This is a genomic window from Streptomyces sp. JLYT201 (assembly GCF_059448825.1).
The window spans coordinates 7231097-7461190 of the sequence record NZ_CM182551.1; the positions used below are offsets into that span (position 1 = coordinate 7231097).

Here is a 230094-nt window from a genome sequence, read left to right on the forward strand (position 1 = left end):
GCGTCGGTGGACGGCCTGCCGGTGCAGCTGCACGTCGCCGAGCCCGACCCGTTCGAGACGGACGACTGGCTGAGCGCCTGGTACCTGCGGATGGGCCGGATCGGCGCCGACGTGGAGGTCTACCGCTACGCCGGGGCGGGCCACCTGTTCACCGACCCGGACCTGGACGACTACGACGCCGACGCGGCCGAGACCACCTGGCGCACGGCCCTCGGCTTCCTCCAGACCCTCTAGGGGGCGTCGGCGGGGCACGGTGACGCGCGTGCGCCACCGTGCCCGGCGAGCGGTCAGCGCACCGGCTCGCGCACCCGCTCCACCTTCTGCGTCCCGCTGAGCGTTCGGTACGAGCGGGCCCAGGACGACGTGGCCTTGGGGTCCTTGCGGTCGGAGACCACGTAGTAGTCCATCTGCGAGCGCTCGGCGGTCACGTCGAGGACGCCGTAGCCGTGCGAGTCCATGTCCAGCCACTTCACATGGCGGTTGGCGGCCTTGACGGCGGCCACGCCGACGAGCGACAGCGTGTGCGGCGCCACCTTCAGATAGTCGTCGACGTTGTCGGAGGTCACGGACGTGACGACGAACTCCGTGGCGGCCGACGGCGACGACGGGTACGTGGCGGCCGTGACGGGCACGTCGTTCGCCCAGGCCATGTGGATGTCGCCGGTCAGGAACACCGTGTTCTCGACGCCCTTGTCCCGCAGGTGCCCGATCAGCTCCTTGCGGTCGTGCGTGTAGCCGTCCCACTGGTCGGTGTTGACGGCCAGGCCCTCCTTGGGCAGGCCGAGCAGCTCGGCAAGCGGCGCGAGCAGATACGCCGGGAGCGAGCCGAAGGCCACCGGCGAGATCATCACCGAGGTGCCCACCAGCTTCCACGCGGCGTCGGAGGAGGCCAGGCCCGCCTTCAGCCAGTCGAGCTGGGCGCGCCCCGTGATCGTGCGCTCCGGCGAGTCCACGGCGCCGCTGCCGGGCTTGGCCTGCTGGGAGCGGAACGAGCGCAGGTCGAGCAGGTGCAGATCGGCCAGCTTGCCGAAGCGCAGGCGGCGGTAGACGGTGCCCTCGGTGGAGGGGCGGACCGGCATCCACTCGAAGTACGCCTGCTTGGCGGCGGCCACGCGCGCGGCCCAGGGGCCCTCGGTCTCGGGCTGGTGGTTCTCCGCGCCGCCGGACCAGGCGTCGTTGGCGACCTCGTGGTCGTCCCAGATCGCGATGACCGGGTGCGTGGCGTGCATCGCCAGGGCGTCCGGGTCGGTCTTGTGGACGCCGTGGCGCTCGCGGTAGTCGGCGAGCGTGACGATTTCGTGCTGGGGGCGGTGCTCGCGCACCAGGCCGCGGGTGGAGGCGTAGCCGCCGGACGCGTACTCGTACAGGTAGTCGCCGAGGTGCAGGACCGCGTCGAGCTCGGTGCGGGCCGCGAGGTGGCGGTACGACGAGAAGTAGCCCGCCTCCCAGTTGGCGCAGGAGACCACGCCGAAGCGGACGCCGGGCGCGGCCGCGTCGTGCGCGGGCGCGGTGCGGGTCCGGCCGACGGGCGAGCGCACCGTGGAACCGCCCTCTACGGAGAAGCGGTAGTAATAGGTGGTGGCCTGGCGCAAGCCCCTTACATCCGCCTTGACGGTGTGGTCGCTCGCCGCCGTCGCGGTGGTGGTTCCCCGGCCGACGACCCGGGTGAAGCCCTTGTCCTCGGCCACCTCCCAACCCACCTGCACGTCGGGGCCCTTGCCGGAGCCGGGCACCGCGTCCGGGGTCGGCGTGACGCGCGTCCAGAGCAGGACGCCGTCGGGCAGCGGGTCGCCGGAGGCGACGCCGTGCGCGAAGGCCGGGCCGTCGGCGGCGCGGGCGGTCCCCGCTGCCGCGAGCGGCGCGGCGAGGACGGCGGTGGCGGCCGCGGCCTTGACGACGGTCCGGCGGCGCGGTGTGAGTGCGGCGGCCCGCGGTCTGCCGGAGTCCTCGGCGGCCGCGGGGGAGTTGTTGTCTATTCGACTGGTCACGAGGAGGAACCCTACGGACCAGTAACGCGGAAAGAGCGGGCGCCCTCGAAAAGTTCGCCCGCTCTTCCTCAAGCCGTCTACTGCGCTTGCGTGATGACTCCCGGTCAGGCCTTCAGGGCCTTGTCCACGGCCTTGGTGAAGTCCTCGGGCGTCATCGGGGCGTTGCGGCCGTCGGCGCCCTTGAGCTGCTTGCCGTTCATGACGAAGGCCGGGGTGCCCTCGACGCCGTCCTTGTTGTCGCTGAAGGCGTCCGACACGGCCAGGGCCCAGCGGTCGTAGGTGCCGTCCTTGACGTCCTTCTTGAAGGCCGCGCTCTTCTTGAGCTCGGGCACCTCGTTGGCGATCTTCAGGAGGTAGGAGTCGTCCTTGAACTTGTCCTGGTCCTCCGCGGGGTGGTTGTCGGCGGAGTACAGGGCCTTCTTGTAGGCGAGGAAGGCGTCCGGGGAGACGTTCAGGGCAGCGCCGAGCGCGCTCATCGCGTTGCGCGAGCCCTCGCCGGGGAAGTTGCGGTCGAGGAAGGTCGCGCCGACGAACTGGACCTTGTACTTGCCGTCCTTGAGGTCCTTCTCGACGGTCGGGCCGACGGCCTGCTCGAAGCTGGCGCAGATCGGGCAGCGCGGGTCCTCGTAGACCTTCAGGGTCTTCTTGGCGCTCGCCTTGCCGACGACGATCGTCGTGCCGTCCTTGCCCGAGGTGTTGGCGGGCTTGACCAGCTTCTGGTCCTTGGCCTCTTCCCAGTAGCCGGGCTTGTTGTTCTGGACGACGGCGTAGCCGATGCCGCCGGCGATGGCGATGACGCCGACGACGGATGCGCCGACGATGATCGACCGCTTGCGCTTCTCGCGCTGGCGCTCGGCCTCCTGCTGGGCGCGGATCCGCTCGCGGGCGGCCTGCTTGGCGGCCTGGCTGTTGCGCTTGCTCATGGTGGTACTCCGTGATGGTGAGAGAGGGGGACGTGCGTACTCAGGCGACAGCGGCCGAGCACGGCGGTCCACGCCGTCCCACGCAGTGCACGAAGAGCCGGGTGCGCGCCGCCCGGGCCCGGAGCACGGGCCGCGGCGCGCGCTGCCCCGGAGCGACCCGGGCGGTCACCACGGCCAGGGCGATCAGCAGCGGCCGGAAGGTGGCCGCGGCCACCGCGCGCAGCAGCTGGGCGAGGGCGCGCTCGCCCCGGTGCAGCCAGGCTGCGGCGGCGAGACCGACGCCGACGTGCGTGGCGAGCAGCAGCCAGGCCGCGCCCGGGTCGGCGTCGGCGAGCAGGGCGGCGGCGCCGTGCAGCCGCTCGCCGCCCGCCATCCGGGCCAGCGGGGTGCCGACGTCGGCGCCGCCGCACAGTACGTCGACGCCGAAGGAGCGCAGCGGGCCCGCGACCGGGCCCCCGGCCTGGCCGTAGCAGACGTGCTGGCCGGTGGTGAAGACCGTGTCCGCGGCGAGCTCCAGCGGGACGAGCAGCGCGGCGATCTTGCCGAAGCCGCGCTCGCGCCCGGCCAGGGCGTACGCGATGACGTAGACGACGGCCGTGATCGCCAGGCAGGTGGTCAGCGGCAGCGGGGCCCGGGACAGCAGGATGTGCGACGCGGCGGACAGCAGCACGACGAGTGCCGTGAACAGTGCCGCGCGCACCACTCTCATCTGGGTCCCGAATATGTCCATCGCGCAAGCGAGTGTGCCATGAGCCTTCGTAAGGCATCCCTAAAGGGTCCCTGTGAATCACTCAGGATCTTGCGGGTGCGTCGCAGGGGCCCCTGTGGGCGCGGCGGGGCCCTGCGGCCGGTCTCCTACAGGCCCGGTATCCGGCCGTTGCGGAAGAGGTCGACGAAGATCTGGTGGTCGGCGCGCGCACGGGCGCCGTAGCGGTGCGCGAAGTCCACGAGGAGGTCCGCGAAGCCCGCCTCGTCGGCCGCGATCGCGGCGTCGATCGCCCGCTCCGTGGAGAACGGCACCAGGTCCGAGTGGCCGCTCTCGTCGTCCGCCGCGGCGTGCATCGCGGCGGTGGCCCGGCCCAGGTCGGCGACCACCGCGGCGATCTCCTCCGGGTCGTCGATGTCCGACCAGTCCAGGTCGACCGCGTACGGCGACACCTCGGCGACGAGCTGGCCCGCGCCGTCCAGCTCGGTCCAGCCGAGCCAGGGGTCGGCGTGCGCTTGCAGGGCGCGCTGCGAGATGACCGTGCGGTGGCCCTCGTGCTGGAAGTACGCGCGGATCGAGGCGTCCGTCACATGGCGCGAGACGGCGGGGGTCTGGGCCTGCTTGAGGTAGATCACGACGTCGTTCTCCAACGCGTCGCTGTTGCCCTCCAGGAGGATGTTGTACGAGGGCAGCCCGGCCGAGCCGATGCCGATGCCGCGGCGGCCCACGACGTCCTTGACGCGGTAGGAGTCCGGGCGGGTCAGGGAGGACTCCGGGAGCGTCTCCAGATAGCCGTCGAAGGCCGCGAGGACCTTGTAGCGCGTGGCGGCGTCCAGCTCGATGGAGCCGCCGCCCGGCGCGAAGCGGCGCTCGAAGTCACGGATCTCCGTCATCGAGTCCAGGAGCGCGAAGCGGGTCAGGGAGCGGGCGGCGCGCAGCGCGCCGAGCAGCGGGCCCTGGGCGGTGTCGAGCGTGAAGGGGGGCACTTCCTCGCTCTTGGCGCCCGTCGCCAGGTCGTGGATCCGCGCGCGGTAGGCCGCCGCGTAGGTCCGCACCAGGCCGGTGATCTGCTCGTCGCTGAGCGCCTTCGTGTAGCCGATCAGGGCGAGCGAGGCGGCGAAGCGCTTGAGGTCCCAGGTGAAGGGGCCGACGTACGCCTCGTCGAAGTCGTTCACGTTGAAGATCAGGCGGCCCTGGGCGTCCATGTACGTGCCGAAGTTCTCCGCGTGCAGGTCGCCGTGGATCCACACCCGGCCCGTGCGGTCGTCCAGATACGGCCCCGTGTGTATCTCCCCGCCGTCGCGCCCGGCGTGCTCGCGCTCCAGGTCGTGGTAGAAGAGGCAGGCCGTGCCCCGGTAGAACGCGAAGGCGGAGGCCGCCATCTTGCGGAACTTCACCCGGAACGCCGCGGGGTCGGCGGCGAGCAGCTCGCCGAAAGCGGTGCCGAAGACGGCGAGGATCTCCTCGCCGCGCTGCTCGGCGGTGGGCTGCGGGACCGACATCGCGGGGTGCCTCCTGGTGCATGACATGGGACAGGTGTTCCGTGCCCCCTGCCCTCTTCCAACGCCCGACCGTACTCCTGAGTGCCGCTCGGCTGTCAGTGACCCGGACTAGACTTCCCCGCTGTCCCCCCAGACTGTCCGCAGCCTGTCGCCGAGTGTTTCCGTTGGAGGCCAAAGCCGTGTCGAAGCCGCCCTTCACGCACCTGCACGTGCACACCCAGTACTCGCTCCTGGACGGCGCGGCACGGCTGAAGGACATGTTCAAGGCGTGCAACGACATGGGCATGACCCACATCGCCATGTCGGACCACGGCAACCTCCACGGGGCGTACGACTTCTTCCACACCGCCCAGAAGGCCGGGGTCACCCCGATCATCGGCATCGAGGCGTACGTGGCCCCGGAGTCGCGGCGCAACAAGCGCAAGATCCAGTGGGGCCAGCCGCACCAGAAGCGGGACGACGTCTCCGGTTCGGGTGGTTACACGCACAAGACGATCTGGGCGGCGAACAAGACGGGCCTGCACAACCTCTTCCGGCTGTCCTCGGACGCGTACGCCGAGGGCTGGCTCCAGAAGTGGCCCCGCATGGACAAGGAGACGATCTCCCAGTGGTCGGAGGGGCTCATCGCCTCCACCGGCTGCCCGTCCGGCGAGCTCCAGACCCGCCTGCGCCTCGGCCAGTTCGACGAGGCCCTGAAGGCCGCCTCGGAGTACCAGGACATCTTCGGCAAGGACCGGTACTTCCTGGAGCTGATGGACCACGGCATCGAGATCGAGCGCCGGGTCCGCGACGGCCTCCTGGAGATCGGCAAGAAGCTCGGCATCCCCCCGCTGGTCACCAACGACTCGCACTACACCTACGCGCACGAGGCGACCGCCCACGACGCCCTGCTCTGCATCCAGACCGGCAAGAACCTCTCGGACCCGGACCGCTTCCGCTTCGACGGCACCGGCTACTACCTGAAGTCCACGGACGAGATGTACGCCGTCGACTCCTCGGACGCCTGGCAGGAGGGCTGCCGCAACACCCTCCTGGTGGCCGAGCAGATCGACACCACCGGCATGTTCGAGAAGCGCGACCTCATGCCGAAGTTCGACATCCCCGAGGGCTTCACCGAGGTCACCTGGTTCCAGGAGGAGGTCCGCCGCGGCATGGAGCGCCGCTACCCGGGCGGCGTCCCCGAGGACCGCCAGAAGCAGGCCGAGTACGAGATGGACACGATCATCTCGATGGGCTTCCCGGGATACTTCCTGGTCGTCGCCGACTTCATCATGTGGGCCAAGAAGCAGGGCATCGCGGTGGGCCCCGGCCGAGGCTCCGCGGCCGGCTCGATCGTCGCGTACGCCATGGGCATCACCGACCTCGACCCGATCACGCACGGCCTGATCTTCGAGCGGTTCCTCAACCCCGAGCGCATCTCCATGCCCGACGTCGACATCGACTTCGACGAGCGCAGGCGCGTCGAGGTGATCCGGTACGTGACGGAGAAGTACGGCTCCGACAAGGTCGCCATGATCGGCACCTACGGCAAGATCAAGGCCAAGAACGCCATCAAGGACTCCGCCCGCGTCCTCGGCTATCCGTACGCGATGGGCGACCGCCTCACCAAGGCCATGCCCGCCGACGTCCTCGGCAAGGGCATCGACCTCGACGGCATCACCAACCCCAGCCACCCGCGCTACAGCGAGGCGGGCGAGATCCGGGCGATGTACGAGAACGAGCCGGACGTGAAGAAGGTCATCGACACAGCCAAGGGCGTCGAGGGCCTGGTCCGGCAGATGGGCGTGCACGCCGCGGGCGTCATCATGTCCAGCGAGCCGATCGTCGACCACGCCCCGATCTGGGTGCGGCACACCGACGGCGTCACCATCACGCAGTGGGACTACCCGCAGTGCGAGTCGCTCGGCCTGCTGAAGATGGACTTCCTCGGCCTGCGCAACCTCACGATCATGGACGACGCCGTCAAGATGGTGAAGGCCAACAAGGGCATCGACCTGGAGATGCTCGACCTCCCGCTCGACGACCCCAAGACCTTCGAACTGCTCTGCCGCGGTGACACACTCGGCGTGTTCCAGTTCGACGGCGGTCCGATGCGCTCGCTGCTCCGCCAGATGCAGCCCGACAACTTCGAGGACATTTCCGCCGTCTCGGCCCTGTACCGGCCGGGCCCCATGGGAATGAACTCGCACACGAACTACGCGGAGCGCAAGAACGGCCGCCAGGAGATCACCCCGATCCACCCGGAGCTGGAGGAGCCGCTCAAGGAGACCCTGGGTCTCACCTACGGCCTGATCGTGTACCAGGAGCAGGTGCAGAAGGCCGCCCAGATCATCGCCGGGTACTCCCTCGGCGAGGCCGACATCCTCCGCCGCGTGATGGGCAAGAAGAAGCCGGAGGAGCTGGAGAAGAACTTCGGCATCTTCCAGGCGGGCGCCCGCAAGAACGGCTACTCCGACGCGGCGATCCAGGCCCTGTGGGACGTCCTGGTCCCGTTCGCCGGATACGCGTTCAACAAGGCGCACTCCTCCGCGTACGGCCTGGTCACGTACTGGACCGCGTATCTGAAGGCGAACTACCCGGCCGAGTACATGGCCGCGCTGCTCACCTCGGTGAAGGACGACAAGGACAAGTCGGCCGTCTATCTGAACGAGTGCCGCCGCATGCGGATCAAGGTCCTCCCGCCGAACGTGAACGAGTCGGTGCACAACTTCGCCGCCCAGGGCGACGACGTGATCCTCTTCGGCCTCGAAGCCGTCCGGAACGTGGGCACCAACGTGGTGGACGCGATCATCCGCTCCCGCAAGGCCAAGGGGAAGTACGCCTCCTTCCCCGACTACCTGGACAAGGTCGAGGCCGCCGCCTGCAACAAGCGCACCACGGAGTCGCTGATCAAGGCCGGTGCCTTCGACACCATGGGGCACACCCGCAAGGGCCTGACCGCGCAGTACGAGCCGATGATCGACAACGTGGTCGCGGTCAAGCGCAAGGAGGCCGAGGGCCAGTTCGACCTCTTCGGCGGCATGGGCGAGGACGACTCCAGCGAGCCCGGCTTCGGCCTGGACGTGGAGTTCTCCGAGGACGAGTGGGACAAGACCTATCTGCTCGCCCAGGAGCGCGAGATGCTCGGTCTGTACGTGTCCGACCACCCCCTCTTCGGCCTGGAGAACGTGCTCGCGGACAAGGCCGACGCGGGCATCGGGCAGCTCACCGGCGGGGACTTCTCCGACGGCGCCGTCGTCACCATCGGCGGCATCATCTCCGGCCTCCAGCGCAAGATGACCAAGCAGGGCAACGCCTGGGCCATCGCCACCGTCGAGGACCTCGCGGGCTCCATCGAGTGCATGTTCTTCCCGGCGACCTACCAGCTGGTCTCGACCCAGCTCGTCGAGGACGCCGTCGTCTTCGTCAAGGGCCGCCTGGACAAGCGCGAGGACGTGCCCCGGCTCGTCGCGATGGAGCTCCAGGTCCCCGACCTGTCGAACGCGGGCACCAACGCCCCGGTCCTCATCACCATCCCCACGGTGAAGGTGAGCCCGCCGATGGTCACCCGGCTCGGCGAGATCCTCAGCCACCACAAGGGCAACAGCGAGGTGCGGATCAAGCTCCAGGGGGCGCAGAAGACCACGGTGCTGCGGCTCGACCGGCACCGCGTGAAGCCGGACCCGGCCCTCTTCGGCGACCTGAAGGTGCTGCTCGGCCCGTCCTGCCTGACGGGCTGACGGACCGACCGGCTGCCGGGGTAACGGACCGACCGGCTGACCGGCTGCCGGGGTAACGGACCGACCGCCTGCCGGACCCGGAGCACCGCACGGCTGAGGGGCGCACCCGCATCGGGTGCGCCCCTCCGGTGTGCCTGAGCCCGCGTCAGTTGTGGCCGAAGCGGCGTTCGCGGTGCTTGCGGGCGACATCGCCCGGGTTCGCCTCGGCGGCGGACTTCGCCTGGGCCTCCATCGAGGACTGCTGCGCCTGCTGCTGACCGCGCTCGGCCTGGGCCGCGGCCTTCTGGTTCCGGTCGCGGTTCTTGTTCTTGGCCATATTGATCTTCCTCCTGCGAAGGATCGGGGGGCCAGGACGCGACCAGACTCACATATATGTGACAATCGTGCATTTCGGGCACTCACCGTGCGTAATAGGGGCTGCCGGAGGGTACGGAGCGGATACGCCACGCCGAAGATCGAGTTTCGAGCCGTTAACCTCCGCGAGGTCGGGCAGACTCGAAGCGAACCCGAAGTGACCCCCAGGACCGCTGGTCCGCGGCCATGTGCCGGTGAGACCGTTCGGGGCACCCGTGGGGAGCTTTCGGGCAAGGCCGGGCAAGCCGGGCAACCTGGAAAGAGGGTGGATCGTGTGGACCGCTGCGTCGTCCTGGTGGACGCCGGGTATCTGCTGGGAGCCGCCGCGAGCCTCCTCGCGGGAGAGCCGTCCCGGTCCAGGATCACCGTCGACCACACCGCGCTCATCCAGGGCCTGCGCGAGCGCGCCGAGTCCGACACCGAGCGGCCGCTCCTTCGCATCTACTGGTTCGACGGCGCGCCCGACCGCGTGCCGCAGCCCGAGCACCGCAGGCTGCGCGTCATGCCGCGCGTGACCGTCCGCCTGGGCGCCCTGACCCGCAGCGACGGGCGGTGGGCGCAGAAGGGCGTGGACGCCGCCATGCACGCCGAGCTGACGGAGCTGGCCCGCAACCGCGCCTGCTCCGACGTCGTGCTCGTCACCGGCGACGGCGATCTGCTGCCCGGCATGATGGCCGCCAAGGAGCACGGCGTCGCCGTCCACCTGTGGGCCGTCCAGGCCGCCGACGGCGACTACAACCAGTCCGAGGACCTCGTCGCCGAGGCCGACGAGCGGCGCGTCCTCGACCGCGCCTGGATCACCAAGGCCGTCCGCGCCAAGGAGCTCGGCGGTGTCTGCGCGCCGCCGCCCGTGCCCCGGCCCGAGATCGCCGCGATCCTCTCCGCGCCGCTGCCCGAGTCCGCCCTGGCCGCCGCCCCCGCGGAGTCCGCCGAGCAGCCCGCCGCCCAGCACGCGGCCGCCTCCCCGCGCGCCCAGGAGAACGGCGACCGGGCCGCCAAGGGCGTCCCCACCCCCAAGGACCTCGCCGCCCTGCGCGGACCGGGCCCGGTCCAGACGGGCAAGGAGCACACCAGCGCGACCCTGCGCTGGTCGTCGGACAAGGGCTGGGTCGACCGCCCCGGCACCCCCTCGGAGTCCGCCGAGGCCGCCGCGCTGCCCACGCTCGCCCAGCTCACCACGGCCGAGCAGCGCTGGGCCGACCGCGAGGAGGACATCACCACCGTCGGCGGGGATCCCTACGAGGTCGGGCAGGTCTTCGCGCGCCGCTGGATGGCGCGCCTGCCCGAGCAGCACAACCTGCAGAAGCTGTCCGCGATGTACCCGCGCATCCCGCACCGCGTCGACGGCGAGCTGCTGCGCTACGCCGCCCGCTTCGGGCTGCTCGCCCACAAGGACGACCAGATCGACGAGCACGACCGCTATGCGATCCGTGCCGGATTCTGGCGGGAAATCGACGTTCGTACCGCCGCCGAGCACGTGCCTGCCGGGGAGTGAGGGGTTTCGCGGCGCCCGGAGCGAGGGCCGGATAAGAACCCTCCAGGGGTTCGCGGCGCGCCCGGACACACGCGTGAGGCCCGCCCCGCGCGCCCCGCCGCGCTGCCGACCCCGTACCCTCGTCCTTCGTGAGTACGCGCGCGGCACAGGCAGTCCGAGGGGGGCTCCGGCAGGGGCACGGCAGCGATGCCGTCTGCGTGGTGCGCGATCTGGTCAAGGTCTATCCCGCAGCCCGGGGCAGGCGCGGCAGGCCCGCGACGCCCGAGGTGCGCGCCAGCGACGGCGTCGGCATCCAGGTGGGCCGCGGCGAGATCTTCGGCCTCCTCGGGCCCAACGGCGCCGGGAAGTCCACCCTCGTACGCCAGCTGACCGGCCTCATGCGCCCCGACAGCGGCAGCGTCGAGGTCCTCGGCCACGACATCGTGCGCCACCCGGAGCGGGCCGCCCGGCTGCTCGCCTACCTCGGCCAGGAGTCGACCGCCCTCGACGAGCTGACCGTCTCCCTCGCCGTCGAGACGACCGCGCGCCTGCGCGGCCTCGACGCGGCCCGCGCCCGGGCCCAGCGCGACGACGTCCTCGACGAGCTCGGGCTCACCGAGCTCGCCTCCCGGCCCCTGAAGAAGCTCTCCGGCGGCCAGCGCAGGCTCGCCTGCTTCGCCACCGCCCTCGTCGGGGAGCGGCAGCTGCTCGTGCTCGACGAGCCGACGACCGGCATGGACCCGGTCGCGCGGCGCGCGGTGTGGGGCGCGGTCGACCGGCGGCGCGCCGAGCGCGGCACGACCGTCCTGCTCGTCACGCACAACGTCATCGAGGCCGAGACCGTGCTCGACCGCGTCGCCGTGCTCGACCACGGCAAGGTCATCGCCTGCGACACGCCCACCGGCCTGAAGGAGAAGGTCGCGGGCGAGGTGCGGGTGGAGCTCGTGTGGCGGGAGCGGGCCCCCGTCGACGTCCCGGAGGTCGCCGCGCTGCGGTCGTCCGCCGTGGAGTCCGGGCGCCGCTGGACCCTGCGGCTCGCGCCGGAGGAGGCCAGGGCGGCCGTCGCCGCGGTCACGGGCGGCGGCGCCTTCGCCGCGCTCGACGACTTCACGCTGGCCACGCCCAGCCTGGAGGACGTGTATCTGGCCCTCGGCGGGCGCGGCGGGGACGGACTGGTGAAGGCGTGAGGGACCGAGCCGTGAAGCGTTGGGACGTCTGCAGGAAGGTTGTCCGTTGAGTGCCGTTCCCCTGGAGGCCGTGATCCGGGCCGAGGACGACCGCGCGGCGGCGGTGGACGTGGCGGCGCCGCTGGGCCCGCGGGCCCGGATGCTTCCCGCCCTGGGCGCGGTATACCGCGCCCAGCTGTCGCGGGCCCGGGTCGCGCGCATCCCGCTGCTCTTCGTCGCCACCTTCCAGTCGGTCGGCATCATGATCCTCATGCGCGGGGTCGTGGACGGCGGCAGCGAGGCCCGCGCGGTCGTGGCCGGCTCGTCCGTCCTCGTCGTGGCCTTCGTCGCGCTGAACCTGCTCGCCCAGTACTTCGGCCAGCTGCGCGCCGACGGCGGGCTCGACCACTACGCCACGCTGCCCGTGCCGCCCGCCGCCGTGGTGCTCGGCGCGGCCGCCGCGTACGCCTCCTTCACCGTGCCCGGCACCATCGTCACGGCGGTCGTCGGCTCCGGGCTCTTCGGCCTGCCGCTGACGCACCTGTGGGTGCTCGCCGCGGTGATCCCGCTCGCCGGTGCCGCGCTCGCCGGGCTCGGCGCCGCCCTCGGGCTGCTCGCGCCCCGGCCGGAACTGGCCACGCTGCTCGGCCAGATGGGCATGTCGGCGGCGCTCCTGCTCGGCGTCCTGCCGGCCGAGCGGATGCCGGGCCTCCTCCAGTACGCGCGCGACCTGCTGCCGTCCACGTACGGCGTCGAGGCGCTCGCCCGCACCTTCGGCGGCGACCCCGACTGGGGCGTCGTGCTGCTCGACCTCGGGGTGTGCGCGGCCGTCGGCGTGGTCTCGCTGACCGCCGCCACCTGGGCCTACCGGCGCGCGGCCGTGCGCTGAGCGCGGGCCGCGTCCGTCCGGTGGCGCGGTTCTCAGGCAGAGCTGGCACCATGTGTGCGTGACCGCACCGCTGACGCCCTCCCAACCGCCGCAGCCCGAGCCCGAACACAATCCCTGGCAGGCGCCGCAGGCCTCCGCGCACCAGCCGGGGCCCGAGGCCGACACCTGGCACGAGGAGGGCGGGCCCGGCATGAAGCGTGAGATCGGGCAGGCCGCGGTGATCGCGGCCGCGGTGGCGGTCAGCGGCGTGCTGCTCGGCCTGCTGTGGCTGTGGCTCGCGCCCCGGGTGCCGCTGATCGCGGACAAGCAGGCGGTCTACCTCAAGGACACCGAGGGCGAGCAGGCCATCGGGGTCGACGGAACGTTCACCCTGCTGGGGCTCGCGTTCGGCTTCGTCAGCGCGCTCGTCGTCTTCCTCCTGCGGCGGCGGGGCGGCATTCCGCTGGTCGTCGGGCTCGCCGCGGGGGCGCTGCTCGGGGCGGTGCTCGCCTGGAAGGTGGGCGTGTGGTTCGGGCCCGACACGGATGTGGTGGCGCACGCGCGGTCCGTGGGCCGGGGGGTCGTGTTCGACGCGCCGATGGAGCTGAACGCGAAGGGGGTGCTGCTCGCGTGGCCCGTCGCCGCGATGATCGTGCACCTGGTGCTCACGGCGCTCTTCGGGCCCCGGGATCCGGAGCCGTTCTCCTCCTACGGGGCCCAGCGGGAGCAGGCCTGACCCTGCCGGGGGCTCCCCAAGCCCGCCCCTTCCCGAAACTGGGGGCTCCGCCCCCAGACCCCCGCTCCTCGAACGCCGGAGAGGCTGGAACTTTCAGCCCGTCCGGCGTTTGAGGACGAGGCGCGGAGCGCCGATACGGGGGTCCCAGGGGCGGAGCCCCCTTGTTCGGGAAGGGGCGGGTCAGGGGCGCCACCGCGGGGCTCAGGCCGGGCGGCGGCCGTGGTTCGACTTGGATTTCCTGACCCGCCACTTCCGCTTTCTCGTTTTCTTCGACATGGGTGTGGTCCTAGTCGAGGATCGCGAGGGCGTCGAGGGGTCAATCACGCCCGATCGGGGCCAGCGTCGCCGAGGTGAGGGCGGCCAGGTCGGCGGGGGAGAGCTCCACCTCCAGGCCCCGGCGGCCCGCCGAGACGCAGATCGTGGCGTGGGCCGAGGCCGAGTCGTCCAGGACCGTGCGGAGCCTCTTGCGCTGGCCCAGGGGGGAGATGCCGCCGCGCACATAGCCGGTGGTGCGCTCCGCCGCGGCCGGGTCCGCCATGACCGCGCGCTTGCCGGAGACCGCCGCCGCCAGGGCCTTGAGGTCGAGCGAGCCCGCGACCGGCACGACCGCCACGGTCAGCTCGCCGTCGACCTCGGCGACCAGGGTCTTGAAGACGCGGTCGGGGGACACGCCCATCGCCTCGGCGGCCTCGTCGCCGTACGAGGGGTGGGACGGGTCGTGGTCGTACGCGTGGAGGGTGAAGGCGACGCCCGCACCCGTGAGGGCGACCGTCGCCGGGGTGCCGCCGGCCTGGGACTTCTTCTGCTTCTTCGCCACTTCGCCTGCCCGTGGGGATGCGTCGGGATACGTCCGGGGTACGTCAGTTGAGGCTCGTCGCGCCGCGCGTGAGGTCCGTCGCGGGCAGCGAGGGCAGATTGCGGATGATCGCGGTCTCGCTGCGCAGCAACGTCAGCTCCTCGCGCAGCCTGGAGGCCGTGTCGGCGGCCTCCAGGAGGCGCTGCTTGGTGGGGGTGTCCAGGACCGCGGCCGCCGCGACCAGGTACGACACCACCGACGGGTCGTCCGGCAGCTCCGTGCCCGTCGACAGGGACCGCTCCCGCGCGCCCGCGAGGCGCTTCTGGTAGGAGCGGAAGGCCCGCAGGACGCCCTCGGCCAGGGCTCCCGCCTCGTCGCCGGGCTCCTCCGGCAGCGGTTCGAGCTCCGCCGTCAGATACGCGCCGGAGGCGTCGACCGAGCGCAGCCGCATCCGGGTGGTGCCGGTGGCGAGCACCTCGAAGCCGCCGTCCTCGCGCTCGCGGATGGTCGCCGCGTCCGCGACGCAGCCCACCGCGTGGAAGGCCCGCAGCGGGTCGTCGCCGAAGCCCGCGGCGGGGCCCTGCTCGGGCCGGGTCGTCTGGTCGGGGAGGCCGGGCGCGCTCGGCGCGACCTCGCTGCCGTCGCGGATCGCGACGACGGCGAACTGCCGCTGGTCCTCGTCGGGAGACTTGAGCAGGTCGCGCATCATGGCGCGATAGCGCTCCTCGAAGACGTTCAGGGGCAGCACGAGCCCCGGGAACAGCACCGAGTTGAGTGGGAACAGGGGGAGCCGGACGGTCGTCACGAGCCGAAAGCCTAACGGCCGCCGTCGGCCGCGCCGTCCGCGCGGCCGCGTCCGGACCGCAGCGGGGTGCGCGCGGCCACCTCGATGCGGACGCCGTCGCGCAGCTCCAGGAACTGTCCGAGCGGGTCGTCGGCGATCCGGTCCCAGGGGAACGAGGTCGCGTACGGGCCGATCAGCCGGAACTGGTCGAGCGCTTCCTGCCAGCGCTCCAGGCGGATGAGGACGTACGCGAGGAGGTTGCGCACCTCGGCCGGCCACGGGTCGGCGGGGGCGTAGGAGGCCGAGAGCGCGATGGCCAGGTCGGCGGCCCCGTCCAGGCGTCCGCGCGGCAGCCGTCCGCCGCCGCCCGCGAGGTACGCGAACGCGGCGCGCACCGGGAGCGCCTGTATCAGCGACCCGGGCAGCGCGTCCGCGGCGGCGCGCTCCGCGAAGTCGAAGCACTCGGTGTGCGAGCCGTACCAGGCCGCGGACAGGTACATCAGCGCCGAGGCGTGACAGCCGTAGTGGTACGAGGAGCGGCGCACCGCCTGGCCCCACAGCTCCTCGAAGTCGGAGTGCGAGGCGTGGGTGCCGCGGGCGTGGTCGAGGGCCACGCGCCAGGGCACGGGGTCGCGCGGGTCGGCCGCGGCCGCCGCCGTGATCAGCGGGCTCACCTCGCGCAGGAGCTCGGCGCGCGCGGGCGACTCCCAGCCGCGCACCACCGCCAGCTCGGCCTTGAGCAGCAGGGCGTCCGGGTCGTGCGGGGCGACGGTCAGCCAGTCGTCGAACCACTCGGGCCGCGAGCGGGCGAAGGCGGCGAGGCGGGTGGCGTACCGGTCGCGGTTCTCCCACTCGGCGGCCTCGCGGGTGGTGGCGAGCAGCTTGGCGGCCGGGCCGTGGTCGCCGCGGCCCGCGGCGACGAGGGCCGGGCCGAGGCGGTCGTCCGGCACGTCGAGCAGCACCTCGTCGGCGGCGGGGAGTCCGTCGGCCAGGTGGGGGGTGTGCCGGACCATGCGGGCCGTGCGGATGAGGGCGCGCAGCAGCGGCATGTGCGGTCCCCCTCGTACGCCTGGACGTTCTGGTGCGGTCGTTGCTGTTGACGGGTGGGGCGAAGGCTTGGTTGTGCGGGGCCGCATAACGGTTCGGCCGCGAATCCAGGGCCCTCGCGGGGGCGCCCCAGGCCCGCCCCTTCCCGCTCCGGGGGCTGCCGCCCCGCTTGTCGGCGCTCCGCGCCTCGTCCTCAAACGCCGGACGGGCTGAGAACTGCCGCAAGCGGCACCATCCAGCAGGAAACCGTCAGTTCCTGCGGAGCAGGCGCGTCGCGCCTGCCGCCACCGTCGTCGCCAGGATCCAGCCCGTCAGGATCAGGGCCGCCGCGAACCACTGCCAGCCGCCGCGGAGCTGCCAGTAGGTGTCCTGGCCCAGGTCGATGACGGGCAGGAGCAGGTCGAGGGCGAACAGGGCCGGGTTCCAGTCGGGGTGCTCGCCCTCCTTGAGGGGCGGGTGGTCGGCGCGGGAGAAGGCGATGGCGCTCGCCGCCCACAGGACCGCCATCCACAGCGCGGCCCGGCCCGGCCGGTAGCCGTAGGCCACCGTCCAGTCCTGCGCGTATCCCCAGAGCTTGGCCGCCAGCGGCAGCGTCTCGCGGCGGCGGCGCTGCTTGGCGAGCAGGACCTCGCGGGCGTCGGCGTCCTCGCCGCCGTTGCGCAGGACGGCGGCGAGCTTCTCGTACGGCTCGGGGTTGTACTCGGCGGTGGCCGCGGCCACCCACTCCAGGCGCCGCGACAGCGGGAAGCCGCTCTGCGGGATGAGGTTCTCGTACGTGAAGCCGCCCATCTGGAGGGCGCCGGGGCCGGGCCAGCTCGTCGCCCGGTCCATCAGGTTGACGACGCGGGCGCCGGACAGGACGACCCTGCCGCGCTGCGGGGCCTCGCCGAGGAAGCGCAGCTCGGGCGTCTGCACCCGGCGCAGCGACACCTCCTGGTCGTCCTTGAGCGTGAAGCGGGCCTGGCCGAAGTCCACCGCGTCGCCGAAGCGCCCGTCGTCGAGGCGGATGCCGCCCTCGCAGCTGAAGCGCTGGACGCGGGTCCCGCGCGCGGGCGTCGTGCCGCTGGTCTGCGGCGGATTGCCGACCCCCGCGGGCGTCAGGTACAGGGTGCGCTCGACGGTGAGCTGCGGGGCGTTCAGGGCGTAGCGGCCGTAGGGGTTGGCCAGGCGGCTGCCGCGCAGGCTCAGGCTGACGCCGACCTTCGCGCCGCGCAGCCGCAGCTCGCCGTGCGACTCCAGCATCTCGGCCTGGAGGTCCTGGCCGACGGTCATGCCGTCGGCCATCAGCGAGCGGGTGCGCCGGTCGCGGTAGACGACGGCCTGGTTGAGCAGCAGGTCCGTGCCGATGTGGGCGTCGGTCAGGCGCATGCCGTTGTGGATGCGGCAGCGGGGCAGGTGCAGATCGCCCTCGGTGTGCAGCCGGGCGGCCTCCAGGCGGGGGATGGAGCAGTCGACCATGCGCAGCGTGGTGAAGCGGGCCTCGGGCAGGAGGACCTCCTTCTCGAAGCGGCAGCCCTTCAGCTCCGTGTACGGCACCACCGTGCCGCCCGCGAGGTCCAGGACGTCCGTGATCCGTACGCCCGTGAGCTTCAGGGACGACACCCGGCCCGCGAGCGCGGGCGGCCCGTCGAGGAGCAGCCAGGCCAGGATGCGGGCCCGCACGCTGCGCTCGGGGCCCCAGGGGTGGGCGCCGTGCGGATCGTCGACCGTGGCGTTGCCCGACCTCAGGTCGTACACCGTGCCGTTGCGGAACGCCTGCCACATCCCGATCTCCGCGGCGGTCAGCCCGTCCGGCGGGTCGCCGATGCCGGTGTCGTCGACCACTGGTGCGTCCTCCCTGAGAGTGCCTTGGGTGTTTCGTGGGTGCTGCCTCTGCCGTGGGGGGCTGTCGACCGGCTGCTCGTCCGTCGTGGCCGGTCGCGCGGTGCCCGCGCCGCTTCGGGGCACGTCCGTGTCTCGTACACCTGTTCATGCCCGTTCAGTGACCGGGTGAACGCTAGTGGTGAAGAGCGCCTTCCGGGAATCCGGCCGGATTCGGAACCCGAGGCTCCGCCGGGGGCGTCTCGCCGAGCGGTCTCGTATCACTCACTGATACGGCCGACCGGCCGCTCACGGCCGTCTGCGAGAATTGGCCATGTGATCTCTCGAATCGATCTGCGCGGCGAGGCCCTCCCCGAGGGCCCCGCGCTGCGCGCCCTGCTGCCCCGTGCCGACTTCGATGTCGCGGCCGCCCTGGAGAAGGTGCGGCCCATCTGCGAAGACGTGCATCATCGCGGCGACGCGGCGCTGATCGAGTACGCGGAGAAGTTCGACGGCGTGCGCCTGGAGCGGGTCCGGGTGCCCGCGGCCGCGCTCGCCAAGGCCCTCGCGGGCCTCGACCCGGACGTGCGCGCCGCCCTGGAGGAGTCCATCCGCCGGGCCCGCACCGTCCACCGCGCCCAGCACCGCGCCCCGCACACCACCCAGGTCGTGCCCGGCGGCTCGGTCACCGAGAAGTGGGTGCCGGTCGAGCGCGTGGGCCTCTACGCCCCGGGCGGCCGGTCCGTCTACCCCTCCTCCGTGATCATGAACGCGGTGCCCGCGCAGGAGGCGGGCGTCGCCTCCATGGCCCTCGCCTCGCCCCCGCAGGCCGACTTCGACGGCCTTCCGCACCCGACGATCCTCGCCGCCTGCGCCCTCCTCGGCATCGACGAGGTGTACGCGGTCGGCGGCGCCCAGGCCGTGGCGATGTTCGCGTACGGCACGGAGGAGTGCGCCCCGGCCAACATGGTCACCGGGCCCGGCAACATCTGGGTCGCCGCCGCCAAGCGGTACTTCACCGGCCGCATCGGCATCGACACCGAGGCGGGCCCGACGGAGATCGCGGTCCTCGCCGACGACACCGCGGACCCGGCGCACATCGCGTCCGACCTGATCAGCCAGGCCGAGCACGACCCGCTCGCGGCCGCCGTCCTGGTCACGGACTCCGTGGCGGTCGCCGACGCGGTCGTCAAGGAACTGGAGCCGCAGGTCGCCGCCACCAAGCACGTCGAGGACCGGATCGCGCCCGCCCTGAGCGGCCGCCAGTCCGCGATCGTGCTCGTGGACGGCCTGGAGGAGGGCCTGCGCGTCGTCGACGCGTACGGCGCCGAGCACCTGGAGATCCAGACCGCCGACGCGCCCGCCGTCGCGGACCGGGTGAAGAACGCGGGCGCGATCTTCGTCGGCCCGTGGGCGCCGGTCTCGCTCGGCGACTACTGCGCGGGCTCCAACCACGTCCTGCCCACCGGCGGCTGCGCCTGCCACTCCTCGGGCCTGTCGGTCCAGTCCTTCCTGCGCGGCATCCACATCGTGGACTACACCCGCGACGCCCTCGCCGAGGTCGCGCACCACGTGGTGACGCTCGCCGAGGCGGAGGACCTGCCCGCGCACGGCGCCGCCGTCAAGGCCAGGTTCGGCTGGAAGGTGCCCGGCCAGTGAGCTCCCTGCACATCGACGACCTCCCCGTACGGGACGAGCTGCGCGGCAAGTCCCCGTACGGCGCGCCCCAGCTGGACGTCCCCGTCCGCCTGAACACCAACGAGAACCCCTACCCGCTGCCCGAGCCCCTCGTCGAGCGCATCGCCGAGCGCGTCCGCGAGGCCGCGCGCTCCCTGAACCGCTACCCCGACCGGGACGCCGTCGAGCTGCGCACCCAGCTCGCCGCCTATCTGACCCGCACCGGCGGCCACGAGGTCACCCGCGCCCACGTCTGGGCGGCCAACGGCTCGAACGAGGTCATCCAGCAGCTCCTGCAGACCTTCGGCGGCCCGGGCCGCACCGCCATCGGCTTCGAGCCCTCGTACTCGATGCACGCCCTGATCGCGCGCGGCACCGGCACCGGCTGGATCTCCGGGCCGCGGAACGACGACTACACGATCGACGTGGAGGCCGCCGCCACGGCCATCGCCGAGAACGCCCCGGACGTCGTCTTCATCACTACGCCCAACAACCCCACGGGCAACGCCGTCCCGCGCGAGGCCGTCATCGCCCTGTACGACGCCGCCCAGGCCGCCAAGCCGTCCATGGTCGTGGTCGACGAGGCGTACGTGGAGTTCAGCCACGGCGAGTCGCTCCTTCCGCTGCTCGAAGGGCGGCCGCACCTGGTGGTCTCGCGCACCATGTCCAAGGCGTTCGGCGCCGCGGGCCTGCGCCTCGGCTATCTGGCCGCCGACCCGGCGGTCGTGGACGCCGTCCAGCTGGTGCGCCTGCCGTACCACCTGTCGGCCGTCACCCAGGCCACCGCGCTCGCCGCCCTGGAGCACACGGACACCCTCCTCGGATACGTCGAGCAGCTCAAGGCCGAGCGCGACCGCCTCGTCACCGGGCTGCGGGACCTCGGCTTCGAAGTGACGGAGTCGGACGCCAACTTCGTCCAGTTCGGGCGGTTCGCCGACGCCCACCGCGCCTGGCGGCGGATCCTCGACCACGGGGTCCTCGTCCGCGACAACGGCGTGCCCGGCATGCTGCGGGTGACCGCGGGAACCCCCGCCGAAAACGACGCGTTCCTCGATGCGGTACGCGCACTCAAGAAGGAGCAGGGAGCATGAGCCGCCTAGGCCGTGTCGAACGGACCACCAAGGAGACCTCGGTCGTCGTCGAGATCGACCTCGACGGCACCGGCAAGGTCGACGTGTCGACCGGGGTCGGCTTCTACGACCACATGCTCGACCAGCTCGGCCGCCACGGCCTGTTCGACCTCACGGTCAAGACCGAGGGCGACCTGCACATCGACAGCCACCACACCATCGAGGACACCGCCCTCGCGCTCGGCGCCGCCTTCAAGCAGGCGCTCGGCGACAAGGTGGGCATCTACCGCTTCGGCAACTGCACGGTGCCGCTCGACGAGTCCCTCGCCCAGGTCACGGTCGACCTCAGCGGCCGCCCGTACCTCGTCCACACGGAGCCCGAGAACCTGGCCCCGATGATCGGCGAGTACGACACGACGATGACCCGGCACATCTTCGAGTCCTTCGTCGCCCAGGCACAGATCGCCCTGCACATCCACGTGCCGTACGGGCGCAACGCCCACCACGTCGTCGAGTGCCAGTTCAAGGCCCTCGCGCGAGCGCTGCGGTACGCCAGCGAGCGCGACCCGCGCGCCGCCGGCATCCTCCCCTCCACCAAGGGAGCGCTGTAAACCGCATGAACGGCATCTCCACCATGCTGATCTTCGTCGGGCTCTTCCTGCTCGGCGGCGTCTACTCCTTCGCCAAGCAGAAGCAGTCCAAGAGCCTGATCACGCTGCTCTCCATCGGCGCGGGCATGTGCCTGCTCGCGGGCATCGTCCGCCTGGAGGTGTGGAATTGACCTCCGCCGGATCCGCCAAGAAGGTCGTCGTCCTCGACTACGGCTTCGGGAACGTACGGTCCGCCGAGCGCGCCCTCGCGCGCGTGGGCGCCGACGTCGAGATCACCCGTGACTACGACACGGCCATGAACGCCGACGGCCTCCTGGTGCCCGGCGTGGGCGCCTTCGCCGCCTGCATGCGGGGCCTGCGGTCCGTGCGCGGCGACTGGCTCGTCGGGCGCCGCCTGTCCGGCGGCCGCCCCGTCATGGGCATCTGCGTCGGCATGCAGATCCTCTTCGCGCAGGGCATCGAGCACGGCGTCGAGACCGAGGGCCTCGACGAGTGGCCCGGCACCGTCGAGCCCCTGAAGGCCGACGTCGTGCCTCACATGGGCTGGAACACGGTCGAGGCCCCCGAGGGCTCCGAGCTGTTCCGCGGCCTGGCCGCGGACGAGCGCTACTACTTCGTGCACTCCTACGCCGTCCAGGACTGGTCCCTGGAGACCGCGAACCCCGCCATGCGCGCCCCCAAGGTCACCTGGGCCACCCACGGCTCGCCCTTCGTGGCGGCCGTCGAGAACGGCGCCCTGTGGGCCACGCAGTTCCACCCCGAGAAGTCCGGCGACGCCGGAGCGCAGCTGCTGAAGAACTGGATCGGAACCCTCTGATGGCCCCTCTCACGGCCCCGAAGCTCGAACTCCTCCCGGCCGTCGACGTCCGCGACGGACAGGCCGTCCGCCTCGTGCACGGCGAGTCCGGCACGGAGACCTCGTACGGCTCCCCCCTGGAGGCCGCCCTCGCCTGGCAGCGCGCGGGCGCCGAGTGGCTGCACCTGGTCGACCTCGACGCGGCCTTCGGCACCGGCGACAACCGCGACCTGATCGCCGAGGTCACCGGAGCCATGGACATCAAGGTCGAGCTCTCCGGCGGCATCCGCGACGACGCCTCGCTGGCCGCCGCGCTCGCCACCGGCTGCACCCGCGTCAACCTCGGCACGGCCGCCCTGGAGACCCCCGAGTGGGTCGCCAAGGTCATCGCCGAGCACGGCGACAGGATCGCCGTCGGCCTCGACGTGCGCGGCACCACGCTGCGCGGCCGCGGCTGGACCCGCGACGGCGGCGACCTGTACGAGACCCTGGAGCGCCTCAACGCCGAGGGCTGCGCCCGCTACGTGGTCACCGACATCGCCAAGGACGGCACGCTCCAGGGCCCGAACCTGGAGCTCCTGCGCACCGTCTGCGCGGCCACCGACCGCCCGGTCGTCGCCTCCGGCGGCGTCTCGTCCCTGGACGACCTGCGCGCCATCGCCGAGCTCGTCCCGCAGGGCGTCGAGGGCTCCATCGTCGGCAAGGCGCTGTACGCGAAGGCGTTCACCCTCGAAGAGGCCCTGGAGGCCGTGTCCCGATGACCGGTGTACGGCGCGTGCAGAGCAACAGCCCTTGGGAAGAGGCCTTCGGTTCCGCACGCGCCGTCGCGGCGGGCGACCGGGTCGTGGTCGGCGGGACCACGGCCTTCCGGGGCGACGTCCTGCACGGCGAGGGCGACCCCTACGAACAGGCCAGGACGGCCTTCGCGAACGCCCTCGAAGCGCTCGGGGAGTTCGGCCTCGGCGCCGACTCCGTGATCCGCACCCGCATGTATCTGACCCATGCGCGGGACGTCGACGACGTGGGCCGGGCCCACCGGGAGTTCTTCGACTCCGTGCGCCCGGTCACCACCCTCGTGGTCGTGTCCGGCTTCGTCGACCCGCGCATCCTGGTCGAAGTAGAACTCGAAGCATTCCGAGAAGTCCCTCAAGGAGCACCATCGTGACGCTCGCCGTCCGAGTCATCCCCTGCCTGGACGTCGACAACGGCCGGGTCGTCAAGGGCGTCAACTTCCAGAACCTGCGCGACGCGGGCGACCCCGTCGAGATGGCGAAGGTCTACGACGCCGAGGGCGCCGACGAGCTGACCTTCCTGGACATCACCGCCTCGTCCGGCAACCGCGAGACCACCTACGACGTGGTCCGCCGCACCGCCGAGCAGGTCTTCATCCCGCTCACCGTCGGCGGCGGCGTGCGCACCGCCGAGGACGTCGACAAGCTGCTGCGCGCGGGCGCCGACAAGGTCGGCGTGAACACCGCCGCCATCGCCCGCCCCGACCTGATCCGCGAGATCGCCGAGCGGTTCGGCCGCCAGGTCCTCGTCCTGTCGGTGGACGCCCGCCGCACGGAGTCGGGCACCTTCGAGGTGACCACGCACGGCGGCCGGAAGTCCGCCGGGATCGACGCCGTCGAGTGGGCCCACCGGGCCGCCGAGCTCGGCGCGGGCGAGATCCTGCTCAACTCGATGGACGCCGACGGCACCAAGGACGGCTACGACCTCGACATGATCGAGGCCGTCCGCAAGCACGTCACCGTGCCCGTCATCGCCTCCGGCGGCGCGGGCCGCCTCGACCACTTCCCGCCCGCCGTGGCCGCGGGCGCCGACGCGGTCCTCGCCGCGTCCGTCTTCCACTTCGGCGACCTGCGGATCGGCGAGGTGAAGGAGACCCTGCGGACGGCGGGGCACCCGGTGCGCTGACCCGCCCCGCGGCCCCCGCCGCCCGGCGGCGCTAGAGGCCCAGCTGCTTGGTCTCGTGGAGCTTGGCCACGGCCTCCTTGTCGCCCTCCAGCTCCACGTCCGCCACCTCCTGGCGGCCGAAGACGAACATCAGGAGCTCGGCGGGCTCCCCGGTTGCCGTGACCACCGGAGTGCCGCGGTGGGCCACCGCCGTCTGGCCGTCGGGCCGGCGCAGGACCAGGCCCACGGGCGCCTTGCGGCCCATGACGCGGGCCGTGCGCTCCAGGCGTGCCCACAGGGCGTCGGAGAAGACGGGGTCGAGGTCGCGCGGGGTCCAGCCGGGCTCGGCGCGGCGCACGTCCTCGGTGTGGACGTAGAACTCCACGGCGTTCGCCGCCTCGTCGACCTGCTTCAGATTGAAGGGCGAGAACCGTGGCGGGCCCGTGCGGATCAGCTGGATCAGTTCCTCGTACGGCTTCGCGGCGAACTCGGCCTGCACCCGCTCCAGACGGGACGCGAGCTGCTTGATCAGGATTCCGCCCGCGGCGTCCGCGCGCCGCTCGCGCACCACCACGTGCGCGGCGAGATCACGGGTGCTCCAGCCCTCGCACAGGGTCGGTGCGTCCGGTCCCGCCGCCTCCAGGAGGTCCGCGAGAAGGAGTCGTTCACGCTTGGCATGGGTCGACATGGGAGCCAGCGTACGACCGCGCGTGCGGTCCGCACAGTGGACCTCCGCGGGGCGCGCCGCCCGGGCGCGGCACAATGGCGGGCATGAGCAGCACGCCCGCACCCAGCAGCCTCGCCCCCGAGATCGCCGCCCGCCTCAAGCGCGGCGCCGACGGCCTCTTCCCCGCCGTCGCCCAGCAGTACGACACCGGTGAGGTGCTGATGCTCGGCTGGATGGACGACGAGGCGCTGCACCGCACCCTGACCACCGGACGCTGCACCTACTGGTCGCGCAGCCGCCAGGAGTACTGGGTCAAGGGGGACACCTCCGGACACGTCCAGCACGTGAAGTCCGTCGCCCTCGACTGCGACGCCGACACCGTCCTCGTCAAGGTCGACCAGGTCGGCGCCGCCTGCCACACGGGCACGCGCACCTGCTTCGACGCCGACGTGCTCCCGCTCGGCCAGTAGGGTCGCCCCATGGATCTTGAGACCTTCCGCAAGCTCGCGGCCGACCGCCGAGTGATCCCCGTCAGCCGCCGGCTCCTCGCCGACGGCGACACCCCGGTCGGGCTCTACCGCAAGCTCGCCGCCGAGCGGCCCGGCACCTTCCTCCTGGAGTCCGCGGAGAACGGCCGCGCCGACTTCCTCTGGTCTCGCTACTCCTTCGTCGGCGTGCGCAGCTCCGCCGCCCTGACCGTGCGCGACGGCGAGGCCCACTGGCTGGGCACCCCGCCGGTCGGCGTGCCCACGTCCGGCGACCCGCTCGCCGCGCTGCGCGCCACCGTCGCCGCCCTGCACACCCCGCGCGACCTCACCGGGGCCGAGGGCCTGCCGCCCTTCACCGGCGGCATGGTCGGCTACCTCGGCTACGACATCGTGCGCCGCCTGGAGAAGATCGGCCCCGGCGAGGTCGACGACCTCGGCCTGCCCGAGCTGACCATGCTGCTGACCAGCGACCTCGCCGTGCTCGACCACTGGGACGGCTCGGTCCTGCTCATCGCCAACGCGATCAACCACAACGACCTCGACACCGGCGTCGACGAGGCCCACGCCGACGCCGTGGCCCGGCTCGACGCCATGGAGGCCGATCTGTCACGGCCGGTCGCGCAGCCCCCGGCCGCCCTTCCGCCCTCCGCGCTGCCGGAGTTCACCGCCCGCTGGGGCGGCCCTGAGTACCAGGCCGCCGTCGAGGACATCAAGGAGCGCATCCGCGCGGGCGAGGCCTTCCAGGTCGTGCCCTCGCAGCGGTTCGAGACGCCCTGCGCGGCCAGCGCCCTGGACGTCTACCGGGTGCTGCGGGCCACCAACCCCTCCCCGTACATGTACCTGCTCCGCTTCGACGGGTTCGACGTCGTCGGATCGAGCCCCGAGGCCCTGGTCAAGGTCGAGGACGGGCGCGCCATGGTGCACCCCATCGCCGGGACCCGCCCGCGCGGCGCCACGCCCAAGGAGGACCAGGAGCTCGCCGACGAGCTTCTCGCCGACCCCAAGGAGCGCGCCGAGCACCTGATGCTCGTCGACCTCGGCCGCAACGACCTCGGGCGGGTCTGCGAGCCGGGCTCCGTCGAGGTCGTGGACTTCATGTCCATCGAGAAGTACTCCCACGTCATGCACATCGTCTCGACGGTCACCGGCCGCGTCGCCGCCGACCGCTCCGCCTTCGACGTGCTCACCGCCTGCTTCCCCGCGGGCACCCTCTCCGGCGCCCCCAAGCCCCGCGCGATGCAGATCATCGACGAGCTCGAACCCGCCCGGCGCGGCCTGTACGGCGGCTGCGTCGGCTATCTCGACTTCGCGGGCGACTCCGACACCGCCATCGCCATCCGCACCGCGCTCCTGCGCGACGGCACCGCCTACGTCCAGGCCGGGGCGGGCGTCGTCGCCGACTCCGACCCCGTCGCCGAGGACACCGAGTGCCGCAACAAGGCCGCCGCCGTGCTCCGCGCCATCCATACCGCGAACCGCCTGCACGCCGCCGCGGGCCGTGAGGGATAGTGGACGGGTGACTTCTGCCCTGCCGACGCCCCGTACCGAGGACGCACCCCAGGCCGCCGCGGGCCGTACCGCGCGCGGCGGCGGCCGCCGCAGCCTCGCCGCCGCCCTGCTGCTCGGCGCCGCGGGCGCGGCCCTCGCGCTGCTCGCCTCCCGGCAGTCCTGGGCGCACGGCTCCACGGCCGTCGCGGGCGGCGACTTCCCGCTGACCGCAAAGGGCAGCGACGTCACGGGCGTGCCCGCCGCGCTCGCGATAGTCGGCCTGGCCGCGCTCGTCGCGGTCTTCGCCGTCCGCCGCGCCGGGCGCGTGCTCGTGTCGGCGCTGCTCGCCCTCAGCGGCGTCGGCATCGCCGTCGCGGCGCTGCTCGGCGCGAGCGACCGCGCGGCCCTCGACGACAAGGCCGCGACCGCCTCCGGCGACGCCGCGGCCGAGGTCGCCGGGCTCAGCCACACCGGCTGGCCGTACGCGGCCGTGGCCGCCGGCGTGCTCATCCTGGCCGCGGGGCTGCTCGCCCTGACCCGCGGCCGCGCCTGGCCCGCCATGTCCGGCCGCTACGAGCGCGACGGCGCCCCGCGCCCGCGGGCCCGCCGTGCCCCGGACCCCGACCGCCCCGAGGACCTGTGGAAGGCCATCGACCGGGGCGAGGACCCGACACAGGCCGGCTAGCGGCCGTGCCGACCGGCCGGGACACCCCGGCACAGGGCATGATCCCGCGTACGGGACAATGGACCCAGCGTTCAACACACGCACAGCCACAGCTAACGAGGAGCAAGTCATGGCGGGACATGGCCACGGACACACCCCGGCCGCCTGGACCGGTGTCATCATCGCCTTCATCGGTTTCTGCGTCGCGGGTGCCTTCATGGTGATGGCGAAGCCCGTCGGCTTCTGGGCCGGCATGGCGATCATCCTCGTCGGCGGCATCGTCGGCGGCGCGATGCGCCTCGCGGGCTTCGGGCAGAAGCCGCACCAGCACCAGGTGGCCGGCTCCGAGAGCTGACCGCGCGCGTACGCCGACGGGGCGGCCGGGACACTCGTCCGGCCGCCCCGTCGGCGTACCGCCCGGGTGCCCGGACGGCGCCCCGGCGGCCCGCGGGGGACAATGCCCCGGTGACCGCCGAACAGGAGACCGCCGTGCCCACGGGCGCGGGCCCCGCGCTGCGCCGCCTCGCCGTGCCGCTCGGCGTGCTCGGCTCCGTCGCCGCCGCCTTCGCGTACGTCGCCACCGTCGACCCCAACGAGCCGGGCCACTACCCGACCTGCCCGCTGCTGTACTTCACGGGCGTCTACTGTCCCGGCTGCGGCGGGCTGCGCAGCGCGTACGCCTTCGCCCACGGCGACCTCACCACGGCCCTCGGCGCCAACGCCGTCGCCGTCGTCGGCTACGGCCTGTTCGCCGTCCTGTGGGTGCTCTGGGCCGTCCGGGCGGTGCGCGGCAGACCCGTGCGGATCGAGCTCGGCCGGGCCCAGCTGTGGGCCGTCGGCACCGTCCTCGCGATCTTCACCCTCGTACGCAATCTGCCGTTCGGGTCCTGGCTGCACCCCTAGCGGCCCCCGGGAGGCCCCCGCTGAACCGGCGTAGAGTCCAGGTAGTGAGAGCCTCGTCAACCGGATGCGAGTACTACGCCGTGCTGCGGATACCATCGCAGTGACCATCGGAAAGCAGGGAAGGGGGCCGCTCGCGTGAGTGTGCTCGACGAGATCATCGACGGAGTCCGTGCCGACCTCGCACAGCGGCAGGCGCGCGTCAGCCTCGACGAGCTCAAGGAGCGCGCGGCGAAGGCCCCGGCGGCCAAGGACGGCGCGGCCGCACTGCGCGGTGACGGCGTCAAGGTCATCTGCGAGGTCAAGCGCTCCAGCCCGTCCAAGGGCGCGCTCGCCGCGATCGCCGACCCGGCGGGCCTCGCCGCCGACTACGAGGCGGGCGGCGCCGCCGTCATCTCCGTGCTCACCGAGGAGCGCCGCTTCGGCGGCTCGCTCGCCGACCTGGAGGCCGTGCGCGCCAAGGTCGACATCCCGGTGCTCCGCAAGGACTTCATCGTCACCTCGTACCAGCTGTGGGAGGCCCGCGCGTACGGCGCCGACCTCGCCCTGCTGATCGTCGCGGCCCTCGACCAGCCCGCCCTCGAGTCGCTGATCGAGCGCGCCGAGTCCATCGGCCTCACCCCGATCGTGGAGGTCCACGACGAGGACGAGGCCGAGCGCGCCCTCGACGCGGGCGCCCGCGTCATCGGGGTGAACGCGCGCGACCTGAAGACCCTCAAGGTCGACCGCGCCACGTTCGAGCGCGTCGCGCCCGAGCTGCCCGACTCCGTGGTGAAGATCGCCGAGTCCGGCGTGCGCGGGCCGCACGACCTCATCGCCTACGCGAACGCGGGCGCCGACGCGGTGCTCGTGGGCGAGTCCCTCGTCACCGGCCGCGACCCGAGGGCCGCCGTGTCCGACCTGGTCGCGGCGGGCGCCCACCCGGCCCTGCGGCACGGCCGGAGCTGACCCGGCCCATGTCCGCCGAACGCCTCGCCGCCACGCGCGACCCGTACGCCCGCCTCGCCCGCGGGTGCCGGCCGCGTGGCTGCCGGGCGCCCGCGCGGCGGGTGCACGGGCGGCGCGTGCGGTACGTCATCGGGGACGAGCCCGGGCAGGTGAACGGGATGCGATGGCGCCCGGGCGGCGCGCGCCCCTGACCCCCGCGTGCGGCTGGTCCGGCACCGCCGGACCGCTCTGCCGGGGTTGCTCGCCGTCGCGGCGGACTTTGGTTCCCCAAGCCCACCCCTTCCCGAGACCGGGGGCTCTGCCCCCGGACCCCCGGAGCGGGTGGGAGGTTCCGCCGCGACGCGGCTGCGCGCAGACGGTCACCCACGTTCGCCCACGCAGACAATGAGGTACCCAGCACATGCCCAGCGAGTTCTTCATCCCGGACCCGGACGGCCAAGTCCCCAGCGCCGAAGGCTACTTCGGCGCCTTCGGCGGCAAGTTCATCCCGGAGGCCCTGGTCGCGGCAGTCGACGAGGTGGCCGTCGAGTTCGACAAGGCGAAGGCCGACCCCGAGTTCGCCCGGGAGCTCGACGACCTGCTCGTGAACTACACGGGCCGCCCCAGCGCCTTCACCGAGGTGCCGAGGTTCGCCGAGCACGCCGGTGGCGCCCGCGTCTTCCTCAAGCGGGAGGACCTCAACCACACCGGCTCCCACAAGATCAACAACGTACTCGGGCAGGCCCTGCTCACCCGGCGGATGGGCAAGACCCGGGTGATCGCCGAGACCGGCGCGGGCCAGCACGGCGTCGCCACGGCGACGGCCTGCGCGCTCTTCGGCCTCGACTGCACCATCTACATGGGCGAGATCGACACCCGGCGCCAGGCGCTGAACGTCGCCCGCATGCGGATGCTCGGCGCCGAGGTCATCGCGGTGAAGTCCGGCAGCCGCACGCTGAAGGACGCCATCAACGAGGCCTTCCGCGACTGGGTCGCCAACGTGGACCACACCCACTACCTGTTCGGGACCGTGGCCGGACCGCACCCGTTCCCCGCCATGGTGCGGGACTTCCACCGCGTCATCGGGGTCGAGGCCCGGCGGCAGGTCCTGGAGCGGGCCGGACGCCTTCCCGACGCCGCGATCGCCTGCGTCGGCGGCGGCTCCAACGCCATCGGCCTCTTCCACGCCTTCATCCCGGACACCGGCGTCCGGCTCATCGGGTGCGAGCCCGCGGGCCACGGCGTCGAGACCGGCGAGCACGCGGCCACGCTGACCGCGGGCGAGCCGGGCATCCTGCACGGCTCGCGCTCCTACGTCCTCCAGGACGAGGAGGGCCAGATCACCGAGCCGTACTCCATCTCGGCGGGGCTCGACTACCCGGGCATCGGCCCGGAGCACGCCTTCCTCAAGGACAGCGGCCGCGGCGAGTACCGGGCCGTCACGGACGACGCCGCCATGCAGGCCCTGCGCCTGCTCTCCCGCACCGAGGGGATCATCCCGGCGATCGAGAGCGCCCACGCGCTCGCGGGCGCCCTGGAGGTCGGCCGGGAGCTGGGCAAGGACGGCCTGATCGTCGTCAACCTCTCCGGGCGCGGCGACAAGGACATGGACACGGCCGCGCGCTACTTCGGCCTGTACGAGACCGACGCCGAGGTCGCCGCGGACGCCGCGGGCACCGCCGAGATCGAGGAGGACGCCAAGTGAGCGGCAACGTCCAGCTGTTGAGCGACACCCTCGCCGCCGCCAGGGCCGAGGGCCGGGCCGCGCTCATCGCGTACCTGCCCGCGGGCTTCCCGACCGTGGACGGCGGCATCGAGGCGATCAAGGCCGTCTTCGGCGGCGGCGCGGACGTCGTGGAGGTGGGCCTGCCGCACAGCGACCCCGTCCTCGACGGACCGGTCATCCAGACCGCCGACGACATCGCCCTGCGCGGCGGCGTCAAGATCGCGGACGTGCTGCGCACGGTGCGCGAGGCCCACGCGGCGACGGGCAAGCCGGTCCTCGTCATGACGTACTGGAACCCCATCGACCGCTACGGCGTGGAGCGCTTCACCGCCGAGCTCGCCGAGGCGGGCGGCGCGGGCTGCATCCTGCCCGACCTGCCCGTCCAGGAGTCGGCGCTGTGGCGCGAGCACGCGGCCAAGCACGACCTGGCCACCGTCTTCGTCGTCGCGCCGAGCAGCAAGGACGAGCGGCTCGCGACGATCACGGCGGCGGGCTCCGGCTTCGTGTACGCCGCCTCCCTGATGGGCGTCACCGGCACCCGCGTCTCGGTCGGCGCGCAGGCCGCGGACCTGGTCCGGCGCACCCGCGCCACCACCGACCTGCCGGTCTGCGTCGGCCTCGGCGTCTCGAACGCCGAGCAGGCCGCCGAGGTGGCGGGCTTCGCCGACGGCGTCATCGTCGGCTCGGCCTTCGTCCAGCGGATGCTCGACGCGAAGGACGAGACGGCGGGCCTGACGGCGGTGCGCGACCTCGCGGGCGAGCTGGCCCGGGGCGTGCGCGAGAGCTTGTAGTACGGGCGGTAGCTCGTACGGGTGGACCTGGACCGGGGAGGCGCGCTCGCGCCTCCCCGGTTCGTTTGGTCCCGTATGAGCGAGAAGAACCGTGAGGGTAAGCGCACGGCCCGGGAGCGCCTGGCCGAGGAGCGCGAGCGGCAGAAGAGAAGCGACAAGCGGCGCCGCGCGCTGCTGGTGAGCGCCGCCGTCGTCGGCGTCCTGGCCCTGGCCGCGGTCGGCGGCCTGCTCGCGGCCAACGCGGGGGACGACGACAAGAAGAAGGACACCTCGGGCCCGCTCGTCGCCCCCACGGGCGCGGTGGGCAAGGACGAGCTGGCCATCCAGTCGGGCAAGGACGGCGCCAAGTCCACCCTCACCGTCTGGGAGGACTTCCGCTGCCCGGCCTGCAAGCAGTTTGAGGACGGCTACCGTTCGACGATCAATGACCTCGTGGGCAAGGGCAGCCTGAAGGTCCAGTACCACCTCGCGACCCTCATCGACGACAACATGGGCGGCTCCGGCTCCCTGCGCGCCGCCAACGCCGCGGCCTGCGCCCAGGACGCGGGCAAGTTCGCGCCGTACCACGACGTGCTGTTCGAGAACCAGCCCATGGAGACCGACGACGCCTTCGCGGACAACGACAAGCTGATCGAGCTCGCGGGCAAGGTCGGGGGGCTCGACACGGCCGCCTTCAAGAAGTGCGTCACCGACGGCACGCACAACAGCTGGGTGACCAAGTCCGACAAGGCCTTCGAGGACGCGGGCCTGCGCGGCACGCCCACGGTCCTGCTCGACGGGAAGAACATCTTCGGGGACCAGAAGAACCCGCTGACCCCCGCCAAGCTCAAGGCCGCCGTGGAGAAGGCGAACGGCTAGCGGGCGCCCGCCCGGCGGCGACCGGATCTTGACCCGCCGCCGGGCCCCTGTTGCGGACCCGTTGTCGGGCTGGTTGCCGCCGCCCCCGCCCGGCAGGGTAGCGTCGACCCTGCCATGGAATTTGCCTACATCCCCAGCCCCTCGCGCGGAGTGGTCGACCTCGGCCCCATCCCGCTGCGCGGCTACGCGTTCTGCATCATCATCGGCGTGTTCGTCGCCGTGTGGCTCGGCAACAAGCGGTGGGTCGCCCGTGGTGGGCAGCCCGGCACCGTGGCCGACATCTCTGTCTGGGCGGTGCCCTTCGGCCTGGTCGGCGGCCGCCTCTACCACGTGATCACGGACTACCAGCTGTACTTCGGCGACGACCGTGACTGGGTGGACGCCTTCAAGATCTGGGAGGGCGGCCTCGGCATCTGGGGCGCGATCGCGTTCGGCGCGGTCGGCGCCTGGATCGGATGCCGCAGGCGCGGCATCCCGCTGCCCGCCTGGGCCGACGCGCTCGCCCCCGGCATCGCCTTCGCCCAGGCGATCGGCCGCTGGGGCAACTGGTTCAACCAGGAGCTGTACGGCAGGGCGACCGACGTCCCCTGGGCGCTGAAGATCACCAGCTCGGACGACGGCCGCGTCCCCGGCACCTACCACCCGACGTTCCTGTACGAGTCGCTGTGGTGCGTCGGCGTCGGACTGCTCGTCCTCTGGGCGGACCGGCGCTTCAAGCTGGGCCACGGCCGGGCCTTCGCGCTGTACGTCGCCTCGTACTGTGTGGGCCGCTTCTGGATCGAGTACATGCGCGTCGACGACGCGCACGAATTCCTCGGCCTGCGCCTGAACAACTGGACGGCGCTGCTGGTCTTCGTGCTCGCCGTGGTGTACCTCGTGCTGTCGGCCCGGCTGCGGCCGGGGCGCGAGGAGATCGTGGAACCGCTGCCCGGCGGAGCCACCCCCGACAGCGAGAAGGCCGAACCGTCGGACGCCCTGTCCAAGGCCGGGGCCCAGAAGACCGGGGCCGAGAAGGCCGGACTGGACAAGGCCGGGTCCGACGGCGAGGCGGAGTCCGCCTCCAAGGGCTGAGGCCGGGGCGGCTACGGCGTGCGCCGGGACAGGGCGAGGGTCCGGTGGGCCTGCTCCACCACTGCGCGGTCCACGAAGCGGCCGTCGGGGAGCGCCTGCGCCCCCTGCTCCGCGGCCGCCGCCTTGAGGACCTCCTCCGCCCGCTCGACCTCCTCCGGTGTCGGCAGATAGGCGCGCTCGATCACCGGCAGCTGGCGCGGGTGGATCGCCGCGCGGCCGAGCAGCCCCAGGGCGCGGCCCCGGGCGCAGGACGCCGTGAGGCCGTCCAGGTCGCGGACGTCGGGGTAGACCGACTGGGCGGGCGGCGGCAGTCCGGCCGCCCGGGCCGCCACGACCACGCGGGAGCGGCACCAGTCCAGCCCCGCCTCGTCCCGTACGCCGAGGTCGGCGCGGAGGTCCGCCTCGCCGATGGACACACCGCGCAGCGCCGGATGGGCGGTCGCGACGGCGAAGGCCCGCTCCACGCCCAGGGCGGATTCCAGCAGGGCGTACAGGGCGGGGGCGCCGCCGTCCAGGGGAGCGGCCCGCTCGGCGGTGCGGATCACGTCGGCGGCCGAGGCGACCTTGGGCAGCCGCAGGCCCGCGAGGCCGGGCAGCGGGGCGAGCGCCGCCAGATCGGCGTCGGACGGGGGAGTGCCGAGGGCGTTCACGCGGACGTGGACCGGTACGGGGCCCGGCTCGGCGAGCAGCTCGGCGGTGGCCGCGCGGGCGTAGGCCTTGCGGTCCAAAGCCACCGCGTCCTCCAGGTCGACGATGACCACGTCCGCGCCCGCCACCAGGGCCTTGGCCACCACCTCGGGCCGGTCGCCGGGGACGTACAGCCAGGTCAGCGGAAGCGGCCTCACAGGGCGCCCGCCGTGCGCAGCGAAGCGATCTCCGCGGCCGTCAGGCCGAGCCCGGTGAGGATCTCGTCGGTGTCGGCGCCGTGCGGGCGGCCCGCCCAGCGGATCGCGCCGGGCGTCTCGGAGAGGCGGAACAGCACGTTCTGCATGCGCAGCGGGCCGAGCTCCGGGTCGGGGACCGTGGCGAGGGTGCCGAGGGCCGCGTACTGCGGGTCCGTCATCACGTCCCGTACGTCCTGGACCGGGGCCACCGCCGCCTCCGCCTTCTCGAAGGCCTCGACGACCTCGGCGCGGGTGTGCCGGGCGATCCAGGAGCCGACGGCCTCGTCGAGGACGTCCGCGTGGGCGGCGCGGCCGGCGCCCGTGGCGAACCACGGCTCGTCGGTCAGCTCGGGGCGGCCGACCAGGCGCAGGACGCGTTCCGCGATCGACTGGGCCGACGTGGACACCGCGACCCAGCCGCCGTCGGCCGTGCGGTAGGTGTTGCGGGGCGCGTTGTTCGTCGAGCGGTTGCCGGTGCGCGGCTGTACGTGGCCCAGCTGGTCGTACCAGAGCGGCTGCGGGCCGAGGACCGTGAGGATCGGCTCGATGATCGCCATGTCGACGACCTGACCCCGGCCCGTGCGCTCGCGGGCCGCAAGGGCCGTCATCACCGCGTACGCCGTGGCGAGCCCCGCGATGGAGTCCGCGAGGCCGAACGGCGGCAGCGTGGGCGGCCCGCCGGGCTCGCCGGTCACCGCGGCGAAGCCGCTCATCGCCTCGGCGAGGGTGCCGAAGCCGGGGCGGCGCGCGTACGGCCCGAACTGCCCGAAGCCCGTGACGCGGGCCAGGACCAGGCGCGGGTTGGCCGCGCTCAGCTCGTCCCAGCCCAGGTCCCACTTCTCCAGGGTGCCCGGGCGGAAGTTCTCCACGAGCACGTCCGCGTCGGCGGCCAGGCGCAGCAGGGTGGCCCGGCCGCCGGGCGTCGACAGGTCGAGCGTCATCGTGCGCTTGTTGCGGCCGAGCAGCTTCCACCACAGGCCGACGCCGTCCTTCGCCGGGCCGTGGCCCCGGGACGGGTCGGGGCGCGTGGGGTGCTCGACCTTGATGACGTCCGCGCCGAAGTCGCCGAGGAAGGTGGCGGCCAGGGGCCCCGCGAAGAGGGTGGCGAGGTCGACGACGCGCAGGCCGTCCAGCGGGGGCCGCGTCACCGTCCGGCCTCCGCCGCCGCGCCGGTCCCGGCGCCCGCCGCCGCGTCGATCTCCGTGCGGTACGGCATGGCGGCGGCCGCGCCCGGGCGCTGCACGGACAGCGCGGCGGCCGCCGAGGCCCAGCCGAGCGCGGCCGGCATCGGCCTGCCCTCGCCGAGCGCCACCGCGAGCGCGCCCACGAAGGTGTCGCCCGCGCCCGTGGTGTCCACGGCCGTGACCCGGGGCGCGGGCACCGTGACCGGCTCGGCGCCGCGCGCCGCGTACAGGCTGCCCTCGGCGCCGAGCGTGACGACGACCTCCGGGACCCGGTCGAGGAGCGCGTGGGCCGCCGCGTGCGGGTCCGCAGCGCCGGTGAGGACGGTGGCCTCGTGCTCGTTGGGGATCAACAGGTCGGTGGTGTCGAGGAGTTCGGGCGGCAGGGGCTGCGCGGGAGCCGGGGTGAGGACGGTGCGCACGCCGTGGTCGCGGGCGTAGCGGGCGGCGGCGACGACGCCGTCGAGCGGGATCTCCAGCTGGAGCAGGAGCAGGTCCGCGGAGGCGATGAGCGCCTCGTCGCCGTGGGTCAGGCCGGTCAGCGTGGCGTTGGCGCCGGGCACGACCACGATCGCGTTGCCGCCGTCGTCGTCGACGACGATGTGCGCGGTGCCGGTCGCGCCCTCCACGGTGCGCAGCAGGTCGGTGTCCACGCCCGAGTGCTCCAGGGCGGTGCGCAGCCGGCCGCCGAAGGCGTCGGTGCCGACCGCGCCGATCATCGAGGCGGTGGCGCCCGCGCGGGCCGCGGCGACGGCCTGGTTGGCGCCCTTGCCGCCGGGGAAGGTGCGGAACGCGCGGCCGGTGACGGTCTCGCCGCGCCGCGGGGCCTCGGGCACGTAGGCGACCAGGTCCATGTTGGTGCTGCCCAGGACGACGATGTGGGGGGCCATCAGGGGGACGTCTCCTCTACGAGGCGATGGTGCTGGTGATGGGGCTGGTGATGCTGGGTCAGTTGGGTGGTCAGGTCGGCCAGTTCGTCGAAGCCGACGCCGTCGAAGGCGCCGACGGACGTGGACAGGCGGTTCTTCAGCGGGGCGGTCCAGCGGGCCGGGAGCGCGTCCGGGTGCCCGGCGAGCAGGCCCGCGACCGAACCGGCCGTCGCGCCGTTGGAGTCCGTGTCCCAGCCGCCGGAGACCACGCGCGTGATGGAGCCGGTGAAGTCGCCGTCGGCGTGGGTGAGGGCGGCCGCGAGCAGGGCCGCGTTCGGCACGACGTGGACCCAGTGGTAGTGGCCGTACGCGGCGTGCAGGGCGTCGGCGACGTCGTCGAAGCGGCGTGTCGTACGGGCCAGTTCGATGCCGTGCCCGACGGCGCGGGCGAGGCGGGACTCCGGCGGGACCACCGTCAGGCCCGCCGCCAGGCAGTGGTGGACGTCGCCGCTCCCGGACGCGGCCCGGGCGATGGTGGCCGCCGCGAACATCGCGCCGTACACGCCGTTGCCGGTGTGGGTCAGACACGCGTCCCGCCGGGCCTGTTCGGCGGCCGCCGCGGGGTCGCCGGGGTGGGTCCAGCCGTGCACGTCGGCGCGGATCAGGGCGCCGATCCACTCGCGGAACGGATTGCGGTGCCGGGCCGTGCGGGGCGGTACGACGCCGTTGAGGAGGTTGCGGTACGCGACGCGCTCGGCGGTGAAGGTGCGGGCGGCGGGGAGCTCGTCTAGCCAGAGCGCGGCCACGTCCGCCGTGGTGAAGCCGGGGCCGTGGCGGCGCAGGAGCAGCAGGTTCAGGAGCGGGTAGTTGAGGTCGTCGTCCTCCGGCATGCCGTCGATGTTCTCGGCCAGGGAGGTGGGGGCGGAGCGGCGGTTCCAGGGGTGGCGGGCGAGGAGCTCGGGCGGGACGCCCCGGGCGGTGAACCAGGTGGTCAGGGGCCAGTTGCCCGCGGCTTCGGCGAGGGCGCGGATGGCGTGCCGGGGGAGCTTCTCCACGGGTTTGCCCAGGAGGCAGCCCGCGGCGCGGCCGAGCCAGGCGGCGTGGACGCGGGCGCGGTGCCCTCGTGGGGGCGCCCCCGGCCCGCCCCTTCCCGAAACCAGGGGCTGCCGCCCCTGGCACCCCGCTTCATCGCGCTGCGCGTTCGTCCGCACACGCCGGACGGGCTGGATGTCCGCTTGCGCGCCGTCCAATTCCGCCAAGAGGTCTTCCGCCAGGGCCCGCAGGCGGGGTGGGGCCGGATGGGGGGACGTGCCCGAGCGGGGTGGGGTCGGGTCGCCGCCCGCGGCCAGCCAGCGGGCCCGGGCCGCGGTGACGTCGCGGCCCTCCTCCTCGGCCTGGCGGAGTTCGTGGGCGATGAGGTCCTCGGCCTGGAGCCAGCTGAGGCGCATCAGGGGGCGCCGCCCGTCAGGGACGCGAACGCGTGCTCGTGGGCGCGGCGGCGGGCCCGGTCCTTGGCGAAGACCTCCTCGGTGACCGCCGTCAGGGCGCGGGCCGGGGCGCGCAGGTCCAGGCGGCTCGCCTCGGCCACCCGCTTCGACCAGTCGGGCGGGACGGCGGCCTCGCCGCGCAGGGCGCCCGCGAGCGCGCCGCTCATCGTGGCGATCGAGTCGCAGTCGCGGCCGTAGTTCACCGAGCCGAGCACGGTGGCGCGGTAGTCGCCGTCGCCGATCAGCAGCATGCCGAGCGCGACGGGGAGTTCCTCGATGGCGTGCAGCCGCGAAGGGCGGCGGGCGCCCAGGGACGGCGCGCGGTAGTCGGGGCCGACGGTGTCGAAGGGGGCGACCGCCGCGCGCAGCGGGCGCAGCGCCGTCTCGTACGCGCGGTGGCGGGCCGCCGCGTCCGCCACCGCCTCGATCGCCGCCCGGGTGCCGTCCTTCGCCAGGGCCAGACAGGCGTCGATCACCGTGGTGGGCGTGGCGCCGGGCGCGCAGGCCGCCGCCACGGCCGCCGCGAAGACGCCCGCCGCCTCCCGTCCGTACGACGACTGGTGCGCGCCCGCCACGTCCAGGGCCTCGGCGTACGCGGCCTCGGGGTGGGCGGCGTTGACCAGGCCGACCGGTGCCATGTACATCGCCGCGCCGCAGTTGACGATGTTGCCGGTGCCCGCCTCGCGGGGGTCCACGTGGCCGTAGTGCAGCCGGGCGACGAGCCACTTCTCGGCGAGGAAGAGGCGGTGCAGGGGCAGGGCCTCGGCTTCGAGCTCCGGGATCCAGCGCGGGTTCGTCATCAGGTCGGGGACCAGGTGGTCGGCGATCGCGTACGCGTCCAGGTGGTCGCGTACGGCGGCGTACACGCGGACGAGCGCGTGCGTCATCAAGGTGTCGTCGGTGACGTGTCCGTCGCCCTTGTGGTACGGGGCGACGGGGCGGGCCGTGCGCCAGGCGTCGCCGTGCCAGGGGCCGACGATGCCGTGGACCGGGCCGCCGTGCCGGTCCGCGATCTGCTCGGGGGAGTAGCCCTCCACGGGGCCGCCGAGCGCGTCGCCGACGGCCGCGCCCACGAGGGCCCCGGTGACACGGTCCTCAAGCAACGTCCTCTTCGGTGATGGCATCTCCGGATCGCCCTCCTGGGGTGGTCAGTGCGTACGGGTCAGATGTCCGGCCAGCTCCACGAGGTCAGTACCCGCGAGGCGGGGCAGGGCACAGCCCGACAGGGTGCGGCAGGACGCGCGCCAGCTGTCGGGGATCGCGGCGGCCGTGCCCAGGACGCCGGTCAGGGCCCCGGCGAGTGCGGGCGCCGAGTCCGCGACGCGCGACAGGCAGGCGGCGGCGGGCACCGCCTCGCGGACCCGGCCGCGGGCCGCGGTGGCCAGGGCCAGGGCGACCGGGACGGTCTCGGCGGCGGCGATGCCGTAGCTGTAGACGTGGTCGACGATCTCGTGCTCCAGGAGCGGGACCAGGGCGAACGTGGCGTCGGCGGCGGGCGCGCAGGTGCGGGCGAGCTGCACGGCGTGCCGGGCGTTGCGGCCGATCTCGGTGTGCTCGGGGAGCTGGGCGAGGGCGGCGTCCACCGCGGCGTCGGGTCCGGCGCCGCCGAGGGCGGCCGCGACCGCCGCGGCCATCGCGCGGGCACCGTGCACGCCGTCGCCGTCCTGGGTGTAGCGGGCGTCGAACTCGGCGAGCCCGGCGGCCCGTTCGGGGTCGCCGGGGTGCACGAGGGCGAGGACGCAGGCGCGTACGCAGGCCGCGTCGTCGAAGAAGTGCGGGTTGTCGTGGCCGGTGGCGGGCGGGGTGAGGCCCGCGGCGAGGTTGCCCAGGCCCGCGCGCACGGAGATGCGGGCGCGCAGGGGCAGGACTGCGGACTCCACCTCCGGTGCGCGGGCCGCCGCGGCGGCCACCTCGCTGGCGAGGGCGTTCCAGGACAGGGCGAGGGTGGCGCGGGTGCGGCGGTCCCTGGTGAGGGCGGGGTCGAGGGTGCCGTCCGCCGCGCGCAGGACGGATTCGGCGGTGAGCGCGGCCCATTCGGCGTCGTCCGAGGGGCCGAGGCGCAGGGGTTCCGGGGGCTGGTTGAGGGCGATGGGGACGGGGAGGGTGGTGGTGGCGTTGTGCTCGGCGAAGGTGTCCAGTTCGCGGGTGAGGCGGCGGGTCCAGTCGGGCATGCGGGTCGCCCTGTGCCGGGCCGATGGCCAACCGGCGGCGTCGCCCGCGGCGAGGCCCAGCAGGAGGCCCTCGACCTGGGCTCCGTCCAGGGCCCGCTTGCCGGGGCTGCGCCCCGGGCCCCGGGGCTTGGTTGCACGGTTGCTCGGCACCTCGGGCTGTGCCCACCCTTCCCCAAGCTCTCGGCTTCGCTCGAGCAGGGGAGACCCCACTCGCCCTGCGGGACGATTGCCCACAGCGGAGACGGACGCTAGGAGCTCCGCCACCTCCAGTACGTGGTGGCCCCGCATGGAAGGGAGGCAGGTGCCCCTTACCGGGCCGATCGCCCGGGACCATTCCGGGGGGATGGCGGCGGCGCCGCAGGTGGCGCCCGCCAGGGCGCCCGCGACCGCCGCGGTCGTGTCCGCGTCGCGGCCCATGTTGACCGCGGTGAGGACGGACCTCGCGAAGTCGCCCTCGGCGGCCGCGTACGCGCCGAAGGCGAGGCCCACCGCCTCGGGGGCCAGGTCCGTCCAGGGGTAGCCGCCGATGACGACCGCCGAGCGGACCGCGCGTTCGCCCCGGTGGGCCACGGCGACGGCGCGGCGCAGGGAGCGCGCGGTCCAGGAGTCGTACGGGATGACGGACAGGGCCGCGGCGACCACCGTCTCCACCGGGGCCCCGGCCATCGCCGCCGCGACGCCCGCCGCGACGGCCCGGCCGCCGTGGATGCCCTCGCCGTCGTGGCTGACGGTGCCGTCGACGGCGACCAGGCGGGCCGCCTCCGCGGGGCACCCCGCGGCGAAGACGCCGAAGGGCGCGGCCCGCATCGCGAGGCCGTCGCTCCAGGCGTGCCGGTGCTGGGCGGAGATGGGGGCGGCCAGGCCCCTGCGCAGGTTCTCCAGGGTGCCGCGTTCGCTGAACCCTGCGCCCCGGAAGGGGCCTTCGTCCAGGTCGGCGATCCACCGGTGCCAGGCGCGCTCGACGTGCGCGACGGTGAGGGCCGAGCCGTGCCGGGCGAGCAGCAGGCCGGAGAAGATCGCGTACTCGGTGTCGTCCGTGCCCGCGGGGCGCTCGGCGACGTACCCGGTGATGCGGCCCCAACGGCGGCGGATCTCGGACGGCTTCAGATTCTCGGCGGGCGCGCCGAGCGCGTCGCCGACCGCGAGACCGAGCATCGCCCCGCGGGCCCGCTCGCGCAGGCCGCCCGCGCCGTCGGGCGCCGGGACCGGGGGAACACAGGCGATGGACGCCATGCCCTGCCTCCCATCGCGCTGAGTACCGCTGAGTACTGCCGCGTACCGCTGAGTACTGCCGCGTGCCGCCGCGTGCCGCTGCGTGCCGCTGCGTGCCGCTGCGTGCCGCTGAGTCGTGCTGGGAGCATCCCTGCCACGCCGAGCCACTCATGTGAGCATGCAGGCGCTCAGCATCACTCCTTCGGCATGTCCGCGACGGCTCCGCGCGGGCCGCCCGTGCGGGCTCACAGGGGTGTGTTTTCGCAGGTAAGTACGGCCTTCCTTGCTGGCGGGAGCGATTTTTCGCGCGTACTTTCGAGATCGCCGACGGGGTTTCACCGACGGGATTCCAGAGCGACGTCGAAACGTTCGGCGCGACTATGAGGGGGCCGCACCATGGCGATCATCGAGACCGAAGCGACACTGCACGAGGCGCACCGCGACAACCACACCCACCGTGACGTCAACGGCGGCTGGCTGCGCCCGGCCGTCTTCGGGGCCATGGACGGCCTGGTGTCCAACCTCGCCCTGATGACGGGCGTCGCCGGCGGGGCCGTGTCGCAGCAGACCATCGTGATCACCGGGCTCTCCGGGCTCGCGGCCGGGGCGTTCTCCATGGCCGCGGGCGAGTACACGTCCGTCGCCTCGCAGCGCGAGCTGGTGCAGGCCGAACTGGACGTGGAGCGCCGCGAGTTGCGCAAGCACCCCAAGGACGAGGAGCAGGAGCTGGCCGCGCTCTACGAGTCCCGCGGCGTCGAGCCCGCGCTCGCCCGCGAGGTGGCGCGGCAGCTGTCGAAGGACCCCGAGCAGGCCCTGGAGATCCACGCCCGCGAGGAGCTCGGCATCGACCCGGGCGACCTGCCCTCGCCGGTCGTGGCGGCGGTCTCGTCCTTCGGCTCGTTCGCCCTCGGCGCGCTCCTGCCCGTGCTGCCGTACCTCCTTGGCGCCGGCGCGCTGTGGCCCGCGGTGCTGCTCGCGCTCGTCGGCCTGTTCGCGTGCGGCGCGGTCGTCGCCAGGGTGACCGCCCGTTCGTGGTGGTTCAGCGGGCTGCGGCAGCTCGTGCTCGGTGGTGCGGCGGCGGGTGTGACGTACGCCCTGGGCAGTCTGTTCGGGACGGCCGTAGGATGACCGACCGCAGGGGTATGCGGAATGCCGTACAAGTATCCGTTTCCGGACTGTTTCGATGCGCTGACCGGCGGGCATGAGCCGTAAGCGCTGCGGGCAATGAGGCCTGTGGTCGCTCCGGGCCAACGGTCACCGATCTGCCCGCTCAGGCCCCTCTTCGCCGCCCTCCATCCCCAGGGCGCTGTCCAGATACTGGAATGAAGTATCCGCTTTTCGAGAAGCGGCCCATCATGTAACCTGCACGAAATTTCGCCAGGGCCAACGTCGTCCCTCGCCGCCCGCGCCCCCAGAGCCTGGGAGGTGCCCCACCACGACGACGGGAGTGCCGATGCGTTCCGACGCCTGGTCGCCCATGGACGGTCGCCCCGCCCCGCAGGGCATGTACGACCCCCGGAACGAACACGACGCCTGTGGTGTCGGCTTCGTGGCCACCCTCACCGGTGAGGCGAGCCACGAGCTCGTCGAGCAGGCGCTGACCGTCCTGCGCAACCTGGAGCACCGCGGCGCCACCGGCTCCGAACCGGACTCCGGGGACGGCGCGGGCATCCTGCTCCAGGTCCCGGACGCGTTCCTGCGCGAGGCCGTGGGGTTCGAGCTGCCCGCCGCGGGCGCCTACGCCGTCGGCATCGCCTTCCTGCCCCCGCACGGCACGGACGAAGCCGTCTCACACATCGAGACACTGGCCGCCGACGAGGGCCTGACCGTCCTCGGCTGGCGCGAGGTGCCGGTCGCCCCGACGCTGCTCGGCGCCACCGCCCGCGCCACCATGCCGGTCTTCCGCCAGCTGTTCGTCACCGCCGGTGACAGCACCGGGCTCGCCCTGGACCGCAAGGCCTTCGTGCTGCGCAAGCGGGCCGAGCGCGAGGCCGCCACCTACTTCCCGTCGCTCTCCGCGCGCACGATCGTCTACAAGGGCATGCTGACCACCGGCCAGCTGGAGCCCTTCTTCCCGGACCTGTCCGACCGCCGCTTCGCCACCGCGGTCGCCCTCGTCCACTCGCGCTTCTCCACGAACACCTTCCCGAGCTGGCCGCTCGCGCACCCCTACCGCTTCGTCGCCCACAACGGCGAGATCAACACCGTGCGGGGCAACCGCAACTGGATGCGGGCCCGGGAGTCGCAGCTGGTCAGCGACCTGTTCGGCACCCAGGAGCAGCTGGAGCGGACCTTCCCGGTGTGTACGCCGGACGCCTCCGACTCCGCGTCCTTCGACGAGGTCCTCGAACTGCTCCACCTCGGCGGCCGCTCCCTGCCGCACAGCGTGCTCATGATGATCCCGGAGGCGTGGGAGAACCACACCTCCATGGACCCCGCCCTGCGTGCCTTCTACCAGTACCACTCCACGATGATGGAGCCCTGGGACGGCCCCGCCTGCGTCACCTTCACCGACGGCACCCAGGTCGGCGCGGTCCTCGACCGCAACGGCCTGCGCCCCGGACGCTACTGGGTCACCGACGACGGCCTCGTCGTCCTCGGCTCCGAGGTCGGCGTCCTCGACATCGACCCGGCCAAGGTCGTCCGCAAGGGCCGCCTCCAGCCCGGCCGGATGTTCCTCGTGGACACCGCCGAGCACCGCATCGTCGAGGACGACGAGATCAAGGCCCGGCTCGCCGCCGAGCAGCCGTACGCGGAGTGGCTGGAAGCAGGCACCATCGAGCTCGGCGACCTGCCCGAGCGCGAGCACATCGTGCACACGCACGCCTCCGTCACCCGCCGCCAGCAGACCTTCGGCTACACCGAGGAAGAGCTGCGCGTGCTGCTCGCCCCGATGGCCAAGGCCGGCGCCGAGCCGATCGGCTCGATGGGCACGGACACGCCGATCGCGGCCCTCTCCGAGCGCCCCCGGCTGATCTTCGACTACTTCACGCAGCTGTTCGCCCAGGTCACCAACCCGCCCCTGGACGCCATCCGCGAGGAGCTCGTCACCTCGCTGCACTCCTCGCTCGGCCCGCAGGGCAACCTCCTGGAGCCGACCGCCGCCTCCTGCCGCTCCGTCACGCTGCCCTTCCCGGTCATCGACAACGACGAGCTGGCCAAGCTCATCCACATCAACGCCGACGGCGACATGCCCGGCATGAAGGCCGCGACCCTCTCCGGCCTGTACCGGGTGCACGGCGGCGGCGACGCCCTCGCCGCCCGCATCGAGGAGATCTGCGCCGAGGCCGACGCCGCCATCGAGGCCGGGGCCCGCCTGATCGTGCTCTCCGACCGGCACTCCGACGCCGAGCACGCGCCGATCCCCTCCCTGCTGCTCACCGCGGCCGTCCACCACCACCTGATCCGCACCAAGCAGCGCACCCAGGTGGGCCTGCTCGTCGAGGCGGGCGACGTGCGCGAGGTCCACCACGTCGCGCTGCTCATCGGCTTCGGCGCCGCGGCCGTCAACCCGTACCTGGCGATGGAGTCCGTCGAGGACCTGGTCCGCGCGGGCACCTTCCTGCCCGGCATGGAGGCCGAGCAGGCCATCCGCAACCTCATCCACGCCCTCGGCAAGGGCGTCCTGAAGGTCATGTCCAAGATGGGCATCTCCACCGTCGCCTCCTACCGCGGCGCACAGGTCTTCGAGGCCGTCGGCCTGGAGGAGTCCTTCGTGGAGAAGTACTTCAACGGCACCACCTCCAAGATCGGCGGCGTCGGCATCGACGTCGTCGCCCAGGAGGTCGCCGCCCGCCACGCCAAGGCCTACCCGGCCTCCGGGATCGCGCCCGCGCACCGGGCCCTGGACATCGGCGGCGAGTACCAGTGGCGCCGCGAGGGCGAGCCGCACCTGTTCGACCCCGAGACGGTCTTCCGCCTCCAGCACTCCACCCGCAACCGCCGCTACGACGTCTTCAAGCAGTACACGGACCGCGTGAACGAGCAGTCCGAGCGCCTGATGACGCTGCGCGGCCTGTTCGCCCTCAAGAGCGACCGGCAGCCGGTGCCCGTCGAGGAGGTCGAGCCCGCCTCCGAGATCGTCAAGCGCTTCTCCACCGGCGCCATGTCGTACGGCTCCATCTCCCGCGAGGCGCACGAGACGCTCGCCATCGCCATGAACCAGCTCGGCGCCAAGTCCAACACCGGCGAGGGCGGCGAGGACCCGGAGCGCCTCTACGACCCGGCGCGCCGCTCCAGCATCAAGCAGGTCGCCTCCGGCCGCTTCGGCGTCACCTCCGAGTACCTGGTCAACGCCGACGACATCCAGATCAAGATGGCCCAGGGCGCCAAGCCCGGCGAGGGCGGCCAGCTGCCGGGACACAAGGTCTACCCGTGGGTGGCGAAGACCCGGCACTCCACGCCGGGCGTGGGCCTCATCTCCCCGCCGCCGCACCACGACATCTACTCCATCGAGGATCTCGCCCAGCTGATCCACGACCTCAAGAACGCCAACCCGGCGGCGCGCATCCACGTCAAGCTGGTCTCCGAGGTCGGCGTCGGCACCGTCGCCGCGGGCGTCTCCAAGGCGCACGCGGACGTCGTCCTCATCTCCGGCCACGACGGCGGCACCGGCGCGTCCCCGCTGACCTCCCTGAAGCACGCGGGCGGCCCCTGGGAGCTCGGCCTCGCCGAGACCCAGCAGACGCTGCTGCTCAACGGCCTGCGCGACCGCATCGTCGTGCAGACCGACGGCCAGCTGAAGACCGGCCGCGACGTCGTCATCGCCGCGCTGCTCGGCGCCGAGGAGTTCGGCTTCGCCACCGCGCCGCTCGTGGTGTCCGGCTGCGTCATGATGCGCGTCTGCCACCTGGACACCTGCCCGGTCGGCATCGCCACGCAGAACCCCGCGCTGCGCGACCGCTTCAGCGGCAAGGCCGAGTACGTCGTGAACTTCTTCGAGTTCATCGCCGAGGAGGTCCGCGAGCTCCTCGCCGAGCTCGGCTTCCGCTCCATCGAGGAGGCCGTCGGCCACGCCGAGCTCCTCGACACGACCCGGGCCGTGGACCACTGGAAGGCCCAGGGCCTCGACCTGGCGCCGCTGTTCCACGTCCCGGACCTGGCCGAGGGCGCGGTGCGCCACCAGGTCGTCGCGCAGGACCACGGCCTGGAGAAGGCGCTCGACAACGAGCTGATCAGGCTCTCCGCCGACGCGCTCGCCGCGCACACCCAGGAGGACGCCCAGCCCGTCCGCGCCCAGGTCGCCATCCGCAACATCAACCGCACCGTCGGCACCATGCTCGGCCACGAGGTGACGAAGAAGTTCGGCGGCGCGGGCCTGCCCGACGACACCATCGACATCACCTTCACCGGGTCGGCGGGCCAGTCCTTCGGCGCCTTCCTGCCGCGCGGCGTCACGCTGCGCCTGGAGGGCGACGCCAACGACTACGTGGGCAAGGGCCTCTCCGGCGGCCGCGTGATCGTCCGCCCGGACCGGGGCGCCGACCACCTCGCCGAGTACTCCACCATCGCGGGCAACACCATCGCCTACGGCGCGACCGGCGGCGAGCTGTTCCTGCGCGGCCGCACCGGCGAACGCTTCTGCGTGCGCAACTCCGGCGCCACGGTGGTCTCCGAGGGCGTGGGCGACCACGGCTGCGAGTACATGACCGGCGGCCACGCCGTGATCCTCGGCGAGACCGGCCGCAACTTCGCGGCCGGCATGTCGGGCGGCATCGCGTACGTGATCGACCTCGACCGCGCCCACGTCAACGCGGGGAACCTCGCGGCCGTCGAGCCCCTGGACGACACCGACAAGCAGTGGCTGCACGACGTCGTGCGCCGCCACCAGGAGGAGACCGGCTCCACGGTCGCCGAGAAGCTGCTGGCCCAGTGGGACGTGGCCGTGACCCGCTTCAGCAGGATCATCCCCAGCACGTACAAGGCAGTGCTCGCCGCCAAGGACGCCGCCGAGCGAGCCGGACTCTCCGAGTCCGAGATCACCGAGAAGATGATGGAGGCGGCGACCAATGGCTGATCCCAAGGGCTTTTTGAACCACGGCCGCGAGGTCGCCAAGACCCGCCCGGTCGGCGAGCGCGTGCAGGACTGGAACGAGGTCTACGTTCCCGGATCGCTCCTGCCGATCATCTCCAAGCAGGCCTCGCGCTGCATGGACTGCGGCATCCCCTTCTGCCACAACGGCTGTCCGCTGGGGAACCTGATCCCCGAGTGGAACGACTACGCTTACCGCGAGGACTGGTCCGCGGCCTCCGAGCGGCTGCACGCCACGAACAACTTCCCGGAGTTCACCGGGCGGCTCTGCCCGGCCCCCTGCGAGTCGGCGTGCGTCCTCGGCATCAACCAGCCCGCCGTCACCATCAAGAACGTCGAGGTCTCGATCATCGACAAGGCGTGGGAGACGGGCGACGTGGCGCCGCAGGCGCCGGAGCGGCTGAGCGGCAAGACGGTCGCCGTCATCGGCTCGGGCCCGGCCGGTCTCGCCGCCGCCCAGCAGCTCACCCGGGCGGGCCACACCGTCGCCGTCTACGAGCGCGCGGACCGCATCGGCGGCCTCCTGCGCTACGGCATCCCCGAGTTCAAGATGGAGAAGCGGCACATCAACCGGCGCATCGAGCAGATGCGCGCGGAGGGCACGAAGTTCCGCACCGGCGTGGAGGTCGGCCGCGACATCGACGCGGCGAAGCTGCGCAAGCGGTACGACGCCGTGGTCATCGCGGCGGGCGCCACGACGGCCCGCGACCTGCCGGTGCCCGGCCGCGAGCTCAAGGGCGTGTACCAGGCCATGGAGTACCTGCCCCTGGCCAACAAGGTCCAGGAGGGCGACTACGTCACCACGCCCGTCTCCGCCGAGGGCAAGCACGTCGTCGTCATCGGCGGCGGCGACACCGGCGCGGACTGCGTGGGCACCGCGCACCGCCAGGGCGCGGCGTCCGTGACCCAGCTGGAGATCATGCCCCGGCCCGGCGAGGAGCGGTCCCCGGGGCAGCCCTGGCCGACCTTCCCCATGCTGTACAAGGTGACCTCCGCCCACGAGGAGGGCGGCGAGCGCGTCTACTCCGTCTCCACGACCCACTTCGAGGGCGACGAGGACGGGAACGTGCAGTGGCTGCACCTGGTCGAGGTCGCCTTCGTGGACGGCAAGCTCACGCAGAAGCCGGGCACGGAGCGGCGCATTCCGGCGCAGCTCGTCACCCTCGCGATGGGCTTCACCGGTACGGACCGGGAGAACGGTCTGGTGGACCAGTTCGGCGTCGACCTGGACGAGCGTGGCAATATTGCCCGTGACGGTGACTTCCACACCAGCGTGCCGGGCGTCTTCGTCGCCGGTGACGCGGGCCGTGGCCAGTCCCTGATCGTCTGGGCGATCGCCGAGGGGCGCTCGGCCGCGCGGGGGGTGGACCGCTTCCTCACCGGTGCGAGTGACCTTCCGGCCCCGATCCGTCCCACGGACCGGTCCCTGACGGTCTGACCCGCGGACCGCCTCCCCGGCGGTCCGCCCCTTGAATGTCCCGTACAACGGCGTACGGAACTGAGCGCGGCGCCTGCCATGTCCCCGACCGGACCTATGGCAGGCGCCGCGCGCCCTTCCCGCCCTTCCCCGGGCCGGTTCTCCCTCCGGCGGGGCCCTGGGCGTCCTCGGCTTGGCCTGCCCTCCCAGCACCTGCCCGCGGCCCTCGCTCACCGAGCCCACGGTGGGTAACCCCGTCGCCCCGTCCGGCACGGCCTCGCCGCGGCGCCCCGGCCCGCACGGCACCGGCGTAGCGGATGGACGGGGGGGACACAAGGCCCCGGCGCGGCGGCGGGCGCCAGCCCGGCGGGGTGAAGGTGGCGCGTCACGGCGCGGCGGCCCCCGAGGCCCGCAGCCAGAGCCCCGCCGCCCGAGGCCAGAGGCCCGGTGGGGCCGTGGGGCGGGGCGGGTCCGGAGGGGCCCGGTGTCGCCCGGCGGGCGATAGATGTGGGGCAAACGGGTGGGACCGCGGAGCCGTTCCGCCGCACGGCCCCACCGTAGGACACCGTCGAAGCACAGCGATAGCGCACCGCGCAACGGTGATTACGGTTCGGCCGCTTCCCCGAAAGGGTCTAGACCGCCAACACCCAGCGTGAGCACAATCGCTCCCACTACAAGAACCTGAAGGGGGCCGGCATGAAGCGACGTGTCATCGCGGCGGGTTGTATCGCCCTGACGCTCGGTCTGACCGCAACCGCGTGCGGCGATGACGGCGACGGGGGCAAGGGCGACAAGGCCGACGGCAAGGGCAAGACCCTCACCGTCTGGATCATGGAGGGGACCAACCCCGACCCCCGGCCCTTCTTCAAGGAGGTCGGCGCGGCCTTCGAGAAGAAGACCGGCGCCAAGATCAAGGTCGAGTACCAGCAGTGGGGCACCGCCCAGAAGAAGTTCACGACGGCCATCGAGGGCGGCGAGGACCAGGTCCCGGACGTCGCCGAGGTCGGCACGACGTGGGTGCCGCAGTTCGCCGAGACCGGCGCGCTCGTCGACGTCACCGACGACCTGAAGAAGTCGGGCCTGTCGAACGACCTGGTGGAGGGCCTGAAGGACGCGGGCACCCTGGACGGCAAGCAGTACGGCATGCCGTGGTACGCGGGTGTGCGGTCCATCGTGTACCGCAAGGACGTCTTCGAGAAGCACAAGCTGAAGCCGCCGACGACCTGGAAGGAGCTCCAGGAGACGGCGAAGACGCTCAAGGAGAAGGAGCCGGACAAGATCGCCTTCCCGGTGGCGGGCGGCGCGGAGATGTTCGCGACGGCCTTCGTCTGGGGCGCGGGCGGTGAACTCGCCACCCAGCAGGGCGACAAGTGGAAGTCCGCGATCAACTCGCCCGAGGCCGTGAAGGGCCTCACGTACTACACGGACCTGGCGAGGAAGGACAAGGTCTCCCCGGCCAAGGTCAACACCTGGACGGAGAAGGAGGTCGGCGACGCCTGGAACAAGGGCGAGATCTCCATGTCGGTCGGCGGCAACTGGACCCCCAAGGCCATCATCGAGGCGAACCCGAAGCTCAAGGGCAAGCTCGGCGCCGTGCCGATCCCCGGCCAGAACGGCGGCATGAGCAAGTCCTTCCTCGGTGGTTCGTACCTGTCCGCGTTCAACACGGACAAGAAGGAACTCGCCTGGGAGCTGGTCAAGTTGATGACCACCGGTGAGTTCGCCGCCAAGTGGGCCAAGCAGACCAACTACTTCCCCGGCCAGAACTCCGAGCTGAAGAAGATCGAGGCCCAGAAGGACCCGCTGGTCGAGCCGTTCGCGAAGCAGATGATCGAGGCCGGCGCCACCGTTCCGAAGACGAAGGCGTACGGAGAGATCCAGGCCTCGCAGGTCATCACCGGCATGGTCCAGTCGATCCTCACGGGCAAGTCGTCCGTCCAGGAGGCCGCGGACAAGGCGGCGAAGGACATGGACGACATCTTCGCCAAGGACAAGTAAGCGAAAGACGAGTCACGCCGTGAAAGACACGCTCGTCAGCGACGGGCCGGAGGTCACGCCTTCGGTCCGCCCGCACACCGACGACGGTGGCGCCGAAGCCGCGCGCCGCCGCAAGAAACTGGTTACTCTCACCCGGCCCTGGCTGCTGCTCACGCCCTCGCTGATCGTGCTCGTGGGGCTGCTCCTGTGGCCCCTGATCCAGGTCGGCAAGCTGTCGCTGCAGGACTACAAGGTCAAGTTCGGCGGTGGCGAGGGCACGTACATCGGGTTCGACCACTACAAGGACCTGCTGACCGGCGACCTGCTGTGGAAGACGGTCCTGCCGAACACGGTGTTCTTCGCGTTCGCCTGCGTCGGTCTGACCGTCGCGCTCGGGACGCTCGTGGCCCTGCTGCTCAACCGGCTCGGCCCGACGTGGAAGCTGATCTGCTCGGTGTCCATCCTGGCCGCGTGGGCGATGCCCGCGGTCACCGGAACGTATGTGTGGATCTGGCTGTTCCAGCCGCAGGACGGCATGGTCAGCCAGGTCGCGGACTCGCTCGGCCTGATCGACGCGGAGACCACCAACTGGTTCACCGAGCGGCTGCCGTTCTACGGGATCGCGACGATCAACGTCGTGCACCACGGCTTCCCGTTCGTCGCCATCACCGTGCTCGCGGGGCTGCTCACCATCCCGAAGGAGCTGTACGAGGCGGGCGAGATCGACGGCGCCAACGCCTGGCAGCGGTTCTGGAAGATCACCGTGCCGAGCATCAGGCCGGTCTTCCTGGTGGTGACCATCCTGTCCACCATCTGGGACTTCAAGGTCTTCACCCAGGTCTTCCTGATGCCGGGAGGCAGCGGCTCCAATCCGGACGTCTACAACCTCGGCGTCTACTCGTACATCGAGGCATTCGCCAAGAACGACTACGGCACGGGCGCCGCGGCCGCGGTCCTGCTGACGGTGCTGCTGCTCGTGATCACCGTCATCTACATCCGTACGCTGTTCCGGCAGGGGGAGGAGGAACTGTGAGTGTCCGCCGTACCACGCTCGCCTCACGCATCGGCCTGCCGGTCGCGGTGATCGCGCTCCTCGTCTTCACGCTGTTCCCCGTCTACTGGATGGTCTCCACGGCGCTGGACCCGAAGGCGATCACGCGCGGCTCGGACCTGCTGCCGAGCGGTCTGACGTTCGAGCACTTCGACTTCGTCTTCGACCGGGGCAACTTCGGCCAGTACCTGCTGAACTCGGCGATCGTCGGCGTCGCCACGATCACCGCGGCGGCCGCGCTCTCGCTGTTCGCGGCGATCGCGGTGGCCCGCTTCAAGTTCAAGTTCCGCACCTCCGTGCTGATCATGGTCCTGATCGTGCAGATGGTGCCGCTGGAGGCCCTCGTCATCCCGCTGTTCCTCCAGATGCGGGACTTCGAGATGCTCAACTCGCTGCTCGGCCTCTCGGTCGTGTACATCGCGCTGTCGCTGCCGTTCGCGATCTGGACCCTGCGCGGCTTCGTCGCGGCGGTGCCCAAGGAGGTCGAGGAGGCGGCGTACATCGACGGCGCGTCCTGGTTCCGCATGTTCTGGTCCGTGCTGCTTCCGCTGGTGGGTCCCGGCCTGGTGGCCACCTCGATCTTCGCCTTCATCACGGCGTGGAACGAGTTCGTGTTCGCGTACACCTTCATGAAGGGCAGCGACAAGTACACGGCGGCCGTGGGCATCTTCCAGTTCTTCGGTGAGAACACCACCTCCTGGGGGCCCGTCATGGCCAGCTCCACGCTGGTCACGCTGCCGGTGATGATCTTCTTCGTGATCGTGCACCGCCGCCTCGGGTCCGGCCTCGCGGCCGGGGCGGTCAAGGGCTGACCGGTTCTGTACGCCCGTCCCGGGCCCGGATTCCTCGTGGAGTCCGGGCCCATGGCGTGCCGTCGTTCGTCTGCGGGTTTGCTGTGGCTGATCGCGCAGTTCCCCGCGCCCCTTCAGGGTGCTCCCGTTCGGTACGTCTCCCCGTAGACCTGCCACGTCAGGGGTGGCCGTAGGTCCAAGTTCCCCTCGCGCAGGAAGCGGCGCTGGGCTGTGTCTATGCGGGTGGTGTCGTGGTGGGATTTCTCGGTCTTCATCAGGGTGCGGCGTACGTCGAGGAAGGTGTCGAGGTACGTCCTCTCCGGGCCGCCGTCCGTGGGGGTGTCCGCCTTCTTGCGCGCGGCCTCCCGCAGGCCGTGGAACGACTCCGGCCCCGTGCCGGGACCGTGCATCACCATCGCGTCGTAGTACACGAACTGCCCGAGCGTGCCGAGCCCGTCGAGCTTGGCGAGGCGGACCGCCGGGTCGAAGTACAGGCGGTCGCGCACCTCGTCCTGGGCCCGCCGGAAGGCGGCCTGCCGCGCCTCCCGCGCCCACGCCCGGGTGAAGGGCCGCCCCAGGCCCGCGTGCGAGTCGCTGCCGTCGACCGCGCGCAGGGCGGGCAGGAAACGGGCCAGGCCGTTGTCCGGGCGGGCCTTCGTGTAGCCCTCGACGAGCTCCAGGAGGTCGTGGGTGCCGGTGCAGAAGCCGATGATGCCCGCGGTGTAGCCGCGGCCGTCGCCTATGTCCTCGATGTAGCCGTACTGGCCGCGCCAGTCGAGCGTGGAGTTCTCCGCGCTCGCGACGAGCTTCATCGCGAGCTCCTTCTTCGCGGGCGCCGCGAGCCCCGGCGGCAGCTTCGCGAGCCGCTCGTCGTCCGTGCGCCGGTCGGCCGGGGAACCGTCCTCGTCGTACGGCCGCGCCGCGGCGGGCCGGTCCTTCCCCGCGTCCTCGGAGCACGCGACCGCGGTGAGGGCGAGGGGGACGACCGCGAGAAGAAGCAGACCAGCGCGTTTCATTCGGCCAAGCGTACGGGCGCGGACGCCGGCTGCCGACGGCCCGTCCCCGCTATTGACTATTATTCAATTCCGCTCCACGCTCGGGACGCGAACCCGCAGCAGCCGCGCGTCGTGGGAGGTCCCCGTGAGCACCCGAGCAGTGGAGCAGCTGAAGACGGAGCTGGGGGCCGAACCCCCGGAAGGCATCGGGCGGCTGGCGCCCGAACACATCGAGCGGCTCGCCACCGCACTGCGCCGCGAGCGCGAACGCCGGGCCTCCGGGCTCGGCGAGGCGGCCGAGGAGGCCCTGAAGCTGGTGCCCGCCCTGGCCCGCGGTCCGGTCCGCCGGATCCTCTTCCGCTAGGGAGCGCGGACACCATGGACAAGCTGCGCGCCAGGGCCGAGACCCTGAAGACCGCCCGCCTCCTCGACACCGACCCCGCCGACCTCGCCTTCCTGGGGGAGCTGCCCGCCGACGACGTGCGCCGCTTCCGCGCCGACTGCGTGGCCGCGCTCTTCGACCGGTCGCCGGAGATGCTCGACCGCATCGCCTCCGCGACCAAGCTGGTGCCCGCCGGGGTCGCCGCCGCCATCTCGCAGAAGGCGCTCGGGCCCCGGCTCGCCGCAGCCGTCGCCGGGCGCCTGGAACCGGCCCGCGCCGCCGACATCATCGACAAGCTCCCCGTCGCCTTCACGGCCGAGTCCTGCGGGCACCTCGACCCGCGGCGCATCAGCGGCATCGTCGACCGGCTCGACGAGGGCCTCGTCGTCCGCATCGCCCTCGAACTCGCCGGGCGCGAGGACCACCTCACCATGGGGCGGTTCGTCGGCCATCTGCGGGACTCCGCGCTGAGCCGCATCCTGCCGCAGGTCGGCGACGCGGCCGTGCTGCGCACCGGCTTCCTCGTCGACGACCCCGAACGCCTGGGCCGGATCGTCGCGTTGATGGGGGAGGAGCGGCTCGCGGCCGTCATCGCCACCGCCGCGCGGGACGGCCTGTGGCCCGAGGCGCTCGCCGTCGCCGGGGCGGTCACCGGCGAGCAGCGCGGGCGGATCGCCTCACTCGCGGCGGCCCAGCCCGCCGAGCACCTCGACGCGCTCGTCACGACCGTGGCCGCGCAGGGGCTGTGGGAGTCGCTGCTCCCGCTGGTCGCGCTGCTGTCCGACGAGGAGCGCCGCACCGTCGCGGTCCTGCCCGCGCTCCGGGAGCCGGGCGTCCTCGAAGGCGTCGTGCCCGCCGTGGTGGCCACCGGCCTGTGGGCGGAGTTCCTGCCCCTCGTGGAGGTCCTGCCCGAGCCCTCGCGGCGGGTCGTCGCGGAGCGGGCCGGGGCCCTCGGCGACGAGGACCTCGACGGGCTCGCCCGGGAGGTCGACAAGCGCGACCTGTGGGACCTCGTGCTGCCCCTCGTCGAGCTGATGTCCGACGAGGCGAAGACCAGGATCTTCGCCCTGCCGTCCTTCCGCGACGCCACGGCCTAGCCCCCCGGCCCCCGCCACCCGTCCCGGTGCGGGGCGGGTGGGCGGGTGGGGCAGGATGGGGGCGTGACGAGCGAGACGAGCGGGGCGGACCTCACGCGTGAGGGCACCTCGCGCGCGGCCGGGGCCACGGGCCTGCGGCTGCGCTACCACGAAGCAGGCCCCCAGGACCCCGCCGCCCCCGTCCTGGTGATGCTGCACGGCGGCGGCCCCGGCGCCTCCGCCTGGTCGGCCTTCGGGCACCTGCTGCCCGGCTTCGCCCGCCACTTCCGTACGCTCCTGGTCGACCAGCCCGGCTTCGGAGCGTCCGACAAGCCCGAGCCGGACCGGGACTTCTTCTCCTTCAGCGCCGCCGCCGTCGCCGCGCTCCTCGACGAACTGGGCATCGCCCGCGCCCACTTCGCGGGCGCCTCGCTGGGCGGCGGCGCCTGTGTGCGCCTGGCCCTCGACCACTCGGACAAGGTCGACAGGCTGCTGCTCATGGCGCCCGGCGGCCTCTCCCTGAACGTCTTCTCCGCCGACCCGCCCGAAGGCGTACGACGGCTCATCGAGTTCGGCGCGGCGCCCGCGCCGACGCGCGAGGACATGCGGGCGTTCCTGACGACCCTCGTGCACGACCCGTCGTCCGTCACCGACGCCCTCGTCGACGAGCGGTACGCCGCCGCCCTGGACCCGGAGGCCCGGCGCGGCGCCCGGCACGTCGGCGCCGCGTTCGCCCGGTGGCCCGAGGGCGCGCTGCTGTGGCGCGAGGCGCACCGCGTCACCCGGCCGACGCTCCTGACCTGGGGGCGCGAGGACCGCGTGAATCCGCTCGACGGCGCGTTCGTCGCCCTGAAGGCCATGCCCGACGCGCGGCTGCACGTCTTCCCGCGCTGCGGCCATCTGGCCTTCGCCGAGCGGGCCGAGGAGTTCCTGCGCCTGGCCGTCGACTTCCTGAAGGGCCCGGCATGACCGCGGCGATCAGCCTGCGCAAGGTCGAGGAGGCAGCCCCCGCCCTCGTCAGCCTCTACAAGACGGCGGGCTCCTCCGTGCGCGCGCACGGCCTGGAGGGCGAGCGGGCCGCGGTCTATCTGGTGGTCGACCACTCCGGCTCCATGCGGCCGTACTACAAGGACGGCAGCGTCCAGGCGCTCGCCGACCGCGTCCTCGGCCTGTCCGCGCACCTGGACGACGACGGCGTCGTGCCCACCGTGTTCTTCTCCACGGACGTGGACGCCGTCGCCGAGGTCGAACTGGCCCGTCACCACGGCCGGATCGAGGAGATCGCCCGCGGCCTCGGCCACATGGGCAAGACCAACTACCACCTGGCCATGGACGCCGTCATCGAGCACTACCTGGACGTGGTGGAGCACGCGCGGAGCACGGGCGGCGGCCCGCCCGCGCCCGCGCTCGTCGTCTTCCAGACCGACGGCGGGCCCCTCGACAAGGCCGCCGCCGAGCGGTACTTGTGCAAGGCCGCGAAGCTGCCGATGTTCTGGACGTTCATCGGGTTCGGCGACCCCGGCAGCAGGCAGTTCGACTATCTGCGGCGCCTGGACGACCTGGCCGTGCCCCACCGGCGGGCCGTCGACAACGCCGGGTTCTTCCACGCGGGCGAGAAGCCGCGCGCGGTGCCCGACGACGTCCTGTACGACGGCCTGGTGGGGGAGTTCCCGCGGTGGCTGAAGGCGGCGCGGGAGCTCGGGATCGTCGCCCCCCGCGCGTTCTGACCGCCTGCCGCGGGCCCGCGGCGGCTCAGCCGACCAGGCGTTCGCGCAGGCCGAGCAGGGTGCGCGGGTCCAGGCCGAGGCCCTTGGTCAGATAGCCGCCGAAGCCGCCGTAGCGCCGGGTCGCCTCGGTGAGCGCCGCGTCCAGGTAGTCCGTGCGGACCTCCTGGAGCGGGATGAGCAGCTCCGGCCTGAGCATGATGCCCGCCTGCTTGAGCGACGCGCGCACCCCGGCGTCGTACGCGGCCCGGAAGGCGTTGGACGCCAAGTAGTCGTCCGTGGCGGTCCGTTCGGGCACGCCGACCGCGCGCAGCAGGACGTACGTCAGCCAGCCGGTGCGGTCCTTGCCCGCCGTGCAGTGGTAGAGCAGCGGCGCGGAGCCCCCGGCCGCGAGGTCGCGCAGCGTCGCCGCGAAGTGCGCGCGGCCCGTGGCGTCCGTGACGAACGCGCGGTACACGTCCCGCATGAAGGCCTCGGCCCTGCCGCCGCCGAGCAGCTCCTCCTGCTTGACCGGATCGCGGGCGCCGAGCACGGTCATGAGCTGCCGGAAGAGGCCGTTGTCGGGCACCGGCCGCGCGGTGGCGGCGAGCCCGCCGGGCAGCCGGTCCGGGCCGTCGTGCCGGACCTCCTCCGCGACGCGGAAGTCCACCACCGCCCGCAGCCCGAGCCCGGTGAGCACGGCCACGTCCGCGTCGGTGAGCCGGGAGAGGGCGTCGGCGCGGTAGACGAGGCCGCGGCGGACCCGCCCGCCGTCGTAGGTGCGGTGGCCGCCCACGTCACGGACGTTGACGGCGCCCTCCAGCGGGATCTGGCGGGCGGCCGGGAGCTGCCCGGGCGCCGATGGCCGGGCCGCGTACGAGGAGCCGGCCGCGGGCGCCGCGGGCGCGGCGCCGAGGCCGAGTGCCACGACGACGGCCGTGGCCGCCGTGAGGGTGCGAGTGCTGCCGCGCATCGGTCCGCCTTCCGCCGCCGTGGTCGTCCGGTCGTGGCGGACGGTAGCGAGGGGGTCTTGAAGGGGGAAGGCGGACGCGCGCAGTTTCTGACGGGTGGTCAGGCGGCCCGGAACGGCTGACCGCGTCGCAGCCCCGCCTGGCCGGTGCTTCTCCCGCCCGCGCGCTGCGTCCCCCGGCCGCTGGGGCGAGTACGGGTGGGCGGGTGGGAGAAGCCCCCCCTCGCGGAGCGGCAGGCAGGCGGGCGGGGGAGGCCCCGGCGGCGCCGGGCTAGGTGTCGCAGTCCAGGATCGTGTGGCAGAGGGCGCAGCGGGCCCGCACCCGCCCCCGCGCCGGCAGGCGGATGCGCTGGTGGCACGTGGGGCAGGGGAAGGAGACCCGCAGCGGCCCCGCCGCGTCGGGCCGGGAGAAGGCGTACGACCCTCCGGTCCGGGGCCCCGAGCCGTGGTCGAGGGCGTAGCGCCGGTCCTTGGCGTAGCGGCGGCGCCCCGCCCAGCCCGCCCCGGTCAGCGGGGGCTGCTGCTCGTCGCGGCGGGCCTGCGCCAGGCCCCGCGTGTACGCGGTGTACGCCTGCGGGCTGGTGAACCACGTCTCGGGGGCCTCGCCGAACGCGAGGGCCCGCTTGGCGAGCACGTAGCCGAACTCCTCCGGCGTGAGGTACCCGAGCTTCTGCGAGGACGCGCCGTCCTCGCGGTAGGCGTCGAGGAGGAGCCAGCCCGCGCCCAGGTAGGTCGTCGCGGTGTCCGTGAGGATCTCGTTGGCGCGGGTGCCGGGGAAGGACAGGCCGAGGCGGTGCAGGTAGACGTGCATCACCTCGTGCGCGAGGGCCGCCCCGACGTCCCGGCGGTGGCGTCGGAAGCGGTCGTTCAGCTCGATGAAGTACTCCGGCCCCGCGGTCAGTTCGACAAACGCGGCGTGTTCCATCTCGCGGAACGACACGATCACGCGGGCGTCGGGGAGCCGCAGGTGCCGCACCAGCTCGCGGGCCACCCGCTGCGCGCCCAGATGCAGGTCGTCCTCGTCGCCGAAGGCCACGTCCGCGGGCACCACGCTGGTGTCGAAGGAGTGGACGGTGTCGTACGAGAGCCGCTTGTACAGCGCGGTGACGGCCGAGCGGACCGTCTCCAGATGGGGGTAGCCGTGCTCCACGGGCCGGTCGTTGGCCACGTCGTCCCCCCCTGGGCCGCGGCGGGATCCGCTGCCGGACCCCGCGTGGATCATCCCAACTCGTCCCTACTGTACGGGTGTTGTTCGCGGCCGTAACCAGCCCGAAAGTCAACGCCTGGCCGAAAACCGCCCCTTGTCGGCCGTGTGCGGGCCTCCTCATAATCCAACAACGCTTTGGCGGGCTCATGCCACGCAGTGCTCCGGCGCGTGCGGCGTGGGCCCGTCGCGATGCGCAACCCCCCACACCTCCCATGAAGGGACATCACGTTGAAGACCGACAAGCTTCGTGGAGTCAAGAGAGCCGCCGTCCTCGGGTCGATCGCCCTCGCCGGGTTCAGCCTGCAGCCCGTCGCCGCCCAGGCGGCCCCGCACCCCGGCCCCACCCCCGGCCAGCAGGTCGTCGGCGGCACGCGCGCCGCGCAGGGTGAGTTCCCGTTCATGGTCCGCCTGTCGATGGGCTGTGGCGGCTCCCTGCTGAAGCAGGACGTCGTCCTCACCGCCGCGCACTGTGTCGACGGCTCCGGCAACAACACCTCCATCACCGCCACCGGCGGCGTCGTGGACCTGCAGAGCTCCAGCGCCATCAAGGTCAAGTCCACCAAGGTCCTCCAGGCCCCCGGCTACAACGGCAGCGGCAAGGACTGGGCGCTCATCAAGCTCGCCAAGCCGATCAACCAGCCCACGCTGAAGATCGCCACGGACACCAAGTACAACAACGGCAACTTCACCATCGCGGGCTGGGGCGCCGCCCGCGAAGGCGGCGCGCAGCAGCGCTACCTGCTCAAGGCCACCGTGCCGTTCGTGAGCGACGCGGACTGCTCGCGCGCGTACAACGGCGAGATCATCCCCGGCGAGGAGATCTGCGCGGGCAAGCTCGGCGTCGGCGGCGTCGACACCTGCCAGGGCGACTCGGGCGGCCCCATGTTCCGCAAGGACGACGCGGGCCAGTACATCCAGGTCGGCATCGTCAGCTGGGGCACCGGCTGCGCCCGCCCGGCCTACCCCGGCGTCTACACCGAGGTGTCGACCTTCGCGGCCGACATAACCAAGTACGCCAACCAGCTCTGACGCACCGCCCCGCCGCCGCGATGCGGACGCGGTGAGCGACGCGTGCCGGAGCCGGGCCCCGGTGGGGGCCCGGCTCTCCGCGTGCCGCCACCGAGACAGCCGGGCCCCGCCCCCCGTACAGGAGTACGACCCCGGGCGCGTACATATGGGACACTCGTCGCGTACGAGACAGGCGACGGCGAGGCAGCGGCACATGGCGATCACGGTGGTCATCGCGGACGACCAGGAGATGGTCCGCACCGGCTTCCGCATGATCCTGGAGAGCCAGCCCGACATCGAGGTGCTCGCCGACGTCGTCGACGGCCAGGCCGCGCTCGACGCCGTCGAGGAGCACGACCCCGACGTCCTGCTCCTGGACATCCGCATGCCCCGCCTCGACGGCCTGGCGGCCACCCGCCGCCTCACCGCCCGCGGCAGCCGCCCCCGCATCGTCATCGTCACCACCTTCGACCTCGACGAATACGTCCACGCCGCACTGCACGGCGGCGCCTGCGGGTTCCTCCTGAAGAACGCGAGCCCCGCCATGCTCGTCGAGGCCGTCCGCGCCGCCGCCGTCGGCGACGCCCTCGTCTCACCCGCGATCACCGTGCGCCTGCTGCGGGAACTCGCCCCCCGCGAGGCGGCCCCCGGCCCCGCCGAACCCCTCACCCAGCGCGAGCGGGACGTCGTCCGCGCCCTGGCCCGCGGCCGCACCAACGCGGAGATCGCCGCCGAGCTGTACGTGTCCCTGTCCACGGTCAAGTCCCACCTCGCGAACGTCCAGGCCAAACTGGCCGCCCGCAACCGCGTGGAGATCGCCGCCTGGGCTTGGGAGAGCGGACTCGCCACCAAGGCCCCGTGAGCCCGCCGTGCGCCCCGCCCCGCGACCGCCCGCCCTCGACCGGCACCCCGCCCTGCGCCCCGCCGCCCGGCTGCTGCTCGCCGCCGCCCTCGTGCTCCTGGTCCTCGCCGAGAGCCTCACCCTCACCCGCAACCCCACCGAGCCGCGCGCCGCCCTGCTGACCGCGGGCACCGTCACCTGCCTGTGCGCCGTGCCGTGGCCCCGCCCTTCCCTCACCGCCCGCGCCTGGACCGCCGCCGGGGTCTCCTGGGCCGCCACCCTGTACGTCTTCGCCAGCGGACGGCCGCTCGCCGTCTGGGGCCTGGGCGAGGCCGTCGCCCTGCTCGTGCTGCTCACCGGCGTCCTGCTGCGGCTGCCCGCCCGGCGCGCCGCCGTGCTCGGACCGCTGCTCGCTCTCGCCTGCGCGGCGGCGCCCGTGCGCGACGCCGCGCCCGGCCGCTTCACGCTCCTGTTCTCCGCGCTCGCCGCCGTGGTGAGCGCCTTCTCGCTGCTGCTGCGCGGCACGGAGGCCCAGCGGGTGCGCGACACCGAGGCCGCGCGCGCCGCCGAACGCCTCGACCTCGCCCGGGAGCTCCACGACCTCGTCGCCCACCACGTCACCGGCATCGTCGTCCAGGCCCGCGCCGCGTCCTACACCGCGGGCGCCGCGGGCCACGCGCCCGCCACCGCCGACACCTTCACCCGCATCGCCGACGCGGGCGACGCGGCCCTCGGCGCGATGCGCCGCCTGGTGCGCGTCCTGCGCGAGGGCGAGGCGCGCACGGCGCCCCTGCCCGGGCTCGCCGAACTGCGCGCGCTCGCCCGGCCCGGTGCCGTCGCCGGGCCGCCCGTGACGGTTGAGGTGGAACACGGCCTGGAGGAACGCCTTCCGGCCGATCTCGCGGCCACCGCCCACCACATCGTGCGCGAAGCGCTCACCAACGTACGCAAACACGCCGCCGACGCCACCGCCGTCCGCGTCACCGTGCGCCTTGCCGAGGGCGGCCTCGAGGTCCGGGTCACTGATGACGGGGCCCCGGCGCCGTCGCCCGGCCCCGGCGACCGGGGTGGGTTCGGCCTCGTCGGCCTGGCGGAACGCGTGCGGGCCCTTGGCGGGCACCTTGCGGCGGGGCCGCGCCCGGGCGGGGGCTGGGAGGTTCGGGCCGTGCTGCCGTACGGCCAGGGGGATCCGGCCTGAGGCGCCGGTGCGCTTGCGCTGTGCTGAGCCGTTGTTCGGCTGCGGGCGCGTCGTGGCTTGTCGCGCAGTTCCCCGCGCCCCTTCTGGGGCACTGCCTCCTTGGGGCGCTCCCCCTTCGGAGCGCTGCCGACGCCGAGGCCCGCGCTTAGTCCAACACCTCCCGCTCCTTTGTCCATGGGCGCCCCCCGCGCCCCCGGCGCATCGTGACCGTCACGAATTCCGTCCCACCAAGGGGTGCGTTCATGCTGCCGTCACAGCCGTCCGGGCCGAGCCGCAGAGCCGTCGTCGCCACCGGAGCACTCGCCTCACTGGGCGCCGCCGTGGGCACGCCCACGGCGCACGCCGCGCCCGCCGGGCCCGCCGCCGGTCCGCGCGCCGACGAGGCGGTGCTGCGCTCGGCCGCCCTCGACGTCCGCGTCGCCACCGCCTTCCCGCGCGTCGTGTCGTACACCGACCGCGCGAGCGGCGCCGTGCTGCACGCCCAGCCCGACCCCGTCACCACGCTCCTCATCGACGACGAGGAACACACCCCGCAGGTCACCGCGGTGACCCACGACGACCGCGCCGCCTACGCCCTCACCTTCGACGGCGGCACCCGCATCGACGTGGAGATCTCCGTCGAGGGCCGCCGGGTCCACTGGCGCGTCACCCGCATCCGGGACACCGCGGCCCTGCGCGTCGGCACCCTCCGCGTGCCCGGCCTCGCCCTGCTGTCCGTCCGCAGCGACCAGCCCGGCGCCACCCTCCTCGCCGCCCGCGTCCAGCTCGACAAGGCCAAGAGCGGCGACACCCTCGTCCGGCTCACCACGGACACCCCCGCCCAGGCCCCCACGGGCTGCGCCTACGCCGTGCTCGCGCACGACAGGCTCGGCGGCGCCGTCGAGACCAACACCGTCTACGACAAGCCCACCACCGAGACCAGCTGGGACAACGGCCGCCTGTGGCGGCAGACCCTCCGCACCGACGGCCGCACCGAAGCCCGCCTCACCCCCGGCCAGTGGACCCACCGCGCCGCCACCGCACCCGTCGACGCCACCGAGCCGCTGCCCTACGCCACCGTCGTCGTCACCGGCGACCGCAACGGCGACGGCAAGGTCGACTGGCAGGACGCCGCGATCGCCTTCCGCGACATCATGGTGAACCCCCTCGGCGCCGACGAGCAGCACCTGCGCGTCGTCCCGCACATCCCCTTCAACTTCGCCTCGCAGGCCACCAACCCCTTCCTCGCCACCCTCGACGAGGTCAAACGCATCCACCTGGCCACCGACGGCCTGCGCCAGTACACCCTCCTCAAGGGCTACCAGTCCGAGGGCCACGACTCCGCCCACCCCGACTACGCGGGCAACTACAACACCCGCGCCGGCGGCCTGGACGACCTCAACACCCTGGTCCGCGAAGGCGCCCGGTGGAACAGCGACTTCGGCGTCCACGTCAACGCCACCGAGTCCTACCCCGTCGCCCGCGCCTTCTCCGAGAAGCTCGTCGACAAGAACAACGAACAGTGGGACTGGCTCGACCAGAGCTACCGCATCGACCAGCGCCGCGACCTCGTCTCCGGCGACATCGTCGGCCGCTTCGCCGACCTGCGCCGCGAGACCCACCGCGCGCTCGACACCCTCTACATCGACGTGTTCCGCGAGTCCGGCTGGACCTCCGACCGGCTCCAGCGCGCCCTGCGCGACCAGGGCTGGACCGTCACCACCGAATGGGGCCACGGCTTCGAACGCTCGGCGGTCTGGTCCCACTGGGCCACCGAGACCGACTACGGCCCCGACACCTCACGCGGCATCAACTCCCAGCTGATCCGCTTCATCCGCCACCACCAGAAGGACGTCTTCGCCGACAAGTGGCCCACCCTCCTCGGCATCGCCCGCATGGGCAACTACGAGGGCTGGGTCGGCAAGACCGACTGGACCGCGTTCCACCGGCTGATCTGGACCCACGCGCTGCCCGCCAAATACCTCCAGGCCCACCCCATCAGAACCTGGACCGCACACGAGATCACCTTCTTCGGCGCGGGCGCCACCTCCGTGACCGACACCGGCGGCACCCGCCGCATCACCACCGACGGCCACCCCGTCTACGACGACGGCACCTATCTGCTGCCCTGGGAACCCCGCCGCGCCACCGACCCCGCGAAGCTCTACCACTACAACCCCCGCGGCGGCAGCAGCCGCTGGACCCTGCCCCGCGGCTGGGCGGGCGCCCGCACCGTGCACCTGTACCGCCTCACCGACCAGGGCCGCGTCCACGAACGCGCCCTGCCCGTACGCGCCGGGCAGATCACCGTCGACGCCCGAGCCGAACAGCCCTACGTCGTGTACCGCACCCGCCCCCGCGCCCTGCCCGACCCCGACTGGGGCCAGGGCACCCCGCTGCGCGACCCCGGCTTCCACGCGGGCACCCTGGACGCCTGGCAGGTCACCGGGCCCGCCACCGTCGTCCGCAGCGCCCTGGGCGACCACGAACTGGTCATCGCCCCCGGCGCCGCCGCCTCCGTCACCCAGCGCCTGCGCCGCCTCGCCCCCGGCTCGTACGTCGCCTCCGTACAGGTCGAAGTCGGCGAGCGTGCGGGCGAGGAGCGCACCGCGACCCTGGAGGTCCGCACCGCCGACGGCGTCACCGCCGCGAACCGCACCGCCACCTCCACCGCCGCGAACCACGTCGCCGCCGACCGCAAGCACGGCACCCGCTTCCAGCGCCTGTTCACCCCCTTCACCGTGCCCGAGGGCGGCGGCCCCGTCCGGCTCGCGCTGCGCGCCGCGGCCGGGCCGGCCCGCGTCCGCTTCGACAACGTCCGCGTCGTGCCCGCCGCCCCCGCGCCCCGCCTGCCCCGAGGCGTCCTGTGCCGCGAGGACTTCGAGCACGTGCCCCAGGGATGGGGGCCCTTCGTCAAGGGCGACGCCGGGGGAGTCACCGACCCGCGCACCCACATCGCGCAGCGGCACGCCCCGTTCACCCAGCGCGGCTGGAACGGCAAGGCCGTCGACGACGTCGTGGACGGCGGCCAGTCCCTCAAGTCCCGCGGCGAGAACGAGGGCCTCGTCTACCGCACCGTGCCGCACACCGTCCGGTTCGCCGCCGGGAAGCGCTACCGGGTCTCCTTCCGCTACGAGAACGAGACCGCGGGCCAGTACGCCTGGGTGACCGCCGTCGACACCCCCGACCCCCGCGAACTCACCCGCGAGCCCCTCCCGGTGGCCCTCACCCCCGCCACCCACACCTACGAGTTCACCGCACCCGCGCAGGGCGAGGCCTGGGTGGGCCTGCGCAAGGTCGGGGGAGACGGGAAGGCGGAATTCGTCCTGGACACGTTCGAGGTCCGCGAGGCGTAGCCCTCACGGGGCGCCCCAGGCCCGCCCCTTCCCGATCCGGAGGCTGCCGCCCCCGGGCCCCTGCTCTTTTCGGCGCTGCGCGCCTCGTCCTCAAACGCCGGACGGGCTGGATGGTGCCGCTTGCGGCTGTGTTTCAGCCCCTCCGGCGTTTGAGGAGCGGGGGTCTGGGGGCGGAGCCCCCAGGAAGCGGGAAGGGGCGGGCCTGGGGCGTCCCACGCGGGCTACCCCAGCCGCACCTCCGCCGGACCCCCCACCCCCTCCACCTCGAGCACCCACACCGCGTTCGCCCCCTCCCGCAGCACCGGCCCCGGCACGTACAGCCCCCGCTGCGGCCCCACCTCCCAGTACCGCCCGAGGCAGAAGCCGTTCACCCACACGAACCCCCGCGTCCAGCCGGGGAGTTCGAGGCGGGCGTCACCGGGGACGCCCACCTCGACGACGCCCCGGTACAGCCCCGGGCGGCCCCGCGCGGCGCCGCCCGCGAGCACGCCCCGCACCGCCGACGCCTCCTCGAACGCCCCCAGCGGCACCCCCACCGCCCGCACCCCGTGCACGTACTGCCGCTCGTGCAGCACCCCGCCCGTGAGCCCCTTCGTCTCCCCGAGCCGGGGCCCGTAGCTGACCCGCCCCAGGGACTCCACCCACAGCTCGACCCGCGCGCCCCCGGGCACCGGGGCGGGCAGGGTGGGGGAGTCCTCGGTCAGCACTCCGGCCCGCACCCCGTCGACGTACACCACGGCCCGGTCCCGAAGGCCCGGCACGCTCAGCGGATACGGCCCGCGCGGCGCGGGCAGCGTGAAGGAGTAGCGCACCAGGCCCCGGTCGACCCCCAGCTCCTCGAACGTGGGCGGCACGGCGTGCTCGGCCTCGGGCCCGCCCAGCCGCGCGGCCACCGCGTCCAGCGGAGCCCACTCGCCGAGCCGCGCCACGACGGGCGCGGCAAGGGCCGCGGGAGCGGGCGGCGGCTCGGGCAGCGGCCCCTGCGCGTACTCGGCGAGGACCTCGCGGAACAGCCAGAACTTCTCCGTGGGCCGCCCGCGCTCGTCGACGGGCGCGTCGTAGTCGTAGGACGTCACGTCCGGCTGCAGGGCCCCGTCGTGCAGCGCCCCGCCGTCCCGGTTCGCCCCCGCCCACCCGGCGAAGCTCGTCCCGCCGTGCGCCATGTACAGGTTCACCGACGCCCCGCACTCCAGGATCTCCCGCAGCGCCCCGGCCGCGTCCCGCGGCTCGCGCACGATGTGCTCCGCACCCCAGTGGTCGAACCAGCCGCACCAGAACTCCATGCACATCATCGGCCCCGCGGGCCGGTGCCGCCGCAAGCCGTCGAAGCCCTCCCGCGCCCGCGAGCCGAAGTTCACCGTCGCCAGGACACCCGGCACGCTCCCGCCCGTCAGCATGTGGTCCTCCGGCCCGTCCGACGTGCACAGCTCCGCCGTGACCCCAAGGCCGCGCAGCAGGTCCGTGAGCGCACGCAAGTACACCCCGTCCGAGCCGTAGCTGCCGTACTCGTTCTCGACCTGCACCAGGACCACGGGGCCGCCCCGGTCGTGCTGCCGCGCCACGACCTGCGGAAGCAGCCGCGCGAACCAGCTCTCCACCCGCTCCAGATAGCGCGCGTCCCGGGTGCGCACCCGCGCCCCCGGCTCCCCGGTCAGCCACGCCGGAAGCCCCCCGTTGTCCCACTCGGCACAGATGTACGGGCCCGGCCGCACGATCGCCCACAAGCCCTCGCGGTGCGCGGCGTCCAGGAACCGGCCGAGCGCCTCCACGTCGTGGAACTCCCCCGGACGCGGCTCGTGCACGTTCCACGGCACGTACGTCTCCACGCAGTTGAGGCCCATCGCCCGCAGCATCGCGAGCCGGTGCCCCCACTGCGCCTCGTGCACCCGGAAGTAGTGCAGCGCCCCGGACAGCAGCCGCACCGGCCGCCCGTCCACCTCGAAGCCGTCCTCGCCCACCCTGAACCCGTTCACCCTGTCCCCTCCCGGTCCGCTGACAGCCGCCACGATTGCCTCTGGCGGGCGGCCCGGTCCATGGACAAAGATCGAGCCCGATTGGACTAGGCGCGGCCGGACGCGAACGGACCCCTCCGGGCGCGGCCGGACACGACGGACCAGGAGGGCGGCAGCGGATGTACCACACCTGGATGCGGTACTTCACCCCGAGCCCCGTCCACCACCGCCTCGGCCTGGTGTGCCTCGGCGTCGGCCTCCAGCACGGCACCCTGCCGGCCGTCGGCCCGCGCACCCTCGACCACCACGTCGCCCTCGTCGTCAGCGCGGGCAGCGGCTGGTTCGCCGCCCCCGACGGCCGCCGCACCCCCGTCACCGCGCCCGCCCTGATCTGGCTCGTGCCCGGCGTGCCCCACCACTACGGCGCCGACCCGCACACCGGCTGGGACGAGTGCTTCGTCGACTTCGCCGGGCCCGCCACCGCCACCTACACCGAACTCGGCTACATCCAACCCGAGCGGCCCGTCGTCGCCCTGGCCGACCCCGCCGCCGCCCGCGCCGTCGTCGCCCGCGTCGCCCGCGCCGCCCGCCGCGGCAACCCCCTCCTGGAGGTCGAGACCGCCGCCGCCGTCCACGAACTCCTCGTCGCCCTGCGCCGCGCCCGCGCCGACCTCGCTCCCGACGGCGACCCCGTCCTCCAGGCCCTGGCCCGCGACGCCTTCCAGCCGCTGTCCATCGCCGAGCACGCCGCCCGGCACGGCATGACCCCCGCCGAACTGCGCACCGCCGTACGCCGCGGCGCCGGGTGCAGCCCCAAGGACTACCTCCTCGGCATCCGCCTGGGCCGCGCCAAGGAACTCCTCGCCGCCACCGAACTGCCCGTCGCCGCCGTCGCCCGCCGCGTCGGCTACGACGACCCCGCCTACTTCTCCCGGCTCTTCACCCGCCGCGTCGGCACGGCCCCGGTGCGCTTCCGCGCCCAGCAGGGCCGCGCCGTGCCCGGCGGCTGGTCACGGCAGGTCCCCGACCCGGACGACCCGCCCATGCTCACCTCCGGCGGCCCCGGCACGGCAACGTAGGCTCCCATGCCATGACCACGAACCACCCCGCCGACGCCACCGGTCCTGCCGACCCCACCGGTCCCACCGGTCCCACCGGCCCTGCCGATCCCGCCGTGCTCGCCGAGCTGAGCCGGCTGCGCGACAGCATCGACAACATCGACGCCGCGGTCGTCCACATGCTCGCCGAACGGTTCAAGTGCACCCAGCAGGTCGGCCACCTCAAGGCCAACCACCAGCTGCCCCCCGCCGACCCGGCCCGCGAGTCCCGCCAGATCGCCCGCCTGCGCGAACTGGCCGAGAACGCCAAACTGGACCCCGCCTTCGCGGAGAAGTTCCTGAACTTTATTATCGCCGAGGTCATCCGCCACCACGAGCAGATCGCCGACGGGGCCGTGACCAGCGGCGGAACCCTCCCCGAGCCTGAGTGATCCCCTCGGCGAGGAGCGGCATCCCCCGGAGGCCCTGCGCCCAGGGGGGGCGAGCAGCCCGCGGCGGCGGCGCGTCGGCCCGTTCTCCGGCTCGTGGTGCCCCGCACCCGGCCGGGCCTCGCGGTGCGCAACGCGGTCGGCCGCACGAACCGGTTCGCCCCTCGCGAAGCCGCGAACCGGTAGGCGCACAGCAGAGGCCCGCCCCGGGCGGCAGCGACGCCGCACCGAGAGCGCGGAGCCGGACGCAGCGCGACGCCGCACGAGAAGGCCCGAGCGGCGCGCACCCCCGCGAACAAGCCCCTCCCCGGCCGGACCACCCCCTGCCAGCCGCCCCGCCGCATCAGGCACCATGGCCAGATGCCCGCACTGACGCGCGCCGAAGCGCAGACCCGAGCCCAGCTCCTCGACGTCCGGCGGTACGAGATCGCCCTCGATCTCACCACCGGCGAGGACACCTTCGACTCCCGCACGGCGATCACCTTCACCGCCGCCGCGGACGGCGACACGTTCGTCGAGTTGAAGCCCGCGCACCTGCGCTCCGTCACGCTCGACGGCACCCCCCTCGACCCGGGCACCCTGACGGACAACAGGCTCCCCCTGACCGGCCTCACCGCGGGGGAGCACCGCCTCACCGTCGAGGCCGCCATGCGCTACTCCCGCACCGGCGAGGGCCTGCACCGCTTCACCGACCCCAGCGACGGCGAGACGTACGTCTACACCCAGCTCTTCCTCGACGACATCCAGCGCGTCTTCGCCGCCTTCGACCAGCCCGACCTGAAGGCCGTCTTCCAACTGGACGTCACCGCGCCCCAGAACTGGACCGTCCTCGCCAACAGCGTCACCGAGCACACCGGCGGCGGCACCTGGAAGGCCGCCCCCACACCCCCGCTGCCCACCTACCTCGTGGCCGTCGCCGCTGGTCCCTGGCACTCCGTGCGCACCGAACACCGAGGCCTGCCCTTCGGCCTCCACTGCCGCCGCTCCCTCGCCCCCCACCTCGACGCCGACGCCGACGAACTCCTCGACGTCACCCGCGCCTGCTTCGACCGCTACCACGAGAAGTTCGCCGAGCCCTACCCCTTCGACTCCTACGACCAGGCGTTCGTCCCCGAGTTCAACGCCGGCGCCATGGAGAACCCCGGCCTCGTCACCTTCCGCGACGAATTCGTCTACCGCTCCGCCGTCACCGACACCCAGCGCCAGACCCGCGCCATGGTCGTCGCCCACGAGATGGCCCACATGTGGTTCGGCGACCTGGTGACCCTCAAGTGGTGGGACGACATCTGGCTCAACGAGTCCTTCGCCGAGTACATGGGCTACCAGACCCTCACCGAAGCCAGCCGCTTCACCGACACCTGGGTCGACTTCGGCGTCGCCCGCAAGTCCTGGGGCTACGACGCCGACCAGCGCCCCTCCACCCACCCCGTCGCCCCCGCCCCCGACGCCGTGCCCGACACCGCGTCCGCGCTGCTCAACTTCGACGGCATCTCCTACGCCAAGGGCGCCAGCGCCCTGCGCCAGCTCGTCGCCTGGCTCGGCGAGAAGGACTTCCTCGCGGGCATCAACGCCCACTTCGCCCGCCACAAGTTCGCCAACGCCACCCTCGCCGACTTCATCGACAACCTCGCCTCCGCCACCGACCGCGACGTCCACGCCTGGGCCGAGGCCTGGCTGCGCACCACCGGCGTCGACACCTTCACCCCCACCGTCAGCCACAGCGGCCGCTCCTGGACCCTGCGCCTCGACCGCGACGGCAGCCGCCCCCACCGCGTCGCCGTCGGCGTCTACGACCGCGACCTCTCCGACGGCCGCCAGCTCGTCCTGCGCGAACGCTACGAGACGGACCTGCCCGAACAGTCCCCGCCCACCGCGCGCGACGGCGGCTGCCCCGCCCTCATCGTCCCCAACGACCACGACCTGACGTACGCCAAGATCCGCCTCGACCCGGTCTCCCAGGACACCGCCCTGCGCTCCCTGTCCAGCGTGCCCGACCCGCTCACCCGCGCCGTCCTGTGGAACGCGCTGCGCGACATGGTCCGCGACGGCGACCTCGAACCCGCCGTCTACCTCGACACCGCCCGCACCCACCTGCCCGCCGAGACCGACCTCGCCCTCGTCTCCGGCGTCCTCACCTTCGCGGGCACCGTCATCGCCGACCACTACACCCCCCGCGCCCGGCGGCCCGCCGCCCTCGCCACCCTCGACGCCCTGTGCCACGACATCGTCCGCCACACCGAGGACGGCTCCGACCCCGGCCTGCGCCTCATCGCCGTACGCGGCCTCATCGACGCCGCCACCCAGGCCGAGCCCCTGAACACCTGGCTCGCCCAGGGCGCCGTACCCGGCGGACCCGAACTCGACCCCGAACTGCGCTGGCGCGCCCTCGCCCGCCTCGCCGTCCTCGGCGAGGCCGACGAGGACACCATCGCCGCCGAACTGCGCCGCGACCCCAGCGCCACCGGCCAGGAAGGCGCCGCCCGCTGCCGCGCCGCCCTGCCCGACCCCGACGCCAAACGCCGCGCCTGGGACGCCATGTTCACCACCGACGACCTGTCCAACTCCCTGTTCATCGCCACCGCCCAGGGCTTCTGGCAGCCCGAACAGGACGACCTCGTACGCCCCTACCTGGCCCGCTACTTCGACGACGCCGTCGGCCTCGCCGCCCGGCGCGGCCCCGCCATCGCCGACGCCACGGGCCGCCACGCCTTCCCGTCCACCGTCGACGACGAGACGCTGCGCCTCGGCGAGGCCTGCCTCGCCCGCACCGACCTCACCCCGGCGCTGCGCCGCCGCCTCACCGACCAGCTCGACGACCTGGCCCGGGCCCTGCGCGTGCGCCGCAAGGCCGAACAGGACTGACCCGGCCGCTCGGCCTAGGACCGACGCCCTAGGCCGAACTCCGCCCTCCCGACGATCCGGAGAGCCCCTCCGGTTGCCTAGGGTCGTGCACACAGCGGACCGGGCCGACGGACCACACCCGACGGCCCGGCCCACCCGCACGCCCGAGGAGCCCACCATGATCGTCGTCAGCGGAGCCACCGGAAACGTCGGCAGCGCCCTCATCGGCCAGCTCACCGCCACCGACACCCCCGTACGCGCCCTCGTCCGCGACCCCGACCGCGACCCCGTCCGCGCCCACCTGCCCGCCGCCACCGACGTCACCCGCCTCACCGTCAGCGCCGAACCCGCCGACATGACCGCCCAGTTCGACGGCGCCGACGCCCTCTTCCTGCACGCCTCCGTCACCGGCGACCACACCGCCGCGTTCCTCGCCGCCGCCCGCACCGCAGGCGTCCAGCACGTCACCGTCCTGTCCAGCATCGCCGTCGAGGACGCACCCGACCCCGAGCACGAGTCGTTCATCCACACCTGGCACCGCGCCCTCGAACAGGACGTCCGCGACAGCGGCCTCGACTGGACCTTCCTGCGCCCCGGCGTCTTCGCCACCAACACCCTCCAGTGGGCCCGCCAGATCCACGCGGGCGACACCGTACGCGGCCCCTACGCCCGGGGCGTCCTCTCACCCATCCACGAGGCCGACATCGCCGCCGTCGCCCGCCACAGCCTCCTGGAACGCCACACCCGCGCCACCCACGTCCTCACCGGCCCCGAAGCCATCACCACCGAGGAACAGATCGCCGCCATCGCCCGCGCCATCGGCCGCCCGCTCACCTACACCGAGATACCGCCCCAGGACGTCGTCCCCGACATGTTCCCCCTCATCCCCGCCGACCTGGTCCCCGGCTTCGTCGCCTCCCTCGCCGCCACGGTCGACACGGCCCCGCCCCTGACCACCACCGTCCAAACGGTCACGGGCCGCCCGGCCCGCACGTACGCCCAGTGGGCGCAGGACCACGCGGACGACTTCCGAACGAAGAACTGAGCGCCCGCACCAGCAACCACCGAGCCCGTCCGGCGCTCGAGGACGAGGCGCGCAGCGCCGCTACGGAGCCCCGGCCCCAGAAGGAGCGGGCCGGGGCACCCCCCAAGGCCCGGCGCAGCCCCTAGCACCTCCACCCCGCGCAGACACGATTTCCCCGCACAGCCGTACCCCTTTCGGGTTCCGAAACCCCCACCCCACCGCACGCCCCACCCCCACCCACCAGGCTGGTGCCCCCGTCCGCCCACCGGAGGTCACCACCCATGCGCACCCCGCCGCCCCTCGCCGGGGGCGCCCAAGGCCCCGACGCCCTGGGGCCCCTGCTCACCGTCGCCCTGGACGCCCTCCGCGACGGCGCGACGGCCCGCGGCGGCCCCCTCCCGCCCGGCGGCCCCACCACCGTCGCCGCCCGCGTCCACGCCGCCGCCCACCCCCTGCTGCCCAGCCACGGCACCGGCGCCCACACCGCCCTGCGCACCCTCGTCCACGCCACCGCCCACGGCGCGGCCGACCCCGCCGAACCCCTCTGCGCGGCCCATCTGCACTGCCCGCCCCTCGCCCTCGCCGCAGCCGCCGACCTCGCCGCCTCCGCGCTCAACCCCTCCCTCGACTCCTGGGACCAGGCCCCCGCCGCCTCCGCCCTCGAAGCCCTCCTCACCACCACCCTCGCCACCGAAGTCCACGGCCGCGGCGACGCCCTCATCACCACCGGCGGCACCGAGTCCAACCAACTCGCCCTGCTCCTCGCCCGCGAACGCGCCACCGCCCACGGCCGCACCCTGCGCATCCTCACCGGCGCCAACGCCCACCACTCCCTGCACCGCGCCGCCTGGCTCCTCGGCCTGCCCACCCCCATCACCATCCCCACCCCCACCGGCGTCCTCGACCCCCACACCCTCGCCACCACCCTCGCCACCCACACCGCCGACGACACCGACCTCCTCGTCACCGCCACCGCCGGCACCACCGACGCCGGACTCATCGACCCCCTCGCCACCATCGCCGACCTGTGCGCCACCCACGGCGCCCGCCTCCACATCGACGCCGCCTACGGCGCCGGACTCCTCTTCAGCGACACCCACCGCGCCAAGCTCCACGGCCTCGACCGCGCCGACACCGTCACCCTCGACCTGCACAAACTCGGCTGGCAGCCCGCCGCAGCCGGCATCCTCACCGTCCGCGACCCCACCGACACCCACGCCCTCACCCACCGCGCCGACTACCTCAACGCCGACGACGACACCGAAGCAGGCCTGCCCGACCTCCTCGGCCGCTCCCTGCGCACCACCCGCCGCCCCGACGCACTCAAGATCGCCATCACCCTCAAGGCCCTCGGCCGCACCGGACTCGGCGCCCTCGTCGACCACGTCTGCGACCAGGCCCGCCACCTCGCCGACGCCATCGCCGCCCACCCCCGCTTCGACCTCTACGCCACCCCCACCATCAGCACCGTCCTCTTCCGGCCCACCCACGCCGACGACGACCACATCGCCCACATCCGCCGCACCCTCCTCACCGACGGCACCGCCGTCCTCGGCCGCGCCCAACTCGACGGCCGCCGCTGGCTCAAAGCCACCCTCCTCAACCCCCACACCACCCCCGACGACCTCACCACCCTGCTCAAGCTCGTGGAAGGAACCACCCCCCGATGACCCCGACCCGCCCACCAGGCGCCCCCGACCAGGCCACCCAGGCACCCACCACCCCCGACAACCCCCGCGACCTGGTCGGCATCGGCATCGGCCCCTTCAACCTCTCCCTCGCCGCCCTCGCCCAGCCCCTCGGCCTCGACACCGCCTTCTACGAACAGCGCCCCGCCTTCCACTGGCACCCCGGCCTCCTCATCGACGGCGCCACCCTCCAAGTCCCCTTCCTCGCCGACCTCGTGACCCTCGCCGACCCCGCGAGCCCCTGGTCATTCCTCAACTACCTCAAGACCCGCGAACGCCTCTACCCCTTCTACTTCGCCGAGCGCTTCCACATCCAGCGCGCCGAATACGACGCCTACTGCCGCTGGGTCAGCGACAACCTCCCCCAGCTCCACTACGGCCACCAGATCGACGCCGTCCGCTGGAACCCCGAACACGACCTGTTCGACGTCGACTTCACCCAACTCGACGCCGACGGCGAAGCCGAAGCACTCGGCCGCACCCACGCCAAGAACATCGTCCTCGGCATCGGCACCGCCCCCCACGTCCCCGAACCCCTCAAGCCCCTCGCCGACGCCCCCACCGTCCCCGTCATCCACGCCGCCGACTACCTCCTGCACCGCGACCGCTTCCTCACCGCCGACCACATCACCGTCATCGGCTCAGGACAGTCCGGCGCCGAAGTCTTCCTCGACCTCCTCCGCCACCGCCCCCCGGGCGCCGAAAAACTCCACTGGCTCGCCCGCACCCCCGCCTTCGCCCCCATGGAGTACTCCAAGCTCGGCCTGGAACACTTCACCCCCGACTACACCCGCTACTTCCACGCCCTGCCCGAAACCGTCCGCGACCAACTCGTCCCCGGCCAGTGGCAACTCCACAAGGGCATCGACGCCGACACCATCGCCGCCATCCACGACGAGCTCTACCAACGCACCCTCCACGGCGGCTGGCCCGACGCCGTCCTCACCCCCGGCGTCAACGTCCGCACCGCCGGACGCGTCGCCACCACCCGCGTCGAACTCCACCTCGAACACGTCGAACAAGGCACCCGCTCCCGCCTCACCACCGACGCCGTCATCCTCGCCACCGGCTACCGCGAACGCCCCCTCGACCGCCTCCTCGCCGGACTCGCCCCCTACATCCGCCGCGACTCCGCCGAACGCCCCCGCATCGACGAACACCACCGCCTCGCCCTCGACCCCTCCATCACCGGCACCATCTACGTACAGAACGCCGAACGCCACACCCACGGCGTCGGCGCCCCCGACCTCGGCCTCGCCGCCTGGCGCAGCGCCGGCATCCTCAACTCCCTCACCGGCAAAGAGCCCTACCCCCAGCCCCAACGCACCGCCTTCACCCACTTCGGGCTCCACCAGCCCACGCACCGCGCCGCCCCCCGCCCCGGCGGAGAACGACGCGGCACCCTCGTCCACCTGAAGAACTGACACCCAGGCCCGGACCCCGGACCCCGGCCCCTCAGCCCCCGGCCACCTCGGCCAGCGCCCCCACCGGCGCCACCACCCGCCCCGACCGCGGACACGACCACACCGCCACACTCCCGACCACCCGCGCACCCAACGGATGACCCTGCGGATGGTCGGGACACTCCGGCCACGTCGCCGGCAACAACAACGCCGCCAACGCCTCCACCGCCCAGTCCCTCACCTGCTCCGCCAACTCCGCCACCTGCTCCGCGGGCCCCACCCCCACAGGCACCGAAACCCCCACCCCCGAACCGTCCGCCTCGTACAGCATCACCAGCGGATCCCCGTCGAAGTCCAACTCCTCACGGACGATCGGCTGCACCGCACACGTGGCCGACAGATCACGCCGCACCACCGCCAGCGCGGCAGCGAGATCCTCATGCATCGCGACAACCCCCACCTCAGAACACCGGAATCCCCGCACGCGTCAACCGCCAGTCCACCCGCGCGAATTCCGCAGGATCCACCGTGCCCTTCGCCTTCACCCACGCGATGATCGTGTTACGGATCTCGTCCGAATGCGCCCACACCTGCTTCGCCCTCGCCACGTGCGGGAAATTGCCACCCCCGCTCGCCCGGTAGTTGTTCACCGCCAACACGAACTCCGCCGCCGGATCCACCGGCCTCCCCTCGAACCGCAACCCCACGATCCGCGAACCCACCGGCTGCGCGATGTCCACGTCGTACGCGACCCCGTACAACGCGTCGTAGTTGTAGTCCGGCACCCCGTCCGCATTCGTCAGCCGCGCCGGATCCACCGGCACGTCCGGCGCCGTCCGCACGTAGTAGCGCGCCGAGAACTCCAGATAGTCCTTCAACTGCGCACCCGTCAGCACACGCGCCTCCAGCGTGTTCTCGAACGGATACAGACCCGCCGCGTCCCGGATCGTCACCTCACCCGCCGGAATGCCCGCCGTACGCGAGAAGCACGACGCCTGCGACACCACCGGAAGCTTCCCGTACGCACCACCCGCCAGCGCCGCCCGCACCGTCTCCGCCTGCACATGACTGATCAGATCAATGATCGGCACGTCCTTGTACGGCCCCTCCGCCGTACTCATCGCCGCCTTCGACGTACCGATGACCTGATTGACATAACCCACGACCTTCCGGTGCTCACCCGCCAAAAGGCGCGTAATGCGCTCGTCCTCCGCCACCGCGTTGGAATTCAGGACCTTCGCCCCCACCTTCTCCACCCGCCAACGCCCCTTCGACCACACCACGTCGAAGTCGAACAACGTCAGCCGCTGCCCCCACTTCAACGGCTCCGAAAGCACCACCTTCCGGCCCGTCGCCTCGTTCTCGACCACATACTCCGGAATCTCCGTGTGCGCGTGCCCCACCAGAATCGCGTCGATCCCCGGCACCTGCCGCGCCACCAACGCCGCCGCGTTCTCCACGTACGGCAACTGATCCCCGTACGACGACGTACCGCTCGACCCCGAATGCGCCGACACGACCACCACGTCCGCACCCATCGAACGCAGCCGCGGCACCCACTTCGCCGCCTGCTCCTCAAGCCCCGGAAACGTCATCTTGCCCTGCACGTGCGCCTTGTCCCAGATCGCGATCCCCGGATTCGTCAGACCGAGCACCGCGACCCGCACATCCCGCCCGTGCGGCGTACGCAACCGATGCATGCTGTACGGCGGAAAAGCAGGCCGCTGCGACTTCGCATCCAACGCGTTCGCCCCGAGCAACGGGAAATCACACTGCTCCTGGAACTTCCGCAACACCGGAATGCCGTAATTGAACTCATGATTCCCGAGCGCCGCCGCGTCATACCCGATCGCGTTCATCGCCCGCGCCATCGGATGCACCGGACCCCGCGCCGCGGTGATCGGATCCACCTTCGCGTAGTAGTACGCCAACTGCGTACCCTGAATCGTGTCACCCGCGTCGATCAGCAGCGTATTGCCACGCCCCTTCTCCGCACGCACCCGCGACACCAACGTCGAGATCTTCGCCAGACCCACATCGTTGTGGTCCCTGTCGTCGAACTCCCGGTCCGTGAAGTAATCCCAGTTGAAGACGTTCCCGTGCAGATCCGTCGTCCCCATCACCGTGAACGAATACCGCCGCGGCTCCTTGCCCGGCCGCGCCGCGGGAACCGCCTCGGCGGACACCGCGGGACCCACGAGCGCCACCCCCGCACCCGCGGCGGAACTACCCAGGAACGACCTTCTGTCGAGCGGCATCGAAACTCCCTCATGAACCTTCGTGATCTACGCGCGCTGACGACGCGCGTAGATTCTGGCTCAGAAGCCCCCCACGACAACACCCCCACGAGGTTTCGATCCGATGACCACCCCGCACCCCGCCCCGGTGCCACAGTGGAACCCATGACCACCCACGAACAGACACCCACCACCCCCTACGGCACCCCCGACGCCCCGCGCGTAGCCGTCCGCGGCGAAGCCCGCCTCGAAGTCGACCCCGAAATCGCCCGCATCGGCATCACCGTCACCGCCCGCGGCACCGACCGCCGCGACGCCCTCACCCACCTCACCCGCCGCAACACCGACGTCATCACCCTCATCAAAACCTACGGCGAAGCCGTCGAACGCATCGAAACAGGCGCCTTCTCCATCACCCCCGAACTCACCAAACGCGGCAAAGGAGAACGCGTCCGCACCTACCACGGCCGCGTCCACATCAGCACCGAACTCACCGACTTCACCGCACTCGGCGAACTCACCACCCGCATCGCCGACCTCGACCTCACCCACGTCGACGGCCCCTACTGGTCCCTGCGCCCCACCTCACCCGCCCACCGCACCGCCCGCCAACAAGCCGTCAAAGAAGCCGTCCAACGCGCCCGCGAATACGCCGAAGCCCTCGGCACCACCCTCGACGCCCTCCTCGAACTCGCCGACATCGGCACCGACCACACCCCCGACTACGCCTACCCCGCACCCCCCGGAATGGCCCGCGCCGCCTTCGCCGGCGGCCCCGAAGCCGCCCCCGCACTCGACCTCGAACCCCAACGCCAGTCCGTCTACGCCCAAGTCAACGCACGCTTCACCATGAACCCACCGCAACTGTGAGCCACCGCACCACCCGCACCCGTCACCCCACACCACCCCATCGACCCTTGAACATGCTCATCAGAGCATGCCCGCGCACACTTCAACAGTTGTCAAAAGCCTTTCACCCAACGGTTGTTGAGTAGTCACGCCCAACCAATCCTCTACCGACCAGTAAGGCCTACTGTCGAAGACATGCGCCGAGCGAAAATCGTTTGCACCCTGGGACCCGCCACCGACACCTACGACCAGATCAAGGCCCTGGTCGAAGCCGGAATGGACGTGGCACGCTTCAACCTCAGCCACGGCAGCTACGCCGACCACGAGGACCGCTACCAGCGCGTGCGCAAGGCCGCCGACGAGACCGGCCGCAGCGTCGGCATCCTCGCCGACCTTCAAGGCCCGAAGATCCGCCTCGGCCGCTTCACCGAAGGCCCCGTACTCCTCGAACGCGGCGACGAGTTCACCATCACCGTCGAACCCGACGTCCCCGGCGACCGCCACATCTGCGGCACCACCTACACCGGCCTCGCCGACGACGTCACCACCGGCGAACGCATCCTCGTCGACGACGGCAAAGTCACCCTCGAAGTCACCGCCGTCGACGGCCCCCGCGTCACCACCACCGTCATCGAAGGCGGCATGGTCTCCGACAACAAGGGCCTCAACCTCCCCGGCGTCGCCGTCTCCGTCCCCGCCCTCTCCGACAAGGACGAAGCCGACCTCCGCTGGGCCCTGCGCACCGGCTTCGACGTCATCGCCCTCTCCTTCGTCCGCAGCGGCCGCGACATCGACGACGTCCACCGCATCATGGACGAGGAGAACCGCCGCCTCCCCGTCATCGCCAAGGTCGAAAAGCCCCAGGCCGTCGACGCCATCGACGACATCGTCGCCGCCTTCGACGGCATCATGGTCGCCCGCGGCGACCTCGGCGTCGAAATGCCCCTGGAACAGGTCCCCATCGTCCAGAAGCGCGCCGTCAAACTCGCCAAGCGCAACGCCAAGCCCGTCATCGTCGCCACCCAGATGCTCGACTCGATGATCGACAACTCCCGGCCGACCCGCGCCGAGGCCAGCGACGTCGCCAACGCGATCATCGACGGCACCGACGCCGTCATGCTCTCCGGCGAGACCAGCGTCGGCAAATACCCCATCGAGACCGTCCGCACCATGGCCCGCATCGTCGAAGCCGCCGAGGAAGACATCCTCGCCAAGGGACTGCCGCCCCTCACCGAACGCAACAAGCCCCGCACCCAGGGCGGCGCCGTCGCCCGCGCCGCCGCCGAAATGGGCGACTTCCTCGGCGCCAAGTTCCTCGTCGCCTTCACCCAGTCCGGCGACACCGTCAAGCGCCTCTCCCGCTACCGCTCCCCGATCCCCCTCCTGGCCTTCACCCCCGACCCGGCCACCCGCTCCCAGCTCAACCTCACCTGGGGCGTGGAGACCTTCCTCGGCCCGCACGTCGACTCCACCGATGCGATGGTCGCCCAGGTCGACGAGCACCTCCTGAAGATCGGCCGCTGCCGACCGGGCGATACGGTCATCATCACGGCGGGCTCCCCGCCCGGAGTCTCCGGCTCCACGAACCTGGTGCGCGTGCACCACATCGGCGAGCCCTCCCGCTGACCCCGGGGCGGGTTCAGTACTTCGGCCCGACGTACGCGTCCATGAGGGCTACGGAGGCCTTGCGGGCGATGGATATGTTGAACGGATCGCTGCCCCGCGCCAGGCTCGTCCACCCGACTCCGACCTTGTCCAAGGTGTCGGTGAAGAGCTTCCGGATGTCGTCGGACTTGTTGGTGAAGAAGTACCGGGGGTACTCATAGCGCTTCCGCTCGCCCGCGACGACCCGGGTGGTCCAGTTCGTGACCCGACACCCGTCGGAGTGGATGAGCCCCCGGATGAATTCCCAGGGGTACGAGTCGACGATGTCCTGTTGCCAGGATTCGAGAGCGATGGTTCGTTCGTGCTTCCTGCCGGGGCCGTGCTGCGGAAACATGCACCACAGGTGGTTCGAATAGACCTTCACGTTGCTGCATCCTGTCCTGCGGACGCGACATACGGAGTTCTGCGGGAACACCGCGCGCATCGCTTGCTCACAGAGGTCCATGAGCCCTGTCCACGATTCGGTGCATGTGATCATGAGGCTGGGAACGCGGTGCCCGGAGTACTGGATGATGTGCCCGTCCCCGAGGTAGAGCCCGAGCAGGTAGGCGTAGGCCGCTTCATCGAGAGCGACGCCATCGCAGTGCGGGCATTTCGGCTCATGCTTTCCGGGACACTCTCCGCGCTTGGCGCGGTCCATGTGCCACCAATAGCCGATCGTGCCGACCGGCACCTTCAGCTGGCGCGCGACGTCGGCGTTCTTGGTTCCGTTACGTAAGAGGGTGAGGGCCTTCTGTCGGACCTCTGTGCTGTGGAAGTTCATACGGCTACTCTGAGCGACCTGCCGTATCTGTGTGCAGCAAAAAGCGGAGGTTCACGAGAATGTGAAACTCCGCTATTTGGAGTGCCGGGTGCGGGATTCGAACCCGCAAGCCCTTTCAGGCAGAGGTGTTTGAGACCTCCGTGTATACCGTTCCACCAACCCGGCTGGTGCTCCCGGAAGCATACCGGTTCACCTCGCAGCGCCGCAGCTAGGTACCCTGACGAGGCAGCGCACCTGCCATGAACGAGGAGCCCCCGTGACCCCGCCCGAGTCGCCCAAGGCCGTAGACGCGTCCGACGACAAGTCGCACGTCCCGCCCCTGACGACCCGCGTCGTCATCGCTGAGGACGAGGCGCTGATCCGTCTCGACCTCAAGGAGATGCTGGAGGAGGAGGGCTACACGGTCGTCGGTGAGGCCGGTGACGGTGAGACCGCGATCGAGCTGGCCCGGGAGCACAAGCCGGACCTGGTGATCCTGGACGTGAAGATGCCCGTCCTGGACGGGATCTCCGCGGCGGAGAAGATCGCGGAGGAGTCGATCGCCCCGGTGCTGATGCTGACGGCGTTCTCGCAGCGGGACCTGGTGGAGCGTGCCCGGGACGCGGGGGCGATGGCGTACCTGGTGAAGCCGTTCAGCAAGAGCGACGTCGTACCGGCGATCGAGATGGCGGTGTCGCGGTTCACGGAGCTGAAGACGCTGGAGAAGGAGGTCGCGGACCTCACGCAGCGCCTGGAGACGCGGAAGCTGGTGGACCGGGCGAAGTCGATCTTGCAGACGGAGTACGGCCTGACGGAGCCCGCGGCGTTCCGGTGGATCCAGAAGACGTCGATGGATCGTCGTCTGTCGATGCAGCAGGTGGCGGAGGCGGTCATCGAGGACGCCGAGGAGAAGAAGGCGTCGAAGGGCTGAGAGCGGCCCCGTAGGGGCGCGGGTCTGTGTCGATGTGCGGCTCGGCCGCGTGGGCGCGACCGGCCCCCGCCGGCGGGAAGCCGGAGAGAAGACCGCAGCGAGGGCGGTCACCCCACACCGGGGTGACCGCCCTCGCTGCGTACGGCCGGGGCCAGGCCTCGCTGCTCGGGGCCCGGGGGCCGGGCTCAGTCCTCGCCGAGGTAGGCCTTGCGGACGGATTCGTCGTGGAGGAGGTCGCGGCCGGTGCCGGAGAGGGCGATGCGGCCGACTTCCATGACGTGTCCGTGGTCGGCGAGGGAGAGCGCGGCTTGGGCGTTCTGTTCGACGAGCAGGATGGTGGTGCCTTGGGCCTTGAGTTCGCTGATGGTCTGCATGATTTTCTGCATCATGATCGGGGAGAGGCCCATGGAGGGTTCGTCGAGCATGAGCAGTTTGGGGCGTGACATGAGGGCGCGGCCCATGGCGAGCATTTGCTGTTCGCCGCCGGAGAGGGTGCCGGCGGCTTGTTTGCGGCGTTCGCCGAGGATGGGGAAGAGTTCGTAGGCGCGTTGGATGTCTTCTTCGATTCCGTCTTTGTCGTCGCGGAGGTAGGCGCCGAGGAGGAGGTTTTCGACGATGGTGAGGCGGGGGAAGATGTGGCGGCCTTCGGGGGAGTGGGCGAGTCCGAGGGCGACGATTTTGTGTGCGGGGATGCCGTGGAGGGGTTGTCCGTCGAAGTTGATTTTTCCGGCGGAGGGTTTGAGGAGGCCGGAGAGGGTGCGCAGGGTGGTGGTTTTGCCTGCGCCGTTGGTGCCGATGAGGGTGACGACTTGGCCGGCTTCGACGGTGAAGGAGATGCCTTTGACGGCTTCGATCTTGCCGTAGGCGACCCTGAGGTCTTCGACCTCCAGTAGTGCGGTCACTTGGCTGTTCCTTCCGGGCCGGTGGCGCGGGGGGCGCTGTCTTCCTCGGTGTGTGGTGGGTCCGGCGGGGTGTCGGTGAGGGGGGTGGTGGCTTGTTGGTGGGCTTCGGCGGCTTCGACTTCGGCTATTTCGGCGGCGCCGGGTGCGCCTTCGAAGGGGGTGCCGAGGTAGGCGGCGATGACGCGTTCGTCGGCCTGGACGGTTTCGGAGGTGCCTTCGACGAGTTTTTCGCCTTGGACGAGGACGGCGACGCGGTCGCAGAGGTTGAAGATGAACCGCATGTCGTGCTCGATGACGAGGATGGCGATGCCTTGGTCGCGGATGGCGAAGACGAGTTCTTCGGCGGCGCGGGTCTCTTGGGGGTTCATGCCCGCGGTGGGTTCGTCCAGGAGGAGCAGTCCGGGTTCGCTGGCCAGGGCGCGTGCGATTTCCAGTTTCCGCTGTTCGCCGTACGGGAGGTTCCTGGAGAGGTGGTCGGCTTTGTGGGCGAGGCCGACGAATTCGAGGAGTTCCATGGCGCGGGCGTGGGATGCGGCTTCGGCCTTTTTGAAGCCGGGGCCGCGGAGGAGTGCGCTCCAGAGTCCTTCTTTGGTGCGGGTGTGGCGTCCGACGAGGACGTTTTCCAGGACGGTCATGTTGGCGAAGAGCCGGATGTTCTGGAAGGTGCGGGCGATGCCTGCGTCGGTGACGAGGTGGGGTTTGGAGGGGAGGACGGTGCCTTGGTAGGCGACGGTGCCTTCGGTGGGGACGTAGAGGCCGGTGAGGCAGTTGAAGAAGGTGGTTTTTCCGGCGCCGTTGGGTCCGATGAGGCCGACGATTTCGCCGCTGTTGACGGTGAGGTCGACGGAGCGTACGGCGGTGAGGCCGCCGAAGCGCATGGTGACGCCGGTGGCTTGGAGGACGGTGGTTGTGGTGGTGGTCATGGTGGTCACGCCCCCGCCTTGCTGACGCCGACGGTGCCTTCGGGGAGTTTTTCCTTGTCGGGTACGTCGAGTTGGTCGGTCTCGTGGTATTCGAGCTGGGCGCGCTTGTTGGCGACGAGGCCTTCGGGGCGGAAGCGCATGAGCAGGATGAGGGCGAGGCCGAAGAGGAGGAGTTGGTAGTCCTCGAGGAATTGGAGTTTGGCGGGGATGAGGTAGAGCAGGGCGGCGCCGATGAGGGGTCCGCTGATGGTGCCCATGCCGCCGAGGATGACGGCGGCGAGGAGGAAGGCGGAGTTGGGTGGGACGGTGTTGGCGAAGAGGTATTGCTCGGGGGTGATGCTGTAGGAGACGTGGGCTTGGACGGTGCCGGCGAATCCGGCGAGGGTGGCGCCGAGGGCGAAGGCGATGAGTTTGACGCGGAAGCCGTTGATGCCCATGGCGGTGGCGGCGGTTTCGTCTTCGCGGATGGCGACCCAGGCGCGGCCGATGCGGGATTCGCCGCTGCGGCGGAAGACGAGGACGACGACGGCGGTGAAGAAGAGCATCAGCAGGTAGTAGTTGGCGGGCCTGCTGAGGGTGAAGCCGAGGATGTCGTGTTCGGTGCCGAGGTCCCAGCCGAGGATTTTGAGGTCGGGGATGTTGGGGATGCCTTGGGCGCCGTTGGTGAGGTCGGGGCCTGCGCTTCCGTTGAGGTTGTTCATGGTGATGCGGAAGATCTCGCCGAAGCCGAGGGTGACGATGGCGAGGTAGTCGCCGCGGAGGCGCAGGGTGGGGGCGCCGATGATGACGCCGAAGGTGAGGGAGACGGCGGCGCCGGTGAGGACGGCGGCCCAGAAGGGGAAGTGGACGTCGAAGGTGGAGGCGGGGGAGCCGGAGACGAGGGCCGCGGTGTAGGCGCCGACGCCGAGGAAGGCGACGTAGCCGAGGTCGAGGAGTCCGGCGAGGCCGACGACGACGTTCAGGCCGAGGGCGACGGTGGCGAAGATGAGGATGTTGACGCCGATGAGGGCGTAGCTGGCGTCGCTCTGGGTGAAGGGGAAGAGTGCGGCGGCGATGATGGCGGCGGTGAGGGTGACGTTGCGGTGTTTGGCGGTGAGGGTGTTGAGGCGGGGGATGAGTCCGGCGCGGTGGAGTGCGGTGGCGCCGAATCCGGCGGTGATGAGGAAGCCGATGAAGAGTTCGGTGTAGGCCTCGATGCCGTAGGCGAGGACGTAGAGGCCGAGGCCGAAGGAGGCGGCGATGATGAGGATTTCGACGGCTTCGGGGAGGGGTTTGGCGCGTGGGGGTGGGGGTGCTTTGAGGCTGTGGCGCAGGCGGTGCCAGGGGTTGGTGGTGTTGTCGGTGTCGGGGGTGTCGGAGGGGAGGCCGAGGGCGCCGATGGTGGCGATGAGGGCGCCGATGCCGGAGACCCAGGCGCCGGGTTCGAGGTTGACGATGCCGCCGAGGTGGTCGGAGATGGCGCCCATGGTGTAGCCGGTGGTGCCGAGGACGCCGAGGGTGAGGAGGAGGGTGGGGCTGTTGGTGCCGCCGGGGAGGAGCCAGTTGAGTCCGCGGATGCGGTGGGCGGCGAGGGTGAAGAGGAGGGTGAGGGCGGCGCCGGTGAGGGTGATGAGTTGGAGGCCGCCGGGGTAGCCGGTGACGGTGAGGTCGCCGGGGAAGTCGTCGGTCCAGGTCCAGGCGAGGAAGGTGCCGATGAGGGCGGTGGCGGAGCCGATGAGGACGAGGAGGCGGGCGAGGGGTTCGGGGAGGGGGAGGGTGGAGATGGGGGCGCCGGTGGGGGTTGTGGCGAGCTGGGGGGTGTCCGGGGTGCTGGGGGTTTTGGTGGTCATGGGTATCACGCCCGATCCGCGACGCGTTCGCCTAGGAGCCCTTGTGGCCTGAGGAGGAGGACGAGGATGAGGAGGGCGAAGGCCCATACGTCCTTCCAGGCGCCGCCGCCGAACTGTTCCATGCCGGGTACGTCGCCCATGTAGCCGGTGGCGAGGGCTTCGGCGACGCCGAGGACGATGCCGCCGAGCATGGCGCCGTAGATGTTGCCGATGCCGCCGAGTACGGCTGCGGTGAAGGCTTTGAGGCCCATGATGAAGCCCATTTTGAAGCCGACTTGGCCGTTGTGGAGGCCGTATCCGACGGCGGCGATGGCGGCGAACGCGGCGCCGATGGCGAAGGCCATGACGATGATGCGGTCGGTGTTGATGCCCATGAGCTTGGCGGTGTCGGGGTCTTGTGCGGTGGCCTGCATGCCGCGTCCGGAGCGGGTCTTGTTGACGTACCAGCCGAGGATGAGCATGCAGGCGGGGGCGGCGATGATGAGGAAGAAGTCGCCGCGTTGGATGTCGGCGCCGAAGACGTGGACGGGGTCGCCGCTGAATTGCGGGAAGGAACGGTCCTTCTTGGCTTCGGGGTACCACTTCCATACGGCTTGCTGGAGCAGGATGGACAGGCCGATGGCGGTGATGAGGGGGGCGAGTCGTGGTGCTCCGCGCAGGGGGCGGTAGGCGAAGCGTTCGGCTGCGGTGCCGACGGCGACGGAGCAGATGATGCCGCCGATGATCATGAGGGGGATCGCGGCGAGCAGCGAGAACCCGTCGGGGAGCCACAGGGAGACGGTGAGGGCGCCGAAGCCGCCGACCATGAAGATCTCGCCGTGGGCGAAGTTGATGAGCTGGACGATTCCGTAGACCATCGTGTAGCCGATCGCGATGAGACCGTACATCGCGCCGAGGATGAGTCCATTGGCCAGCTGTTGCGGCAGTTCGTTCACCGCAGGGCCTCCGTTGGATGGTTCGGATATGGCACCGCGCGGGAGCGCTGGTAGCGCGTCCCGCGCGGTCTTGTGTCAGTGGGGGTGTGCTTTTAGGCAGGCGCGCTGGGGTCCGCTGTGGGGCGTCCGGAAGGGGCGCGGGGAACCGCGTGACCGGCCGCGGACGGCCCGTAGGGGTGGCGCAGCGCGTCCAGCGAGGTGTTTAGCGGGGCTTGTAGGCCGCGCTGAACTTGGATTCCCACTTGTTGTCCTTGCTGACCTGGTAGGCGGTCATCATGGTGTTCGTGGTGTCGCCGTACTGGTCGAAGGAGACTTCGCCGGTGACGCCTTGGAACTTGACCTTGCTCATCGCTTCGAGGACCTTGACGCGGCCGTCGGAGGGGAGTTTTCCGCCGTTGCCTTCGACGGCGAGCTTTACTGCTTCGATGATGGACCAGGTGGCGTCGTAGGTGCCGCCGCCGTAGGTTTCCATGTTCTCTTTGTAGTTCTTGTTGTATTCCTCGATGAACTTCTTGGCGGAGGCCAGTTCCTCGACGGGTTTGCCGACGGAGGTGCCGAGGTCGCCGATGGCCTTCTTGTTGAGCTTGGGGAACTCTTCGCTCTTCATGCCGTCGCCGCCCATGAGGGGGATCTTGGCGCCGGATTCCTTGAGCTGCTGGCTGAGGGGGGCGGCTGCGGGGTATTCGCCGCCGTAGTAGACGGCTTCGGCGCCCTTGCCCTTGACCTGGGAGACGACGGACTTGAAGTCGCGGTCCTCGGGGTTGACGTGGTCCTGGCCGACGATCTTGCCGCCGAGGTCGGTGAAGGTGTCCTTGAAGGAGGCGGCGAGGCCGGCGCCGTAGGTCTTCTGGTCGTCGAGCAGGTAGACCTTCTTGATCTTCGCCTTCTGGAACAGGTACTGGGCGGCGAACTGGCCCTGGACCTGGTCGGTGGTGGCGGTGCGGAAGAAGGTCTTGAACTGGCGCTTGCGGTCGCCCTTCTTCCAGCCGTCGCCCTGGGTGAGCTCGGTGCCGGTGTTGGCGGGCGAGATCTGGGTGAGGTCGGCGTCGTTGAAGGGCTTCTGCATCGACTGGGAGACGCTGGAGTTCAGGGGGCCGACGACGCCGAGGACGTTCTTGTCGCTGATGAACTTCTGGGCGTTCTGGCCGCCGACGGAGGGCTGGGCCTGGTCGTCGAGGGGCTGGAGCTTGAACTCGACCCCGTCGACGGTGTTCTCCTTGTTGGCGGTCTTGACGGCCAGTTCGGCGGAGTTGCGCATGCCGATGCCGAGGGCGGAGAGGTCGCCGGTGAGGGGGGCGTCGAAGCCGATGACGACGGTCTTCTTGCCTCCGCTGCTGCTGTCGTCGTCCTTGTCCTTGTCGCGCGACCCGCAGGCGGTGAGGGTGAGGGCCCCGGTGGTCAACACCGTGGTGAGGATGAGCGCGGAACGGTTTCGCACGAGTGGTCCTTTCCCCAGGCGCGGCCCTCTGCTGAGGTGCCGTGAAGATCGCCGGGCCGTACTGGTGGTGGTACAGGGCCGTGCAATTCAGTTCGCGCCCGGCGGCGCGGTGACTGGCCGTGACTCTAAGGGCGCATTTGATCCTGGAGGAGTGGTCGGACCTAGGCTGTGACGTTCTTGTTATGACACGGAGTATTCCGCGCTGGAACGCAGGGGGTGGTTGTGGCGGAATCTGCACGCTTCGGCGCATCCGGCGCGCGGCAAGGGGCAGGACTGTTTTCCTGTTTTACTCATGACGCCGGTGTTCGGGGGAGTGTGGGGGCCGGGTGTCCCGGAATGATCTCTTACGCGGCCGACGGAGCCATTCGATCTTGATTTCATGATCGCGTCCGGATTACGGAGTGTTACGCGGAAGAAAAGGAGGCGGGCATTCCGTGGCATGTTTCCGCATACGCGAATGTGTGCGGTCAGGAGTGTTTTCGCGGAGCACACCTGTTTTTCCGGTGAAGGCCGAAGCCCTCGCGAGGCGTGGCTGAGCCCGCTGCGCCGCGGCCGCCCGCCCCCAGTGGGAGCAGGCGGCCGAGACGGTCGATCCCGCCGTGACGGAGAGCCGCGAACGGCGGTGCGGGGCACGGTGTTTCAGCCCGTCCGGCGTCTGAGGACGAGGCCGGAGGCCGATGCGGTGACGGACGGGAGAGGAAGGCGCGTCCGCCGACCGGGGGCGGGGCCGGAGGCCGACGAAGGGGCGGGCGGGCGGGGAGAGAAAGACCCCGGCCGGAGTCAGGCCGTGGGCCCGGCCTCGGGGGCGTCACGGAGGAGGCAGGTGAGCCGCGCGCTGCACACCCGCTTCCCGCTCTCCTCGCTGACGACGATCTCGAACGTGGCCGTGGACCGCCCCAGATGCACCGGCGTGGCCACGCCCGTGACGAGCCCGGAGCGCACGCCCCGGTGGTGCGTGCAGTTCAGGTCGACGCCCACGGCGATCTTCCCGCTGCCGCCGTGCAGCATCGCGCCGATGGACCCGAGCGTCTCCGCGAGCACCGCGGACGCGCCGCCGTGCAACAGCCCGTACGGCTGGGTGTTGCCCTCCACGGGCATCGTGCCGACCACGCGCTCGGCGGAGGCCTCCAGGATCTGTACGCCCATGCGGTTGCCGAGGTTCCCGGCGGAGAACAGGGCGCGCAGGTCGACGCCGAGTCCGGCGTACTCGTCGATGACCTCTTGCGGGAACTTCGTTGGCTGCTGCTCGCCCATGGGGCCGGGCTCCGTTCGTCGTCGACGTCTGAAGGACAGCTATGGCTGAGCGAACGCTCAGTCGGTGATCGATTGTTCCAGGCGTACGACGACGGACTTGCTGGCGGGGGTGTTGCTGGTGTCGGCCGTGGCGTCCAGCGGTACGAGGACGTTGGTCTCCGGGTAGTACGCCGCCGCGCAGCCGCGGGCCGTGGGGTAGTGCACGACGCGGAAGCCGGGCGCGCGCCGCTCCACGCCGTCCTGCCACTCGCTGACGAGGTCCACGTACGCGCCGTCGGCGACGCCGAGTTCCCGGGCGTCGGCGGCGTTGACGAGGACGACGCGGCGGCCGTTCTTGATGCCGCGGTAGCGGTCGTCGAGGCCGTAGATCGTGGTGTTGTACTGGTCGTGGGAGCGCAACGTCTGGAGCAGCAGACGGCCCTCGGGCAGGGCCGGGTACTCGACGGGCGCGGCGGTGAAGTTGGCCTTGCCGGTGGCGGTGGGGAAGCGGCGCTCGTCGCGCGGGGCGTGCGGCAGGGTGAAGCCGCCGGGGCGGGCCACGCGCGCGTTGAAGTCCTCGAAGCCGGGGATGACGCGGGCGATGCGGTCGCGGACGGCGGCGTAGTCCTTCTCGAACTCCTCCCAGGGCGTGGCCGACGCGGGGCCGAGGGTGCGGCGTGCCAGGCGGCACACGATGGCGGGCTCCGACAGGAGGTCGGGGCCCGCGGGCTTGAGGCGGCCGCGGGAGGCGTGGACCATGCCCATGGAGTCCTCGACGGTCACGAACTGTTCGCCGCTGCCCTGGAGGTCGCGCTCGGTGCGGCCGAGCGTCGGCAGGATCAGGGCGCGTGCGCCGGTGACGACGTGCGAGCGGTTGAGTTTGGTGGAGACGTGCACGGTCAGGCGGGCGCGCCGCATGGCCGCTTCGGTGACGTCGGTGTCGGGCGACGCGGAGACGAAGTTGCCGCCCATGGCGAAGAACACCTTCGCGTCGCCGTCGCGCAGCGCGCGGATGGCGCGGACGACGTCGAGGCCGTGGTGGCGCGGCGGCGCGAAGCCGAACTCCTTCTCCAGGGCGTCGAGGAAGGCGGGCGCGGGCCGTTCGAAGATGCCCATCGTGCGGTCGCCCTGCACGTTGGAGTGGCCGCGGACGGGGCAGACGCCGGCGCCGGGGCGGCCGATGTTGCCGCGCAGGAGCAGGAAGTTGACGACCTCGCGGATGGTGGGCACGGCGTGCTTGTGCTGGGTCAGGCCCATCGCCCAGCACACGACGGTCCGTTCGGAGGCGAGGACCATGCGCAGCGCCCGCTCGATGTCGGCGCGCTCCAGGCCGGTGGCGGCGAGCGTCTCGTCCCAGTCGGCGGCGCGCGCGGCGGCGGCGAAGTCCTCGTAGCCGTGGGTGTGTTCGCGGACGAAGGCCTCGTCGACGGCGCCTTCGGTCTCCAGGACGAGCTTGTTGAGGAGGCGGAAGAGGGCCTGGTCGCCGCCGAGGCGGATCTGGAGGAACAGGTCGGTGAGGGCGGTGCCCTTGAGCATGCCCTGGGGGGTCTGGGGGTTCTTGAAGCGCTCCAGGCCCGCTTCGGGCAGCGGGTTCACCGTGATGATCTTCGCGCCGCCCTGCTTGGCCTTCTCCAGGGCGGAGAGCATGCGGGGGTGGTTGGTGCCGGGATTCTGCCCGGCGACGATGATCAGGTCCGCTTTGTAGAGGTCTTCCAGGAGGACGCTGCCCTTGCCGATGCCGATCGTCTCGGTCAGCGCGGAGCCCGACGACTCGTGGCACATGTTCGAGCAGTCGGGGAGGTTGTTCGTGCCGAGTTCGCGGGCGAACAGCTGGTAGAGGAACGCCGCTTCGTTGCTGGTGCGGCCGGAGGTGTAGAAGACCGCCTCGTCGGGGGAGTCGAGCGCGGTGAGTTCCTCGGCGATGATGTCGAAGGCGCGCTCCCACGGCACGGCTTCGTAGTGGTCCGCGCCGTCGGCCAGGTACATGGGGTGGGTGAGGCGGCCCTGCTGGCCCAGCCAGTACCCGCTGCGGGTGGCGAGGTCGGCGACGGGGTGCGCGGCGAAGAAGTCGGGGGTGACGCGGCGCAGGGTGGCTTCCTCGGCGACCGCCTTCGCGCCGTTCTCGCAGAACTCGGCCTTGTGGCGGTGGTCCGGCTCGGGCCAGGCGCAGCCGGGGCAGTCGAAGCCGTTCTTCTGGTTGACGCGCAGCAGGGTGAGGGCGGTACGCCGCACGCCCATCTGCTGCTGTGCGATCCGCAGGGTGTGGCCGATGGCGGGGAGGCCGGCGGCGGCGTGCTGTGCTTCCGCGACCTGCGGGGCGTCCTGGACCGGGTCACCTTGGGGCGGCTTCGTCGCCATGGCCTGCTCCTCTTCGAGCGCATGTGCGTGCGGTGTGGCTCCGATCCTCCCACGGGACGCCTGCGCCGCCGGTGCGCGGGGGCGACCTGGGGAGGTGTCCTCGGGCGCGGGCGGGTCCGACACCGGGGGCGGTCGGCGGCCGGGGCGGGGCCGAGTGTCAGTGGGGCGTGGCAGGATCGGGGGCGTGGCAGAGAAAGCATCGAAGAAGACCGAGAAGACGACCGCCGGCGATCGGCCGCGCCTGCTCCTGATGGACGGGCACTCCCTGGCCTACCGGGCGTTCTTCGCGCTGCCCGCGGAGAACTTCACGACGGCGACGGGCCAGCCGACGAACGCGATCTACGGCTTCGCGTCGATGCTGGCGAACACCCTGCGTGACGAGGCGCCCACGCACTTCGCGGTCGCGTTCGACGTGTCGCGCAAGACGTGGCGCTCGCAGGAGTTCGCGGAGTACAAGGCGAACCGTTCGAAGACCCCGGACGAGTTCAAGGGCCAGGTCGAGCTGATCGGCGAGCTGCTCGACGCGATGGGCGCGGTGCGCTTCGCGGTGGACGGCTTCGAGGCGGACGACGTCATCGCGACGCTCGCCACGCAGGCCGAGGCGGCGGGCTTCGAGGTCCTCATCGTCACGGGCGACCGGGACTCCTTCCAGCTGATCACCGAGCACGTGACGGTGCTGTATCCGACGAAGGGCGTCTCGGAGCTGACCCGCTTCACCCCGGACAAGGTCCAGGAGAAGTACGGCCTCACCCCGAGCCAGTACCCGGACTTCGCGGCGCTGCGCGGCGACCCCTCGGACAACCTCCCGGGCATCCCCGGCGTCGGCGAGAAGACGGCCGCGAAGTGGATCAACCAGTTCGGTTCCTTCGCGGAGCTCGTGGAGCGCGCCGACGAGGTCAAGGGCAAGGCCGGGCAGAACTTCCGCGACCACCTGGAGGCCGTGAAGCTGAACCGCCGGCTCACGGAGATGGTGCGGGACGTCGAGCTGTCCCGGACGGTCGACGAGCTGGAGCGCGCTCCGTACGACCGCAAGGCCGTCGCGATGGTCCTGGACACCCTGGAGATCCGCAATCCGTCGCTGCGGGAGCGGCTGCTCGCGGTGGACCCGGGCGCGGAGGAGGCCGAGCAGGCCCCTGTCGCCGAGGGCGTCGCGGTGGACGGGGTGGTCCTCGGCACGGGCGAGGTGGCGCCGTGGCTCGCCGAGCACGGCAAGGCCGTCCTCGGTCTGGCGACGGTCGACTCCTGGTCGCTCGGTACGGGTTCGGTCACCGAGGTGGCGCTGGCCGCGGCCGCGGGGGCTGCCGCCTGGTTCGACCCGGCGCAGCTGGACGAGGCCGACGAGAAGGCGTTCGCGTCCTGGCTGGCCGACGCCGACAAGCCGAAGGTGCTGAACAACGCGAAGGGGGTGATGCGCGTCTTCGCCGAGCACGGCTGGACCGTCGAGGGCGTCACCATGGACACCGCGCTCGCCGCGTATCTGGTGAAGCCGGGCCGCCGCTCCTTCGACCTGGAGGCGCTCGCGCTGGAGTATCTGGGCCGTGAGCTGGCGCCCGCCGCCGAGTCCGACGGCCAGCTGGCCTTCGGCACGGAGGACGACGAGCAGGCCGGTGCCGAGGCCCTGATGGTGCAGGCCCGCACGATCCTGGACCTGGGCGCGGCGTTCGGCGAGAAGCTGCCGGAGGTCGGCGCGGCCGGGCTGCTCACCGATGTGGAGCTGCCGACGTCCGCGCTCCTGGCCCGCCTGGAGCGGCACGGCATCGCGGCGGACCGCGCGCATCTGGAGTCCATGGAGCAGCAGTTCGCGGGCGCCGTGCAGCAGGCGGTGAAGGAGGCGCACGCGGCGGCGGGCCACGAGTTCAACCTGGGCTCGCCCAAGCAGCTCCAGGAGGTCCTCTTCGGCGAGCTGGCCCTGCCCAAGACGAAGAAGACGAAGACCGGGTACACCACGGACGCCGACGCGCTCGCCTGGCTCGCCGCCCAGACGGACAACGAGCTGCCGGTCATCATGCTCCGCCACCGCGAGCAGGCGAAGCTGCGCGTCACCGTCGAGGGCCTGGTCAAGACGATCGCCGCGGACGGCCGCATCCACACGACGTACAACCAGACGGTGGCCGCCACCGGCCGTCTTTCGTCGACGGAGCCGAATCTGCAGAACATCCCGGTGCGCACGGACGAGGGCCGGGCGATCCGCCGCGGCTTCGTCGTCGGCGCGGGCTTCGAGTCCCTGATGACGGCGGACTACAGCCAGATCGAGCTGCGCGTGATGGCGCACCTGTCGGAGGACGAGGGCCTCATCGAGGCGTTCACGTCCGGCGAGGACCTGCACACGACGGTCGCCTCGCAGGTGTTCGGCGTGGCGGGCGCGGACGTGGACGCGGAGATGCGCCGCAAGATCAAGGCGATGTCGTACGGCCTGGCGTACGGCCTGTCGGCGTTCGGCCTCTCCCAGCAGCTGAACATCGAGGCGGCGGAGGCCCGCGCCCTGATGGACACGTACTTCGAGCGGTTCGGCGGGGTGCGCGACTATCTGCGCCGGGTCGTCGACGACGCCCGCGCCACGGGGTACACGGAGACGATGCTGGGCCGCCGCCGCTATCTGCCGGACCTCAACAGCGACAACCGGCAGCGCCGCGAGATGGCCGAGCGGATGGCGTTGAACGCGCCGATCCAGGGCACCGCGGCCGACATCGTCAAGGTCGCGATGCTGAACGTGGACCGGGCGCTGACCCAGGCGGAGCTGACCTCGCGGATGCTGCTCCAGGTCCACGACGAAATCGTCCTGGAGATCGCTCCGGGCGAGCGGGAGGCCGTCGAGGAGCTCGTGCGCCGCGAGATGGCCGGGGCGGTGTCGCTGCGCGCGCCGCTCGACGTGTCGGTGGGCGTGGGCCCCGACTGGGAGTCGGCCGCGCACTAGCCTCCGGGCCGGGGGGCCGAGATGCCCGGCCCCCCGGCCCTCCGAAGGGGCGCGGGGAACTGCGCGACCAGCCACAGCCGACCTGCTGACGCCCGACAGAGGTGAACGGCGCACGGCGGGCAGGCAAACCGGCACAGGGCCGTGACTGGCCAATCAGACAAAATCGGACGCGAACAGGTGTCTCGGCTCCGAGAGTTGTCGTAGTGTCGCCTGAGCCGTCCCCCGAGGGTGCGCGCGTGGGCGACGGGACGGCACGAGCACGTCGTCAAAGGGGAGGGATTCACGGACATGGCGCCGGTATTCGGCAAGCGGCTGCGCAAGGCGACGGTGACCACCGCGGTCGCCGCCGCGGCGGTGGCGGCCCTGGCCGCCTCGCAGGCCCCGGGCGTGGCGACGACGGACCAGCCGCGTGACGAATGGGCCGCCGACTCCGCGCCGCCTCCGGACGGCGACTCCGCTACCGGCGACTCGCCGTACTACACGGACCTGCCGCCCCTCCAAAGCCCGGTGCCGCCCAGCGGCAAGCCCGGCGGCGGCGCCAAGGGCGACGCGGAGGCCGGCCTGCCCGCCACGGTCCTGGACGCGTACAAGAAGGCCGAGTCGGCCGTGCGCACGGCGAAGCCCGGCTGCAACCTCCCCTGGCAGCTGCTCGCCGCGATCGGCAAGGTCGAGTCGGGCCAGGCCCGCGGCGGCCGCGTCGACGACGACGGCACGACCCTCACGCCGATCCTCGGCCCGGTCCTCGACGGCAACGGCTTCGCGAAGATCACGGACACCGACGGCGGCGCCTTCGACGGCGACACCACGCACGACCGTGCCGTCGGCCCCATGCAGTTCATCCCCTCGACCTGGGCGTCCTCCGGCAAGGACGGCAACGGCGACGGCAAGAAGGACCCGAACAACATCTACGACGCCGCGCTCGCCGCCGCGCACTACCTGTGCGGGAACGACCGCGACCTCGCCGTCAAGGACGACCTGCACGCCGCGATCCTCAGCTACAACCGGTCCACGGAGTATCTGAACACGGTCCTGTCGTGGCTGGAGTACTACCGCAAGGGCACCCACGAGATCCCCGACGGCACCGGTCAGCTGCCGGGCGACCGCAGCGACAACGACCAGCCGCGACGGCCCGGCCCGACCACGCCGTCCTCCCCGCGCCCCGGCACCACCCCGGTGGAGCGCGAGGGCACGTACACCCCGCCGCCCAGCGGCGGCAAGCCGGGCGACGGCGGCGACGGCTCGCACAAGCCGCGGCCGCCCAAGCCCAGGCCCAAGCCGCCGTCCCCGCAGGAGCAGGTCTACGCGCTGAAGAACATCGGCCCGGCCGAGCTCACCGCGACGGCGGGCGACGCCTTCGCCGAGCGCGTGCGGGTGTACGCCCAGACCGGCTCGGGCCGCGCGGTGGCCAAGGTGAAGATCCGGTTCACGATCAGCGGCAAGACGGACACGCGCTTCGAGGGCGGCGACCGCAGCGTCACCGTCGCCACGGACTCCCGGGGCGACGCCGTCTCGCCGAAGCTGCGGGCGGGCGAGACGACGGGTGGCTTCACCGTCCGCGCGCTGGTGGTGGGCCGCACCATCGACCCGGTCAAGGTGTCGGGCACCGTCACCGCCCGCAAGGCCGACAAGGTCGTGCGCACCAGCGACAGGCCGCTGACGTGCGTGGCGGGGCAGGCCTTCGCCGAGCGCGTCGAGGTCAAGGCGACGTACAAGAACAAGCCCGCGGCCGGTGTCGCCGCCACCGCCACGATGATCAAGTCCAAGGAGAGCCCGGTCGTCGCCGACAAGGGCCCCTACTTCAAGGACGCCGACGGCAAGCCGGTGCGCACCCTCAAGGGCCTCACGACGGACGCCGACGGCAAGCTGCTGCTGCCGAAGATGTACGCCGACGACGCGGCGGGCACGTATCTGCTGCGCATCGTCACCCAGGGCGGCGGCACGCTCCTCGTCGAGCTGGAGGTGACGGCGCCCGCCACCGAGGAGCCCGAGGAGCCGGGCGAGCCGTCGTCGACCCCGTCGGGGACCGCGTCGCCGTCCGCGTCCACGTCGGCATCGGCGTCGCCGCGCACCTGACCGGCCCGCCCGGCACCCGCACCACCGAGACCGCCCCCGCGCCCCGCACGGCGCGGGGGCGGCCCGCGTTCACCGCAGCCCGCAGCCCGCAGCCCGCAGCCCGCAGCCCGCAGCCCGCAGCCCGCAGCCCGCAGCCCGCAGTCCGTCTCCGCGCGACCTGTTCTCATCTCGTCCGGGCGTTGCTACGGTGCCCCCGATCTGACGAATAGTCAGTTACGGATGGTCGGTTACGGACGGGCGGTCAGTCGCGTCCGGCCCCGAGCCCGCCCGGGAGGCCCCGTATGCGTGCCCTCATCGCCGCCGCCACCGGTCTGGCCCTCGCCCTCGCCCTGGTCCTGACCGTCACGGCCATCGGCGCCCCGTCCGGCGAGACCTCGCCGAAACCGCTGCTCACCACCGTCCCCGAGCACCCCTAGGGAGGGCCGCGATGCGCCGCAAGGCCGGTCTGGTCCTGCTCGCCCTCGCCGTGTTCTTCGCGACCACGGCCCCGCTGCTGCGCTGGTACGCCTTCCCGCGCCTGGTCAAGATCCCGCCCGGCCGGTACGAGACGATGGTCCTGGAGGCGAAGCCCGCGACCCTCATCGACTACGGCACGATGAAGGCCAAGAAGGTCCCCCGGGTCACCATCGTGCAGACCCTCAAGGGCAACGTGGAGGCCTCCGAGAAGATCGAGAAGAGCGCCGACCGCGACGTCGTGGTCTGGGACGCCCTGTCGTACGTCCAGGGACCCGACGGCAAGATGGTCTCCAAGATCCCCGAGCGGTACGTCTTCGACGCCCACAGCCAGGAACCCGTCCACGCCACCGGCGAGATGGTCGACGGCGACCGGGTGCGGCGCGAGGGCATCGAGTTCAAATGGCCCTTCCTGACCGAGAAGCGGGACTACGAGTACTTCGACGCGCAGGCTCGCGTCACCAAGCCCATCCACTACGGGGGCACCCGCACCTTCCGGGGCGTCGAGGTCTACTACTTCGAGCAGACCATCCCCTGGACCGAGGTCCCCATGCCCAAGGCGCTCCCGGTCAAGGGCCTCACGGCCGAGGCCATCGCCAGGACGGGCACGACGCGCTGGTACACCACGGTCCGCAAGTTCTGGGTCGAGCCGACCACCGGGGCGCCCGTGTACGGCGAGGAGATCCACAAGGAGGAGCTGCGCGGCGGCACCCTGCTCGGCGACCGCGACAAGGTCACCGCGTTCTCCGGGCACGTGAAGATGCGCGAGGACTACATCCGCCACACCGTGGACCTGGTCAAGTCCCAGCGCCTCCTCGTCCTGCTCATGACCTCGTACCTGCCGTGGGGGTTCCTCGGCCTCGGCGTGCTCCTGCTGGCCCTCGCCCTGTGGCTGGAGGCACGCGGGCGCAGGCCCGGCGACCCGGAGCCGACGGGGGAGCCGGAACCCAGGCCGCAGCCGGTGAACGCCTGACCGTCAGGCCCGTTCGGCGCGCTCCTGGCGGGCCTTGGTGTGCCGCGTGGGCGTGGCCCGCGCCGGGTCCTCGGGCCACGGGTGCTTCGGATAGCGGCCGCGCAGCTCCGCCCGCACCGAGCGGTAGCCGTCCCGCCAGAACGAGGCCAGGTCCGCGGTGACCGCCGCCGGGCGCCCCGCCGGCGACAGAAGGTGCACCAGGAGCGGCACCCCGGCCACCCGGGGCGTGTCGTCGAGCCCGAACAGCTCCTGGAGCTTCACCGCCAGAACCGGCTGCTCCGGATCCGTGTAGTCCACCCGGATCCGGGAGCCGCTCGGCACCTCCACGCGCTCCGGCGCCAGCTCGTCCAGGCGCACCGCCTCGCCGCCCGCCCACGGAAGCAGTCGCGTCAGGGCCTGCCCGGCCTCGATCCGGGCCAGGTCCGCGCGGCGCCGGGCCCGGCCGAGCTCCGGTTCGAGCCAGGCGTCGGGCGCGGCGAGCAGCGCCGCGTCGGACACGTCGGGCCAGGGCTCGCCCAGGTGCAGCCGCAGGAAGCGCAGCCGGTCCCGCAGCGCGGCGGCGTCCTTGCTCCAGCGCAGCAGCGCCACGCCCTCCCGCCGCAGGCCCTCCAGCAGTGCCTCGCGCACGCGCCGGGGGTCGGGGTCCCGCAGCGGCCGCGCCGCGAGCTCCACCGCGCCGAGCCGCGTCACGTGCCGGGCGACCACGTCCCCCGCCGCCCAGGCGACCTCGTCGCCTTCCGCGTACAGGGAGGAGGCGGCGGCCCGTGCGACGTCCTCGTCGACGACCGCGCCGAGCCGTACGCGCGCGTGCCCCGCGCCGACGGGCCGGTCGGCCACCGCCACGGCCACCCAGGGCGCCCCGCCGAGCCCGGACCCCGGGCCGGCCTCGGCCCGGGTGCCGCCCGCCATCAGATACGTCCCGTCCGCCGCGCGCCGGGCGACGCGCTCGGGGAAGGCGAGGGCGGCCACGAGCCCGACGACGGCGTCGTCGCGCGAGCCGGGCGCGCGCGGCGCCGCGTCGGGGGCGGGTGCGGGGGAGCCGTCCGTGGCGGCGCCCACGGCCGCCGTGAGCCGGGACACCTCTGCGCGCCACCGCCCCGCGTATCCGTCGCCCCCGCGCCGGGCGCCGCGCAGGGCCGCCGCGAGGTCGTCGCCGTACTCCCGCGGCGGTTCCTCGCTCAGCAGCGCCACCGCCTCCGCGGCCCGGCGGGCGCCGACCCGCGGCGCGGCGTCCAGGAGGGCGCGGGCCAGCCGGGGGTGCACCCCCATCCGGGACAGCCGCAGGCCCCGCTCGGTGGCCCGGCCCGTTTCCGCGTCGACCGCCCCGACGGCGGTCAGGACCTCACGGGCGGCCGCCATGGCGCCTTGGGGCGGCGGGTCGAGCAGCGCGAGCCCGCTCGCGCCGGGGTCGCCCCAGCACGCCGCCTGGAGGGCGAACGCCGTCAGGTCCGCGACCTTGATCTCGGGGGCGGGGAACCGCGGCAGGCGCCCGTCCTCCGCCGGGGTCCAGCAGCGGTACACCGCGCCCGGCGCCTCACGCCCGGCACGCCCCGCCCGCTGGCGCCCCGCGGCCTGCGAGGCCCGTACCGTCGTCAGGGCGCTGAGGCCGCGCGCATGGTCCACGCGCGGCTCCCGGGCCAGGCCCGAGTCGACCACCACCCGCACCCCCGGCACCGTCAGGGACGACTCGGCCACCGACGTCGCGAGCACCACGCGCCGCCGCTCGCCCCCGGCGAGCACCGCGTCCTGCACCTCGGCCGGGGCGCGCCCGTGCACCTGGAGGACCTCCACGTCGGGCAGGCCCGCCAGCTGCCCGGCGACGCGGCCGATCTCGCCGACCCCCGGCAGGAAGCACAGCACGTCGCCCGTGCGCTCCCGCAGCGCCCGCCGCACCACCGCGGCGACGTGGGAGAGCAGCGCGGGGTCCACGCGCAGGCCGTGCGGCGGCCGCACCGGGGCGGTCGGGGGCGCCCACACCACCTCCACGGGGTGGGCGACGCCCGCCGCCGACACCACCGGCGCGTCCCCGAGGACCCGGGCGAAGGCGTCGGCGTCCGTCGTCGCGGACGCCGCCACCAGCTTCAGCTCCGGGCGCAGCGCCTCGCGCACGTCGATCAGGAAGGCCGCGACGGTGTCCGCGTCCAGGTGCCGCTCGTGGCACTCGTCCAGGATGACGACGTCCACGCCCGCCAGCTCCTGGTCGCGTTGCAGCCGCTGGAGCAGGACGCCGGTCGTGACGACCTCCACGCGCGTGTGGGGGCCGACCACGCGCTCGCCGCGCACCGTGTAGCCGACGGTCCGGCCGGCCTTCTCGCCGAGGAGCCACGCCATGCGCCGGGCGGCGGCGCGCGCCGCGATGCGCCGGGGCTCGGCGACGACCACGCGCCGCACCGGCCCCTCGCCCTCCGTGAGGCCCGCGAGGGCCAGCGGCACCAGGGTGGTCTTGCCCGTGCCGGGCGGCGCGCACAGCACGGCGGCGCCGGGCCCGTCGAGGGCGGCGCGCAGCGCGGGCAGCGCCTCGCGCACGGGCAGGTTCAGGGCGGCGTCACGGATCACGCCCCCAGTGTCGTACGGACCCGGCGGACGGCCGCCGGGCCCCCGGGAATGTCAGTCCCGCTCGCACACGAAGATCGCGGTTCCCGGGATCAGGTTCCCGCGCAGCGGGGACCAGCCGCCCCACTCCTGGGTGTTCCACGCGGGCCACTCCGGCTCCACCAGGTCCACCAGGCGGAAACCGCCCGCGACCACGTCACGGACCCGGTCGCCGAGCGTCCTGTGGTGCTCGACGTAGACCGCGCGGCCGCTGTCGTCCTGCTCGACGTAGGGCGTGCGGTCGAAGTACGAGGCGGCCACCGACAGGCCCTCGGGGCCCGGCTCGTCGGGGAACGCCCAGCGGATCGGGTGGGTCACGGAGAACACGAAGCGGCCGCCGGGCCGCAGCACCCGCCGCACCTCCCGCAGCACCCGCACCGGCTCCGCGACGAACGGCAGCGCCCCGTACGCGGAGCAGGCGAGGTCGAAGGAGCCGTCCGCGAAGGGCAGCACGCCCGCGTCCGCCTCCACCAGCGGCACCCGGCCGCCGTCGATCCGCAGCGCGTGCTGGAGCTGGCGGTGCGAGAGGTCGAGCGCCACGGGCCGCGCGCCCTGGCCGGCCAGCCAGCGCGAGCACTGGGCGGCGCCCGCGCCGATCTCCAGGACGTCCTTGCCCTTCAGGGCCTCCGCCGGGCCGAGCAGCTCGGCCTCGACCTCGTCGAGCCCCTCGGGGCCCCAGACGAAACGGTCGTCGCCGAGGAACGTGCCGTGCTCGATCTGGTACTCGTCGGCGTTCCTGTCCCACCAGCCCCGATTGGCGCGCACACTCTCGGTGACGTCGGAGTCACGACGGGTGGCCTCGGGCTCGGACGTGTCGGGCTCTTGGATGATCTGCTCCCTCGTCGGTACGCTGCGGGCGCCGCCGTCCGGGGGGCGACGCGGCAGAGCGCGCTGCGGCCGGTGTGGCCTCATGGAACTGGATTTGTGCCGGGTATGCGGCGTTCCGCCCCGGGTGTGCGCCTTCGCGCATTGACCCTGTCGGGCGGCCCCCGTATGCTACAAGTTGCGCTGCGAGCTTGCGTTCCTCAGACATAGCAGGCTGCGCTCGCGTCTGTATGTATGTCCCCTCGGTTGTCGGGGCGCTTTCCGTTCCTTCGGGATCACGGAAGCCAGCGTCTCCTAAGCTGTCCGGCTTCTGCAGAGCGAAACGGGCTCCGGCGTATGCAGTACCTACGACTTCAATGTCCGTACCGGAGCCCTTTCCCACATGACGAGCAGCACCGAGACCACCGCCACCACCCCGCAGGTTGCGGTCAACGACATCGGTAACGAGGAAGCCTTCCTCGCCGCGATCGACGAGACGATCAAGTACTTCAACGACGGCGACATCGTCGACGGCGTCATCGTGAAGGTCGACCGGGACGAGGTCCTGCTCGACATCGGTTACAAGACCGAAGGCGTCATCCCGAGCCGCGAGCTCTCCATCAAGCACGACGTCGACCCGAACGAGGTCGTCGCGGTTGGTGACGAGATCGAGGCCCTGGTTCTCCAGAAGGAGGACAAGGAAGGTCGCCTGATCCTCTCGAAGAAGCGCGCCCAGTACGAGCGTGCCTGGGGCACCATCGAGAAGATCAAGGAAGAAGACGGCATCGTCACCGGTACCGTCATCGAGGTCGTCAAGGGTGGTCTCATCCTCGACATCGGCCTCCGCGGCTTCCTCCCGGCCTCCCTGGTCGAGATGCGCCGTGTTCGCGACCTCCAGCCCTACGTGGGCAAGGAGCTCGAGGCGAAGATCATCGAGCTGGACAAGAACCGCAACAACGTGGTCCTGTCCCGCCGCGCCTGGCTGGAGCAGACCCAGAGCGAGGTCCGCCAGACCTTCCTCACCACCCTCCAGAAGGGTCAGGTGCGCTCCGGCGTCGTCTCCTCCATCGTCAACTTCGGTGCCTTCGTGGACCTGGGTGGCGTCGACGGTCTCGTCCACGTCTCCGAGCTGTCCTGGAAGCACATCGACCACCCCTCCGAGGTCGTCGAGGTCGGCCAGGAGGTCACGGTCGAGGTCCTGGACGTCGACATGGACCGCGAGCGCGTCTCCCTGTCGCTCAAGGCGACCCAGGAAGACCCGTGGCAGCAGTTCGCCCGCACCCACCAGATCGGCCAGGTCGTGCCCGGCAAGGTCACGAAGCTGGTTCCGTTCGGTGCGTTCGTCCGCGTGGACGAGGGCATCGAGGGTCTGGTCCACATCTCCGAGCTGGCCGAGCGCCACGTGGAGATCCCGGAGCAGGTCGTCCAGGTCAACGACGAGATCTTCGTCAAGGTCATCGACATCGACCTCGAGCGTCGCCGGATCTCGCTGTCCCTGAAGCAGGCCAACGAGTCCTTCGGTGCCGACCCGGCGTCGGTCGAGTTCGACCCGACCCTGTACGGCATGGCCGCGTCCTACGACGACCAGGGCAACTACATCTACCCCGAGGGCTTCGACCCGGAGACCAACGACTGGCTGGAGGGCTTCGACGCCCAGCGCGAGGCGTGGGAGACCCAGTACGCCGAGGCGCAGCAGCGCTTCGAGCAGCACCAGGCTCAGGTCATCAAGTCCCGCGAGGCCGACGCCCAGGCGGCGGCCGAGGGCGGCGACGCCGCGGCTGCGGCTCCGGCCGCTTCCGGTGGCGGCGGCGGTTCGTACTCCTCCGAGGGTGCGGACACCTCCGGCGCGCTGGCTTCGGACGAGGCGCTCGCCGCGCTTCGCGAGAAGCTCGCCGGCGGTCAGAGCTGACCGCACGCCGTTCACTGAGCGGTAGCTGAACGCCCTGTGGGCCCGCACTCTTCGGAGTGCGGGCCCACAGGCGTTCTGCCCTGTGCTTCTTCTCCGGCTGCGGGTTGTTCCGGGCTGGTCGCGCCCACGCGGCGGAGCCGCAGGTTGTCACAGCCCCGCGCCCCTTCGGGGCGCTTCCCTGAGGGGCGTTGCTCTCCGGCAGGGCTGTTACGGCGTGACCGGGACGTTCGTCAGGCCCTTGCCGCCCTTGACCGTGTTGCTCGCGTAGACCGTCGTCCGACAGGACCCGCTCTGGTTGGTCACGTTGATCGCCAGCTGCTTGTCGCCCGTCGCGCCGGTCAGGTCGGACTTGTTGGCGCGGAACACCGTGCCGCACCCCCAGCCGGACTGTTGGGTGTGGGTCTCGAAGCCGTTGTTCGTGGTGTTCTTGCCGGTGTTGCCCTCGATGACGTAGTCGTTGCCCTTCACGTCGATCCACGAGTCGTCGTAGTTGTTGCCCGTCAGGCCCCTGCCGTCGAACGTGTTGCCCGCGACGCGGCCGCCCCGCGTGCCCTCCTTGAGGTCGACGGCCTCACCGCCGACGTCCGGGCCGATCACGTTGTCCAGGATCGACACGTTGTCGCTCCTGTCGGAGAGGGTGTTCGCGGAGCCCACGTACACGCCCTCGCCCATGCCCCGGTCGTCGTTGCCGGTGTCGTAGATGCGGGAGTTCTTGATGACGCCGTCGGGGCTCGACTTGCGGAAGTGCACGCCCTCCATGTCCAGGCCGTGGACCGTCACGCCGTCCACGACGACACCGCGCGCGGAGTCGATCATGATGCCCTTCTGGCCGCCGGTGACGGTGACGCCCTTGACCGTCCAGTACGAGGCCCCGTCGAGGTGCAGGCCGTAGCCGCCGCCCGCGGTCAGGACCGCCTTGGCGGAGCCGGTCAGGGTGATGCGGGCGCCGGAGCGCGCGGCGGTCGTGGTCGTGAAGTTCCCGGAGTACGCGCCGTCGGCGAGGTGGATCGTGTCGCCGGGTGAAGCGGCGGCGAGGGCCGCCTTGAGCTGGGCGGCCGTGGAGACCTCGATCGTGCCGGCGGTCGCCCCGGGCCGCGCGTGCGCGGTGAGGGCGAGGCCGCCCGTGGCGGTGACGGCGGCCAGGACGGAGGCGAGCAGGGAGCGCGTGCGCATGGGGGGCCCTTCCCGTGAACGGACGAAGCAGGTTCGTGTACGTGAATGTTGGGCGGGATGCTGAACGCTGAACTGCTTCGAGACGGTAGAGGTGGGGCATGTGCGCGTCAAGGTCTGCGCCCGGGGCGGGCGAGCCGGTGTGCGGGGGCATACGAAAGCCGTGAACTCGGCGCCTCCTGGGCCCAGTTCACGGATGGGAACGAGGTGAGGTGCCGGTTTCGCCGCTCCGGCAGGGGCGCGTCAGCCCTGCTCTTCGCGCGCCCTCGGCTCCGCGTCGCGCAGGCCCTGCTCCGTGTGCCCGGTGCGCGCTTCCGTGCGGTGGCCCCGCGCGATGTAGTCGCGCACGACGGCCTCGACGGCGTCCTGCGGGGAGCCCACTCCAGCCAGGACCATCACCTCCACCACCAGTTCCGCGTCGAGACTGATGCTGACCTTGGCCACGGCTGCCCCCTTCGCTGCGTCGTACCCGGACCCTAACTGCTCAGGTGCGCACGCGATCGCCGACGGCGGGAATGCCCGCCTTCCACGGCGCGTTCTGCTCTATGAACACGAGGAGGAGCGGTCACTGTGCTTGATCCGCAGGGTTTGTACGCGTGGGAGCCCAAGGGGCTCGCGGTCGTCGACATGGCGCTCGCCCAGGAGTCGGCCGGTCTTGTCATGCTCTACCACTTCGACGGATACATCGACGCGGGCGAGACCGGCGACCAGATCGTCGAGCGGCTCGTGGACAACCTGCCCGGACAGGTCGTGGCCCGCTTCGACCACGACCGGCTCGTCGACTACCGCGCGCGGCGCCCGCTGCTGACCTTCCAGCGCGACAAGTGGAGCGACTACGAGGAGCCCACCCTCGACGTGCGGCTGCTCCAGGACGCCACCGGCGCGCCCTTCCTGCTGCTCTCCGGCCCCGAGCCGGACATCGAGTGGGAGCGCTTCGCCGCCGCCGTCAAGGAGATCGTCGAACGGCTCGGCGTGCGCCTCTCGGTGAACTTCCACGGCATCCCGATGGGCGTCCCGCACACCCGCCCCGTCGGCCTCACCCCGCACGGCAACCGCACCGACCTGGTGCCGGGCCACGCCAGCCCCTTCGACGAGGCGCAGGTGCCCGGCAGCGCGGAGGCACTCGTCGAGTACCGCCTGTCGCAGGCGGGGCACGACGTGCTCGGCGTCGCCGCGCACGTGCCGCACTACGTGGCCCGGTCGGCGTACCCCGACGCGGCCCTGACCGTCCTGGAGGCGATCACCGCCGCCACCGGTCTCGTGCTGCCCTCGGCCGCGCACGCGCTGCGCACGGAGGCCCACCGCACGCAGACCGAGATCGACCGCCAGATCCAGGAGGGCGACGAGGAACTGGTCGCGCTCGTCCAGGGACTTGAGCACCAGTACGACGCCGCCGCGGGCGCGGAGTCGCGGGGCAACATGCTCGCCGAGCCCGTGGACATCCCGTCGGCGGACGAGATCGGCCGCGAGTTCGAGCGCTTCCTCGCGGAGCGGGAGGGCGACGGCTGACGGCAGGGCCTAAGCTGCCGGTCATGCTGAAGGTGGGTTTGACCGGCGGTATCGGCGCCGGCAAGAGCGAGGTGTCGCGGCTGCTCGTCGCGTCCGGGGCCGTCCTGATCGACGCCGACCGCATCGCGCGCGAGGTGGTGGCGCCCGGCACGGACGGGCTCGCCGAGGTCGTCGAGGCCTTCGGCGCGGACGTGCTCACCGCGGACGGCTCCCTCGACCGGCCGAAGCTCGGGGCGATCGTCTTCTCCGACGCCGCGAAGCTGGCCACGCTCAACGGCATCGTGCACCCCCGGGTGGGCGCGCGCTCGGCCGAGCTGGAGCGGGCGGCGGCCCCGGACGCGGTGGTCGTGCACGACGTGCCGCTGCTCACCGAGAACGGCCTCGCGCCGCTGTACGACCTGGTGATCGTCGTCGACGCCGCTCCCGCGACCCAACTCGACCGGCTGGTACGGCTGCGCGGCATGACCGAGGACGACGCCCGCGCCCGGATGGCCGCCCAGGCCACGCGCGAGAAGCGCCTGGAGATCGCCGACATCGTGATCGACAACGACGGCCCCCTGGACGACCTCGCCCCGCGCGTGGCGGCCGTGTGGCAGGACCTTCAGAAGCGCGCGCGGGTGGACTGAGCGGGGAGCGCCCCGTAAGGGGCGCGGGCCTGTGTCGATATGCGGCTCCGCCGCGCGGGCGCGACCAGCCACGGCGGCCCCGCAGACGAAATGCCAGCGAAGCGTAGGGGGGCGGGGCCGTGGCCGTATGGGCGGCGTTCACCGTAGTGGGCGGACTCGTGGCGCTGCTCGCGGGCGCGTACGGCCTCGACCGGACCCGGCGCGTCACCGAGGCCGGGGAGTGGGCGGAGGCGCTCGTCAAGACGGTGCGACAGGGCGTCGACCGGCCCGCGCTCCAGTTCGAGACGGCGGACGGGCAGGTCGTGGAGGTCCCCTCACCGGTGCCGGTGAGCCGCAGGCGGCCGCTGCGGGCGGGGCAGCGGGTGCCGATCGTGTACGACGCCGACGACCCCCGCGAGGTGGTGCTCCTCGGGCGCGAACGGCGCGGCCTCGACTGGGCGTTCGTGGGGGCGGGCGCGGCCCTGGTGCTCGCTGGGCTCGTCCTCGCGGTCGTGGTGTAGGCCGCCCGGCGGCGGCTTCGGCGCTCGATCGCGCGGGGCCGCCCGCGCGGTCGCCACGGACGGCCGTAGGGGAATATGCGCACGCCCCCGGGGCGTTAACCCACAGAGGCGAGGGAAGGAGTCCGGCGTGCCCGAAAGCAGCCCGGAGAGTCATGTCATCGACTTCCGCGCGGCGGAGCAGCTCCTCGCCGCCCGGGATCCTCGGGGTGCGGTGAAGCTCCTCGACACGGTCATCGCCGCCCATCCGGAGAACACGGCGGCGCGTCTGCTGCGCGCCCGCGCCTTCTTCGCCTCCGCCCAACTGCGCGCGGCCGAGCTGGAGTTCAGCATCGTCCTGGAGCGCGAGCCGGACAACGCGTTCGCGCACTTCGCGCTCGCCCGCACCTATGAGCGCGCCCTGCGGCCCGACCAGGCGCGCCGCCACTTCCGGCTCGCGGCGGCCCTCGATCCGCAGCCGGACTATCTGGCGGCGGCGCGGTTCGACGACACGGACGGCCCCGGCCGCGGCGCGTGAAGGACCCGGCGCGCCGCGGGGGGCACCGGGTGCGCTCAGGTCCGCGGCGGCTCGTACGGCGGCACGTCGCGTCCGGGCTGGAAGTGCGGCCCCTGCCGGATGTGGCGCAGGACGAGCGCCATGTCCACGGTGATCACCACCCACAGCACGCCGCACGCCGCGGCCCAGCCGGGGCGCCCGGCGAGCGCGAAGGCCACCGTGCCCGCGGTCGCCCAGATCAAGCCCCATACGCTGAACCAGAAGCGCATGCGCAAGGGGCTGCGTGCCGTGACCGGTTCACTGCCTGTGCGCATCGGACGTCATCTCCTCCTTCCAGGGTCCTCCCGGCGCGGGCGGAGCGGAAGGGGCGACCGAGGGGTAGGTGGGGCTGTGCTGGACGTGCTGCGGGCCGCGGCGGAGAGTGACGAGGGGCTCGCCGCGTGGCTGAAGGAGCTGGCGGACGCGGGGGAGCCGCGGGTCGCCGCCGTCCTGCCGGAGGCCGAGGAGCTGACGGAGGTCCTGTTCGACCTGGCCGTGCCCCACGAGGACGTCAACGAGATCGTGGCCCTGCGCGCGCACGTGCTCGGACACGACGACACCCGGTGGCTCCTGGAGCGGTGCGTCGACGCCCTCGTGCGGGACCTGGGCGAGCCCGGGGCACAGCCCCGGATGCCGGTGCTGCCCGAGGAGCTGGGCGAGTTGGGCAGCTGCTTCTACGTGTTCGTGTTCCTCGCCGCGCTGCCGTACGTGCGCGCGTACCACCGCCGTCGCGGCATACCCGAGGGCGTGGCCCGCCGCACCCTCGCCGACCTCGGGCGGCACATGGCCGTGCACCGCAGGGGGCACGGGGGCCGCGGCGTGCCGGTGCCCTCCTGGAACGCGCTGCACTTCCGCGGCGAGCTCTACCAGCTGGGGCGCCTGCAGTTCCAGCGGGCGCGGCTCGGCGCGCGCATGGGCGAGGCCGTCGCACGGGCCGGTCTCGACCTCGGGCCCCGGGACCGGTGTCTGAGCGTGCACATACCGGACTTCCACGGTCCGCTGTCGCCCGAGGCCTGTGACCGCTCGGTGGCGCTCGCCCGGGAGTTCTTCCCGCGCCACTTCCCCCAGGAGCGCTATGAGGTCGCGGTGTGCCACTCGTGGCTGCTCGACCCGCAGTTGAAGCGGTATCTGCCCGCCGAGGCGAACATCGTGCGCTTCCAGGACCGCTTCCGGCTCGCCACGACGTACGGCGACGAGGAGCCTGACGACACCGTGCCGATCGGCTTCGTCTTCGGCGACCGGGACCTGCCGGTGGCCGGGCTGCCGCGCCGCACCCGCGTGGAGCGGGCCGTCGGCGACCACCTGCGGGCGGGCGGCCACTGGTACGGCGGCCACGGCTGGTTCCGGCTGTAGCTCCGGGGCCCGGCCGCCCCTTCGTCGCGCCGGCGCGCCGATGAAGGTCAGGGGGCCGGGGGCAGACCCGGGGCGCCGCGGAGGCGCTCCAGTTCGCGGCGGTCCCGCTTCGTGGGGCGCCCCGTGCCGCGGTCGCGGACGCCCGCCGGGGCCACCGCCTCGCGCGGGGGCGGGGGCGGGCTGTTGTCCACGTAGCACTCGACGGCCACGGGCGCGCCCACCCGCTTGCGGATCACGCGCTTGACGATCACGATCCGCTCGCGGCCCCCGGCCTGGCGCAGCCGGACCTCGTCGCCGGGCTTGACGCCGTACGCGGGCTTCACGCGCTCGCCGTTGACCCGCACGTGCCCGCCCTTGCAGGCGGCCGCACCCATCGAGCGGCTCTTGACCAGGCGTACCGACCAGATCCAGCTGTCGACGCGGACGGTGCTGCCCGTCGCGTCGCCTCCCGAAGTCTCCGAAGCCATGCGTCGACCTTAATGCGGCATCGGTGCGGGCGGCCCGGGCGCACGGCGAGCCGTCCGGAATCCGCGAGCCACCGCACCCGATAATTCGGGATCATCACGGCAAAACGCCCATGACAGCTGATCCCGAGGTGCTGCCCATGACGCCCGAAGAGCTCGCCACCACGGTCGACGGCCTGATGGACGGCTTGCACGCCGACCTCGTACGGCTGTCGTCGATCCCCTCGATCGCCTTCCCCGGGTTTCCGAGCGGGCCCGTGGAGGAGGCCCACGACCTGGTCGCCGCGCTGCTGCGGGACGCCGGGGTGCCCGCCGTCGAGCGCATCGACCTGCCCGACACCGCCCCGGTCGTCTACGGCGAGATCCCGCCGCCCGACCCCGGCGCCCCGACCGTCCTGCTGTACGGCCACTACGACGTGCAGCCGCCCGGCGACGAGAAGCTGTGGCGGTCGCCGCCCTTCGAGCCGACGCCCGTCGAAGGGGGCCTGCGTGCGCGGGGCATCGCCGACGACAAGTCCAACGTCATCGCGCACCTCGGGATGCTGCGCGCGTACGGGGGCCGCCCGCCCGTCGGGGTGAAGATCGTCGTCGAGGGCCAGGAGGAGTACGGCAGCGCCTTCGACGGCTACCCGCCCACCGACCCCGGCCGCTTCGCCTGCGACGCCATGGTCATCGCCGACCTCGGCAACCTCCGCCCCGGCACCCCCACCCTCACCACGGGCCTGCGCGGCGCCGCCGAGGTCGTGGTCGAGGTGCGCACCCTGGACGAGCCGCGCCACAGCGGCGAGTTCGGCGGCGCCGCGCCCGACGCGCTGCTCGTCCTGCTGAAGGCCCTGGCCACCCTCCACGACGTCCACGGCGACGTGGCCGTGGCGGGGCTGCGCCGCGAGGAGTGGACCGGGACCTCGTACACCGAGGAGGAGTTCCGCGATCTCGCGGGCGTGCGCGACGGCGTGCCGCTGATCGGCGGCGGCAGCCTCGGCGAGCGGCTGTGGAGCGGACCCGCGATCACCGTGATCGGCCTGGACGCGCCCGGTGTGGAACACGCCGCCTCGGCGGTCGTGCCGCACGCGAGGGCGAAGCTGAACCTGCGCTTCCATCCGCGTCAGGACCCGCGCGAGGCACGGGACGCGCTCGTCGAGCACCTGCGGTCCCTCAAGCCCTTCGGCGTCCCGCTGACCGTCACGCCCGGCGACACCGGGCCCGGCTACGAGGCCACGACCGGCGGCCCCGCCTACCGCGCGGCGCTCGCCGCCCTCAAGGAGGCCTGGGGCACGGACGCCTCGTACGTGGCGACGGGCGGCTCGATCCCGCTGGTCAACGGGCTCGCCGCGGCGGCGCCCGGCGCGGAGGTGCTGCTCTTCGGCGCCCAGGACAGCATGTGCAATCTGCACGCCCCGAACGAGCGCGTCCTCTTCTCCGAGCTGCGCAACACCGTCGTGGCCATGGGTGCCTTCGTGCGCGAGTACGCGGACGGCTTCCGCGCCGGTGACCGGACGGGAGGCACGGCATGACCGCGTCCCCGCCCGCGCCGGCGCCCGCGCCCGAAGAGCCCGCCACGAAGCGGAAGTTCACCTTCCCCAGCGCCCTGACCGTGCTCGCCGTCGTCACCGTGGCGGTGTGGCTGCTCGCCTTCCTGATCCCGTCGGGGGAGTACGACCGCAACGCCAAGGGCGCCCCCGTCCAGGGCAGTTACCACCGCGTCGCGGGCGACCAGTCCTTCGTGGACCGCCTCAACGACCTGTTCCTCGCGCCCGTCAACGGCCTGTACGGCATCCAGGACACCGAGTCGGGACAGGTCGGCCCGGATCTGACCGGCGATCTGTACGGCAGCGCGGGCGTGTTCCTCTTCGTGCTCGCGATCGGCGCGTTCATCACCGTCGTCTTCGCCACCGGCGCCCTGGACCGGGGCATCGGCCGGCTCGCCCACCGGCTGCGCGAGCGCGGCGCGCTGCTCATCGCGGGCGTCATGGTGGTGTTCTCCGTCCTCGGCACCGTCGAGGGCTTCGCCGAGGAGACGCTCGGCTTCTACGGCCTGATCGTGCCGCTGATGCTGGCCCTCGGCTACGACCGCATGACGGCTGTCGGCGCGATCATCCTGGGCGCGGGCGTCGGCGTGCTGTGCTCGACGGTCAACCCCTTCGCGACGGGCGTGGCCTCCTCGGCGGCGGACATCTCCCTCGGCGACGGCATCGTGCTGCGGTTCGCGATGTGGCTGGTGCTCACGGGGGTGACGGTCGCGTACGTCGTCTGGTACGCGCGGCGCGTGCGGCGCGATCCCGGGCGCTCGCTCAGCGGATTCCTGCCGGGCGATCGGGAGCAGACGGCGGGCGCGGGGCGCACGGACGCCGAGGTGCCCGAGCTGACCGGGCTGCACAAGGCGATCCTGGTCGTCGTCGCGCTGGTCTTCGCCTTCATGATCTTCTCCGTGGTGCCGTGGTCGAGCGCGCTCACCGGGGACGCGGACGCGCGGCCGTACGGCTTCGAACTCGACTGGTCCTTCCCGCAGCTCGCGGCCCTGTTCCTGTGCGCGGCGGTGCTCGTGGGCCTGGTCGCGCGGATGGGGGAGCAGAAGCTGAGCGCGACCGTCATCCAGGGCGCGGCCGACTTCATCTCGCCCGCCCTGGTGATCGTCCTGGCCCGGGGCGTCACCGTGATCATGAACAACTCGCGGGTCACGGACACGGTCCTGCACTCGATCGAGGGCGTGGTCAAGGGGACGTCGTCCGGGGTGTTCGCGGTGATCGTGTTCGTGGTGAACCTGCCGCTCGCGTTCCTGATCCCGTCCACGTCCGGGCACGCCACGCTCGCCATGCCGATCCTCGCGCCGCTCGCGGACTTCGCCGGGGTGTCGCGGTCGGTCGTCGTCACCGCCTGGGCGGCGGCCAGCGGATGGATGAACCTGTGGGTGCCGACCACCGCCGTGACCATCGGCGGCGTGGCCCTGGCGAAGGTGGGCTACGACCGGTACCTGCGGTTCGTGTGGCCGCTGCTGGCGATCCTCTTCGTGCTGATCTGCGGGTTCGTGGCGCTGGGGGCGGCGGTGACGTGACGGGGGGCTCGTCCCCGAACTCGCCCCTTGAACCCGCCCCTTCCCGAAACCAGGGGGCTCTGCCCCTGGACCCCCGTTCATCGGCCTTCGGCCTCGTCCTCAAAACGCCGGACGGGCTGAATTTCTCCCGGGAGCCCGGATGCCGTCCCAGGCCATCGTCCGCAGTGTCCTCGTCGCCGTGCTCGGCCTGTGCGCCCTGGCCGCAGCCCCCTCGCCCGACTCCAGGGCACCGCGCGCCGACGTCTCCTTCTGGGTGAACCCGGACACCAGCGCCGCACGGCAGGCCGGCGCGTGGCTGCGGCAGGGGCGGTTCTCCGACGGCTGGGCGCTGGCCCGCATCGCGGTGCGGCCGCAGGCCGAGTGGCTGAGCAAGGACGGGCCGGAGCCGGTGGTGCGGTCGTTCGTGCGGCGGGCGGCCGCGGCGGGGCGCACCGCCGTGCTCGTCACGTACTTCATCCCGGACCGCGACTGCGGCGCCTACTCGGCGGGCGGCGCGCGCGACGCGGCCCACTACCGGGTGTGGATCGACCGCTTCGCGGCCGGGCTCGGGGCACACGGCGCGTACGTGATCGTCGAACCCGACGCCGTGGCCCTCGCGGTGGCGGGCTGCCCGGGCGCCGACACCGACGAGCGGTACGGACTGCTCGCCTACGCGGTGGACCGGCTCAAGCGGCAGCCGGGCACCAAGGTGTACGTCGACGCGGGCAACGCCACCTGGATCCCGCAGGTGAAGCGGCTCGTCGCCCCGCTGCGGCAGGCAGGCGTGGACCGCGCCGACGGCTTCGCCCTGAACGTGTCCAACTTCCACACCGACGCGGTGAGCGTGGAGTACGGGCACCGGCTCGCGCGGGCGCTCGGCGGCGACCCGCACTTCGTCATCGACTCCAGCCGCAACGGCAACGGCCCGTACGCGGGCGCCGAGCCGTGGTGCAACCCGCCGGGACGCGCCCTCGGCACCGCCCCCACCACCCGCACCGGCGTCCCCGCCGTCGACGCCTATCTGTGGGTGAAGCGCCCCGGCGAGTCCGACGGGACCTGCCGGGGCGGGCCGGTGGCCGGGGGCTGGTGGCCGCGGTACGCGCTGGAACTCGCGCGGAACTCCCGCATCTGACGGCGCGGGGCGGCGCGGCACGGGCGTGCCGGGGTCAGGGCCGCCAGTCGTAGCGCACGTCCGGCTCGCCCTCCTCGTTGTCGCCGTCCGTCCACCGGGTGGCGGTGAAGCCGTGGCGTTCGTAGAACCGCCGGGCGGGCGCGTTGACCTGGAAGGTCCACAGGGTCAGGCCGTCCGGGCTGCGCTCCTTGGCGAGGGCGACGAAGCGGTCGCCGATGCCGCGGCCGCGCCAGGCCGGGTCGAGGTAGAGCTGGCCGAGCTGCTCGCCGTCCAGGACCATCATCCCGACGACCGCGCCCGCCGCCTGCGCCACCCATGTGGTGCCGCGCGGCAGGACCACGTGCCGGATGTACTCCCGCACCTCGTCGTCGGTGTGGGGGCGGCGCACGTCCGGCAGGGCGGTGTCGTACGAGCGCAGATAGACCTCCGCCACGGCGGCGCCGTCCCCGGCGGTGGCGGCCCGCAGGACGACGGTCACGCGCCGCCCTGCCCGGGTACGACGGCCGTGGCGGTGATCTCCACGAGCTGGCCCGGATAGCCGAGGACGGTCACGCCGAGCAGCGTGGACGTGTGCGGCTCGGTGCTGAGCAGGCCCGAGGCGCGGACGACCTCCCAGGCCTCGGTCAGCACGCCGGGCTCGTGCCCGACGACGTACACGGTGCTCGCGACGACCTGCGACAGGTCGCTGCCGATGGCGCGCAGGGCCTCGTCGAGGTTTGCGACGACCTGCCGGGTCTGCGCGGCGACGTCACCTTCGCCGACGAGAGTGCCCTCGGCGTCCAGGGGCACGGAACCCGCCATGAAAGCGAGCCGCGTACCGGCTTCGACGACGACGGAGTGGGCGTATCCGGGGGGCGGGAAGAGGGTCGGGACGACGGTGCGGTGTGGGGTCATGGGGGCATCGTGCGAGGTGCGCGGGGGTGCGCGCACCTCAATTTCCGCGGGACCGCAGCGGTTCGGGCTGTCGTGTACGCGGCGTCAGCGCACCGCCGCGGGGGAACTGCCGCCCGGGACGCGCAGTTCGGGGCGGCCCGAGCCGTCGGCGGGGACGGTCCAGATGTCCTGTTTGCGCCCCTCGCGGCCCGGCAGGGCGTAGGCCAGGGTGCCGTCGTCGAGCCACGCCGCCTGGTCGTCGACGGAGCGGCGCTCGGCGAGCGGGTGCTCGCGCAGGGTGCGCAGGTCCAGGACGTACAGGCGCCACGGGTCCGAAGTGCCCCCGCGCACCCGCTTCTTGAAGGCCAGGCGCGTGTTGTCGGGGGACAGCGACGGGCACTCGACGTTCTCGCGCAGCGCCTCGGCGGCCCACTTCCGCATGTCGCCGCGGACCAGGTACGTCTTGCCCTTCGTCGAGACGGTGGCGTAGAAGCGGTTGTCGTCGCGGGCGAACGTGACGCCCCAGTAGTTGACGTCGGGGGAGTGGTGGCGGCGGCCGTCGAGGGTGAGCGGGATCTCCTCCATGTTCTTGATCAGATAGCCGGTGCGGGTGTCCAGGATCGAGGTGCGCGTGGAGAAGGAGCCGCCCCCGCCCGAGTACGAGTCGCCGGTGGCGAACATGGTCCACGACAGCATCCGCCCCGACGCCGAGACGCGTGCCCGGTTCGGGATGCCGGGCAGGGCGATGCGCCGCTTCTCGCGCAGCTTCCCGTCGAGGACGACGGCGTACGCCCTGGGCGGGATGCCCCGGCGGCGCTGGAGGCACAGGCCGGTGCCCCCGGCCGCGTAGAAGCGTTCGCACGTCGGGCCGCCGGTGGTGCGCGGGCCCCGGCCCGCGAGCGGGAGCCGGGCGACGCGGCCCGCTCCCGCCGCGCTGGAGCGGAAGTACAACTGGCCCTGGTCCAGGGCGAACTCGGAGGTGGTGACGGTGGGCTGGGCCTCGCGCGCGGCCCGTACGGTGTAGGTCACGGCGACGGTGGCGAGGACGGCGGCGGCCAGGGCGACGGCGAGGACGCGGGGCCGGGTGGACAGGGTCAGCGGGCGGGGGCGGGTCATGGTCAGGTCGTCCTCCGTCGGGGCGTGCCGTGGGGGTCGTCGGCGCGGGGCAGCAGTGCGGCCGCCCCGGCGATCGCCGCCGTGAGCGCGAGCGCCGCGCAGGTCAGCGCGGTGCCGATGCCCCACAGCGTCCACGCGGCGCCGAAGCCCGCGGCGGCGACGAGCCTGCTGAGCGCCTGGCCGGTCTGCACCACGGCCATGCCGCTGGCCCGCTGGTCCGGCTCCACGAAGGGGGTCACGAGCGCCATGAGCACGCCGTCGGTGGCGGCGTAGAACACGCCGAGGGCGAGCAGCACACCCACGAGCAGCGGCCGTCCGCCGGTCGGCAGGAGCAGCAGGGCGTACGCGGCGAGGAGCGCGGCGTGGCCCGCGAGGAAGGGCCCGCGCCGCCCGAACCGGTCGGCGAGCCGCCCCACGGGCACGGCGAGCAGCAGATAGACGGCGGCGGTGCCGAGCGGGAGCAGCGGGAACCAGCTCTCCGCGAAGTCGAGCCGCCGCTGGAGCAGCAGATACAGGAAGGCGTCGCCGACCGTCGCGGCCCCCAGCAGCGCGGCGGCGCCGCAGACCCGCCGGAACGCCGCGTGGCGCAGGAGCGCGAGGGCGAGGCGCGGCGCCGAGGGCCCGCGCGCCCGCCGCCGGGCCGGTGGCGGTTCCTCCCGCCCCGGTACGAACGCCACGAGCAGCAGCACCCCGAAGAGCCCGCAGCAGAAGCTGACCATGAACACGGCGTCGTAGGCGTCCGCCGTGACCCACAGCAGCGCGAACGCCGCGAGCGGGCCGAGCAGCGCGCCCGTGGTGTCCATCGCCCGGTGCACGCCGAAGGCGCGGCCGAGCTGGTCCGGGGGGCTGTGCAGGGAGATCAGCGCGTCGCGCGGGGCGGTGCGCACGCCCTTGCCGAGCCGGTCCGCCGCGATGGCGGCACCGATCCCGGCGGTGGCCCCGCCCGCGAGGAGCAGACCGAGCCGGGACAGGGCCGACAGGAGGTAGCCGGAGCCGGCGACGAGCTTGTGCCGCTCGCGCCGGTCGGCGACGTACCCGCCCACGAGGCGGACCACGGCGGTGACGCCGTTGTAGAGCCCGTCGAGGAAGCCGAACTGGAGCGGTGAGAGCCCCAGGCCCAGGACGAAGTACAGGGGCAGCACGGCCGCGACCATCTCCGAGGAGATGTCGGTGACGAGGCTGACGGCGCCGAGCGCGAGCACGGGACCGGTGACGCGGCCGCGGGCACGGCGGCCGTCCGCGGCCGTGGCGACCGCGTCGGTGGTGGCCAGATACATGGGCGTGGCACCAGGTCCGGCGTCAGTGGCAGGAGTAGGCGGGGCTGGTGTCCTTCGTGGACCCGTCGGTCCCGATGAGCTTCCACGAGAACCCGTCGTCGGCGAAGTCGATCTTCACCACGCCGTAGGTGTTGGTGATCCGCTTCTGGCTGTGCGGCTGCACCTCCTCGATCTTGTAGGGGTTGGCGCCGCCGGTCCCGGCGATGACCTCGACGATCCCGTTGGACGCGTCGGCGTCCCCGTCCGCGTTCTGCGGCGCGAACCGCTCGTAGTGGTGGTCGTGCCCGCCGAGCACCAGCTCCGTCTTCGCACCCTGGAGGATCTTCCAGACGGGCTTGCTGACCGGGTTGTTGCCGTGCTCGCCGGAGGAGAACAGCGGGTGGTGGAAGTAGGCCGCCACGCACTTCTTGCCGTTGGCGGCCAGGTCGCGCTTGAGCCAGTCGATCTGCGCCCGGTCGTCGAAGCTGTTGGAGTCCAGGGCGACGAAGTGCCAGTTGTCCTGGTCGAAGCTGTAGTAGCTCTTGCCGTCGGGGTAGGCGACCGATCCGAAGTAGGACTTGTAGCCCTTGAGCGCGCCCGCCGGGTCGTACGTCTCGTGGTTGCCCGGCACCGGCTTCGTCTTGTTCTTGAAGGCGCCCCAGGTGGTCGCGTAGTACTTCTGGAAGTCCTTCAGGCGGGCGTCGTCGTACTGGTTGTCGCCCATGGTCATCACGAAGCCCGGGTTGAGCTGCTGCACCAGGGCGGCGGTCTTCGGGTGCGCGCACTTGCTGTCGCTCTTGGTGCACTGCTCGGCGATGTCGCCCACGGCGACGGCGGAGAACGCGGCCCGCCCGATGCCGTCCTTCTCGGCAGCCCCGGCGGGCGACCAGAGGAGCAGGCCGCCGGCGGCGGCGAGGGCGGTGGTGGCGGCCGCGGGCACGAGCCAACGGGCCCGTCCGGTGCGGCGGTTGGTGCTTCGGGTGTCGTCGTTCCGGTTTTCGGCATGGGGTGTCTGCGGCATGTCCGTCTCCTGGTGGGTGGGGGGTGTGGGAGGGGCCGTGCCAGGAATGGTGGCGACGTGGACATGAGCGCGTCAATATCCGGACAGGGAATTGTTAGGAAACTTTCCTACTGAAGGTGGCGGCCGGGCGATGACCAACTCCCGTGCCCTCGGCTACCGTTGACGCTCAGGTCATGGGGCGCACCTCCGCACAGCCACGAAGGAGACCCGATGGACGCAGAGCTGGCCGCCCTCGCCGGGGCCGGGGCCACCGCGCTCGTGCAGGCGATGGTGGGGGACGGATGGGCCGCGGCGCGGGGGCGGGTCGTGGCCTTCCTCGGGCGGCGGCGCGGCACGGACGAGGACCAGGCGGGCGGCGCACTCGACGAGACCCGCGACGACCTGCTGGCCGCGCGGGCCGCGGGCGACGCCGACGCCGAGGCCGACGCGCGGGCCGAGTGGCGCAACCGGATGCGCAGGGCCCTGCGCGCGGACCCGGACGCGGCGGCGGAGCTGCGCCTGCTCCTCGACGAACTGGGCCGCGGCGGCGACGACCGCGGCGGCGTCGTGCACAACACCATCAGCGGCGGCGTGCAGCGCGGGAACGTCATCCAGGCCCACACCGTGGGGGACGTGCACCTCGGGTAGGCGCGGCGAGCACGGCGAAGGTGCCGGAGGCGACCTCCGGCACCCGCTCGCGCGCACCGTACGGGAGGCGACCCTGCGGTCGCCCCCGCGCGGTGGTGCTCAGCCGCCCAAGAGCGCCCGGCGGCTCAGAAGTCCACCCGCGCCCGGTCGTCGAGGCGGCCCACCGAGTCCTGCGCGAACTTCTTCTCGTAGTCGGAGCGGATCTCCTCGATCAGCTTGTCGTTCTTCTTCGCGTCGGCCGTCGGGTACAGCAGGATCAGCTCGTAGCTGCGCTCGCGCTCGATCGTGCCGTTGCTGTCCTTCCACTGGCCGCGGCCCTGCTGGACGGTCAGGCCGTCGGGGAAGCCGGGCGTCACCTCGGTGTCGATGAACTTCATGAACTGCTTGTCCGTCACGGCCGGGCCGCCGTCGGGGCGTTCGGTGCCGAAGAACAGATGGGTCTCGACGAAGGGCTTGCCGCGCTCCACCGCCGTCGGGGCGGCCGCCTTCTGCGCCGGGTCGCCGTCCAGGGCCGCGTACGCCGTCGGCGCGCCGATCGCGAGGACCGCGGCCGCCGCGGCCACGGCCAGGCGGGGGCCGGTGAGCGTGAGGGTGAGCGCCATGTGAGGGTGCCTTTCGTGGCAGGGCGGGGCCGGACGTGGCCGTCGGGCCCGATCTTCGACGGTCGACAAGAGTAGGGGGCCGAAGGCGCACGCGCGGCAGCGCCACGAGGTGTGGCCGTAAGTCGCCGTCTTCCGCGACGTCACATGAATCCCGTACGTTTCCCCGGACTTGACCGGTGTGGTGGAAGGGGACGGCGGTGCGCGTGGTGGCGGTGCGAAGGGCGATACGCGGGATGGTGACGGGGAGCGTCGTCGTCGCGGCCTCGCTCGCGGGGACGGCGGTGGCCACGGAGCCCGCGGCCACCGGGAGCGACGCCTCGTACGGCGCCACCACCGGCGTCGGCGTCCACAACGCGTACGAGAAGACGAAGTACCCCTACTTCGCCGACGCGCTCGACTCCGGCGCGGCCATGCTCGAACTCGACGTGTGGACGAACGTCTTCGGCGGCGGCTGGCGCGTCTCGCACAGCAACCCGATCGGCAACGACAACAACTGCGAGAACGCCCAGCGCCCGGAGGAGCTGCGCACCAAGGCGCGCGACCAGCGCCTCGACGGCTGCCTCGCCGACCTGAAGACCTGGCACGACGCCCACCCCGGACACCGGCCCGTGCTCCTCAAGGTCGAGCTGAAGGACGGCTTCCAGGCGCGCGGCGGACGCGGGCCCGCCGACCTCGACGCCCTCCTGAAGGCCAAGCTCGGCAGCGCCCTGTACCGGCCCGGCGACCTCGCGAGCGGCGGGGCCACGCTCGACGAGGCCGTGCGCGCGAAGGGCTGGCCCTCCAGGGCCGCGCTCGCCGGGAAGTTCGTCGTCGAGCTGATCCCCGGCACCGTCGAGCAGAACAACCCCGTCGACACCCTGTGGACCGACCGCGAGTACGCGACGCACCTGCGCGACCTGGCCGCCGCGGGCAGGCTCGGCGACGCCGCCGCCTTCCCCGCCGTGCTCGGCGCCGCGCCCGGCGACCCGCGCACGCGGTACGCGGACGCCTCGATCCGGCCGTGGTTCGTCCTCTTCGACGGCGACGCCTCGGTCTACGCGGGCGGGTCCGTCGACACCAAGTGGTACGCCGACCGCGGCTATCTGGTCGTCATGACCGACGCCCACAAGGTGGCGCCCGCCATCGACGGCACCCGGCCCACGGAGGCCCAGGCCCGCGACCGGGCCGCGCTGCTCGCGGGGCGGCACGCCAGCGTCGTGTCGGCGGACTGGTATCCGCTGCCGCAGGTCCTGTCGACGGTGCTGCCGCGCGGCTAGCACCTGCCCGGCGGCCCCGCGGCGCGCCTCACGGCTGGAAGCGCACCCACACCGGGGCGTGGTCCGAGCCCGCCGCGCCCTTCCGGTCACCGGGGTCCGCCCCCACCGAGGGCAGCTCCGGCGCGCCGGACGCGTCGGGCAGGCCCGTGCCCGCGGTGCCGCCGGCGGTCACGCGGCGCAGCAGGCGGTGGCTCAGGAGCACGTGGTCGATCAGCTCGCGGCGGCCGGAGTTGACGCGTGAGTACCTGCGTTCGGGCGGGATCAGCGGCGCCACGTTCCACAGCCGCGCCGCGTCGCCCCGGTCCGGCGTCGCGTGGCCCGGCGTGCCCAGTTCGGAGCCGGGCGGGCCGAGCAGGAGCTGGGTCGTCGCGGCGGTCACCTCGTCGTTGAGGTCGCCGAGCACCACGACGTCCCGGCTCCGGCCGTCGCCCGCGAGGAGGCGGTCGGCGAGCGCCCGCAGCGTCGCCGCCTCCGCCGTGCGGCGGAACAGCGCGTAGGCGCCGACGCGCGCCCGCTCGCCCTCGTCCCGGGGGGTGAACCGCCCGCCCGGGTACGAGAGGAGCTTGGACTTGAGGTGGCACACGGCCGCGTCCACGGCGATGGCCCGGCTCACGATCCGCACCGCGAACAGACCGCGCCCCGCCGCCGCGACCCGCGCCCCCGCGTCGTCCTTCTGCACCGGCAGCAGCCGCTCCGGGAACGCCTCCTCGTCGGCGAGGACCTCCGGCTCCAGGCGGCTGAGGAACCCCACCCGGATGCCCCGGTCGTCCGCGTGCCGCGACACGGCCGTGTGCCAGGTGCCGTCGAGCAGCCCGGCCAGGTCCTCCAGGGCCGCCGGGTCGCCGACCTCCTGCACCCCGAGCAGGCTCGGGTCGAGCGCGCGGACCGTCGCCGCGAGCGAGGACAGCTTCGCCTCGTACGCCGCCTTGTCCTTGGGGCCGAACGGCGTGCCGGGGCGGTAGAGGTTCTCCAGGTTCCAGGTGCCGAGGAGCATGCCGGGCTCCCTCCGCGGTTCGGGCGGCGATCGGTTCACGCCAAGCGGTCGGTTCCCGCCAGAGTGCTCCCGGAATTCCCGCGTCGGCAGAGTCCCCGCGCGGATGCGTGGGCGAACGTACCGTGAACGCATGACAGCGCCTGTCGCACCCGGCCCCGCCGACCTCGTCATCAGCGGGTGCACCGCCCTCGTCCACGACGCCGCCGGGCAGGTCGGCTTCGCCGAGGACGCCGCGATCGTCGTCCGCGACGGAGCGGTCGCCGAGGTGACCACCGCGGCCGCCGCCCGGGACCTGGCCGCCGCCGAACGCCTCGACGCCCGCGGCCAGGCCGCCCTGCCCGGCCTGATCAACTGCCATACGCACGCCCCGATGGTGGCCCTGCGCGGCATCGCCGAGGACGTGCCGGTGGAGGAGTGGTTCAACGACCACGTGTGGCCCATCGAGTCCAACCTCGCGGCGCGCGACGTGGAGCTGGGCGCGCGGCTCGCCTGCGCCGAGCTGATCCGCGGCGGCGTCACCACCTTCGCCGACCACTACTTCGCCATGGACACCGTCGCCGACGTCGTCGCCGAGACCGGCCTGCGCGCCCTGCTCGGGCAGGCGTACTTCTCCTCGCAGGGGCCCGCGGGCCGGGCGGCGTCCCTGGACTTCGCGCTGCGCAGGGCGGGCGACGCCGACGGCCGCGTCACCACCTGCCTCGCCCCGCACGCCCCGTACACCGTCGACGACGCCGACCTCGCCGCGACCGCGGAACTCGCGCGGGAGCACGGCCTCCCGGTGCATCTGCACGCCGCCGAGAGCCGCGCCCAGACCGAGCGCAGCGTCGCCCGGCACGGCGTCACGCCCATCGGGGTCCTGCGCCGCGCGGGCCTGCTCGACGTCGACGTCCTCATCGCCCACGGCACCGGCATCCTGGAGTCCGACGCCGCCGCCCTGCGCGCCGCCACCGGCAACGTCGCCGTCGCCAGCGCGCCGCGCGGCTATCTGAAGTTCGCCTGGGACACCACGCCCGTACGGCTGCTCGCGGACCTCGGCATCCCGGTGGGGCTCGCCACCGACGGCGCGGCCTCCAACAACTCCCTGGACGTGTGGGAGTCCATGGCGCTCACCGCGCTCGTCCAGAAGTCCGCCACCGGCGACCCCCGCTGGCTGACGTCCCGTCAGGCCCTGCACCACGCCACGCTGCAGAGCGCGCGGGCCGTCGGCCTCGGCGAGCGGATCGGCAGCCTCGCCCCGGGGCGCCGGGCCGACATCGTCCTCGTCGACCTCACCGGGCCGCACACCCAGCCCGTGCACGACCTCGCCGCGACCCTGGTGCACAGCGCCCGCAGCGGCGACGTCCGCACGACGATCGTCGACGGCCGCGTCCTCATGCGCGACCGGGAGCTGCTGACCGTCGACGTGCCCGCGGTGACACGGGAGTTGGCGGAGCGGCTGCCCGCGCTGGTCGCCCGCGGCCACGGCAGGCGCATCCAGGAGTACGACGCCTGACGGCCCGCCGAGCGCCCACCGGCCCGCACTCCTTAGGGTGAACCCCATGGCGACACCCGCGACCCCCGAAGCGCTCGACGGCCTCATCGACGACCCGTACACCACGTACGCCCTGCTGCGCGAGAGCGCGCCCGTGCGCCGCGTCACCGGCACCGACGGCAACGCCGCCTGGCTCGTCACCCGCTACGCCGACGTCCGCGAGGCCCTCGCCGACCCGCGCCTGTCCCTGGACAAGGCGCACGCCCTGCCCGGCAACTACCGGGGCTTCTCGCTGCCGCCCGCACTGGACGCCAACCTCCTCAACATGGACCCGCCGGACCACACCCGCGTCCGGCGCCTGGTCGCCAAGGCGTTCACCCCCGGCCGGACGGAACGCCTGCGCGAGCCGGTGCGGCGGGCCGCCGACGAACTCCTCGACGCCCTGGAGGAGGCGGGCGGCGGCGACCTCGTGGCCGCCTACGCCGCCCCGCTGCCCATCGCCGTCATCTGCGACCTCCTCGGCGTCCCCGCCACCCGCAGGCCCGACTTCCGCACCTGGACCGACGCGCTCGTGGCCCCCGACCCGGAGCGGCCCCACCTCGCCAAGGAGGCGGTCGCCGGACTGCTCGGCTACTTCACCGCGCTCATCGCGGAGAAGCGCGCCCGCCCCGGCGACGACCTGCTGTCCGACCTGATCGCGGTGCGAGACGACGACGGCGACGGCGCTGGACGCCTCAGCGAGGACGAGCTGATGTCGCTCGCCTTCCTCATCCTGTTCGCCGGGTACGAGAACGTGGTGCAGCTCATCGGCACCGCCGTCCTCGGCCTGCTGAGCCACCCCGAGCAGCTCGCCGCGGTGCGCGCCGACCCGGGCCTGCTGCCCGGCGCCGTCGAGGAGTTCCTGCGCCACGAGGGCCCGGTGCTGCTCGCCATCCGCCGCTTCCCCCTTCAGGACGTCACGATCGGCGGCGTCCGCGTGCCCAAGGGGGAGACCGTGCTGCTGTCGCCGGGCTCCGCGGGCCGCGACCCCGAGCGGTTCGCCGACCCCGACCGACTCGACGTCACCCGCGACGCGAGCGGCCACCTCGCGCTCGGCCACGGCATCCACTACTGCCTGGGCGCGCCGCTCGCCCGCATGGAGACGGCCACGGCGCTCGCCGCGCTCATCGAGCGCTTCCCGGACCTGGCGCTCGCCGTGCCGGTGCAGGAGCTGCGCCGGCGCCCCTCGATGCGGGCCCGCGGCCTGCTCGAACTCCCCGTCGTGTGCTGACGGGCGAGAAAGTTCCAGAAATCCCCTCCGCGACCGATGAGTTCCGCCGGGGCCCGCGGTCCACCTTCCTGAGAACGCCCGAGAACCGTGGATCGCGACCGGAGGAATGCGCCATGGGACTTCCGCACATCGTCACGCGCGCGGAGTGGCAGGCCGCGCGCGAGGAGCTGCTCGCCAAGGAGAAGGCCGCGACGCGCGCCCGCGACGCGCTGAACGCCGAGCGGCGCGAGCTCCCGATGGTAGAGATCGACAAGGAGTACGTGTTCGACGGCGCCGACGGCAAGGCGACGCTGCTCGACCTGTTCGCCGGACGCGCCCAGCTCATCGTCTACCACTTCATGTTCGCCCCCGAGTGGGACGCGGGCTGCCGCAGCTGCTCGGCCTTCCTCGACCAGATCGGCCACCTCGCCCATCTGCACGCCCGGGGCACGACGTTCGTCGCGGCCTCCCGCGCCCCCTTCACCCGCATCCTGCCGTTCAAGGCCCGCATGGGCTGGGTGGTGCCCTGGTACTCCACGTGCGGTCCCGAGTTCAACCGCGACTTCGCCGCGTCGTACGCGGATCCCGCAGGGCGCCTCCTGGACCGCCCGGGCATCAGCTGCTTCCTGCGGGACGGCGACCGCGTCTTCCACACGTACGCGACGTTCGACCGCGGCCTCGACGGCCTCGGCTCCACGACGAGCCTGCTGGACCTCACCGCGCTCGGCCGCCAGGAGGAGTGGGAGGAGCCCAAGGGACGCGCGTCGGAGCTCGGCGCACCCGCGGGCAGCGTCCGGGTGCGGTACCACGACGAGTACGACGAATACGCGTACTGAGCCCGGACAGCGGGGGCCGGAGTGGCCCAACTCGGTGTCGGATCGGTCACGTTGCGAATCCTCGGGGGCGCTCCGTGCGTTGATATCGGTGCGGAGCCTTCGCTCCGCACCGAGCACACGGGGGAACTGAGGACATGAGGAACGAACGAGTGGTGCTGGAGCGCTTTCCCGCGGGCGGACCGCGTGGATCGTGGCCCGCGGAGGAGTTCGCGCACGCGCGGCGCAGCGAGGGTCAGTGCGCGGAGGTCGTGATGGACCTGGCGACCGACGCCTTCCTGGTGATCGTGCGGGAACAGCTGGAGCGGGACGCCGACGCGGGCCGCGCCCGGGGCGAGCACGCCGCCGCCTGAGTGGTCTCCGGGCCGGGGCCAGCTGCTCCCGGCCCGGCGCTGAAGGGGGCCGGGCCCCCGGGTCCGGGCGCTAGGCCCGGACCGGTCCGGCCCACGCGGGGGCGGCCCCGGACATCCGGCACAGGGCCAGATACAGCGGAATGGGCGGCGTATAGGGGACCGCCGCCTCCGGACGGTGGACGAGCACCGGCTCCCGCACCGTGTCCGGCACCACGGCGCCCGGCGAGTAGAACGCCGACGGCGGCCACTCCAGGGCCACATCGGAGTCGGCGGGCACGATCCACCACCAGCGCGGTCCGTCCGCGTACACGCATCCTGCCCGGGGCAGCCGGTCGAGGAGCCGCGGACCGAACTCCGCGGGCATCGCCACCGCGTCGCAGCCGAGGGGCTGCCCCATTCCGGCGGGGACGGCGAGCCGTGCCACTGGCTGCACACTCACGGCTCGCCGTCCGACCGCCCGCTCCCGCTCGCGCGAGAGCCGTACCAAGGTGTCAAGGCCGAACAGTCGTGACGTCCCCGCGCTCACATATCCCCCGACCGCATCGCTGTCGCACTCGCATCCCCGTCACGACGGCCTAAAGGCCGCCGGTGGCGCTCTGGTCCATCCGGTGGCGTGCGTCGCCGGTCAGGCCCCTGCCGTGGCCTTCCGTGACGACGCCGCCGTGGTCGTCGAAGTTGTCCAAATCCAGTCCCATGCCGTCGAACGCGGCGGCGCCGAAGGCCGGTCCCGCCCGGTCGCGGCCGTCGACCTCGTCCTCGAGGCCGCCGAACGCGCTCCCGCCGGGCGGGCAACCGGTCGTCGGTAGCTCCGCCCACACCGAAAGGCCGGAACCGGAGTCCTGGACACCCCATGCGTTGCTCACGGCGCTCACGAGAAGCAACCCCCTCCCGTGCTCCTCGTCAGGCCCGCGCAGGCCGGTCGGGCGTGGAACCCCCGAACCACAGCCCTCGTCGCGGATGGCGATCCGCACGGTGTCGGCTTCCGTGCGGATCTCGCAGACGACGGTCCGGCTAGCGGTGTGCACGATGGCGTTGGTGACCAGCTCCGATACGACGAGCGCCGCGGTGTCGCAGGCGTCGTCGCCGACCGCGAGGGAACTGAGCCGGTCACGCGTCAACCGCCTGGCGCGGCCGACGGAACTCGGCAGCGCGGCCAGGGTGAAGGTGACGCAGGGCTCGGCAGCCGCCGCCCGGTCCTCGGCGCACACGCCAAGTCGGGGATCGGTGGCTTCAGTTCCTAACGATGCGGGCGGAGTCACGCTCTCCACTATCGCCCCGGCGCGAACACCTTGGCAAGGGCCACTCTGAAAAGTGCACAGTGACATGTTCCTTTGAGACGCCGCATGGCACACTTCTCGCAACGCCTCACCGAGTGGCGTGAGTTGGTGCGATGAGTGACTACGCAGAGTAACGTGAAGTGGCAAGATCCGATGCAGAGAGTGACGCGTAGTGGGTGGAGGTAGGACGTGAGCGAACCGCGGTCGGCGCCGACCGTCGGACAGGTCGTTCTCGGTCGTCGCCTGCAGGACCTGCGTGAGCGTGCGGGGCTCAAGCGTGACGAGGCCGCACGGATCCTGCGCGTGGCCCCGGCCACGGTGCGCCGCATGGAGACCGCCGAGGTCGCGCTGAAGATCCCGTATCTGCAACTGCTCCTCAAGGCGTACGGCATCGCGGACGAAGAGGCCGAGTCGTTCATCGCCCTCGCCGAGGAGGCCAACAAGCCGGGCTGGTGGCAGCGCTTCCACGACATCCTGCCGGGCTGGTTCAGCATGTACGTCAGCCTGGAGGGCGCCGCGAGCCTCATCAGGTCGTACGAACCGCACTTCATGCCCGGTCTGCTGCAGACCGAGGACTATGCGCGCGGCGTCCTGCTCTCCGGAGCCATCGGCCAGACCCGGCCCGAGGACACCGAGCGCTATGTCGCCCTGCGCATGGAGCGTCAGACGCTGCTGACCCGGGAGGACGGGCCGCGGCTGTGGGTCGTGATGGACGAGACGGCCCTGCGCCGTCCCGTCGGCGGGCCCGAAGTCATGCGTGCGCAGATCGACCGGTTGCTTGAGGCCACCGAAATGCCTCGGGTGACGCTGCAGGTCGCGCCGTTCGCGGCGGGCCCGCACCCGGGCACGTTCGGACCGTTCGTGCTCTTCCGCTTCGCCATGGCGGAGCTGCCGGACATGGTCTACAGCGAGTACCTCACCGGCGCCGTCTATCTGGACGCGCGCGCCGAGGTGGCGACGCATCTGGAGGTCATGGACCGCATGGCGGCCCAGGCCGCGACCGCACAACGCACGAAGGAGATCCTCCGGGATGTCCGCAAGGAGCTGTGAATGGACCGAGATCGACACCGAGCGGGCACGGGCCCCTCGTCACGGCCCGACACCCGCGCCGATTCCCGGCCCCCCGGGTCCTCCCGGATCTACAACGGCATGCCCGCCCGCGAGCTCGGCAGTGAGGGCTGGCACAAGCCGTGGAGCGGCGGCAACGGCGGCAACTGCCTGGAAGCGATGAAGCTGGACGACGGGCGCGTCGCCGTGCGCCAGTCCTCCGACCCGGACGGCCCCGCGCTCATCTACACGGACGGCGAGATCAGGGCGTTCATACAGGGAGCGAAGGCCGGGGAGGCCGACTTCCTGCTGTCGTGACGCGCGTAGCGACCGCGGTCGCCGCGCGCGCGGAATCTGGCGCGATTCGTACGTTGCCGAACTGGCGAGGGAGCCGCAGTTGACCGGGACCGGAGCGGGCAGCCGGGGGGCCGCGGGGAAGTCCACGCCGCGGGACGGGGAGTCCGCCTCGCCGCAGGGACAGTCCGCGTCGCCGCAGGGGGAGTCCGCGTCGCCGTACATAGACACCAGCAAGCCGCATCCGGCGCGGATGTACGACTGGTGGCTCGGCGGCAAGGACAACTACCCGGTCGACGAGGAGATGAGCCGTCGGCTCGTCGCCATGGACCCGCGGATCCCGGGCATCGCGCGGGCCAACCGGGCGTTCATGCAGCGCGCCACGCGGTGGCTCGCGGCGTCCGGGGTCCGCCAGTTCCTCGACATCGGCTCCGGCATCCCGACCGAGCCCAATCTGCACCAGATCGCCCAGGGGGCCGTGCCCGACGCCCGCGTGGTGTACTGCGACAACGACCCGATCGTGCTCGCCCATGCGGAGGCGCTCCTGCGCTCGACGCCCCAGGGCGCCACCGAGTACATCCAGGCGGACGTACGGGAACCCGCCGCGATCCTCGAACAGGCGCGCAAGACCCTCGACTTCAACCGGCCCGTCGCCCTCTCCCTGATCGCCCTGCTGCACTTCGTCCCCGACGAGAGCGGCCCGTACGACCTGGTGGACCGGCTGATGTCCGCGCTGCCGCCCGGCAGCTGGCTGATGCTGTCGCACGGCACCGGCGAGTTCACCCCCGACCGGGCCCGGGCCGCGGGCGACCTCTACGCGTCCCGCGCCCTCGACCTCGCCCTGCGCGACCGCACGGACGTCCTGCGCTTCTTCACCGGCCTCGACCTCGCGGCCCCGGGCGTGACGACGGTCGACGCCTGGCATCCGGAACTGGGCGAACGGGTGCCCGTGGCGGGGGAGGGGCCGGTGCCCCTCTTCGGCGGGGTGGCGCGCAAGCAGTGAGGGGGCGCGGCCGTGCGGCCGGGGCGGGCCCGGTCGGTGTTCCGCGTGGCGCGGACGTCTGCGGCTCTCGGCGGGCCGTCGTCGGCAGTGGGTTGACGCGTTCGCGCGGTCGTCGCCCTGCCGGAGGGCCGCGCGCTTTGGGAGGGCTGCGGGTGAAGTCGCTCGTCGGGGTCGGCCGGTGGCCGGCCCTGGGGGCTGCCGTGGTGGGTCGGCCGTCGGCCTGCGCTGTTGCGGAGTCCGCCACCGGGGCGAGGCGGGAGGCTCGGGGCGCGGCCACGCCGTGAGGGGGCGGGTGGCGGGAGGCGCCGGGCGCGGTCACGCCGTGAGGGGGCGGGTGTGGGCGCCCAGCGGAGAGGGCAGGTGCGTGGCCCCCATCAACCAGCGGTCCACGGCCGCCGCCGCGGCCCGGCCCTCCGCGATCGCCCACACCACCAAGGACTGGCCGCGGCCCGCGTCCCCGGCGACGAACACCCCCGGCACGTCCGTCGCGTAGGCGTCGTCACGCGCCACGGCCCCGCCCGGCGTCACGGACACGCCCAGCTCCCCGACCGCGCCCCCGGCCACCTCCGGCCCCCGGAACCCCAGCGCGAGCAGGACCAGATCGGCGCGCAGCAGCCGCTCCGCGCCGGGCACCGGCCGCCGGTCCCCGTCCACCCCGGACAGCACGACGGCCCGCACCCGCCCCGCCGCGTCCCCGGCGAACCGCACCGTGGCCGCCGCGAAGATCCGCGCGTCCGCGTCGGGGCGCTGCCCGAACCCCAGCTCCCCGGCCTCCTCGTGCGCGGGGGTCACGCGGTACACGTGCGGGTACGTCGGCCAGGGCGCCGCCGCCCCGTCCCGCTCGGCGCCCGGCAGCGGCCGGATGTCGACCTGCGTCACCGACGCCGCGCCCTCCCGCACCGCCGTGCCCAGGCAGTCCGCGCCGGTGTCGCCGCCGCCCACGATCACCACGTGCTTCCCGGCCGCCGACAGGGGCGAGACGTCGAGGTCCCCCTCGCACACGCGGTTGGCGAGCGGCAGGTACTCCATCGCCTGCCGGACCCCGGCCAGCTCCCGCCCCGGCACCGCGAGGTCCCGCCACGCCGTGGCCCCCACCGCGAGGACCAGCGCGTCGTGCCGGGCGCGCAGCGCCGCCGCGTCCACGTCCCGCCCGACGTGCGTCGACGTACGGAACGTGGTGCCCTCGGCGGTCAGCTGCGCGAGCCGCCGGTCGAGATGCCGCTTCTCCATCTTGAACGCGGGGATCCCGTACCGCAGCAGCCCGCCCGCGCGGTCCTCGCGCTCGTACACCACGACCGTGTGCCCGGCGCGCGTCAGCTGCTGCGCCGCCGCGAGGCCCGCCGGGCCCGAGCCGACGACGCCGACGCTCCTGCCGGTGAGCCGCTCTGGCGGCCGGGGCGGCGCGAGGCCGTCCGCCCAGAGGCGGTCGGCGATGGCGGCCTCGACGTTCTTGATCGTCACCGCGGGCTGGTTGATCGCGAGTACGCAGCCCGCCTCGCACGGGGCGGGACACAGCCGCCCGGTGAACTCGGGGAAGTTGTTCGTCGCGTGCAGCCGCTCCGCCGCCGCGTGCCAGTCGGCGCGCGAGACGAGCTCGTTCCACTCCGGGACGAGGTTCCCCAGCGGGCACGCCTCGTGGCAGAACGGCACCCCGCAGTCCATGCACCGGTCCGCCTGCCGCTCCACCAGCGGAAGCAGCGCGCCCGGCTCGTACACCTCGTCCCAGTCCTTGACCCGGTCGCCGACCGCCCGCCGCGGCCACTCCTCGCGCGCCACCCTGAGGAACCCTTTGGGGTCGGCCATGGCCGTCTCCCTACGTCTCCCCGCCCGCGATACGCGTCCTTCGAGCCACGGTACGTCGCGGGGGCGGGGCGGGCATGCCGGGAGCGCGGCGACGGCCGCGCGGCGCTGACCGGGCCGGTCGGCCGGGCCGGTGGAGTCGGGCCGGAGGATTCGGGCCGGTGGAGTCGGCGGTGCGGGCCGGTCAGGTCAGGCCGAGGACGAAGGCGAGCGAGGCCGCGGTGGCCGCCGCGGTCCGCACGTGGTTCCACATGGTCCACTCCGTCACATACGTGCGCCAGTACGCGGCCCCGCTCTCCGAGCCCGCGTCGACCTTCGCCAGCGCGTCGTTGCGCGGCACGTTCGCCGCCACGGTGACGCCGAAGCAGCCCACCAGATACAGCGTGCAGCCGAGCAGCAGCTCCACTCTGCCGTCGTCCGGCCACAGCACGAACGTGACCACGGCGAGCACCGCGCACAAGCCCGTCGCCCCCATGAACACGGCCATGAACGCCGGAGTGACCGCCGTGACGTTGATCGCGTTCATCGCGGCGATGCCCTGGGCCGGGGGCAGCGCCGCGAGGCCCTTCATCACGAACGTGGAGAAGCCGATGAACACCCCCGCGACCAGGCCGCAGGAGATCGCTCCGAGGACGGTGAGCACGAAGTAGGGTCCCTCGATCATGGCAACTCCCTGAGTGGGTCCGGCCTCTGGACGATCGGCTCGCGGGGTGCTTTCCCACGGGGGACCGGGCCTGGGGACGGTCGGCGCGCCGCGCAAGATCCTGCACGGTGTGGTGTGTCTACGACAAGTCAAATGCCACGACGCGCCCCCGGCCATACGCTGTTCCCGCACCTCCATGCGCCACCGTCTCGCCACCGGCGCGCGCCGCCTCCTCCGAGCCGTGCGCGGGGCACCCCGGCGAGGGTGCCTGTGGGGCGAGCCTGCGGCGGGGCCTGTGGGGGTGCGCTTTGGGGGGCCTGTGGAGGTGCCTGTTGGGGTGCCTGTTGGGGTGCCCCTCAGCCCGTCCGGTGCCCCCACGCGCACAGTGCTTCCTCGACGCCGCGCGCGATGCGGCGCCTGGCCTCACCCCGGGGGACGCCCCGCATCAGCAGGGCGTCGTACTCCGTCTCCGTGTGGCGCACCGCCGCGATCACGGCCGCCGTCACCGCGCGCGGAGTGAGGGCCCGCCCCGCCGCGCTGCGGCCCACCCGGCCGCTGCCGCGCACCGAGGCGTGCGCGGCGATCCGCCGGGCCCGCTCCGGCGGACACCGGGGAAAGAGCCGCAGGATCTCCTCGGCGAACGCCGCCGCGAACCGCTCGTCCCCCGCCGCCCGCCGCACGGCGTCCCGCGCGCGCCGCCGCGCCCTGGCCTCCGCGTCGGCCAGACACCGCCGCTCGGCCAGCGCGAGCGCCGCCTCCTCGACCAGGACGCCCTGGCGCTCGTACCGGCTCTTGCGCCGGTTGAAGCGGACCACCACCGCCGACAACGCGCTGCCTTCCCGCGACCGCCTGGTGAGCGCGGTGTCGCCGCGCGGGAGATACACGAGGTGCCCGAGGTCGGCGCAGTCCAGACACCGCGGCCTGCCCTCCTCCAGGGCGAGCAGTGCCAACGGCCCGGCGCCGCACTCCGTGCAGCGCTTGTGCTTGAGGGGCTGGAAGACGACAAGGCGGCCATCGGCGGCGGGAGTCGGTGAGCGGGGGAGCGCCATACGGGTATCCTTCCGCCCGGCGAGGTGCCGCACGCCGCCCGCGCCCCCGTGCCCACCCGCACCGCGGCGCGCCCTTGGCGGGCGGGCATCATGGCCCCGTGCGACTCGAAGCGATCACCTGGGAACGGCTCACCGACGCCCTCGCCGACCGGCTCCTGGAACTGGCGCCCGCGGACGGCGGCGACTGGCCGCGCGTCGCCTTCGACGGCGCTCCCGCGGCCCGGCCCGGTGACCTCGCCGAGCGGGTCGCCGACGCGCTGCGCGTGCGCGGGCGGTCCGCGCTCGTCGTCGGCACCCAGGGGTTCCTGCGGCCCGCCTCGCTGCGGTTCGAGTACGGCCACGAGGACGTCGAGGCCTACTACAGCGGCTGGTTCGACACGGGCGCCCTCTGGCGCGAGGTCTTCGGACCGCTGGACCCCGGCGGCACCGGCCGGATCCTGCCCGACCTGTGGGACCCGGCCGCCGACCGTGCCACGCGCAGCCCGTACGTCCAACTCCCGCCGGGAGGGCTGCTGTTGCTGCACGGCCCCTTGCTGCTCGGTCATTGGTTCCCCTTCGATCTGACGGTGCACGTACGGCTCTCCCCGGGCGCCCTGCACCGGCGCACGGCCCCCGAGGAGCGGTGGACGCTCCCGGCCTTCGAGCGCTACGAGGCCGAGCGCGACCCCACGGCCGCCGCCGACGTGACCGTACGGGCCGACGACCCCCGGCATCCGGCGTGGAACGGCTGACCCGCCGCGGCGCCACCGCGGCACCGACCCGCCGCGGCGCCACCGTGGCACCGACCCGCCGTGGCGCCGCGCCGCCCCGGCGCGGCCGCCGGGTGCAGACCGGCTGCGGGTGCAGCCGTCCGGCGCGGCGGTGACAATGAGGTCGTCGGGGCTGAACGAGGTCGTCGGTACCAGCGGTGCCCCCGCGCCGCGCCGCGCCGGTCGTCCGGCACCGGGAGGTACGTCATGACCACCGCCGCAGACATCATGCACCGCGGGGCCCAGTGGATCCCCGCCCACGAGACCCTGGACCGCGCCGCGCAGCTGATGCGCCAGCTGGACGTGGGCGCCCTGCCCATCAGCGACGAGAACGAGCGGCTGTGTGGCATCCTCACCGACCGCGACATCGTCGTCCGCTGCGTGGCGATGGGGCACGACCCGGCCAAGGTCACCGCGGGCGAACTCGCCCAGGGCACCCCGCGCTGGATCGCCTCGGACGCCGGTGTCGACGCCGTCCTGGAGGAGATGCAGGGCCACCAGATCCGCAGGCTCCCCGTGATCGAGGACAAGCGCCTCGTCGGGATGATCAGCGAGGCCGATCTCGCCAAGCACCTGACGGAGGAGCAGCTCGCGGCCTGGTGCGAGAGCGTCTACGCCAAGGGCTGACGCTTCCCTTCCCGGGGGCGCCTCACAGCCAGCCGTTGCGCCTGAAGCCCCGGTACAGCACGACGCACCCCGTGGCGATCACCCCCATGACGAGCGCGTAGCCGAACCGCCAGTGCAGCTCGGGCATGTGGTCGAAGTTCATGCCGTAGATGCCGCAGATCATCGTCGGGACGGCCACTATGGCGGCCCACGCCGTGATCTTCCGGGTGGCGTCGTTCTGCGCGACCGTCACCTGGGCGAGGTGGGCCTGGAGGATCGAGTTGAGGAGTTCGTCGAAGGCGGCTATCTGCTCGGCGACCCGCTTGAGGTGGTCGTCCACGTCGCGGAAGTACGCCTGTATCTCCGGGGCGATGACGCGGATCGGCTGGGTGGCGAGCACCTGGAGGGGGCGGCCGAGGGGCACCACCGCGCGCTTCAGCTCCAGCAGCTCCCGCTTGAGCTGATAGATGCGGCCGGGGTCGGCCGTGCGTGCCCCGGTGGCGGAGAACACCTCCGACTCGACCGCGTCGATGTCCTCCTGCACCGCCTCCGTCACATCGAGGTAGTCGTCGACGACCTGGTCCGCGATCGCGTGCAGCACCGCGGCCGGTCCCTGCGCGAGCTGCTCGGGCGTCGCTTCGAGCTGTTCGCGCAGCGGGCCGAGGGAGCCGTGCCTGCCGTGCCGCACGGTGATCACGAACTCGCGGCCGACGAAGACCATGATCTCGCCGGTGTCCACCACCTCGCTGGTCGCGGTCAGTTCGGCGTGCTCGACGTAGCAGACGGTCTTGAACACGGCGAACAGCGTCTGGTCATAGCGCTCGACCTTCGGCCGCTGATGGGCGTGGACCGCGTCCTCGACCGCCAGCGGATGCAGGCCGAACAGCTCGGCGATGCCGGCGAACTCCGGCTCCGTGGGCTCGTGCAGACCGAGCCAGACGAAGCCGTCGTCGTCCTTGCGGACCTGGGCCACGGCCTCGACGAGGTCACCGTCGCCCGCCGCGGTCTGCCGCACCCCCTTTCTGTACGTCACGCACTTCACGACCGAGGAACCCAGGGGGGAGCGCGCGGGGTGGCTCAGATCGACGCGCGGGCCGCGCCGGGTCAGGCGGGCCACCTTCTGCAGGCCGCGCACGCTCCTCAGGCTCCCGACCTTGCGGAAGCCGCTCACCTTCCGCAAGTTGCTCCCCATCGACATGTGCGGCTCCTCGCGCTGGACTTGAGGGACAAGTCTGCCAGTCCGGCCCTGACCGCGTTGGGGCCTGTGGGATCGGAGGATTCCGGTCCGGGTCGTCGCCGTTACGCCTGCCCACCGCCGTGCTGCGGAATCTTCGGCGCGGGCTGCGCCCCGGGCGGGGGTGCGGGCCGAACCCCGGGCAGGAGCGCGGGCCGGGCCCCTGGTGGAGGTGCGGGCTGGGCCCTGGGCGGGGGTGCGGCCCGGGCCTCGGGTGGGAGTGCGGGCCGCGCCCCCACCCGTGACACCGCCCGCGCCCCGGCCCCACAGCCCTCGGCCACCGCGTCGCACAGCTTCGCGCCCGCGAGCCGCGAGGCGATGAACGCGCCGGTGAACGCGTCGCCCGCGCCCGTGGAGTCCCGGGCCTCCACCCGTTCCGCGGGCACGCGCACCCGCACCTCCCCGTCCCGCGCGGCCAGCGCGCCCGCGCGGCCCGACTTGACCACCACCGTGGGGAAGCGGCGGCTCAGGGCCCGCGCCGCGTCCGCCGCCCGCGAAAGGCCCGTGAGCAGCTCCGCCTCGTCCCGGCTCGGCAGCAGCACGTCCACGCCGGCGCACCACGCCAGGAAGCGGTCCGGGCCGTGCCGCGCCAGGAAGCCCGCCGACGCCGGGTCCACGCTCACCGTCACTCCGCGCGCCCGCGCCGCGCCGAGCGCCGCCCGCGCGGCCGCCCGGCTGGCATCGGCGAAGAACAAGTAGCCGGACAGGTGCAGCCAGCCCACGCCGTCGAGCAGCTCCGGCGACCAGTCGGCGGGGTCCAGGCGCAGTGACGCCCCGCTGTCCGTGAGGAAGGTCCGCTCCGCCGTGCCGCCGCCCGCGTCGACCAGGCTGATCACGGTGCCGGTGGGGGCGTCGGGGTCGACGACGAGATGGGGCAGGACGGCCGCCCCGGCCAGGTGCTCCTCGTGCCAGGCCGCCGCGTCGGCGCCCACGCGCCCCAGGAAGCGTACGTCCCGGTGCCCCCAACAGGCGGCCCAGCACGCGACGTTGGCGCCCGCGCCGCCCGGCACCGTCCGGATCGCGGCCTCCGTGTCGGTGCCGGACGTCAAGGGGGTGCGATGCCGGGCGACGATGTCCGTGACGACGTCCCCGACGACCAGCAGGCCCTGGGGGCGGTCCCCGCCCGTCATCCCTCGGCCCACGCGGCCGCGATCCGCGCGGCCAGGCGTACGTTGCCCCGTACGGCCGCCAAGTTCGCCTCCAGGGAGGCCCCTTCGGTGTGCCGCACCAGGTGGTCGAGGAGGAACGGCGTCACCGCCTGACCTGTCACGCCCCGCGCGTCGCACTCCCGTAGCGCCTCATCGAGTACGCGCGCGTGGAGCGCGGGATCGAGCTGCTCCTCCTGGGGCACGGGGTTCGCCACGACGAGCGCCGACTCCGGCCCGGCCAGCGCGTCCTGCGCCCGCATCACGCCCGCCACCTCGTCCGGCGTACGCAGCGTCCAGTCCACGGGGTGCCCGGAGTCGGCGAGGTAGAAGCCGGGGAAGCGCTCCGTCCGGTACCCGGCGACCGCGACGCCCAGCGTCTCCAGGCGCTGCAGCGTGGCCGCCACGTCCAGGATCGACTTCACCCCCGCGCACACCACCGTGATCCGGGTGCGCGCGAGCAGCCCGAGGTCCGCGGACTCGTCCTGGGTCGCCGTCCACTCCCGGTGCACCCCGCCGAGCCCGCCCGTGGCGAACACCCGCAGGCCCGCGCGGGCGGCGAGCAGGGCCGTCGCCGACACCGTCGTGGCCCCGCAGGCGCCCGTGGCGACGGCCAGGGGCAGATCGCGGTGGCCCAGCTTCCGGATGTCGTCCTGCCCGGCGACCCGTTCCAGCTGCTCCTTGTCGAGACCGACACGGGGGCGGCCGTCCAGGACGGCGATCGTCGCGGGGACGGCGCCCTCCTCGCGCACGGCCGCTTCCAGTTCGAGCGCCACGCGCAGGTTGCGCGGGCGCGGCAGGCCGTGCGCGATGATCGTGGACTCCAGGGCCACGACCGGCCGCCGTCGTGCGAGAGCCGTCTGTACCTCGTCGGACACCACCAACACGGGTCTGCCTCCTGCCAGTCGGGTCGCCTTCGCTCCCGGGGTCATCCCCTGGGTTCATCCCTGGCGGGCGGTGTGCCGCGGCAAACCCATTAGGGTGACCGGCCATGACCACGAATGATCAGAGCGTTGCCTCATTTGCCGTGCACATCCCGGATGTCGACCTGGAGGAGGAGCCGCTGGACCCGGAGCAGATCGTCTCCGGCACCCCGGTGGTCACCGGCAAGGTCCTGTGGGAGTCCGCCGACGGCAAGCAGCTGCGCGGCGTCTGGCAGATCACGCCGGGCGTGGTGACCGACACCGAGGCCGACGAGCTGTTCGTGGTCGTCAGCGGGCGCGCCACCATCGAGGTGGAGGGCGGCGGCGTCATCGAGGTCGGCCCTGGCGACGCGGCCTTCCTGCGCGAGGGCGACCGCACGACGTGGACCGTCCACGAGACGCTGCGCAAGGCGTACCACATCACGCTGGGCGACTAGGGCCTGTCCGGTAGTGGGACACCGGCTCCAGTGTCCGATCACGCCGGGTGTCCGATCACGCCGGGTGGCCGGGTGGCCGGGTGGCCGGGTGGCCGGGTGGTCGGCTGGTCGGGCGGCCGGGCCCGTCCGACGGTGGCGCGCCCCTCCCGCGGAGACCGGGGCGCCGCACGCTGTCGGCGGTCCCGCCCTCCCCGGCCTGGCCTCACGCCGCGGGCTCGGCCGCCCGTGCCCCGCGGCCCAACAGGGCGAGGGCCGCCAGCGGCAGGAGCAGGAGCGCCGCCGCGAGGTTGAGCCAGCCGTAGCTCGCCCGCGCGACCACGAGTCCCGCGACCGCGCCGCCGACGCCCGCCGCCGCGTTCATCGTCAGGTCCGACAGGCCCTGCGCGGCGGCGCGCGCGGCGGGCGGCACGGAGTCGGTGAGCAGCGCGGAGCCGGACACCAGGCCCGCCGACCAGCCGAGGCCGAGCAGGAACAGGCCCGCCGCGGTCTGCGCGTGGTTGCCGCCCGCGGTGCCCGCGAGCAGCGCGGAGACGGCGAGCAGCCCCACGCACAGGCCGATGACGCTGAGCCGCCCGAGCCGGTCCGCGAGCCGCCCCATCACCGGTGAGAACGCGTACATGCCCGCGATGTGCCCGCTGATCACCAGGCCGATCAGATCGATGCTCGCCCCGTGGTGACCGAGGTCGACCGGTGTCATCGACATGATCGAGACCATCGCGGTGTGCGCGATGACGAGGGTCGCCAGGGCGAGCCGGGCCCGCCCCGAGGCGGCGACGGCGGCGACGCCGGCCCGCAGCCCTCCGCTCGCCTTCGTGGTGTCCGTGTCGGGATCCAGGGCGCGTGCGGTCAGGAGCGGGTCCGGGCGCAGCAGCGCGGCCACGACGACCGCCGAGATCAGGAACACCCCGGCCGCCCACACGAACGCCCCCGAGGCCTTGGGGATGCCGAGCGCGGACACGCTGTGCCCCGCGGGCGCGGCGAGGTTCGGGCCGATCACCGCGCCGATCGTCGTGGCCCACACGACGTTCGAGATGGCTCGGGCCCTGGTGCTCGGCTCGGCCAGGTCGGCGGCGGCGAACCGCGCCTGGAGGTTCGCCGCGGAGGCCGCGCCGAACGCGGCCATGCCCACGAGGAGCAGCGGAAAGCTCTCGACGGCCGCGGCCACGACGACGACCGAGGCGCCCAACGCGCCGATCAGGTACGCCAGGACGAGACCGGCACGGCGGCCCCGCGCCGTCATCAGCGAAGCCAGCGGCACCGAGAGGAGGGCGGTCCCCGCGACGGTCGCGGTGGGCGCGAGGCCGGACAGCGACTCGGTGCCGCTGACCTCCTTGGCGAGCACGGCGGCGAGGGCGACGCCGGTGGCGATGCCGAGCCCGCCGAGGATCTGGCTGGTGACCAGGACCGCGGCGACACGGCGGCGCAGGGCGGGCAGGTCGGCCACGTCGACGGGCCCGACGGCCGCCCGCTCGGTCGCGGTCATCGCTCGCCCGCCGGGGCCGTGGCCGACGGGGTGCCGGTCCGCGGCTGCTGTGCCGGGTGCGGCACACATCTCCGGAGGGACGGGGGACATGGGGATATGGAGGATGTGGTCACGCGCGCAGTGTGTCAGCAGGCACGGACCCACCGACACGGCTCGTCCTGTCAGCGCCTTCGCCCGCTCGGCCTCAGAACAGCGGCTCGGGCAGGACCCCCTCCAGGGCCAGCAGCCGTCGCTTGGTCTCCAGGCCGCCGCCGAAGCCCCCGATGCCGCCGTCGCTCTCGACCACGCGGTGGCAGGGCACCACGACCGGCAGCGGGTTGGAGCCCATCGCCATGCCCACGGCCTGGGCCGCTCCGGGCTGGCCGACGCGGCGGGCGAGGTCTCCATAGCCCACGACCGCCCCGTACGGGACGCCCGCCGCCAGCTCGCGCAGCACCTGCCGGTTGAAGCCGGAGATCAGCGACCAGTCCAGCGGCAGCTCGAAGTCGCGCAGCCGACCGGCGAAATAGGCCTCCAGCTGGCGTATGGGCTCCGCGAGCAGCGGGGAGGAGGGCGCCTCGACCGGCTCGGCGCCCAGCCGGGAGCCGAGCCGGTCGAGGGCCTTGTCCCGCACGTCGTCGGTGGCGTGGAAGACGACGTTGACCAGGCCGGTCGCCGTCGCGGCGAGCAGCAGCGGGCCGATGTCGCTGGCGACGACGGCCCAGACCGGGCCCGGCCGCCCGTCCTGCCGCTGCTCCTGCTGGGTGTGCCCCGTGGCGTTCATGGACACCACCGTACGACCGGGCACTGACAACGCCGCCCGGTCAGTCGCGGAGCGCCGCGCGCACCAAGTCGGGCTTGTTGGTGATGATGCCGTTCACTCCGAAGTCCGCGACCCGCCGCGCGGCCGCGGCCTCGTCGACGGTCCAGGTGAAGATCTCCAGCGGCTTGCCGTGCGGGCCCTTGAGGTCCTGGATCTCGCCCACGTAGTCGTCGGAGATGGACGTGTGAGTGGAGTTGATCTGGTCGGCGAACCGCGCGTACGCCGGTAGCTCGGCGACGGCGGGCGTCCCCAGGAAGCCGGTCTTGACGTCCGGGCGCTGCGCGTGCACCTGCCGGACGCTGTCCGCGCTGAAGCTCTGGACGACCAGCTCGTGCTTCACGTGGTGGCGGTCGAGCCAGCCCGTCTCGCGCAGCACCCGCAGGGTCTCGCGCTCGATGCCGGGGTACAGCTCCGGCTTCTTGATCTCCAGGACGAGCCGCTGGCCGTTCTCCGTGAGGCGGTTCATGTACTGCGTGAGGGTCGGCACGCGCGCGCCCTTGTACTTGGCGCTGAACCAGCTGCCCGCGTCGAGCTGCGCGATCTCCTGGGCGGTGAAGTCCTTGACCTTCCAGGGGGCGCGGTCGGGGAAGACCTCCTCGACGTTCGTCGTCCGCTTCAGGTTGTCGTCGTGCACGACGACGAGCACGCCGTCCTTGGTGCGCTGCACGTCGTTCTCGACCCAGCGGAAGCCGAGCTCGTCGGCCTTGTCGATGGCGGCGAGGGTGTTCTCGGGGGCGTAGGCGGAGGCCCCGCGGTGGGCGACGACCAGCGGCTCGTCGTGCGCGGCGGCCGCCCGGACGCGGGTCTCCTGGGCGGGTGTCTCGGCGGCGGCGGTGGAGGGGAGTACCAGGGCGCCCGCCCCCAGGAGGGCGGCGGTCGTGGCGGCGGCTGCGCGTGCGGGCACGGCTTCTCCTCGCGTAGAGCTCGGGGGACCCCGAGAGCGTGACAGTGCACGGCCAACTACGGACAGGTGCAGGATGGCCACAGGCTGAACACCAACCCCCCATGTGGGGACCCCGCGCGCGGAAGCCGTGTTTCTTTGCCGGAAAATCGTTCGTACGTTCCTGGAAGGGCCCTACCCTCGCCTCAGCCGACGCTCCGTCACCCGCCGGTCGCACCGGGGGCGGCCGGGGTGTTCCGGGACATTGGCGTACGACAGGCGGAAGGGCTGGCGCTCATGGAGGGCACCGTCGACGGCTTCAGCTACGGGCTCGTCACACCCGTGGTCGCCTACCTCATGGCCTGTCTCGGCGGGGCGCTCGGACTGCGCTGCACCACGAGATCGCTGCTCGTCGCCCACTCCTGGCGGCCGGGCTGGCTCGCCCTGGGCTCCGCCGCCATCGGCTCCGGCATCTGGACCATGCACTTCATCGCCATGATGGGATTCACCGTCAAGGAGACCCCCATCACCTACGACCGGCTGACCACCTTCGCCAGCCTCGCCGTCGCCATCGTCATGGTCGGCGTCGGGATCTTCATCGTCGGCTACCGGGGCGCCAAAGGGACAGCCCTGTTCACCGGGGGCACCATCACCGGCCTGGGCATCGCGTCGATGCACTATCTGGGAATGGCCGGAATGCGCCTTGGCGGCAGGCTCCAGTACAACACCTTCACCGTCGCCGCCTCCGTGGTGATCGCCGTGGTCGCGGCCATCGCCGCGCTGTGGGCCGCCGGACAGGTCCGGGGCTTCCTGTGGAGCCTCGGCGCCAGCCTGGTCATGGGCCTCGCCGTCAGCGGCATGCACTACACCGGCATGGCCGCCGTCAGCGTCCACCTGCACAGCACCCCGAGCCCGTCGCCCGGGGGCTCGTCGGCCGAGCTGCTCGCGCCCCTCATGATCGGCCCGCTGGCCTTCCTGCTGCTCGCGGGCGTGGTCATGATGGTCGACCCGATGATGATGCTGGGCAAGGCCGACCTGAAGGCCGCCGCGCGGCCACGCACCCCCTCCTATCCCGTGCCGCGCTCGGGCGAGAGGCAGTACGGGCACGTCGGCCGCAGGTCACCGGGGCGGCCGGGCCGCAGGAGCCGCCGCAGGCCGGGGGCGCGCGCCCCACAGAAGTGGTGAGCGCACCGACGGGAAGCGGCATTGTCAGTGCGGAGTCGTACGGTGGATCCCATGCGGCCCGTATCGAAGATCGAACGCACGGTGGCGCCTTTCGAGGTCGTCAGCCCGTTCCAGCCCAGTGGCGACCAGCCGGCCGCCATTGCCGAGCTGGAGAAGCGCATCCGCGCAGGTGAGAAGGATGTCGTCCTGCTCGGCGCGACCGGCACCGGCAAGTCGGCCACCACCGCGTGGATGATCGAGAAGCTCCAGCGCCCGACCCTCGTCATGGCGCCGAACAAAACCCTGGCCGCCCAGCTGGCGAACGAGTTCCGAGAGCTCCTGCCGAACAACGCGGTGGAGTACTTCGTCTCCTACTACGACTACTACCAGCCCGAGGCGTACGTCCCGCAGTCGGACACGTACATCGAGAAGGACTCCTCGATCAACGAGGAGGTGGAGCGCCTGCGCCACTCCGCGACGAACTCGCTGCTCACCCGCCGCGACGTCGTCGTGGTCGCCTCCGTCTCCTGCATCTACGGCCTCGGCACCCCGCAGGAGTACGTCGACCGTATGGTGCCGCTCAAGGTCGGCGAGGAGATCGACCGCGACCAGCTCCTGCGCCGCTTCGTCGACATCCAGTACACGCGCAACGACCTCGCCTTCACCCGGGGCACGTTCCGCGTCCGCGGCGACACCATCGAGATCTTCCCGGTCTACGAGGAACTGGCCGTGCGCATCGAGATGTTCGGCGACGAGATCGAGGCGCTGTCCACGCTCCACCCGCTCACCGGCGAGGTCATCAGCGACGACGACCACCTCTACGTCTTCCCGGCCTCGCACTACGTGGCGGGCCCCGAGCGCATGGCGAAGGCGGTCGACGGCATCGAGAAGGAGCTCGCCGAGCGCCTCGCGGAGCTGGAGAAGCAGGGCAAGATGCTGGAGGCCCAGCGTCTGCGCATGCGCACGACGTACGACCTGGAGATGCTCCGCCAGATCGGCTCCTGCTCCGGCGTCGAGAACTACTCGATGCACTTCGACGGCCGCGACCCCGGCACCCCGCCGCACACCCTGCTCGACTACTTCCCGGACGACTTCCTGCTCGTCCTCGACGAGTCGCACGTCACCGTCCCCCAGATCGGCGCCATGTACGAGGGCGACGCCTCCCGCAAGCGCACCCTCGTCGACCACGGCTTCCGGCTCCCCTCCGCGCTGGACAACCGCCCCCTGAAGTGGGAGGAGTTCCAGGAGCGCATCGGGCAGACCGTCTATCTGTCGGCGACCCCGGGCGCGTACGAGCTGTCCCGCTCGGACGGGCACGTGGAGCAGATCATCCGCCCCACCGGACTCGTCGACCCGGAGGTCGTCGTCAAGTCCACCGAGGGGCAGATCGACGACCTGGTGCACGAGATCCGCAAGCGCACCGAGAAGGACGAGCGCGTCCTCGTCACCACCCTCACCAAGAAGATGGCCGAGGACCTCACGGACTACTTCCTCGAACTGGGCATCCAGGTCCGCTATCTGCACAGCGACGTCGACACCCTGCGCCGCGTCGAGCTCCTGCGCGAGCTGCGGGCCGGCGAGTACGACGTCCTGGTCGGCATCAACCTCCTGCGCGAGGGCCTCGACCTGCCCGAGGTCTCCCTGGTGGCGATCCTCGACGCCGACAAGGAGGGCTTCCTGCGCTCCGGCACCTCGCTGATCCAGACCATCGGCCGCGCCGCGCGCAACGTCTCCGGTCAGGTCCATATGTACGCCGACAAGATCACCCCGGCGATGGAGAAGGCCATCGACGAGACCAACCGCCGCCGGGAGAAGCAGATCGCGTACAACAAGGAGCGGGGCATCGACCCGCAGCCCCTCCGCAAGAAGATCAACGACATCGTGTCGTCGATCGCGCGTGAGGAGGTCGACACCGAGCAGCTCCTCGGCACGAACTACCGCAAGGCGAAGGACGGCAAGGGCGCCAAGGCCCCGGTGCCCTCGCTCGGCAAGGCGGCCGCCGGGGCGCCCGCCAAGGCGGGGAAGAAGTCCGCCAAGGACAAGCAGGTGCCCACGGACAAGCCCGCCACCGAGCTGGCCGCGCAGATCGAGGAGATGACCGAGCGGATGCGCGCCGCCGCCGCGGACCTCCAGTTCGAGATCGCCGCGCGGCTGCGCGACGAGGTGTCGGAGATGAAGAAGGAACTGCGGCAGATGAAGGAGGCGGGCCTGGCATAGCGGAGAACGGTCCGGACGTCGCGGTGTGTTGCAACACCGACACAATGTGCGGACCGAGCTGCGGCGCGCTGGACACCGCTGCATAGGGTGATGGGGCGGCCGCCGGAAGGCGGCGGCCGCCCTGGGGAGTTCGAGAAGGGGACAGCGCGTGACGGTCAACATGACCAAGGGCCAGGCCATCAGCCTGCAGAAGAACGACGGGGGCGCCCTGACCGCGGTGCGCATGGGCCTCGGCTGGAAGGCCGCCCCGCGGCGCGGCCTGTTCGGCACCCGCACGCGTGAGATCGACCTGGACGCGTCCGCCGTCCTGTTCGCCGACAAGCAGCCCGTGGACGTGGTGTTCTTCCGCCACCTCGTCAGCGACGACGGCTCCGTGCGGCACACCGGGGACAATCTGGTCGGCGGCGTCGGCCAGGGCGGCGACGACGAGGCCATCCTCGTCGACCTCCAGCGGGTCCCGGTCCACATCGACCAGATCATCTTCACGGTGAACTCCTTCACCGGCCAGACGTTCCAGGAGGTGCAGAACGCCTTCTGCCGCCTGGTCGACGAGACCAACGGACAGGAGCTCGCCCGCTACACCCTGGACGGCGGCGGCCAGTACACCGCCCAGATCATGGCCAAGGTCCACCGCGCGGGCACCGGCTGGCAGATGACGGCCCTCGGCAGCCCGGCCAACGGCCGCACCTTCCAGGACCTGATGCCGGCGATCCTGCCGCACCTGTAGCGCCCGACCCGGCCGTCCCCGGACGGCGGTCCGCACGTACGAAGGCCCGGTGAGGGGGCCGACAAGGGGGAACGAACGCGATGACGGCCGAGCTGGTCAGGGGGCAGAACCACCCGCTTCCCGGCACCCGCCTAGAGGTCCGGGTGTCGGCCGCCCAACCGGTCGTCGCCGGCGCCACGCTCAGCGACGACCGGCGCAAGGTGCGCGGCACCTCCTGGGTCGCCCACCCCGGAGCGCCCACCCTGCCGGGCCTCGAGGTGTCCCGGCAGGCCGCGGCCGACCACCGCCTCGCCGTCGACCTCGACGCGCTGCCGGACGACGCCCACCAGGTCAACGTCCTGCTGGCGCTGCCCGTCGGCGTCGCGGGCCCGGCCAGCTTCGGTGCCGTCGCCGCGCCGTTCGTCGCCGTCACCGGCCTCGACGGCACCGAGATCGCCAGCTACACCCTCACGGACCTCACCGCCGAATCTGCCGTCGTCGCCCTGGAGCTGTACCGCAGGCAGGGTGCCTGGAAGGTGCGCGCCGTCGGCCAGGGCTACGCGGGCGGCCTCGCCGAGATGCTCACCGACCAGGGCCTGCCCCAGGCCCAGGACCTCGCGGCGACCATCAACGAAGCGGTGGCCCAGGGCCTCGCCCGCTCCGTCGCCGCGCCCCCGCCCCGCCCGGCGGACGAGGCCCGGGTGCGGGCCGCCGCCCAGGGCCACACGGCGCCCGGCGCCGGCTCGCCCGCCCCGCAGGGCGACCCCGCCGTCCCCCACCCCGTCCCGCCCGCCCCACCACAGCCGGGCCCGCCCGCGCCGGGCGAGGGCGCCCCGGTCCAGCCCGGCGACGGCGGCTCCGTCGACTACACCCACCCCCGCCGCCAGACCAGCGCGCCCCCGCCGCCCCCGCCCGCCGTGCCGGCCGCCACACCCGGGCAGCCCGCGCAGCCCGTCGCGGGCGACGCCACTGGCTGGTCCCTGGAGGAGCGCCTGTACAACCAGGTGTGGGGCATGTTCGAGGACCTGGCCCGCACCACGGCGGCCTACCGCAGCGCCGTCGACTTCGCCGACTCGCGCAGGGAGCAGGAGCTCGACAAGGTCCTCTCCGACCCGCGCAGCCGCATCGGCGGCGCGGGCGACGCCGCGCGCGAGACCGCCCGCGCCAAGCACGGTGACCTCGTGGACCAGGCCAGGGCCGCGCTCGACCGCGACCTGGCCCAGCTCGCCGCCGAGGCGGACGTCGTGGAGCCCGCGCTGCCCCCGGCCTTCGCCGACTGGTCGAGCCCCGTCTGGCACGCCTACCGCGCCCCCATGGAGATCCCCATGGCCGTGCGCCTCGGCGGACTCCATCTGCCCGAGCGCCCTGACCTGCGCATCCCCATGCTGGTGCGGCTGCCCCTGGAGCGCGGCCTGTGGATCGACAGCGGCCGCTCGGGCACCGACTCGCTCGCGGACGCCGACTCCCTGCGCCGCCTCGCCCTGGACAGCGCCGTCGCGCACGCCGCGCGCCTGCTGGCCGTCTATCCGCCCGGTGAGTTCACCGTGCACGTCATCGACCCGGCGGGCACCGGCGCGAGTGCGTTCGCCCCGCTCGTGGCCTCCGGGGCCCTCGACGAGCCGCCCGCCTCCGGCGCCGCGGGCACCGGCGCGGTCCTCACCCGGCTCACCCAGCGGGTGGACCTGCTGCAGATGGCCGTCCGCGGCGGCGTCACCTCGTCCCTGCCGCCGGATCTCGACACCGGCGAGCACCTCCTGGTGGTCCATGACTTCCCGCACGGCTTCGACGACCGTGCCGTGACCCAGCTGCGCTATCTGGCCGACGAGGGCCCGGCCGTCGGCGTCCACCTGATGATGGTCGCCGACCGCGAGGACGCCCGGGAGTACGGCCCGCTGCTCGACCCGCTGTGGCGCGCGCTCCTGCGGCTGACCCCGGTGCCCGACGACCACCTCGCCGACCCCTGGGTGGGCCACGCGTGGACGTACGAGCCGCCGCTGGCACCCACCGGCAGCGAGGTCCTCCAGCACGTCCTGGAGGGCGTGGGCACGGCCCGGCGCACGGGCAGCCGCTGAGCCCTCCCGCCCAGGCGCGGCGGCCCCCTCCGGGCGGCCGCGCCGAGAGCCCCTCATCACCCGACCGGTGAGGCACCAGCGCGCTCCTGACGAGTGATCCGCATGTCGACTAAGTGACCACGAACATCTCTGACCTCGCCATTTGGCGACTGTTTGCCGTGGCCTTTACCAAACCTTGGTCTTTCGCGTAGGCTTCTGTGTGCGGAGGGGAGTACTCCCTACGCGACGTGCCCGTCAATACGGACCGCCATCGGTCCCGGGGCGTCGGCCCGCCAGGCGCCGAGGGCGCCCGGGTGGAAGAGACCTCCGGCAGCGACGACGCTGATCAGTAGCCGTACGACGCCGGAGGCGCAGTGGACGTTTCAATGACCCTGTGGGTAACGACCGTTCTCGGTCTGTGTGCCCTGATCGCGGTCGACTTCTTCATCGGGCGCAAGCCGCACGATGTGTCGATCAAGGAAGCCGGAATCTGGACGATCGTCTGGATCGTGCTCGCCGCGCTCTTCGGGCTCGGCCTGCTGATCGCGGGCGAGACGCAGGCCTCGGGTGAGTTCTTCGCGGGCTTCATCACCGAGAAGTCGCTGAGCGTCGACAACCTCTTCGTCTTCATCCTGATCATGGCGAAGTTCTCGGTGCCCTCCCACCTCCAGCAGCGCGTGCTGCTGTTCGGCGTGCTGATCGCGCTGGTCCTGCGAGCGATCTTCATCGCCGCCGGCGCCGCGGTCATCGCCAACTTCTCCTGGGTCTTCTACATCTTCGGCGCCTTCCTGATCTACACCGCCTGGAAGCTCATCCAGGAGGCGCGCGCCGACGAGGAGGAAGAGGACTGGGAGGAGAACCGCCTCCTGAAGTCCATCGAGAAGAAGTTCGGCGTCTCGGACCGGTACGAGGGCACGAAGCTGTTCGTCCGGAAGAACGGCAAGCGCATCATGACGCCCCTCATGGTCGTCATGCTCGCCATCGGCACCACCGACGTGCTGTTCGCGATGGACTCCATCCCGGCGATCTTCGGCCTCACCCAGGACCCGTACATCGTCTTCACCGCCAACGCCTTCGCCCTGATGGGTCTGCGCCAGCTGTACTTCCTCATCGGCGGTCTCCTGCGGAAGCTGGTCCACCTCAGCTACGGCCTGTCGGTGATCCTCGGCTTCATCGGCGTGAAGCTCGTCCTGCACGCCCTGCACGAGAACGGGGTGCACGTCCCCGAGATCTCCATCCCGGTCTCGCTCGGCGTCATCTGCGGTGTCCTGGTCATCACGACGATCACCAGCCTCATGGCCTCCAAGAAGCAGCAGGAGCGCGATGCGGCCGCCGCGGAGACCGGCAAGGACGACGCCCAGAAGGACAGCATCGAGGCGTAACCGCCCTCTCCGTAGAGAGGCAGTACGAAGGTGCCCCTCTCCGTAGGGAGCGGGTACCGCCGGAACGAACCACCGGAAGCGGTGCACAGTCCTCGACTGTGCACCGCTTCCGCATAGAGAGGAACGCATGGAGTCGCGGCCCTCCCGCGCGCGGGGCAGCATCGAAGGCATGATCCCTAGACTCCGGACCATCGCCTCGCGATGGACGGCAGCAGTGCCCGTTCTCGGAGTCGTCCTGCTCGCCTGCACGTGGGGGCGGGAACTGCCCGGCGGCATCGTCGCCCTGGTGACGGTGGTCCTCGCGGGGGCCGTGCTCGCCGCGGTGCACCACGCCGAGGTCATCGCGCACCGCGTGGGCGAACCGTTCGGCTCCCTGGTCCTCGCCGTCGCCGTGACGATCATCGAGGTGGCCCTGATCGTCACCCTGATGGCCGATGGCGGCGACAAGAGCTCCACCCTGGCGCGCGACACCGTCTTCGCCGCCGTGATGATCACCTGCAACGGCATAGTGGGACTCTGTCTGCTCACCGCGGCCCTGCGCCACCGCGTCGCCGTCTTCAACCCCGAGGGCACCGGGGCGGCCCTCGCGACGGTCGCCACGCTGGCCACGCTCAGCCTGGTCCTGCCGACGTTCACGACGTCCAAGCCGGGCCCGGAGTTCTCCACCTCGCAGCTCACCTTCGCGGCCCTGGCCTCACTCGTCCTGTACGGCCTGTTCGTGGCGACCCAGACCGTGCGCCACCGCGACTACTTCCTGCCGGTCACCAAGGACGGCAACGTCCTCGACACCGACGACCACGCCGAGGGCCCCTCCGCCCGCACCGCCCTGATCAGCCTCGGGCTGCTCGCGCTCGCCCTGGTCGGCGTCGTCGGCCTCGCCAAGGGCGTGTCGCCGACCATCGAGTCGGGCGTGGAGTCCGCGGGCCTGCCGCACGCCGTCGTCGGCGTGATCATCGCCCTGCTCGTGCTGCTCCCGGAGACCATCGCGGCCGTGCGCGCCGCCCGCCGCAACCGCGTGCAGACCAGCCTGAACCTGGCCCTCGGCTCGGCGATGGCCAGCATCGGCCTGACCATCCCGGCCGTCGCCATCGCCTCCGTGTGGCTGACCGGGCCGCTCGTGCTCGGGCTCAGCTCGACCCACATGGTGCTGCTCCTGCTCACGGTCGGCGTCAGCACGCTCACCGTCGTGCCGGGCCGGGCCACGCTCCTCCAGGGCGGCGTCCACCTGGTGCTCTTCGCGGCCTATCTGGAGCTGGCCATGAACCCGTGAGAGGCGGGGCGGTGCCCGTCACCCGGTGACCGGCACCGCCCGGCCCGCAGGCCGCGTCTCCGGCAGCAGCGCGAAGCAGCCGAGGCTCAGCACCGCCACGGCCGTCAGATACGCCGCCACGCCCCAGGGCGTGCCCGCGCCGCGGGCCGCCGCCGTCGCCACGAGCGGCGTCAGGGCGCCGCCGAGCACCCCGGCGAGGTTGTAGCCCACCGCGGCCCCCGTGCAGCGCACCCGGGGCTCGTACAGCTCCGGCAGATAGGCCGCGACCACCCCGAACATGGTCGTGAACGCGATCAGGGCCACCAGGAAGCCGAGGAACATCAGCAGCGGCTCGCCCGTCGCCAGGAGCGCCACCATCGGGAACATCCACAGGGCGATCGCCGCGCACCCGAGCAGACACAGCGGACGCCGCCCGTAGCGGTCGCCCAGGTGCGCCGACACGGGCGTCAGCGCCCCCATGACGACGACGGCCGCCATCACGCACGCCAGCATCACCGTGCGGCTCACACCGAGCCGCTCCACACCGTAGGCCAGCGACCACGTCGTCACGGCGTAGAACACCGCGTACCCGACCGCGAGGGCGCCCGCCGTGAGCAGGACGAGGCGCCAGTGGCCGCGCGCCACCTCGGCGAGCGGCACGCGCGCGGGCTCGCGCACGCCGAGGAAGTCCGGGCTCTCCTCCAGGGAGGCGCGCAGCGCGAGCCCGGCCGCCGCGAGCAGCCCGGCCACCCAGAACGGAATCCGCCACCCCCAGGAGGCGAACTGCGCCTCCGTGAGCGTCACCGAGAGCCCCAGGGTGATGCCGTTGGCGAACAGGAACCCGATCGCGGGGCCGATCTGCGGAAAGCTCGCCCACAGCCCGCGCCGCTCGGCGGGCGCGTGCTCGGCCGCCAGGAGCACCGCCCCGCCCCACTCGCCGCCAAGCCCCACGCCCTGCACGAACCGCAGGACGAGCAGCAGCAGGGGAGCGGCGGCACCGATCGACTCGTACGTCGGTACGCAGCCGACGGCGACGGTGGCGAGGCCCGTCATGAGCAGGGAGATCACCAGGACGGGCCGCCGTCCGTGCCGGTCGCCGACGTGCCCGAAGACGACGGACCCCAGCGGCCGGGCGACGAAGCCGACGCCGAACGTCGCGAATGCGGCGAGCGTGCCCGCCACGGGGGAGAACGTCGGGAAGAACAGCGGCCCGAGCACGAGCGCGGCCGCGGTGCCGTAGACGAAGAAGTCGTAGAACTCGATGGCGGTCCCCGCGAGCGAGGCGGCGGCGAGTCGCGGCAGCGACGGTGCGGCCCCCACCCGGGGTGTTGACGGAGAGTCACTGGTGTGCACGTTCCGTCAACACCCCGCCGTGCGGGGCGGTTACGGGAAGCGCTTCAGTACGTGACCGTGATGCGCCTCTGCGAGCCGTCCACCCGCACGACGCCCCCGTAGGGGATCACGTACTGGGGATCCGTGTGCCCCAGGTCCACGTCGAAGACCGCCATGGTGTCCGGGGCGTACGCGTCGAGCGCCCGGAGCACCGCCTCGCGCTGTTCGCGCGCGTAGCGGATCCGCTCCTCCGGAGGGTGGGGCCGGTCGAAGCTCCAGCTCTTCGCGCGGCCCATGAGGAGCGCGTCGAAGCGGGCGAGGAGCCCGCGCTCGCCCAGGGCGCGCAGGATCCGGAACACCGCGTCGGCGGAGGGCAGTTCCTCGGACGTCTCCAGGAAGAGCACATGACCGTCGTACGCGGCCGGGTCGGGGGCGATCTCGCGGTCCGCCATCAGGAGCCACGACAGGACCTCCAGACTGCCACCCCAGGTGCGCCCCTCCACGACCCGCTCGGCGCCCTCGGGCAGGTGCCAGGTCCAGCCCTCGCCCGGCTCGGTCGTCGGCTCGGCGAGGAACGTGTCCGGGTCGTCCCAAGGGACGTCCATGACGCGGAAGCGGTCGGCAGGGACCACTTCGTAGGGACCCGGTACGAAGAGGGCGGCCCGAAGGGAGTCGGCGGTCTGCCGGGCCATGGCCCCCGGGCGTCCCAGCTCGCTCATCACGGAGGCGCCGTGGAAGCTGACGATGCCCGTCTGCCACAGGAAGGCGTGCAGGACGGTGTTGTCGCTGAACCCGAAGAACGGCTTCGGGTTGGCGCGGATCAACTCGCGGTCCAGGAACGGCAGCACGGTGATCAGGTCGTCGCCCCCGATGCTCGCGATGACGGCCTTCACCGTCGGGTCGGCGAACGCGGAGTGCAGGTCCTGCGCCCGCTCGCGCGGCGAGGAGCCCCTCTTGCGCGTCGTCGGGTACTCCACCGGCTCCAGGTGGAACTGTCCCTGAAGGCGCGCGAGTCCCAGGTCGAAGGGCAGCGGGAAGAGTTCCGGCAGTCCGGAGGACGGCGAGACGACCGCCACGCGGTCGCCCGGCCGGGGCTTCGGGGGGTAGCGGGGCGGCTCCCGGGACGGCGTCATGCCCGGCAGCGTACGTCGGGCCGCCCGGCACCCGCACCGCGATAAAAGGCCCGTCATGCGCCACCACGGGTCCTGGGGACGCAGTGCGGCCAAAGCCTGCGACGCGCCCTTCGGAGACCCGTGACGCACCGCGCGGAAGCCGGGGGCGCACCATGCCGAACAGCCTGTGACGCGCCGTGATAGACCGTCTGTGAGCAGCAGCCCGACGCACGGAGGACCCTGTGCCCCACACCCTCGCCACCGCCCCGATCATGATCCTGAACGGGCCCAACCTGAACCTCCTGGGCAAGCGGCAGCCGGAGATCTACGACACCGACACGCTCGCCGACGTCGAGGCCCGGTGCGCCGAGGCGGCCGCGGCGCACGGCGGGACGGTCGACCTCAGGCAGTCCAACCACGAGGGCGAACTGGTGGACTGGATCCACGAGGCGCGCGAGCACCACGTGGGCATCGTCATCAACCCCGCCGCCTACTCCCACACGTCCGTCGCCATCCTGGACGCGCTCAACGCCTGTGACGGCATGCCGGTGGTGGAGGTCCACATCTCCAACATCCACCAGCGGGAGTCCTTCCGGCACCACTCGTACGTCTCGCAGCGCGCCGACGGCGTCATCGCGGGCTGCGGGGTGCAGGGGTACGTCTTCGGGGTGGAGCGGGTGGCCGCACTGGCGGCGCGGGGCTGACGGCGGCGCCGGGGAACCGGCGCCGCCCACCGGCTCACCAGCCGCGCTCGCGCCACTCCGGCAGGTGCGGGCGCTCCGCGCCGAGCGTCGTGTCGTCGCCGTGCCCGGGGTACACCCAGGTCTCGTCCGGAAGCGTGCCGAAGATCTTCGTCTCGACGTCGTCGATGAGGCTCGCGAACCGCTCCGGGTCCTTCCACGTGTTGCCGACGCCCCCGGGGAAGAGGCAGTCGCCCGTGAAGACGTGCGGATGGCCGTGCGGGTCGTCGTAGACGAGGGCGATGGAGCCCGGCGTGTGGCCCACGAGATGGCGCGCGGTGAGCGAGATCCGGCCGAATTCGATCGTGTCGCCGTCGTCGACGAGGACCTGCGTCGGCACCGGGATGCCCTCGGCGTCCTCGCGGCCCGCGTACGTCCGCGCGCCCGTCGCCCCGACGACCTCCTCCAGGGCCTGCCAGTGGTCGCCGTGCTGGTGGGTGGTGACGACGGCCGCGATGCCGTCGTCGCCGATCAGGGTCAGCAGGGTCCGGGGCTCGTTCGCCGCGTCGATCAGGAGCTGCTCGTCGGTGGCCCGACAGCGCAGCAGGTAGGCGTTGTTGTTCATCGGCCCGACCGCGACCTTCGAGATCATCAGGTCCCGCAACTCGTGCACGTCCGCGGGTCCGCCGACCTTCACCGCTCCGCTGTACGTCATGGAAGTCAGCCTAATCCGTCCTAGAGCGCCGGCAGGGAGGGGAGCGGACCGCCTTCGACGGTCAGGGCGGCGGCGAGCTCCGCCGGGTCGCGGCGGCCCGCCAGCCAGCCGAGCAGGGCGGGTGCCGGGCCGCTGACGGTGACCTCGGGCTTGTCGGGGCTCTTCGGGGCACGGCCCGTGCTCCACGCGCGCGTGCCGTCGGTGACACGGGTCGCGGGGACGTCGGCCTTCCCCAGGAAGCGGGCCGTGAGGAAGTCGATCTCGCGCTCCACGAAGTCGGCGGGAAGGTCCTCCAGCTCGTACCCCACGCCCAAGTCCACGTGGTGCAGCTCCATCTCGATCCACCGCCGGAACGGCACCCGGGACGCGGAGTCCGTGACGCCGTTGCGCAGCTCCACCGTCCGGGACCAGTCCGCGGGCCGGTCGGCCTCGTCCTGGAAGCGGGCCGCGGAGAGCCGCAGGTCCTCGATCTGCTCGGCCAGGGGCCGCGGCGCGCCGCGCTCGATGTCGCCGTCGCGGGCCTCGGCGCTCGTGTACATGGGGCGGCCTGCGAGAACGTTCACCAAAGCGTCGGCGTTCCGCGCGAGGTGGGTGAGGACGTGGCCACGGCTCCAGCCCGGAAGCCGTGACGGCTCGGCGGCCGCGGCGTTGTCCCATGAGGAGACTGCGCTCAGCAGCCTTTCGGTCGCGTCACGTACAGACGCCAGGTCGCGCACATGATCAATCATGGGCCAGACGATAGCCCCGCCACACGTTCGGGTGAAGGCGGTGGACCACCCCCTCAAATCGAATGTCCGTGCTATACGCTCGGCAGAAGCATCGGGCACTCTTGATGGTCCGGGTTTCACCAACCACAGGATCCGGCCCGGCATTGTCAGTGGGTCGCCCTAGTCTGTGAAGGACGGGGGCCCCGCCCCTGTCACTTCTCTCAAGAAAGGTGCGGACCGGCGTGGCCGACCGTCTCATCGTCCGTGGCGCGCGCGAGCACAATCTCAAGAACGTCTCGCTCGACCTCCCGCGTGACTCCCTCATCGTCTTCACCGGTCTGTCCGGGTCCGGCAAGTCCTCGCTCGCGTTCGACACGATCTTCGCCGAGGGCCAGCGCCGGTACGTCGAGTCCCTCTCGTCGTACGCGCGCCAGTTCCTCGGCCAGATGGACAAGCCCGACGTCGACTTCATCGAGGGCCTGTCGCCCGCGGTCTCCATCGACCAGAAGTCGACCTCGCGCAACCCGCGCTCGACGGTCGGCACCATCACCGAGGTATACGACTATCTGCGCCTGCTGTTCGCGCGCATCGGCAAGCCGCACTGCCCCGAGTGCCGCCGCCCGATCAGCCGCCAGTCGCCGCAGGCCATCGTCGACAAGGTCCTCGAGCTGCCCGAGGGCAGCCGCTTCCAGGTCCTGTCGCCGCTGGTGCGCGAGCGCAAGGGCGAGTTCGTCGACCTCTTCGCCGACCTCCAGACGAAGGGGTACAGCCGCGCCCGGGTCGACGGCGCCACGATCCAGCTCTCCGAGCCCCCCACGCTGAAGAAGCAGGAGAAGCACACCATCGAGGTGGTCGTCGACCGCCTCACGGTCAAGGAGAGCGCCAAGCGCCGCCTGACCGACTCCGTGGAGACCGCGCTCGGCCTCTCCGGAGGCATGGTCGTGCTCGACTTCGTCGACCTCCCCGAGGACGACCCCGAGCGCGAGCGCATGTACTCGGAGCACCTGTACTGCCCGTACGACGACCTGTCCTTCGAGGAGCTGGAGCCCCGCTCCTTCTCCTTCAACTCGCCCTTCGGCGCCTGCCCCGACTGCACCGGCATCGGCACGCGCATGGAGGTCGACCCCGAGCTCCTCGTCCCCGACGAGGAGAAGTCGCTCGCCGAGGGCGCCATCCACCCCTGGTCGCACGGCCACACGAAGGACTACTTCGGCCGTCTGGTCGGAGCCCTCGCCGACGCCCTCGGCTTCTCCATGGACATGCCCTGGGCGGGCCTCCCGCAGCGCGCCAAGAAGGCCCTGCTGTACGGCCACAAGACCCAGATCGAAGTCCGCTACCGCAACCGGTACGGTCGCGAGCGGGTCTACACCACCGCCTTCGAAGGCGCCGTCCCCTTCGTCAAGCGGCGCCACTCCGAGGCCGAGAGCGACTCCAGCCGCGAGCGCTTCGAGGGCTATATGCGCGAGGTGCCGTGCCCCACCTGTGAGGGCACGCGCCTGAAGCCGATCGTCCTGGCCGTCACGGTCATGGACAGGTCCATCGCCGAGGTCTCCGCGATGTCCATCAGCGACTGCGCGGACTTCCTCGCCCAGCTGAAGCTGACCGCCCGCGACAAGAAGATCGCCGAGCGCGTCCTCAAGGAGGTCAACGAGCGGCTGCGCTTCCTCGTCGACGTCGGCCTCGACTATCTGTCCCTCAACCGCGCCGCGGGCACCCTCTCCGGCGGCGAGGCCCAGCGCATCCGCCTGGCCACCCAGATCGGCTCCGGCCTGGTCGGCGTGCTCTACGTCCTCGACGAGCCCTCCATCGGCCTGCACCAGCGGGACAACCACCGGCTCATCGAGACCCTGGTCCGGCTGCGCGACATGGGCAACACCCTGATCGTGGTCGAGCACGACGAGGACACCATCAAGGTCGCCGACTGGGTCGTCGACATCGGCCCCGGCGCGGGCGAGCACGGCGGCAAGGTCGTGCACAGTGGCTCCCTGAAGGAGCTGCTCGCCAACGACGAGTCCATGACGGGCCAGTATCTGTCGGGCAAGAAGGAGATCCCCGTCCCCGACGTGCGCCGCCCCGCCGACCCGAGCCGTCAGCTCACGGTCCACGGCGCCCGGGAGAACAACCTCCAGGACATCGACGTCTCCTTCCCCCTCGGTGTGCTCACGGCCGTCACGGGCGTCTCCGGCTCCGGCAAGTCGACCCTCGTGAACGACATCCTGTACACCCACCTCGCCCGCGAGCTGAACGGCGCGAGGTCCGTCCCCGGCCGCCACACGCGCGTGGAGGGCGACGACCTCGTCGACAAGGTCGTCCACGTCGACCAGTCGCCCATCGGCCGCACCCCCCGGTCGAACCCGGCGACGTACACCGGCGTCTTCGACCACGTCCGCAAGCTCTTCGCGGAGACCGCGGAGGCCAAGGTCCGCGGCTACCTCCCCGGCCGCTTCTCGTTCAACGTGAAGGGCGGCCGCTGCGAGAACTGCTCCGGCGACGGCACCATCAAGATCGAGATGAACTTCCTCCCGGACGTGTACGTCCCGTGCGAGGTCTGCCACGGCGCGCGGTACAACCGCGAGACGCTCGACGTGCACTACAAGGGCAAGTCCATCGCCGAGGTCCTCGACATGCCCATCGAGGAGGCGCTCGACTTCTTCGAGGCGGTCCCCGGCATCGCCCGCCACCTGAAGACCCTCCACGAGGTGGGCCTCGGCTATGTCCGCCTCGGCCAGTCCGCGCCCACGCTCTCCGGAGGCGAGGCGCAGCGCGTCAAGCTGGCGAGCGAGCTGCAGAAGCGCTCCACGGGCCGCACGGTCTACGTCCTGGACGAGCCGACCACCGGTCTGCACTTCGAGGACATCAGCAAGCTCATCAAGGTCCTGTCCGGCCTGGTCGACAAGGGCAACACGGTCATCGTCATCGAGCACAACCTCGACGTGATCAAGACGGCCGACTGGGTCGTCGACATGGGCCCCGAGGGCGGCAGCGGCGGCGGCCTCGTCGTCGCCGAAGGCACCCCCGAGCAGGTGGCCGGAGTGCCCGCGAGCCACACGGGCAAGTTCCTGCGGGACATCGTCGCCGCCGACCGCATCAGCGACGCGAGTCCGTCTCCGGCGCGGCGCACGAGGAAGAAGGCGGCCGTGGCGGCCACCTCCGCCCCCGCGAAGAAGACGGCGACCGCCCGGACGACCAGGACCGCCGCCGCGAAGAAGACGACGGCCTCCACCGCCAAGGCCTCCACCAAGGCCGCCACCGAGAAGGCGACCGCCAAGAAGGCCCCTGCCAAGAAGGCCACAACCAAGAAGACCGTCACCAAGAAGACCGTCACCAAGAAGGCGGTCGCGAAGAAGGCACCCGCGAAGAAGGCGGCGAGCCGCAAGGCCTGACCGCGAGGCCGGGCGGCGGGAACCCGGGCACGGCACCGCAGAGCCGGGCCGCAGAGCCCGGCCGCGCCTCCTCCGCGAGGCCCGGGACGCGGCACTGCGAAGCCGGACCGCGCGACCCGGCCGCGTCCGGACCGCGCGACCCGGCCGCATACCAGGGGCGCGCCCTCCGCAAGGACGGCGCGCCCCCGCCTTGTCGCACGGTACGCCGCCGTGATCGGCTGAGGCGGCCAGGACCGGGCCCGGTCCTCGGACCCGTACGACCACCAGGGAGACGTACGACATGTCCACACCCGCAGGGCCCGCCGTCCGTGTCGAGCGGAGCGGACCCGTCACCACCGTGGTCCTCTCCCGCCCGGACGTGCGCAACGCCGTCGACGGGCCCACCGCCCACGCCCTGGCCGACGCCTTCCGCGCCTTCGACGCCGACCCGGAAGCGGCCGTCGCCGTCCTGTGGGGCGAAGGCGGCACCTTCTGCGCGGGCGCCGACCTCAAGGCGATGGGCACCCCGGACAGCAACGACGTCGCCGAGGTGGACGGCGCGCACGACGGCCCCATGGGGCCCACTCGGCTCGCGCTCACCAAGCCCGTCATCGCCGCGATCTCGGGGCACGCCGTCGCGGGCGGCCTGGAGCTGGCCCTCTGGTGCGATCTGCGGGTCGTCGAGGACGACGCGGTGCTCGGCGTGTTCTGCCGCCGCTGGGGCGTGCCGCTCATCGACGGCGGGACGGTACGCCTGCCCCGGATCGTCGGCGAGGGCCGCGCCCTCGACCTGATCCTCACCGGCCGGCCCGTGGACGCCGCCGAGGCCCTCGGGATGGGTCTCGTCAGTCGAGTCGTACCGCAGGGCACCGCCCGTGCCGCAGCGGAGCGGCTGGCCGCCGAGATCGCCGCGTTCCCGCAGACCTGTTTGCGGCACGACCGGCTCTCCGTCCGTGAACAGCACGGGCTGCCCGAACAGCAGGCGCTGGCGGGCGAGTTGCGGCACGGCCTGCACGCGCTCGCGGAAGCAGCCGAAGGCGCCGCCCGTTTCACCGCCGGAGCGGGACGGCACGGCGCCTTCGGAGAGAGCTGACCGAGGACTCGTACTGCCGTACTGCCGGCAGGACGAGCAGGACGAGTAGCCCGGGCAGTACAGGCAGTACGGGCAATGCAAACAGGGTCAGTAACGCGAACAGGGCCGGCGAAGCGGGCAAGGGGAGCAAAGGGACAGCGAGGGCTACCGGACAGGCAGCCGCTCCGCCTGGGTGCCGCCCTTCCCGGGCTCCGGTTACGCGTCGGCCTTCCCGGGCTCCAGGAACTGCATGTCCAGCTGGATCTTGACGACCTCACCGAGCATCCCGGGAGCGAAGGACAGGCCGTACTCGCTGCGCCGGATCTCACCCGTCGCCTCGAAACCGGCGTGCCGGACCTCGCCGAACTCGCCGAGCCCGCCGAACTCCACGGCGAGCGTCACCGGGCGCGTCACCTCGCCGATGGTCAGCTCGCCCGCCATCGTCCAGTCCTCACCCGCGCCCTCAAGGCGAGTGGAACGGAAGGTCATGGTGGGGCGGCGCTCCACGTCGAGCAGGTCGGACGCGCGGACGTGCGCGTCACGGTCCGCGTTGCCGGTGTCGATCGACGCCAGCTGGATCGTGGACGTCACGGAGCTGGTCTCCAGGGTCTCGCCCACGACGAGCTCCGCGTCGAACTCGGCGAAACGGCCCCGCACTTTGGAGATGCCCAGGTGACGGATCGTGAAGTTCACCGCGGAGTGGAACGGATCGATGGCCCAGCGGCCCGCGGGCAGAGGAAGAGGGGTGGTGGCAACGGTCGCGTCAGTGGTTTCGAAGCTCATGCCGACCACTGTGGGGCGGGCCGCGAGGCGGAGGAAGGCCGGGCCGAGACTGGTAGTGACAGGGCCACGATCCGGGCCCGCGACCCGCGGATCCCCCTGGTACGTTCGCGGAGTGAGCGACAACGAGTTGGGCGCCTTCCTGCGCACACGCCGTGAAGCCGTCACTCCCACGGAGGTCGGCCTGCCGAGCGGGCCGCGTCGGCGCACCCCCGGACTGCGCCGTTCCGAGGTCGCCACGCTCGCGGGCATCAGCGTCGAGTACCTCACCCGCCTCGAACAGGGCCGCGACCGCAACCCGTCCGCGCAGGTGCTCGGCGCGCTCGCGGACACGCTGCGCCTGACCATCGAGGAGCGCATCCACCTGCGCCGCCTGGAGAAGGCCAGCGGCGGCGCCGACGACCCGTGCTGCTCGGCGGCCCCGCCCCCGGCCCGGGAGGTGCGCCCGACCGTGCGGGCCGTCGTCGACCGCCTGGAGCCCACCCCGGCCGTGCTGCTCAACCGGCTCAGCGACATCATCGCGTACACCACGGGGTACGAACGCGTCGCCCGTCCGCTGGGGCTCCTCGACGGCGACCGGCCCAACCTGCTGCGGTTCGTCTTCACCGACGAGAGGGCCCGCACCGCCTTCCCCGAGTGGGAGCGCGTCGCCGACGAGCAGATCGCCCACCTCAGAAGCGAGTCGCCGATGATCGACCCGCATGTGGTGCAGCTCGTGGACGAGTTGACGGTCCTCGCCGGAGCGCCGTTCGCCGACCGCGCCCACGCCGTGCCCGATGTGCCGCGCCGCAGCGGCGTGCAGCGCCTCAGCCATCCGCAGGTGGGCACCCTGCGTCTCGCGTACGAGTCGCTCGCCCTGCCCGACGTTGACGGGCAGCGCCTCCTGGTGCACCTCCCGGCCGACGACGCCACGTCGGCCGCGCTCGACCGGCTGAACGGCCGCCAGCCGGGCGGCTTGCGCGCGGTCAGCGGCTGAGCCGCCACCCCCGCAGGCACGCGCGCCCCCGCAGGCACGCTTAGCCCCGCAAACACGCGCACCTCCGCAGGCACCCGCTGGCACGCGGCACCCACAGGCCCACACCGGCCCACCCACGCGTCGGTACGCGTCAGCCGTTTCGGCGGGCTACTCGTTACCCGTCCACCTCCGCCGCGTACGGCGGCTCGGCGCCCGCGCGTGAGCAGGTCATGGCCGCCGCGCGCGCCGCGAAGCCCAGGACGTCCGTCCACGCGTCGGCGTCGAGCCCGGCCACGGCGTCCGCCGACAGCGCGTCCCGGGCGGCCAGGGAGTGCAGCAGCGCCGCGTTGACCGTGTCGCCCGCGCCGATCGTGTCCACGACGTCCACGGGGACGCCCGGTACGTCGACCTCCCCGCACGCGCGCGTGAGCACCGACAGACCGTCGCCGCCCCGCGTGACCACGACGGCGGCGGGCCCGGACGCCAGCCACTCCTGGGGCGTGCCGCCCAGCCAGCGCGCGTCCTCCTCCGACAGCTTCAGGAGCGCCACCGACGGCAGCCAGCTCTTGAAGCGGGCGCGGTAGGCGTCCGCGTCGGGGATGAGACCGGCGCGGATGTTGGGGTCGAGGGCCGTGAACACGCCCTGCGCCGCCGCGCGCCGCATCAGCTCCTCGTACGCGCTCGCGCCCGGCTCCAGGACCATCGAGCAGGTCCCGAACGTCATGGCCCGTACGCCGTCGGGAAGGCGCGCGGGCGCGGCGAAGAGCCGGTCGGCCGTGCCGTCGACGTAGAAGGAGTAGCCCGCCGAGCCGTCCGCGGCGATCGAGGTCAGGGCCAGCGTCGTCGGCTCGGTGCCGCGCTGCACCAGCGAGACGTCGACACCAGCCGTCCGCAGCCGCGCGAGCAGCGCCTCGCCGAACGCGTCGCGCGAGACGCGGGAGCAGAAGCCGGCGGGGGAGCCGAGGCGGCCGAGCGCGACCGCGGTGTTGAAGGGCCCGCCGCCGAGCCGGGGCGCGAGCGGGGCGAGGGCCGCGTCCGGCGGCGGACCGGCGTCCTGCGGAACGAGGTCGATGAGGGCTTCACCTGCGGCGACTATCACTGATGGTTCCTTTCCCGCGCTCCGCTTGCGCACAGGCTAGAGCCTGTACGGGCGGCCGGACCGGGGCGGGCGGCACTCGGGCACGGCCGGGGCCGACACGGTCACGTTCGTGCCGGGCGCGGTCACGAAGGTCCGTAACGGTAGGGTCTGCCCCGTCGCCAAACCCTCCTGACCTGTGGAGACCTCATGTCCGGCACCCCTCACGCCCGTCGCGCCGTGCTGCGCGCGGCCGCGCTCGTCCCGGTCGCCGGGCTCGGTCTGACGGCCTGCTCGTCCGGGGACGGCAACGGCAGCCGCTCGGCGCCGACCGAGCCGGTGGACCTGGGCGCGGCCGACGAGGTGGCCGTGGGCGGCTCGAAGCTGTACACCGACCACAACGTGGTGGTCAGCAGGATCGCGGACGACGAGTACAAGGCGTTCAGCACGATCTGCACGCACGCGCGGTGCCCCATCCACAAGCTCCAGGGCAGCAAGCTGACCTGTCAGTGCCACGGCAGCCAGTTCGACGCGAGGAACGGCAAGGTGCTGCACGAGCCCGCGGTGGCCCCCCTGGAGGAGCTGCCCGTGAAGGTGGCGGGCGGCAAGATCGTGGCGGGCCCCGGGGCCTGAGACGGCTCCGGGCCCCGGGCGGGGCGCTCACTCCACGCCCGCTCTCCGGGCCCCCTGTCCGTTCCCCGGGCCCTCACTCCCAGTCCCACTCGATCCCGACGATCCCGGCCCGCACCTGCGGCTCCACGAGGTGCACCGACCGGTGGCTGCCGGTCAGCGTGAGTTCCCTGCGCCCCACGCGCGGGGCGGCCGCCGAGTGCTGGGTGAAGCGGTGGCAGCGCACGGGCAGGGCGCCCTTGGCGAAGCGGACCTGGAGGGCGTACTGGCCGCCCGCGAAGCTGAAGCCGCGGAAGTACTCGCCGCTCGCCCCGGCCGTGCCGTCCTCGAAGCCGTAGCGGAACATATGCGTCTCGCCCGCGCGCAGGCGCACGTCGAAGAGCAGCTCGGCGACCAGGACGCCGGTGTCGTGGTGCCAGCGGACGCGCCCGGTGCGGCAGTTGTCCAGGGCGAGGACCCGGGTGCGCTCGGGCGCGCAGCCCGGGTCGCCGTGGTGGATGGCGACGTAGCGGTCCACGCCGTCCCGGTGCGCGCGCACGATGTGCTCCGAGTCGCGGCCGAGCAGCTCGCGCGCCGCGCCGATGCGGACGCGCTCGTGGTGGCCGACGGTGTGCAGGCCGCCGTCGAGCGGGGACTCCAACTCGCCCAGGAGGGCCTGGAGGACGTCGGCGGCCTCCACCAGGGAGCGGTACGAACGGGCGGGGGGCCGTTCGCCGTCAGGACAGTCGTCGGTACGGGCGAGCAGCCGGATCAGGGACTCCTCGGGGAGGTCGAGTATCTCCTCCAGGGCGCGCACGGCCCGCAGCGACTCGGCGCGCTGCGGGCGGCGCGCGCCCTGCTGCCAGTAGCTGAGGCTGGTCACCCCGACGCTGACGCCGTGGCGCGCGAGGTGGTGGCGCACGCGTTGCAGGGGCAGTCTGCGCGCGGCGATCGCCGCGCGCAGCGCGACGTGGAAGGGGCCGGTGCGCAGGGCGGAGGCGAGCTCCGCGGGGACGGTGTCCGCGAGGGGGGAGGCGGGCAGGCGGGTGGGGGGATGCGTGGGGGAGGGCGCGGGCCGCACCGCGGGTCCTTTCTGTGAACGTTCACACAGACCGTGGGTGTGTACGCGCTGATCGGAGCGGGCGACCAGGTGAGCGTACGGCCGGTGTTCACAGGGGTGGGCTGTTGTTCACGGTTCCATTAACCCCGCATTGAAGCGTGTTGACCGGAAGTCAACAAGGCTTGATGCTCAATCCAGCGTCCGGACGCGTTCCTCCACCTCAAACCCCCACTGGTCGGGAGGACCGCGATGCACCACAGATCCAGCAACTCCAGTCGGCGGAGACGGCTTTCCGCCCTCGCCGTCGCCGTGACGGCCCTGGCGGCCGTGCCGACGGCCACGGCCGCGGCGGCCCCGCACGACACCGCCGCGCCGCGCTCCACAACGTCCTCCGTGTCGTCCTCCGCGGCCGGTGAGCGCGCCGCCGCCCCGTCCGCCCTCGCCGCCAAGCGCCTGAACCTCACCATGCAGGCTCAGCAGAAGACCAACTGGTGCTGGGCGGCGGCGGGCAACACCATCGCCACCTTCATGGGCAAGAACTACTCCCAGAACCAGTTCTGCAACGCGGCCTTCAACCGCAGCCAGAACACCGAGTGCCCCAACAACCAGGCCACCCTGGGCAACGTGCAGACCGCCCTGGGCTGGATGGGCATCAACCGCGGCTCCTACGTCAACGGCTGGCTGCGCTACGACACCGTGCAGGCCGAGATCAACGCCAACCGTCCCGTCGAGACCCGCATCCAGTGGTCCAACGGCGGCGGCCACATGCACACCCTCTACGGCTACGACACCGCCAACAGCTGGGTCTACTGGGGCGACCCGTGGCCGTCGAACGACCGCTACAACTGGGCGTCGCACTCCTGGTACATCGACAACAACACGTTCTCCTGGACCCACTCGCTGTACCGGATAGGGGCGTGAGCGCGATGACCCGTCACCTGCCCCGCGTCTCCGTAGAGAGCCGTTACGCCCGTGGCCGCCTCCTGAAGGCCACGCTCGCCGGTTCCGCCGCCGCGCTGCTGCTCGGGCTCGCGGCGCCGCACGCCACCGCGGACTCCGGCCCGGCGGCGCCGCCCGCGCCCGCCGCCCCCTCCGAGGCCACCCGGGGCGCCGCCCACGACGCGGCGAAGGCCCCGAAGACCCTCGACACGCTCTCCCGGTTCTTCGCCCGCGACGGCGCCGTCAGCAAGGCGAAGGCCGCGCCCCGCGTGACGGAGGAGCGGGCCGTGCCCGTCTACTACCTGGCGGCCGACTTCGTCGCGGGCAAGAAGGGCGCACCGATCGCCGCCATGGAGTTCCTCGCCAGCGAGGCGGTCTCCTCCGACGGCCAGAAGGCGTCCCTGTGGACCGCCCGGCAGGCCGGCTCCTGGCAGGTGGTGAACATCGCCACCGGGAACGACGAGACGCGCTACGCACGCGTGGGCGCCGACAAGCTCCCCGGAGGCACCGTCTTCATCGAGCCGCAGATCAACGCCTGGTACGTGCAGAAGGGAGAGCGGATCCTGCCGCTCGACCGGGACGCGATCCGTGCCGTTGGCGCGAACGGCACCACGGTCGCCGCCTACCAGCGCCGGGTGCACAAGGCGTACGGGGACAAGCTGCCGGGGTCCGCGTACGCGAAGTCCGGCAAGGCCGGAGGCTATGACGAGCCTGCGGCCGCCCCCCGGTCCGAGGGCAGGACCGCTTCCGCAGCCGGGTCCGCGGACGGTCCCGTGACCGTGGTCTCCTCGGTGGCCGCCGCCGGTGCCGCCGTCGCGCTCGGCCTCTCCGGGGCCGCGCTCGTCCGGCGTCGCTCGCGCCGCCTCGGCTGAGACCGCCCGGCTCCGGCCGGAGCCCGCCCGCCCGTCCCGCCGGGCGGGCGGGTCCGCGCCGCTGTCCTACCCCGCCAGTAGGCTGTCCGACATGGCCGACCCTTCCAGCTACCGCCCCAAGCCGGGACAGATCCCCGACTCGCCCGGGGTCTACAGGTTCCGTGACGAGCACCGCCGTGTGATCTACGTCGGGAAGGCCAAGAGCCTGCGCCAGCGCCTCGCCAGCTACTTCCAGGACCTGGCGAACCTGCACCCGCGCACGGCCACCATGGTGACGACCGCCGCCTCCGTGGAGTGGACCGTCGTCGCCACGGAGACCGCCGCGCTGCAGCTGGAGTACACCTGGATCAAGGAGTACGACCCGCGTTTCAACGTCAAGTACCGCGACGACAAGAGCTATCCCTACCTCGCGGTGACGATGAACGAGGAGTTCCCGCGCGTGCAGGTGATGCGCGGTCAGAAGAAGAAGGGCGTGCGCTACTTCGGTCCGTACGGCCACGCCTGGGCCATCCGCGACACCGTGGACCTGCTGCTCCGTGTCTTCCCCGTGCGGACGTGCTCGGCGGGCGTGTTCAAGAACGCGGCCCGCACCGGCCGTCCCTGCCTGCTCGGCTACATCGGCAAGTGCTCCGCGCCCTGCGTGGACCGGATCTCTGCCGAGGACCACCGGGAACTGGCCGAGGACTTCTGCGAGTTCATGACCGGCCGCACGGGCACGTACATCCGGCGCCTGGAGCGTCAGATGACGGACGCGGCCGAAGAGATGGAGTACGAGCGGGCGGCCCGCCTGCGCGACGACATAGACGCCCTCAGGAAGGCGATGGAGAAGAGCGCGGTCGTCCTCGCCGACGCCACCGACGCCGACCTGATCGCCGTCGCCGAGGACGAGCTGGAGGCCGCCGTCCAGATCTTCCACGTGCGCGGCGGACGCGTGCGCGGCCAGCGCGGCTGGGTCACCGACAAGGTCGAGGCCGTCACCACCGCCGACCTCGTCGAGCACGCGCTCCAGCAGCTCTACGGCGAGGAGCGCGGCGACTCCGTGCCCAAGGAGGTGCTCGTCCCCGCGCTGCCCGACCCCGTGGAGCCCGTCCAGGAGTGGCTCACCCAGCGCCGCGGGTCGAACGTGTCGCTGCGCATCCCGCAGCGCGGCGACAAGAAGGCCCTCATGGAGACCGTCGCGCGCAACGCCCAGCAGTCGCTCGTCCTGCACAAGACCAAGCGCGCCTCCGACCTCACCACCCGCTCCCGGGCCCTGGAGGAGATCGCCGCGGCCCTGGAGCTCGACAGCGCGCCCCTGCGCATCGAGTGCTACGACATCTCGCACCTCCAGGGCGACGACGTGGTCGCCTCCATGGTCGTCTTCGAGGACGGCCTCGCCCGCAAGAGCGAGTACCGCCGCTTCCAGATCAAGGGCTTCGAAGGACAGGACGACGTCCGGTCCATGCACGAAGTGATCACGCGGCGCTTCCGGCGCTACCTCGTCGAGAAGGAGAAGACGGGGGAGTGGAGCCCGGAGGAGGCCCAGGAGGGCCTCACCGAGGACGACGGCCGCCCCAAGAGGTTCGCGTATCCGCCGCAGCTCGTCGTCGTGGACGGCGGCCAGCCGCAGGTCGCCGCCGCCCAGCGGGCCCTGGACGAGCTGGGCATCGACGACATCGCGGTCTGCGGCCTCGCCAAGCGCCTCGAAGAGGTCTGGGTGCCCGGCGAGGACGACCCCGTGGTCCTGCCGCGCACCAGCGAGGGCCTCTATCTGCTCCAGCGCGTACGAGACGAGGCGCACCGTTTCGCGATCTCGTATCAGCGGACCAAGCGGACCAAGCGCTTCAAAGCGAGCCCGCTGGACGACGTGCCCGGCCTCGGCGAGTCCAGGAAGCAGATACTGATCAAGCACTTCGGCTCGCTGAAGCGGCTCAGGTCCGCCACCATCGACCAGATCTGCGAGGTTCCCGGCGTCGGCCGCAAGACGGCGGAGGCCGTCCTCGCGGCCTTCGCCCAGGCGGCCCCGGCACCCCCCGCCGTGAACACCGCCACAGGAGAGATCATGGAGGACGAGGACCCCGTGGGGACGGGAGACTCGCATACAGGCGAGGAGCCCGCCCCGGCGGACGACCCGCCGCACGGCAAGGGGGCCACACCGACCGCGGCCCCGAACGAAGGCGGGACGGCCACACCCGTGGGCGCCCCGGAACGACGACGGGGGATGGAGACATGAGCGAGCACGACGAAGGCGGTACCCAGGTGAGTACGGGCACGACCATCGAGCCGGGCGAGGCCGCCGAAGCGGCCATCCCGGAGCTGGTGATCATCTCCGGCATGTCCGGCGCGGGCCGCAGCACGGCCGCCAAGTGCCTGGAGGACCTCGGCTGGTTCGTCGTGGACAACCTGCCGCCCGCACTGATCCCCACCATGGTCGAGCTGGGCGCCCGCTCGCAGGGCAACGTCGCCCGCATCGCGGTCGTCGTCGACGTGCGCGGCCGCCGCTTCTTCGACAACCTCCGCGAGTCCCTCGCGGACTTGGAGTCCAAGCACGTCACCCGGCGCATCGTCTTCCTGGAGTCCTCGGACGACGCCCTGGTGCGCCGCTTCGAGTCCGTCCGCCGCCCGCACCCGCTGCAGGGCGACGGCCGCATCGTCGACGGCATCGCCGCCGAGCGCGAGCTCCTGCGGGAGCTGCGCGGCGACGCCGACCTGGTCATCGACACCTCCAGCCTGAACGTGCACGAGCTGCGCGCCAAGATGGACGCCCAGTTCGCGGGCGACGAGGAGCCCGAGCTGCGGGCCACGGTCATGTCCTTCGGCTTCAAGTACGGCCTGCCGGTCGACGCGGACCTCGTGGTCGACATGCGCTTCCTGCCCAACCCGCACTGGGTCCCGGAGCTGCGCCCCTACACCGGTCTCAACGAAGAGGTGTCGGCGTACGTCTTCAACCAGCCGGGCGCCAAGGAGTTCCTCGACCGCTACACCGAGCTGCTCCAGCTGATCGCCGCGGGCTACCGCCGCGAGGGCAAGCGGTACGTGACCATCGCCGTGGGCTGTACGGGCGGAAAGCACCGCTCCGTCGCCACCTCCGAGAGGCTCGCCGCGAGCCTGTCCTCCGCCGGCATCGAAACGGTCATCGTCCACCGGGACATGGGGCGCGAATGAAGCCCAACCGCCGGGTGCTCCGCCTGAACCGCATGGGCCGCAAGCGGGGCGCCCAGCCCAAGGTCGTCGCCCTCGGCGGCGGCATGGGCCTGTCCGCCTCGCTCGCCGCCCTGCGCCGCATCACCGGGGACCTCACCGCCGTCGTCACCGTCGCCGACGACGGCGGTTCCAGCGGCCGCCTGCGCCAGGAGCTCGGCGTGCTGCCGCCCGGCGACCTGCGCAAGGCGCTCGCCGCGCTCTGCGGCGACGACGACTGGGGCCAGACCTGGGCCCGCGTCATCCAGCACCGCTTCCAGTCCCGCGGCGACCTGCACGAGCACGCGGTCGGGAACGTACTGATCGTCGCCCTGTGGGAGCAGCTCGGCGACCACGTCCAGGCGCTCGACCTGGTCGGCAAGCTGCTCGGCGCACAGGGGCGCGTGCTGCCCATGTCCGCCGTGCCCCTGGAGCTGGAAGCCCTGGTCAAGGGCCACGACCCGGGGCGCCCGGACGACGTGGACACCGTGCGCGGCCAGGCCACCGTGGCGCTCACCCCCGGCGAGGTGCAGTCCGTGCACCTGGTCCCGCAGGCCCCGCCCGCCGTCCCGGAGGCGGTCGCCGCCGTTCTGGACGCCGACTGGGTGGTCCTCGGGCCCGGCTCCTGGTTCTCCTCCGTGATCCCGCACCTGCTCGTGCCCGAGCTGCTCGACGCGCTCACGGAGACGAAGGCCCGCCGGGTCCTGTCGCTCAACCTCGCACCGCAGCCCGGAGAAACCGAAGGCTTCTCTCCGCAGCGTCATTTGGAGGTTTTGGCCCGACACGCCCCTAAACTCGCCCTGGACGTGGTGCTGGCCGACGAGGCCGCCGTGCCCGACCGTGGGTCCCTGACCGATGCCGCCAAGCGGTTCGGTGCCACGGTGGAGCTGGCGCCGGTGGCCCGCGAGGACGGCAGCCCCAAGCACGACCCGGAGCTGCTTGCCGCCGCGTACGACCGTATTTTTCGGATGCATGGAAGGATCGGCCCATGGCGATGACGGCAGCGGTGAAGGACGAGATCTCCCGGCTTCCCGTCACCCGGACCTGCTGCAGGAAGGCGGAGGTCTCGGCGATCCTGCGGTTCGCGGGCGGGCTGCACCTGGTCAGCGGCCGCATCGTGATCGAGGCGGAGCTGGACACGGCGATGGCGGCGCGCCGGCTCAAGCGGGACATCCTGGAGATCTTCGGGCACGGCTCCGAGCTGATCGTGATGGCCCCCGGCGGCCTGCGCCGCGGCTCGCGGTACGTGGTCCGCGTGGTCGCGGGCGGTGACCAGCTGGCCCGCCAGACCGGTCTGGTGGACGGCCGCGGCCGTCCCATCCGCGGCCTGCCGCCGCAGGTGGTCTCGGGGGCCACCTGCGACGCCGAGGCCGCCTGGCGCGGGGCCTTCCTCGCCCACGGCTCGCTGACCGAGCCCGGCCGCTCGTCCTCCCTGGAGGTGACGTGCCCGGGTCCGGAGGCCGCCCTCGCCCTGGTCGGCGCCGCCCGGCGGCTGCAGATCGCCGCGAAGGCCCGTGAGGTGCGCGGCGTGGACCGCGTGGTCGTCCGTGACGGGGACGCGATCGGCGCCCTGCTGACGCGCCTGGGCGCCCACGAGTCCGTGCTCGCCTGGGAGGAGCGACGGATGCGGCGCGAGGTGCGCGCCACCGCCAACCGCCTCGCCAACTTCGACGACGCCAATCTGCGCCGCTCGGCCCGCGCCGCCGTCGCCGCGGGCGCCCGGGTGCAGCGCGCCCTGGAGATCCTCGGCGAGGAGGTCCCCGAGCACCTCGCGGCCGCGGGCCGGCTGCGCATGGAGCACAAGCAGGCCTCCCTGGAGGAGCTGGGCGCCCTCGCCGACCCGCCGCTGACCAAGGACGCGGTCGCGGGACGCATCCGCCGCCTGCTCGCGATGGCCGACAAGCGGGCCCAGGACCTGGGCATCCCCGGCACGGAGTCCAATCTGACCGAGGACCTCGCCGAGGAGATGGCGGACAACCTCGCGGTCTGACGCGGAGGCCTGACGGCGCGGCCCGGCGGAGGGCCGCGCCGGGCCCCGCCGGGCCCTCCGGCAGCGTCCGAATCGCGGAATTTGCGCTCACCCGTGCAAGGGGTGAAACGGGTGAGCGCCATGGTGAGCGTGGTGCTTCTCACTACCGGACGGTATTGCCTTCGAGGGGGGTTCTCGATGTCACCCGGAGGCCTTCGGAGAGGTAGGGTCGGAGGCGGTCGGGGACATCCCAATACATCTCGCCGGCGTCTCAGACCGGCGTACCAACGAGGAGATCGGTTCGTGACGATCCGCGTAGGCATCAACGGCTTTGGCCGCATCGGTCGTAACTACTTCCGCGCGCTCCTTGAGCAGGGTGCGGACATCGAGATCGTGGCTGTCAACGACCTGGGTGACACCGCGACCACCGCACACCTGCTGAAGTACGACACCATCCTCGGCCGCCTCAAGGCCGAGGTGTCCCACACCGAGGACACCATCACCGTCGACGGCCACACCATCAAGGTGCTGTCCGAGCGCAACCCCGCCGACATCCCGTGGGGCGAGCTGGGCGTCGACATCGTCATCGAGTCGACCGGCATCTTCACCAAGAAGGCCGACGCCGAGAAGCACATCGCCGGTGGCGCGAAGAAGGTCCTCATCTCGGCTCCGGCCAAGGACGAGGACATCACCATCGTGATGGGCGTCAACCAGGACAAGTACGACGCGGCCAACCACCACGTCATCTCCAACGCCTCCTGCACCACCAACTGTGTGGCGCCGATGGCCAAGGTCCTCGACGAGAACTTCGGCATCGTCAAGGGTCTGATGACGACGGTCCACGCGTACACCAACGACCAGCGCATCCTGGACTTCCCGCACTCCGACCTGCGCCGCGCCCGCGCCGCCGCGGAGAACATCATCCCGACCACGACCGGTGCCGCCAAGGCCACCGCCCTGGTCCTCCCGCAGCTCAAGGGCAAGCTGGACGGCATCGCCATGCGCGTCCCGGTCCCGACCGGCTCGGCCACCGACCTGGTCGTGACGCTGCAGCGCGAGGTCACCAAGGACGAGGTCAACGCCGCGTTCAAGAAGGCCGCCGACGACGGCGACCTCAAGGGCATCCTGTTCTACACCGAGGACCCGATCGTGTCCTCGGACATCGTCAGCGACCCGGCCTCCTGCACCTTCGACTCCTCCCTGACCATGGTCCAGGAGGGCAACTCGGTGAAGATCCTCGGCTGGTACGACAACGAGTGGGGCTACTCCAACCGCCTCGTGGACCTCACGGTCTTCGTCGGCGGTCAGCTCTGAGGCGCTCGCGCGCTTAGAGCAGGCACCCAGATGTGAGCAGCAGGGTCCGGACCGTTAACGTCCGGACCCTGCAGCATGTCAAAGCCCTCTCCGCAGCCCCTCTCAAGGAGTCCCTCTCTATGAAGACGATCGATGAACTGCTCGCCGGCGGTGTCGCGGGCAAGCGGGTCTTCGTCCGCGCGGACCTGAACGTGCCCCTCGACGGCACCACGATCACCGACGACGGCCGCATCCGCGCCGTCCTGCCCACCGTCAAGGCCCTCGCCGACGCGGGCGCCCGAGTGGTCGTCGCCTCGCACCTGGGCCGCCCCAAGGGCGCCCCGGACCCCGCCTTCTCGCTCGCCCCGGCCGCCACCCGTCTCGGTGAACTCCTGGGCACGGACGTGCGGTTCGCCACCGACACGGTCGGCGACTCCGCCAAGGCCGCCGTCGCGGGCCTGGCCGACGGCCAGGTCGCCGTCGTGGAGAACCTGCGCTTCAACGCGGGCGAGACCAGCAAGGACGACGCCGAGCGCGGCGCCTTCGCGGCGCAGCTCGCCGAGCTCGCCGACGTGTACGTGGGCGACGGCTTCGGTGCCGTGCACCGCAAGCACGCCTCGGTCTTCGACCTGCCGGGCAAGCTGCCGCACTACGCGGGCTATCTGATCGCCACCGAGGTCGGTGTCCTGAAGAAGCTCACCGAGGACGTCCAGCGCCCCTACACCGTCATCCTCGGCGGCGCCAAGGTCTCCGACAAGCTCGCCGTCATCGACGAGCTGCTCGGCAAGGCCGACCGCCTCCTGATCGGCGGCGGCATGGCGTACACCTTCCTCAAGGCCAAGGGCCACGAGGTCGGGATCTCCCTCCTTCAGGAGGACCAGATCCCGGTCGTCACCGAGTACATGGAGCGCGCCGAGAAGAACGGCGTCGAGCTGGTGCTCCCCGTGGACGTCCTGGTCTCCACCGACTTCCCCGACCTGAAGACCAAGGCCCCGGCCGACTTCGAGACGGTCGACGCCGACAGCATCCCGGCGACCATGGAGGGCCTGGACATCGGCCCCAAGACCCGCGAGCTGTTCGCCGCGAAGATCGCCGACGCCGAGACGGTCTTCTGGAACGGGCCGGTGGGCGTCGCCGAGCACCCCGACTACGCCGGTGGCACCGCCGCCGTCGCCCGGGCCCTGCTCAACTGCGACGGCTTCACCGTGGTGGGCGGCGGCGACTCCGCCGCGGCCGTCCGTAACCTGGGCTTCGACGAAAACGCATTCGGCCACATTTCGACCGGCGGCGGCGCCTCCCTCGAATATCTCGAGGGCAAGACGCTCCCCGGCCTCGCCGCACTGGAGGACTGACCTTAATGAGCACGCGCACGCCGCTGATGGCGGGCAACTGGAAGATGAACCTCAACCACCTCGAGGCCATCGCGCACGTCCAGAAGCTCGCGTTCGCGCTCGCCGACAAGGACTACGAGACCGTCGAGGTCGCCGTCCTGCCGCCCTTCACCGATCTGCGCTCCGTGCAGACCCTGGTCGACGGCGACAAGCTCAAGATCAAGTACGGCGCCCAGGACATCTCGGCGTACGACTCCGGCGCCTACACCGGTGAGATCTCGGGCCCGATGCTCTCGAAGCTGAAGTGCACGTACGTGGCCGTCGGCCACTCCGAGCGCCGCCAGTACCACAACGAGACCGACGAGATCTGCAACGCCAAGGTGAAGGCGGCCTTCAAGCACGGCATCACGCCGATCCTGTGCGTCGGCGAGGAGCTGGAGGTCCGTGAGGCGGGCAACGCCGTCGCGCACACCCTCGCCCAGGTCGAGGGCGGCCTCAAGGACGTCCCGGCCGAGCAGGCCGAGTCGATCGTGATCGCGTACGAGCCCGTCTGGGCCATCGGCACCGGCAAGGTCTGCGGCGCCGACGACGCGCAGGCGGTCTGCGCGGCGATCCGCGGCAAGCTCGCCGAGCTGTACACGCAGGAGCTCGCCGACCAGGTCCGCATCCAGTACGGCGGCTCCGTGAAGTCCGGCAACGTCGCGGAGATCATGGCGAAGCCCGACATCGACGGCGCCCTGGTGGGCGGCGCGAGCCTGGACACGGACGAGTTCGTCAAGATCGTTCGCTTCACCGAGCAGTGAGTATGCGCTAACGCCGTTACGACGTACCCTTGCGGGGGTCGGGGCTTGAAATGTGAGCGGGAAACGCTCGCGGAGTAAGCTTCGGCCCCCGTCGTCGATTCAGATCCGAGGAAGTTGGTCCAGCCGTGGTTATGGGGTTCTCGATCGCCCTGATCGTCTTCAGCGCGCTGCTGATGCTGCTGGTGCTGATGCACAAGGGCAAGGGCGGCGGCCTTTCCGACATGTTCGGTGGCGGAATGCAGTCGTCGGTTGGCGGCTCCTCGGTCGCCGAGCGCAACCTGGACCGCATCACCGTCGTGGTCGGTCTGCTCTGGTTCGCCAGCATTGTCGTGCTTGGCATCCTGATGAAGGTCAACAACTGACAACAGGCACCGGCCGCTTGCCACGCCGAGGCGGCCACGCCCTGAAGTCCCGCTCATAGCCCCATGTTCCGTACGCGCCCGCGCGCGCGGCTTATCATGGGGCTTGCGTGTCGGGGTGGGGTGTAACTCCCAACACTGGACGCGCGTTGGGCCTTACGTAGACTGAGGCGCCCGCAGCGGAGCCGGCAGTCGACCCCGCGGCGCAGCCGCCGTTCGAACAGGCAGCACCATCACGCAGGGAGTTACGACCGTGGCAAGTGGCAACGCGATCCGAGGCAGTCGGGTCGGGGCGGGGCCGATGGGCGAGGCCGAGCGCGGTGAGTCCGCGCCGCGACTGCGCATCTCCTTCTGGTGCTCCAACGGGCACGAGACGCAGCCGAGCTTCGCCAGCGACGCGCAGGTCCCCGACACATGGGACTGCCCCCGCTGCGGCTTTCCGGCAGGTCAGGACCGGGACAACCCCCCGGACCCGCCGCGCACCGAGCCGTACAAGACCCACCTCGCGTATGTGCGCGAGCGGCGCAGCGACGCGGACGGCGAGGCCATCCTCGCCGAGGCGCTGGCCAAACTGCGGGGCGAGATCTAGAAGTTGAGAACCGGCCGGGCACCCGAGGTGCCCGGCCGGATCCGTTTCGGCGTCGCCTCGCCGCACCCTCCCGTCCGCCTCGAACGCGCAGGTCAGCGCGGTCTCTTCCGGCGGTTGTCAGTGGTGCCCCCTACCGTGGTGGGTGATCGTGAACCACGCGGCGGACAGGGGGAGTTGTGACGGCTGCGGAGACCGCGCGGGCCGGTGTCGACGGCGCGCGGAGCCTCGCCTGGCGCGGGGGATTCGGCAGGCTGTGGAGCGCCGCCGTGCTCTCCAGCTTCGGTGACTCGCTGCGCAAGGCGGCGCTGCCGCTGCTCGCCGCGTCGCTCACCGACGACCCGCTGCTCATAGCCTCCGTGACCGCCTGCGGCTATCTGCCGTGGCTCGCCTTCGGGCTGCTCGGCGGCGCCGTCGCCGACCGGGTGGACCAGCGGCGCGCCATGTGGCGGGTGGACGTGGCGCGCGGCGTGCTCGTCGGGGCCTTCGCCCTCGCCGTGGCGCTCGGCCACGCCTCCATCGGCCTGCTGATCGCGCTCGCCCTGGTCCTCACCACGCTCCAGACCCTGTTCGACAACGCGGCCACGGCCCTGCTGCCCGCCCTCGTGGACCGCGCGGCCCTGGGCAGCGCCAATGCCCGGCTGCTGACCGGACAGCAGCTCGCCGGGGGCCTCCTCGCCGCGCCCGCGGTGCCCTTCCTGATCGCCGCGGGCCCCGGCCTCCCGTACGCGGCCGACGCGGTGACCTATCTGGTCGCGGCCGCGCTCGTGGCCTCCCTGCGGGTGCCCGCGCCCGGGCATCCGCCCGGGCCCGCCCCGGCCACCCTGCGGTCCGACATCGCGCACGGGCTGCGGGTCCTGGGGCGGGACCGGGTGCTGCGGGGCCTGTGCGCGGCCACCGCGGTGGGCAACGTCGGCATAGGTGCGCTCCTCGCCACCCTCGTCGTCCTCGTCACCGACTGGCTGCACGCGGGCAGCGGCGGATACGCGGCGGCCATGACCGCGTACGCGGCCGGGAGCCTGGTGGGCGGGGCGCTCGCCGGACGCCTCGCCCGGCGCCTCGGGCGGGTGCGCGCCGTGCTCGCCGCCGGGGCGGCCCAGATCGCCGCGCTCGTGGTCATGGGCACGGTCCGCGACATCACGGCCCTGACCGCGAGCATGACCCTGTTCGGCGCCATGGGGATGGTGTGGAACGTCAGTACCCACACCCTGATGCAGGAGCGCGCGCCCGCCGCCGCCCTGGGGCGCATCAGCGCGGCGTTCCGGACCCTGGGCGTCGCGGGGGCGCCGCTCGGGGCGATGCTCGGCGGGGCCGTGGCCGCGCTCCGGGGGCCCAACACGCCGATGCTGCTGGCGGCCGTCCTGTTCGCGCTCTCGGTCGTCGTGCTCACCCCCGCGCTCAAGCCGACGGACACCTCGCGCCCCACGCTGATCAACTAGGTTGGGAGCGCAGTGGGGCGTAGGCACGCACGTTGTACGAGAGAGGGCGGAAGTACAGATGAACGCAGTTGGCCGCACCAGGCTCCACCAGACGGCCGAGTGGACGGCCCTGGTCAAGCACCGGGAGGAACTGGGGGAGGTGCAGCTGCGGGAGCTGTTCGACGCCGACCCCGGCCGCGCCGAGCGCTACACGGCCCAGGTCGGCGACCTGCACATCGACTACTCCAAGCACCTGGTGACCGACGAGACCCTCGCGCTCCTGCGGGACCTCGCCGTGGCGACGGACGTGTTCGGACTGCGGGACGCCATGTTCCGGGGCGAGAAGATCAATTCGACGGAGGGCCGGGCGGTGCTGCACACCGCGTTGCGTGCGCCGGCGGGTGCCGTGGTGGAGGTCGATGGTGAGAACGTGGTGCCGGGTGTGCACGCGGTGCTGGAGAAGATGGGGGCGTTCGCGGGGCGGGTCCGTTCGGGTGAGTGGAGGGGCCACACGGGCAAGCGCATCAAGAACGTGGTCAATGTCGGTATCGGGGGCTCCGATCTCGGCCCGGCGATGGCCTATGAGGCCCTGCGGCCCTATACCGCGCGTGATCTGACGTTCCGCTTCGTGTCGAACGTGGACGGTGCCGATCTGCATGAGGCCGTGCGGGATCTGGATGCGGCGGAGACGCTGTTCGTCATCGCGTCCAAGACGTTCACCACGATCGAGACGATCACCAACGCCCGGGCCGCCCGCTCCTGGCTTCTTGAGTCCCTCGGTGACGAGGCGGCCGTGGCCCGGCATTTCGTGGCGCTGTCGACGAATGCCGAGAAGGTGGCGGACTTCGGTATCGACACGGCGAACATGTTCGAGTTCTGGGACTGGGTGGGGGGTCGGTACTCCTTCGATTCGGCGATCGGTCTGTCGTTGATGATCGCGATCGGTCCGGATGCCTTCCGGGAGATGCTGGACGGTTTCCGGCTGGTGGATGAGCACTTCCGTACGGCGCCTGCGGAGGCGAATGTGCCGTTGCTGCTGGGGCTGCTGGGTGTCTGGTACGGCAACTTCCATGACGCGCAGGCGCATGCGGTGCTGCCGTATGCGCATTACCTGTCGAAGTTCACGGCGTATCTGCAGCAGCTGGACATGGAGTCCAACGGCAAGTCCGTGGACCGGGAGGGCAATCCGGTGCAGTGGCAGACCGGTCCGGTGGTGTGGGGCACGCCGGGGACCAATGGCCAGCATGCGTACTACCAGTTGATCCATCAGGGTACGAAGCTCATTCCGGCGGACTTCATCGGTTTCGCGCGGCCCGTTGAGGAGCTGGGTGTGCTGGGGGGTCAGCATGATCTGCTGATGGCCAACTTCTTCGCGCAGACGCAGGCGCTGGCCTTCGGCAAGACGCCTGAGGAGGTGCGGGCCGAGGGGGTGCCGCAGGAGCTGGTGGCGCACAAGACGTTCCGGGGCAACCATCCCACGACGACGGTTTTGGCGCGGGAGCTGACGCCGTCGGTGCTCGGTCAGCTGATCGCGCTGTATGAGCACAAGGTGTTCGTCCAGGGTGCGGTGTGGAACATCGATTCCTTCGATCAGTGGGGTGTGGAGCTGGGCAAGGTCCTTGCCAAGCGGGTCGAGCCCGCCCTGAGCGAGGGCGCGGACGTGCCCGGTCTCGACCCGTCCACGAAGGCACTGGTCGCGAAGTACCGCGAACTGCGCGGGCGTTGAGCCCGACGGCCCGGCCCGGCGCCCCCGTCCGCCGGGCCGGGCCCGCCCGCGTTCACCCGCATGGCCGACCCGGCTCCCCCTCCGGACTGCGGGGTCCTGGCCCCCGCTGAAGCATGGGGGCATGACGCAACAGCAGGGCTGGTCCGCCCCCGTACCGCCGCCGCAGCGGAAGAAGCGCCGGAAGTGGCCCTGGTTGCTCCTCGTGCTCGCCCTGCTCCTTGCCGGTGGCTGCGCGGCGCTGTTCGTGGGAGTCGTGCATGAGGTCGACAAGGAGTCGAAACGTGAGGTCACCGTCCGCTACGAGGTGACGGGCGACGCCAAGGACGTGACGGTCACCTACTCCGTCTACCGCGACGGAGACCTCTCCCAGAACCAGGTCAGCGGCGTGGACCTGCCCTGGCGCAAGACGGAGGAGACGAAGGGCTTCGTCAAGGGCGGGACGCTCGTCGCCACCCTGGGAGCCTCCGGCGGCACCCTCCGCTGCGAGGTCACCGTCGACGGCAGCACCCACACCGCCAGGGCCAGCGGCCCCTTCGCCTCGGCCACCTGCGACGGCTTCTGAACTCCGCCACCAGCGACGGCCGCTGAAAGCGGAACGCCGCCGGGCCCCGGTCCGCAAGAGGACCGGGGCCCGGCGGCGTCCCCGTACCGAGCCGTGCGTGCGCTCAGGGCGACGCCGGCGGGTACAGGTCCCGGGGGAGCTGGGAAGCCGCCGCCGCGTCCAGGAGCCACAGGGTGCGGGAGCGGCCGTACGCGCCCGCCGCGGGGGCCTGGACCTCGCCCGCCCCGGACAGGGCGATCGCCGCCGCCTTCGCCTTGTCCTCGCCCGCCGCGAGCAGCCAGACCTCGCGGGCGCAGCGGATCGCGGGCAGGGTCAGCGAGATCCGGGTGGGCGGCGGCTTCGGCGCGCCGTGCACGCCGACCACCATCCGCTCCGTCTCGCGGACCGCGGGCAGCTCGGGGAAGAGCGACGCCACGTGCGTGTCCGGGCCGACGCCCAGCATGAGCACGTCGAAGGCCGGGACGCGGCCGCCCGCCGCGGAAGCCGCCGACGGGTAGTGCTCGGGACCGGCCGCCGCGGCCAGCTCGGCCGCGTACGCCTCGGCGGCGGCGTCCGCGCCGTCCCCGTCGGCGCCCACCCCGTACGGGCCGTCCGACGCGGGCATCGGGTGCACCCGCGCCGGGTCGAGCGGCACCGAGTCGAGCAGGGCGGCGCGGGCCTGCGTGTGGTTGCGCTCGGGGTCGCCCTCCGGCAGGAAGCGCTCGTCGCCCCACCACAGGTCGAGCCGGGACCAGTCCACGGCGTCGCGCGCGGGAGCCGAACTCAGTGCCGCGAGCAGTCCGTTGCCGTTGCGGCCGCCGGTGAGGACCACGGAGGCGTAGCCACGGGCCGCCTGCGCGTCGACGATCTTCGTGATCAGGCGCGCCGCGGCGGCCTGAGCCATCAGCTCCTTGTCGCGGTGCACGACGAGCTGGGGTGCGGTGGTCACTTCGCGGCCGCCTTCTTGGCGGAGGCCGCCTTCTTCGCCGTACGGCCGCCGCTCCCGGGGGCCTTCTTGGCCGGGGCGGAGCCGGACGCGTCCGGCTCCTGGGGGGCCGCCGCCATGGCCGACCGCGCCGTCTCGTCGAGCCGGTCGACGCCGAACCTCAGCGCCGACGCGTAGGTGTCGTCCGGGTCGAGGCGGCGCAGCTCCTCCGCGATCAGCTCGGAGGTCTCGCGGCGCTTGAGCGCCACCGCGCGGTCCGGCTGGCCCTGGATGGAGAGCGTGGCGAGCGCGCCGTCCGCCCGGTCGAGCACGATCGGGCCGCAGTTGGTCTCCATGCGCACGCCGGTCAGGCCCGGGCCCGTGGACAGGCTGCGCCTGACCGGTACGGAGAGCCGGTCGGCGAGCCACATCGCGAGCAGCTCGACGCTCGGGTTGAACTCCTCGCCCTCCACCTCGGCGGCGGTGACCTCGCAGGTGACCTGGTCCAGGGCGGCCGCGAGCATGGAGCGCCACGGCGTGATCCGGGTCCAGGACAGGTCGGTGTCGCCGGGGTGGTACGCCTCGGCGCGCGCGGTCAGCTCCTGGATGGGCTGCTCGGCGGCGTAGGTGTCGGTGACCCGGCGCTGGGCGAGCGCGCCCAGGGGGTCCTGGGCGGGGTCGATCGGGGCGTTCACCGGCCACCACACGACGGTCGGGGCGTCCGGCAGGAGCAGCGGCAGGACGACCGACTGGGCGTGGTTGACGACGTCGCCGTAGAGCCGCAGGACCACCGTTTCGCCGGTGCCCGCGTCGGCACCGACGCGGACCTCGGCGTCCAGGCGTGAGGACGTGCGGTCCCGGGGCGAACGCGAGACGCGCTTGATGACGACGAGCGTGCGCGAGGGGTGCTCGCGCGAGGCCTCGCTCGCCGCCTTCAGGGCGTCGTACGCGTTCTCCTCGTCGGTGACGATGACGAGGGTGAGGACCATGCCCACGGCCGGGGTGCCGATCGCCCGGCGCCCCTGTACGAGCGCCTTGTTGATCTTGCTGGCCGTGGTGTCCGTAAGGTCGATCTTCATGGCCGGCGCCAGCTCCGTCCGTCTCGTGCAAGCATCTCGTCCGCCTCGACCGGGCCCCACGTACCGGACGGGTACTGTGCGGGCTTGCCGTGCGTGTCCCAGTACTCCTCGATCGGGTCGAGGATCTTCCAGGACAGCTCGACCTCCTCGGTGCGCGGGAAGAGGTTGGCGTCGCCGAGCAGGACGTCCAGGATCAGCCGTTCGTAGGCCTCCGGGCTGGACTCGGTGAAGGACTCGCCGTACGCGAAGTCCATCGACACGTCCCGGATCTCCATGGAGGTGCCGGGCACCTTGGAGCCGAAGCGGACCGTGATGCCCTCGTCCGGCTGGACGCGGATGACGATGGCGTTCTGGCCGAGCTCCTCCGTCGCCGTGTGGTCGAAGGGGGAGTGCGGGGCGCGCTGGAAGACGACCGCGATCTCGGTGACGCGGCGGCCCAGGCGCTTGCCGGTGCGCAGGTAGAACGGGACGCCCGCCCAGCGGCGGTTGTCCACCGACAGCTTGACGGCGGCGTACGTGTCGGTCTTCGACTTCGCGTCGATGCCGTCTTCCTGGAGGTAGCCGACGGCCTTCTCGCCGCCCTGCCACCCGGCGGAGTACTGCCCGCGCACGGTGTCGCGGCCCAGGTCCTTCGGCAGGCGTACGGCGCCGAGCACCTTGGCCTTCTCGGCGACAAGCGCGTCCGCGTCGAAGGAGGCGGGCTCCTCCATGGCGGTCAGGGCCATGAGCTGGAGCAGGTGGTTCTGGATGACGTCACGGGCGGCGCCGATGCCGTCGTAGTAGCCCGCGCGGCCACCGATGCCGATGTCCTCGGCCATGGTGATCTGCACGTGGTCGACGTAACTCCGGTTCCAGATCGGCTCGAACATCTGGTTGGCGAAGCGGAGCGCCAGGATGTTCTGGACGGTTTCCTTGCCCAGGTAGTGGTCGATCCGGAACACCTGGTCCGGGGCGAACACCTCGTGGACGATCGCGTTCAGCTCCTGGGCCGACTTCAGGTCGTGGCCGAAGGGCTTCTCGATGACGGCGCGCCGCCACGAGCCCTCGGGCGCGTCCGCGAGGCCGTGCTTCTTGAGCTGCTGGACGACCTGCGGGAAGAACTTCGGGGGGACCGACAGGTAGAAGGCGAAGTTGCCGCCCGTGCCCTGCTTCTTGTCCAGGTCCTCGATGGTGGCCTTGAGCTGCTCGAAGGCGTCGTCGTCGTCGAAGTTGCCCTGGACGAAGCGCATGCCCTGGATGAGCTGCTGCCAGACCTCCTCGCGGAAGGGCGTGCGCGCGTGTTCCTTGACCGCGTCGTGCACCTCCTGGGCGAAGTCCTCGTCCTGCCACTCACGGCGGGCGAAGCCGATCAGGGAGAAGCCGGGCGGCAGCAGACCGCGGTTGGCCAGGTCGTACACCGCGGGCATCAGCTTTTTCCGGGACAGGTCGCCCGTCACGCCGAAGATGACCAGGCCCGACGGCCCCGCGATGCGCGGGAGCCGTCGGTCCGCGGCGTCACGAAGCGGATTGGCTCCATGAACTGCGGTCAAGGTGTCAGCCCTCCGAGGGGGTGAGGCGCTTCAGCTCGGCCTCGGTCGACTTGAGCAGGTCGTTCCAGGACGCCTCGAACTTGTCGACGCCCTCGTCCTCCAGGAGCTGCACGACCTCGTCGTAGGAGATCCCGAGCTTCTCGACGGCCGCGATGTCCGCGCGCGCCTGGTCGTACGTCCCGGCGATGGTGTTGCCGGTGATCTGACCGTGGTCGGCGGTGGCCTCCAGGGTCGCCTCCGGCATGGTGTTCACCGTGCCCGGCGCGACCAGGTCGTCGACGTACAGGGTGTCCTTGTACGCCTTGTCCTTGACGCCCGTCGACGCCCACAGCGGACGCTGCTTGTTGGCGTGCGCCTTGTCGAGCGCGACCCAGCGGTCCGAAGAGAAGACCTCCTCGTACGCCTCGTAGGCGAGCCGGGCGTTGGCGAGGGCGGCCTTGCCGCGCTGCGCCTTGGCCTCGTCGGTGCCGAGGGCGTCGATGCGCTTGTCGATCTCGGTGTCCACGCGGGACACGAAGAAGGACGCCACCGAGTGGATCTTCTCCAGGTCCAGGCCGCGCTCCTTGGCCTTCTCCAGGCCCGCCAGATACGCGTCCATGACCTCGCGGTAGCGCTCGAGCGAGAAGATCAGCGTCACGTTGACGCTGATGCCGAGGCCGATGACCTCGGTGATCGCCGGGAGGCCCGCCTTGGTCGCGGGGATCTTGATCAGCGTGTTCGGCCGGTCCACCAGCCACGCCAGCTGCTTCGCCTCGGCGATCGTCGCCGCCGTGTGGTGCGCGAGCCGCGGGTCGACCTCGATCGACACCCGGCCGTCCTGGCCGCCCGTGGCGTCGAAGACCGGGCGCAGGATGTCGGCGGCGTCACGGACGTCCGCCGTCGTGATCATGCGGATCGCTTCCTCGACGGTCACCTTGCGCGCGGCGAGGTCGGCGAGCTGCTGCTCGTAGCCGTCGCCGGACGAGATGGCCTTCTGGAAGATCGACGGGTTGGTCGTGACGCCCACGACGTGCTGCTGGTCGATCAGTTCGGCGAGGTTGCCGGACGTGATCCGCTTGCGCGACAGGTCGTCCAGCCAGATCGCGACGCCTTCGTCGGAGAGGCGCTTGAGTGCGTCTGTCATGGAATTACATCTCCTACTGGTCGTATGAGGGCGTCAGCGCTGGGCTGCCGCGATCGATTCCCGCGCCGCCGCGGCCACCGCGTCGGCAGTGAATCCGAACTCGCGGAAGAGGACCTTTCCGTCCGCCGAAGCACCGAAGTGTTCGAGCGAGACGATGCGGCCCGCGTCGCCGACGTACTTGTGCCAGGTGAGACCGATGCCCGCCTCGACGGCCACGCGCGCCTTGACGGACGGCGGCAGCACGCTGTCGCGGTACCCCTGGTCCTGCTCCTCGAACCACTCCACCGACGGCATCGAGACGACCCGCGTGGGGACGCCCGCCGCCTGGAGCTGCTCGCGCGCCTCGACGGCGAGCTGCACCTCGGAGCCGGTGCCGATGAGGACGACCTCGGGGGCCGTGCTCTGCCCGGAGGGCCCTTCGGCCTCGAACAGCACGTAGCCGCCCCGGGCCGCGCCCTCGGTGACCTCGCGGTCGTACGTCGGCACGCCCTGACGGGTCAGCGCGAGGCCGTGCGGGGCGCCCTTGCCGAACTCCTTCGTGTAGCGCTTGAGGATCTCGCGCCACGCGATCGCGGTCTCGTTGGCGTCCGCCGGGCGGACCACGTTCAGACCCGGGATGGCGCGCAGCGTCGCGAGGTGCTCGACCGGCTGGTGGGTGGGGCCGTCCTCGCCGAGGCCGATGGAGTCGTGCGTCCACACGTACGTCACCGGCAGGTGCATCAGGGCCGACAGGCGCACGGCGTTGCGCATGTAGTCGGAGAACACCAGGAAGGTGCCGCCGTAGATGCGGGTGTTGCCGTGCAGCGCGATGCCGTTCATCTCCGCGGCCATGGAGTGCTCGCGGATGCCGTAGTGGATCGTGCGGCCGTACGGGTCGGCCTCCGGCAGCGGGTTGTCCGCGGGCAGGAACGACGAGGTCTTGTCGATCGTGGTGTTGTTCGACCCCGCGAGGTCGGCGGAGCCGCCCCACAGCTCGGGGACGACCGCGCCGAGCGCCTGGAGGACCTTGCCGGACGCGGCACGCGTTGCGACGCCCTTGCCCGCCTCGAAGACCGGGAGCTTCTCCTCCCAGCCGGTGGGCAGCTCGCCCGCGGCGATCCGGTCGAACTCGGCGGCGCGCTCGGCGTTGGCGCCGCGCCACTCCTGGAACGACTTCTCCCACTCGGCCTTGGCCAGGCGGCCCCGGTCGAGGGCCTCACGGGTGTGGGCCAGGACCTCGTCGGCGACCTCGAAGGTCTGCTCCGGGTCGAAGCCGAGGACGCGCTTGGTGGCCGCGACCTCCTCGTCGCCGAGCGCCGAGCCGTGCGCGGCCTCGGTGTTCTGCGCGTTCGGCGCGGGCCAGGCGATGATCGAGCGCATCGCGATGAACGAGGGCTTGTCCGTGACGGCCTTGGCCCGCTGGATCGCCGCGTACAGCGCCTGCGGGTCGAGGTCGCCGTTCTCCTTCGGCTCCACGCGCTGGACGTGCCAGCCGTAGGCCTCGTAGCGCTTCTCGGTGTCCTCGGAGACCGCGGTCTCCGTGTCGCCCTCGATCGAGATGTGGTTGTCGTCCCACAGCAGGATCAGATTGCCGAGCTTCTGGTGCCCGGCCATCGACGACGCCTCGGCGGAGATGCCCTCCTGGAGGCAGCCGTCACCGGCGATGGCGTAGATGAAGTGGTCGAACGGGGAGGTGCCGGGGGCCGCCTCCGGGTCGAAGAGACCGCGCTCGTAGCGCGCGGCCATCGCCATGCCCACGGCGTTCGCGACACCCTGGCCCAGCGGACCCGTGGTGGTCTCGACGCCGACCGTGTGGCCGTACTCCGGGTGGCCCGGGGTCTTCGAGCCCCAGGTGCGGAACGCCTTGAGATCGTCCAGCTCAAGACCGAAACCGGCCAGGTAGAGCTGGATGTACAAGGTCAGCGAGGAGTGCCCCGCGGAGAGCACGAATCGGTCCCGGCCGGTCCAGTCGGCGTCCGCCGGGTCGTGCCGCATCACCTTCTGGAAGAGGGTGTACGCGGCAGGCGCGAGGCTCATGGCCGTACCCGGATGGCCGTTGCCGACCTTCTGTACGGAGTCCATGGCCAGGACCCGGCCGGTGTCGACGGCCCGCTGGTCCAGATCGGTCCACTCGAGGTCTGTGGTGGTCGGCTTGATGCTCACCCTGGGTCAGGGCTCCTCTCCACAATGTCGAATGCCGGTGGCAGGAACCGCACCGGCCGCTGTCGAGCCTACCCCTGTAAGAACGTGCATTTTTTCGAGTCATTCCAGACTGCCGGGGCCCGCTGCGATCCGCCTCCTGAACGGGCGACACCGCTCTCACCATGTGAAGTCGGGACCGCTCATCTGGGTTCCGATTCCGCCCGGGGTGTCCGTTCGCGCGCCCGGCCCCCAAGACCCCTCGTCTGGCCGCTCAACACGAACCCACCCCCGCGAAGGGCCGGGTATGGGCAACGTCTACAGTGGCGTGGTACGCGTGAGCCTTTACCGGATCTTCATGTCTGAAGGTCCGCCGCGGGCTTGCTGGGATGTCTCTGTCAGGGGTGTGCGTGACGGCCGTTGAATCCCGTCCACTGGGGACGCTCGGGACGAGCCAGAGCCCGAGCCACCGGCCGTTCGGGGCCCGAGTCAAGGCGTTCGTGGCGCTGACGAAGCCACGGATCATCGAGCTGCTGCTGATCACCACCGTTCCGGTGATGTTCCTCGCCGAGCAGGGCGTGCCCGATCTGAAGCTGGTGTTCCTCACCTGCCTCGGCGGCTACCTGTCCGCGGGCGGGGCCAACGCGCTGAACATGTGGTACGACCGCGACATCGACGCCCTCATGGAGCGCACGTCGCAGCGGCCGCTGGTCACCGGCATGGTCAGCCCCCGTGAGTGCCTGGCCTTCGGCATCACGCTGGCGGTCGTCTCCACGCTGCTCTTCGGCCTCGCCGTCAACTGGCTGTCCGCCTGGCTGTCCCTCGGCGCGCTGCTCTTCTACGTGGTCGTCTACACGATGATCCTCAAGCGGCGCACCTCCCAGAACATCGTCTGGGGCGGCATCGCGGGCTGTCTGCCGGTGCTCATCGGCTGGTCGTCCGTGACCAACTCGATGTCGTGGGCGCCCGTCATCCTCTTCCTCGTGATGTTCTTCTGGACGCCGCCGCACTACTGGCCGCTGTCCATGCGGGTCAAGGAGGACTACGCGCGCGTGGGCGTGCCGATGCTCCCGGTCATCGCCTCCAACAAGGTGGTCGCCCGGCAGATCGTCCTCTACAGCTGGGTCATGGTCCTGGTCTCGCTGCTGCTCCAGCCGCTCGGCTACACCGGCTGGTTCTACACGGCCGTCGCCCTCGCCACGGGCGGCTGGTGGCTGTGGGAGGCGCACGCGCTCCAGAACCGCGCCAAGGCGGAGGAGACCGGCGCCAAGCTCAAGGAGATGCGCCTGTTCCACTGGTCCATCACCTATGTGTCGCTGCTGTTCGTGGCGGTCGCGGTGGACCCCTTCCTGCGCTAGGGCCCCGACTCCGCTCGGCCTTCGCGGCCCCGTCGCCCTCCGGGTGGCGGGGCCGCTCCGCGTTCCGGGGCGCGGAGCTCAGCGGTCGGTGAGGTGCAGATGGCCGTCCCCGTCGAGGCGGGCCGCGCGGCCGGTGCGGAACCAGCCGTCCCGCAGCACCGCGTCCGTGGCCTCCTTGTCCCTGAGGTACCCGTCGAAGAGCAGCGGGCCGCGCACCCACAGCTCACCGCCCGTGACCCGGACCGCCACCCCCGGCGCGGGCACCCCGCAGCTGCCGGGCCTGGCCCGTACGTCGGCGTGGTCGAGGGCGGCGACGTCCCCCGCCTCGGGCGTGCTGAGGAAGGCCCGGACCCGGGCCGCGGGCGTCGCGGTGCGGATGGCCTCGATCAGTCGCGGGGGAGCGGCGCCCGCCGCCGTCTCCGTGTCGGCCGAGCGCAGCGTGGCCAGGTGGTGCGGGGCTGTGTCCAGGACCTGCCACCACACCTCGGGCGGGCACACCAGACGCGTGGCGCGGTGCTCGCGCACGGCCGCGCAGATCGCCCCGGGCCCCGGCGCCTCCGGCAGCACGACGGTGCCCCGGGCCTGCCACTGCCGCAGCACGGCGGTCCACAGGCCCCAGTGCCCCGCGGGAAAGCCGCACACCAGGGCGCCCGGCACCTCGGGCCGGCCGCCGCAGTGCGCGCGCAGGACGCTCGCGCGGTGCGACAGGACGACGCCGTGCGGGCGGCAGGGGCCGGCGAAGAGCACCAGGTGGGGGTCCTTCTCCGCGGGTCCCTCGGGCCGCTCGGGCCGCTCGGGCTTGTCGGGCCGCTCGGGCCCGTCGGTTCTGTCGGCCTCATCGGGTGACGCGGCTCGCGGGGCGGGCGCGTCACCCTCCGCAAGCGAGGCGTCCGGGCGTACCGCTTCCTCGCGCACGTCGTCCGTGGGCGCGCCGTCCGCGAGGACGGCGTGCCGCGTCCGCGCGTCCGCCGCGAACCGCGCGCCCTCGGCCGCCCGCCCGGCGTCCGTCAGGACCAGGCGCGGTGCCGCCGCCCGCACGACACGGGCCGACCACGCGTCGGGACCGAGCGGCACGAGGACCACCCCGGCGCGCGCGGCCCCCGCGTACACCTGGAGCGCCTCGACGGGGGCTCCGGCCGACGGCCACGCCACGCGGTCGCCGCGGCGCACGCCGCAGGCCGCCAGGTGCCCGGCGGCCCGGTCGGCGGCCGCGTCGAGGGCGGCGAAGGTGAGCACGCGCCCGCCGAACACCACGGCAGGGCGGTGCGGGGCGGCCCCGGCGGCGGACCGGACGACCTCGCCGACCAGCAGACCGGACATGCCCTCGTCCTACCACGGGCCGCCGCAAGGGGGAACGGCCGCGCGCACCGATGCCGCGACCGTGGCCGAGACCACGCCACCCGGGCGTCGCCGAACGATCTACCCGTCGGTAGCATCCTGTGCCATGGCAGACACGGAGCAGGGCACCGCCGCGGCGGCAGAGCAGGGCGAGCAGACGGCCGCGGCGGCCCCGGTGGACAAGGACGCCGCGCGCGCCGACCGCAAGGCCGCCAAGCTGGCCCGGCAGATCACCGCGTTCGCGCGGGCCCACGGCGGCGCCGAGGGGCAGATCGCGTACATCGGGCAGCGGGGCTCCCGGATCGTCCTCGTGGGCGCGGACGGCGGCTGGGGCGACCTCGTCGCGCCGACCCACGCGATCGCCCTGAGCGCCGTGGAGAAGGCCGGGATCACCGTCCACGACGACTTCGACGGCGACTTCGCCGCCAAGGTGCGGACGGGTCCGTACGAGTGGACGCGCATGGCGGGCATCCAGATCGGTGGCCCCTCGGGCGGATGAGACGCGCCCGGGGCGGGCACGGAGTGACAAGGCGAGCAACACCTGTCGCCACGGTCACCCGTTAGGACCGTAGGAGTACGGTCCACGCAGGGGAGCCAGGATGATCGAAACGCCGTCCCTGGTGGACCAGCACTGCCACGGCGTCCTGCGCACGGAGCTCGGGCTCGGCACGTTCGAGGCGCACCTCGGCCGCGGCGAGGGCCCGCCCGCCCCGGGCACCACCTTCTTCGACACCCAGACCGGCTTCGCGGTGCGCCGCTGGTGTCCGCCGCTCCTCGGGCTCGAACCGCACTGTCCGCCCGCCCGCTATCTGGCCCGGCGCCGCGAACTGGGCGTCCTGGAGTCCGGGCGGCGCCTGCTGCGCGGCAGCGGCATCACCACGTACCTCGTCGACACCGGCCTGCCCGGGGACCTCACGGGTCCCGGGGAGCTCGCGACCACCGGGGCCGCGGAGGCCCATGAGATCGTGCGCCTCGAACTGCTCGCCGAGCAGGTCGCCGACACCTCGGGAACCGTCGACTCCTTCCTCGCCAACCTGGCCGAGTCCGTGCACGGGGCCGCGGCCGGAGCCGTCGCCTTCACCTCGGTCGCGGGGGCGCGCGGGGACCGGCCGCTGCCGCCCGAGCCGCCGGGCCCCGGCGAGGTGCGCGGCGCGGCGGGCCGCTGGCTCGCCGGGCGCCAGGTGGGCGGTGAGCTGGCCGACCCCGTGCTCCTGCGGCACCTGCTGTGGATCGCCGTGGCCTCCGGCCTGCCGCTACAGCTGCACACCGGTGCCGCCGACCCGCAGCGGTCCTTCGGCGCGTTCGCCCGCGCCACCGCGGGCCTCGGCACCGACCTGGTGCTGCTGCACGGCTATCCGCACCACCGCGCGGCGGCCCACCTCGCGGGCGTCTTCCCGCACGTGTACGCGGACCTGGGGCCCGCGCTGGTGCGCACCGGGGCCCGCGCGGCGGCCGTGCTCGCCGAGATCCTGGAGCTCGCCCCCTTCGGCAAGCTGCTGTTCTCCAGCGGCGCCCACGGCCTGCCGGAGCTGCACGTGGTGGGGGCGACCCTGTTCCGCGAGGCGCTCAGCCGGGTGCTCGGCACCTGGGTGGCCGAGGGCGCGTGGTCGCTCGCGGACGCGCAGCGGGTGGCGGCGATGATCGCGGCGGACAACGCGCGACGGGTCTACGGCCTCACGGACGAGTGACGGGTCCACGGCCCCACCGACGCGCCATGGCCTCACGGACGGGGCCGCACGCACGAGTGACGCCCCGCCGCGCCGACGGGGCGTCAAAAGGGAGCGGGCGCGGCGCTCAGACCGCGGACAGCTCCGCGTCGGCCTGCGCCGGGACCTCGGGCGCCGTCGCGGGCCGCTCGCGCAGCGAGAGCAGCACCCGCAGCACCGCGATCCACACCACGCACGAGCCCAGCATGTGGGCCGCGACCAGGACCTCCGGCAGGTCCGTGAAGTACTGCACATAGCCCACGACGCCCTGCGCGAGCAGCACCAGGAACAGGTCGCGGGTGCGGGCCAGCGGCCCCGCCGGGGCGTCGACCGCCTTGAGGACGAACCACAGGGCGAAGGTCAGCGTGACCACGATCCACGCCAGGACGGCGTGCAGCTTGGTGACGGACTCCCAGTCCAGGCCGATCGCGTCCACCTTCATGCGGGGCACGTCGCTGGAGTCGCCCGCGTGCGGGCCCGCGCCCGTCACGACCGTGCCGACCGTGATCAGGAGCACCGTCACGCCGGTCAGCACCCAGACGAGCTGGGCGACGGCCTTGCCGACCAGCGGGCGCGTCGGGGCGTCGCCCTCACGGGTGCGCTGCCAGGTCGCCGTGGCGACCGCGATCAGGGCGGTGGAGAGCAGGAAGTGCGCCGCGACCGTGTACGGGTTGAGGCCGACGAGCACGACGATGCCGCCGAGGACGGCGTTGCCCATGACGATCCAGAACTGCGCCCAGCCGTACCGCGTCAGGCTGCGCCGCCACGGCTTCTGCGAGCGGGCCGCGATGATCGCGAACCCGACGACCGCGCACAGGGCGTACGTCAGCATGCGGTTGCCGAACTCGACGACGCCGTGGAAGCCCATCTCGCTCGTCGCGGTGAGCGAGTCGTCGGTGCACTTGGGCCAGGTCGGGCAGCCGAGGCCCGATCCCGTCAGGCGCACGGCGCCGCCGGTGACCACGATGACGACCGTCATCACGAGGGCGGCGAGGGCCGCGCGCTGGACGGTCCGCCCGGTCGGGGTCCAGCGTTCGGCGATGAAGGCGAGCGGGTTGCGCGCGAACTGGGCGGCGTCGGCTCGGGTCACTTTGGGCACGGCCCCCATCGTAGGGGGCCGCTTGTGCACGGCTTCACGAGGGGGACGTATCCGCTCCAACTGTGATGCCGGTTACGCCCTGTGGGGCTCGTGGGCTACTCCCAGCGGAAGAAGCGGGCCGCCGCGCCGAGCCCGAGGACCGCCCACACCGCGAGGATCCCGAGGTCGCCCCACGGCATCGCGGCGCCGTCCTGGAGCACGTCGCGCAGGCCGTCCGAGAGGGCCGAGATGGGCAGCAGGGCGAGCGCGGACTCGACGGCTCCCGGGAACCGGTCGAGCGGCACGATGACGCCGCCGCCGACGAGGAGGAGGAGGAACACGAGGTTCGCGGCGGCCAGCGTCGCCTCCGCCCTGAGCGTGCCCGCCATCAGCAGGCCGAGCCCGGAGAAGGCCGCCGTACCGAGCACGAGGAGCAGCAGGACGGCCAGCGGGTTGCCGTGCGGCGACCAGCCGAGCGCGAAGGCGATCACGGTGAGGAGCGCGATCTGGAGCACCTCGGTGACCAGGACCGACAGGGTCTTCGCGGTCATCAGGCCCCAGCGCGGCAGCGGTGAGGCGCCGAGCCGCTTGAGCACGCCGTAGCGCCGCTCGAAGCCGGTGGCGATGGCCTGCCCGGTGAACGCCGTGGACAGGACGGCGAGCGCGAGGACGCCCGGGGCGAGGAAGTCCACGGCCTTCCCGTCGCCGGTGTCGACGACGTCGACGGCGCTGAAGAGGACGAGCAGCAGCGTGGGGATGACGATGGTGAGCAGCAGCTGTTCGCCGTTGCGCAGCAGCATCTTCGTCTCCAGGACCGCCTGTGCGCGGATCATCCGGGAGAGGGGGGCCGCGCCCGGCCTCGGGGCGTACGTCCCCGGCGTACCGGCGGTGGCAGTGGTGTCGGCGGTGCTGGTCACGACCGCAGCTCCTTACCCGTGAGCTCCAAGAAGACGTCCTCCAGGGTGTGCCGTTCGACGGAGATCCGGTCGGGCATGACGCCGTGCTGCGCGCACCAGGAGGTGACGGTGGCGAGCAGCTGGGGGTCCACGGTGCCGCTCACGCGGTAGGCGCCGGGGGTGAGTTCGGCGGCGGCGGAGTCCGGGGGCAGGGCCTTGAGGAGCGAGCCGACGTCGAGGCCGGGGCGGCCGGTGAAGCGCAGGGTGTTCTCGGCGCCGCCGCGGCACAGCTCCTCGGGGCTGCCCTGGGCGATGACCTTGCCGGCGTCGATGATGGCGACGTCGTCGGCGAGCTCCTCGGCCTCGTCCATGTAGTGGGTCGTGAGGATCACGGAGACGCCGTCGCGGCGCAGGTCGCGGACGAGGTCCCAGGTGGCTCGGCGGGCCTGCGGGTCGAGTCCGGCGGTCGGCTCGTCGAGGAAGACGAGCTCGGGGCGGCCGACGACGGCGAGGGCGAGGGCGAGCCGCTGCTGCTGGCCGCCGGAGAGGCGGCGGTAGCCGGTGCGGCCGCAGGACTCCAGGCCGAGGCGGGCGATGAGGGCGTCCACGTCCAGCGGGTGGGCGTGCAGCGCGGCGACGTGCCGCAGCATCTCGTCGGCGCGGGCCCCGGAGTAGACGCCGCCGGACTGGAGCATCACGCCGATGCGCGGGCGCAGCCGGGCGGCCTGGGTGACCGGGTCGAGGCCGAGCACGCGGACGGTCCCGGCGTCGGGGGTGCGGTAGCCCTCGCAGGTCTCGATGGTGGTGGTCTTCCCGGCGCCGTTCGGGCCGAGCACGGCGGTCACGGTGCCTGCGCGGACGTCCAGGTCGAGGCCGTCCACCGCGGTCTTCGCCCCGTACCGCTTGACCAGGCCGTGGACCTGGACGACGGACTCATTTCCCATGACGGGAAGTCTAGAGAGGGTCGCGGGGGCCGTGGGCAGGGGGCCGACCCGGCCCTCCGCGCGGCCGTCTCAGGCGGTGTACGGCCGGTGCTCGGCCAGCCATCCCTGCGCGTAGGCGACCGCGTCGGGCAGGGAGAACAGGCGCGCCGTGGCGGCGCCGACCGGGCCCCGTGTCACCGGGCGCTCCTTCTCGAAGGCGGCGCCCAGCTCGTCGAAGCGCTCCTCGGAGATGGCGGGCTCGCGCACGGTGAGCCAGCGGCGGCCCTCGTCCGTCATGACCGCGAAGGAGTTCTCGACCTCGGGTGCGGGCAGGCGGTACTCGGCCAGGTGGAAGGCCGTGCAGGCGTCGAACCCCGCGCCCAGGAGCAGGACGCGCGCGCCCGCCGCCTCCAGGGCGGCCAGGGGGCTGCGCTCGCCGAGGCGGCAGTCGAGGGCGTGCTCGGCCATCAGCTCCTTCGCGCGGGCGCCGACGGCCGCGAAGGAGGTCTGCGGGTGCGCGCTGCGGACGGCGCCGGGCCAGGTGCGCACGGTCTCGGGGACGACGCCGACGCCGCGGACGCGGGCGGTGCGCGGGTCGTACGCGGGCATGGAGTCGCGGATCACGGGCCACCACTGCTCGGGCACGGGCGGGTGCTGCCACTCGGCCGGGTCGGAGTTGTCCGAGGAGTGCGTGGGCACCACCAGGGTGCCCTCGTCGCCGAGGGCGTCGAGGAGGGCGAGGACGACTGTTTCCGCGCCGCCGCAGACCCAGCCGAGCGAGCTGAGCGAGGTGTGCGTGAAGAGCGTGTCGCCGCGTCGCACGCCGAGTGCGCGCAGCTCGTCGGCGAGCGTGGCGCGCGTGCACAAAGGGCCGGTCACAGGGGGTGTCGACATGTCCAAGAAGTGTTGTGGAAAGCTTTCGCGAGCGCCACTGATTTGATCGATCGATGATCGTTTCCGCAGGTCAGCTTAGGTGAACCTAAGTGATGCACCGCACCGCTCGGTGGCCGAGGCACGGGTTGTCAGGCTCTGAGGAATTACGCAACAATGGCGTTGTGAAAAACGTTGGCGAGGCTCAGGAGACCCCTCCGGGGGCTCCCCAGGAAGAGCTCGCGACCGGTGAGCGGTCCACGCGCAACCGCGTCGCGCGTTCCATCCTGGACCACGGCCCGTCCACCGTGGCCGACCTCGCGGGCCGCCTCGGCCTGACCCAGGCCGCCGTCCGCCGCCACCTCGACGCCCTCGTCCAGGAGAACGTGGTCGAGGGCCGGGAGAAGCGGGTCTACGGCGCGCGCACGCGCGGCCGCCCCGCCAAGGTCTTCGCGCTCACCGACTGCGGCCGGGACGCCTTCGACCAGTCCTACGACAAGCTGGCCGCCGACGCCCTGCGCTGGATCGGGGAGACGCACGGCGAGGCGGCAGTCGTCGCGTTCGCCCGGGCCCGCGTCGCCGAGCAGGCGAAGGCGTACCGGGCGGCGATGGACGCGGTCCCCGCGGCGGACCGCACCCAGGCGCTGGCGAAGGCATTGACCTCGGACGGGTACGCTGCTACGGCGCGTAGCGCACCCCATCCGCACAGCGGCGAGCAGCTCTGCCAGCACCACTGCCCGGTCGCCCACGTCGCCGAGCAGTATCCGCAGCTGTGCGAGGCGGAGACGGAGATCTTCTCCCAGCTGCTCGGGACGCACGTCCAGCGACTCGCCACCATCGCCCACGGCGACGGCGTCTGCACGACGTTCATCCCGCGCGGCGAGGCCCCGCACAGCACCCCACAGACCACCAACCACGCATCAGCAAGCACGGCCGGGAGGAACCCCGCATGACTCTCCCCACGGAGACTGCCCACCCTGAGCTCGAGGGCCTGGGCAATTACGAGTACGGCTGGGCCGACTCCGACGCGGCCGGTGCCGCCGCCAAGCGCGGTCTGAGCGAGGACGTCGTCCGGGACATCTCGGGCAAGAAGTCCGAGCCCGAGTGGATGACGAAGCTGCGCCTCAAGGGCCTGAAGCTCTTCGAGAAGAAGCCCATGCCGAACTGGGGCTCGGACCTGTCGGGCATCGACTTCGACAACATCAAGTACTTCGTGCGCTCCACGGAGAAGCAGGCGGAGTCCTGGGAGGACCTGCCCGAGGACATCAAGAACACGTACGACAAGCTCGGCATCCCCGAGGCGGAGAAGCAGCGCCTGGTCGCCGGCGTCGCCGCGCAGTACGAGTCCGAGGTCGTCTACCACCAGATCCGCGAGGACCTGGAGGAGCAGGGCGTCATCTTCCTGGACACCGACACGGCGCTGAAGGAGCACCCGGAGCTCTTCAAGGAGTACTTCGGGACCGTCATCCCCGCCGGTGACAACAAGTTCGCCGCGCTGAACACGGCCGTGTGGTCCGGCGGATCGTTCATCTACGTCCCCAAGGGCGTGCACGTCGAGATCCCGCTCCAGGCCTACTTCCGCATCAACACGGAGAACATGGGCCAGTTCGAGCGGACGCTGATCATCGTCGACGAGGACGCCTACGTCCACTACGTCGAGGGCTGCACGGCGCCGATCTACAAGTCGGACTCGCTGCACTCCGCCGTCGTCGAGATCATCGTGAAGAAGGGCGGCCGCTGCCGCTACACGACGATCCAGAACTGGTCGAACAACGTCTACAACCTGGTCACCAAGCGCGCCGTGGCCTACGAGGGCGCGACCATGGAGTGGATCGACGGCAACATCGGCTCCAAGGTCACCATGAAGTACCCGGCCGTCTACCTGATGGGCGAGCACGCCAAGGGCGAGACCCTGTCCATCGCCTTCGCGGGCGAGGGCCAGCACCAGGACGCCGGCTCCAAGATGGTCCACATGGCGCCGAACACGTCCTCCAACATCGTCTCCAAGTCGGTGGCGCGCGGCGGCGGCCGCACGTCGTACCGCGGCCTCGTCGAGATCGGTGAGGGCGCCGCCGGATCGAAGTCGAACGTGCTCTGTGACGCGCTGCTCGTCGACACGATCTCCCGCTCGGACACCTACCCCTACGTGGACGTCCGCGAGGACGACGTGTCCATGGGCCACGAGGCGACCGTCTCCAAGGTCTCCGAGGACCAGCTCTTCTACCTGATGAGCCGCGGCCTGACCGAGTTCGAGGCCATGGCGATGATCGTGCGCGGCTTCGTCGAGCCGATCGCCAAGGAGCTCCCCATGGAGTACGCCCTGGAGCTCAACCGGCTGATCGAGCTGCAGATGGAAGGCTCGGTCGGCTGACCCGCCGCCCTTCCCGCAGCTAGCGGCCCAGCGGGCCGAGGATCGCAACACGCAGAGAGAGAGCACCACGACAGCCATGGCTGAGGCTCAGAACATTCCGGTGGGATCGACCACCGCCGGCACCATCGCGGTGGCCGCCGAGTCCACCGTCGCCACCCGTATGAGCGCGCCCCCGTCCTTCGACGTGGCGGACTTCCCGGTGCCGCACGGCCGCGAGGAGGAGTGGCGGTTCACCCCGCTGGAGCGCCTGCGCGGGCTGCACGACGGCACCGCCGTCGCCACCGGCGAGGGCGTCAAGGTCGAGGTCGAGGCCCCCGAGGGCGTCACCGTCGAGACCGTCGGCCGCGACGACGCGCGCCTGGGCCGGGCGGGCACCCCGGTGGACCGGATCGCCGCCCAGGCGTACTCGTCCTTCGAGAAGGCCTCGGTCGTCACCGTCCCCAAGGAGACGGTGCTCTCCGAGCCGATCCGCATCGCCGTGCACGGCGAGGGCGGGGTCGCCTTCGGCCACCAGGTCATCGAGCTGGGCGCGTTCGCCGAGGCCGTCGTCGTGATCGACCACTCCGGCGACGCGGTCCTCGCCGCCAACGTGGACTACGTCCTCGGTGACGGCGCCAAGCTCACCGTCGTCTCCGTACAGGACTGGGACGACAAGGCGGTGCACGTCGCGCAGCACAACGCGCTCGTGGGCCGCGACGCCTCCTTCAAGTCCGTGGTCGTCACCTTCGGCGGCGACGTCGTCCGCATCCACCCGCGCGTGGCGTACGCCGGCACGGGCGGCGAGGCCGAGCTGTTCGGCCTGTACTTCACGGACGCGGGCCAGCACCAGGAGCACCGCCTCCTGGTCGACCACAACGTCCCGCACTGCAAGTCCAACGTCGTCTACAAGGGCGCCCTTCAGGGCGACGCCGCGCACGCCGTGTGGATCGGTGACGTCCTCATCGAGGCCTCGGCCGAGGGCACCGACACCTACGAGATGAACCGCAACCTCGTCCTGACGGACGGCGCCCGGGTCGACTCGGTGCCGAACCTGGAGATCGAGACCGGCGAGATCGTCGGCGCGGGCCACGCGTCGGCGACCGGCCGCTTCGACGACGAGCAGCTGTTCTACCTGATGGCGCGCGGCATCCCGCAGCACGAGGCACGCCGCCTCGTGGTCCGCGGCTTCTTCGCCGAGCTCGTCCAGCAGATCGGTGTCGCCGACATCGAGGAGCGGCTCATCGCGAAGATCGAAGAGGAGCTGGAGGCGTCCGTCGCATGACGTTCGTACGCGCCTGTGGACTGAGCGAGCTGGAGGAGGACACCCCGAAGCGGGTGGAACTCGACGGCACGCCGGTCTCGGTCGTCCACACCGAGGGTGAGGTGTTCGCGATCCACGACATCTGCTCGCACGCGAACGTCTCGCTCTCCGAGGGCGAGGTGGAGGACTGCCAGATCGAGTGCTGGCTGCACGGCTCCGCGTTCGACCTCCGCACCGGCAAGCCGTCCGGCCTTCCCGCGACGCGCCCCGTCCCCGTTTACCCCGTAAAGATCGAAGGGGACGACGTGCTCGTCTCCCTCTCCCAGGAGTCCTGAGGCACCCATGGCAACGCTTGAAATCCGCGACCTGCACGTGACCGTCGAGGTCGAGAACGGCACCAAGGAAATCCTCAAGGGTGTCGACCTGACCGTGAAGCAGGGCGAGACGCACGCCATCATGGGCCCGAACGGCTCCGGCAAGTCGACCCTCGCCTACTCCATCGCGGGCCACCCCAAGTACACGATCACGCAGGGCACCGTCACCCTCGACGGCGAGGACGTCCTGGCGATGGAGGTCGACGAGCGTGCCCGCGCGGGCATGTTCCTCGCCATGCAGTACCCCGTCGAGGTCCCCGGCGTCTCCGTCTCCAACTTCCTGCGCACGTCGGCGACGGCGATCCGCGGCGAGGCCCCCAAGCTGCGCACCTGGGTGAAGGAGGTCAAGGAGTCGATGGCCGGGCTCCAGATGGACCCGTCCTTCGCCGAGCGCAACGTGAACGAGGGCTTCTCCGGCGGTGAGAAGAAGCGCCACGAGATCCTCCAGATGGAGCTCCTCAAGCCGAAGATCGCGATCCTCGACGAGACCGACTCCGGCCTGGACGTCGACGCCCTGCGCGTCGTCTCCGAGGGCGTCAACCGCGTCCGGGACACGGGCGAGGTGGGCACCCTGCTCATCACGCACTACACGCGCATCCTGCGCTACATCAAGCCCGACTTCGTCCACGTGTTCGCGAACGGGCGCATCGCCGAGTCCGGCGGCCCCGAGCTCGCCGACAAGCTGGAGGCCGAGGGCTACGAGGCTTACGTGAAGGGAGGCGCGTCCGCGTGACACAGCTGCCGGGTCTCCTCGACACCGAGGCGCTCCGCAAGGACTTCCCGATCCTGGAGCGCTCGCTCCACGACGGCAAGAAGCTCGTCTATCTGGACAACGCGGCCACGTCCCAGACCCCGCGCCAGGTCATCGACGTACTCAGCGAGTACTACGAGCAGCACAACGCCAACGTCCACCGCGGCGTGCACGTCCTCGCCGAGGAGGCCACGGCGCTGTACGAGGGCGCCCGTGACAAGGTCGCGGCGTTCATCAACGCGCCGAGCCGCGACGAGGTGATCTTCACCAAGAACGCCTCGGAATCGCTCAACCTCGTGGCCAACATGCTCGGCTGGGCCGACGAGCCCTACCGCGTGGACCACGACACCGAGATCGTCATCACGGAGATGGAGCACCACTCCAACATCGTGCCGTGGCAGCTGCTCTCGCAGCGCACGGGCGCGAAGCTGAAGTGGTTCGGCCTCACCGACGACGGCCGGCTCGACCTGTCGAACATCGAAGAGGTCATCACGGAGAAGACGAAGATCGTCTCCTTCGTCCTGGTCTCCAACATCCTGGGCACGGTCAACCCGGTCGAGGCGATCGTGCGCCGCGCCCAGGAGGTCGGCGCGCTCGTCCTGATCGACGCCTCCCAGGCCGCGCCGCACATGCCGCTGGACGTGCAGGCCCTCCAGGCCGACTTCGTGGCCTTCACCGGCCACAAGATGTGCGGTCCGACGGGCATCGGCGTGCTGTGGGGCCGCCAGGAGCTTCTGGAGGACCTCCCCCCGTTCCTCGGCGGCGGCGAGATGATCGAGACGGTGTCCATGCACTCCTCGACCTACGCCCCCGCGCCGCACAAGTTCGAGGCGGGTACGCCCCCGATCGCGCAGGCCGTCGGCCTCGGCGCGGCCGTGGACTACCTCACGGCCATCGGCATGGACAAGATCGAGCGGCACGAGCACGCGATCACCGAGTACGCGGTGAAGCGCCTGCTCGAGGTCCCGGACCTGAAGATCATCGGCCCGTCCACGGCCGAGGACCGGGGCGCCGCGATCTCCTTCACGCTCGGCGACATCCACCCGCACGACGTGGGCCAGGTCCTCGACGAGCAGGGCATCGCGGTCCGGGTCGGCCACCACTGCGCCCGCCCCGTGTGCCTGCGCTACGGAATTCCCGCGACCACGCGAGCGTCGTTCTATCTGTACTCCACGCCCGGCGAGATCGACGCCCTGGTCGACGGCCTGGAGCACGTACGGAACTTCTTCGGCTGAGGGGCTGGCTCGGAGTGAAGCTGGATTCGATGTACCAGGACGTGATCCTGGACCACTACAAGCACCCGCACGGGCGTGGTCTGCGCGACGGCGACGCCGAGGTGCACCACGTCAACCCGACGTGCGGCGACGAGATCACGCTGCGCGTCAAGTACGAGGGCTCGCGCATCAGCGACGTGTCGTACGAGGGCCAGGGCTGCTCCATCAGCCAGGCCAGCGCGTCCGTCCTGAACGAGCTGCTCGTCGGCAAGGAGCTCGCCGAGGCGCAGAAGATCCAGGCCGTGTTCCTGGAGCTGATGCAGTCCAAGGGCAAGCTGGAGCCGGACGACGCGATGGAGGAGGTCCTGGAGGACGCGGTCGCGTTCGCCGGGGTCTCCAAGTACCCCGCGCGCGTGAAGTGTGCTCTGCTGAGCTGGATGGCGTGGAAGGACGCGACGGCGCAGGCCCTGGGGGCCGACGTCGACGCCGAAAGGAAGACGGCATGAGCGAGAACACTGTGGCTTCTGAAGAGGGCCTCACGACCAAGCCCGCCTCGGAGGAAGAGGTCCGCGAGGCGCTCTACGACGTCGTCGACCCCGAGCTGGGCATCGACGTCGTCAACCTGGGCCTGATCTACGGCATCCACGTCGACGACGCCAACATCGCCACCATCGACATGACGCTCACCTCGGCGGCCTGCCCGCTGACCGACGTCATCGAGGACCAGGCGAAGTCCGCCACGGACGGCATCGTCAACGAGCTCCGGATCAACTGGGTCTGGATGCCGCCGTGGGGCCCCGACAAGATCACCGACGACGGCCGCGAGCAGCTGCGGGCGCTCGGCTTCAACGTCTGAGGTCCCCTCCGGAGCAGCGTGCTCCCCGGGCTTGCGAGGCCCCCGCGCCCCCGGGCGCGGGGGCCTCGTGCCATGCCGGAACCCCTTCTTGTGTACAGCCGTACGCAACGATATGTACTCTCGTACGCATGGGATACGGACTGCTGGCCGCGGCCATCGCGGCGGAGGTGGCCGGGACGACGGCCATGAAGTACAGCGACGGGTTCAGCAGGCTGTGGCCCTCGCTGTTCACCGTGGTGGGGTACGTCCTGGCCTTCGCGCTGCTCGCCCAGACCCTGAAGACCCTTTCGGTGGGGACCGCCTATGCGATCTGGGCGGGGATCGGGACCGCCGCCGTCGCCGCCATCGGGATGCTGTTCTTGGGGGAGTCGACGAGCCTGGTGAAGTTCGCCGGGATCGCCCTGGTGATCGCCGGTGTCGTCGTGCTGAATCTGGGAGGGGCCCACTAGTGGGGCGGAGGTACGACCCCGAGCGGCGGCAGCGGATCATCGACGCGGCGATCCGCCTGGTGGGCCGGGAGGGAATCGCGGGCCTGAGCCACCGGTCCGTCGCCGCCGAGGCCGATGTGCCGCTGGGGTCCACGACGTACCACTTCAAGACGCTCGACGAGCTGCTCGTGGCCGCGCTGCGGCAGTGCGGCGAGGCGTACGCGAAGACGGTCGCCGCCCGCGGGCTGCTGCGGGGCCCCGGCGCCGATGTCGCGGGCGAGCTGGCCGCGCTGCTCGGGGAGTGGCTCCTCGGCCGCCGCCAGGGCGTGGAGCTGGAGTACGAGCTGTATCTGGCGGCCCTGCGCAGGCCCGTCCTGCGGCCCGTCGCGGGCGAGTGGTGCGGCGGCCTGATCGACCTGCTGCGGGAGCACACCGACACCGCCACCGCGCGCGGCCTGAGCGCGCTGATGGACGGCATCTGCCTCCAGGTGCTGCTCGCGGGGGACACTTACGACGAGGCCTACGCCCGGGAGATGTTCGGGCGGCTGCTGGTCGGGCCCGCCGCGGCGCGCGGCTGATCCGTGGGGCGCGGCTGATCCGCGGGGCCGCGCCTGAGACGGCCGCGCGGAGGGCCGGGCCGGCGTCGAGGGGCGGGCGGTCCGGCGGGGCCGCGCGCCCGACCGCGGGTGGTCCGGCGAGGGCTGGGCGCCGCGGTCCGGCGAGGGACGTGTGCTGCGGTCCGGCCATGGACGTGCCCCGCGGGCGGGGCGGGACCTGCGCTGTGAGCAGGGGCAGGGGCAGGGGCAGGGGCAGGGCGGGGCGGGGCCGGGGTGTGCCCCGTGGGCGGGCGTGTGCCGCGGGGCGTGGGCTGCGCGGGCCGCGGGTGGGTGCCGGTTCGCTTCCGCGGGGGCGGCCCGGTTAGGTTTTCACCCATGACCGATACGACTGCTTCCCGCACCACCGGCGCCGTGGGCGCCGGGCTCGCCACCATCGCCGCCGACGGCACCGTGCTCGACACCTGGTTCCCCGCCCCCGAGCTCGTCGACGAGCCGGGTCCCGCCGGGAGCGAGCGGCTGAGCGCCGAGCGTGCCGTGGAGCTGCTCGGCGAGGGCGCCGCGAAGGCGATCGGCCCGGACGCCCGCCGCGGTGTGGAGGTCGTCGCCGTCCGTACGGTCATCGCCTCGCTCGACGAGAAGCCGCTGGACGCGCACGACGTCTACCTGCGTCTGCACCTGCTCAGCCACCGCCTGATCAAGCCGCACGGCGCCAGCCTGGACGGGATGTTCGGCTTCCTCGCCAACGTCGCCTGGACCTCGCTGGGCCCGGTCGCCGTCGACGACCTGGAGAAGGTCCGGCTGAACGCCCGGGCCGAGGGCCTGCACCTGGCGGTGACGAGCGTCGACAAGTTCCCGCGCATGACGGACTACGTCGCCCCCAAGGGCGTCCGCATCGGCGACGCCGATCGCGTCCGCCTCGGCGCGCACCTCGCCGAGGGCACCACCGTGATGCACGAGGGCTTCGTGAACTTCAACGCGGGCACGCTCGGCACCTCCATGGTCGAGGGCCGCATCTCCGCCGGCGTCGTCGTCGGCGACGGCTCCGACATCGGCGGCGGCGCCTCCACCATGGGCACCCTGTCCGGCGGCGGCAACGTCCGCATCGTCATCGGCGAGCGCTGCCTGATCGGCGCCGAGGCGGGCGTCGGCATCGCGCTCGGCGACGAGTGCGTCGTCGAGGCGGGCCTGTACGTCACGGCCGGTACGCGCGTGACCATGCCCGACGGACAGATCGTCAAGGCCCGTGAGCTGTCCGGCGCCTCGAATATCCTCTTCCGCCGCAACTCGGTCACCGGCGCGGTCGAGGCGCGGCCCAACAACGCGGTGTGGGGCGGGCTCAACGACGTGCTGCACAGTCACAACTGAGTGGTTCCTGGGGCGCGGTGTTCTTCTGCGGGCCGTCAGTGGCTGGTCGCGCCCACGCGGCGGAGCCGCAGATGTCACCGCACCGCGCCCCTTCGGGGGCGCGGGGGTGACCCCTCCTTTGCGTATGCTGCGCGAAACGGAGGGGAGATCCACGTGAACAGAGCAGGAACGAAGACCGTTGCTTCGGTGGGTGCGGCGGTCGTGGTGCTGATCGCCGGGTGCGGCCAGGGCGTGGCCGAGGACGCGGGCGGCAGCGCGGTCAAGAAGCCCCAGGGGAGCCACAGCTACAAGCTCCAGCACTCCGACATCCACTGGAGCGGCTCCCCGACGCCGTACGAGTCCCAGGTGAAGCTCCCGGACGGCCGCCGCGTCGCCATGCACTACCTGAAGAAGAAGGGCCTGTACGTCCAGGACTACAGCCCCAAGGCGCGCGGCTGGTCCAAGCCCAAGGCCGTGTACCGCACCAAGACCGACGTGTGCCAGGGCATCACGCTCAAGGTCAGGGCCGGTACCGTCGCGGCGATCGCCGACTGGGGGACCTACTGCTACGACGGCGAGCCGCCCCAGGAGTCGCTCGCCGCGGTCGCCACCGGGCGCCTGACCAAGTGGGACCGCCACCTCACCAAGGGCTTCGACGGCTGGGCCAGGGCCGACATCACCAAGAACGGCAAGCAGGTCACGTTCAAGTACCACGCGGACCGGCTGACCTGGACCAAGGGGAAGGGCTTCGGCCCCAAGCACTGACCACACGCACCGCACTTCTCAGGACCCGCGTCGCGCCCCAGGCATAGCGACGCGGGTCCTCGCACGTCATCCACAGCAGAGGGGGCAGTGAGGCCGCCGGAGAAGAGAAGGTGACGATGGATGCCGAAAGCCAGGACCGCTTCCGGGAGTTCGTGGAGAGCCGATCCGGCGCCCTGCTGAGGACCGCCGTCCTGCTCAGCGGCGGCGACCGGCACGCCGCGGAGGACCTGCTGCAGAACGCCCTGGTGAAGGTCGCCGACCGGTGGAGCAGGCTCGACGAGCCCGAGGCGTACGTCCGGCAGGTCCTCTACCGGCAGCAGGTCAGCCGCTGGCGGCTGAAGTGGCCGCGCCGCGAGGTGGCCGTCGCCGAGCCCCCGGAGCGGGCGGGCGACGGCGGGGAGGGCGCCGCCGAACTGCGCGTCGTGATGCGCGGCGCGCTCGCCCGGCTCACCGCGCGCCAGCGCTCCGTGCTCGTCCTGCGGTACTTCGAGGACCTGCCGGAGGCCGACGTGGCCCGGATCCTCGGCTGCTCCGTCGGCACGGTCCGCAGCACCGCGCACCGCTCGCTGGCCCGGCTGCGCGCCCTCGCGCCCGAGCTCGCGGCGCTCGGCCCGGCGCCCGCCGAGACCGCGCCGCCCCGTGACATCTCACCTGTGGAGGTACGTCCGTGAACGTAGAGCAGCTGGTGCGCGAGGCGCTCCAGGAGGAGGCCGCGGCGGGCGGCACGCCACGGGGCGACCTCGCCGACCGGGTCCTGACCGCCCGGCGGCGGCGCAACCGGCGCGGCGTCGCCGGGGCCGCCGCCGTGACGGCGGCCCTCGTCGCCGCGATCCTGACGGTGCCGGAGATGGGCGACGGCCGGGAGACGGCGAGCCCGGCGAGCGAGTCGATCACCGGGGACGTGGTGGGCCACCCCGACCAGTCGCCGCCGCGCGACCTGATCGCGGCCGGGAACACCGCCGTGTCCGGCTACTTCACCAGCCGCGCGGTCAAGCAGTCGAACGGTCAAGAGCTGTTCACCCGCTACTACACCGTGCTCGACCAGAAGACGGGCAGGTACAAGGCGCTCGACACGAAGTGGGCCTGGGCCGCCGTGGCGCCCGGGATGCGCACCGCCGCCGTCCTGGAGGGCGAACTGCCCGCCTGGCGCATCGGCCTGCTCGACCTCGTGACCGGGAAGGTGGAGCGCTGGATCCCCACGAACCGCCCGGTCGCGGGCGTCGAGTGGTCCCCCGACGGCAAGCGCCTCGTGGCGACCTCCTACAGCAAGAACCCCGACCGGATCGACCGCCCGAGAAGCAACCGCACCGGCTTCTACGTCATCGACGCGGGCTCGGGCGAGGTCGGCCCCTTCCGGACGCTGCGGCAGCCGAAGCCGGACAAGTGGGGCAACTACCACGGCAACTCCCGCGAGGACGTCGGCTGGAGCCACGACGGCACCAAGCTGTACGTCGAGCGGCCCAAGACCAGCGGCGGCAAGTCCGACAACCGCGCGTGGTACACCACGTCCGGCGTGAAGACGGCCCCGCCCGCCGGGGAGCGGTTCGGGGGCTGGTCCCAGGCCGGTCTGTCGCCCGACGGGAAGCACGTCGCGGTCGACGGAGACTCCGACGGCTCCTGGATCGTCAACGCGACGACCGGCCAGAAGGTCGGCCTCGTGCCCGGCATGCAGCCGCTCGCCTGGGCCGACAGCAAGCGCCTCATCACCATCGGCTGCGACCCCAAGAGGTGCAGCGGCAAGAACGAGTACCGCAGCCAGCTGCTGCTCGTCACCGTCGGCAGCAAGAGGGCCGTGCCGCTGAGCGGCTTCCGCAAGGCGTCCGCCGACTACCTCGGGCGCTGGGTGCCGCTGACCGCCGCCCGCTGATCCGTCACCGCGGCCCGTCGACCCTCCCGGTCGGCGGGCCGCGGGGGCGCGCGAGCGGGAAGTCGGGACGCGCCGGTGCCAACGCGCCCCCGAATGCGTCACCATGGCGGGAGCCAGGCGAACACGTCCGTCGCGTACCGCGCGTACAGGAGGCAGCATGAGGCTGGGCAAGGCACTCGCCACCGGAATCGCCGAGGAAGAGCCCCGCGGGAGCGCGGCGGCCGACGAAGAGACCCCCGAGCTCGTCCTGGACGCCGAGGAGCGGGAGGCGGCCGCCGCGCACGAGGTGACCGTCGGCCGATGAGCCTCCGGCTTCCCGAGGAACGCCCGAAGGAGCCGCCGACCGGATACAAGATCGCCCACCCGATGCTGTCCCACGACGGCACCCGGGCCGCCTTCACCGGCATCTCCCTGGGCGGCAGCCTGCCCTACGGCGTGCTCGACGAGGCCCGCTGCGCCTACGGCAGACGGCACCGCGCGCCGCACCGGCGCTGCGACTGCGGCTTCCACAGCGTGCACGCCCGCGCCGAGGCCGAGGGGCTGCTGTGCACCGCCGAGCACCGCACGGCCGCCCTGCTGCGCGTCGCGGTGCTCGGCGCGTACATCCGCTTCGAACGGGGCTATCGCTCCGCGCGCCAGCGGGTCCGCTCGGTGACCGTGCAGCCCTGCGACTGCGGCGCGGCCGCCACGGGCCTCGCCGACGCGGGCTGGGGCAGACCCGGCTGGCGGGCCCTCGAAGGGGTGTGCGGCCGGTGCGGGCGCGGCGGCGGCCGGGCGGCGGTGACCCTGGCCGGGTTCGCGGCCGCGGCGGGCGAGGGGCTGCGGGTGACCGCCGCCCCCGCGGTGTCCGGGCCGGGCCCCGCGGGACTGGGCCTGCCCGAGCTGGCCGCGGAGGCGGCTCTGCTCCAGGCCCGCCTCGACTGGTTCCAGAGCGAGTTGGGGCGGCTGCGCGAGCCGGACTAGGGGCGCGGGCCGCTCCCCGGGGGCGCGCGGAGGGGGCGCCTGGGCGAGGAGGGGCGGGCGGTGGCCGGAGTGCGCCGCGGGCGCCGACGCCTCGTTGACGGAGCGCTCGACTCCGCAGGACCCTCGGGCCATGACCTCGCATCCGTACGCGCGGTACGTCGCCGTCGGAGACAGCCGTACCGAAGGGCTCGGCGACGGTGACGAACACCGCGGCTACCGTGGCTGGGCCGACCGGCTCGCGGAGATCCTCGCCGTCGGCCACCCGGACTTCTCGTACGCCAACCTCGCGGTGCGCGGCCGCGTCACGGAGCGGGTGAAGGACGACCAGCTCGCGCCCGCCCTGGCCCTGAAGCCGGACCTCGCGACCGTGGTGGCCGGGGTCGACGACCTGGTCGGGCCGGGCTACGACGCGGCGCGCACGGCCCGCGCCATGGAGGAGATGTTCGCCGAACTCACCGGGGCGGGCGCCTGCGTGGCCACGGTGACCATCCCCGACATCGGCCGCATCGCCCCGCTCGCCCGCCGCGCGCAGCCCCGCGTGATGGACCTCAACGCCCGCATCCGCGCGGCCGCCGACCGGCACGGCGTCGTCGTGCTCGACCTGTTCCCGCAGCGGATCACGGCCGACCCGCGGCTGTGGAGCCGCGACCGGATGCACGCGAGCCCGCTCGGCCACGCCCGGATCGCCGCGGGCGTCGCCGACGCGCTCGGCATCCCCGGGTACGCGGACTGGGCCCGGCCGCTGCCGCCGCTGGCGCCGGTCTCCGCGATCGGCGGCGCGGCGCAGGAGGTGCGGTGGCTCGCGGGGGCGGCGGGGCCGTGGGTGCGGCGGCGGGCCTGGCGGTGGCGCGTGCCGCGCAACGACGGGCACACCGCGAAGCGCCCGGGCCTCGACGTGGTGACGCTGTCGGAACGGGCTTGACTTCAACCTTGGTTGACCTTGGAACGTAGGAGGTGCGGCCGGCCGAACGGCGGGCCCGCCCCCTACTGACCTCGGAGGACCCGATGACGCAGCGCCTGACCACGCCCCCCGCCCCGCTCGCCGGGGACGCGGGCCTGACCTTCTTCAGCACCTGGCGCCTCGGCACGCCCGAGCGGCAGCGGGCCGCGGCCGACGCGATCGCCCGCGCCTGGGAGAGCCGGGAGTGGCCGCACGAGGGGCTGCTGTCGTACAGCGTGTACGAGGGCCTCGACGGCCAGACCCTGATGCACCACTCGCAGTGGCGCGACGAGCAGGCCTACCAGGACTTCTTCGCGCGGGGGCGCGACGAGCGGAACGCGGAGATCGACGCGGCCGTGCCGGGCATCGAGCGGGTCGGTCTGACGAAGACGAGCCGCTACCGGAGCGTGGGCTCGGGAGCGGGCGTGCCCACGGGCTTCACGACGGTCGAGGCCGACCTCGAAGGGGCGGACCCCGACCGTCGCCGGGGCTGGGCGGACGCCTCGCTGGCCGCGCACGCCGGGGTGCCCGGCCTCGTCGCCGCGCACGCGCACCTGAGTACGGACGGGACGCGGGGCCTCACGTACGCGCAGTGGACGCAGGAGGCCGGGGGCGCGGTGGCGGACGGCACCCTGAAGCGGTACCGGTTCGCCTTCGGCGTGGCGCCTACGGCTTGAAGCGGATGACCTGGGGGTCGTGGTCGCTGTTCTGGTCGGCGAACTCGGCGTTCACGTGGACGCTGTCGTAGGCGAAGCGGCCGACGCCCGGGCTGACCAGGATCTGGTCGAGGACCTGGGAGTTGCCCTGGTAGACGTAGGAGTAGCGCTCGGCGCGGGGCAGGGACTCGATGCCCGCGCGCAGCGCGCCGCCCGCCTCCAGGGCCTGCGTGGCCGGGGAGAACTCGAAGTCGTTGATGTCGCCGACGACCACGACGTCCGCGTTCCGCTCGGCCGCGCGGACCTTGCGCACGAAGGCGTTGACCGCCGTGGCCTGCTTCACGCGCTGGACCTCGGAGGAGCGGGCCGGCGGCTGGTGGTGGGAGGTCAGGGACTCGTCGCCGCCCTTGGACGCGAAGTGGTTGGCGACCACGAAGACGGTCCTGCCGCGGAAGGTGAACTCGCCCGCGAGCGGCTTGCGGCTGTTGGTCCACGCCTCGTTGGCCGGGTCGATCCGGCCGGGCGAGCGGGTGAGCGCGGCGCGCTTGCCCTCGCGCACGACGTCCGTCGGCGTGGTCGCGTCGCCGCCCGGGCGGTCGGTGAAGGACACCCGCTCGGGGTTGTAGAGGAAGACCTGGCGGATGTTGCCGCCGGGCTCGCCGCCGTCCTTGTTGTTCTCCGGGTCGACCGAGCGCCACGCGTAGCGCGGGCCGCCCGCGGCGGCGATGGCGTCCGTGAACTTCTTCAGGGTCACGTCGGCGGCCACCGTGCCGTCGTTCTTCGCGCCGCTGTTGTCCTGGATCTCCTCCAGGGCCACGATGTCCGGCGAGGCGAGGTTCGTGACCACCGCCTGCGCGAGCGCGTCGAACTTGGCCTGCGGGTCGCCCGGGTCCAGGTTCTCCACGTTGTACGTCGCCACGGCCAGCTCGCGCTCGCGCTGCGGCCGGGTCCGCTCCCGCTCCAGGCCCTTGCGCACGACCTCGCCGAGGGAGCGCGCGGCGAGCGTGTACCCGCCGAACTGGTTGAAGTCCAGCGGCCCTTCGGTGGTCCCGGTCAGGGCGTCCCCGACGTCCGCCTTCGGGAACGGCCGCTCGGAGACCGGGGCCAGCTGCTGGATCTGGAGCCGCCCGGTGTTCTGCGCCTCGTACGAGCCGTAGCGCGCGCCTCCGCGCCGGGTGGTGTTCTCGTGCGGCTTCACGGTCACCCAGAGCTCGTTGTACGGGTCGCTCGCGCCGACCACGCGCGAGGAGCCGACGCGTACGTTCATGCCCTCAAGGGACTCGTAGAGGTCCAGGGCGTACGCGCGGGGCCGCAGCGGCAGCTTGTTGACGCTGTTGCCGTCGGCCGGGTCACCGGCGGGCGCGTACGCGGACGGCACCGACTTGGCGCTGATCGTGACGGGGGCGGGCAGTTCGTTGCCCGAGGACTCGACGGTCACGGTCGGCTTGGTGAGCTGCGTGAGCGACTGGTTGCCGGAGGCGGCGCCGCCGGGGACGTACTCGGTGACCGTGCCGGAGACGCGGACCGCGTCGCCCGCCTTCACGGTCGGCGCGGTGCCGGTGTAGACGAAGACGCCCTCGCTGGTGGCCGGGTCGTCGTCCGCCTTCGCGTCCTGGATCCAGAAGCCCTTCGAGCCGTACGTCCGCACTCCGGTGACGATGCCCGGCACGTCGGCGACCTGCTGACCCGCGAGCGGGGACAGGCGCGTGCCGCCCTGGACGTCGTGCACGCGCACCTCGTCGGAGTCCGGGGCCGCGGAGGAGGCCGACGAGCTGGTCGCGGCGAGCAGACCGGCGGCGAGGGCGGTGGCGACGACCGTGCTCACGGCGGCGGACCTGGGCATGCGGGACCGGGATATGTGGGACATCGAGGACTCCGGAGTTCGGGGTTGAGGGGCAGAGGGCACGCGGCTCGGGGAGGTGGCGCTCTACGCGCGTCAATCTCCGGTGCGACCAGGGGAGTTGTCAAGGTCGGAGCGGTGTCCCGTGCCTGTACGTTTCCTGACAGGTACATGAACCAAGACAAAGAGACCCAAGCGAGGCGCCGCGGGCGCCGCGGGTGGAGCGCCCCGTAGGGGCGCGGGGAACTGCGCGATCGGCCACGACGCATCCGCAGACGAGGGATGGGCGGAGACCTGGGTGGAGTGCCCTGTAGGGGCGCGGGGAACTGCGCGATCGGCCACGATGCACCCGCAGGCGACGGACGGGCGGAGGCCCGGGGGTGGGGGCGCGGAGGCGTCGGGGGGAGTGGGGCCCGGGATGTGTCCCGGGGGGGCCGGGCCCGGGGGCGCGGTGGGCGGTGACGGGGCAAACCCGTCTACGCTGCACGCAGCAGACCCGTACCCCGTCAGGCCCGTCAGGAGAACCAGCCGATGTCCCAAAGCCCCGCCACCCTGCCGCCGGTGCTGCTGCACTCAGAAGCGGAGCTCGCGCGGGACGCGCTCGCGACCCCCCTGCTCGCCCGCGCCGTGCGGCTCGCCCGCTGGGCCGGGCCCGACACGCGGGTCGGCGCGGGCGGCGAGCTCGTCGACGAGCAGCTGCCCGCGGCGGCGGCCGAGCTCGGGCTCGTCGACGGGGCGGACGGCCTGGAGACCGGGGACGCGGCGGCGTACGCGAGCGAGGCCTGGCGGGTCGCCGTCGACACCGGCCTCGTCGAGGTCGAGGACGCCGACGAGGACGACGCCGAGGGCACCGTCACCACCGGCGAGGACCTCGCCCTGATCACCTCGGGCGGGCCGCAGGACGTCCTCGGCATCTGGCTCGGCGCCCTGGACACCGTCTTCGCCGACGCCACGGTGCCCGACCTGGAGGACCTCGTCGACGCCATCCAGGGCGGCGGCGAGATCGACTTCGCCGAGCTGGGCTGGGACCCGCAGGCCGAGGCCGAGTTCCTGGAGGGCGTCCTCGGCAATCTGTATCTGCTGACCGTCAGCGAGGGCGCCCCCGAGGACGGCGCGGTGCCGCTGCCCGCGCTCGCCGCGTCCATGATCGTGCCGGACGACATGGGCGAGCCCACCGACGACATCCTGGAGCAGGTCTCCGACGCGATGATGCGGCTCGACGACCAGTTCCGGATGTTCGAACCCGTCGGACTCGTCGAGTACCAGCCCGTGGACGAGGCCCTCATGGCGGACGTCGACGAGGCCGCGGAGGCCGCCGGGACCGCGGGGGAGCCGCTGCCCCCCGTCGACGACGAGGACGTCACGCGCTACGGCATGGTCAGGCTGACGCCGCTCGGCCTGTACGGGGTGCGGGCGCGGATGCTGGAGGCCGGGGTCGACGCGCCCGCCGTCGGCGACCTCGCGGACAAGGGCGCCGACTCGCTGCTCGACGCCACCGCAGCGTTCCCGCGGGCCGCCGCGCAGGCCGAGATCGAGCGGTGGCTCGACGGGCGCGAGCCGCTGGCCGCGGCCCGGGAGCTGCTGGCCGCCGCGCGCGGGGCGGACGAGGGCGCGCCGCTGCGGCGGCTCCACTGCCAGCAGGCGCTCTCCCTCGTCGGGGGCGCGGCCGAGCCCGCCCTGCGCGAGGTCCTCGACGACGCCGAACTCGGCGGGCTCGCCCGGGTGTGGCTCGCCGAGCACGGGGCCGCCGACGTGCCCGCCCCCTCCGAGGGCATGGTCTTCTGGCTGACCATCGACACGGTCGCGGCACAGCTGGCGGCCGAGGGGAACTCCGACGAGCTGCGCGCGCTCGTCGAGGGGCTCGCCGCCCAGCACAGCGGGTTCTTCGCCGCGGCGTGGCGGGTCGACCACCCCGCCACGGCGGAGGTCCTGGAGGCGATGGGGCGGCTGCACTCGGACAAGAAGGTGGCCAAGGAGGCCCGCAAGGCGGCCTTCAAGGCCAGGTCGCAACAGGGCTAGCCCCACCCGGGCAGGGGCCCTGCGGCGCCGGGGCCCACCCGGGCAGGGCTTTCTCCCGCCCGCCCCTCCATCGCGCCGGCGCGCTCGTCATCGAACGCCGGACGGGCTGAATCCGCCGGTCACGCGCCGCCGTCCGTCGCCGGACGACGGCGTGCAAGCCGCCAGGTCGGGTCACCGCCCCGGTCGCCGGGGCAGGTACGGGTGGGCGGGTGGGAGAACACCCCGCCGCGGGAGCGGCGGGGGCCTGTGCTGCCGGGCCGGCCCGAGGCCTAGCACTCGTAGCGGGTCGTGTGGCGGAACGACGACGTGGCGCCCTCGAAGCCGTACGTCCCCCGGTAGGCGGGCGGGTTCTGGTACTGCCCGACGATCGTGATCGTCGACGCGCAGGACCCCTGCCCCGCCCGCTTCGCGTCCAGGCGCAGCGTGTCGCCGATGTGGCCGCCGGTGATGTCCCACGGAGCACCGCAGATGCCCGAGGTGATCCGGCCGCCGATGACGACGTGCGGATAGGTGTTGGGGTTGTACGTCACCTCCATCGCGAAGGTGACCTGACCGTTGTGGAGGGTGAGCTCGCAGGCCGTCGCGACGGCCTCCGCGGACACCTCCAGCTGCGCGGGCGCGGCGAACGCCTCGTCACGGGTCTTGACCTGGGCGCCCTGCGGATTGAAGAAGTGGTGCTCCGCGCGGGCCCGGTCCTTCTGCTTGCGTGCCTGGGTGGTCATGGGGTGGGCTCTCCCTTCCCGGCCGTCAGGCCAGCTGCTCCGCTATCTCGACGCGCAGCAGCGCGCGGACGTTCTCGATGTGGTTGATCACGGTGACCGTCGACGAGCCGGCGAAGAGCAGCCCGAGGGCCACGTTGTCGAAGGTGGTCACCAGGGACCCGGAGTCGCCGCCCGCGGAGATGTTCGTGGTGAGGATCTGGTCCTTGAACCGGGCGGTGCCCGCCGTGCCGTAGTTGACGTCGATGGTCGCGTCGACGGAGATGACCCGGCCGAAGCTGATGTTGGTGGTGCGGCCCGACTTCTTCACGCGGTCGCCCACCGCCACATTGGTCTTGCGCCGCCAGGCGCGCGGCGCCCCGCTGAAGTACTGCTCACGCGTGGCGTCCTGGAAGTCCACGGCCGCGAGGGCCGCGTCGACCACGTTGTTGTGCCGGTCGAGCGGGATCTGCGGGGCGAACTGGATGGTGATGAAGCGCTCCAGGGTCGCGATGCGGTCGGCGGGGTCCTGGCCCCCGTCGAAGACGCCCGGCTGCACGACGGGGCTGCCGAGCTGGGCCCGGTTGGAGTCGGCGAGCACGTGGTTGTTGGACAGGATGTAGAACTTCGCCGGTACGCCGAGGCCCGCGGCGGGCGGGTCGACGGAGGCGCCGGGCAGGAAGTCGTAGACGACGCTGCCGAGGGTGCCCGCGGTCACGCGGACGTTGCCGACGGAGAAGCCGGAGGGGCACGGCCGCATCCGCCGCTTGAGCAGCTGCGGCTCGAACGCGCCGAGTCCGCCGGGCTCTTCGAGCCGCGGCTGTCCGAGGCCCGCGAGCTGTTCGCCGATGCCGTCACCGTCGTACGCGCGCCGCCCGCGGTTCTCGGCCCGCACGCCGGTGCGCTGCTGCCGCTGGGCGGCGACGTGGCCGACGGCGAGGACATCGGTGGGCGTGCCGTCGTCCATCTGCCGCGGGATCACATCCCGTTCGGGCAGCAGCGACTCCGGCACCTTCTGGGTCACGAAGACCAGGACGGCGGGCTCGCCGGTCGGCTCTCCCGAGGTCCACTTGACGCCGTGGCCGAAGCCGACGACGTTCGCGAGCGGCTCCTCGCGGCGCAGGAAGTCGCCGAGCGCCTGCTGCCGGGAGCTGTCACTGAGGGTGCCGCCGGTGGGTCCTCGCATCCATTCGGACTGGCTCACGCCAGACCACCCCTTTTCCTGAGTTTCCCCTGGCTGGAGGTACGAGGTCCGGAGCGTGCCGTCAGGAGTCGCCCTGTGCGCCGACGTCGCCGATCGCGAGGACGCGCACGGGGACGCCCTCCAGCGCGTCCGGGACCACGTCTTCGTCCCGGAGCCGGTCGCGCGGCACGCGGCGGGTGACGAAGACGATGATCACGTCCGCGCCCGAGCGCTCGTCCTTCCCGACGCCGACCCCGGTCACGTTGGCCAGCCTCATCAGCTGGTCCTCGTGCAGGTGGCGCGCCTGGCGTGCGTCCACTCCGGCTCGCCTCCCGCGTGGGTGATGCAGGTAGGGGTTGTGTATGGCCGGGGGCAACGGCGGTCAAGGCGGTCTGCGGTAAATCATGGCTTTACAGCCGGTCCGCGTCTGTTGACCTTGTTTACGAAGTCCCTTCCGACCAGTTACGCACCCGTCATCTTCGTACGGGGAAACGCCGGGTGCGCGGGTCCAGGCCCGGAGTGCTCACGTCCGCAAGTACGAGGCGCCGTTGAGGTCCATGACCGTGCCCGAGGCCCACTCCGCTGCGGGCGAGGCCAGCCAGAGCACCGCCGCCGCGATCTCCTCCGCGGTGCCCGTGCGCCCGAACGGGCTCTGCGCCCGGATGGCCTCGCCCTCCGCGCCACTGAGGCGGTGCGCGACTCGCTCGGTGGCGAAGAAGCCGGGCGCCACGGATGCCACCGCGATGCCGTGCGGCGCGAGCGCCACCGCGAGGGACTGGCCGAGCGCGTGCACGGCCGCCTTCGTCGCGCCGTACGCAGGGTGCTCGGGCTCGCCCCGGAAGGCGCCGCGCGAGCCGATGTTGACGATGCGCCCGCCCGTGCCCTGGCCGATCATCCGGTGCGCGGCGAGATGGCTGAGGTTCGCCGTGGCCAGCAGGTTGACGGCGGTGTGCCGCTGCCACAGGGCCGCCCAGTCCTCGTAGGAGGTGGTGGCGGGCGGGTGCGGCAGGTTCACGGCGGCGTTGTTGACGAGCACGTCGATGCCGCCGAGCGCCTCGGCCGCGCGGTCCGCGACGTCCTTCGCCCCCGCGGGGTCCGACAGATCGCCGCCGACCAGCGCGTGCCCGCTGCCCGCGAGCGAGTCGAGGGTCGCGCGCGCCTCCTCCTCGCGCGCCCCGAAGTGCACCGCCACGCGGTCGCCGTTGTCCGCGAACGCGCGGGCGAGGGCCCGGCCGAGCCCTCGTGAGGCGCCGCTGACCAGAACGCGACGGCCGGTGTGCTGCACAGTCATACGGATCTCCTGGTTCGCCGAGGGGTGGCACTGCTGGAACGCCACACTCCGGAAGTCGACCGCCGAAGTCGGACCGCGTTCAACCGCCGTTTATACGTGAGCGGGAATCTGGCGCCGGCAGCGGCCCGGCGGTACGCACACTCCGTGGGACAGGCCGAACGCCCGCATCCGCTCCCTCAGGCCCGAGGAGAAACCATGTCGCTCACCCGCAGGGACTTCGCCAGACGATCCGCGCTCACCGGGGCGGGCGTCGCGCTCGCCGGCAGCGTCGGCGCGCTCGCCACCGCGCCCGGCGCACTCGCCGCACAGGACCTCGACGTGGGCGGCGCGGCCGACGCGGACGGCCACGGCCACGGCGGGCCCGGCTACGGCCCGCTCGTGCCCGACCCCGCGGGCCTGCTCGCCCTGCCCGCCGGATTCTCGTACCGCGTCCTCACGTACAGCGGCAGGACCAAGCTGGAGACGGGCGAGTTCACGCCCTCCAACCACGACGGCACCGCCACCTTCGACGGACCGCGCGGGGTGACGCTGCTCGTCAACAACCACGAGCTGAGCGGCGCCCGCGCCAAGTGGAAGTACCCGGTCCCGCTCACCGAGGGACTCGTCTACGACCCGGCGGCCTCCGGCGGCTGCACCGTCGTCGAGCACCGGCGCGGCGGCCAGGTCGCCGAGTGGGTGGGCGTCGCGGGCACCAGCACCAACTGCGCGGGCGGCTCCACCCCGTGGGGCACCTGGCTGACCTGCGAGGAGACCGAGGACAAGGCCGGCCAGAACGGCATGACCAAGGACCACGGCTATGTCTTCGAGGTCGACCCCTACGACCGGCGCGCCAACCGCGATCCCCGGCCCGTCAAGGCCCTCGGCCGCTACGCCCACGAGGCCGTCGTCGTCGACCCCAAGCGCGGCCACCTGTATCTGACCGAGGACGCCGCGGGCCCCAACGGCCTGTTCTACCGCTGGACCCCGCCGCACGGCTTCAAGCACGGCCGCGGCAAGCTGCGCTCCCTCGCCGATGACGCGGGCGTCCTGAAGGCGCCCAAGTGCTTCGACTCCGGCGGCCGGTTCGTCGACGACCTGTCCAGGGCCACGAAGATCGGCACCGTGTACGGCGTCGACTGGGTGGAGGTCCCCGACCGCGACGCCCGCACCGTCTCGGTCCGCAAGCAGTTCGCCGCGGGCGCCGTCACGCGCGCCCGCAAGCTCGAAGGCATGTGGTGGGGCGACGGCGGCGCGTACATCGTCTCCTCGTACGCCCGTGCCGAGAGCCCCGGCGCGCAGCACGACGGGCAGGTGTGGTTCTACCACCCGGGCCGGCGCACCCTCACCCTGAAGGTGCTGCTCGGCGTGAACCAGGACCCCGGCAAGGACGGCGCCTTCGACGGGCCGGACAACATCACCGTCTCGCCCTACGGCGGGCTCGTCCTCGCCGAGGACGGCGACGGGATCCAGCACCTGTTCGGCGCGACCGAGCGCGGCCGCACCTACCCGATCGCCCGCAACGAACTCAACGAGGGCACGCCCGAGAAGCCCGCCTACAGCGAGTTCACCGGCGTCACCTTCTCGCCGGACGGCAAGATCCTGTACGCGAACATCCAGACCCCCGGCATCATGTTCGCGATCACCGGGCCGTGGCGGCGCCAGCGCCCCTGACCCCGGCCGCCCGGCCGAAGAGCGGGGGCCGGGACGCGTCCCGGCCCCCGCCCCGCCGTCGGCTACAGGGCCTGCGCGGCGGGCTTCACCATGCCGCGGACCGTGCGGGACTTCACGAAGTCGCCCATGGCGGTCATCTCCCACTCGCCGGAGAACTGGCGGATCAGCTTCGCCATCATGACGCCGGTCTGCGCCTCCGCGTTCGTCAGGTCGAAGCGGACCAGCTCCTCGCCGGTGGCCGCGTCGATGAGGCGGCAGTACGCCTTGGCGACCTCCGTGAACTTCTGGCCCGAGAACGAGTTCACGGTGAAGACCAGGCCGCTGACCTCCTGGGGGAGACGGCCGAGGTCCACGACGATCACCTCGTCGTCACCACCGCCCTCGCCGGTGAGATTGTCACCGGAGTGCTTGATGGAGCCGTGCAGGATCGACAGCTTGCCGAAGTAGCAGCTGTCGATGTGGTTGCGCTGCGGGCCGTACGCGATGACCGAGGCGTCCAGGTCGATGTCCTTGCCGCGGAACGCGGGCTCCCAGCCGAGGCCCATCTTGACCTGGGAGAGCAGCGGGCGGCCGCCCTTGACCAGCGACACCGTCTGGTTCTTCTGGAGGCTGACGCGGCCCTTGTCCAGATTGATCTTCCCGGCGCCGGGTGCGGGGGCGGCCGGGGCCGCGGCCGCGGGGGCCGGCGGGGCCGCGTGCTGCGGGGCCGCGGTGGGCGGCGGCGGGCCCTGGACCGGCGGGCCGGACGGGGGCGCCATGGCGGGGGCGGTGGGCGCCGGGGGCGCGGCGGCCGGAGTGGCCGGGGCGGGCTCCTCGACCGAGACGCCGAAGTCGGTGGCGATGCCCGCGAGGCCGTTCGCATAGCCCTGGCCGACCGCGCGGGCCTTCCAGGCGCCGTTGCGCAGATAGATCTCCACGATGACCAGGGCCGTCTCCGCGCCGAGCTGGGGCGGGGTGAAGGTGGCGAGGACCGAGCCGTCGTCCGCGTTGCGAATCGTGGCGGTGGGCTCGATGCCCTGGAAGGTCTGGCCCGCGGCGTCCGGGCTCGCCGTGACGACGATCTTCTCGATGCCCGGCGGGACGGCGCCGGTGTCCACCGTGATCGCGTCCGGTGTGCTGCCGCCGCCGGAGCGGTAGGCCACGCCGGGGCCCGTGGGCTGGTTGTAGAAGATGAAGTCGTCGTCGGAGCGCACCTTGCCGTCGGCGGTGAGCAGCAGGCCCGATACGTCTAGCCGCACGGGGGCGGAGACGTCCACGGCGACGCGGGTCGCGGCGAGCGGGATGTTCGAGCCGGGGGTCATAGCTGTCATGCCTGGGGTAACGAGCGGAGGGACTTTGCCGTTCCCTTACCTCGGTGCCATTTCCGCGCAGCCGAGTGACCCTCGCGGCGCGCCCCAGACCCGCCCCTCCCCGAACCAGGGGCCGCTGCCCCTGGGACCCTGCCCCCCAACGCGCTGACGCGCTTGTCCTCAAGCGCCGGACGGGCTGGATGGGTGCCGGTGCGGGCCGGATCTCGTCCGCGGGCCGGACTGATCCGCGGTCCGCGGACGACAGGCGGCCTGTGCCGGGGACTTTGAGCCCGTCCGGCGCTTGAGGACGAGGCGCGGAGCGCCGATGAATCCGCTCAGGGAAGCACCACGATCTTGCGGCCCTCGCCCGCCGCGAACTTCGCCAAGGCCTCCGGGTAGTCGGTCAGCGGCAGCCGGTCGCTGATGAAGACGTCGGGGTCGAGCACGCCGTTCGCGAAGAGTTCCGCGGCGCGCTCGTAGCTGTGCAGGACCGCCATGGAGCCGGTGATGGTGATCTCCTGGTTGTAGATGCGGTAGGGGTCGATCGCCACGCGGGTGTCGTAGTCGGCCACGCCGAACTGCAGGAACGTGCCGGCCTTGGCCACCCGGCCCAGGCCGTCCTGGATCGCCGCCGCGTTGCCCGTCGCGTCGACGACGATGTCCCACCTGCGCGGCCGGTCGAGCTCGTCGGCGCGCGTGGCCGCCCCCGTGACGCCGAGCTGCTTGGCCGTGGCGAGCCGGTCGGGGTTGACGTCGACGACGTCCACGCTGGCCGCCCCCGTCCGCTTGGCCAGCTCCAGCATCATCAGGCCCATGGTCCCGGAGCCGTAGATCAGCACGTGCGCCCCGAGCCGCGCGCGCAGCACGTCGTAGCCGCGCACCGCGCAGGAGAGGGGCTCGATGAGCGCCGCGTCCTGGGTGCGCACGTGGTCGGGGAGGCGTACGCAGTTGGCGACGGGAGCCACCGCGTACTGGGCGGCGCCCCCGGCCCGGGTGACGCCGATGGCCGCCCACCGCTCGCAGAGGTTGTTGTGGCCGGTGCGGCAGTAGCGGCACTCGTAGCAGTACAGGGAGGGGTCGACGGCGACGCGGTCGCCCACCCGCAGCTCCGTGACGCCGGTGCCGACGTCCACCACCGAGCCGGCGAACTCGTGCCCCGGCACGACGGGCAGCGTCGGGGCGAACTCGCCCTGGAGGATGTGCAGATCGGTCCCGCACAGGCCGCACGCGGCGACTTCGACGACGACGTCGCGCGGCCCCGGCGCGGGGTCGGGCACCTCGCCGACCACCGCGGTGCCGACGGACTCGATGATGGCGGCCTTCACTTGACGGCTCCCAACGACAGGCCCTGGACCAGCTTGTCCTGGGCGGCGAACCCCGCGGCGAGCACCGGCAGGGAGATGACGAGCGACGCGGCGCACACCTTCGCCAGGAACAGGCCCTGGCTGGTGATGAAGCCGGTCAGGAACACGGGTGCGGTCTGGGCGACGACGCCGGTGAGCACCCGGGCGAAGAGCAGTTCGTTCCAGCTGAAGATGAAGCAGATCAGGGAGGTCGCGGCGATGCCCGGCAGGGCGATGGGCGCGACGATCCGGGTCAGGACGGTGGGCAGTCGCGCACCGTCGACATGGGCGGCCTCGATGACGGCCACCGGCACCTCGGACAGGAACGACTGCATCATCCAGACGGCGATCGGCAGGTTCATCGAGGTGTAGAGGAGGACCAGGAGCCAGATGTTGTCGAGGAGGCCGGTGTTCTTGGCGAAGAGGTAGAGGGGCAGCAGGCCCGCCACCACCGGCAGCATCTTCGTGGAGAGGAAGAAGAAGAGGACGTCGGTCCACTTGCGGACCCGGCGCACGGACAGCGCGTACGCCGCGGGCAGCGCGAGGACCAGGACGAGGAGGGTGGACGCCGTCGACGCCACCAGGGAGTTGATCAGCGAGGGCCAGGGGCTCGCGCCGCCGCCCGCCCCGAAGAACTCGCGGTAGCCGTCCAGGGTGAGCGAGGCGGCGAGCGCGGGCGGGTTGGTCGCCGCGTCCTCCTCGGAGTGGAAGGACGTCAGGGCCATCCACGCGATCGGCAGGAAGAACACGATCCCGGCCAGCCACGCGGCGAGGCCGAGGCCGAGCCTCCTGGCACGGACCGCGCGGGGGGCCCGTGGGGCCCGTCGGGCGGCCGTGCCCGGCGCACCGGTCGTGCCCGGCGCACCGGTCGTGCCCGGCGCACCGGTCGTGCGTGAAGCATCGGTCATGCGCGGAACACCTCCTCGCGGAACAGCGACGACACCACGCGCAGCGCGAAGGTCGCGATGACGATCGACCCGATGACGACGAGCACCCCGGCGGCGGACGCCAGGCCGTTCTCGTGGGCCTGGTAGAAGCTCTGGTAGACGGTGTAGGGCAGGTTCGCGGTGCCCAGGCCGCCGGAGGTGATCGTGAAGACGGCGTCGAAGTTCTGCACGATGTAGATCGAGCCGAGCAGTGCGCCCAGTTCGAGGTAGCGGCGCAGATGGGGCAGCGTCAGATGGCGGAACACCTGCCAGTTGCCCGCGCCGTCCATGCGGGCCGCCTCGATGAGTTCGGGGTCGCGGCTCTGCAGCCCGGCGAGCAGGATCAGCATCATGAAGGGCGTCCACTGCCAGATCAGGGCCAGCTCGACGGCGATGAGCGGGGTGTCGGAGATCCAGTCGGGCTGGGCCGCGCCGTCCCCGCCCACCCAGTGCAGGACCCCGTTGAACAGGCCGTACTCCGGGTTGTAGAGGACGTGCTTCCACAGCAGGGCCGCCGCGACCGGCACGAGCAGGAACGGCGCGATGAGCAGGGTGCGCACCACGCCCCGGCCGCGGAACCTGCGGTCGAGGAGCAGCGCGAGGCCGAGCCCGGCGACGAGGCTGGTGAGGACGACCGTCGCCGTCAGGAGGACCGTCGTCAGCACGGACTTGCGCAGGTCGGCGTCCGCGAGGACCTCGTGGTAGTTGGCGAGGCCGGTGAACCTGCGCGCGTCCGGGTAGAGCGCGTTCCAGTCGAAGAACGAGATCACCAGGGTGGCCACGAACGGCAGTTGGGTCACGGCGATCATGAAGACGAGGGCGGGGAGCAGCGGGGCCCGGGTGACCCAGGCGCGCAGCCGGGGCGAGGGGCGCGGCGGGGAGCCGGGCACGCGCGGGGGCGTGCGGGTGGCTGTCGGTGCGGCGGTCATCGGCCCTCGTACTCCTCGGAGATCTTCTCGGCGAGGTCCTGGGCCCTGCCGAGGGCCGACGTGACGGAGGTGCGTCCGGCGATGGCCGCGCTGATCTCCTGCGAGACCTTCGTGCCGAGGTCGGTGAACTCGGGGATGCCGACGAACTGGATGCCGGGCGCGGGCCGCGGCTGCACGCCCGGGTCGCGCGGCCGCGCGCCCGCGATGGCGGCGCGGGTCACGCCCTGGAAGGCGGCCGCCGCCTTGCGGTAGCGCGGGTCGGCGTACGTGGAGGCGCGTTTGCCCGCGGGCACGTTGGACCAGCCGATCTTCTCGCCGACGAGTTCCTCGTACTCCTTGCCGGATGCCCAGGAGATGAACTTCCAGGCCTTGTCCTGGTTCCGGGAGGCCTTCTGCAGGCCCCAGGCCCAGGTGTAGAGCCAGCCGGAGCTCGGGGTGCGCTCCACGGGCGCGGCCACGTAGCCGATCTTCCCCTTGACCGGCGACGTGGCGGATTCGAGGGATCCGGCGGCGGCCGTGGCGTCGTACCACATGGCCGTCTTGCCCTGGGTGAGGTTGTTGAGGCACTCCGCGTACCCGGACTGCGCCGCCCCGGACTCTCCGTGCTCGCGTACGAGGTCCACGTAGAAGCGCGTGGCCCGTTCGAAGGCGGGGGAGTCGAGGCGGGCCTTCCAGTCCTTGTCGAACCAGGTGCCGCCGAAGGTGTTCACGACGGTCGTCAGGGGCGCCATGACCTCGCCCCAGCCGGGCAGGCCGCGCAGGCAGATGCCCTTTATGCCCGCCTCGGCGCCGTCGGCCCGGGCGGCGAGGCGGGCGACCTGGCGCCAGGTGGGGCGCGCGGGCATGGTGAGCCCGGCCTTGTCGAAGACGTCCTTGCGGTACATCAGGAACGACGACTCGCCGTAGAAGGGCTCTCCGTAGAGCTTGCCGTCCGCGCCGGTGAGGGACTGGCGCATCGGCGGCAGGATGTCGTCCTGGTCGAAGGCCCGGTCCTTGCGGGCGTAGGTGCCGAGCTCGTGCAGCCAGCCGTTCCTGGCGTAGATGGGTATCTCGTAGTTGCTGAGCGTCGCCACGTCGTACTGGCCGGCCTGGTTGGCGAAGTCCTGGCTGATCTTGTCGCGGACGTCGTTCTCGGGCAGCACGGTGAAGTTCACCTCGATCCCCGTCTCCTCGGTGAAGTGCGCGGCGGTGAGCTTCTGCAACTCGACCATCTGTGGGTTGTTCACCATCAGGACGTTGATGGCGTCGCCGCCGGACCCGGACCCGCCCGCGCCGGCCCAGCAGCCGGACAGCGACGGGACGAGCAGCGTCCCTGCGGCGGCAGCGGCGAGCAGGGGCCCGCGCCTCCGTCGGCTCTGGGTTCGCATGAATCGCTCCTGGGATAAAGGGGGTATTTGGGGTGCCGCAGGGCATGCGGGAGCCCGGAAGGAGAGGGGACGGGTGTGCTCAGGCGCGGATGACCTGCGGGCCGAGCAGCGCGTAGCGGTGGGCTTCGGACGCGGACAGGAGGGTGCTCGTGACGATGGTCTCCAGGTCGCCGACGGAGGCGAACCGGCAGAAGCTCGCCGCCCCGAACTTGGTGTGCACGCCCGTGAACACGACGCGCCGTGACGCCCGCAGCGCCTGCGCCTTCACCTCGCTGACCGCCGGGTCGGGGGTGGTGAGCCCGTGCTCGCGGGAGATGCCGTTGGCGCCGATGTAGGCCAGGTCGATGACGAAGCCCGCCAGCATGCGGGTGGTCCAGTGGTCGACGGTCGCGAGGGTGCCCGGGCGGACCCGGCCGCCGAGCAGCAGCACGGTGACGTGGTCGGCCGTGGCGAGGGCGCCCGCCGTGGCGAGCGACGCGGTGATCACGGTCAGCTCGCGGTTCTTCGGCAGGGCCTCGGCGATCAGTTGCGGGGTGAAGCCCTCGTCGATGAACACGGTCTCGGCGTCGCCGAGCAGCTCGGCCGCGGCCGCCGCCACCCGCCGCTTCTCCGGCACGTGCATGGTCGTGCGGAACGCGAGGGTGGTCTCGAAGCCCGAGCTCTCCACCGGGTAGGCGCCGCCGTGGGTGCGCCGGACCAGGCCGTGGTCCTCCAGGGCACGCAGATCGCGGCGTACGGTCTCCTTTGCGACGCCCAGCTCGACGGCCAGGGCGCTGACGTCGACGGATCCCGAGCGGCGAGCCGCGCGCACGATCTGCCGCTGGCGCTCCTCCGCCGTCATGGTGCCACCTCTTCCCCTGGCTCGTTCCGGGTGACCGTTCGGGCCCGTGGGGACGTTTCTACAGGGCGATCACTGGGCTGAACAGGCGGAAAGCGGACTCGATGATGCCCGGGTGTGCCCGCCCGGGGCGGCCCTGAGCTGCGGCGCCGACGGCGCGCGGGTCCGTTCGCGGTGCGGACGGCGCCCGTTTGCCGCCCGCACCGGACGCACGGATCAGGGCTGGTGGAACGTCACCTCCGGATGCTCGGCCGTCGGGCCGTTCAGGAGCGGCTGCTCGATGCCCCGCAGATGCCGGTCGAAGAAGGCGCCCACGTAGGCGCGGGTGATCCGCTCGGCGCGCTCGCCGGAGATCGGTGCCTCGGGGTCCTCGTCCACGCCGAGCTGCTGGAGCACGACCGGGGCGTCGGTGAACGTGAAGTGCCCGGACCCGGCGACCGCGAGCCAGCGCTTCCAGCCGTCCATGAGGGGCCAGGCGTCGTTCCAGTGGTAGGGCCCGTCGGGCTTCGTGGTCAGCTCGGTGCCGAGCATCAGGAAGGGGCGGCCGCGCAGGCCGTCCGGCTTGATCTGGATGCCGCCGTCCATGTTCATGCCCGCCCGCACCCGGCGGTCGGTGTTCATCAGGGCCATGGTGGCGGCGCCGCCGATGGAGTGGCCGCCCGAGCCGATCCGCTTGCGGTCGATCATCTTCGCGTGCCGCCAGGTCGCCTTGCCGGACGTGCCGCCGACCAGACGGTCCAGGACGAACGACAGGTCCCGGGCCCGGTTCTCGGTGATGCGCGGCCCCGGAACGGTCGAGTCCGGGTCGCAGCCCAGGCACGGCGGCATGCGGCCGCCCTCGAACTCCCCGCCCGCCGCCTCGTGGGCGTGGTCGACGGTGGCCACGACGTAGCCGCGGCTAGCCAGGTCCTCGGCGAGGTGCGTCAGGGTCGAGCGCGGCGCGGTGAAGCCGGGCGACAGGAGCACCAGCGGGAACCGGCCCGGCGCGGCGGGCGCCCCCGTGCGGGCGTAGGTGCGCGTCGCGCTGTAGGCGGCGGGCGGGGCGTCCAGGTGGTAGTACGTGAGGAGGGCGCGGGCGGCCTTGAGGGACGTGTACGCGGTGGCGCGCCCGCCCTCTCCTCTCGCCGGGTAGTACAGGGAGGCCATCAGCTCGCGCGGCTCCTCGGGCGCCCACAGGTCCTTGCGGCTCTTGTCGACGAGGTGCAGGGTGTCGCGGCCCACGGCGTACTTGCCGGTGGGGCGCGGGAGTTCGGGCCGGGCGACGGGTGCGTCGGTGGTGGCGGGCGCATCGGCGGTCCGCGGCGCGGCGAGCGCTCCCGACGCCTCGGCGAGCGGCAGGGCGAGGGCCAGCGCGAGCACGGTCGCGACGGCACGGCCGCGCGTGGTCTTTCGGGCGGTTGTCATGTCAAGTCAGGCTAGGGGTGCGGCTGTTCGGGCACGTCAGCCGACGGTCTGACCCGGGACCGACCCCGGTCTGAGGGCGCCGTCCCCTCACGGGATGAGGCTCAATACGGCCACACTGGCGGGTTCGTGCAGAAGCGGCCGCCGAGGTGCGCGTGGTCGGGGTTGGCGGGGTCGAGCTCCCCGTGCTCGGCGATCAGCTTCGCCGCGAACCGCTCGGAGTCGTCCCGGGGCTCGTACCCGAGCGCCCGCGCGGGCTCCAGGTCCCACCACAGCCGGGTGTTGGCGGACGAGCCGTACACCACGGTGTGCCCGACGTCCGGGGCGGTGAGCGCCGAGTGGAAGAGCCGTGCGCCGTCCTCGGGAGACATCCACACCGACAGCATCCGGACGTCGGCGGGCTCGGCGAAGCAGGCGCCGATCCGCACGGACACCGTCTGCACGCCGTGCTTGTCCCAGTAGTACTGGGCCAGGTCCTCGCCGAAGGACTTCGACAGGCCGTAGTACGTGTCGGGGCGGCGCGGGGCGTCGACGGGGATCAGCGGGTCGGTGCCGACGGGGCGCGGGGCGAAGCCCACCGCGTGGTTGGAGGAGGCGAACACGACGCGCGGCACGCCCTCCTCGCGCACCGCCTCGTAGAGGTGGTACGTGCCTTCGACGTTGGCCTTGAGGACCTTGTCGAAGGTGGACTCCAGGGAGATGCCCGCGAGGTGGAGCACCGCGTCCACGCCCCGCACGGCCTCGCGCAGCGCGGCCCGGTCGGCGAGGTCCACGACGAGCGCGCCGGGCTCGCCCTCGACGGGGCGCAGGTCGAGCAGGCGCAGCTCGTAGCCGTACGCGGGCAGCAGGCGGCGCATCAGGGTGCCGAGACCGCCTGCGGCTCCGGTCAGCAGGACGGTGCGGGGAGCGGGCATGCGGCGGTCTCCTCGGGGCGGTGCGAGAGGGCGGCGTGGCGCGGGGCGGCCTGCGGGCGGCACGGCGGGCGGCCGGAGCCGTGCCGTGCGTGCCTGTGGCCAGGATTCACATCCATGGACACGCTAGGGAGCGGCGGCGGGTGGAGTCAAGAGGGCGCGGAGCCGGTGGATCCGTTCCTGGGTGGCGTGGTTGCGCGCTTGACCCGCACGGAGAGCCGCCCTAGCGTGGGCGCGTTCAGGGACATGGACGTGAATCAGAAACGTGCACGCTTAGGGAGAGCCCGTGACGTCAGGCAGGTCAGGTCGGTCAGGAACCCTCGCCTCCCGGCTCCGCGTTCCCAGCGGGCCGCTGTTCTTCCCCGTCACCCCCTTCGGGCCCGGCGGATCCGTCGGGCCCGTCGATGTGGACGCGCTGCGCACCCATGTGCGCCGCGGCGTGGAGGCGGGCGCGGCGGCGGTCTTCGCGTGCTGCGGCACGGGCGAGTTCCACGCGCTGACGCCCGAGGAGTTCCAGGAGTGCGTCGCCGCCGCCGTCGCGGAGACCGCGGGCCGCGTCCCGGTGGTCGCGGGCACCGGCTACGGCACCGCGCTCGCCGTGCGGTACGCGCGCCTCGCCGAGGAGGCGGGCGCCGACGGCCTGCTCGCCCTGCCGCCCTATCTGGTCGCCGCCTCCCAGGAGGGCCTGCTGCGGCACTACGCCGAACTGGCCGCGGCGACCCGTCTGGACGTCGTCGTCTACCAGCGCGACAACGCCGTGTTCACGCCCGGCACGGTCCTCGGGCTCGCCCGCACCGACGGCGTCATCGGCTTCAAGGACGGCCTCGGCGACCTCGACCTGATGCAGCGGATCGTCAGCGCCGTACGCGCCGAGGGCCCCGGGGAGTTCCTGTACTTCAACGGCCTGCCCACCGCCGAGCTGACCGGCCTCGCCTACCGGGGCATCGGCGTGCGCCTGTACTCCTCGGCCGTCTTCTGCTTCCTGCCCGACCTCGCGCTCGCCTTCCACCGGGCCCTGAACAGCGGCGACGACGCGACGGCGGCCCGGCTGATCGACGGCTTCTACCGGCCCTTCGTGGAACTGCGCGCCCAGGGCAAGGGCTACGCCGTCTCCCTGGTCAAGGCGGGGGTGCGGCTCACCGGCCTCGACGTCGGCGGGGTGCGCCCGCCGCTGCACGAACCGGCCGACGACCACGTCAAGCGCCTGGCCGAACTCATCGAGCGGGGCCGGGCCCTGGCGGCGGAGGCCGGGGCGTGAGGGCGGGCGCGTTCCTCTACCCCTGGGACGTCGTCGGCGACCCCGCGGCCGCAGAGCGCGTCGCCGCCCTCGGCGTGCGCCAGGTGACCCTCGCCGCCGCCTACCACTCCACCCGGGCCCTCACCCCGCGCCACCCGCGCCACCGCGTCGTCACCGCCGGGCACGCCGCCGTCCTGTACCCGCCGGGCGGGCGCTGGCGGGGCCGGGAGCCGCGCCCGTACCCCGCGGGGGACTGGGCGCCGGGCGACGCCTTCGGCGCAGCCGCCGAGGCCCTGGCGGCCGCCGGGCTCGACGTCCACGCCTGGGTGGTGCTCGCCCACAACTCCCGCCTGGGCGCCGAGCACCCGGACACCGCCGTGGTCAACGCCTACGGCGACCGCTACCCCTGGGCGCCCTGCATCGCGCGGCCCGCGAACCGCGCCTACCTCGTCGACCTCGCCGCCGAGGCCGCCGTCCGGCCGGGCGCGGCCGGGGCCGAACTGGAGTCGTGCGGCTGGTACGGCTTCGCGCATCTGCACGCCCACGACAAGGTCGCGGGGGTGGAGCTCGGCGAGGCGGGCGAGTACGCGATGTCCCTGTGCTTCTGCGCCACCTGCCGCGCCGGGTACGGCGAGCACGGCCTGGACGCCGACAGGATCGCCGCCGCCGTGCGCCGGGGCCTGGAGCCGGTGTGGCGCGGCGCCCCGTCCGGGCCCGGCTGGGCCGGCGTGGAGCGGCTGCTCGGTGCCGAGGCGGCGGCCGCCACGCGCGCGTGGCGCGAGCACAGCGCCCGTGCCTTCCAGGAGGCGGCGGTCGGAGCCGTGCGCGCCGAGGCGCCCGACGGCTTCTCGGTGCTGCTGCACGCGGACCCGGTGACGTACCGCTGCGGCGCCAACGCCGGGGCCGACCCCGAGCACGTCCTGTCCGTGGCCGACGGCGTGGTCGTGCCCTGCGCCGGGGGCCCCGAGGCGCTCGCGCCCTTCGCCGCCCGCGCGCGCGAGCACACCGTCCTCGCCGCCAACCTCACGGTGGTGGCGGGCCTGGGCGGCAGCCCCGCGACGCTTGCCGCCGACGCCCGGCGCGCGGCGGCGCTCGGCGCCACCGAACTGCGCCTCTACCACGCGGGCCTCGCCTCCGACGAGGACCTCGCGCACGTCGAGAAGGCCCTGTCGCGGCTCGCCTGACAGCCGTTACGATCCGCGCACCAACATCGCTCACGTGGGCGGGGAACAGGGGAGACAACGTGCGCAACAAGGGGATATCCGCGCTGGTCTGTGCCGGACTCACGGCAGGCGCCGCGGTGCTCGCCACCGCGGGCACGGCGACCGCGCAGGACGGGGCGGCGCAGGCGCAGGCCAGGGCCGGATCCGGGCGGGCCGACACCTCGGCGAGAGCCACCGCGGAGGACATCCGCGAACGCCTGGAGGAGATACCGGGGATGACGGTCGTCTCCGTGGCGGACAAGGAGGGCTACCCCTTCTACACCCTGACCTACCGTCAGCCGGTCGACCACGAGCGCCCGCACAAGGCGTCCTTCACCCAGCGCCTGACGCTGTGGCACAAGTCGACGGACCGGCCGACCGTCCTGTACACCACCGGCTACGGCATCGCCTCCGGCACGACCGCCGTCACCCGGCTCCTGGACGCCAACCAGGTCAGCCTCGAACACCGCTACTTCCTCCAGTCCCGCCCCCAGGGCGCGGCGGGCGACGACTGGACGAAGATGACCGTCCAGCAGGAGGCGGCCGACGAGCACCGCGTCACCCAGGCCCTGCGCGGCATCGAGCGGGGCAAGTGGATCGGCACCGGCGCCAGCAAGGGCGGCATGACGGCCACGTACCACGAGCGCTTCTACCCCGAGGACCTGGACGCCGTGGTCGCGTTCGTCGCGCCCAACGACAAGAACAACCGGGACGACTCCGGCTACGAGCGCTTCTTCGAGACCGTCGGCACCAAGGAGTGCCGCGCGGCCCTGAACGCCGTGCAGCGCGAGATGCTCGTGCGCCGCGACGCGCTCCTGCCCAAGTTCGAGGCGGACGCCAAGGCCAACGGCCAGACCTTCGAGGAGACGCTCGGCACGACCGACCGCGCGTACGAGTTCGCGGTCCTCGACCAGGTGTGGAACTTCTGGCAGTCGGGCAGCGTCGACAACTGCGCCACCGTGCCCGACGCGAAGAAGGCCACGGACGACGAGCTCTACTCCTGGTCCAAGGGGCACGGCCTGAGCGTCTACTACGACGAGGACCTCGGCGTGAACAGCTCCGGCCCCTACTACCGCCAGGCCGCCACCCAGCTCGGCTGGGCCGACCTGAAGTTCAAGCACCTCAAGGGCGTGCGCCACTACCCGGACATCTACCAGCCGAACTCGGTCCTGCCCGCCGCCATGCGGGGCACGTACAACAACGCGACCATCGCCGACGTCGACCGCTGGGTGAAGACCCGGGGCCAGCGGATGATGTTCATCTACGGCGAGAACGACCCGTGGAGCGCGGAGAAGTTCACCCCGAGCCACCGCGACTCCCACCGCTACGTGGTGCCGGGCGCCAACCACGGCGCGTCCATCGCGAAGCTGCCCGAGCCCCAGCAGTCCCAGGTCGTCGCGACGATCAAGCGCTGGGCGGACGTGAAGTAACCGCCGCGACAGCCGGGCCCCGGCGGCGATGAATTCCGGCCGCCGGGGCAGTCACGTCAAGGAGAGGGCCCCACCGGGGCGAGCTTCCCAGCGTGAAGGAGACGGCCATGCCCGAGACCACGAACCCCCTGCCGGACGCGGTGGACCCCGCGGGGGAGCCGCACGAGCTGCCGGACCTGAGGCCGCAGGCGCGCCTGGTGGCGAGCCTGGCCGTGGGGGTGACCGACGACCAGCTGGACGGGCCGACGCCCTGCCCCGACTACGCCGTGCGCCATCTGCTCGGCCACCTCGTCGCGCTCGCCGCCGCGTTCACCGACGCCGCGCGCAAGGACCTCGGGGCGCGCACCGACACCGACCCGTCGAGCAGGCTGCCCGACATCGACGCGGACTGGCGCGACGAGCTGCCGCGCCGCCTCGCCGAGCTGGCGGAGGTGTGGCGCGACTCCGCCGCGTGGACCGGGCAGACCCGGGCGGGCGGCGTCGACCTGCCCGGCGAGGTGGCCGGGGTCGTCGCCGTCGACGAACTCGTCGTGCACGGCTGGGACCTGGCGCGGGCCACCGGCCAGGAGTACGTGCCGGACGCGGCTTGCCTCGGCGTCGCCCACGCGATGCTGTCCGCCACCGACGCCGAGGGCCCGGCGGCGCGGGGCTCGCTCTTCGGGCCGCCGGTGCCCGTCCCGCCGGAGGCCTCCCTCCTGGACCGCGTCGTCGCGCTCAGCGGCCGCGACCCGCTCTGGCACCCCTAGCCCGGGGCGCCCGGCTCCCCGAGATGGTTTGCGCAACGGACCAGTTGACCCTACGGTCTGGCTCTGACCAGCCAGTACACATCCATACGCCGTGTGCGCACGTACATCGTCCAGGGGGACCCATGTCGATCTCGCCCGACCTCTCGGTGGCCGCCACGGCAGTCGGGGGCGCGCTCGCCGCCTATCTGCTGCTCGGCGAGCCCTGGCTGGGGCGTCGCATGTACGGCTCGCTCGCACGCCGCCGCGCCACCGAACCGGGCGCCCTCGTCCGCTACTTCGGACACGTGATCGCCGCCTGGTGGGGGCTGGCCGCGCTGGCCGTGGCGGTGCCGCTGCTCTCGCCCGGCGCCGCCGCGGCCGACTTCGGCGTCACGCTGCCCGACGACGTGCCGTACACGGTGCCGGTCGTCCTGCTCTTCGGCGTCGCCGCCGCCGCGTCGAGCCGCCACTTCCAGGAGCTGGCCAGGCAGGGCAAGCACATCCCCGGCCGCGCCGCCATCGAGGCCATGCTCCCGCGCACCGCGCGGG

General features: G+C 72.5%; 211 protein-coding genes and 1 tRNA gene (2 of these 212 only partly in view). 126 read left to right on the forward strand and 86 right to left on the reverse strand.

The features are described from left to right. Positions 1-234, forward strand: partial view of a dienelactone hydrolase family protein gene (locus tag AC5WAM_RS30605; protein WP_495519515.1) — the end only. 336 nt of this gene lie to the left of the window's left edge; 234 of the gene's 570 nt are visible here — the last part of the coding sequence; the start codon falls outside the window, past its left edge; it ends in the stop codon at positions 232-234. A 53-nt stretch (positions 235-287) separates the two neighbouring features. Here the strand turns inward: AC5WAM_RS30605 and AC5WAM_RS30610 are convergent, their stop codons facing one another. From AC5WAM_RS30610 to AC5WAM_RS30625, 4 genes are all read right to left on the reverse strand, one after another. Further along, positions 288-1988, reverse strand: a complete 1701-nt coding sequence (locus AC5WAM_RS30610; protein ID WP_495519516.1) for an alkaline phosphatase D family protein — start codon at positions 1986-1988, stop codon at positions 288-290. A gap of 104 nt (positions 1989-2092) precedes the next feature. Further along, the gene (locus AC5WAM_RS30615; protein WP_495519517.1) at positions 2093-2911 is read right to left on the reverse strand and encodes a thioredoxin domain-containing protein; all 819 of its coding nucleotides are present in this window, start codon (positions 2909-2911) and stop codon (positions 2093-2095) included. 40 nt (positions 2912-2951) lie between these two features. Beyond that, on the reverse strand, positions 2952-3641 hold the full coding sequence (locus AC5WAM_RS30620; protein WP_495519518.1) for a hypothetical protein: 690 nt from the start codon (positions 3639-3641) through the stop codon (positions 2952-2954). Positions 3642-3766: 125 nt separating this feature from the next. Next, entirely contained in the window at positions 3767-5119 is a 1353-nt protein-coding gene (locus tag AC5WAM_RS30625; protein ID WP_366790755.1) for a DUF2252 domain-containing protein, read from the reverse strand. Positions 5120-5298: 179 nt separating this feature from the next. Between AC5WAM_RS30625 and dnaE the strand changes: the two genes are divergently transcribed. After that, positions 5299-8838 (forward strand): DNA polymerase III subunit alpha, encoded by a 3540-nt coding sequence (dnaE, locus tag AC5WAM_RS30630; protein WP_366790754.1) that lies wholly within the window; start codon positions 5299-5301, stop codon positions 8836-8838. A gap of 145 nt (positions 8839-8983) precedes the next feature. On the opposite strand, the gene AC5WAM_RS30635 is transcribed toward dnaE, so the two are convergent. Beyond that, positions 8984-9154, reverse strand: a complete 171-nt coding sequence (locus tag AC5WAM_RS30635; RefSeq protein WP_170316405.1) for a hypothetical protein — start codon at positions 9152-9154, stop codon at positions 8984-8986. A 312-nt stretch (positions 9155-9466) separates the two neighbouring features. On the opposite strand from AC5WAM_RS30635, the gene AC5WAM_RS30640 reads away from it, so the two are divergent. From AC5WAM_RS30640 to AC5WAM_RS30655, 4 genes are all read left to right on the forward strand, one after another. Continuing rightward, complete coding sequence (locus AC5WAM_RS30640) at positions 9467-10687, forward strand: NYN domain-containing protein (protein ID WP_366790799.1); 1221 nt, start codon at positions 9467-9469, stop codon at positions 10685-10687. A 128-nt stretch (positions 10688-10815) separates the two neighbouring features. Next, the gene (locus AC5WAM_RS30645) at positions 10816-11853 is read left to right on the forward strand and encodes an ABC transporter ATP-binding protein (RefSeq protein WP_495519519.1); all 1038 of its coding nucleotides are present in this window, start codon (positions 10816-10818) and stop codon (positions 11851-11853) included. Positions 11854-11899: 46 nt separating this feature from the next. Next, positions 11900-12721 (forward strand): ABC transporter permease, encoded by an 822-nt coding sequence (locus AC5WAM_RS30650; RefSeq protein WP_495519520.1) that lies wholly within the window; start codon positions 11900-11902, stop codon positions 12719-12721. A 58-nt stretch (positions 12722-12779) separates the two neighbouring features. Next, positions 12780-13436 carry a DUF2567 domain-containing protein gene (locus tag AC5WAM_RS30655; protein ID WP_366790752.1) on the forward strand — a complete coding sequence of 219 codons (657 nt, stop codon included), beginning with the start codon at positions 12780-12782 and terminating at the stop codon, positions 13434-13436. Positions 13437-13637: 201 nt separating this feature from the next. Here the strand turns inward: AC5WAM_RS30655 and AC5WAM_RS30660 are convergent, their stop codons facing one another. The 5 genes from AC5WAM_RS30660 to AC5WAM_RS30680 form a co-directional block, all read right to left on the reverse strand. Next, the gene (locus tag AC5WAM_RS30660; protein WP_467095488.1) at positions 13638-13712 is read right to left on the reverse strand and encodes a hypothetical protein; all 75 of its coding nucleotides are present in this window, start codon (positions 13710-13712) and stop codon (positions 13638-13640) included. A 40-nt stretch (positions 13713-13752) separates the two neighbouring features. Beyond that, entirely contained in the window at positions 13753-14253 is a 501-nt protein-coding gene (ybaK, locus tag AC5WAM_RS30665) for a Cys-tRNA(Pro) deacylase (protein ID WP_366790751.1), read from the reverse strand. Positions 14254-14296: 43 nt separating this feature from the next. Beyond that, complete coding sequence (locus AC5WAM_RS30670; protein ID WP_138959205.1) at positions 14297-15037, reverse strand: LON peptidase substrate-binding domain-containing protein; 741 nt, start codon at positions 15035-15037, stop codon at positions 14297-14299. A gap of 11 nt (positions 15038-15048) precedes the next feature. Continuing rightward, the gene (locus AC5WAM_RS30675; protein WP_495519521.1) at positions 15049-16065 is read right to left on the reverse strand and encodes a hypothetical protein; all 1017 of its coding nucleotides are present in this window, start codon (positions 16063-16065) and stop codon (positions 15049-15051) included. Positions 16066-16312: 247 nt separating this feature from the next. Next, the gene (locus AC5WAM_RS30680; RefSeq protein ID WP_495523677.1) at positions 16313-17827 is read right to left on the reverse strand and encodes an oxidoreductase; all 1515 of its coding nucleotides are present in this window, start codon (positions 17825-17827) and stop codon (positions 16313-16315) included. A 372-nt stretch (positions 17828-18199) separates the two neighbouring features. Here AC5WAM_RS30680 and hisD point away from each other — a divergent pair, with 372 nt between their 5' ends. The 8 genes from hisD to hisF are packed head-to-tail and all read left to right on the forward strand — an operon-like array spanning position 18200 to position 23934. Beyond that, complete coding sequence (hisD, locus tag AC5WAM_RS30685) at positions 18200-19522, forward strand: histidinol dehydrogenase (protein WP_495519522.1); 1323 nt, start codon at positions 18200-18202, stop codon at positions 19520-19522. Further along, entirely contained in the window at positions 19519-20631 is a 1113-nt protein-coding gene (locus AC5WAM_RS30690) for a histidinol-phosphate transaminase (protein ID WP_495519523.1), read from the forward strand. The genes hisD and AC5WAM_RS30690 overlap by 4 nt, the downstream gene beginning before the upstream one ends. Further along, positions 20628-21221 (forward strand): imidazoleglycerol-phosphate dehydratase HisB, encoded by a 594-nt coding sequence (gene hisB / locus AC5WAM_RS30695; protein ID WP_366790746.1) that lies wholly within the window; start codon positions 20628-20630, stop codon positions 21219-21221. The genes AC5WAM_RS30690 and hisB overlap by 4 nt, the downstream gene beginning before the upstream one ends. A gap of 5 nt (positions 21222-21226) precedes the next feature. Beyond that, positions 21227-21391: a CG2302 family histidine operon protein gene (locus AC5WAM_RS30700; RefSeq protein WP_171075704.1), complete on the forward strand. Its 165-nt coding sequence runs from the start codon at positions 21227-21229 to the stop codon at positions 21389-21391. Beyond that, complete coding sequence (hisH, locus tag AC5WAM_RS30705) at positions 21388-22038, forward strand: imidazole glycerol phosphate synthase subunit HisH (protein ID WP_216677545.1); 651 nt, start codon at positions 21388-21390, stop codon at positions 22036-22038. Before AC5WAM_RS30700 ends, hisH begins: the two co-directional genes overlap by 4 nt. Beyond that, complete coding sequence (gene priA / locus AC5WAM_RS30710; protein WP_366790744.1) at positions 22038-22778, forward strand: bifunctional 1-(5-phosphoribosyl)-5-((5-phosphoribosylamino)methylideneamino)imidazole-4-carboxamide isomerase/phosphoribosylanthranilate isomerase PriA; 741 nt, start codon at positions 22038-22040, stop codon at positions 22776-22778. The genes hisH and priA overlap by 1 nt, the downstream gene beginning before the upstream one ends. Further along, a complete protein-coding gene (locus AC5WAM_RS30715) occupies positions 22775-23182 on the forward strand; it encodes a RidA family protein (RefSeq protein WP_366790743.1) in 408 nt (135 codons plus the stop codon). Before priA ends, AC5WAM_RS30715 begins: the two co-directional genes overlap by 4 nt. Beyond that, entirely contained in the window at positions 23179-23934 is a 756-nt protein-coding gene (hisF, locus tag AC5WAM_RS30720) for an imidazole glycerol phosphate synthase subunit HisF (RefSeq protein ID WP_366790742.1), read from the forward strand. Before AC5WAM_RS30715 ends, hisF begins: the two co-directional genes overlap by 4 nt. Positions 23935-23965: 31 nt before the next feature. Here hisF and AC5WAM_RS30725 read toward each other — a convergent pair whose 3' ends face one another. After that, positions 23966-24601: a TIGR03085 family metal-binding protein gene (locus AC5WAM_RS30725; RefSeq protein ID WP_495519524.1), complete on the reverse strand. Its 636-nt coding sequence runs from the start codon at positions 24599-24601 to the stop codon at positions 23966-23968. A gap of 83 nt (positions 24602-24684) precedes the next feature. On the opposite strand from AC5WAM_RS30725, the gene hisI reads away from it, so the two are divergent. The 11 genes from hisI to lgt all read left to right on the forward strand — a co-directional run bounded on the left by hisI (position 24685) and on the right by lgt (position 33493). After that, positions 24685-25050, forward strand: a complete 366-nt coding sequence (gene hisI / locus AC5WAM_RS30730; RefSeq protein WP_495519525.1) for a phosphoribosyl-AMP cyclohydrolase — start codon at positions 24685-24687, stop codon at positions 25048-25050. A 9-nt stretch (positions 25051-25059) separates the two neighbouring features. After that, complete coding sequence (locus tag AC5WAM_RS30735; RefSeq protein WP_366790739.1) at positions 25060-26577, forward strand: anthranilate synthase component I; 1518 nt, start codon at positions 25060-25062, stop codon at positions 26575-26577. A gap of 7 nt (positions 26578-26584) precedes the next feature. Further along, positions 26585-27241, forward strand: a complete 657-nt coding sequence (locus tag AC5WAM_RS30740; protein WP_366790738.1) for a TIGR02234 family membrane protein — start codon at positions 26585-26587, stop codon at positions 27239-27241. A 109-nt stretch (positions 27242-27350) separates the two neighbouring features. Next, positions 27351-27575 carry an HGxxPAAW family protein gene (locus tag AC5WAM_RS30745; protein WP_366790737.1) on the forward strand — a complete coding sequence of 75 codons (225 nt, stop codon included), beginning with the start codon at positions 27351-27353 and terminating at the stop codon, positions 27573-27575. A 110-nt stretch (positions 27576-27685) separates the two neighbouring features. Next, on the forward strand, positions 27686-28123 hold the full coding sequence (locus AC5WAM_RS30750; RefSeq protein WP_495519526.1) for a DUF2752 domain-containing protein: 438 nt from the start codon (positions 27686-27688) through the stop codon (positions 28121-28123). A gap of 135 nt (positions 28124-28258) precedes the next feature. Next, entirely contained in the window at positions 28259-29068 is an 810-nt protein-coding gene (gene trpC, locus AC5WAM_RS30755; protein ID WP_495519527.1) for an indole-3-glycerol phosphate synthase TrpC, read from the forward strand. Between the two features lie 8 nt (positions 29069-29076). Next, the gene (trpM, locus tag AC5WAM_RS30760; protein WP_366790735.1) at positions 29077-29259 is read left to right on the forward strand and encodes a tryptophan biosynthesis modulator TrpM; all 183 of its coding nucleotides are present in this window, start codon (positions 29077-29079) and stop codon (positions 29257-29259) included. Between the two features lie 209 nt (positions 29260-29468). Then, positions 29469-30752, forward strand: a complete 1284-nt coding sequence (gene trpB / locus AC5WAM_RS30765) for a tryptophan synthase subunit beta (protein WP_495519528.1) — start codon at positions 29469-29471, stop codon at positions 30750-30752. Beyond that, entirely contained in the window at positions 30749-31564 is an 816-nt protein-coding gene (gene trpA / locus AC5WAM_RS30770; protein ID WP_495519529.1) for a tryptophan synthase subunit alpha, read from the forward strand. The genes trpB and trpA overlap by 4 nt, the downstream gene beginning before the upstream one ends. A 75-nt stretch (positions 31565-31639) precedes the next feature. Next, positions 31640-32422, forward strand: coding sequence for a DsbA family protein (locus tag AC5WAM_RS30775; RefSeq protein WP_366790732.1), 783 nt, complete (start codon positions 31640-31642; stop codon positions 32420-32422). Positions 32423-32536: 114 nt separating this feature from the next. Further along, positions 32537-33493 (forward strand): prolipoprotein diacylglyceryl transferase, encoded by a 957-nt coding sequence (gene lgt, locus AC5WAM_RS30780; RefSeq protein ID WP_495519530.1) that lies wholly within the window; start codon positions 32537-32539, stop codon positions 33491-33493. An 11-nt stretch (positions 33494-33504) separates the two neighbouring features. Here the strand turns inward: lgt and AC5WAM_RS30785 are convergent, their stop codons facing one another. The 6 genes from AC5WAM_RS30785 to AC5WAM_RS30810 are packed head-to-tail and all read right to left on the reverse strand — an operon-like array spanning position 33505 to position 41318. After that, positions 33505-34338 (reverse strand): HpcH/HpaI aldolase/citrate lyase family protein, encoded by an 834-nt coding sequence (locus AC5WAM_RS30785; RefSeq protein ID WP_366790730.1) that lies wholly within the window; start codon positions 34336-34338, stop codon positions 33505-33507. After that, positions 34335-35525, reverse strand: a complete 1191-nt coding sequence (locus AC5WAM_RS30790; RefSeq protein WP_495519531.1) for a CaiB/BaiF CoA transferase family protein — start codon at positions 35523-35525, stop codon at positions 34335-34337. The genes AC5WAM_RS30785 and AC5WAM_RS30790 overlap by 4 nt, the downstream gene beginning before the upstream one ends. Further along, positions 35522-36448, reverse strand: a complete 927-nt coding sequence (gene rbsK, locus AC5WAM_RS30795; RefSeq protein WP_495519532.1) for a ribokinase — start codon at positions 36446-36448, stop codon at positions 35522-35524. The genes AC5WAM_RS30790 and rbsK overlap by 4 nt, the downstream gene beginning before the upstream one ends. Further along, positions 36448-37875, reverse strand: coding sequence for an ADP-ribosylglycohydrolase family protein (locus AC5WAM_RS30800; RefSeq protein WP_495519533.1), 1428 nt, complete (start codon positions 37873-37875; stop codon positions 36448-36450). Before AC5WAM_RS30800 ends, rbsK begins: the two co-directional genes overlap by 1 nt. Further along, positions 37875-39017: an ADP-ribosylglycohydrolase family protein gene (locus tag AC5WAM_RS30805; protein ID WP_495519534.1), complete on the reverse strand. Its 1143-nt coding sequence runs from the start codon at positions 39015-39017 to the stop codon at positions 37875-37877. Before AC5WAM_RS30805 ends, AC5WAM_RS30800 begins: the two co-directional genes overlap by 1 nt. Positions 39018-39062: 45 nt before the next feature. Then, positions 39063-41318, reverse strand: coding sequence for an ADP-ribosylglycohydrolase family protein (locus AC5WAM_RS30810; protein WP_495519535.1), 2256 nt, complete (start codon positions 41316-41318; stop codon positions 39063-39065). A 375-nt stretch (positions 41319-41693) separates the two neighbouring features. Between AC5WAM_RS30810 and AC5WAM_RS30815 the strand changes: the two genes are divergently transcribed. The 6 genes from AC5WAM_RS30815 (at position 41694) to AC5WAM_RS30840 (ending at position 52585) form a co-directional block, all read left to right on the forward strand. After that, complete coding sequence (locus AC5WAM_RS30815; protein ID WP_172385474.1) at positions 41694-42425, forward strand: VIT1/CCC1 transporter family protein; 732 nt, start codon at positions 41694-41696, stop codon at positions 42423-42425. A gap of 376 nt (positions 42426-42801) precedes the next feature. After that, positions 42802-47313 (forward strand): glutamate synthase large subunit, encoded by a 4512-nt coding sequence (gene gltB / locus AC5WAM_RS30820; RefSeq protein ID WP_495523678.1) that lies wholly within the window; start codon positions 42802-42804, stop codon positions 47311-47313. Beyond that, on the forward strand, positions 47306-48766 hold the full coding sequence (locus tag AC5WAM_RS30825) for a glutamate synthase subunit beta (RefSeq protein ID WP_366790724.1): 1461 nt from the start codon (positions 47306-47308) through the stop codon (positions 48764-48766). The genes gltB and AC5WAM_RS30825 overlap by 8 nt, the downstream gene beginning before the upstream one ends. A 675-nt stretch (positions 48767-49441) precedes the next feature. After that, on the forward strand, positions 49442-50743 hold the full coding sequence (locus AC5WAM_RS30830) for a sugar ABC transporter substrate-binding protein (RefSeq protein ID WP_366790723.1): 1302 nt from the start codon (positions 49442-49444) through the stop codon (positions 50741-50743). Positions 50744-50762: 19 nt separating this feature from the next. Then, the gene (locus AC5WAM_RS30835) at positions 50763-51755 is read left to right on the forward strand and encodes a carbohydrate ABC transporter permease (RefSeq protein WP_366790722.1); all 993 of its coding nucleotides are present in this window, start codon (positions 50763-50765) and stop codon (positions 51753-51755) included. Next, a complete protein-coding gene (locus AC5WAM_RS30840) occupies positions 51752-52585 on the forward strand; it encodes a carbohydrate ABC transporter permease (protein WP_366790721.1) in 834 nt (277 codons plus the stop codon). The genes AC5WAM_RS30835 and AC5WAM_RS30840 overlap by 4 nt, the downstream gene beginning before the upstream one ends. A gap of 113 nt (positions 52586-52698) precedes the next feature. Here the strand turns inward: AC5WAM_RS30840 and AC5WAM_RS30845 are convergent, their stop codons facing one another. Beyond that, positions 52699-53580 carry a chitosanase gene (locus AC5WAM_RS30845; RefSeq protein ID WP_495519536.1) on the reverse strand — a complete coding sequence of 294 codons (882 nt, stop codon included), beginning with the start codon at positions 53578-53580 and terminating at the stop codon, positions 52699-52701. A 124-nt stretch (positions 53581-53704) separates the two neighbouring features. Between AC5WAM_RS30845 and AC5WAM_RS30850 the strand changes: the two genes are divergently transcribed. The 4 genes from AC5WAM_RS30850 (at position 53705) to AC5WAM_RS30865 (ending at position 56744) form a co-directional block, all read left to right on the forward strand. Beyond that, complete coding sequence (locus tag AC5WAM_RS30850; protein ID WP_495519537.1) at positions 53705-53923, forward strand: hypothetical protein; 219 nt, start codon at positions 53705-53707, stop codon at positions 53921-53923. A 14-nt stretch (positions 53924-53937) separates the two neighbouring features. Continuing rightward, entirely contained in the window at positions 53938-55038 is a 1101-nt protein-coding gene (locus AC5WAM_RS30855; protein WP_495519538.1) for a hypothetical protein, read from the forward strand. A 63-nt stretch (positions 55039-55101) separates the two neighbouring features. Beyond that, positions 55102-55986, forward strand: a complete 885-nt coding sequence (gene hsaD, locus AC5WAM_RS30860; protein ID WP_495519539.1) for a 4,5:9,10-diseco-3-hydroxy-5,9,17-trioxoandrosta-1(10),2-diene-4-oate hydrolase — start codon at positions 55102-55104, stop codon at positions 55984-55986. Beyond that, positions 55983-56744: a VWA domain-containing protein gene (locus tag AC5WAM_RS30865; RefSeq protein WP_495519540.1), complete on the forward strand. Its 762-nt coding sequence runs from the start codon at positions 55983-55985 to the stop codon at positions 56742-56744. Before hsaD ends, AC5WAM_RS30865 begins: the two co-directional genes overlap by 4 nt. Positions 56745-56769: 25 nt before the next feature. On the opposite strand, the gene AC5WAM_RS30870 is transcribed toward AC5WAM_RS30865, so the two are convergent. Continuing rightward, positions 56770-57693 (reverse strand): tyrosine-protein phosphatase, encoded by a 924-nt coding sequence (locus AC5WAM_RS30870; protein ID WP_495519541.1) that lies wholly within the window; start codon positions 57691-57693, stop codon positions 56770-56772. Positions 57694-57961: 268 nt separating this feature from the next. Further along, on the reverse strand, positions 57962-58858 hold the full coding sequence (locus tag AC5WAM_RS30875; RefSeq protein ID WP_366790715.1) for a hypothetical protein: 897 nt from the start codon (positions 58856-58858) through the stop codon (positions 57962-57964). A 267-nt stretch (positions 58859-59125) separates the two neighbouring features. Between AC5WAM_RS30875 and AC5WAM_RS30880 the strand changes: the two genes are divergently transcribed. The 4 genes from AC5WAM_RS30880 to AC5WAM_RS30895 all read left to right on the forward strand — a co-directional run bounded on the left by AC5WAM_RS30880 (position 59126) and on the right by AC5WAM_RS30895 (position 65279). Next, the gene (locus tag AC5WAM_RS30880; RefSeq protein ID WP_366790714.1) at positions 59126-59926 is read left to right on the forward strand and encodes a S1 family peptidase; all 801 of its coding nucleotides are present in this window, start codon (positions 59126-59128) and stop codon (positions 59924-59926) included. 193 nt (positions 59927-60119) lie between these two features. Further along, positions 60120-60767 (forward strand): response regulator, encoded by a 648-nt coding sequence (locus AC5WAM_RS30885; protein ID WP_495519542.1) that lies wholly within the window; start codon positions 60120-60122, stop codon positions 60765-60767. Between the two features lie 7 nt (positions 60768-60774). Beyond that, a complete protein-coding gene (locus AC5WAM_RS30890) occupies positions 60775-61944 on the forward strand; it encodes a sensor histidine kinase (RefSeq protein ID WP_366790712.1) in 1170 nt (389 codons plus the stop codon). Positions 61945-62186: 242 nt separating this feature from the next. Continuing rightward, positions 62187-65279 (forward strand): endo-alpha-N-acetylgalactosaminidase family protein, encoded by a 3093-nt coding sequence (locus AC5WAM_RS30895; protein WP_495519543.1) that lies wholly within the window; start codon positions 62187-62189, stop codon positions 65277-65279. Between the two features lie 221 nt (positions 65280-65500). Here AC5WAM_RS30895 and AC5WAM_RS30900 read toward each other — a convergent pair whose 3' ends face one another. Beyond that, positions 65501-67252 (reverse strand): glycoside hydrolase family 35 protein, encoded by a 1752-nt coding sequence (locus AC5WAM_RS30900; protein WP_495519544.1) that lies wholly within the window; start codon positions 67250-67252, stop codon positions 65501-65503. Between the two features lie 158 nt (positions 67253-67410). On the opposite strand from AC5WAM_RS30900, the gene AC5WAM_RS30905 reads away from it, so the two are divergent. The 6 genes from AC5WAM_RS30905 (at position 67411) to AC5WAM_RS30930 (ending at position 75694) form a co-directional block, all read left to right on the forward strand. Beyond that, a complete protein-coding gene (locus tag AC5WAM_RS30905; RefSeq protein WP_366790709.1) occupies positions 67411-68310 on the forward strand; it encodes a helix-turn-helix domain-containing protein in 900 nt (299 codons plus the stop codon). An 11-nt stretch (positions 68311-68321) separates the two neighbouring features. Beyond that, the gene (locus AC5WAM_RS30910; protein ID WP_495519545.1) at positions 68322-68720 is read left to right on the forward strand and encodes a chorismate mutase; all 399 of its coding nucleotides are present in this window, start codon (positions 68322-68324) and stop codon (positions 68718-68720) included. 357 nt (positions 68721-69077) lie between these two features. Next, positions 69078-71579 carry an aminopeptidase N gene (pepN, locus tag AC5WAM_RS30915; protein WP_495519546.1) on the forward strand — a complete coding sequence of 834 codons (2502 nt, stop codon included), beginning with the start codon at positions 69078-69080 and terminating at the stop codon, positions 71577-71579. A gap of 85 nt (positions 71580-71664) precedes the next feature. After that, entirely contained in the window at positions 71665-72603 is a 939-nt protein-coding gene (locus AC5WAM_RS30920; protein ID WP_366790706.1) for an NAD(P)H-binding protein, read from the forward strand. A 260-nt stretch (positions 72604-72863) separates the two neighbouring features. Beyond that, positions 72864-74252 carry a pyridoxal phosphate-dependent decarboxylase family protein gene (locus AC5WAM_RS30925; RefSeq protein ID WP_495519547.1) on the forward strand — a complete coding sequence of 463 codons (1389 nt, stop codon included), beginning with the start codon at positions 72864-72866 and terminating at the stop codon, positions 74250-74252. After that, entirely contained in the window at positions 74249-75694 is a 1446-nt protein-coding gene (locus tag AC5WAM_RS30930) for a lysine N(6)-hydroxylase/L-ornithine N(5)-oxygenase family protein (protein WP_366790704.1), read from the forward strand. Before AC5WAM_RS30925 ends, AC5WAM_RS30930 begins: the two co-directional genes overlap by 4 nt. Before the next feature lie 31 nt (positions 75695-75725). On the opposite strand, the gene AC5WAM_RS30935 is transcribed toward AC5WAM_RS30930, so the two are convergent. Then, on the reverse strand, positions 75726-76118 hold the full coding sequence (locus AC5WAM_RS30935; protein ID WP_495519548.1) for a hypothetical protein: 393 nt from the start codon (positions 76116-76118) through the stop codon (positions 75726-75728). A 16-nt stretch (positions 76119-76134) separates the two neighbouring features. Beyond that, positions 76135-77931 (reverse strand): bifunctional metallophosphatase/5'-nucleotidase, encoded by a 1797-nt coding sequence (locus AC5WAM_RS30940; RefSeq protein WP_366790702.1) that lies wholly within the window; start codon positions 77929-77931, stop codon positions 76135-76137. 144 nt (positions 77932-78075) lie between these two features. Here AC5WAM_RS30940 and AC5WAM_RS30945 point away from each other — a divergent pair, with 144 nt between their 5' ends. Both AC5WAM_RS30945 and pyk read left to right on the forward strand, forming a co-directional pair. Then, a complete protein-coding gene (locus tag AC5WAM_RS30945; protein WP_495519549.1) occupies positions 78076-78780 on the forward strand; it encodes an SIMPL domain-containing protein in 705 nt (234 codons plus the stop codon). 174 nt (positions 78781-78954) lie between these two features. Next, entirely contained in the window at positions 78955-80385 is a 1431-nt protein-coding gene (pyk, locus tag AC5WAM_RS30950; protein ID WP_366790700.1) for a pyruvate kinase, read from the forward strand. 13 nt (positions 80386-80398) lie between these two features. Here the strand turns inward: pyk and AC5WAM_RS30955 are convergent, their stop codons facing one another. Next, the gene (locus AC5WAM_RS30955; RefSeq protein ID WP_495519550.1) at positions 80399-81187 is read right to left on the reverse strand and encodes a helix-turn-helix domain-containing protein; all 789 of its coding nucleotides are present in this window, start codon (positions 81185-81187) and stop codon (positions 80399-80401) included. Between the two features lie 82 nt (positions 81188-81269). After that, positions 81270-81352: transfer RNA gene (locus AC5WAM_RS30960), tRNA-Leu, on the reverse strand. A 91-nt stretch (positions 81353-81443) separates the two neighbouring features. Here AC5WAM_RS30960 and AC5WAM_RS30965 point away from each other — a divergent pair. Then, the gene (locus AC5WAM_RS30965) at positions 81444-82097 is read left to right on the forward strand and encodes an ANTAR domain-containing response regulator (RefSeq protein WP_138959153.1); all 654 of its coding nucleotides are present in this window, start codon (positions 81444-81446) and stop codon (positions 82095-82097) included. 185 nt (positions 82098-82282) lie between these two features. On the opposite strand, the gene AC5WAM_RS30970 is transcribed toward AC5WAM_RS30965, so the two are convergent. The 7 genes from AC5WAM_RS30970 to AC5WAM_RS31000 all read right to left on the reverse strand — a co-directional run bounded on the left by AC5WAM_RS30970 (position 82283) and on the right by AC5WAM_RS31000 (position 91715). Further along, complete coding sequence (locus tag AC5WAM_RS30970; RefSeq protein ID WP_495519551.1) at positions 82283-82999, reverse strand: ABC transporter ATP-binding protein; 717 nt, start codon at positions 82997-82999, stop codon at positions 82283-82285. Next, a complete protein-coding gene (locus AC5WAM_RS30975; protein WP_495519552.1) occupies positions 82996-83922 on the reverse strand; it encodes an ABC transporter ATP-binding protein in 927 nt (308 codons plus the stop codon). The genes AC5WAM_RS30970 and AC5WAM_RS30975 overlap by 4 nt, the downstream gene beginning before the upstream one ends. Positions 83923-83927: 5 nt before the next feature. Continuing rightward, the gene (locus AC5WAM_RS30980; RefSeq protein WP_495519553.1) at positions 83928-85751 is read right to left on the reverse strand and encodes a branched-chain amino acid ABC transporter permease; all 1824 of its coding nucleotides are present in this window, start codon (positions 85749-85751) and stop codon (positions 83928-83930) included. A gap of 5 nt (positions 85752-85756) precedes the next feature. After that, entirely contained in the window at positions 85757-86686 is a 930-nt protein-coding gene (locus AC5WAM_RS30985) for a branched-chain amino acid ABC transporter permease (protein WP_150510465.1), read from the reverse strand. Between the two features lie 202 nt (positions 86687-86888). Continuing rightward, positions 86889-88124: a branched-chain amino acid ABC transporter substrate-binding protein gene (locus tag AC5WAM_RS30990; protein ID WP_366790695.1), complete on the reverse strand. Its 1236-nt coding sequence runs from the start codon at positions 88122-88124 to the stop codon at positions 86889-86891. Between the two features lie 780 nt (positions 88125-88904). Next, positions 88905-89378 carry a hotdog fold thioesterase gene (locus AC5WAM_RS30995; RefSeq protein ID WP_366790694.1) on the reverse strand — a complete coding sequence of 158 codons (474 nt, stop codon included), beginning with the start codon at positions 89376-89378 and terminating at the stop codon, positions 88905-88907. Positions 89379-89435: 57 nt separating this feature from the next. Then, positions 89436-91715, reverse strand: a complete 2280-nt coding sequence (locus AC5WAM_RS31000; protein ID WP_366790693.1) for an FdhF/YdeP family oxidoreductase — start codon at positions 91713-91715, stop codon at positions 89436-89438. A gap of 184 nt (positions 91716-91899) precedes the next feature. Here AC5WAM_RS31000 and polA point away from each other — a divergent pair, with 184 nt between their 5' ends. The 4 genes from polA (at position 91900) to pgfA (ending at position 98128) form a co-directional block, all read left to right on the forward strand. Beyond that, complete coding sequence (gene polA, locus AC5WAM_RS31005; protein WP_495519554.1) at positions 91900-94629, forward strand: DNA polymerase I; 2730 nt, start codon at positions 91900-91902, stop codon at positions 94627-94629. A 288-nt stretch (positions 94630-94917) separates the two neighbouring features. Continuing rightward, positions 94918-96702, forward strand: a complete 1785-nt coding sequence (locus AC5WAM_RS31010; RefSeq protein ID WP_366790691.1) for a lytic transglycosylase domain-containing protein — start codon at positions 94918-94920, stop codon at positions 96700-96702. 281 nt (positions 96703-96983) lie between these two features. After that, entirely contained in the window at positions 96984-97118 is a 135-nt protein-coding gene (locus AC5WAM_RS31015; RefSeq protein ID WP_242716631.1) for an SPW_0924 family protein, read from the forward strand. Positions 97119-97129: 11 nt separating this feature from the next. Further along, the gene (pgfA, locus tag AC5WAM_RS31020; RefSeq protein WP_366790690.1) at positions 97130-98128 is read left to right on the forward strand and encodes a cell envelope lipid trafficking protein PgfA; all 999 of its coding nucleotides are present in this window, start codon (positions 97130-97132) and stop codon (positions 98126-98128) included. Between the two features lie 3 nt (positions 98129-98131). Here the strand turns inward: pgfA and hrpB are convergent, their stop codons facing one another. Both hrpB and AC5WAM_RS31030 read right to left on the reverse strand, forming a co-directional pair. Beyond that, a complete protein-coding gene (hrpB, locus tag AC5WAM_RS31025) occupies positions 98132-100684 on the reverse strand; it encodes an ATP-dependent helicase HrpB (protein ID WP_366790689.1) in 2553 nt (850 codons plus the stop codon). Positions 100685-100735: 51 nt separating this feature from the next. After that, positions 100736-101632: a class I SAM-dependent methyltransferase gene (locus AC5WAM_RS31030; protein ID WP_495519555.1), complete on the reverse strand. Its 897-nt coding sequence runs from the start codon at positions 101630-101632 to the stop codon at positions 100736-100738. Between the two features lie 295 nt (positions 101633-101927). Between AC5WAM_RS31030 and rpsA the strand changes: the two genes are divergently transcribed. Continuing rightward, positions 101928-103433: a 30S ribosomal protein S1 gene (gene rpsA / locus AC5WAM_RS31035; RefSeq protein ID WP_138959141.1), complete on the forward strand. Its 1506-nt coding sequence runs from the start codon at positions 101928-101930 to the stop codon at positions 103431-103433. A 207-nt stretch (positions 103434-103640) separates the two neighbouring features. Here rpsA and AC5WAM_RS31040 read toward each other — a convergent pair whose 3' ends face one another. Beyond that, positions 103641-104606, reverse strand: a complete 966-nt coding sequence (locus tag AC5WAM_RS31040) for a right-handed parallel beta-helix repeat-containing protein (protein ID WP_366790687.1) — start codon at positions 104604-104606, stop codon at positions 103641-103643. 240 nt (positions 104607-104846) lie between these two features. Beyond that, positions 104847-105047, reverse strand: coding sequence for a DUF2191 domain-containing protein (locus AC5WAM_RS31045; RefSeq protein ID WP_495519556.1), 201 nt, complete (start codon positions 105045-105047; stop codon positions 104847-104849). A gap of 126 nt (positions 105048-105173) precedes the next feature. On the opposite strand from AC5WAM_RS31045, the gene AC5WAM_RS31050 reads away from it, so the two are divergent. The 4 genes from AC5WAM_RS31050 to AC5WAM_RS31065 all read left to right on the forward strand — a co-directional run bounded on the left by AC5WAM_RS31050 (position 105174) and on the right by AC5WAM_RS31065 (position 107752). Continuing rightward, positions 105174-106112: a PAC2 family protein gene (locus AC5WAM_RS31050; RefSeq protein WP_242716618.1), complete on the forward strand. Its 939-nt coding sequence runs from the start codon at positions 105174-105176 to the stop codon at positions 106110-106112. Between the two features lie 23 nt (positions 106113-106135). Further along, a complete protein-coding gene (coaE, locus tag AC5WAM_RS31055) occupies positions 106136-106738 on the forward strand; it encodes a dephospho-CoA kinase (protein ID WP_366790686.1) in 603 nt (200 codons plus the stop codon). Positions 106739-106857: 119 nt separating this feature from the next. After that, on the forward strand, positions 106858-107238 hold the full coding sequence (locus tag AC5WAM_RS31060) for a hypothetical protein (RefSeq protein ID WP_495519557.1): 381 nt from the start codon (positions 106858-106860) through the stop codon (positions 107236-107238). A gap of 127 nt (positions 107239-107365) precedes the next feature. Beyond that, on the forward strand, positions 107366-107752 hold the full coding sequence (locus AC5WAM_RS31065; protein ID WP_242716612.1) for a tetratricopeptide repeat protein: 387 nt from the start codon (positions 107366-107368) through the stop codon (positions 107750-107752). A 35-nt stretch (positions 107753-107787) separates the two neighbouring features. Here AC5WAM_RS31065 and AC5WAM_RS31070 read toward each other — a convergent pair whose 3' ends face one another. Beyond that, the gene (locus tag AC5WAM_RS31070; protein WP_172385444.1) at positions 107788-108045 is read right to left on the reverse strand and encodes a DUF6343 family protein; all 258 of its coding nucleotides are present in this window, start codon (positions 108043-108045) and stop codon (positions 107788-107790) included. A 76-nt stretch (positions 108046-108121) separates the two neighbouring features. Here AC5WAM_RS31070 and AC5WAM_RS31075 point away from each other — a divergent pair, with 76 nt between their 5' ends. Further along, positions 108122-109123, forward strand: coding sequence for an acyltransferase domain-containing protein (locus AC5WAM_RS31075; RefSeq protein WP_495519558.1), 1002 nt, complete (start codon positions 108122-108124; stop codon positions 109121-109123). Positions 109124-109170: 47 nt separating this feature from the next. On the opposite strand, the gene AC5WAM_RS31080 is transcribed toward AC5WAM_RS31075, so the two are convergent. Continuing rightward, entirely contained in the window at positions 109171-109590 is a 420-nt protein-coding gene (locus AC5WAM_RS31080) for an RNA-binding S4 domain-containing protein (protein ID WP_495519559.1), read from the reverse strand. Between the two features lie 137 nt (positions 109591-109727). On the opposite strand from AC5WAM_RS31080, the gene AC5WAM_RS31085 reads away from it, so the two are divergent. The 3 genes from AC5WAM_RS31085 to AC5WAM_RS31095 all read left to right on the forward strand — a co-directional run bounded on the left by AC5WAM_RS31085 (position 109728) and on the right by AC5WAM_RS31095 (position 113750). Continuing rightward, a complete protein-coding gene (locus AC5WAM_RS31085; RefSeq protein ID WP_495519560.1) occupies positions 109728-111101 on the forward strand; it encodes a M20/M25/M40 family metallo-hydrolase in 1374 nt (457 codons plus the stop codon). Beyond that, a complete protein-coding gene (locus AC5WAM_RS31090) occupies positions 111098-112639 on the forward strand; it encodes a YfcC family protein (RefSeq protein WP_495519561.1) in 1542 nt (513 codons plus the stop codon). Before AC5WAM_RS31085 ends, AC5WAM_RS31090 begins: the two co-directional genes overlap by 4 nt. A 139-nt stretch (positions 112640-112778) precedes the next feature. Then, a complete protein-coding gene (locus AC5WAM_RS31095; RefSeq protein ID WP_366790681.1) occupies positions 112779-113750 on the forward strand; it encodes a glycoside hydrolase family 6 protein in 972 nt (323 codons plus the stop codon). Positions 113751-113784: 34 nt separating this feature from the next. On the opposite strand, the gene AC5WAM_RS31100 is transcribed toward AC5WAM_RS31095, so the two are convergent. The 5 genes from AC5WAM_RS31100 to AC5WAM_RS31120 all read right to left on the reverse strand — a co-directional run bounded on the left by AC5WAM_RS31100 (position 113785) and on the right by AC5WAM_RS31120 (position 118016). After that, positions 113785-114228, reverse strand: coding sequence for a GNAT family N-acetyltransferase (locus tag AC5WAM_RS31100; protein ID WP_495519562.1), 444 nt, complete (start codon positions 114226-114228; stop codon positions 113785-113787). Further along, the gene (locus AC5WAM_RS31105; protein ID WP_495519563.1) at positions 114225-114644 is read right to left on the reverse strand and encodes a RidA family protein; all 420 of its coding nucleotides are present in this window, start codon (positions 114642-114644) and stop codon (positions 114225-114227) included. Before AC5WAM_RS31105 ends, AC5WAM_RS31100 begins: the two co-directional genes overlap by 4 nt. An 84-nt stretch (positions 114645-114728) precedes the next feature. Continuing rightward, a complete protein-coding gene (locus AC5WAM_RS31110; RefSeq protein WP_495519564.1) occupies positions 114729-115739 on the reverse strand; it encodes a TolB family protein in 1011 nt (336 codons plus the stop codon). A 2-nt stretch (positions 115740-115741) separates the two neighbouring features. Continuing rightward, positions 115742-117016 carry an MFS transporter gene (locus AC5WAM_RS31115; RefSeq protein WP_495519565.1) on the reverse strand — a complete coding sequence of 425 codons (1275 nt, stop codon included), beginning with the start codon at positions 117014-117016 and terminating at the stop codon, positions 115742-115744. A gap of 22 nt (positions 117017-117038) precedes the next feature. Further along, positions 117039-118016 (reverse strand): metallophosphoesterase family protein, encoded by a 978-nt coding sequence (locus AC5WAM_RS31120; protein ID WP_495519566.1) that lies wholly within the window; start codon positions 118014-118016, stop codon positions 117039-117041. Positions 118017-118226: 210 nt separating this feature from the next. On the opposite strand from AC5WAM_RS31120, the gene AC5WAM_RS31125 reads away from it, so the two are divergent. Then, positions 118227-118643 carry a hypothetical protein gene (locus AC5WAM_RS31125; protein WP_366790675.1) on the forward strand — a complete coding sequence of 139 codons (417 nt, stop codon included), beginning with the start codon at positions 118227-118229 and terminating at the stop codon, positions 118641-118643. 125 nt (positions 118644-118768) lie between these two features. Here AC5WAM_RS31125 and AC5WAM_RS31130 read toward each other — a convergent pair whose 3' ends face one another. Continuing rightward, positions 118769-119245 carry a DUF3574 domain-containing protein gene (locus AC5WAM_RS31130; RefSeq protein WP_366790674.1) on the reverse strand — a complete coding sequence of 159 codons (477 nt, stop codon included), beginning with the start codon at positions 119243-119245 and terminating at the stop codon, positions 118769-118771. A 233-nt stretch (positions 119246-119478) separates the two neighbouring features. Between AC5WAM_RS31130 and AC5WAM_RS31135 the strand changes: the two genes are divergently transcribed. After that, a complete protein-coding gene (locus AC5WAM_RS31135; RefSeq protein WP_366790673.1) occupies positions 119479-120501 on the forward strand; it encodes a phosphatidylinositol-specific phospholipase C domain-containing protein in 1023 nt (340 codons plus the stop codon). A gap of 28 nt (positions 120502-120529) precedes the next feature. On the opposite strand, the gene AC5WAM_RS31140 is transcribed toward AC5WAM_RS31135, so the two are convergent. Further along, the gene (locus tag AC5WAM_RS31140; RefSeq protein WP_495519567.1) at positions 120530-121495 is read right to left on the reverse strand and encodes an endonuclease/exonuclease/phosphatase family protein; all 966 of its coding nucleotides are present in this window, start codon (positions 121493-121495) and stop codon (positions 120530-120532) included. Between the two features lie 130 nt (positions 121496-121625). On the opposite strand from AC5WAM_RS31140, the gene AC5WAM_RS31145 reads away from it, so the two are divergent. From AC5WAM_RS31145 to AC5WAM_RS31160, 4 genes are all read left to right on the forward strand, one after another. Further along, a complete protein-coding gene (locus AC5WAM_RS31145) occupies positions 121626-122987 on the forward strand; it encodes an amidohydrolase (protein WP_495519568.1) in 1362 nt (453 codons plus the stop codon). 46 nt (positions 122988-123033) lie between these two features. Beyond that, positions 123034-124236, forward strand: coding sequence for a cytochrome P450 family protein (locus AC5WAM_RS31150; protein ID WP_495519569.1), 1203 nt, complete (start codon positions 123034-123036; stop codon positions 124234-124236). A gap of 113 nt (positions 124237-124349) precedes the next feature. Then, the gene (locus tag AC5WAM_RS31155) at positions 124350-125051 is read left to right on the forward strand and encodes a DUF899 domain-containing protein (protein ID WP_495519570.1); all 702 of its coding nucleotides are present in this window, start codon (positions 124350-124352) and stop codon (positions 125049-125051) included. Positions 125052-125185: 134 nt separating this feature from the next. Next, positions 125186-125401 (forward strand): DUF8839 family protein, encoded by a 216-nt coding sequence (locus AC5WAM_RS31160; RefSeq protein WP_366790668.1) that lies wholly within the window; start codon positions 125186-125188, stop codon positions 125399-125401. 70 nt (positions 125402-125471) lie between these two features. Here the strand turns inward: AC5WAM_RS31160 and AC5WAM_RS31165 are convergent, their stop codons facing one another. After that, positions 125472-125840, reverse strand: coding sequence for a hypothetical protein (locus AC5WAM_RS31165; protein ID WP_495519571.1), 369 nt, complete (start codon positions 125838-125840; stop codon positions 125472-125474). A 136-nt stretch (positions 125841-125976) separates the two neighbouring features. Beyond that, positions 125977-126660: an ATP-binding protein gene (locus AC5WAM_RS31170; RefSeq protein WP_495519572.1), complete on the reverse strand. Its 684-nt coding sequence runs from the start codon at positions 126658-126660 to the stop codon at positions 125977-125979. A gap of 207 nt (positions 126661-126867) precedes the next feature. Here AC5WAM_RS31170 and AC5WAM_RS31175 point away from each other — a divergent pair, with 207 nt between their 5' ends. The 3 genes from AC5WAM_RS31175 (at position 126868) to AC5WAM_RS31185 (ending at position 129022) form a co-directional block, all read left to right on the forward strand. Next, positions 126868-127728 (forward strand): Sco1979 family transcriptional regulator, encoded by an 861-nt coding sequence (locus AC5WAM_RS31175; protein ID WP_495519573.1) that lies wholly within the window; start codon positions 126868-126870, stop codon positions 127726-127728. Between the two features lie 99 nt (positions 127729-127827). Continuing rightward, a complete protein-coding gene (locus tag AC5WAM_RS31180; RefSeq protein WP_051855567.1) occupies positions 127828-128043 on the forward strand; it encodes a DUF397 domain-containing protein in 216 nt (71 codons plus the stop codon). Between the two features lie 79 nt (positions 128044-128122). Continuing rightward, positions 128123-129022, forward strand: coding sequence for an SAM-dependent methyltransferase (locus AC5WAM_RS31185; RefSeq protein ID WP_495519574.1), 900 nt, complete (start codon positions 128123-128125; stop codon positions 129020-129022). A gap of 315 nt (positions 129023-129337) precedes the next feature. Here the strand turns inward: AC5WAM_RS31185 and AC5WAM_RS31190 are convergent, their stop codons facing one another. From AC5WAM_RS31190 to AC5WAM_RS31200, 3 genes are all read right to left on the reverse strand, one after another. Beyond that, on the reverse strand, positions 129338-130825 hold the full coding sequence (locus tag AC5WAM_RS31190; RefSeq protein ID WP_495519575.1) for a glutamate synthase subunit beta: 1488 nt from the start codon (positions 130823-130825) through the stop codon (positions 129338-129340). A 181-nt stretch (positions 130826-131006) separates the two neighbouring features. Then, on the reverse strand, positions 131007-131486 hold the full coding sequence (locus AC5WAM_RS31195; protein ID WP_495519576.1) for an anthrone oxygenase family protein: 480 nt from the start codon (positions 131484-131486) through the stop codon (positions 131007-131009). Between the two features lie 335 nt (positions 131487-131821). Beyond that, on the reverse strand, positions 131822-132514 hold the full coding sequence (locus tag AC5WAM_RS31200) for a DUF2293 domain-containing protein (RefSeq protein ID WP_366790661.1): 693 nt from the start codon (positions 132512-132514) through the stop codon (positions 131822-131824). A gap of 98 nt (positions 132515-132612) precedes the next feature. Between AC5WAM_RS31200 and AC5WAM_RS31205 the strand changes: the two genes are divergently transcribed. Both AC5WAM_RS31205 and AC5WAM_RS31210 read left to right on the forward strand, forming a co-directional pair. Then, positions 132613-133245 carry a nucleoside/nucleotide kinase family protein gene (locus AC5WAM_RS31205; protein ID WP_495519577.1) on the forward strand — a complete coding sequence of 211 codons (633 nt, stop codon included), beginning with the start codon at positions 132613-132615 and terminating at the stop codon, positions 133243-133245. A 225-nt stretch (positions 133246-133470) separates the two neighbouring features. Further along, positions 133471-133890, forward strand: coding sequence for a CBS domain-containing protein (locus tag AC5WAM_RS31210; RefSeq protein ID WP_138959110.1), 420 nt, complete (start codon positions 133471-133473; stop codon positions 133888-133890). A gap of 22 nt (positions 133891-133912) precedes the next feature. On the opposite strand, the gene corA is transcribed toward AC5WAM_RS31210, so the two are convergent. The 3 genes from corA to AC5WAM_RS31225 all read right to left on the reverse strand — a co-directional run bounded on the left by corA (position 133913) and on the right by AC5WAM_RS31225 (position 137180). Next, the gene (gene corA / locus AC5WAM_RS31215) at positions 133913-135067 is read right to left on the reverse strand and encodes a magnesium/cobalt transporter CorA (protein WP_495519578.1); all 1155 of its coding nucleotides are present in this window, start codon (positions 135065-135067) and stop codon (positions 133913-133915) included. 101 nt (positions 135068-135168) lie between these two features. Then, a complete protein-coding gene (locus AC5WAM_RS31220; protein ID WP_495519579.1) occupies positions 135169-136233 on the reverse strand; it encodes a carbohydrate kinase family protein in 1065 nt (354 codons plus the stop codon). Further along, entirely contained in the window at positions 136230-137180 is a 951-nt protein-coding gene (locus AC5WAM_RS31225) for a pseudouridine-5'-phosphate glycosidase (RefSeq protein WP_495519580.1), read from the reverse strand. Before AC5WAM_RS31225 ends, AC5WAM_RS31220 begins: the two co-directional genes overlap by 4 nt. A gap of 59 nt (positions 137181-137239) precedes the next feature. On the opposite strand from AC5WAM_RS31225, the gene AC5WAM_RS31230 reads away from it, so the two are divergent. After that, positions 137240-137608: a cupin domain-containing protein gene (locus AC5WAM_RS31230; RefSeq protein ID WP_366790656.1), complete on the forward strand. Its 369-nt coding sequence runs from the start codon at positions 137240-137242 to the stop codon at positions 137606-137608. Between the two features lie 202 nt (positions 137609-137810). Here the strand turns inward: AC5WAM_RS31230 and AC5WAM_RS31235 are convergent, their stop codons facing one another. The 3 genes from AC5WAM_RS31235 to AC5WAM_RS31245 form a co-directional block, all read right to left on the reverse strand. Beyond that, positions 137811-139091 (reverse strand): MFS transporter, encoded by a 1281-nt coding sequence (locus AC5WAM_RS31235; RefSeq protein ID WP_495523679.1) that lies wholly within the window; start codon positions 139089-139091, stop codon positions 137811-137813. Positions 139092-139275: 184 nt separating this feature from the next. After that, positions 139276-139854, reverse strand: coding sequence for a methylated-DNA--[protein]-cysteine S-methyltransferase (locus AC5WAM_RS31240; RefSeq protein WP_495519581.1), 579 nt, complete (start codon positions 139852-139854; stop codon positions 139276-139278). A 40-nt stretch (positions 139855-139894) separates the two neighbouring features. Continuing rightward, entirely contained in the window at positions 139895-140797 is a 903-nt protein-coding gene (locus AC5WAM_RS31245) for a glycerophosphodiester phosphodiesterase (RefSeq protein ID WP_495519582.1), read from the reverse strand. A gap of 273 nt (positions 140798-141070) precedes the next feature. On the opposite strand from AC5WAM_RS31245, the gene AC5WAM_RS31250 reads away from it, so the two are divergent. The 6 genes from AC5WAM_RS31250 (at position 141071) to AC5WAM_RS31275 (ending at position 149563) form a co-directional block, all read left to right on the forward strand. Further along, positions 141071-141958 carry an MHYT domain-containing protein gene (locus AC5WAM_RS31250; RefSeq protein WP_366790652.1) on the forward strand — a complete coding sequence of 296 codons (888 nt, stop codon included), beginning with the start codon at positions 141071-141073 and terminating at the stop codon, positions 141956-141958. A gap of 51 nt (positions 141959-142009) precedes the next feature. Next, positions 142010-144154, forward strand: a complete 2145-nt coding sequence (gene uvrB, locus AC5WAM_RS31255; protein ID WP_366790651.1) for an excinuclease ABC subunit UvrB — start codon at positions 142010-142012, stop codon at positions 144152-144154. Positions 144155-144302: 148 nt separating this feature from the next. After that, positions 144303-144881 (forward strand): TerD family protein, encoded by a 579-nt coding sequence (locus AC5WAM_RS31260; protein WP_172387537.1) that lies wholly within the window; start codon positions 144303-144305, stop codon positions 144879-144881. Between the two features lie 80 nt (positions 144882-144961). Then, positions 144962-146932 carry a TerD family protein gene (locus AC5WAM_RS31265; RefSeq protein WP_495519583.1) on the forward strand — a complete coding sequence of 657 codons (1971 nt, stop codon included), beginning with the start codon at positions 144962-144964 and terminating at the stop codon, positions 146930-146932. Positions 146933-147285: 353 nt separating this feature from the next. Beyond that, entirely contained in the window at positions 147286-148293 is a 1008-nt protein-coding gene (locus AC5WAM_RS31270) for a TerC family protein (protein ID WP_242716518.1), read from the forward strand. A gap of 169 nt (positions 148294-148462) precedes the next feature. Continuing rightward, complete coding sequence (locus AC5WAM_RS31275) at positions 148463-149563, forward strand: calcium:cation antiporter (RefSeq protein ID WP_366790649.1); 1101 nt, start codon at positions 148463-148465, stop codon at positions 149561-149563. An 18-nt stretch (positions 149564-149581) separates the two neighbouring features. Here the strand turns inward: AC5WAM_RS31275 and AC5WAM_RS31280 are convergent, their stop codons facing one another. Further along, positions 149582-150844, reverse strand: a complete 1263-nt coding sequence (locus AC5WAM_RS31280) for an MFS transporter (protein ID WP_495523680.1) — start codon at positions 150842-150844, stop codon at positions 149582-149584. A gap of 95 nt (positions 150845-150939) precedes the next feature. Next, positions 150940-152007: a S66 family peptidase gene (locus AC5WAM_RS31285; protein ID WP_495519584.1), complete on the reverse strand. Its 1068-nt coding sequence runs from the start codon at positions 152005-152007 to the stop codon at positions 150940-150942. A gap of 221 nt (positions 152008-152228) precedes the next feature. Between AC5WAM_RS31285 and aroQ the strand changes: the two genes are divergently transcribed. Beyond that, a complete protein-coding gene (aroQ, locus tag AC5WAM_RS31290) occupies positions 152229-152690 on the forward strand; it encodes a type II 3-dehydroquinate dehydratase (RefSeq protein WP_495519585.1) in 462 nt (153 codons plus the stop codon). A gap of 34 nt (positions 152691-152724) precedes the next feature. Here the strand turns inward: aroQ and AC5WAM_RS31295 are convergent, their stop codons facing one another. Beyond that, positions 152725-153381: an MBL fold metallo-hydrolase gene (locus AC5WAM_RS31295; RefSeq protein WP_138959096.1), complete on the reverse strand. Its 657-nt coding sequence runs from the start codon at positions 153379-153381 to the stop codon at positions 152725-152727. 20 nt (positions 153382-153401) lie between these two features. Beyond that, positions 153402-154109, reverse strand: coding sequence for a maleylpyruvate isomerase family mycothiol-dependent enzyme (locus AC5WAM_RS31300; protein ID WP_495519586.1), 708 nt, complete (start codon positions 154107-154109; stop codon positions 153402-153404). 221 nt (positions 154110-154330) lie between these two features. On the opposite strand from AC5WAM_RS31300, the gene uvrA reads away from it, so the two are divergent. Continuing rightward, positions 154331-157471, forward strand: a complete 3141-nt coding sequence (gene uvrA / locus AC5WAM_RS31305; RefSeq protein WP_495519587.1) for an excinuclease ABC subunit UvrA — start codon at positions 154331-154333, stop codon at positions 157469-157471. A gap of 280 nt (positions 157472-157751) precedes the next feature. After that, positions 157752-158543: a crotonase/enoyl-CoA hydratase family protein gene (locus AC5WAM_RS31310; RefSeq protein WP_495519588.1), complete on the forward strand. Its 792-nt coding sequence runs from the start codon at positions 157752-157754 to the stop codon at positions 158541-158543. 195 nt (positions 158544-158738) lie between these two features. On the opposite strand, the gene AC5WAM_RS31315 is transcribed toward AC5WAM_RS31310, so the two are convergent. Then, positions 158739-159305: a YceI family protein gene (locus AC5WAM_RS31315; RefSeq protein WP_495519589.1), complete on the reverse strand. Its 567-nt coding sequence runs from the start codon at positions 159303-159305 to the stop codon at positions 158739-158741. A gap of 112 nt (positions 159306-159417) precedes the next feature. Here AC5WAM_RS31315 and AC5WAM_RS31320 point away from each other — a divergent pair, with 112 nt between their 5' ends. Next, complete coding sequence (locus AC5WAM_RS31320; RefSeq protein WP_366790642.1) at positions 159418-160278, forward strand: helix-turn-helix domain-containing protein; 861 nt, start codon at positions 159418-159420, stop codon at positions 160276-160278. 154 nt (positions 160279-160432) lie between these two features. Here the strand turns inward: AC5WAM_RS31320 and AC5WAM_RS31325 are convergent, their stop codons facing one another. Then, positions 160433-161356: a carbohydrate kinase family protein gene (locus AC5WAM_RS31325; RefSeq protein ID WP_495519590.1), complete on the reverse strand. Its 924-nt coding sequence runs from the start codon at positions 161354-161356 to the stop codon at positions 160433-160435. Positions 161357-161542: 186 nt separating this feature from the next. On the opposite strand from AC5WAM_RS31325, the gene AC5WAM_RS31330 reads away from it, so the two are divergent. After that, positions 161543-161965: a Rieske (2Fe-2S) protein gene (locus AC5WAM_RS31330; protein ID WP_366790640.1), complete on the forward strand. Its 423-nt coding sequence runs from the start codon at positions 161543-161545 to the stop codon at positions 161963-161965. 73 nt (positions 161966-162038) lie between these two features. On the opposite strand, the gene AC5WAM_RS31335 is transcribed toward AC5WAM_RS31330, so the two are convergent. Continuing rightward, positions 162039-162983: a hypothetical protein gene (locus AC5WAM_RS31335; protein ID WP_495523681.1), complete on the reverse strand. Its 945-nt coding sequence runs from the start codon at positions 162981-162983 to the stop codon at positions 162039-162041. Positions 162984-163250: 267 nt separating this feature from the next. Between AC5WAM_RS31335 and AC5WAM_RS31340 the strand changes: the two genes are divergently transcribed. The 14 genes from AC5WAM_RS31340 (at position 163251) to AC5WAM_RS31405 (ending at position 178018) form a co-directional block, all read left to right on the forward strand. After that, positions 163251-163922: a papain-like cysteine protease family protein gene (locus tag AC5WAM_RS31340; protein ID WP_366790638.1), complete on the forward strand. Its 672-nt coding sequence runs from the start codon at positions 163251-163253 to the stop codon at positions 163920-163922. Between the two features lie 5 nt (positions 163923-163927). After that, complete coding sequence (locus AC5WAM_RS31345; protein WP_495519591.1) at positions 163928-164812, forward strand: hypothetical protein; 885 nt, start codon at positions 163928-163930, stop codon at positions 164810-164812. 91 nt (positions 164813-164903) lie between these two features. Then, positions 164904-167024 carry an excinuclease ABC subunit UvrC gene (gene uvrC / locus AC5WAM_RS31350; RefSeq protein ID WP_366790636.1) on the forward strand — a complete coding sequence of 707 codons (2121 nt, stop codon included), beginning with the start codon at positions 164904-164906 and terminating at the stop codon, positions 167022-167024. Further along, a complete protein-coding gene (gene rapZ / locus AC5WAM_RS31355; protein ID WP_366790635.1) occupies positions 167021-167956 on the forward strand; it encodes an RNase adapter RapZ in 936 nt (311 codons plus the stop codon). Before uvrC ends, rapZ begins: the two co-directional genes overlap by 4 nt. Beyond that, on the forward strand, positions 167953-168969 hold the full coding sequence (locus AC5WAM_RS31360; protein ID WP_366790634.1) for a gluconeogenesis factor YvcK family protein: 1017 nt from the start codon (positions 167953-167955) through the stop codon (positions 168967-168969). The genes rapZ and AC5WAM_RS31360 overlap by 4 nt, the downstream gene beginning before the upstream one ends. Continuing rightward, positions 168960-169961: a DNA-binding protein WhiA gene (whiA, locus tag AC5WAM_RS31365; RefSeq protein WP_138959085.1), complete on the forward strand. Its 1002-nt coding sequence runs from the start codon at positions 168960-168962 to the stop codon at positions 169959-169961. The genes AC5WAM_RS31360 and whiA overlap by 10 nt, the downstream gene beginning before the upstream one ends. A 282-nt stretch (positions 169962-170243) precedes the next feature. Beyond that, the gene (gene gap, locus AC5WAM_RS31370; RefSeq protein WP_172387546.1) at positions 170244-171254 is read left to right on the forward strand and encodes a type I glyceraldehyde-3-phosphate dehydrogenase; all 1011 of its coding nucleotides are present in this window, start codon (positions 170244-170246) and stop codon (positions 171252-171254) included. A 119-nt stretch (positions 171255-171373) separates the two neighbouring features. Beyond that, positions 171374-172585, forward strand: a complete 1212-nt coding sequence (locus tag AC5WAM_RS31375; RefSeq protein ID WP_366790633.1) for a phosphoglycerate kinase — start codon at positions 171374-171376, stop codon at positions 172583-172585. A gap of 5 nt (positions 172586-172590) precedes the next feature. After that, positions 172591-173367 carry a triose-phosphate isomerase gene (gene tpiA, locus AC5WAM_RS31380; RefSeq protein WP_366790632.1) on the forward strand — a complete coding sequence of 259 codons (777 nt, stop codon included), beginning with the start codon at positions 172591-172593 and terminating at the stop codon, positions 173365-173367. A 131-nt stretch (positions 173368-173498) separates the two neighbouring features. Further along, positions 173499-173729 carry a preprotein translocase subunit SecG gene (gene secG / locus AC5WAM_RS31385; protein ID WP_030687882.1) on the forward strand — a complete coding sequence of 77 codons (231 nt, stop codon included), beginning with the start codon at positions 173499-173501 and terminating at the stop codon, positions 173727-173729. Positions 173730-173979: 250 nt separating this feature from the next. Continuing rightward, positions 173980-174315 carry an RNA polymerase-binding protein RbpA gene (locus AC5WAM_RS31390; protein WP_003957010.1) on the forward strand — a complete coding sequence of 112 codons (336 nt, stop codon included), beginning with the start codon at positions 173980-173982 and terminating at the stop codon, positions 174313-174315. Between the two features lie 176 nt (positions 174316-174491). Then, positions 174492-175751 carry an MFS transporter gene (locus tag AC5WAM_RS31395; RefSeq protein ID WP_495519592.1) on the forward strand — a complete coding sequence of 420 codons (1260 nt, stop codon included), beginning with the start codon at positions 174492-174494 and terminating at the stop codon, positions 175749-175751. Between the two features lie 58 nt (positions 175752-175809). Next, entirely contained in the window at positions 175810-177456 is a 1647-nt protein-coding gene (gene pgi, locus AC5WAM_RS31400; protein ID WP_495519593.1) for a glucose-6-phosphate isomerase, read from the forward strand. Between the two features lie 121 nt (positions 177457-177577). Further along, positions 177578-178018: an MmpS family transport accessory protein gene (locus tag AC5WAM_RS31405; RefSeq protein ID WP_495519594.1), complete on the forward strand. Its 441-nt coding sequence runs from the start codon at positions 177578-177580 to the stop codon at positions 178016-178018. Positions 178019-178121: 103 nt separating this feature from the next. Here AC5WAM_RS31405 and pgl read toward each other — a convergent pair whose 3' ends face one another. The 5 genes from pgl to tkt are packed head-to-tail and all read right to left on the reverse strand — an operon-like array spanning position 178122 to position 184795. Continuing rightward, positions 178122-178946, reverse strand: a complete 825-nt coding sequence (gene pgl / locus AC5WAM_RS31410) for a 6-phosphogluconolactonase (protein ID WP_495519595.1) — start codon at positions 178944-178946, stop codon at positions 178122-178124. Continuing rightward, positions 178943-180001, reverse strand: a complete 1059-nt coding sequence (opcA, locus tag AC5WAM_RS31415) for a glucose-6-phosphate dehydrogenase assembly protein OpcA (protein WP_495519596.1) — start codon at positions 179999-180001, stop codon at positions 178943-178945. The genes pgl and opcA overlap by 4 nt, the downstream gene beginning before the upstream one ends. Further along, entirely contained in the window at positions 179998-181530 is a 1533-nt protein-coding gene (zwf, locus tag AC5WAM_RS31420; RefSeq protein ID WP_138959078.1) for a glucose-6-phosphate dehydrogenase, read from the reverse strand. The genes opcA and zwf overlap by 4 nt, the downstream gene beginning before the upstream one ends. 4 nt (positions 181531-181534) lie before the next feature. Further along, positions 181535-182653 (reverse strand): transaldolase, encoded by a 1119-nt coding sequence (gene tal, locus AC5WAM_RS31425; protein ID WP_366792330.1) that lies wholly within the window; start codon positions 182651-182653, stop codon positions 181535-181537. Between the two features lie 33 nt (positions 182654-182686). Further along, entirely contained in the window at positions 182687-184795 is a 2109-nt protein-coding gene (gene tkt / locus AC5WAM_RS31430) for a transketolase (RefSeq protein WP_366792331.1), read from the reverse strand. 365 nt (positions 184796-185160) lie between these two features. On the opposite strand from tkt, the gene AC5WAM_RS31435 reads away from it, so the two are divergent. Continuing rightward, positions 185161-186129 carry a heme o synthase gene (locus AC5WAM_RS31435; RefSeq protein WP_366792332.1) on the forward strand — a complete coding sequence of 323 codons (969 nt, stop codon included), beginning with the start codon at positions 185161-185163 and terminating at the stop codon, positions 186127-186129. 78 nt (positions 186130-186207) lie between these two features. On the opposite strand, the gene AC5WAM_RS31440 is transcribed toward AC5WAM_RS31435, so the two are convergent. After that, on the reverse strand, positions 186208-187449 hold the full coding sequence (locus AC5WAM_RS31440) for an AMP-binding protein (protein WP_366792333.1): 1242 nt from the start codon (positions 187447-187449) through the stop codon (positions 186208-186210). A 124-nt stretch (positions 187450-187573) separates the two neighbouring features. On the opposite strand from AC5WAM_RS31440, the gene AC5WAM_RS31445 reads away from it, so the two are divergent. Then, positions 187574-187966: a hypothetical protein gene (locus tag AC5WAM_RS31445; protein ID WP_366792334.1), complete on the forward strand. Its 393-nt coding sequence runs from the start codon at positions 187574-187576 to the stop codon at positions 187964-187966. Between the two features lie 100 nt (positions 187967-188066). Then, on the forward strand, positions 188067-189155 hold the full coding sequence (locus tag AC5WAM_RS31450; RefSeq protein WP_366792335.1) for an amidohydrolase family protein: 1089 nt from the start codon (positions 188067-188069) through the stop codon (positions 189153-189155). Positions 189156-189261: 106 nt separating this feature from the next. Here AC5WAM_RS31450 and AC5WAM_RS31455 read toward each other — a convergent pair whose 3' ends face one another. The 4 genes from AC5WAM_RS31455 to AC5WAM_RS31470 all read right to left on the reverse strand — a co-directional run bounded on the left by AC5WAM_RS31455 (position 189262) and on the right by AC5WAM_RS31470 (position 192964). After that, a complete protein-coding gene (locus AC5WAM_RS31455; RefSeq protein ID WP_495519597.1) occupies positions 189262-190281 on the reverse strand; it encodes a COX15/CtaA family protein in 1020 nt (339 codons plus the stop codon). Between the two features lie 86 nt (positions 190282-190367). Beyond that, entirely contained in the window at positions 190368-191084 is a 717-nt protein-coding gene (locus AC5WAM_RS31460) for an ABC transporter permease (RefSeq protein ID WP_216678160.1), read from the reverse strand. A gap of 80 nt (positions 191085-191164) precedes the next feature. Then, on the reverse strand, positions 191165-192091 hold the full coding sequence (locus AC5WAM_RS31465; RefSeq protein WP_366792337.1) for an ABC transporter ATP-binding protein: 927 nt from the start codon (positions 192089-192091) through the stop codon (positions 191165-191167). A 69-nt stretch (positions 192092-192160) separates the two neighbouring features. Continuing rightward, complete coding sequence (locus AC5WAM_RS31470) at positions 192161-192964, reverse strand: AAC(3) family N-acetyltransferase (RefSeq protein ID WP_495519598.1); 804 nt, start codon at positions 192962-192964, stop codon at positions 192161-192163. A gap of 161 nt (positions 192965-193125) precedes the next feature. Between AC5WAM_RS31470 and AC5WAM_RS31475 the strand changes: the two genes are divergently transcribed. From AC5WAM_RS31475 to AC5WAM_RS31560, 18 genes are all read left to right on the forward strand, one after another. Continuing rightward, positions 193126-193893 (forward strand): helix-turn-helix transcriptional regulator, encoded by a 768-nt coding sequence (locus AC5WAM_RS31475; protein ID WP_495519599.1) that lies wholly within the window; start codon positions 193126-193128, stop codon positions 193891-193893. Next, the gene (gene sufB / locus AC5WAM_RS31480) at positions 193890-195311 is read left to right on the forward strand and encodes a Fe-S cluster assembly protein SufB (protein WP_138959068.1); all 1422 of its coding nucleotides are present in this window, start codon (positions 193890-193892) and stop codon (positions 195309-195311) included. Before AC5WAM_RS31475 ends, sufB begins: the two co-directional genes overlap by 4 nt. 76 nt (positions 195312-195387) lie before the next feature. After that, the gene (sufD, locus tag AC5WAM_RS31485; RefSeq protein WP_366792339.1) at positions 195388-196572 is read left to right on the forward strand and encodes a Fe-S cluster assembly protein SufD; all 1185 of its coding nucleotides are present in this window, start codon (positions 195388-195390) and stop codon (positions 196570-196572) included. Beyond that, on the forward strand, positions 196569-196886 hold the full coding sequence (locus AC5WAM_RS31490; protein ID WP_030687200.1) for a bifunctional 3-phenylpropionate/cinnamic acid dioxygenase ferredoxin subunit: 318 nt from the start codon (positions 196569-196571) through the stop codon (positions 196884-196886). The genes sufD and AC5WAM_RS31490 overlap by 4 nt, the downstream gene beginning before the upstream one ends. Positions 196887-196893: 7 nt before the next feature. Continuing rightward, positions 196894-197658, forward strand: coding sequence for a Fe-S cluster assembly ATPase SufC (gene sufC, locus AC5WAM_RS31495; protein ID WP_138959066.1), 765 nt, complete (start codon positions 196894-196896; stop codon positions 197656-197658). Continuing rightward, a complete protein-coding gene (locus tag AC5WAM_RS31500) occupies positions 197655-198911 on the forward strand; it encodes a cysteine desulfurase (protein WP_138959065.1) in 1257 nt (418 codons plus the stop codon). The genes sufC and AC5WAM_RS31500 overlap by 4 nt, the downstream gene beginning before the upstream one ends. Positions 198912-198925: 14 nt before the next feature. Next, positions 198926-199396: a Fe-S cluster assembly sulfur transfer protein SufU gene (gene sufU / locus AC5WAM_RS31505; protein ID WP_366792340.1), complete on the forward strand. Its 471-nt coding sequence runs from the start codon at positions 198926-198928 to the stop codon at positions 199394-199396. Next, a complete protein-coding gene (locus AC5WAM_RS31510) occupies positions 199393-199746 on the forward strand; it encodes a metal-sulfur cluster assembly factor (protein WP_138959063.1) in 354 nt (117 codons plus the stop codon). Before sufU ends, AC5WAM_RS31510 begins: the two co-directional genes overlap by 4 nt. A gap of 128 nt (positions 199747-199874) precedes the next feature. Continuing rightward, positions 199875-200195, forward strand: coding sequence for a DMT family transporter (locus AC5WAM_RS31515; RefSeq protein ID WP_495519600.1), 321 nt, complete (start codon positions 199875-199877; stop codon positions 200193-200195). Further along, on the forward strand, positions 200195-200752 hold the full coding sequence (locus tag AC5WAM_RS31520) for a TetR/AcrR family transcriptional regulator (RefSeq protein ID WP_495519601.1): 558 nt from the start codon (positions 200195-200197) through the stop codon (positions 200750-200752). Before AC5WAM_RS31515 ends, AC5WAM_RS31520 begins: the two co-directional genes overlap by 1 nt. Before the next feature lie 354 nt (positions 200753-201106). Then, complete coding sequence (dapD, locus tag AC5WAM_RS31525; protein ID WP_138959060.1) at positions 201107-202096, forward strand: 2,3,4,5-tetrahydropyridine-2,6-dicarboxylate N-succinyltransferase; 990 nt, start codon at positions 201107-201109, stop codon at positions 202094-202096. 153 nt (positions 202097-202249) lie between these two features. Then, on the forward strand, positions 202250-202840 hold the full coding sequence (locus tag AC5WAM_RS31530; RefSeq protein ID WP_366792343.1) for a hypothetical protein: 591 nt from the start codon (positions 202250-202252) through the stop codon (positions 202838-202840). A 116-nt stretch (positions 202841-202956) separates the two neighbouring features. Then, positions 202957-203511, forward strand: coding sequence for a SigE family RNA polymerase sigma factor (locus AC5WAM_RS31535; RefSeq protein WP_172386406.1), 555 nt, complete (start codon positions 202957-202959; stop codon positions 203509-203511). Continuing rightward, entirely contained in the window at positions 203508-204707 is a 1200-nt protein-coding gene (locus AC5WAM_RS31540; protein WP_366792344.1) for a WD40 repeat domain-containing protein, read from the forward strand. Before AC5WAM_RS31535 ends, AC5WAM_RS31540 begins: the two co-directional genes overlap by 4 nt. A gap of 157 nt (positions 204708-204864) precedes the next feature. Next, positions 204865-205011: a hypothetical protein gene (locus AC5WAM_RS31545; protein ID WP_366792345.1), complete on the forward strand. Its 147-nt coding sequence runs from the start codon at positions 204865-204867 to the stop codon at positions 205009-205011. Then, the gene (locus AC5WAM_RS31550; protein WP_495519602.1) at positions 205008-205670 is read left to right on the forward strand and encodes a hypothetical protein; all 663 of its coding nucleotides are present in this window, start codon (positions 205008-205010) and stop codon (positions 205668-205670) included. The genes AC5WAM_RS31545 and AC5WAM_RS31550 overlap by 4 nt, the downstream gene beginning before the upstream one ends. A 130-nt stretch (positions 205671-205800) precedes the next feature. Further along, on the forward strand, positions 205801-206592 hold the full coding sequence (locus tag AC5WAM_RS31555; RefSeq protein WP_366792347.1) for an SGNH/GDSL hydrolase family protein: 792 nt from the start codon (positions 205801-205803) through the stop codon (positions 206590-206592). Between the two features lie 83 nt (positions 206593-206675). Beyond that, positions 206676-207287 carry an antibiotic biosynthesis monooxygenase gene (locus AC5WAM_RS31560; RefSeq protein ID WP_366792348.1) on the forward strand — a complete coding sequence of 204 codons (612 nt, stop codon included), beginning with the start codon at positions 206676-206678 and terminating at the stop codon, positions 207285-207287. On the opposite strand, the gene AC5WAM_RS31565 is transcribed toward AC5WAM_RS31560, so the two are convergent. Then, positions 207277-209133, reverse strand: coding sequence for a DUF8508 domain-containing protein (locus AC5WAM_RS31565; RefSeq protein WP_495519603.1), 1857 nt, complete (start codon positions 209131-209133; stop codon positions 207277-207279). The genes AC5WAM_RS31560 and AC5WAM_RS31565 overlap by 11 nt on opposite strands. A 504-nt stretch (positions 209134-209637) precedes the next feature. On the opposite strand from AC5WAM_RS31565, the gene AC5WAM_RS31570 reads away from it, so the two are divergent. Continuing rightward, entirely contained in the window at positions 209638-211125 is a 1488-nt protein-coding gene (locus AC5WAM_RS31570) for a hypothetical protein (RefSeq protein ID WP_495519604.1), read from the forward strand. Positions 211126-211394: 269 nt separating this feature from the next. Here AC5WAM_RS31570 and AC5WAM_RS31575 read toward each other — a convergent pair whose 3' ends face one another. From AC5WAM_RS31575 to AC5WAM_RS31590, 4 genes are all read right to left on the reverse strand, one after another. Then, complete coding sequence (locus tag AC5WAM_RS31575; RefSeq protein WP_495519605.1) at positions 211395-211847, reverse strand: hypothetical protein; 453 nt, start codon at positions 211845-211847, stop codon at positions 211395-211397. Between the two features lie 25 nt (positions 211848-211872). Beyond that, the gene (locus AC5WAM_RS31580; protein WP_495519606.1) at positions 211873-213027 is read right to left on the reverse strand and encodes a chymotrypsin family serine protease; all 1155 of its coding nucleotides are present in this window, start codon (positions 213025-213027) and stop codon (positions 211873-211875) included. Positions 213028-213088: 61 nt separating this feature from the next. Continuing rightward, complete coding sequence (locus AC5WAM_RS31585; RefSeq protein WP_495519607.1) at positions 213089-213325, reverse strand: hypothetical protein; 237 nt, start codon at positions 213323-213325, stop codon at positions 213089-213091. 204 nt (positions 213326-213529) lie between these two features. After that, positions 213530-214297 carry an SDR family NAD(P)-dependent oxidoreductase gene (locus tag AC5WAM_RS31590; protein ID WP_495519608.1) on the reverse strand — a complete coding sequence of 256 codons (768 nt, stop codon included), beginning with the start codon at positions 214295-214297 and terminating at the stop codon, positions 213530-213532. A gap of 195 nt (positions 214298-214492) precedes the next feature. Here AC5WAM_RS31590 and AC5WAM_RS31595 point away from each other — a divergent pair, with 195 nt between their 5' ends. Next, complete coding sequence (locus AC5WAM_RS31595) at positions 214493-215947, forward strand: alkaline phosphatase PhoX (RefSeq protein ID WP_495519609.1); 1455 nt, start codon at positions 214493-214495, stop codon at positions 215945-215947. A 62-nt stretch (positions 215948-216009) separates the two neighbouring features. Here the strand turns inward: AC5WAM_RS31595 and AC5WAM_RS31600 are convergent, their stop codons facing one another. The 8 genes from AC5WAM_RS31600 to AC5WAM_RS31635 form a co-directional block, all read right to left on the reverse strand. Next, a complete protein-coding gene (locus AC5WAM_RS31600) occupies positions 216010-217248 on the reverse strand; it encodes a TerD family protein (protein WP_495523682.1) in 1239 nt (412 codons plus the stop codon). A gap of 323 nt (positions 217249-217571) precedes the next feature. Further along, a complete protein-coding gene (locus AC5WAM_RS31605; RefSeq protein ID WP_366792356.1) occupies positions 217572-218561 on the reverse strand; it encodes a zinc-dependent alcohol dehydrogenase family protein in 990 nt (329 codons plus the stop codon). Further along, positions 218558-219487 carry a carbohydrate ABC transporter permease gene (locus AC5WAM_RS31610; RefSeq protein WP_495519610.1) on the reverse strand — a complete coding sequence of 310 codons (930 nt, stop codon included), beginning with the start codon at positions 219485-219487 and terminating at the stop codon, positions 218558-218560. The genes AC5WAM_RS31605 and AC5WAM_RS31610 overlap by 4 nt, the downstream gene beginning before the upstream one ends. Then, complete coding sequence (locus tag AC5WAM_RS31615) at positions 219484-220434, reverse strand: carbohydrate ABC transporter permease (protein WP_495519611.1); 951 nt, start codon at positions 220432-220434, stop codon at positions 219484-219486. The genes AC5WAM_RS31610 and AC5WAM_RS31615 overlap by 4 nt, the downstream gene beginning before the upstream one ends. Then, on the reverse strand, positions 220431-221801 hold the full coding sequence (locus tag AC5WAM_RS31620; RefSeq protein ID WP_495519612.1) for an ABC transporter substrate-binding protein: 1371 nt from the start codon (positions 221799-221801) through the stop codon (positions 220431-220433). The genes AC5WAM_RS31615 and AC5WAM_RS31620 overlap by 4 nt, the downstream gene beginning before the upstream one ends. Positions 221802-221880: 79 nt before the next feature. Beyond that, on the reverse strand, positions 221881-222642 hold the full coding sequence (locus AC5WAM_RS31625; RefSeq protein WP_495519613.1) for a DeoR/GlpR family DNA-binding transcription regulator: 762 nt from the start codon (positions 222640-222642) through the stop codon (positions 221881-221883). Between the two features lie 213 nt (positions 222643-222855). Further along, entirely contained in the window at positions 222856-224043 is a 1188-nt protein-coding gene (locus AC5WAM_RS31630; RefSeq protein ID WP_495519614.1) for an alpha/beta hydrolase family protein, read from the reverse strand. 101 nt (positions 224044-224144) lie between these two features. After that, on the reverse strand, positions 224145-224954 hold the full coding sequence (locus AC5WAM_RS31635) for an NAD-dependent epimerase/dehydratase family protein (protein ID WP_495519615.1): 810 nt from the start codon (positions 224952-224954) through the stop codon (positions 224145-224147). Between the two features lie 283 nt (positions 224955-225237). Between AC5WAM_RS31635 and AC5WAM_RS31640 the strand changes: the two genes are divergently transcribed. The 5 genes from AC5WAM_RS31640 to AC5WAM_RS31660 form a co-directional block, all read left to right on the forward strand. Further along, a complete protein-coding gene (locus AC5WAM_RS31640; RefSeq protein WP_495519616.1) occupies positions 225238-226209 on the forward strand; it encodes a 5-dehydro-4-deoxyglucarate dehydratase in 972 nt (323 codons plus the stop codon). After that, on the forward strand, positions 226206-227372 hold the full coding sequence (locus tag AC5WAM_RS31645; protein WP_495519617.1) for a hypothetical protein: 1167 nt from the start codon (positions 226206-226208) through the stop codon (positions 227370-227372). The genes AC5WAM_RS31640 and AC5WAM_RS31645 overlap by 4 nt, the downstream gene beginning before the upstream one ends. 59 nt (positions 227373-227431) lie before the next feature. After that, a complete protein-coding gene (locus AC5WAM_RS31650; protein WP_495519618.1) occupies positions 227432-228820 on the forward strand; it encodes a S28 family serine protease in 1389 nt (462 codons plus the stop codon). A gap of 107 nt (positions 228821-228927) precedes the next feature. Further along, positions 228928-229566 (forward strand): TIGR03086 family metal-binding protein, encoded by a 639-nt coding sequence (locus AC5WAM_RS31655; protein ID WP_495519619.1) that lies wholly within the window; start codon positions 228928-228930, stop codon positions 229564-229566. A 122-nt stretch (positions 229567-229688) separates the two neighbouring features. After that, positions 229689-230094: the 5' portion of a CPBP family glutamic-type intramembrane protease gene (locus AC5WAM_RS31660; protein ID WP_495519620.1), read on the forward strand. It continues 329 nt past the right edge of the window; the window shows 406 of its 735 coding nt (coding positions 1-406); it begins with the start codon at positions 229689-229691; its stop codon lies beyond the right edge, outside the window.

Coding starts and splice junctions, on each gene's coding strand:
- sufB (WP_138959068.1), top strand. CDS start 193,890: ATGACTCTCCCCACGGAGACTGCCCACCCTGAGCTCGAGGGCCTGGGC.
- AC5WAM_RS31570 (WP_495519604.1), top strand. CDS start 209,638: ATGTCCCAAAGCCCCGCCACCCTGCCGCCGGTGCTGCTGCACTCAGAA.
- trpB (WP_495519528.1), top strand. CDS start 29,469: ATGCCCAGCGAGTTCTTCATCCCGGACCCGGACGGCCAAGTCCCCAGC.
- AC5WAM_RS30775 (WP_366790732.1), top strand. CDS start 31,640: ATGAGCGAGAAGAACCGTGAGGGTAAGCGCACGGCCCGGGAGCGCCTG.
- AC5WAM_RS31105 (WP_495519563.1), bottom strand. CDS start 114,644: ATGACCCCACACCGCACCGTCGTCCCGACCCTCTTCCCGCCCCCCGGA.
- AC5WAM_RS31235 (WP_495523679.1), bottom strand. CDS start 139,091: ATGACCGCGACCGAGCGGGCGGCCGTCGGGCCCGTCGACGTGGCCGAC.
- AC5WAM_RS31545 (WP_366792345.1), top strand. CDS start 204,865: ATGAGGCTGGGCAAGGCACTCGCCACCGGAATCGCCGAGGAAGAGCCC.
- AC5WAM_RS31095 (WP_366790681.1), top strand. CDS start 112,779: ATGCCGTCCCAGGCCATCGTCCGCAGTGTCCTCGTCGCCGTGCTCGGC.
- AC5WAM_RS31080 (WP_495519559.1), bottom strand. CDS start 109,590: ATGGCTTCGGAGACTTCGGGAGGCGACGCGACGGGCAGCACCGTCCGC.
- AC5WAM_RS31275 (WP_366790649.1), top strand. CDS start 148,463: ATGATCCCTAGACTCCGGACCATCGCCTCGCGATGGACGGCAGCAGTG.
- AC5WAM_RS30680 (WP_495523677.1), bottom strand. CDS start 17,827: ATGTGGCAGGCGTTCCGCAACGGCACGGTGTACGACCTGAGGTCGGGC.
- AC5WAM_RS30930 (WP_366790704.1), top strand. CDS start 74,249: ATGACCCCGACCCGCCCACCAGGCGCCCCCGACCAGGCCACCCAGGCA.
- AC5WAM_RS31445 (WP_366792334.1), top strand. CDS start 187,574: ATGGCAGACACGGAGCAGGGCACCGCCGCGGCGGCAGAGCAGGGCGAG.
- AC5WAM_RS31030 (WP_495519555.1), bottom strand. CDS start 101,632: ATGAGGCCACACCGGCCGCAGCGCGCTCTGCCGCGTCGCCCCCCGGAC.
- AC5WAM_RS30895 (WP_495519543.1), top strand. CDS start 62,187: ATGCTGCCGTCACAGCCGTCCGGGCCGAGCCGCAGAGCCGTCGTCGCC.
- AC5WAM_RS31435 (WP_366792332.1), top strand. CDS start 185,161: ATGTCTCTGTCAGGGGTGTGCGTGACGGCCGTTGAATCCCGTCCACTG.
- AC5WAM_RS31330 (WP_366790640.1), top strand. CDS start 161,543: ATGTCCGGCACCCCTCACGCCCGTCGCGCCGTGCTGCGCGCGGCCGCG.
- uvrB (WP_366790651.1), top strand. CDS start 142,010: ATGCGGCCCGTATCGAAGATCGAACGCACGGTGGCGCCTTTCGAGGTC.
- AC5WAM_RS30910 (WP_495519545.1), top strand. CDS start 68,322: ATGACCACGAACCACCCCGCCGACGCCACCGGTCCTGCCGACCCCACC.
- AC5WAM_RS30940 (WP_366790702.1), bottom strand. CDS start 77,931: ATGCCGCTCGACAGAAGGTCGTTCCTGGGTAGTTCCGCCGCGGGTGCG.
- AC5WAM_RS30870 (WP_495519541.1), bottom strand. CDS start 57,693: ATGCGCGGCAGCACTCGCACCCTCACGGCGGCCACGGCCGTCGTCGTG.
- AC5WAM_RS31575 (WP_495519605.1), bottom strand. CDS start 211,847: ATGACCACCCAGGCACGCAAGCAGAAGGACCGGGCCCGCGCGGAGCAC.
- sufC (WP_138959066.1), top strand. CDS start 196,894: ATGGCAACGCTTGAAATCCGCGACCTGCACGTGACCGTCGAGGTCGAG.
- AC5WAM_RS31135 (WP_366790673.1), top strand. CDS start 119,479: ATGGTGACGGGGAGCGTCGTCGTCGCGGCCTCGCTCGCGGGGACGGCG.
- AC5WAM_RS31230 (WP_366790656.1), top strand. CDS start 137,240: ATGACCACGAATGATCAGAGCGTTGCCTCATTTGCCGTGCACATCCCG.
- AC5WAM_RS31610 (WP_495519610.1), bottom strand. CDS start 219,487: ATGACCGATGCTTCACGCACGACCGGTGCGCCGGGCACGACCGGTGCG.
- AC5WAM_RS31590 (WP_495519608.1), bottom strand. CDS start 214,297: ATGACTGTGCAGCACACCGGCCGTCGCGTTCTGGTCAGCGGCGCCTCA.
- AC5WAM_RS31010 (WP_366790691.1), top strand. CDS start 94,918: ATGGCGCCGGTATTCGGCAAGCGGCTGCGCAAGGCGACGGTGACCACC.
- coaE (WP_366790686.1), top strand. CDS start 106,136: ATGCTGAAGGTGGGTTTGACCGGCGGTATCGGCGCCGGCAAGAGCGAG.
- AC5WAM_RS31340 (WP_366790638.1), top strand. CDS start 163,251: ATGCACCACAGATCCAGCAACTCCAGTCGGCGGAGACGGCTTTCCGCC.
- AC5WAM_RS31125 (WP_366790675.1), top strand. CDS start 118,227: ATGGACGCAGAGCTGGCCGCCCTCGCCGGGGCCGGGGCCACCGCGCTC.
- AC5WAM_RS31110 (WP_495519564.1), bottom strand. CDS start 115,739: ATGACCCGCCCCCGCCCGCTGACCCTGTCCACCCGGCCCCGCGTCCTC.
- AC5WAM_RS30635 (WP_170316405.1), bottom strand. CDS start 9,154: ATGGCCAAGAACAAGAACCGCGACCGGAACCAGAAGGCCGCGGCCCAG.
- AC5WAM_RS30855 (WP_495519538.1), top strand. CDS start 53,938: ATGGACAAGCTGCGCGCCAGGGCCGAGACCCTGAAGACCGCCCGCCTC.
- AC5WAM_RS31450 (WP_366792335.1), top strand. CDS start 188,067: ATGATCGAAACGCCGTCCCTGGTGGACCAGCACTGCCACGGCGTCCTG.
- AC5WAM_RS31190 (WP_495519575.1), bottom strand. CDS start 130,825: ATGGCCGACCCCAAAGGGTTCCTCAGGGTGGCGCGCGAGGAGTGGCCG.
- sufD (WP_366792339.1), top strand. CDS start 195,388: ATGGCTGAGGCTCAGAACATTCCGGTGGGATCGACCACCGCCGGCACC.
- AC5WAM_RS31620 (WP_495519612.1), bottom strand. CDS start 221,801: ATGCGAACCCAGAGCCGACGGAGGCGCGGGCCCCTGCTCGCCGCTGCC.
- hisI (WP_495519525.1), top strand. CDS start 24,685: ATGAGCAGCACGCCCGCACCCAGCAGCCTCGCCCCCGAGATCGCCGCC.
- AC5WAM_RS31210 (WP_138959110.1), top strand. CDS start 133,471: ATGACCACCGCCGCAGACATCATGCACCGCGGGGCCCAGTGGATCCCC.
- AC5WAM_RS30625 (WP_366790755.1), bottom strand. CDS start 5,119: ATGTCGGTCCCGCAGCCCACCGCCGAGCAGCGCGGCGAGGAGATCCTC.
- AC5WAM_RS31460 (WP_216678160.1), bottom strand. CDS start 191,084: ATGATCCGCGCACAGGCGGTCCTGGAGACGAAGATGCTGCTGCGCAAC.
- AC5WAM_RS31310 (WP_495519588.1), top strand. CDS start 157,752: ATGTCCACACCCGCAGGGCCCGCCGTCCGTGTCGAGCGGAGCGGACCC.
- AC5WAM_RS30955 (WP_495519550.1), bottom strand. CDS start 81,187: ATGAACTTCCACAGCACAGAGGTCCGACAGAAGGCCCTCACCCTCTTA.
- AC5WAM_RS31600 (WP_495523682.1), bottom strand. CDS start 217,248: ATGACCCCCGGCTCGAACATCCCGCTCGCCGCGACCCGCGTCGCCGTG.
- AC5WAM_RS31120 (WP_495519566.1), bottom strand. CDS start 118,016: ATGCCGCAGACACCCCATGCCGAAAACCGGAACGACGACACCCGAAGC.
- AC5WAM_RS30885 (WP_495519542.1), top strand. CDS start 60,120: ATGGCGATCACGGTGGTCATCGCGGACGACCAGGAGATGGTCCGCACC.
- AC5WAM_RS31360 (WP_366790634.1), top strand. CDS start 167,953: ATGAAGCCCAACCGCCGGGTGCTCCGCCTGAACCGCATGGGCCGCAAG.
- AC5WAM_RS31015 (WP_242716631.1), top strand. CDS start 96,984: ATGCGTGCCCTCATCGCCGCCGCCACCGGTCTGGCCCTCGCCCTCGCC.
- AC5WAM_RS31470 (WP_495519598.1), bottom strand. CDS start 192,964: ATGTCGACACCCCCTGTGACCGGCCCTTTGTGCACGCGCGCCACGCTC.
- AC5WAM_RS31195 (WP_495519576.1), bottom strand. CDS start 131,486: ATGATCGAGGGACCCTACTTCGTGCTCACCGTCCTCGGAGCGATCTCC.
- dapD (WP_138959060.1), top strand. CDS start 201,107: ATGACCGATACGACTGCTTCCCGCACCACCGGCGCCGTGGGCGCCGGG.
- AC5WAM_RS30975 (WP_495519552.1), bottom strand. CDS start 83,922: ATGACCACCACCACAACCACCGTCCTCCAAGCCACCGGCGTCACCATG.
- AC5WAM_RS31265 (WP_495519583.1), top strand. CDS start 144,962: ATGACGGCCGAGCTGGTCAGGGGGCAGAACCACCCGCTTCCCGGCACC.
- AC5WAM_RS31405 (WP_495519594.1), top strand. CDS start 177,578: ATGACGCAACAGCAGGGCTGGTCCGCCCCCGTACCGCCGCCGCAGCGG.
- AC5WAM_RS30825 (WP_366790724.1), top strand. CDS start 47,306: ATGGCTGATCCCAAGGGCTTTTTGAACCACGGCCGCGAGGTCGCCAAG.
- AC5WAM_RS30925 (WP_495519547.1), top strand. CDS start 72,864: ATGCGCACCCCGCCGCCCCTCGCCGGGGGCGCCCAAGGCCCCGACGCC.
- AC5WAM_RS31655 (WP_495519619.1), top strand. CDS start 228,928: ATGCCCGAGACCACGAACCCCCTGCCGGACGCGGTGGACCCCGCGGGG.
- AC5WAM_RS31070 (WP_172385444.1), bottom strand. CDS start 108,045: ATGCGCACAGGCAGTGAACCGGTCACGGCACGCAGCCCCTTGCGCATG.
- AC5WAM_RS30745 (WP_366790737.1), top strand. CDS start 27,351: ATGGCGGGACATGGCCACGGACACACCCCGGCCGCCTGGACCGGTGTC.
- AC5WAM_RS31615 (WP_495519611.1), bottom strand. CDS start 220,434: ATGACCGCCGCACCGACAGCCACCCGCACGCCCCCGCGCGTGCCCGGC.
- AC5WAM_RS31180 (WP_051855567.1), top strand. CDS start 127,828: ATGCCCGCCCGCGAGCTCGGCAGTGAGGGCTGGCACAAGCCGTGGAGC.
- AC5WAM_RS31090 (WP_495519561.1), top strand. CDS start 111,098: ATGACCGCGTCCCCGCCCGCGCCGGCGCCCGCGCCCGAAGAGCCCGCC.
- AC5WAM_RS31160 (WP_366790668.1), top strand. CDS start 125,186: ATGAGGAACGAACGAGTGGTGCTGGAGCGCTTTCCCGCGGGCGGACCG.
- AC5WAM_RS30905 (WP_366790709.1), top strand. CDS start 67,411: ATGTACCACACCTGGATGCGGTACTTCACCCCGAGCCCCGTCCACCAC.
- AC5WAM_RS31555 (WP_366792347.1), top strand. CDS start 205,801: ATGACCTCGCATCCGTACGCGCGGTACGTCGCCGTCGGAGACAGCCGT.
- AC5WAM_RS31140 (WP_495519567.1), bottom strand. CDS start 121,495: ATGCTCCTCGGCACCTGGAACCTGGAGAACCTCTACCGCCCCGGCACG.
- AC5WAM_RS30865 (WP_495519540.1), top strand. CDS start 55,983: ATGACCGCGGCGATCAGCCTGCGCAAGGTCGAGGAGGCAGCCCCCGCC.
- AC5WAM_RS31490 (WP_030687200.1), top strand. CDS start 196,569: ATGACGTTCGTACGCGCCTGTGGACTGAGCGAGCTGGAGGAGGACACC.
- AC5WAM_RS30715 (WP_366790743.1), top strand. CDS start 22,775: ATGACCGGTGTACGGCGCGTGCAGAGCAACAGCCCTTGGGAAGAGGCC.
- AC5WAM_RS30995 (WP_366790694.1), bottom strand. CDS start 89,378: ATGGGCGAGCAGCAGCCAACGAAGTTCCCGCAAGAGGTCATCGACGAG.
- AC5WAM_RS30845 (WP_495519536.1), bottom strand. CDS start 53,580: ATGAAACGCGCTGGTCTGCTTCTTCTCGCGGTCGTCCCCCTCGCCCTC.
- AC5WAM_RS31240 (WP_495519581.1), bottom strand. CDS start 139,854: ATGAACGCCACGGGGCACACCCAGCAGGAGCAGCGGCAGGACGGGCGG.
- AC5WAM_RS31225 (WP_495519580.1), bottom strand. CDS start 137,180: ATGACCCCGGGAGCGAAGGCGACCCGACTGGCAGGAGGCAGACCCGTG.
- rapZ (WP_366790635.1), top strand. CDS start 167,021: ATGAGCGAGCACGACGAAGGCGGTACCCAGGTGAGTACGGGCACGACC.
- AC5WAM_RS30725 (WP_495519524.1), bottom strand. CDS start 24,601: ATGTCGACCCATGCCAAGCGTGAACGACTCCTTCTCGCGGACCTCCTG.
- uvrC (WP_366790636.1), top strand. CDS start 164,904: ATGGCCGACCCTTCCAGCTACCGCCCCAAGCCGGGACAGATCCCCGAC.
- AC5WAM_RS31595 (WP_495519609.1), top strand. CDS start 214,493: ATGTCGCTCACCCGCAGGGACTTCGCCAGACGATCCGCGCTCACCGGG.
- AC5WAM_RS31510 (WP_138959063.1), top strand. CDS start 199,393: ATGAGCGAGAACACTGTGGCTTCTGAAGAGGGCCTCACGACCAAGCCC.
- AC5WAM_RS30735 (WP_366790739.1), top strand. CDS start 25,060: ATGGATCTTGAGACCTTCCGCAAGCTCGCGGCCGACCGCCGAGTGATC.
- AC5WAM_RS31250 (WP_366790652.1), top strand. CDS start 141,071: ATGGAGGGCACCGTCGACGGCTTCAGCTACGGGCTCGTCACACCCGTG.
- AC5WAM_RS31315 (WP_495519589.1), bottom strand. CDS start 159,305: ATGAGCTTCGAAACCACTGACGCGACCGTTGCCACCACCCCTCTTCCT.
- AC5WAM_RS31440 (WP_366792333.1), bottom strand. CDS start 187,449: ATGTCCGGTCTGCTGGTCGGCGAGGTCGTCCGGTCCGCCGCCGGGGCC.
- pyk (WP_366790700.1), top strand. CDS start 78,955: ATGCGCCGAGCGAAAATCGTTTGCACCCTGGGACCCGCCACCGACACC.
- AC5WAM_RS31300 (WP_495519586.1), bottom strand. CDS start 154,109: ATGATTGATCATGTGCGCGACCTGGCGTCTGTACGTGACGCGACCGAA.
- whiA (WP_138959085.1), top strand. CDS start 168,960: ATGGCGATGACGGCAGCGGTGAAGGACGAGATCTCCCGGCTTCCCGTC.
- AC5WAM_RS30800 (WP_495519533.1), bottom strand. CDS start 37,875: ATGCGCCTCAGCTGGCTCCAGGCCGAGGACCTCATCGCCCACGAACTC.
- tal (WP_366792330.1), bottom strand. CDS start 182,653: ATGACAGACGCACTCAAGCGCCTCTCCGACGAAGGCGTCGCGATCTGG.
- AC5WAM_RS31115 (WP_495519565.1), bottom strand. CDS start 117,016: ATGTATCTGGCCACCACCGACGCGGTCGCCACGGCCGCGGACGGCCGC.
- AC5WAM_RS30615 (WP_495519517.1), bottom strand. CDS start 2,911: ATGAGCAAGCGCAACAGCCAGGCCGCCAAGCAGGCCGCCCGCGAGCGG.
- AC5WAM_RS31345 (WP_495519591.1), top strand. CDS start 163,928: ATGACCCGTCACCTGCCCCGCGTCTCCGTAGAGAGCCGTTACGCCCGT.
- AC5WAM_RS31535 (WP_172386406.1), top strand. CDS start 202,957: ATGGATGCCGAAAGCCAGGACCGCTTCCGGGAGTTCGTGGAGAGCCGA.
- AC5WAM_RS31155 (WP_495519570.1), top strand. CDS start 124,350: ATGGGACTTCCGCACATCGTCACGCGCGCGGAGTGGCAGGCCGCGCGC.
- corA (WP_495519578.1), bottom strand. CDS start 135,067: ATGTCGATGGGGAGCAACTTGCGGAAGGTGAGCGGCTTCCGCAAGGTC.
- AC5WAM_RS31550 (WP_495519602.1), top strand. CDS start 205,008: ATGAGCCTCCGGCTTCCCGAGGAACGCCCGAAGGAGCCGCCGACCGGA.
- gltB (WP_495523678.1), top strand. CDS start 42,802: ATGTACGACCCCCGGAACGAACACGACGCCTGTGGTGTCGGCTTCGTG.
- AC5WAM_RS31040 (WP_366790687.1), bottom strand. CDS start 104,606: ATGCGCACGCGCTCCCTGCTCGCCTCCGTCCTGGCCGCCGTCACCGCC.
- rpsA (WP_138959141.1), top strand. CDS start 101,928: ATGACGAGCAGCACCGAGACCACCGCCACCACCCCGCAGGTTGCGGTC.
- AC5WAM_RS31375 (WP_366790633.1), top strand. CDS start 171,374: ATGAAGACGATCGATGAACTGCTCGCCGGCGGTGTCGCGGGCAAGCGG.
- AC5WAM_RS30935 (WP_495519548.1), bottom strand. CDS start 76,118: ATGCATGAGGATCTCGCTGCCGCGCTGGCGGTGGTGCGGCGTGATCTG.
- AC5WAM_RS31000 (WP_366790693.1), bottom strand. CDS start 91,715: ATGGCGACGAAGCCGCCCCAAGGTGACCCGGTCCAGGACGCCCCGCAG.
- AC5WAM_RS30810 (WP_495519535.1), bottom strand. CDS start 41,318: ATGGCGTCCATCGCCTGTGTTCCCCCGGTCCCGGCGCCCGACGGCGCG.
- tpiA (WP_366790632.1), top strand. CDS start 172,591: ATGAGCACGCGCACGCCGCTGATGGCGGGCAACTGGAAGATGAACCTC.
- AC5WAM_RS30945 (WP_495519549.1), top strand. CDS start 78,076: ATGACCACCCACGAACAGACACCCACCACCCCCTACGGCACCCCCGAC.
- AC5WAM_RS31145 (WP_495519568.1), top strand. CDS start 121,626: ATGACAGCGCCTGTCGCACCCGGCCCCGCCGACCTCGTCATCAGCGGG.
- AC5WAM_RS30980 (WP_495519553.1), bottom strand. CDS start 85,751: ATGACCACCAAAACCCCCAGCACCCCGGACACCCCCCAGCTCGCCACA.
- hisB (WP_366790746.1), top strand. CDS start 20,628: ATGAGCCGCCTAGGCCGTGTCGAACGGACCACCAAGGAGACCTCGGTC.
- priA (WP_366790744.1), top strand. CDS start 22,038: ATGGCCCCTCTCACGGCCCCGAAGCTCGAACTCCTCCCGGCCGTCGAC.
- opcA (WP_495519596.1), bottom strand. CDS start 180,001: ATGAAGATCGACCTTACGGACACCACGGCCAGCAAGATCAACAAGGCG.
- pepN (WP_495519546.1), top strand. CDS start 69,078: ATGCCCGCACTGACGCGCGCCGAAGCGCAGACCCGAGCCCAGCTCCTC.
- AC5WAM_RS31295 (WP_138959096.1), bottom strand. CDS start 153,381: ATGACGTACAGCGGAGCGGTGAAGGTCGGCGGACCCGCGGACGTGCAC.
- lgt (WP_495519530.1), top strand. CDS start 32,537: ATGGAATTTGCCTACATCCCCAGCCCCTCGCGCGGAGTGGTCGACCTC.
- AC5WAM_RS31625 (WP_495519613.1), bottom strand. CDS start 222,642: ATGACGGCGGAGGAGCGCCAGCGGCAGATCGTGCGCGCGGCTCGCCGC.
- AC5WAM_RS31560 (WP_366792348.1), top strand. CDS start 206,676: ATGACGCAGCGCCTGACCACGCCCCCCGCCCCGCTCGCCGGGGACGCG.
- AC5WAM_RS31150 (WP_495519569.1), top strand. CDS start 123,034: ATGGCGACACCCGCGACCCCCGAAGCGCTCGACGGCCTCATCGACGAC.
- AC5WAM_RS31465 (WP_366792337.1), bottom strand. CDS start 192,091: ATGGGAAATGAGTCCGTCGTCCAGGTCCACGGCCTGGTCAAGCGGTAC.
- AC5WAM_RS31200 (WP_366790661.1), bottom strand. CDS start 132,514: ATGGCGCTCCCCCGCTCACCGACTCCCGCCGCCGATGGCCGCCTTGTC.
- pgfA (WP_366790690.1), top strand. CDS start 97,130: ATGCGCCGCAAGGCCGGTCTGGTCCTGCTCGCCCTCGCCGTGTTCTTC.
- AC5WAM_RS31635 (WP_495519615.1), bottom strand. CDS start 224,954: ATGCCCGCTCCCCGCACCGTCCTGCTGACCGGAGCCGCAGGCGGTCTC.
- AC5WAM_RS30815 (WP_172385474.1), top strand. CDS start 41,694: ATGGCGATCATCGAGACCGAAGCGACACTGCACGAGGCGCACCGCGAC.
- AC5WAM_RS31515 (WP_495519600.1), top strand. CDS start 199,875: ATGGGATACGGACTGCTGGCCGCGGCCATCGCGGCGGAGGTGGCCGGG.
- AC5WAM_RS30700 (WP_171075704.1), top strand. CDS start 21,227: ATGAACGGCATCTCCACCATGCTGATCTTCGTCGGGCTCTTCCTGCTC.
- AC5WAM_RS31630 (WP_495519614.1), bottom strand. CDS start 224,043: ATGACAACCGCCCGAAAGACCACGCGCGGCCGTGCCGTCGCGACCGTG.
- AC5WAM_RS30620 (WP_495519518.1), bottom strand. CDS start 3,641: ATGGACATATTCGGGACCCAGATGAGAGTGGTGCGCGCGGCACTGTTC.
- AC5WAM_RS31130 (WP_366790674.1), bottom strand. CDS start 119,245: ATGGCGCTCACCCTCACGCTCACCGGCCCCCGCCTGGCCGTGGCCGCG.
- AC5WAM_RS31455 (WP_495519597.1), bottom strand. CDS start 190,281: ATGGGGGCCGTGCCCAAAGTGACCCGAGCCGACGCCGCCCAGTTCGCG.
- AC5WAM_RS31285 (WP_495519584.1), bottom strand. CDS start 152,007: ATGACGCCGTCCCGGGAGCCGCCCCGCTACCCCCCGAAGCCCCGGCCG.
- trpM (WP_366790735.1), top strand. CDS start 29,077: ATGTCCGCCGAACGCCTCGCCGCCACGCGCGACCCGTACGCCCGCCTC.
- secG (WP_030687882.1), top strand. CDS start 173,499: ATGGGGTTCTCGATCGCCCTGATCGTCTTCAGCGCGCTGCTGATGCTG.
- AC5WAM_RS31565 (WP_495519603.1), bottom strand. CDS start 209,133: ATGTCCCACATATCCCGGTCCCGCATGCCCAGGTCCGCCGCCGTGAGC.
- AC5WAM_RS31085 (WP_495519560.1), top strand. CDS start 109,728: ATGACGCCCGAAGAGCTCGCCACCACGGTCGACGGCCTGATGGACGGC.
- rbsK (WP_495519532.1), bottom strand. CDS start 36,448: ATGGCCCCCCACATCGTCGTCCTGGGCAGCACCAACATGGACCTGGTC.
- AC5WAM_RS31220 (WP_495519579.1), bottom strand. CDS start 136,233: ATGACGGGCGGGGACCGCCCCCAGGGCCTGCTGGTCGTCGGGGACGTC.
- AC5WAM_RS30675 (WP_495519521.1), bottom strand. CDS start 16,065: ATGCCGCTGCTGCGCGCCCTCATCCGCACGGCCCGCATGGTCCGGCAC.
- pgi (WP_495519593.1), top strand. CDS start 175,810: ATGAACGCAGTTGGCCGCACCAGGCTCCACCAGACGGCCGAGTGGACG.
- AC5WAM_RS30830 (WP_366790723.1), top strand. CDS start 49,442: ATGAAGCGACGTGTCATCGCGGCGGGTTGTATCGCCCTGACGCTCGGT.